The organism is Pseudoduganella sp. R-31, assembly GCF_049913235.1.
Taxonomy (GTDB): Bacteria; Pseudomonadota; Gammaproteobacteria; order Burkholderiales; family Burkholderiaceae_D; genus Rugamonas.
On record NZ_CP183986.1, the window covers coordinates 1,356,748 to 1,582,852 of the forward strand.

At 62.2% G+C, this 226,105-nt stretch carries 213 protein-coding genes, 3 pseudogenes and 1 riboswitch (1 of these 217 cut by a window edge); of the genes and pseudogenes, 144 read left to right on the plus strand and 72 right to left on the minus strand.

The features are described from left to right. A protein-coding gene (locus ACN9MY_RS06210; RefSeq protein ID WP_426336995.1) for a hypothetical protein crosses the window boundary here: on the plus strand, positions 1-670 show its 3' portion. The gene continues 803 nt to the left of window position 1, outside the view; only the last 670 of its 1,473 coding nucleotides appear in the window; its start codon lies off the left edge, out of view; its stop codon occupies positions 668-670. A 45-nt stretch (positions 671-715) separates the two neighbouring features. After that, entirely contained in the window at positions 716-2,227 is a 1,512-nt protein-coding gene (locus ACN9MY_RS06215; protein ID WP_426336996.1) for a HEPN domain-containing protein, read from the plus strand. Positions 2,228-2,353: 126 nt separating this feature from the next. Here the strand turns inward: ACN9MY_RS06215 and ACN9MY_RS06220 are convergent, their stop codons facing one another. The 10 genes and pseudogenes from ACN9MY_RS06220 to ACN9MY_RS06265 form a co-directional block, all read right to left on the minus strand. Beyond that, the gene (locus tag ACN9MY_RS06220) at positions 2,354-3,334 is read right to left on the minus strand and encodes a hypothetical protein (RefSeq protein ID WP_426336997.1); all 981 of its coding nucleotides are present in this window, start codon (positions 3,332-3,334) and stop codon (positions 2,354-2,356) included. 62 nt (positions 3,335-3,396) lie between these two features. Continuing rightward, the gene (locus tag ACN9MY_RS06225; protein WP_426336998.1) at positions 3,397-4,311 is read right to left on the minus strand and encodes a hypothetical protein; all 915 of its coding nucleotides are present in this window, start codon (positions 4,309-4,311) and stop codon (positions 3,397-3,399) included. Further along, the gene (locus ACN9MY_RS06230; protein WP_426336999.1) at positions 4,308-5,915 is read right to left on the minus strand and encodes a hypothetical protein; all 1,608 of its coding nucleotides are present in this window, start codon (positions 5,913-5,915) and stop codon (positions 4,308-4,310) included. Before ACN9MY_RS06230 ends, ACN9MY_RS06225 begins: the two co-directional genes overlap by 4 nt. A 203-nt stretch (positions 5,916-6,118) precedes the next feature. After that, positions 6,119-7,879, minus strand: a complete 1,761-nt coding sequence (locus ACN9MY_RS06235) for a UvrD-helicase domain-containing protein (protein ID WP_426337000.1) — start codon at positions 7,877-7,879, stop codon at positions 6,119-6,121. Between the two features lie 10 nt (positions 7,880-7,889). Next, positions 7,890-9,782 (minus strand): ATP-dependent nuclease, encoded by a 1,893-nt coding sequence (locus tag ACN9MY_RS06240; protein WP_426337001.1) that lies wholly within the window; start codon positions 9,780-9,782, stop codon positions 7,890-7,892. Beyond that, a complete protein-coding gene (locus ACN9MY_RS06245; protein ID WP_426337002.1) occupies positions 9,745-10,767 on the minus strand; it encodes a hypothetical protein in 1,023 nt (340 codons plus the stop codon). Before ACN9MY_RS06245 ends, ACN9MY_RS06240 begins: the two co-directional genes overlap by 38 nt. 32 nt (positions 10,768-10,799) lie before the next feature. Further along, positions 10,800-11,690, minus strand: a complete 891-nt coding sequence (locus tag ACN9MY_RS06250; RefSeq protein ID WP_426337003.1) for a hypothetical protein — start codon at positions 11,688-11,690, stop codon at positions 10,800-10,802. Continuing rightward, positions 11,690-12,193 carry a hypothetical protein gene (locus tag ACN9MY_RS06255; RefSeq protein ID WP_426337004.1) on the minus strand — a complete coding sequence of 168 codons (504 nt, stop codon included), beginning with the start codon at positions 12,191-12,193 and terminating at the stop codon, positions 11,690-11,692. The genes ACN9MY_RS06250 and ACN9MY_RS06255 overlap by 1 nt, the downstream gene beginning before the upstream one ends. A gap of 570 nt (positions 12,194-12,763) precedes the next feature. Further along, positions 12,764-13,825: pseudogene (locus ACN9MY_RS06260) on the minus strand (YifB family Mg chelatase-like AAA ATPase); the annotation flags it as partial. Positions 13,826-13,893: 68 nt separating this feature from the next. Beyond that, a complete protein-coding gene (locus tag ACN9MY_RS06265; RefSeq protein ID WP_057261060.1) occupies positions 13,894-14,136 on the minus strand; it encodes an accessory factor UbiK family protein in 243 nt (80 codons plus the stop codon). 190 nt (positions 14,137-14,326) lie between these two features. Between ACN9MY_RS06265 and ACN9MY_RS06270 the strand changes: the two genes are divergently transcribed. The 12 genes from ACN9MY_RS06270 to ACN9MY_RS06325 all read left to right on the plus strand — a co-directional run bounded on the left by ACN9MY_RS06270 (position 14,327) and on the right by ACN9MY_RS06325 (position 25,628). Further along, on the plus strand, positions 14,327-15,088 hold the full coding sequence (locus tag ACN9MY_RS06270; RefSeq protein WP_426168585.1) for a TorF family putative porin: 762 nt from the start codon (positions 14,327-14,329) through the stop codon (positions 15,086-15,088). Positions 15,089-15,099: 11 nt separating this feature from the next. After that, positions 15,100-15,438: a P-II family nitrogen regulator gene (locus ACN9MY_RS06275; RefSeq protein WP_028102386.1), complete on the plus strand. Its 339-nt coding sequence runs from the start codon at positions 15,100-15,102 to the stop codon at positions 15,436-15,438. Between the two features lie 11 nt (positions 15,439-15,449). After that, positions 15,450-17,003: an ammonium transporter gene (locus ACN9MY_RS06280; RefSeq protein ID WP_426168588.1), complete on the plus strand. Its 1,554-nt coding sequence runs from the start codon at positions 15,450-15,452 to the stop codon at positions 17,001-17,003. 168 nt (positions 17,004-17,171) lie between these two features. Beyond that, a complete protein-coding gene (gshA, locus tag ACN9MY_RS06285) occupies positions 17,172-18,470 on the plus strand; it encodes a glutamate--cysteine ligase (protein ID WP_426321162.1) in 1,299 nt (432 codons plus the stop codon). Between the two features lie 139 nt (positions 18,471-18,609). Then, positions 18,610-19,560 (plus strand): glutathione synthase, encoded by a 951-nt coding sequence (gshB, locus tag ACN9MY_RS06290; protein WP_426337005.1) that lies wholly within the window; start codon positions 18,610-18,612, stop codon positions 19,558-19,560. Between the two features lie 2 nt (positions 19,561-19,562). Then, a complete protein-coding gene (locus tag ACN9MY_RS06295) occupies positions 19,563-19,964 on the plus strand; it encodes a PTS sugar transporter subunit IIA (RefSeq protein ID WP_426168596.1) in 402 nt (133 codons plus the stop codon). Between the two features lie 11 nt (positions 19,965-19,975). Further along, positions 19,976-20,245 (plus strand): HPr family phosphocarrier protein, encoded by a 270-nt coding sequence (locus ACN9MY_RS06300; RefSeq protein WP_055928627.1) that lies wholly within the window; start codon positions 19,976-19,978, stop codon positions 20,243-20,245. An 18-nt stretch (positions 20,246-20,263) separates the two neighbouring features. Next, positions 20,264-22,012, plus strand: a complete 1,749-nt coding sequence (gene ptsP, locus ACN9MY_RS06305; RefSeq protein WP_426323695.1) for a phosphoenolpyruvate--protein phosphotransferase — start codon at positions 20,264-20,266, stop codon at positions 22,010-22,012. 27 nt (positions 22,013-22,039) lie between these two features. Further along, positions 22,040-23,197, plus strand: coding sequence for a homoserine O-succinyltransferase MetX (metX, locus tag ACN9MY_RS06310; protein WP_426321167.1), 1,158 nt, complete (start codon positions 22,040-22,042; stop codon positions 23,195-23,197). Then, positions 23,194-23,805, plus strand: a complete 612-nt coding sequence (metW, locus tag ACN9MY_RS06315) for a methionine biosynthesis protein MetW (RefSeq protein ID WP_426168599.1) — start codon at positions 23,194-23,196, stop codon at positions 23,803-23,805. Before metX ends, metW begins: the two co-directional genes overlap by 4 nt. Before the next feature lie 19 nt (positions 23,806-23,824). Next, positions 23,825-24,718, plus strand: a complete 894-nt coding sequence (locus ACN9MY_RS06320; protein ID WP_426168601.1) for a M48 family metallopeptidase — start codon at positions 23,825-23,827, stop codon at positions 24,716-24,718. A 1-nt stretch (position 24,719) separates the two neighbouring features. After that, positions 24,720-25,628, plus strand: coding sequence for a pseudouridine synthase (locus tag ACN9MY_RS06325; RefSeq protein WP_426337006.1), 909 nt, complete (start codon positions 24,720-24,722; stop codon positions 25,626-25,628). Here the strand turns inward: ACN9MY_RS06325 and ACN9MY_RS06330 are convergent. The 4 genes from ACN9MY_RS06330 to ACN9MY_RS06345 all read right to left on the minus strand — a co-directional run bounded on the left by ACN9MY_RS06330 (position 25,601) and on the right by ACN9MY_RS06345 (position 27,768). After that, positions 25,601-25,984 (minus strand): hypothetical protein, encoded by a 384-nt coding sequence (locus tag ACN9MY_RS06330; protein WP_426321173.1) that lies wholly within the window; start codon positions 25,982-25,984, stop codon positions 25,601-25,603. The genes ACN9MY_RS06325 and ACN9MY_RS06330 overlap by 28 nt on opposite strands. 11 nt (positions 25,985-25,995) lie before the next feature. Next, positions 25,996-26,586: a hypothetical protein gene (locus ACN9MY_RS06335; protein ID WP_426321175.1), complete on the minus strand. Its 591-nt coding sequence runs from the start codon at positions 26,584-26,586 to the stop codon at positions 25,996-25,998. Positions 26,587-26,593: 7 nt separating this feature from the next. After that, positions 26,594-27,295: a hypothetical protein gene (locus ACN9MY_RS06340; RefSeq protein ID WP_426321177.1), complete on the minus strand. Its 702-nt coding sequence runs from the start codon at positions 27,293-27,295 to the stop codon at positions 26,594-26,596. 71 nt (positions 27,296-27,366) lie between these two features. Next, positions 27,367-27,768, minus strand: a complete 402-nt coding sequence (locus tag ACN9MY_RS06345; RefSeq protein ID WP_426337007.1) for a hypothetical protein — start codon at positions 27,766-27,768, stop codon at positions 27,367-27,369. A gap of 203 nt (positions 27,769-27,971) precedes the next feature. Here ACN9MY_RS06345 and ACN9MY_RS06350 point away from each other — a divergent pair, with 203 nt between their 5' ends. The 5 genes from ACN9MY_RS06350 (at position 27,972) to ACN9MY_RS06370 (ending at position 35,658) form a co-directional block, all read left to right on the plus strand. Beyond that, the gene (locus tag ACN9MY_RS06350) at positions 27,972-28,118 is read left to right on the plus strand and encodes a hypothetical protein (RefSeq protein ID WP_426168613.1); all 147 of its coding nucleotides are present in this window, start codon (positions 27,972-27,974) and stop codon (positions 28,116-28,118) included. A gap of 71 nt (positions 28,119-28,189) precedes the next feature. Continuing rightward, complete coding sequence (locus tag ACN9MY_RS06355; RefSeq protein WP_426168616.1) at positions 28,190-28,336, plus strand: hypothetical protein; 147 nt, start codon at positions 28,190-28,192, stop codon at positions 28,334-28,336. 77 nt (positions 28,337-28,413) lie between these two features. Continuing rightward, positions 28,414-31,104 (plus strand): class III lanthionine synthetase LanKC, encoded by a 2,691-nt coding sequence (gene lanKC, locus ACN9MY_RS06360; RefSeq protein ID WP_426337008.1) that lies wholly within the window; start codon positions 28,414-28,416, stop codon positions 31,102-31,104. A gap of 51 nt (positions 31,105-31,155) precedes the next feature. Continuing rightward, positions 31,156-32,856, plus strand: coding sequence for an ABC transporter ATP-binding protein (locus ACN9MY_RS06365; protein WP_426337009.1), 1,701 nt, complete (start codon positions 31,156-31,158; stop codon positions 32,854-32,856). A gap of 15 nt (positions 32,857-32,871) precedes the next feature. After that, on the plus strand, positions 32,872-35,658 hold the full coding sequence (locus ACN9MY_RS06370; RefSeq protein ID WP_426337010.1) for a M16 family metallopeptidase: 2,787 nt from the start codon (positions 32,872-32,874) through the stop codon (positions 35,656-35,658). Here ACN9MY_RS06370 and ACN9MY_RS06375 read toward each other — a convergent pair. Further along, a complete protein-coding gene (locus ACN9MY_RS06375; protein ID WP_426168628.1) occupies positions 35,611-36,183 on the minus strand; it encodes an acyl-homoserine-lactone synthase in 573 nt (190 codons plus the stop codon). The genes ACN9MY_RS06370 and ACN9MY_RS06375 overlap by 48 nt on opposite strands. 187 nt (positions 36,184-36,370) lie before the next feature. Between ACN9MY_RS06375 and ACN9MY_RS06380 the strand changes: the two genes are divergently transcribed. Further along, positions 36,371-37,093 (plus strand): helix-turn-helix transcriptional regulator, encoded by a 723-nt coding sequence (locus ACN9MY_RS06380; protein WP_426168631.1) that lies wholly within the window; start codon positions 36,371-36,373, stop codon positions 37,091-37,093. A gap of 66 nt (positions 37,094-37,159) precedes the next feature. Here the strand turns inward: ACN9MY_RS06380 and ACN9MY_RS06385 are convergent. Continuing rightward, positions 37,160-37,570 (minus strand): annotated as a pseudogene (locus tag ACN9MY_RS06385) (hypothetical protein); the annotation flags it as partial. On the opposite strand from ACN9MY_RS06385, the gene ACN9MY_RS06390 reads away from it, so the two are divergent. Both ACN9MY_RS06390 and ACN9MY_RS06395 read left to right on the plus strand, forming a co-directional pair. After that, entirely contained in the window at positions 37,473-38,063 is a 591-nt protein-coding gene (locus ACN9MY_RS06390) for an acyl-homoserine-lactone synthase (RefSeq protein ID WP_426168634.1), read from the plus strand. The pseudogene ACN9MY_RS06385 and the gene ACN9MY_RS06390 sit on opposite strands and share 98 nt — an antisense overlap. A 69-nt stretch (positions 38,064-38,132) precedes the next feature. Then, positions 38,133-40,337: a TonB-dependent receptor plug domain-containing protein gene (locus tag ACN9MY_RS06395; protein ID WP_426337011.1), complete on the plus strand. Its 2,205-nt coding sequence runs from the start codon at positions 38,133-38,135 to the stop codon at positions 40,335-40,337. A gap of 11 nt (positions 40,338-40,348) precedes the next feature. Here the strand turns inward: ACN9MY_RS06395 and ACN9MY_RS06400 are convergent, their stop codons facing one another. Next, a complete protein-coding gene (locus ACN9MY_RS06400; protein ID WP_426337012.1) occupies positions 40,349-41,047 on the minus strand; it encodes a hypothetical protein in 699 nt (232 codons plus the stop codon). Continuing rightward, a complete protein-coding gene (locus tag ACN9MY_RS06405; protein ID WP_426168645.1) occupies positions 41,047-41,817 on the minus strand; it encodes an exodeoxyribonuclease III in 771 nt (256 codons plus the stop codon). The genes ACN9MY_RS06400 and ACN9MY_RS06405 overlap by 1 nt, the downstream gene beginning before the upstream one ends. Before the next feature lie 48 nt (positions 41,818-41,865). On the opposite strand from ACN9MY_RS06405, the gene pyrE reads away from it, so the two are divergent. From pyrE to ACN9MY_RS06420, 3 genes are all read left to right on the plus strand, one after another. Then, positions 41,866-42,522, plus strand: a complete 657-nt coding sequence (gene pyrE, locus ACN9MY_RS06410) for an orotate phosphoribosyltransferase (protein ID WP_426168647.1) — start codon at positions 41,866-41,868, stop codon at positions 42,520-42,522. Positions 42,523-42,595: 73 nt separating this feature from the next. Beyond that, positions 42,596-42,970, plus strand: a complete 375-nt coding sequence (locus ACN9MY_RS06415) for a hypothetical protein (protein ID WP_426321191.1) — start codon at positions 42,596-42,598, stop codon at positions 42,968-42,970. A 4-nt stretch (positions 42,971-42,974) separates the two neighbouring features. Next, positions 42,975-43,877: an alpha/beta fold hydrolase gene (locus ACN9MY_RS06420; RefSeq protein ID WP_426337013.1), complete on the plus strand. Its 903-nt coding sequence runs from the start codon at positions 42,975-42,977 to the stop codon at positions 43,875-43,877. Between the two features lie 126 nt (positions 43,878-44,003). Here ACN9MY_RS06420 and gatB read toward each other — a convergent pair whose 3' ends face one another. The 3 genes from gatB to gatC form a co-directional block, all read right to left on the minus strand. Then, positions 44,004-45,464 carry an Asp-tRNA(Asn)/Glu-tRNA(Gln) amidotransferase subunit GatB gene (gene gatB, locus ACN9MY_RS06425; RefSeq protein ID WP_426337014.1) on the minus strand — a complete coding sequence of 487 codons (1,461 nt, stop codon included), beginning with the start codon at positions 45,462-45,464 and terminating at the stop codon, positions 44,004-44,006. 10 nt (positions 45,465-45,474) lie between these two features. Continuing rightward, positions 45,475-46,950, minus strand: coding sequence for an Asp-tRNA(Asn)/Glu-tRNA(Gln) amidotransferase subunit GatA (gene gatA / locus ACN9MY_RS06430; protein WP_426337015.1), 1,476 nt, complete (start codon positions 46,948-46,950; stop codon positions 45,475-45,477). Positions 46,951-47,065: 115 nt separating this feature from the next. Then, positions 47,066-47,365 carry an Asp-tRNA(Asn)/Glu-tRNA(Gln) amidotransferase subunit GatC gene (gene gatC / locus ACN9MY_RS06435; protein WP_426168661.1) on the minus strand — a complete coding sequence of 100 codons (300 nt, stop codon included), beginning with the start codon at positions 47,363-47,365 and terminating at the stop codon, positions 47,066-47,068. Between the two features lie 240 nt (positions 47,366-47,605). Between gatC and ACN9MY_RS06440 the strand changes: the two genes are divergently transcribed. The 6 genes from ACN9MY_RS06440 to ACN9MY_RS06465 are packed head-to-tail and all read left to right on the plus strand — an operon-like array spanning position 47,606 to position 54,366. Then, a complete protein-coding gene (locus ACN9MY_RS06440; RefSeq protein ID WP_028102363.1) occupies positions 47,606-48,649 on the plus strand; it encodes a rod shape-determining protein in 1,044 nt (347 codons plus the stop codon). 46 nt (positions 48,650-48,695) lie between these two features. Then, on the plus strand, positions 48,696-49,640 hold the full coding sequence (gene mreC, locus ACN9MY_RS06445; protein WP_426337016.1) for a rod shape-determining protein MreC: 945 nt from the start codon (positions 48,696-48,698) through the stop codon (positions 49,638-49,640). Next, on the plus strand, positions 49,637-50,149 hold the full coding sequence (gene mreD / locus ACN9MY_RS06450) for a rod shape-determining protein MreD (RefSeq protein ID WP_130316749.1): 513 nt from the start codon (positions 49,637-49,639) through the stop codon (positions 50,147-50,149). The genes mreC and mreD overlap by 4 nt, the downstream gene beginning before the upstream one ends. Before the next feature lie 2 nt (positions 50,150-50,151). After that, the gene (mrdA, locus tag ACN9MY_RS06455; RefSeq protein ID WP_426337017.1) at positions 50,152-52,239 is read left to right on the plus strand and encodes a penicillin-binding protein 2; all 2,088 of its coding nucleotides are present in this window, start codon (positions 50,152-50,154) and stop codon (positions 52,237-52,239) included. A 10-nt stretch (positions 52,240-52,249) separates the two neighbouring features. Further along, entirely contained in the window at positions 52,250-53,365 is a 1,116-nt protein-coding gene (gene rodA / locus ACN9MY_RS06460; protein WP_426337018.1) for a rod shape-determining protein RodA, read from the plus strand. Continuing rightward, entirely contained in the window at positions 53,362-54,366 is a 1,005-nt protein-coding gene (locus ACN9MY_RS06465) for a septal ring lytic transglycosylase RlpA family protein (RefSeq protein WP_426337019.1), read from the plus strand. The genes rodA and ACN9MY_RS06465 overlap by 4 nt, the downstream gene beginning before the upstream one ends. On the opposite strand, the gene ACN9MY_RS06470 is transcribed toward ACN9MY_RS06465, so the two are convergent. The 7 genes from ACN9MY_RS06470 to argS are packed head-to-tail and all read right to left on the minus strand — an operon-like array spanning position 54,353 to position 60,529. After that, positions 54,353-55,045, minus strand: a complete 693-nt coding sequence (locus ACN9MY_RS06470; protein WP_426321201.1) for an SPOR domain-containing protein — start codon at positions 55,043-55,045, stop codon at positions 54,353-54,355. The genes ACN9MY_RS06465 and ACN9MY_RS06470 overlap by 14 nt on opposite strands. Before the next feature lie 16 nt (positions 55,046-55,061). After that, positions 55,062-55,835: a type III pantothenate kinase gene (locus ACN9MY_RS06475; RefSeq protein ID WP_426337020.1), complete on the minus strand. Its 774-nt coding sequence runs from the start codon at positions 55,833-55,835 to the stop codon at positions 55,062-55,064. Further along, complete coding sequence (locus tag ACN9MY_RS06480) at positions 55,832-56,644, minus strand: biotin--[acetyl-CoA-carboxylase] ligase (protein WP_426168679.1); 813 nt, start codon at positions 56,642-56,644, stop codon at positions 55,832-55,834. Before ACN9MY_RS06480 ends, ACN9MY_RS06475 begins: the two co-directional genes overlap by 4 nt. Continuing rightward, positions 56,641-57,414 carry an SDR family oxidoreductase gene (locus tag ACN9MY_RS06485; RefSeq protein WP_426168682.1) on the minus strand — a complete coding sequence of 258 codons (774 nt, stop codon included), beginning with the start codon at positions 57,412-57,414 and terminating at the stop codon, positions 56,641-56,643. The genes ACN9MY_RS06480 and ACN9MY_RS06485 overlap by 4 nt, the downstream gene beginning before the upstream one ends. A gap of 4 nt (positions 57,415-57,418) precedes the next feature. Next, positions 57,419-58,087: a thiol:disulfide interchange protein DsbA/DsbL gene (locus tag ACN9MY_RS06490; RefSeq protein WP_426168684.1), complete on the minus strand. Its 669-nt coding sequence runs from the start codon at positions 58,085-58,087 to the stop codon at positions 57,419-57,421. 14 nt (positions 58,088-58,101) lie between these two features. Then, the gene (locus tag ACN9MY_RS06495; RefSeq protein WP_426337021.1) at positions 58,102-58,812 is read right to left on the minus strand and encodes an SPOR domain-containing protein; all 711 of its coding nucleotides are present in this window, start codon (positions 58,810-58,812) and stop codon (positions 58,102-58,104) included. A gap of 7 nt (positions 58,813-58,819) precedes the next feature. Continuing rightward, positions 58,820-60,529, minus strand: coding sequence for an arginine--tRNA ligase (gene argS / locus ACN9MY_RS06500; protein WP_426168690.1), 1,710 nt, complete (start codon positions 60,527-60,529; stop codon positions 58,820-58,822). 133 nt (positions 60,530-60,662) lie between these two features. On the opposite strand from argS, the gene ACN9MY_RS06505 reads away from it, so the two are divergent. From ACN9MY_RS06505 to ACN9MY_RS06615, 23 genes are all read left to right on the plus strand, one after another. Then, the gene (locus tag ACN9MY_RS06505; RefSeq protein WP_426168693.1) at positions 60,663-60,890 is read left to right on the plus strand and encodes an addiction module protein; all 228 of its coding nucleotides are present in this window, start codon (positions 60,663-60,665) and stop codon (positions 60,888-60,890) included. Next, the gene (locus ACN9MY_RS06510; protein ID WP_426337022.1) at positions 60,891-61,181 is read left to right on the plus strand and encodes a type II toxin-antitoxin system RelE/ParE family toxin; all 291 of its coding nucleotides are present in this window, start codon (positions 60,891-60,893) and stop codon (positions 61,179-61,181) included. A gap of 723 nt (positions 61,182-61,904) precedes the next feature. Further along, the gene (rsmB, locus tag ACN9MY_RS06515; RefSeq protein WP_426337625.1) at positions 61,905-63,254 is read left to right on the plus strand and encodes a 16S rRNA (cytosine(967)-C(5))-methyltransferase RsmB; all 1,350 of its coding nucleotides are present in this window, start codon (positions 61,905-61,907) and stop codon (positions 63,252-63,254) included. 64 nt (positions 63,255-63,318) lie between these two features. Next, positions 63,319-63,852 carry a DUF4390 domain-containing protein gene (locus ACN9MY_RS06520; protein ID WP_229209952.1) on the plus strand — a complete coding sequence of 178 codons (534 nt, stop codon included), beginning with the start codon at positions 63,319-63,321 and terminating at the stop codon, positions 63,850-63,852. Beyond that, positions 63,853-66,138, plus strand: a complete 2,286-nt coding sequence (locus tag ACN9MY_RS06525; protein WP_426321206.1) for an ATP-binding protein — start codon at positions 63,853-63,855, stop codon at positions 66,136-66,138. A 100-nt stretch (positions 66,139-66,238) separates the two neighbouring features. Beyond that, positions 66,239-66,952, plus strand: coding sequence for a response regulator (locus ACN9MY_RS06530; RefSeq protein WP_426168703.1), 714 nt, complete (start codon positions 66,239-66,241; stop codon positions 66,950-66,952). Positions 66,953-67,188: 236 nt separating this feature from the next. Continuing rightward, complete coding sequence (locus ACN9MY_RS06535; RefSeq protein WP_307143689.1) at positions 67,189-67,317, plus strand: hypothetical protein; 129 nt, start codon at positions 67,189-67,191, stop codon at positions 67,315-67,317. A 54-nt stretch (positions 67,318-67,371) separates the two neighbouring features. Then, complete coding sequence (locus tag ACN9MY_RS06540) at positions 67,372-67,629, plus strand: BTH_I0359 family protein (RefSeq protein ID WP_055928525.1); 258 nt, start codon at positions 67,372-67,374, stop codon at positions 67,627-67,629. A gap of 194 nt (positions 67,630-67,823) precedes the next feature. Beyond that, a complete protein-coding gene (locus tag ACN9MY_RS06545; protein ID WP_426321210.1) occupies positions 67,824-68,240 on the plus strand; it encodes a hypothetical protein in 417 nt (138 codons plus the stop codon). Positions 68,241-68,348: 108 nt separating this feature from the next. Beyond that, entirely contained in the window at positions 68,349-68,741 is a 393-nt protein-coding gene (locus tag ACN9MY_RS06550; protein WP_426321212.1) for a VOC family protein, read from the plus strand. 23 nt (positions 68,742-68,764) lie between these two features. Then, a complete protein-coding gene (locus ACN9MY_RS06555) occupies positions 68,765-69,520 on the plus strand; it encodes an Imm10 family immunity protein (protein WP_426168711.1) in 756 nt (251 codons plus the stop codon). 19 nt (positions 69,521-69,539) lie between these two features. After that, positions 69,540-70,184 carry a glutathione S-transferase family protein gene (locus ACN9MY_RS06560; protein ID WP_426337023.1) on the plus strand — a complete coding sequence of 215 codons (645 nt, stop codon included), beginning with the start codon at positions 69,540-69,542 and terminating at the stop codon, positions 70,182-70,184. Between the two features lie 33 nt (positions 70,185-70,217). Then, positions 70,218-70,601 (plus strand): VOC family protein, encoded by a 384-nt coding sequence (locus ACN9MY_RS06565; RefSeq protein WP_426168717.1) that lies wholly within the window; start codon positions 70,218-70,220, stop codon positions 70,599-70,601. Further along, entirely contained in the window at positions 70,592-71,587 is a 996-nt protein-coding gene (locus tag ACN9MY_RS06570) for an NAD(P)H-dependent flavin oxidoreductase (RefSeq protein ID WP_426337024.1), read from the plus strand. The genes ACN9MY_RS06565 and ACN9MY_RS06570 overlap by 10 nt, the downstream gene beginning before the upstream one ends. Further along, positions 71,584-72,156 carry a hypothetical protein gene (locus ACN9MY_RS06575; RefSeq protein WP_426337025.1) on the plus strand — a complete coding sequence of 191 codons (573 nt, stop codon included), beginning with the start codon at positions 71,584-71,586 and terminating at the stop codon, positions 72,154-72,156. The genes ACN9MY_RS06570 and ACN9MY_RS06575 overlap by 4 nt, the downstream gene beginning before the upstream one ends. A gap of 97 nt (positions 72,157-72,253) precedes the next feature. Beyond that, complete coding sequence (locus tag ACN9MY_RS06580) at positions 72,254-73,039, plus strand: class II glutamine amidotransferase (protein WP_426337026.1); 786 nt, start codon at positions 72,254-72,256, stop codon at positions 73,037-73,039. Between the two features lie 54 nt (positions 73,040-73,093). Continuing rightward, the gene (locus ACN9MY_RS06585; protein WP_426168728.1) at positions 73,094-74,377 is read left to right on the plus strand and encodes an EAL and HDOD domain-containing protein; all 1,284 of its coding nucleotides are present in this window, start codon (positions 73,094-73,096) and stop codon (positions 74,375-74,377) included. A gap of 80 nt (positions 74,378-74,457) precedes the next feature. Beyond that, a complete protein-coding gene (locus ACN9MY_RS06590) occupies positions 74,458-75,378 on the plus strand; it encodes an ABC transporter ATP-binding protein (RefSeq protein ID WP_426168731.1) in 921 nt (306 codons plus the stop codon). Positions 75,379-75,387: 9 nt separating this feature from the next. Then, positions 75,388-76,668, plus strand: coding sequence for an ABC transporter permease (locus tag ACN9MY_RS06595; protein ID WP_426337027.1), 1,281 nt, complete (start codon positions 75,388-75,390; stop codon positions 76,666-76,668). A 112-nt stretch (positions 76,669-76,780) separates the two neighbouring features. Next, complete coding sequence (locus tag ACN9MY_RS06600) at positions 76,781-77,140, plus strand: hypothetical protein (protein WP_426168736.1); 360 nt, start codon at positions 76,781-76,783, stop codon at positions 77,138-77,140. 55 nt (positions 77,141-77,195) lie between these two features. Continuing rightward, positions 77,196-79,325: a hypothetical protein gene (locus ACN9MY_RS06605; RefSeq protein ID WP_426337028.1), complete on the plus strand. Its 2,130-nt coding sequence runs from the start codon at positions 77,196-77,198 to the stop codon at positions 79,323-79,325. 386 nt (positions 79,326-79,711) lie between these two features. Next, positions 79,712-80,017, plus strand: coding sequence for a hypothetical protein (locus tag ACN9MY_RS06610; RefSeq protein WP_426168742.1), 306 nt, complete (start codon positions 79,712-79,714; stop codon positions 80,015-80,017). 392 nt (positions 80,018-80,409) lie between these two features. Then, positions 80,410-80,904, plus strand: a complete 495-nt coding sequence (locus ACN9MY_RS06615; protein ID WP_426168744.1) for a hypothetical protein — start codon at positions 80,410-80,412, stop codon at positions 80,902-80,904. Positions 80,905-81,033: 129 nt separating this feature from the next. Here the strand turns inward: ACN9MY_RS06615 and metH are convergent, their stop codons facing one another. Further along, entirely contained in the window at positions 81,034-84,801 is a 3,768-nt protein-coding gene (gene metH, locus ACN9MY_RS06620; protein ID WP_426337029.1) for a methionine synthase, read from the minus strand. Between the two features lie 234 nt (positions 84,802-85,035). Between metH and ACN9MY_RS06625 the strand changes: the two genes are divergently transcribed. Next, positions 85,036-85,437, plus strand: coding sequence for a tautomerase family protein (locus ACN9MY_RS06625; RefSeq protein WP_426337030.1), 402 nt, complete (start codon positions 85,036-85,038; stop codon positions 85,435-85,437). Here ACN9MY_RS06625 and ACN9MY_RS06630 read toward each other — a convergent pair. From ACN9MY_RS06630 to def, 3 genes are read right to left on the minus strand one after another with little or no spacing between them, the layout of a single operon-like run. Further along, positions 85,419-86,315, minus strand: coding sequence for a LysR family transcriptional regulator (locus ACN9MY_RS06630; protein WP_426337031.1), 897 nt, complete (start codon positions 86,313-86,315; stop codon positions 85,419-85,421). The genes ACN9MY_RS06625 and ACN9MY_RS06630 overlap by 19 nt on opposite strands. Next, positions 86,316-87,272, minus strand: a complete 957-nt coding sequence (gene fmt / locus ACN9MY_RS06635; protein ID WP_426337032.1) for a methionyl-tRNA formyltransferase — start codon at positions 87,270-87,272, stop codon at positions 86,316-86,318. Between the two features lie 17 nt (positions 87,273-87,289). Further along, a complete protein-coding gene (gene def, locus ACN9MY_RS06640) occupies positions 87,290-87,829 on the minus strand; it encodes a peptide deformylase (RefSeq protein WP_426168754.1) in 540 nt (179 codons plus the stop codon). A 175-nt stretch (positions 87,830-88,004) separates the two neighbouring features. On the opposite strand from def, the gene ACN9MY_RS06645 reads away from it, so the two are divergent. The 7 genes from ACN9MY_RS06645 to ACN9MY_RS06675 all read left to right on the plus strand — a co-directional run bounded on the left by ACN9MY_RS06645 (position 88,005) and on the right by ACN9MY_RS06675 (position 98,283). Then, complete coding sequence (locus tag ACN9MY_RS06645; RefSeq protein ID WP_426168756.1) at positions 88,005-89,102, plus strand: LysM peptidoglycan-binding domain-containing protein; 1,098 nt, start codon at positions 88,005-88,007, stop codon at positions 89,100-89,102. Between the two features lie 5 nt (positions 89,103-89,107). Further along, on the plus strand, positions 89,108-90,343 hold the full coding sequence (gene dprA / locus ACN9MY_RS06650) for a DNA-processing protein DprA (protein WP_426337033.1): 1,236 nt from the start codon (positions 89,108-89,110) through the stop codon (positions 90,341-90,343). 49 nt (positions 90,344-90,392) lie between these two features. Further along, positions 90,393-90,857, plus strand: a complete 465-nt coding sequence (locus tag ACN9MY_RS06655) for a DUF494 family protein (RefSeq protein WP_426168762.1) — start codon at positions 90,393-90,395, stop codon at positions 90,855-90,857. A gap of 147 nt (positions 90,858-91,004) precedes the next feature. Beyond that, positions 91,005-93,686 carry a DNA topoisomerase III gene (locus ACN9MY_RS06660; protein WP_426321246.1) on the plus strand — a complete coding sequence of 894 codons (2,682 nt, stop codon included), beginning with the start codon at positions 91,005-91,007 and terminating at the stop codon, positions 93,684-93,686. A gap of 43 nt (positions 93,687-93,729) precedes the next feature. Next, positions 93,730-95,775: an alpha/beta hydrolase domain-containing protein gene (locus ACN9MY_RS06665; protein WP_426337034.1), complete on the plus strand. Its 2,046-nt coding sequence runs from the start codon at positions 93,730-93,732 to the stop codon at positions 95,773-95,775. Beyond that, on the plus strand, positions 95,772-97,157 hold the full coding sequence (locus tag ACN9MY_RS06670; protein WP_426337035.1) for a YfcC family protein: 1,386 nt from the start codon (positions 95,772-95,774) through the stop codon (positions 97,155-97,157). The genes ACN9MY_RS06665 and ACN9MY_RS06670 overlap by 4 nt, the downstream gene beginning before the upstream one ends. A 10-nt stretch (positions 97,158-97,167) precedes the next feature. Beyond that, positions 97,168-98,283 carry a succinylglutamate desuccinylase/aspartoacylase family protein gene (locus tag ACN9MY_RS06675; RefSeq protein WP_426337036.1) on the plus strand — a complete coding sequence of 372 codons (1,116 nt, stop codon included), beginning with the start codon at positions 97,168-97,170 and terminating at the stop codon, positions 98,281-98,283. Here ACN9MY_RS06675 and ACN9MY_RS06680 read toward each other — a convergent pair. The 5 genes from ACN9MY_RS06680 to ACN9MY_RS06700 all read right to left on the minus strand — a co-directional run bounded on the left by ACN9MY_RS06680 (position 98,280) and on the right by ACN9MY_RS06700 (position 104,492). Beyond that, positions 98,280-98,813, minus strand: a complete 534-nt coding sequence (locus ACN9MY_RS06680) for a hypothetical protein (protein ID WP_426168776.1) — start codon at positions 98,811-98,813, stop codon at positions 98,280-98,282. The two genes, ACN9MY_RS06675 and ACN9MY_RS06680, sit on opposite strands and share 4 nt — an antisense overlap. After that, on the minus strand, positions 98,810-99,502 hold the full coding sequence (locus ACN9MY_RS06685) for a hypothetical protein (RefSeq protein ID WP_426168778.1): 693 nt from the start codon (positions 99,500-99,502) through the stop codon (positions 98,810-98,812). Before ACN9MY_RS06685 ends, ACN9MY_RS06680 begins: the two co-directional genes overlap by 4 nt. A 9-nt stretch (positions 99,503-99,511) precedes the next feature. Beyond that, positions 99,512-99,931 carry a DUF3597 domain-containing protein gene (locus tag ACN9MY_RS06690; RefSeq protein ID WP_426168780.1) on the minus strand — a complete coding sequence of 140 codons (420 nt, stop codon included), beginning with the start codon at positions 99,929-99,931 and terminating at the stop codon, positions 99,512-99,514. Between the two features lie 80 nt (positions 99,932-100,011). Next, positions 100,012-103,587: a M1 family aminopeptidase gene (locus tag ACN9MY_RS06695; protein WP_426337037.1), complete on the minus strand. Its 3,576-nt coding sequence runs from the start codon at positions 103,585-103,587 to the stop codon at positions 100,012-100,014. Between the two features lie 11 nt (positions 103,588-103,598). Beyond that, positions 103,599-104,492 carry an ABC transporter ATP-binding protein gene (locus ACN9MY_RS06700; RefSeq protein ID WP_426168785.1) on the minus strand — a complete coding sequence of 298 codons (894 nt, stop codon included), beginning with the start codon at positions 104,490-104,492 and terminating at the stop codon, positions 103,599-103,601. A 225-nt stretch (positions 104,493-104,717) separates the two neighbouring features. Here ACN9MY_RS06700 and ACN9MY_RS06705 point away from each other — a divergent pair, with 225 nt between their 5' ends. The 3 genes from ACN9MY_RS06705 to coq7 are packed head-to-tail and all read left to right on the plus strand — an operon-like array spanning position 104,718 to position 106,213. Further along, a complete protein-coding gene (locus tag ACN9MY_RS06705; RefSeq protein ID WP_426321259.1) occupies positions 104,718-105,164 on the plus strand; it encodes a hypothetical protein in 447 nt (148 codons plus the stop codon). Then, positions 105,164-105,529, plus strand: coding sequence for a hypothetical protein (locus ACN9MY_RS06710; RefSeq protein ID WP_426337038.1), 366 nt, complete (start codon positions 105,164-105,166; stop codon positions 105,527-105,529). Before ACN9MY_RS06705 ends, ACN9MY_RS06710 begins: the two co-directional genes overlap by 1 nt. A gap of 45 nt (positions 105,530-105,574) precedes the next feature. Continuing rightward, positions 105,575-106,213 (plus strand): 2-polyprenyl-3-methyl-6-methoxy-1,4-benzoquinone monooxygenase, encoded by a 639-nt coding sequence (gene coq7 / locus ACN9MY_RS06715; RefSeq protein ID WP_426321263.1) that lies wholly within the window; start codon positions 105,575-105,577, stop codon positions 106,211-106,213. Between the two features lie 10 nt (positions 106,214-106,223). Here the strand turns inward: coq7 and ACN9MY_RS06720 are convergent, their stop codons facing one another. The 4 genes from ACN9MY_RS06720 to ACN9MY_RS06735 form a co-directional block, all read right to left on the minus strand. Next, positions 106,224-106,451: a hypothetical protein gene (locus ACN9MY_RS06720; RefSeq protein WP_426168797.1), complete on the minus strand. Its 228-nt coding sequence runs from the start codon at positions 106,449-106,451 to the stop codon at positions 106,224-106,226. An 88-nt stretch (positions 106,452-106,539) separates the two neighbouring features. Next, on the minus strand, positions 106,540-107,280 hold the full coding sequence (locus tag ACN9MY_RS06725) for a hypothetical protein (protein ID WP_426168800.1): 741 nt from the start codon (positions 107,278-107,280) through the stop codon (positions 106,540-106,542). Continuing rightward, positions 107,277-108,125 (minus strand): DUF2167 domain-containing protein, encoded by an 849-nt coding sequence (locus tag ACN9MY_RS06730; RefSeq protein WP_426168802.1) that lies wholly within the window; start codon positions 108,123-108,125, stop codon positions 107,277-107,279. Before ACN9MY_RS06730 ends, ACN9MY_RS06725 begins: the two co-directional genes overlap by 4 nt. Positions 108,126-108,201: 76 nt before the next feature. Beyond that, a complete protein-coding gene (locus tag ACN9MY_RS06735; RefSeq protein WP_426168805.1) occupies positions 108,202-108,609 on the minus strand; it encodes a helix-turn-helix domain-containing protein in 408 nt (135 codons plus the stop codon). 66 nt (positions 108,610-108,675) lie between these two features. Here ACN9MY_RS06735 and ACN9MY_RS06740 point away from each other — a divergent pair, with 66 nt between their 5' ends. Both ACN9MY_RS06740 and ACN9MY_RS06745 read left to right on the plus strand, forming a co-directional pair. Further along, entirely contained in the window at positions 108,676-109,149 is a 474-nt protein-coding gene (locus ACN9MY_RS06740; protein WP_426168808.1) for a DUF2938 domain-containing protein, read from the plus strand. Next, positions 109,146-109,706 (plus strand): flavodoxin family protein, encoded by a 561-nt coding sequence (locus ACN9MY_RS06745; protein WP_426168810.1) that lies wholly within the window; start codon positions 109,146-109,148, stop codon positions 109,704-109,706. Before ACN9MY_RS06740 ends, ACN9MY_RS06745 begins: the two co-directional genes overlap by 4 nt. Here the strand turns inward: ACN9MY_RS06745 and ACN9MY_RS06750 are convergent. From ACN9MY_RS06750 to ACN9MY_RS06765, 4 genes are read right to left on the minus strand one after another with little or no spacing between them, the layout of a single operon-like run. Next, entirely contained in the window at positions 109,693-110,115 is a 423-nt protein-coding gene (locus ACN9MY_RS06750; protein WP_426168813.1) for an OsmC family protein, read from the minus strand. The genes ACN9MY_RS06745 and ACN9MY_RS06750 overlap by 14 nt on opposite strands. Before the next feature lie 29 nt (positions 110,116-110,144). Then, a complete protein-coding gene (locus ACN9MY_RS06755; protein WP_426337039.1) occupies positions 110,145-111,329 on the minus strand; it encodes an ABC transporter permease in 1,185 nt (394 codons plus the stop codon). Beyond that, positions 111,326-112,060: an ATP-binding cassette domain-containing protein gene (locus ACN9MY_RS06760; RefSeq protein ID WP_426168818.1), complete on the minus strand. Its 735-nt coding sequence runs from the start codon at positions 112,058-112,060 to the stop codon at positions 111,326-111,328. Before ACN9MY_RS06760 ends, ACN9MY_RS06755 begins: the two co-directional genes overlap by 4 nt. Further along, positions 112,057-113,475 (minus strand): alpha/beta fold hydrolase, encoded by a 1,419-nt coding sequence (locus ACN9MY_RS06765; RefSeq protein ID WP_426168821.1) that lies wholly within the window; start codon positions 113,473-113,475, stop codon positions 112,057-112,059. Before ACN9MY_RS06765 ends, ACN9MY_RS06760 begins: the two co-directional genes overlap by 4 nt. A 223-nt stretch (positions 113,476-113,698) precedes the next feature. On the opposite strand from ACN9MY_RS06765, the gene rplM reads away from it, so the two are divergent. The 5 genes from rplM to erpA all read left to right on the plus strand — a co-directional run bounded on the left by rplM (position 113,699) and on the right by erpA (position 116,832). Beyond that, positions 113,699-114,127 (plus strand): 50S ribosomal protein L13, encoded by a 429-nt coding sequence (rplM, locus tag ACN9MY_RS06770; protein ID WP_028102306.1) that lies wholly within the window; start codon positions 113,699-113,701, stop codon positions 114,125-114,127. 9 nt (positions 114,128-114,136) lie between these two features. After that, complete coding sequence (gene rpsI, locus ACN9MY_RS06775) at positions 114,137-114,529, plus strand: 30S ribosomal protein S9 (RefSeq protein WP_028102305.1); 393 nt, start codon at positions 114,137-114,139, stop codon at positions 114,527-114,529. Positions 114,530-114,701: 172 nt separating this feature from the next. Then, on the plus strand, positions 114,702-115,739 hold the full coding sequence (gene argC / locus ACN9MY_RS06780) for an N-acetyl-gamma-glutamyl-phosphate reductase (protein WP_426168825.1): 1,038 nt from the start codon (positions 114,702-114,704) through the stop codon (positions 115,737-115,739). 12 nt (positions 115,740-115,751) lie between these two features. Further along, complete coding sequence (locus ACN9MY_RS06785; RefSeq protein WP_426337040.1) at positions 115,752-116,417, plus strand: DUF6776 family protein; 666 nt, start codon at positions 115,752-115,754, stop codon at positions 116,415-116,417. 58 nt (positions 116,418-116,475) lie between these two features. Then, complete coding sequence (gene erpA, locus ACN9MY_RS06790) at positions 116,476-116,832, plus strand: iron-sulfur cluster insertion protein ErpA (RefSeq protein WP_028102302.1); 357 nt, start codon at positions 116,476-116,478, stop codon at positions 116,830-116,832. Between the two features lie 134 nt (positions 116,833-116,966). On the opposite strand, the gene ACN9MY_RS06795 is transcribed toward erpA, so the two are convergent. Both ACN9MY_RS06795 and ACN9MY_RS06800 read right to left on the minus strand, forming a co-directional pair. Continuing rightward, positions 116,967-118,058: an anhydro-N-acetylmuramic acid kinase gene (locus ACN9MY_RS06795; RefSeq protein ID WP_426337041.1), complete on the minus strand. Its 1,092-nt coding sequence runs from the start codon at positions 118,056-118,058 to the stop codon at positions 116,967-116,969. A gap of 82 nt (positions 118,059-118,140) precedes the next feature. Continuing rightward, positions 118,141-119,523, minus strand: coding sequence for a peptidoglycan DD-metalloendopeptidase family protein (locus ACN9MY_RS06800; RefSeq protein ID WP_426321277.1), 1,383 nt, complete (start codon positions 119,521-119,523; stop codon positions 118,141-118,143). Between the two features lie 155 nt (positions 119,524-119,678). Here ACN9MY_RS06800 and tyrS point away from each other — a divergent pair, with 155 nt between their 5' ends. The 13 genes from tyrS to ACN9MY_RS06865 all read left to right on the plus strand — a co-directional run bounded on the left by tyrS (position 119,679) and on the right by ACN9MY_RS06865 (position 128,960). Continuing rightward, entirely contained in the window at positions 119,679-120,911 is a 1,233-nt protein-coding gene (gene tyrS / locus ACN9MY_RS06805; protein ID WP_426168836.1) for a tyrosine--tRNA ligase, read from the plus strand. Further along, on the plus strand, positions 120,908-121,354 hold the full coding sequence (dtd, locus tag ACN9MY_RS06810; protein WP_426168838.1) for a D-aminoacyl-tRNA deacylase: 447 nt from the start codon (positions 120,908-120,910) through the stop codon (positions 121,352-121,354). Before tyrS ends, dtd begins: the two co-directional genes overlap by 4 nt. Positions 121,355-121,519: 165 nt before the next feature. Next, positions 121,520-122,134, plus strand: coding sequence for a YbhB/YbcL family Raf kinase inhibitor-like protein (locus ACN9MY_RS06815; protein ID WP_426321280.1), 615 nt, complete (start codon positions 121,520-121,522; stop codon positions 122,132-122,134). Further along, positions 122,131-122,772, plus strand: a complete 642-nt coding sequence (locus ACN9MY_RS06820) for a histidine phosphatase family protein (protein ID WP_426321282.1) — start codon at positions 122,131-122,133, stop codon at positions 122,770-122,772. The genes ACN9MY_RS06815 and ACN9MY_RS06820 overlap by 4 nt, the downstream gene beginning before the upstream one ends. A gap of 74 nt (positions 122,773-122,846) precedes the next feature. After that, positions 122,847-123,863 (plus strand): tRNA dihydrouridine synthase DusB, encoded by a 1,017-nt coding sequence (gene dusB / locus ACN9MY_RS06825; protein WP_426337042.1) that lies wholly within the window; start codon positions 122,847-122,849, stop codon positions 123,861-123,863. A gap of 43 nt (positions 123,864-123,906) precedes the next feature. After that, entirely contained in the window at positions 123,907-124,140 is a 234-nt protein-coding gene (locus ACN9MY_RS06830; RefSeq protein WP_028102293.1) for a helix-turn-helix domain-containing protein, read from the plus strand. A 91-nt stretch (positions 124,141-124,231) separates the two neighbouring features. After that, on the plus strand, positions 124,232-125,806 hold the full coding sequence (purH, locus tag ACN9MY_RS06835; RefSeq protein WP_426337043.1) for a bifunctional phosphoribosylaminoimidazolecarboxamide formyltransferase/IMP cyclohydrolase: 1,575 nt from the start codon (positions 124,232-124,234) through the stop codon (positions 125,804-125,806). A gap of 134 nt (positions 125,807-125,940) precedes the next feature. After that, complete coding sequence (gene ruvC, locus ACN9MY_RS06840) at positions 125,941-126,477, plus strand: crossover junction endodeoxyribonuclease RuvC (protein ID WP_426168851.1); 537 nt, start codon at positions 125,941-125,943, stop codon at positions 126,475-126,477. 19 nt (positions 126,478-126,496) lie between these two features. After that, on the plus strand, positions 126,497-127,075 hold the full coding sequence (gene ruvA, locus ACN9MY_RS06845; protein WP_426168854.1) for a Holliday junction branch migration protein RuvA: 579 nt from the start codon (positions 126,497-126,499) through the stop codon (positions 127,073-127,075). A 23-nt stretch (positions 127,076-127,098) separates the two neighbouring features. Next, complete coding sequence (locus ACN9MY_RS06850) at positions 127,099-127,638, plus strand: GNAT family N-acetyltransferase (RefSeq protein WP_426337044.1); 540 nt, start codon at positions 127,099-127,101, stop codon at positions 127,636-127,638. Positions 127,639-127,673: 35 nt separating this feature from the next. Then, entirely contained in the window at positions 127,674-127,976 is a 303-nt protein-coding gene (locus tag ACN9MY_RS06855) for a hypothetical protein (protein ID WP_426337045.1), read from the plus strand. A 259-nt stretch (positions 127,977-128,235) separates the two neighbouring features. Further along, positions 128,236-128,541, plus strand: coding sequence for a hypothetical protein (locus ACN9MY_RS06860; RefSeq protein WP_426337046.1), 306 nt, complete (start codon positions 128,236-128,238; stop codon positions 128,539-128,541). Next, positions 128,535-128,960: a hypothetical protein gene (locus ACN9MY_RS06865; RefSeq protein ID WP_426337047.1), complete on the plus strand. Its 426-nt coding sequence runs from the start codon at positions 128,535-128,537 to the stop codon at positions 128,958-128,960. The genes ACN9MY_RS06860 and ACN9MY_RS06865 overlap by 7 nt, the downstream gene beginning before the upstream one ends. Before the next feature lie 144 nt (positions 128,961-129,104). Here the strand turns inward: ACN9MY_RS06865 and ACN9MY_RS06870 are convergent, their stop codons facing one another. Continuing rightward, positions 129,105-130,154, minus strand: coding sequence for an IS481 family transposase (locus ACN9MY_RS06870; protein ID WP_426317908.1), 1,050 nt, complete (start codon positions 130,152-130,154; stop codon positions 129,105-129,107). A 258-nt stretch (positions 130,155-130,412) separates the two neighbouring features. Here ACN9MY_RS06870 and ACN9MY_RS06875 point away from each other — a divergent pair, with 258 nt between their 5' ends. The 21 genes and pseudogenes from ACN9MY_RS06875 (at position 130,413) to ACN9MY_RS06975 (ending at position 149,904) form a co-directional block, all read left to right on the plus strand. Beyond that, positions 130,413-131,033, plus strand: a complete 621-nt coding sequence (locus tag ACN9MY_RS06875; protein ID WP_426337048.1) for a hypothetical protein — start codon at positions 130,413-130,415, stop codon at positions 131,031-131,033. 768 nt (positions 131,034-131,801) lie between these two features. Continuing rightward, entirely contained in the window at positions 131,802-132,341 is a 540-nt protein-coding gene (locus ACN9MY_RS06880) for a hypothetical protein (protein ID WP_426337049.1), read from the plus strand. Positions 132,342-133,038: 697 nt separating this feature from the next. Further along, the gene (locus ACN9MY_RS06885) at positions 133,039-133,410 is read left to right on the plus strand and encodes a hypothetical protein (RefSeq protein WP_426337050.1); all 372 of its coding nucleotides are present in this window, start codon (positions 133,039-133,041) and stop codon (positions 133,408-133,410) included. A gap of 174 nt (positions 133,411-133,584) precedes the next feature. Then, a complete protein-coding gene (locus ACN9MY_RS06890; protein ID WP_426337051.1) occupies positions 133,585-134,952 on the plus strand; it encodes a serine hydrolase in 1,368 nt (455 codons plus the stop codon). Between the two features lie 439 nt (positions 134,953-135,391). Further along, positions 135,392-135,988, plus strand: coding sequence for a hypothetical protein (locus ACN9MY_RS06895; protein WP_426337052.1), 597 nt, complete (start codon positions 135,392-135,394; stop codon positions 135,986-135,988). A 35-nt stretch (positions 135,989-136,023) separates the two neighbouring features. Next, on the plus strand, positions 136,024-136,437 hold the full coding sequence (locus ACN9MY_RS06900) for a PAN domain-containing protein (RefSeq protein ID WP_426337053.1): 414 nt from the start codon (positions 136,024-136,026) through the stop codon (positions 136,435-136,437). A gap of 11 nt (positions 136,438-136,448) precedes the next feature. Beyond that, entirely contained in the window at positions 136,449-136,835 is a 387-nt protein-coding gene (locus tag ACN9MY_RS06905; RefSeq protein WP_426337054.1) for an A1S_2505 family phage non-structural protein, read from the plus strand. A gap of 26 nt (positions 136,836-136,861) precedes the next feature. Further along, positions 136,862-137,023 (plus strand): annotated as a pseudogene (locus tag ACN9MY_RS06910) (NUDIX hydrolase); the annotation flags it as partial. A 65-nt stretch (positions 137,024-137,088) separates the two neighbouring features. After that, positions 137,089-137,919, plus strand: a complete 831-nt coding sequence (locus ACN9MY_RS06915) for a class I SAM-dependent methyltransferase (protein WP_426321309.1) — start codon at positions 137,089-137,091, stop codon at positions 137,917-137,919. Positions 137,920-137,935: 16 nt separating this feature from the next. After that, positions 137,936-138,379 carry a VOC family protein gene (locus tag ACN9MY_RS06920; RefSeq protein ID WP_426337626.1) on the plus strand — a complete coding sequence of 148 codons (444 nt, stop codon included), beginning with the start codon at positions 137,936-137,938 and terminating at the stop codon, positions 138,377-138,379. Between the two features lie 20 nt (positions 138,380-138,399). Beyond that, a complete protein-coding gene (locus ACN9MY_RS06925) occupies positions 138,400-139,194 on the plus strand; it encodes a hypothetical protein (RefSeq protein ID WP_426337055.1) in 795 nt (264 codons plus the stop codon). Between the two features lie 102 nt (positions 139,195-139,296). Beyond that, positions 139,297-140,598 carry an MFS transporter gene (locus tag ACN9MY_RS06930; protein ID WP_426321313.1) on the plus strand — a complete coding sequence of 434 codons (1,302 nt, stop codon included), beginning with the start codon at positions 139,297-139,299 and terminating at the stop codon, positions 140,596-140,598. After that, positions 140,591-140,866, plus strand: coding sequence for a hypothetical protein (locus tag ACN9MY_RS06935; protein WP_426168880.1), 276 nt, complete (start codon positions 140,591-140,593; stop codon positions 140,864-140,866). The genes ACN9MY_RS06930 and ACN9MY_RS06935 overlap by 8 nt, the downstream gene beginning before the upstream one ends. A 95-nt stretch (positions 140,867-140,961) precedes the next feature. Continuing rightward, the gene (locus ACN9MY_RS06940; protein ID WP_426321315.1) at positions 140,962-141,516 is read left to right on the plus strand and encodes a dihydrofolate reductase family protein; all 555 of its coding nucleotides are present in this window, start codon (positions 140,962-140,964) and stop codon (positions 141,514-141,516) included. A gap of 4 nt (positions 141,517-141,520) precedes the next feature. After that, complete coding sequence (locus ACN9MY_RS06945; RefSeq protein WP_426168886.1) at positions 141,521-142,003, plus strand: GNAT family N-acetyltransferase; 483 nt, start codon at positions 141,521-141,523, stop codon at positions 142,001-142,003. Further along, positions 141,987-142,562 (plus strand): phospholipid scramblase-related protein, encoded by a 576-nt coding sequence (locus tag ACN9MY_RS06950; RefSeq protein ID WP_426168888.1) that lies wholly within the window; start codon positions 141,987-141,989, stop codon positions 142,560-142,562. Before ACN9MY_RS06945 ends, ACN9MY_RS06950 begins: the two co-directional genes overlap by 17 nt. Positions 142,563-142,649: 87 nt before the next feature. Then, complete coding sequence (locus ACN9MY_RS06955) at positions 142,650-142,940, plus strand: hypothetical protein (protein WP_426168890.1); 291 nt, start codon at positions 142,650-142,652, stop codon at positions 142,938-142,940. Between the two features lie 57 nt (positions 142,941-142,997). Next, entirely contained in the window at positions 142,998-144,053 is a 1,056-nt protein-coding gene (ruvB, locus tag ACN9MY_RS06960; RefSeq protein ID WP_426168893.1) for a Holliday junction branch migration DNA helicase RuvB, read from the plus strand. Next, complete coding sequence (locus ACN9MY_RS06965) at positions 144,046-144,810, plus strand: glutaminyl-peptide cyclotransferase (RefSeq protein ID WP_426168896.1); 765 nt, start codon at positions 144,046-144,048, stop codon at positions 144,808-144,810. The genes ruvB and ACN9MY_RS06965 overlap by 8 nt, the downstream gene beginning before the upstream one ends. Before the next feature lie 76 nt (positions 144,811-144,886). Beyond that, entirely contained in the window at positions 144,887-148,387 is a 3,501-nt protein-coding gene (locus ACN9MY_RS06970; RefSeq protein WP_426321321.1) for a response regulator, read from the plus strand. A gap of 8 nt (positions 148,388-148,395) precedes the next feature. Then, entirely contained in the window at positions 148,396-149,904 is a 1,509-nt protein-coding gene (locus tag ACN9MY_RS06975; RefSeq protein ID WP_426321323.1) for an ATP-binding protein, read from the plus strand. Here ACN9MY_RS06975 and ACN9MY_RS06980 read toward each other — a convergent pair. Next, positions 149,901-150,590, minus strand: a complete 690-nt coding sequence (locus tag ACN9MY_RS06980) for an SDR family NAD(P)-dependent oxidoreductase (protein WP_426321325.1) — start codon at positions 150,588-150,590, stop codon at positions 149,901-149,903. The two genes, ACN9MY_RS06975 and ACN9MY_RS06980, sit on opposite strands and share 4 nt — an antisense overlap. Then, positions 150,583-151,440: a sterol desaturase family protein gene (locus ACN9MY_RS06985; protein WP_426321327.1), complete on the minus strand. Its 858-nt coding sequence runs from the start codon at positions 151,438-151,440 to the stop codon at positions 150,583-150,585. Before ACN9MY_RS06985 ends, ACN9MY_RS06980 begins: the two co-directional genes overlap by 8 nt. A gap of 84 nt (positions 151,441-151,524) precedes the next feature. Between ACN9MY_RS06985 and ACN9MY_RS06990 the strand changes: the two genes are divergently transcribed. Beyond that, entirely contained in the window at positions 151,525-152,202 is a 678-nt protein-coding gene (locus tag ACN9MY_RS06990; RefSeq protein ID WP_426321329.1) for a Crp/Fnr family transcriptional regulator, read from the plus strand. 29 nt (positions 152,203-152,231) lie between these two features. On the opposite strand, the gene ACN9MY_RS06995 is transcribed toward ACN9MY_RS06990, so the two are convergent. Beyond that, a complete protein-coding gene (locus ACN9MY_RS06995; protein WP_426168913.1) occupies positions 152,232-153,155 on the minus strand; it encodes a LysR family transcriptional regulator in 924 nt (307 codons plus the stop codon). A gap of 129 nt (positions 153,156-153,284) precedes the next feature. Between ACN9MY_RS06995 and ACN9MY_RS07000 the strand changes: the two genes are divergently transcribed. From ACN9MY_RS07000 to ACN9MY_RS07025, 6 genes are all read left to right on the plus strand, one after another. Beyond that, positions 153,285-154,730: a coniferyl aldehyde dehydrogenase gene (locus ACN9MY_RS07000; protein WP_426168915.1), complete on the plus strand. Its 1,446-nt coding sequence runs from the start codon at positions 153,285-153,287 to the stop codon at positions 154,728-154,730. A gap of 11 nt (positions 154,731-154,741) precedes the next feature. Next, positions 154,742-156,373 (plus strand): long-chain-fatty-acid--CoA ligase, encoded by a 1,632-nt coding sequence (locus ACN9MY_RS07005; RefSeq protein ID WP_426168917.1) that lies wholly within the window; start codon positions 154,742-154,744, stop codon positions 156,371-156,373. 31 nt (positions 156,374-156,404) lie between these two features. Beyond that, entirely contained in the window at positions 156,405-158,336 is a 1,932-nt protein-coding gene (locus tag ACN9MY_RS07010; RefSeq protein WP_426168920.1) for a DUF1302 domain-containing protein, read from the plus strand. 22 nt (positions 158,337-158,358) lie between these two features. Next, positions 158,359-159,702: a DUF1329 domain-containing protein gene (locus ACN9MY_RS07015; protein WP_426168923.1), complete on the plus strand. Its 1,344-nt coding sequence runs from the start codon at positions 158,359-158,361 to the stop codon at positions 159,700-159,702. Positions 159,703-159,785: 83 nt separating this feature from the next. After that, the gene (locus ACN9MY_RS07020) at positions 159,786-160,868 is read left to right on the plus strand and encodes a WD40/YVTN/BNR-like repeat-containing protein (RefSeq protein ID WP_426321332.1); all 1,083 of its coding nucleotides are present in this window, start codon (positions 159,786-159,788) and stop codon (positions 160,866-160,868) included. After that, a complete protein-coding gene (locus ACN9MY_RS07025; protein WP_426321334.1) occupies positions 160,865-163,225 on the plus strand; it encodes an efflux RND transporter permease subunit in 2,361 nt (786 codons plus the stop codon). The genes ACN9MY_RS07020 and ACN9MY_RS07025 overlap by 4 nt, the downstream gene beginning before the upstream one ends. A 171-nt stretch (positions 163,226-163,396) precedes the next feature. On the opposite strand, the gene ACN9MY_RS07030 is transcribed toward ACN9MY_RS07025, so the two are convergent. The 3 genes from ACN9MY_RS07030 to ACN9MY_RS07040 form a co-directional block, all read right to left on the minus strand. Next, complete coding sequence (locus ACN9MY_RS07030; protein WP_426168931.1) at positions 163,397-163,846, minus strand: DUF2147 domain-containing protein; 450 nt, start codon at positions 163,844-163,846, stop codon at positions 163,397-163,399. Positions 163,847-164,039: 193 nt separating this feature from the next. Next, positions 164,040-167,906 carry a carbohydrate binding domain-containing protein gene (locus ACN9MY_RS07035; protein WP_426321336.1) on the minus strand — a complete coding sequence of 1,289 codons (3,867 nt, stop codon included), beginning with the start codon at positions 167,904-167,906 and terminating at the stop codon, positions 164,040-164,042. A 310-nt stretch (positions 167,907-168,216) separates the two neighbouring features. Then, positions 168,217-171,012 carry a valine--tRNA ligase gene (locus ACN9MY_RS07040; protein WP_426321338.1) on the minus strand — a complete coding sequence of 932 codons (2,796 nt, stop codon included), beginning with the start codon at positions 171,010-171,012 and terminating at the stop codon, positions 168,217-168,219. Positions 171,013-171,067: 55 nt separating this feature from the next. On the opposite strand from ACN9MY_RS07040, the gene ACN9MY_RS07045 reads away from it, so the two are divergent. From ACN9MY_RS07045 to ACN9MY_RS07085, 9 genes are all read left to right on the plus strand, one after another. Next, on the plus strand, positions 171,068-171,679 hold the full coding sequence (locus ACN9MY_RS07045; RefSeq protein ID WP_426321340.1) for a TetR/AcrR family transcriptional regulator: 612 nt from the start codon (positions 171,068-171,070) through the stop codon (positions 171,677-171,679). 121 nt (positions 171,680-171,800) lie between these two features. Continuing rightward, positions 171,801-172,040 carry a hypothetical protein gene (locus ACN9MY_RS07050; RefSeq protein ID WP_426321342.1) on the plus strand — a complete coding sequence of 80 codons (240 nt, stop codon included), beginning with the start codon at positions 171,801-171,803 and terminating at the stop codon, positions 172,038-172,040. A gap of 303 nt (positions 172,041-172,343) precedes the next feature. Next, positions 172,344-172,772, plus strand: a complete 429-nt coding sequence (locus ACN9MY_RS07055; protein WP_426168942.1) for a DUF2170 family protein — start codon at positions 172,344-172,346, stop codon at positions 172,770-172,772. A gap of 10 nt (positions 172,773-172,782) precedes the next feature. Beyond that, complete coding sequence (locus ACN9MY_RS07060) at positions 172,783-173,493, plus strand: PspA/IM30 family protein (protein ID WP_426168944.1); 711 nt, start codon at positions 172,783-172,785, stop codon at positions 173,491-173,493. A gap of 6 nt (positions 173,494-173,499) precedes the next feature. Beyond that, positions 173,500-173,835: a hypothetical protein gene (locus ACN9MY_RS07065; protein ID WP_426168947.1), complete on the plus strand. Its 336-nt coding sequence runs from the start codon at positions 173,500-173,502 to the stop codon at positions 173,833-173,835. A 27-nt stretch (positions 173,836-173,862) separates the two neighbouring features. Beyond that, a complete protein-coding gene (locus tag ACN9MY_RS07070) occupies positions 173,863-174,483 on the plus strand; it encodes a ubiquinone biosynthesis protein (protein ID WP_426321344.1) in 621 nt (206 codons plus the stop codon). Between the two features lie 33 nt (positions 174,484-174,516). After that, positions 174,517-176,580: a flotillin family protein gene (locus ACN9MY_RS07075; RefSeq protein ID WP_426168953.1), complete on the plus strand. Its 2,064-nt coding sequence runs from the start codon at positions 174,517-174,519 to the stop codon at positions 176,578-176,580. Then, positions 176,577-177,107, plus strand: coding sequence for a zf-TFIIB domain-containing protein (locus ACN9MY_RS07080; RefSeq protein ID WP_426168956.1), 531 nt, complete (start codon positions 176,577-176,579; stop codon positions 177,105-177,107). Before ACN9MY_RS07075 ends, ACN9MY_RS07080 begins: the two co-directional genes overlap by 4 nt. A gap of 21 nt (positions 177,108-177,128) precedes the next feature. After that, positions 177,129-182,354, plus strand: a complete 5,226-nt coding sequence (locus ACN9MY_RS07085) for a DNA repair ATPase (RefSeq protein ID WP_426321347.1) — start codon at positions 177,129-177,131, stop codon at positions 182,352-182,354. A 9-nt stretch (positions 182,355-182,363) separates the two neighbouring features. Here the strand turns inward: ACN9MY_RS07085 and ACN9MY_RS07090 are convergent, their stop codons facing one another. From ACN9MY_RS07090 to ACN9MY_RS07135, 10 genes are all read right to left on the minus strand, one after another. Continuing rightward, positions 182,364-183,908 (minus strand): class I adenylate-forming enzyme family protein, encoded by a 1,545-nt coding sequence (locus ACN9MY_RS07090; protein ID WP_426321349.1) that lies wholly within the window; start codon positions 183,906-183,908, stop codon positions 182,364-182,366. Next, entirely contained in the window at positions 183,901-184,731 is an 831-nt protein-coding gene (locus ACN9MY_RS07095; RefSeq protein WP_426168964.1) for an SDR family oxidoreductase, read from the minus strand. Before ACN9MY_RS07095 ends, ACN9MY_RS07090 begins: the two co-directional genes overlap by 8 nt. 10 nt (positions 184,732-184,741) lie before the next feature. After that, positions 184,742-186,688 carry a biotin carboxylase N-terminal domain-containing protein gene (locus tag ACN9MY_RS07100; protein WP_426323697.1) on the minus strand — a complete coding sequence of 649 codons (1,947 nt, stop codon included), beginning with the start codon at positions 186,686-186,688 and terminating at the stop codon, positions 184,742-184,744. Positions 186,689-186,741: 53 nt separating this feature from the next. Then, on the minus strand, positions 186,742-187,899 hold the full coding sequence (locus ACN9MY_RS07105; protein ID WP_426321351.1) for an acyl-CoA dehydrogenase family protein: 1,158 nt from the start codon (positions 187,897-187,899) through the stop codon (positions 186,742-186,744). Between the two features lie 14 nt (positions 187,900-187,913). Further along, positions 187,914-189,551, minus strand: coding sequence for an acyl-CoA carboxylase subunit beta (locus ACN9MY_RS07110; RefSeq protein WP_426321353.1), 1,638 nt, complete (start codon positions 189,549-189,551; stop codon positions 187,914-187,916). Further along, a complete protein-coding gene (locus tag ACN9MY_RS07115) occupies positions 189,551-190,423 on the minus strand; it encodes an SDR family oxidoreductase (protein WP_426321355.1) in 873 nt (290 codons plus the stop codon). Before ACN9MY_RS07115 ends, ACN9MY_RS07110 begins: the two co-directional genes overlap by 1 nt. 11 nt (positions 190,424-190,434) lie before the next feature. Next, entirely contained in the window at positions 190,435-191,553 is a 1,119-nt protein-coding gene (locus ACN9MY_RS07120; protein WP_426321357.1) for an acyl-CoA dehydrogenase family protein, read from the minus strand. Then, a complete protein-coding gene (locus tag ACN9MY_RS07125; protein ID WP_426321359.1) occupies positions 191,550-193,355 on the minus strand; it encodes an acyclic terpene utilization AtuA family protein in 1,806 nt (601 codons plus the stop codon). The genes ACN9MY_RS07120 and ACN9MY_RS07125 overlap by 4 nt, the downstream gene beginning before the upstream one ends. A 164-nt stretch (positions 193,356-193,519) precedes the next feature. Next, positions 193,520-194,722 carry a DUF4382 domain-containing protein gene (locus ACN9MY_RS07130; protein ID WP_426321361.1) on the minus strand — a complete coding sequence of 401 codons (1,203 nt, stop codon included), beginning with the start codon at positions 194,720-194,722 and terminating at the stop codon, positions 193,520-193,522. Positions 194,723-194,890: 168 nt separating this feature from the next. Further along, positions 194,891-195,508: a hypothetical protein gene (locus ACN9MY_RS07135; protein WP_426321363.1), complete on the minus strand. Its 618-nt coding sequence runs from the start codon at positions 195,506-195,508 to the stop codon at positions 194,891-194,893. A gap of 57 nt (positions 195,509-195,565) precedes the next feature. Further along, positions 195,566-195,677, plus strand: a riboswitch (TPP riboswitch). Between the two features lie 77 nt (positions 195,678-195,754). Here ACN9MY_RS07135 and thiC point away from each other — a divergent pair. The 10 genes from thiC to ACN9MY_RS07185 all read left to right on the plus strand — a co-directional run bounded on the left by thiC (position 195,755) and on the right by ACN9MY_RS07185 (position 206,121). Continuing rightward, the gene (thiC, locus tag ACN9MY_RS07140) at positions 195,755-197,614 is read left to right on the plus strand and encodes a phosphomethylpyrimidine synthase ThiC (RefSeq protein ID WP_426321364.1); all 1,860 of its coding nucleotides are present in this window, start codon (positions 195,755-195,757) and stop codon (positions 197,612-197,614) included. After that, complete coding sequence (thiS, locus tag ACN9MY_RS07145; RefSeq protein ID WP_426321366.1) at positions 197,611-197,814, plus strand: sulfur carrier protein ThiS; 204 nt, start codon at positions 197,611-197,613, stop codon at positions 197,812-197,814. The genes thiC and thiS overlap by 4 nt, the downstream gene beginning before the upstream one ends. A gap of 16 nt (positions 197,815-197,830) precedes the next feature. Beyond that, positions 197,831-198,613 carry a thiazole synthase gene (locus ACN9MY_RS07150; protein ID WP_426321368.1) on the plus strand — a complete coding sequence of 261 codons (783 nt, stop codon included), beginning with the start codon at positions 197,831-197,833 and terminating at the stop codon, positions 198,611-198,613. Then, a complete protein-coding gene (gene thiD / locus ACN9MY_RS07155; RefSeq protein ID WP_426168992.1) occupies positions 198,610-199,608 on the plus strand; it encodes a bifunctional hydroxymethylpyrimidine kinase/phosphomethylpyrimidine kinase in 999 nt (332 codons plus the stop codon). The genes ACN9MY_RS07150 and thiD overlap by 4 nt, the downstream gene beginning before the upstream one ends. 9 nt (positions 199,609-199,617) lie before the next feature. Continuing rightward, the gene (gene thiE / locus ACN9MY_RS07160) at positions 199,618-200,235 is read left to right on the plus strand and encodes a thiamine phosphate synthase (RefSeq protein ID WP_426321370.1); all 618 of its coding nucleotides are present in this window, start codon (positions 199,618-199,620) and stop codon (positions 200,233-200,235) included. Between the two features lie 17 nt (positions 200,236-200,252). Continuing rightward, positions 200,253-200,882, plus strand: a complete 630-nt coding sequence (locus tag ACN9MY_RS07165) for an ANTAR domain-containing response regulator (protein WP_426321372.1) — start codon at positions 200,253-200,255, stop codon at positions 200,880-200,882. A 157-nt stretch (positions 200,883-201,039) separates the two neighbouring features. After that, positions 201,040-201,432 (plus strand): response regulator, encoded by a 393-nt coding sequence (locus ACN9MY_RS07170; protein ID WP_426168999.1) that lies wholly within the window; start codon positions 201,040-201,042, stop codon positions 201,430-201,432. A 37-nt stretch (positions 201,433-201,469) separates the two neighbouring features. Further along, positions 201,470-202,576, plus strand: coding sequence for an S-(hydroxymethyl)glutathione dehydrogenase/class III alcohol dehydrogenase (locus ACN9MY_RS07175; RefSeq protein WP_426321375.1), 1,107 nt, complete (start codon positions 201,470-201,472; stop codon positions 202,574-202,576). Positions 202,577-202,821: 245 nt separating this feature from the next. Further along, positions 202,822-204,861 carry a M56 family metallopeptidase gene (locus tag ACN9MY_RS07180; protein WP_426321377.1) on the plus strand — a complete coding sequence of 680 codons (2,040 nt, stop codon included), beginning with the start codon at positions 202,822-202,824 and terminating at the stop codon, positions 204,859-204,861. A 147-nt stretch (positions 204,862-205,008) separates the two neighbouring features. After that, positions 205,009-206,121, plus strand: coding sequence for an aldo/keto reductase (locus ACN9MY_RS07185; RefSeq protein ID WP_426321379.1), 1,113 nt, complete (start codon positions 205,009-205,011; stop codon positions 206,119-206,121). Between the two features lie 42 nt (positions 206,122-206,163). On the opposite strand, the gene ACN9MY_RS07190 is transcribed toward ACN9MY_RS07185, so the two are convergent. Further along, on the minus strand, positions 206,164-206,469 hold the full coding sequence (locus tag ACN9MY_RS07190) for a DUF7709 family protein (RefSeq protein ID WP_426321380.1): 306 nt from the start codon (positions 206,467-206,469) through the stop codon (positions 206,164-206,166). A 152-nt stretch (positions 206,470-206,621) separates the two neighbouring features. Here ACN9MY_RS07190 and ACN9MY_RS07195 point away from each other — a divergent pair, with 152 nt between their 5' ends. Further along, entirely contained in the window at positions 206,622-207,059 is a 438-nt protein-coding gene (locus ACN9MY_RS07195) for a hypothetical protein (protein WP_426321382.1), read from the plus strand. Here the strand turns inward: ACN9MY_RS07195 and ACN9MY_RS07200 are convergent. Further along, entirely contained in the window at positions 207,051-207,974 is a 924-nt protein-coding gene (locus ACN9MY_RS07200; RefSeq protein WP_426321384.1) for a DMT family transporter, read from the minus strand. The genes ACN9MY_RS07195 and ACN9MY_RS07200 overlap by 9 nt on opposite strands. 222 nt (positions 207,975-208,196) lie before the next feature. Then, positions 208,197-210,503 carry a UvrD-helicase domain-containing protein gene (locus ACN9MY_RS07205; RefSeq protein WP_426321386.1) on the minus strand — a complete coding sequence of 769 codons (2,307 nt, stop codon included), beginning with the start codon at positions 210,501-210,503 and terminating at the stop codon, positions 208,197-208,199. 152 nt (positions 210,504-210,655) lie between these two features. On the opposite strand from ACN9MY_RS07205, the gene ACN9MY_RS07210 reads away from it, so the two are divergent. After that, complete coding sequence (locus ACN9MY_RS07210; protein ID WP_426321388.1) at positions 210,656-211,069, plus strand: hypothetical protein; 414 nt, start codon at positions 210,656-210,658, stop codon at positions 211,067-211,069. A gap of 682 nt (positions 211,070-211,751) precedes the next feature. Further along, complete coding sequence (locus ACN9MY_RS07215) at positions 211,752-211,994, plus strand: acyl carrier protein (RefSeq protein ID WP_426337056.1); 243 nt, start codon at positions 211,752-211,754, stop codon at positions 211,992-211,994. Positions 211,995-212,320: 326 nt separating this feature from the next. Here the strand turns inward: ACN9MY_RS07215 and ACN9MY_RS07220 are convergent, their stop codons facing one another. Then, complete coding sequence (locus tag ACN9MY_RS07220) at positions 212,321-213,565, minus strand: IS256 family transposase (RefSeq protein ID WP_426337627.1); 1,245 nt, start codon at positions 213,563-213,565, stop codon at positions 212,321-212,323. Positions 213,566-213,670: 105 nt separating this feature from the next. Here ACN9MY_RS07220 and ACN9MY_RS07225 point away from each other — a divergent pair, with 105 nt between their 5' ends. Together ACN9MY_RS07225 and ACN9MY_RS07230 are read left to right on the plus strand one after the other, a co-directional pair. Then, positions 213,671-213,964: a DUF6985 domain-containing protein gene (locus ACN9MY_RS07225; protein ID WP_426337057.1), complete on the plus strand. Its 294-nt coding sequence runs from the start codon at positions 213,671-213,673 to the stop codon at positions 213,962-213,964. Between the two features lie 23 nt (positions 213,965-213,987). Continuing rightward, positions 213,988-214,455 (plus strand): DUF4275 family protein, encoded by a 468-nt coding sequence (locus tag ACN9MY_RS07230; RefSeq protein ID WP_426321394.1) that lies wholly within the window; start codon positions 213,988-213,990, stop codon positions 214,453-214,455. A 730-nt stretch (positions 214,456-215,185) separates the two neighbouring features. Here the strand turns inward: ACN9MY_RS07230 and ACN9MY_RS07235 are convergent. Genes ACN9MY_RS07235 through ACN9MY_RS07245 form a run of 3 tightly spaced genes read right to left on the minus strand, consistent with a single transcriptional unit; the run spans position 215,186 to position 217,381 of the window. Next, on the minus strand, positions 215,186-215,968 hold the full coding sequence (locus tag ACN9MY_RS07235; RefSeq protein WP_426321396.1) for a BPSS1780 family membrane protein: 783 nt from the start codon (positions 215,966-215,968) through the stop codon (positions 215,186-215,188). Further along, positions 215,969-216,925, minus strand: a complete 957-nt coding sequence (locus ACN9MY_RS07240) for a homoserine kinase (protein ID WP_426321398.1) — start codon at positions 216,923-216,925, stop codon at positions 215,969-215,971. A 36-nt stretch (positions 216,926-216,961) separates the two neighbouring features. Further along, on the minus strand, positions 216,962-217,381 hold the full coding sequence (locus ACN9MY_RS07245) for a hypothetical protein (RefSeq protein WP_426169063.1): 420 nt from the start codon (positions 217,379-217,381) through the stop codon (positions 216,962-216,964). 109 nt (positions 217,382-217,490) lie between these two features. Here ACN9MY_RS07245 and polA point away from each other — a divergent pair, with 109 nt between their 5' ends. The 7 genes from polA (at position 217,491) to ACN9MY_RS07280 (ending at position 225,774) form a co-directional block, all read left to right on the plus strand. Beyond that, a complete protein-coding gene (gene polA, locus ACN9MY_RS07250; protein ID WP_426169065.1) occupies positions 217,491-220,244 on the plus strand; it encodes a DNA polymerase I in 2,754 nt (917 codons plus the stop codon). Between the two features lie 142 nt (positions 220,245-220,386). Continuing rightward, the gene (locus tag ACN9MY_RS07255; RefSeq protein ID WP_426169068.1) at positions 220,387-221,262 is read left to right on the plus strand and encodes a dienelactone hydrolase family protein; all 876 of its coding nucleotides are present in this window, start codon (positions 220,387-220,389) and stop codon (positions 221,260-221,262) included. A gap of 130 nt (positions 221,263-221,392) precedes the next feature. Beyond that, a complete protein-coding gene (locus ACN9MY_RS07260; protein WP_426169071.1) occupies positions 221,393-222,106 on the plus strand; it encodes a ZIP family metal transporter in 714 nt (237 codons plus the stop codon). 53 nt (positions 222,107-222,159) lie between these two features. Next, on the plus strand, positions 222,160-222,762 hold the full coding sequence (gene tagH, locus ACN9MY_RS07265; RefSeq protein WP_426321401.1) for a type VI secretion system-associated FHA domain protein TagH: 603 nt from the start codon (positions 222,160-222,162) through the stop codon (positions 222,760-222,762). 11 nt (positions 222,763-222,773) lie between these two features. After that, positions 222,774-223,544 (plus strand): PP2C family protein-serine/threonine phosphatase, encoded by a 771-nt coding sequence (locus tag ACN9MY_RS07270; RefSeq protein ID WP_426169075.1) that lies wholly within the window; start codon positions 222,774-222,776, stop codon positions 223,542-223,544. Further along, positions 223,541-225,307, plus strand: coding sequence for a serine/threonine-protein kinase (locus ACN9MY_RS07275; RefSeq protein WP_426321403.1), 1,767 nt, complete (start codon positions 223,541-223,543; stop codon positions 225,305-225,307). The genes ACN9MY_RS07270 and ACN9MY_RS07275 overlap by 4 nt, the downstream gene beginning before the upstream one ends. Beyond that, entirely contained in the window at positions 225,304-225,774 is a 471-nt protein-coding gene (locus tag ACN9MY_RS07280) for a TssQ family T6SS-associated lipoprotein (RefSeq protein WP_426321405.1), read from the plus strand. Before ACN9MY_RS07275 ends, ACN9MY_RS07280 begins: the two co-directional genes overlap by 4 nt. A gap of 3 nt (positions 225,775-225,777) precedes the next feature. On the opposite strand, the gene ACN9MY_RS07285 is transcribed toward ACN9MY_RS07280, so the two are convergent. Next, on the minus strand, positions 225,778-225,963 hold the full coding sequence (locus ACN9MY_RS07285) for a hypothetical protein (RefSeq protein ID WP_426169083.1): 186 nt from the start codon (positions 225,961-225,963) through the stop codon (positions 225,778-225,780). Between the last annotated feature and the right edge of the window lie 142 nt (positions 225,964-226,105).

Here is a 226,105-nt window from a genome sequence, read left to right on the forward strand (position 1 = left end):
TTGTGAGAAGGATGCAAAAAGTACTCTGCTTATTCCAACTCTGAAGAGGCGCCGTAACGACCCGCCTCGACGGGCATTCGTGTTGCACGGTGCGCAGGTTGAGAGCGTGCGACGGTACCTCATTGCACTCCGATCTTGGAAAACGGCATGTAGGAGCCACGGCATTGAGAAAGGCAACGCAGGTGCTGTCTTCCTGGGGACAAAGCCGGGAGAGTTTGGGGGATCACTCACGCTCTCGGCACTGGAGAAGGATTTTCTGGAACTCAGAAACGAAGCTGGTTTGAGTGGGCAGCAAGTCTGCTTTTCTATGTTCCGGCATCGTTTCATTACGCTTGAGGTTCGTAAGCTGCTGAAGGAGTTCAAGCTCACAGGAAAGAAAATTGTCACGGACTCAGATTATCGAGCTTTGCTTGAGCGAGTTCGACAGAAGACTGGGCATGCGGACGTGCGATCGCTATGGCACTACATAGACTTGGCCAGGAACGACGACGGTCTTTGGGACAATGTTGAAGCCTCTGAGGCGAGAGCTGCTCGTCTCGATAGCTTTAATGAGGAACTTGCGGCTATTCGGCGAGATCTCTCCGCTGGACGTCTCGATGCGCAGGCGGCGACTGATAAGATATCCGAGATGGCGCGAAGAATGCAGTCCATTATTCGTCCCTCGAAATGAGGACGACTTAGCAGATCCAACCGACCTAATGGGAGAGTGAAGCTTATGACGGAATATGCATTGGGTGAGGCAGTGCAATTTGTGGGTGAATGGTCCCTGCCGGGCCTGGCCGAAACGCGGCAAATCTCCGGAACCCTTGCGTGGGAGGCCAACCGTGCGCTTCTGCGATTGAATGATTCATTTAGTCCTGTACAGGCCGGGGCCGTATATGGCGACGAGGTATGCCAATATGCTGTGGTTCATGGTATTTCAACGGCAAGTGAACACCTATCGATACTTAACGCTACTCGTGTCGGTTCAGGCTACAACTTAGGGCCAGCTGGCTTGCGTCAGACCGAGCGACTTGTCTCAAGTTGGATAGTCGTTGGTGAACATGTGACTACCGACACGCTGTACCGAGAGTTCAGTTTTAGGATCCCAGGTCTGCAATTGTGGAATGGTCGCTCAGGAGTTACTCGGTCGATCATCAATCGTACAGATTCATCTCCGATGAGTGTTGCTTATGAATTCGAGCATCTTCCTGAAGAATTGATCGAGGTTCCAGCAATTGAAGCAAAGGTATGCATTGGGTTGCGTCATCTTTATTCGGGCGATCTTCTCTCAGAGATTCGCGCAACTATCAATGGCCACCTGACGATTAGGCCCGATCAGCCTCAAACTCTTGAGTGGTTTTTCGACCAGCGGGGAAAGCTGCTGACATTGCTGTCCTTCATTGCAGGCTCGCCGATGGCTCATGATCATGCCGAGGGCGTGCTTTCGGAAGGTGACCGAAAGGTTCAGGTTTTGACCTCCTTGCGTGAGCCTGCATGCTGCGCTTTTCAAAACCCAAGTGAGTTTTTTATGGCCAGAAGAATGATGGGCGTCGACTTTGCGACTGTATGCCAGAATTGGTTTGAACGATACCAGGCAATCGAAACGCCCAGCCAACTGGCACTGAGCGTCTTGAATACTCGAAACCTGTGGTCGCACGTCGAGTTTCTCTCACTTATGCAAGCGCTTGAAGGGTTCCACCGCGCCATCCTGCCTGGCCTATACACTACCGTCGATGAATATGCAAAAGTCCACAATGAACTTTGCAAAGCCATCCCAGCTTCGGTCGGATCAGACCATCGCGAATCGCTGAAGTCGCGCATCAAATATGGCAACGAAATCTCGTTGCGCAAACGTCTGGACGCACTGGTGGCGAAGCTACCCGAAAATGTTCGGCGTATGGTTCTTGGAGGGAACGGTCAACTTCCGAGGAGATGGGTGGTTACGCGAAATTACTATACCCATTGGGATGACGCCTCTAAGAATGACATCTTAGATGGGGTCGAACTGCATCGCGCCAGTGTACGCATGCGGTTGCTGTTGCGGGTTCTGTACTTGGATTTTCTCGGAGTACAAGAGGATGCCATGTTGGCTGCGCTGACAGACGCGTCGAGCGAGGCTCAATATTTGATACAGTTGAATAGTGCGGAAATGCGAGCAAAGAACCCTGGTGCGCAGATCGGGGCGATCATGCACATCACCATGGGCGAAAGTGACCCGCAAAGCTCCACTTCGCTACCAACTTAGATTTAGTCAGAGCTTTGCAGGTCGCCGTGGGAATGAGTGCGTTGACCTGCTAACTTCTGTAGGCGCATGTATGAGAACGGCGGTATATGCGTCCACGCCGTCCGCCATCAATCTAATCCATTAGGATCAAATAACGAGCCCCTGATTTTGCATATAAGTGTCAAGTGACGCTAGCGAAGTGGGTCTTGGTAGCCCGCAGGCGTGAACCATACCTTTAAGTTGAGTATGCCTCTTAGCAGGGATCGACTTGAGTGTCACAGGAGTGGGGTGCTTGCTTGTCCAAATAGATGCGAACACTTGCTCGGCGTAGGATGAAACTGCAAATTCGGCATCAAGTGTATGGATAAGGCGGAATACGACATCGCTAAATCCAACTACACCTCGCAGGGACAACTCGATTGGACTTCCAACGACGGTTATCGGAGGCATGATTGGCTTCTCCTTTAGTCCCAATGTGACTGGCGTTTCTGTAGCGTAGCTAGAGTACGCATCCACCGTCTTTTGATTGGCGCGGCCGCCATGGTGTGTGAAGCAGTTCCGCGCCTCTTTGAACACCCTGTAGCAAACCAGCAATTTCTCAATATGAGAACTTGCATTCTTTCGAGATGCCATCAAGGGGGCTTGGAAGCTAGCTTGTAATGCAGCCGACTTCCCAGACGCATGCAGGCTCGCCAGACCTTTTTGCAGGCCTTTGGTGGCCGATCCTGAGGCGTCGATTTCCGATGGAAATTGAAGCTGTTTGTCGATAGAGCTCTTTGTAGTGCGCTTGCGGACAGTATCGGGAACTTTCAGCTCGTCCAATGCTGAAGCAATCCACCCTTCAAACAGGGCACAAGATTCCGATAGCAGGAGCTTTGCGAACCAGCCCTGCATGTCTGACCAGCTGGCTTGCTCTAGCTGCTTGAAGTTTACATTCTGGATTCCACTTCCAGAGGTAAACCTAGCCCCCATCTCATCAGGTGTCGCGGTGGGCATCTGCGCGCGATACCCTTTGACTTGCCACTGCATATTCCAGATAGCCGCTGATGTTGGCCAAACGAAGTCGAACAGCGATGTAAGTTCTTGGCTCGAGTCTTTGCTGGCTGTCAGAAAGAGTTTAGATGTCATTAGTTCGAGTGGCCTTTCCTCTGAGTGATGGTGGGTGATCGTGCGGTTGCTAATATGGGAGTTTAAATGGTTCGCTCTATTACGCGTCCTATCTCGGAAAGAGCAAGCGCGAGATTGCTCTTGGCGCGTTCGCGGTTTTCGTAGGCGATCGTCGCCGCATCTGCCACGAGTTCTACAGCTTTTGGAGATGCGTTTGAGATGCCATTCGCTAAACTGCGCAACGTGGCTGCTGCTTGTGATCGAATCTTCTGGTTCGATAGCGCCATAAATGCGCCGACAATGAGAGTGACCTTTATCCAATCCGGCAATCGGCGGTAAGCATGAGCAAGCGAGCGCGTTGCGTGACAAGCGACTTTGACGCCAGCGATGCTTGCGATCAGCATGTGTGTGCCAGCAACCTTAATAGACATTTCGATTGCAGTACTACGCGAGTAGTCTCGTAGGAGGAAGACGCAATCGATGGTTATTGGCGTACCTCCCATCAATGGGATGTGTGCGTCGTTACTGAGAACGCCGGTTGCTCCAATAGTCTTTTGAAGCGCCACAAACTCAGCGTCGTCAGGATCAATCCCATTTTTTAGATGTGCGGTCAAAGTCGGGTCTGGCATGGCCAGCGCGATGCGTTTTTTGAAGTGGTCCCAGTGCGCAAACATTTGGCTTTCGTCCGCGTTGCGGTCTGCGGCAACAATTGGAATTTTTCGTTGGACTTCATCAAATAATTGCGGTGGGCCGTACAACTTGATGGTTTCGGACTCCACGGTCTCCATCAGACCGCTGCGCGCGCCTGGATTCCTACGCTTTTGGGTGAGCCAAAGCAGTTCTTTGATGACTGCGTTCGTGTCGATGACAAGCGAGAACTGGGCGACTAGCCCCAAATCCAAATTGAGCTGCTTCAATTGCGTGATGGAAGATCGAAGGTGTTTAAGCGCATCGGAACGAACTCCCTCAATTGGATGCCTTTTCACATTTTCGATCAAAGTTTGACTCCATAGCCAGATGCCAATCGCAGCAGTACGTCTTCGTCGCCCAAAAAGAAGCGATCGGCTAGGTCCTTTGTTGTGAGGCGCGTCATTTGCTCATCGTCCGCGATGCCGAGCCATTTTCGCGCTTGCCAGGAGCCATGCCTAGCAACGCTTTCGATGGCGTCCTTGTACGTTGTCATCGCATGCGATCTCCAGTTGGGGAATTGATTAAGCATGCAGAGGCAATGATGTCCCAAATTGTCATAAGAAATGTTCACGAATTCGGAACCAGGCATATCTTCGATCGAATGCGCATTTCGAGCCAAGCGATAGTTCTCTCCATCGCCAAGCCAAAGCAGTTCGGACCTCCAAATATCCTTGAGGCGAAGAAGAGCCTTGTCGACATTGAAGTCATCGTCGGATGATGTGCAGCCACTTACGAATGCCTCAGTGAGGCGGATGGTATTTGCATCTAGTAGGGCACCTCGATGCCCTCGAGAAGTCGATGTATACTGCGAAAAAGAGAGTTCATCGAGGTGGTGTCGCACCAATGCATGCTGAAGACTCGTGATGGCTTCCGTGTCAGGTGAGATGAGGTTAAGTTGCTTTGCAAGCCTACGCGCGGAAGCCGCGTAGAGCTGAACAATACGCCTTGCATGGTCACTCGCGAAGGTGGTTAGGCAAAGCCGTATCAGTTGGTTAATCGCAGTGGACAGGATACCTTCGGTCGAATTCACATCGCGCAAATAGCCTGGTACCCAGTGCACAGCTACACCTTCTCGATCCAGCCAGAGTAAGAAGTGGAGAGCGGCACCCCAGTAAAGGTCATTCGTGTCGCGAGGGGAGTCGGGGAAGATCGCGTGCAAGACGTGGAAGGCGTTAGTCTTGCAGAATTCTGTAAGCCGGTGTGACATAGCGTTGAGTTCTCCCGCCGTTCGCTGGCGGAAGAAATGTACGCCTATGATCTCAGTGTAGTGGCAAGATTTGATGTGCTCGAGTCGATCACGGTCAAGAAGAGTAGGGCCAAGGTTCTGATAATTCTGAAGAACCGTTATTCTTTTCTGGCGCAGGCGAGTATCGACAAGTGCCCGAAACTCTTCCCGTCGCTCCATGTTGGGTTCCCTGTCAAAGACCTTGTCGATCATCCGAACGATACGTCTCTTTTCGAAGAACCACAGTTGCCAAGGCGACAGAACGGTGCGAAGTTTGTCGAAGTCTCGCACCAGGTGCTCAATCTCAATTTCAAGAATTGGTGACGTAAGGCTCTCCTCTCGATCGAAGACATGCAGAATCCTGCCGTCACAGAGGACCAGCAACGCAGCATTGATTTCAGGATGCGCTGCGTAAATCAGCGCTTGCTCCAGTTCGGCGGCCGTAAATCGCAGTGCCTTTCGGTTGACCTTCTTCGCTTCAATGACCCAAAAATTCTCGTGCATCAGCGTGAAGCTGTAGTCGACTCGCAGGTCCTTATTGAGAATCTTCAAGGGTTTTTCACGTTCGAGAGAAAAGTAGGTCTGCTTCTTGTATCCGAGCGCCCGGACAATCGGATCTATGACCTCACTCCGCACGTCTAGCTCCGAGAATTTCGATACATCCAGCTTCTCGATTTCAGCCAGCATCTGGATTGCGGAATCAGGGAGTGGCGACAAAGACTTGGAGTACAGGAGCTGATCTTCAACTCTCAGAGGATACGGAAGTGGAGCGTGCATGGAGCAGTTCTATTTTTGGTGACCAAGGTTGCCGGAGCGGTTGCGTTTGATGCGATGAAGCTGTCTAATTCTCAAACTTCGGATGCGGGCAATGGGAGCTATGCCCGTGTTAGCTAAGAAAGGTTATACGCACCAGTAATTTCACAGTATGGATACATCGGGTTAAGAATTAGTGCATGTGTCTTTGCTCGCGTGAATGCAACGCGAAGTATTTTTCTGCTTCGATGGTAAGGACGCTCATCACCGCGCCAGATAAACGAGGACAGCTGCCCCAATTTTTCGTCAAATCGACCTGATCTGAAAATGATGACGCCGTCAAATTGCTTGCCTTTGGATTTATGAATTGTCATGATTTGTAAGCCGTTCGGGTCGTCAAGACCTCCCATCAGTTGATCTTGTGCGAGAGCCACTTCAAAAGCGTTTGCTGCACCTCGGTAGCAGCCGTGCTGCTCCCATAACTGACTAAGGCCTGCTGCGATTCGCTTCCCACGGTTGAAGCTGACCAAGTAGTCCAGTTGGGATGCCACTTGCTGGAGTTGTGGGTCCAAGGAATGCCGAAGCATCGATTTGATGGCTAACCAATCCTTAGTAGGGCTTCCTGTAAATGGACCCATGCCCAGTTCGTCAATTAGTGAGGCGACATTCTTGACGAACGCCGCAGTAGGCAGCTTCCCGGCATTCACTTTGTCGATCCACTTCTGAATTCCTGCTACTTTCGCGGAACCTTTGGCGCGCTCAATGTTTGCAAACTTCTCCAGCATGGAAGCGATGTTGACCATCCTCTCTGCAGGACGCATGGGTTCGAGCAGGCTAGCTGCGATCCGCGCTGAGAGTAAGGCTATGTTTTCATCAAATAGAAGCTTGTGCCTCACTGGCTTACTGTCGGAATTGAGGGCTGCTGATATCTTGGCTGCTGCTGAACCCGAGTGAGTTAGTATCGCGATACTCTGCCCCCACTTCCCCGTTTCTTTGCGAATGCGCCGTTGCAGTGCCCCTAGGGCCATACGCACGACCCTTCTTGCATCAAATTTATCTGGCTTCGGATTGTAAGTAAGAGAAGACACGCCCTTGTATGGGCCCACTCGAACAGCGCCCTTTAGGACGTCTTCGGCAAATACCACGATTTCTGAATCTGGACTCCGGTGGTTTTGACCGGCCAAGTCTATTTGCAACGGATCGAGGGCAACCTTGATCGCATCAATTCTTTCCGGGCCAATGCCTGGCAAGTAGTCAAATATCTGTTGCTCCAGATCGGCGAGGCAAATGATGATGGTTTCTTTGGATAAGAGCTCAATGCATCGCCATGCGTCGCTATTGGTGTCCTGTGCTTCGTCGACAATAATCAAAGGGTAGCGTTGGGCGATCATCCTTAGGATATGGCCAGACCTTTCAAGTAGCTGGACCGCGCTCGGAAAGAATAAATCGAAGGCCATCTTTCCTTCTTCCGTGAACAGACGCTCTCGCTCATTCAGCCATGCCCGCCACTCCGGATTGCTTTCCTTGCGATTCTTTTTCTTGATCTTACCGAACAAGATTTCCTCGTCATGAGGAAGTAGGATCTTAAGCGGCTTCGGGGAGCCAAGAAGATAAGCATTTGACGCCAACGTCTCCCAAAAAAAGGAATGGAAGGTCTGCATGTTGAGCGCGCTTCGATGCTCGCGAGCTACATGAGCCTGGACGGCTTCCGCAACCCTGGCGACGGCCGCGCGAGAAAAGCTCAGGAACAGAACGGCTTGGCCTGGCAATAGACCCTCTTCGATTCGAAGAACGGCCTTTTTTAAAGCGATGGTAGTCTTACCGCTTCCAGGACCTCCAATCACAAGGGCATGTCCGTCGTGGTCTAGAAGCTTCTGACGTAGTTCACAGATTTCCATTCAGGTCGTCCTAGGCGGCTTCAGCTGGCGCCTCAGGTTGTTCCAAGTCGGCCGGTTGGGCTGGTGCTGGCAAGAAGTGTGCATGTACTTGGCATAGGAAATTTACAGCAGTTGCTGGCATTTCAGCCACAGTGCATCCTTCTAGAAGGCGGGCAGACCAACCTGCTCCTTTCTTTCCAGCCAAAGCACTTTTCGTCAGCTTTCGAACTGCCTCATCGTCGGGCTGAGCTGCAGGGATCACCATATTCCCATTTTCACCACTATCCCGAAGCTCTGATAGGAACGCCCAAAGTCGAAGCACCGGAACTTCTGCTGCGATCAGTCCTTCGAAACCTGCGTGCGGGTGCTCGCAATCGACTGTGAAGCAATCGGTCAGCTTCTTTTTGTCTTCAGCCGTGCGTTTCAAGAAGTCGTAGAACGAGAAAGTCTTGAGCCCGAGCTCTTTAAAGAAAGATCCGAATTTCAGCATATTGCTTTCGCCATCGGCGTCGAAAAAGGCCACACCCGATAGATCCAATGGTTGAAACATTCCTGCAAGGTCCTCGTGCAGCCGTCGTTCTATGACCGGCAAGGCGTAAAACTCGGTTACGCCTTCAACCACAATCACACCTTTGCCGAGCATGCATTCAGTTAGCCCTCGGCGTGCGAAACGTTTGTAGTCCTGGTCCTTGAGGCTGCTGGCATCGGAGACGCGTTTAGCCGAGATGGTGGCTTGCGCGTCGCGCGATAGTACAAGGGTCTGCGATGGTTCGAATCGCTCGATAACGTATGGCGAATGAGATGTAACAAAGGCCTGAGTTGTGTTATTGAGCAGGTAGTCTGCAATCCGTCGTTGAGTGTGCGGAGGAACTGCAATCTCTGGCTCTTCCATGGCGAAGATGACGGAAGAGGGCTTCAGGTCCGCGAGGAGCGAAAGCAAGGCGAGCACTAACGTATTTAACGTGCCAGTACCGGCCTGCTGAAACGGTACGTGCTCTTGACCCTTTGACATGGCAATGAAGAACGCCATGGTCTTACGCAGATGTTCACGGGTTAGCTGCGACACGTGTAAATGGGTTGCTCGTCCATCGGCATTTGTAGGGATGTATCGTCCGAGTCGTTCTTCAATTTCCTGAAGGACGCCATCAAGTTCTAACGCATCGTCACCAATGTCCAGGTCTTTCAAACGTCCAATTGCTTTTTCCCAAAGCCCTATCTTGATGCCTTTAGCGCGCAATATCAGGTCGAGCAGCGATCCTCGTTCGAGGCTCAGAGCCCGCGACCCTGTCCGCAAGGCACGCAGGTACAGGAATCCGAACAGCCGTTTGATGTCTTTTCTAACTGGAGACAGGCCTTCATCAATGCCAGGCGGATGGGAGAAGAATGTGCTGGCCTCGAATTCGTCTTCCTCGATACTGTATTGGGCGACGGTTTCCAATCGCAGACAGGTAACTTGTGGGGGATTTGCTTGATCAATCTCTCCTTCACCAATTACACGATGTTCTTTCGCATCCCAGTATTCGGTGTGCCCCCCACACCGATTCTCCACTTCGGGCGTTAGCCCAGTAAGCAAAACTTCAATTCGAATGGGGACCGGCGTCGGAAGTTCTCCTTCATTGGCCGGGGGATTCAAGTAGTTCGCATTATGGAAGTCAAACTCCTCAACCGGCGGAAACCGGCTTGCGCGATCAGGACCAAGTACGAGATCAAGAGCTTCGCAGATCGTGCTTTTTCCGACGTTATTTTGGCCTACCAGCAAGGTATGACCGTCGAAGTGCAATACTGCGTGCTTTATTCCACGGAAGTTAGAGATCGTAAGGCGTGTAATTTTCAAGAGAGTCCTTTTGAATTCGCATGCGGCCGGTTCGAGGTTCAGTTTGAACGTGTTAGGTTCGGTATCGAATTTTTCTATCGAGGAAACCATACATCTTTACGGCCCAGAGATATCCGGTTTTCTGCGCAGTTGCTTTGTCAATCGCTTCATCGATTGTGATGGACTCCTGTGTGCCAAGAATGGCGAGCATTTTCTCTCGAATTTGGGATTGCAGGCTTGAACTAGGCAACTCGTCGATGTGGTGATAAATCCGACCAATTTGAAGCGCAACGTCGAGTACTTGCGATTCTAACAACGATAGGAAACTAGTTGCATCGGAAATGCGCTTCGAAGCTCGCTTAGACTGGAGTTCTACTGTTTTCCAATCTGACTGTTTGAGACAGCCGTCACGCGTTGCTTCAATTGCTTCAACGATTTTATCTGCGACATCGGCGGGCAATAGCTGTGTTGTTCTATAGATTAGAATTCGTAGCTTTGCCATTAGCTCATCTGGGTCAGCCTGTGCAAGCCATCCAGCTTCGCCATACATGAGTTCTATATATTTCCAAATATCCGCTCCAAAGTAACCCAGCTCCAATGCGGCAAGCTGCCGCTCAGAATTGACGTGTGTTGTTGGTTCAATAATGATGTTGGGATAGTGCGCCTTGACAGAAGCAGGGTTGAGAGCAAGACCAGCAATGATTTCGTCCCAGAACATGACGCCAACTGCGAACTCCCCGAGCCGACTGCGGTCTTCTGATAGTGCCCTTATTTCTGCTTGAAGCACCGAATCATGTTCGTTTGACGTGGCTATTATTAGCGTTGAGAGCCTACCAGGGAATTTCTCTGCATTGAGGATTTCCGCTCTCACGGTTTTCATTGTTAACTTGGATTTGTACTTTTTGCATTGAATACCGACAGTTCTCCCGAGGTAATCAGGCCCGTGAATATCTACCCCTGCTTGGGACTGGCCAGAACGGCCATGCTTTTGCAGATCCGGGCTTTGCCACCGGTTAATTAGGGCGTCGCGCGTGATGTCTTCGAATTCCTGCCAGTTCTTTGGGCGAGGGAGCTCCATCGATTGAATTGTCGGCATGTGGTTTACTCAAGGTTAATAAGCTACCGACATCACTCGGCAGAGTTGGCGCTAAGAGCGCGCTTTGAATTGGTCACAAAGTTGGTCTTCGAGAGGGGCGATTTGTAGTAATCCTCTTCGAGGAATCGAAGCAGTGTTTTCAACGCTTTTTTGTCTTCGGGCAACTGAAGTCGTTCAGTTCCATCCACCTGTTCGTAATGTACCGGGATATTGAATTCGGCAGCTATCGCGCGTATGTCGTTTGGAGGCACACGCTCCAAAATGCCGCTAGTTTTGATCAACCAAAGCTTTTTGCGAATCCAGCTGTCGCTAGCTGCTACCAATGCATCTAAATCGGTAACTTGGATTTGTTCGATGGTTGCGAACTCACGGATGTCTGCGTCAGTAGCTTCTTGATAGTAGCTGGTCATGTCGAAGATTTGACGCACGTGATAGAAGCTGGGGAACTTGAGCACGTTCCCTTTCAGTCTGGCCATAATTTTATTGTCTAGAATAAGACCTGTGCCTTCAATTTTTTTGTAGACGTTTTGCGCATGGAAAATTGAAAAACCAGTACTTGAAATCAGCTTCCTGCGGTCGAACACTTGGAAGTAAACAGAAGTTTCACCGTCATCATCTGGTTTTCCGAAGAATAACGCTTTGATTTGATCGAAAGGGAGGCTGGCCGGATCGGCAACCGGAAAATTAATCGGGGCGGCAATGGCATCGCATAAGTTATCTATATCATCAAACTCGTCTATGATGAGCATTTCACCAGGATCAGGTTTGTATTTTCCATCAAACGCGAACTCTTCGCGCTCCCTGTCAAAATACTCAACCTGAGCTTCTAAAAATTCTGTCATTTCCGTCTGCACATCTTGATCAACCGCAAACCTAACGACGCGTTGAGCCGGATCTCTGGTATAAGCGAAAAGGGTGTACATTAAGCCTCCAAAACCAAATTAGGTGTCAACTGCTTTACAGATTTCACATCCGAAGCCGTCAATAGTCGACGCCGCGTGATTAAGGTGTAAACAACACCATTTGTCCCTTCCGCCTTATAAAACCGATACCTAAAGACGTGGAGCACGGGATGGGACGGGATTGCGTCGAGTGTGGCCAGGATTACAGCTGCAACTAACACGACGCCAACGAAAATATGAAGGTCTTTTACGTTTATGACCAAAGGCAGGAAGTAGCTAACTACAAATACCACTAGCATCCAATCCTGCGGTTCCACCTTTTTTGCCGAAAACGGCATGACCGCCACACGCTGAGCTGCGGCGATCATTACCAGAAGGGGAAACAAGCATGCAAAAGTGCTGGCAGCAATCCAACCAGCAATTGTCATGTTCGGCCCCAAGTTCCAGAGTTGAAGTAAGGCGCTAATCAACACAGCCGGAGCGATCGCCGAAACAAAGAACAAAGTGCGAAGTAGTCCGTTCATTTGTTTTCCTATTGACTGTCCACGATGGGAACGACACGTGCCGGCATATCGTCGGTCGATAATATCTCGTGCCTGATGGTAACAATCTATCGAATTGTAACTGTGGGCAATTATGCCCAGCGGTACTTGATTGCTTCACGCCGCCTTACCTGCTGGCAGCTTTATGGATATTATGCTGTATGCGTATACAGTATATCTGGGGGTGGATTGTGAACGTAACAATCGTCAAGATGAGACAACTGGGCGTTGAGATTCCAGGGATATGCTTGAAAGATACACAATTTCTTGGCGTGGGGACTTGGTCATTATGGATGTGACCGATCAGGGTCTGAGGCGGCCGGTGAAGGTGGCACGTCTATCTTCGAGTCAGCAGTCGATGGAGCTGGTGGAGCCGCACATTCTTTGGGTAAACGGAGATCGCTTCGTTTTGGCTGGGTTTGAGCGATGTCGTAACGAGCATGGCCAGCAAGTAGATTACGCACAGTCCTAGCTCTGCACTGTACTTGGCGTTGAGGTTGCTGATCACAAGGCGAGCCGTTATTGAACAAACATCGTTCTGACTCTGGAAAAACAGGGATTCATGGCGGCGATTAGCTGAAAGCGGGCGGGGAAGTCGGCGTGCCGCGTGGCGCGGGCGATCGTGACGCGGCCCGACTCGAGTGGTTCGCGCAGGACTTCCAGCACACGGCGATCGAATTCGGGAAGTTCGTCGAGAAAGAGAACGCCGCAGTGCGCGAGCGAGATTTCGCCCGGCCGGGGCACGCTGCCGCCTCCGACCAGGGCCGCGCCGGACGAGGTATGGTGCGGCGCGCGGAAGGGGCGCACTTTCCAGCCTTCGACGGTGAAGCCGCTGATCAGGGATTGCACGGCGGCGGCTTCCAGCGCTTCGTCGTCGGTCATCAAAGGCAGCAGGCCGGCGAAGCGGGTGGCCAGCATGGTCTTGCCGGCACCGGGCGGGCCGACCAGCAACACCGAGTGGCGCCCGGCAGCAGCCACTTCCATTGCGCGCTTGGCGAAGATCTGTCCCTTAACGTCGGCAAAATCCGGAATCGATGGCGGCAGCGGCAAGGGCTGCGCCACGTGGCGGGGGAGGGCAAAGCTGCCATCTGGATCGAGGCCGAAGTGAGCGCATACCTGCAGCAAGGTGGCGGCAGGGTAGATGCGCGCGCCTGCAACCAGCGCGGCTTCGTCGGCATTGGCGAGAGGAAGAATGAAGCCGCGGCCGGAGCCGCCGGCGGAGCGCTGCATGGCATATGTCATCGCCAGGGCGCCGCGAATCGGGCGCAGTTCTCCGGTCAGCGACAATTCGCCGGCAAATTCGAATTGTTCCAGCGAGGAAGAAGGAATCTGGCCGGAGGCGGCGAGGATGCCGATGGCGATCGGCAAATCAAAACGCCCCGATTCCTTAGGCAGGTCGGCCGGGGCCAGGTTGACGGTGATGCGATGCTGGGGCAGTTCGAAACCGGCGTTCGTGATGGCAGCGCGCACCCGGTCGCGCGATTCCTTTACTTCGGTGTCGGCCAGGCCGACGATCGCGAAGGCGGGCAAGCCGTTTGCCAGGTGGACTTCGACGCTGACTTCCGGCGCCTGCATGCCGGCCAAGGCGCGGCTCTTGATGACTGCGATGCTCATGGTGGCCTCCCGGTCTACGACATCGTAGGCCTCGGGCGCCACCGCCCGTTTGAGCTAGCGCAAGGGGATTACTTGTCGGCCAGCTTGGCTTCCAGTTCGGCCAGGCGCGATTCCATCAGGTCCAGCTTGGCGCGGGCCTTGGCCAGCATCTGGGCCTGGATGTCGAATTCCTCGCGGGTCACCAGGTCAAGCTTGGCGAAACCCTGGGTCATCATCGCCTTGACATTCTTTTCAATATCCTTGGCCGGCGAGTTTTCGATGACCTGGTTGACCTTCTGCTGCAGGTCATTGAAGAAGGCGTTCATGTCCATTTTTTTATTCCTGATGTGTGAGATTTCGCACCACAACGGTGCGGCTTTGGCTTTAAATGGTGCGGAAAGCTGTCTTAACTTCAACTCCTGCACGATTTCTAGCTGGCACGCAATCTGCTAATAAGCAAGAAAGCTATGTTTCAGACTGAATTTTAAACCGCAATAAAAGTTCACTCAAAAGGAAATCGCCATGATTCATAAGAGCAAGAAGCTGGGTCTCACCGCTGCAGTCGCACTCGCAATGGCAACGATGGGAACCGGCCTGGCCCAAGCGGCCGATGCCGCACCCGAGGCGAAGCCTGACAATGAGATCAGCTATAACGCGGCCGTCACCAGCGACTACCGCTACCGTGGTATCTCGCAAACCCGCCTGAAACCGGCGCTGCAAGGCGGCGCCGACTGGGTCAACAACCCGACCGGTTTCTATGCAGGCGCCTGGGCATCCACCATCAAGTGGGTCAAGGACGGCGGCGGTGATGCTTCGGTTGAAGTGGACCTGTACGGCGGCAAGCGCGGCGAAATCGCGCCTGGCGTCAGCTACGACGTGGGCTTCCTGGCTTACGTGTATCCATCCAACGACCTGCATCCGAGCGCCAATACCCGCGAGCTGTATGGCCAGGTCGGCTATGGCCCGGCCACCCTCAAGTACTCGCATTCGCTGAGCAACCTGTTCGGCTTCGCCGACAGCAAGCACAGCACCTACATCGACGCTTCCGTCAACCAGGAAGTGTATGAAGGCATCGTCCTGAACCTGCATGTTGGCCGCCAGAAGGTGAAGAACAGCAGCGCCTTCAGCTACACCGACTGGAAAGTCGGTGCCACCAAGGACTTCGGCGTGGCATCCGTTGCGCTGGCCTATATCAAGACCAACAGCGACGCTTATATCGCGCCGACCAATGGCAAAAACCTGGGCAAGGGCGGCGTGGTGCTGACCGTGTCCAAAACCTTCTAAGAGGCACTCGTATGAAAATGATTACCGCCATTATCAAGCCGTTCAAGCTCGACGAGGTGCGTGAAGCCCTGTCGGCGATCAACGTGCAAGGTATTACGGTGACCGAAGTCAAAGGCTTCGGCCGCCAGAAGGGCCACACCGAGCTGTATCGCGGCGCGGAATATGTGGTCGACTTCCTGCCAAAGACCAAGATCGAGGCTGCCGTTGACGACGCGATCGTCGACCAGGCCATCGAGGCAATCGAGAATGCCGCGCGCACCGGCAAGATCGGCGACGGCAAGATTTTCGTCTCGTCGCTGGAGCAAGTAATCCGTATCCGTACCGGCGAAACCGGCAACGAAGCACTGTAAGGGGAACCGTGATGCACAAGACCATTAAGAAATGGCTGGCGGGGGTGACTGTCCTGTTGGCTTTCAGCGCAGCTCTGCCTGTGCTGGCTCAAGATGCCAAGCCGGCCGAAGCGCCGGCTGCCGCTGCAACCGCTGCAGCACCTGCGGCCGCACCTGGCGTTGCGTCGGCTGATGCTGCCGCTGCCCAGGCAGCCGCTGCTGCGGCCCCAGCCGCCCCGGCTGCTGCGCCAGCCGCGCCGGTAGCGCAAAAGGGCGACACCGCCTGGATGTTCGTGGCGACGCTGCTGGTGATCATGATGACGATCCCCGGCCTGGCCCTGTTCTATGGCGGCCTGGTGCGCTCGAAGAACATGCTGTCGGTGCTGCTGCAGGTATTCTTTGTGTTCGCGCTGATCATCGTGCTGTGGTGCCTGTATGGCTACTCGATTGCTTTCACCGAAGGTAATGCCTTCTTCGGTGGCTTCAGCCGCTCGCTGCTGGCCGGCATTTACGACCCAGCCAAAGGTGCGTTCTCGGTGGCGGCGACCTTCAGCAAAGGCGTTGTGATCCCTGAGTTCATCTACGTCGCCTTCCAGGGCACGTTTGCCGCCATTACCTGCGGCCTGATCGTCGGCGCGTTTGCCGAGCGCGTGCGCTTCTCCGCCGTGCTGGCCTTCATGGTGCTGTGGTTCACTTTCAGCTACCTGCCGATCGCCCACATGGTCTGGTTCTGGACCGGTCCTGACGCGATCACCAACGCCGAGACCCTGGCGACCGAAACTGCGAAGGCTGGGTGGATCTTCCAGAAGGGCGCGCTGGACTTCGCCGGCGGCACTGTGGTGCACATCAACGCCGCTGTTGCAGGCCTGGTGGGCGCAATCATGATCGGCAAGCGCGTTGGCTACGGCCGCGACTCCATGGCTCCGCACTCGCTGACCATGACCATGATCGGCGCTTCGCTGCTGTGGGTGGGCTGGTTCGGCTTCAATGCCGGTTCGGCACTCGAAGCAGGCGACATCGCTGCCCTGGCGTTTATCAACACCCTGCTGGCAACCGCCTGCGCAACCGTATCGTGGGTGTTCGGCGAGTGGATCTTTAAGGGCAAGCCTTCCATGCTGGGCGGCGCGTCGGGCGCAGTGGCCGGCCTGGTGGCGATTACCCCGGCTTGCGGCTTCGTTGGTCCGATGGGTGCACTGGCGATCGGCCTGCTGGCTGGCATCATCTGCCTGTGGGGCGTGAATGGCCTGAAGCGCCTGATCGGTGCGGACGACTCGCTGGACGTGTTCGGCGTGCACGGCGTGGGCGGTATCCTGGGTGCGATCCTGACCGGCGTGTTCGCCGCACCATCTTTGGGCGGCCAGGGTGTATTTGACTACGTTGCCAACAAGGCAAGTGCTGATTACTCGATCAGCGGCCAGGTGATTACCCAGGCGACTGCCGTTGGCGTGACCATCATCTGGTCGGCTGTTGTGGCCTTTGTGGCTTACAAGCTGGTCGATATCGTGATCGGCCTGCGTGTGCCGGAAGAGGAGGAGCGCGAAGGCCTGGATATCACCAGCCACGGCGAATCGGCGTACCACGCTTGAAGTCCGGGTCAGGCACCCAACAAAACATGGCTGCGCCATGTCTTGTCAGGTGCCTGACCCATCGCACGCCCCCTTTCGGGGGCTTTTTTTTTGTTCCAAAGTATCTTTTAATTGGCGGTTTTGCCCCAAAATGGAGAGTCTGCAAATACCAACCCGCAAGGAAGTCACATGGTTCCCCATCTCGTCACGGCCCTGACCGGGCCGTTACTGGATCTTGAAGAAAAGATCATTGCCGCGACCCCAGCCATTGAACGGTGGTTCCGCCTCGAGTGGCAGGAGCATACCCCGCCGTTCTATGCCTCGGTCGACCTGCGCAATGCCGGCTACAAGCTGGCCCCGGTGGATACCAACCTGTTCCCAGGCGGCTTCCATTACCTGGCCAACGAAATGCTCCCCCTTTCGGTGCAGGCGGCCATGGCGGCGATCGACAAATACTGCCCGGATGCCCGCAACCTGTTGCTGATCCCGGAAATCAAGCCGCGCCACCCGACCTATTTCCAGGGCGTGGCGCGCCTGATGCAGATTTTCCGCCAGACCGGGCTGAATGTCCGTTTTGGCTCGCTGGACCCCTCCGTCACCCAGCCGACGCCGCTGGCGCTGCCTGACGGCAATATGCTGGTGGTGGAACCGCTGGTGCGCTCGCCGAACGGCCGCCGCCTGGGGCTGAAGGATTTCGATCCTTGCACCATCTTGCTGAACAACGACCTGTCGGCCGGTATTCCGGACATCCTGACCAACCTGCACGAGCAAAGCCTCTTGCCGCCTTTGCATGCCGGCTGGGCCGTGCGCCGCAAGTCCAATCACTTCAATGCCTACGATGAGGTGGCGAAGAAGTTCGGCAAGCTGATTGGCGTCGATCCGTGGATGGTCAACCCTTTCCACGCGAAGTGCGGGGCGGTGGACCTGGCGACCGGGGAGGGGCAGGAGTGCCTGGCGTCTTCGGTGGATGCGGTACTGGCCAAGATCCGTAAGAAGTACAAGGAATATGGCATTAAGGAAAGGCCGTTCGTCATCATCAAGCCGGATGCTGGTACTTATGGCAAGGGCATCATCACCATTCGTGACGCGGCTGAGCTCAAAGAGCTATCGGAAGAGCAGCGCGCGCGCATGACCGTGATCAAGGATGGCAAGGCGGTGACCGACCTGAATATCCAGGAGGGGGTGCCGACCTTCGAGAGCATCAAGGAGGCGTTTGCCGAGCCGGTTGTCTATATGATTGACCGCTATGTGGTGGGAGGCTTCTACCGCGTGCACGGCGAGAAGGGGCCGGACCAGAACCTGAATGCGCCGGGATCGCAGTTCGTGCCGCTGGCGTTCGCGCAGCAGCATGCGGTGCCGGACGTGAAGGCCAAGCCGGGGACTGCGGCGCCGAATCGCTTCTATGTGTATGGGGTAGTGGCGCGGCTGGCGCTGCTGGCGGCTTCTCTTGAGATGGAGCGTACGGATCCGGATCCGGAGGTTTACTAAAACCGGTAAACCGGTGTCAGACCCGCAGGGTCTGACACCTAAGACGCAGCCGCTGCTGGCAACGTGTCTGACCCTGTGGGTCAGACACGGTTTTGCCGGTTTTAAGCTAGAATCAGTTGTTACATTTTTGGACTAATCCATGAAAATCGCCTTCCTCGCCGACCCGCTGTCCAGCTTCAAGATCTACAAGGACTCCACCTTCGCCATGATGGCCGAGGCGGCGCGCCGGGGACATGAGGTGTATGCCTTCCAGCAGCGCCACATGGCGCTCAAGGAGGGCAAGGTTACGGCCCATGTCTCGCGCATCGAGCTGACCGGCGACCAGCACGACTGGTACAAGGCGGCGCCTTCGGAAGACACCAGCCTGGCCGCCTTCGACGCGGTGATCCAGCGCAAGGACCCGCCGTTCGACATGGAGTACGTCTACGGCACCTACCTGCTGCAGTTGGCGGAACAACAGGGCGCAAAGGTCTTCAACAAGCCGTCCGCCATCCGCGACCACAATGAGAAGCTGTCGATCGCGCAGTTCTCGCAGTTCACCGCGCCAACCCTGGTGACCAGCGACGAAACCCGACTGCGCGACTTCCAGGCCGAACACGGCGACGTGATCCTGAAACCGCTGGATGGCATGGGCGGCGCCGGCATCTTCCGCATCAAGGCTGACGGCCTGAACCTGGGCTCCATCATCGAGACCCTGACCCAGCATGGCGCGCGCACCATCATGGCGCAGCGCTACATCCCCGACATCGTCAAGGGCGACAAGCGCATCCTGCTGATCGACGGCAAACCGGTGCCTTACTGCCTGGCGCGCATCCCGCAGGCGGGCGAAGTGCGCGGCAACCTGGCTGCCGGCGGTACCGGCGTGGCCCAGCCGCTGTCGCAGCGCGACCGCGAAATCGCCGAGGCCCTGGGCCCGGAATTGGCTTCGCGCGGCCTCTTGCTGGTAGGATTAGACGTGATCGGCGATTACCTCACCGAGGTGAACGTCACCAGCCCGACCTGCTTCCAGGAGATCACCCAGCAGACCGGCTTCCAGGTAGCGTCCATGTTCATCGATGCGGTGGAAGCCCGGGCAGGCAAGCAAGGATAAACATGGTAGGGATTTTATTGATGACACACGCGCCGCTGGGCCAGGCTTTCCTGGCCGCCGCAGCGCATGTGTTCCGGGCCCCGGTTGAAAAACTGGAGGCGATCGACGTGGTGGCGGACCAGGACCTGAACGAAGTGCAGCAGCTGGCGCGCGAAGCCATCAAGCGTCTCGACACGGGCGCCGGTGTGCTAGTGATGACCGATATCAAGGGCGGCACGCCCGCCAATTGCTGTAACAAGCTGGCCGATGCGGGCCAGGTCGAGGTGGTTGCGGGCATCAGCCTTCCCATGCTGCTGCGCGCCATCACCTACCGTACCGATACGCTGGACGTAGTAGTGGAAATGGCCCTGGCCGGTGCGCAGAATGGCGCGGTCAAGGTCGATAACCGTATCCGAGTCAATTAAACAAACAAAACATGATTCAGCAAGAACTTGAAATTATCAACAAGCTCGGATTGCATGCACGTGCTTCTGCAAAATTCACCCAACTGGCAGCCAAATTCCAGAGCGATGTCTGGCTGTCGCGTAACGGCCGCCGCATCAACGCCAAGTCCATCATGGGCGTGATGATGCTGGCTGCCGGCAAGGGCGCCAAAGTCCTGCTGGAAGCAGACGGCGCCGATGAACAGGATTGCATCAACGCCCTGGCCGCACTGGTCAACGACAAGTTCGGCGAAGGCGAGTAAATGCGGGACGGCAGCCCGATGGCATCGTTCTCCCTTCACGGAATTCCGGTTTCGCGAGGCATCGCGATCGGCCGCGCGCACATCCTTGCGCCGGCGGCGCTCGATGTAAAGCACTATCTGATCTCCGAGGAGAACGTGGAAGCGGAAGTGAAGCGCCTGCAGCAGGCGCTGGCTGCCGTGCACCGCGAGCTGCAGACGTTGTGGAACGAGCTGCCGAAGGATGCCCCGACCGAGCTGGGTGCCTTCATCGACGTGCATGCGCTGATCCTGTCGGACCCGATGATCTCCGAGGCGCCGCTGGATATCATCCGCAGCCGCCACTACAACGCCGAATGGGCGCTGTTGACCCAGATCGACGAGCTGTCGGCCCAATTCGACGAAATCGAAGACCCTTACCTGCGGGAACGCAAGGCCGATATCCAGCAAGTGGCCGAGCGGGTGCTGAAAGTGTTGATGGGCAGCGAACCGCTGCTGCCAATGCAGGCCGAGCTCGAAGGCGATGAATTCCTGGCCAAGATGATCGTGGTGGCCCACGATATCTCGCCGGCCGACATGCTCAAGTTCCGCGACCGTTCCTTCATCGGCTTTGTGACCGATGTCGGCGGCCAGAATTCGCACACCGCCATCGTGGCCCGGTCGCTAGACATTCCGGCGGCGGTCGGCATGTCGCAGGCATCGACCCTGATCCAGCAGGACGACTGGGTGATCATCGACGGCGATGCCGGCGTGGTGATCGTCACCCCGAGCGCGCAAGTGCTGGAACAGTACCGCGAGCGCCAACTGGCCGCGATGCGCGCCCGCAAGAAGCTGGGCAAGCTGAAAAAGACCCCGGCCGTTACCAGGGACGGCACGCAGATCGCGCTGATGGCGAACATCGAGTTGCCGGAAGACTGCGAGCACGCGATGGAGTCGGGCGCCAACGGCGTTGGCCTGTTCCGTTCCGAATTCCTGTTCATGGGCCGCGATGGCGACATGCCATCCGAGAACGAACAATACGAGCAGTACACCAAGGCAGTGCTGGCCATGAAGGGGCGTCCGGTGACCATCCGCACGCTCGATATCGGCGCCGACAAGCCGCTGGACCAGATGGAGCACACCGCGCTCAATCCGGCATTGGGCTTGCGCGCCATCCGCTACTGCCTGGCCGAGCCGCAAATTTTCCTGACCCAGTTGCGCGCCATCCTGCGCGCCTCGGTGCATGGCAAGGTGCGCATCCTGATCCCGATGATGGCGCATGCCTTCGAGATCGACCAGTCGCTGGCCATGATCAAACGCGCCAAGGCGCAGCTGGACGAGGCGGGGGAGAAGTACGATCCTGAAGTGCGGGTCGGCGCCATGATCGAAATCCCGGCGGCCGCGCTGGCGCTGCCGATGTTCGTCAAGAAGATGGACTTCCTGTCCATCGGCACCAATGACCTGATCCAGTACACGCTGGCGATCGACCGCGTCGATTATGAAGTGGCGCACCTGTACGACCCGCTGCATCCAGCCATCCTGCAGCTGATTGCGATGACGATCGCTGCCGGCAGCAAGGCCGGCATCGAAGTGGCCGTATGCGGCGAGATGGCGGGCGACAGCAAGATGACCCGCCTGCTGCTGGGCATGGGCTTGCGCGAGTTCTCGATGCACCCGTCGCAGCTCCTGGCGGTCAAGCAGGAAATCCTGAACAGCGACCTGGAACAGATTGCGCCGCAAATGCGCAAGATCATGCGCAGCATGGACCCCGAAACGATTGCCGACGCAGTCAACGCCCTGCAAGCCCTGTAACACCAACTTTTTTACAACCGGATTCACATGCCTTCGATTGGAATCGTCTCGCCGCAGACCATGCACTTTGCGGAACCCCTTCAGCTACAGAGCGGAGCGTCCCTGCGCGACTACATGCTGATGTACGAGACCTATGGCACGCTGAATGCGGACAAGTCCAATGCGGTATTGGTGTGCCACGCGCTGAATGCTTCGCACCACGTGGCCGGCTACTACGCGGATAACCCGAAGAACGTCGGCTGGTGGGACAATATGGTCGGTCCGGGCAAGCCCCTCGATACCGACAAATTCTTCGTCATCGGCGTCAACAACCTCGGTTCCTGCTTCGGCTCGACCGGACCGATGCACGTCAATCCTGAAACCGGCAAGCCATACGGCGCCGCCTTCCCGGTGGTGACGGTGGAAGACTGGGTCGCCGCGCAGGCGCGCCTGGCCGACCAGCTGGGCATCCAGCAGTTCGCCGCCGTGATGGGCGGTTCCCTTGGCGGCATGCAGGCCCTGGCCTGGTCCATCATGTACCCTGAGCGCCTGCGCCACTGCCTGGTGATCGCTTCCACGCCAAAGCTGTCGGCGCAAAACATTGCCTTCAACGACGTAGCGCGCCAGGCCATCCTGTCCGATCCGGATTACCACGGCGGCGATTTCTACGAACACAGCGTAGTACCCAAGAACGGCTTGAAAGTGGCGCGCATGATCGGCCACATCACCTATCTGTCGGACGACGACATGGCCGAGAAATTCGGCCGCAAGCTGCGCGACATCGCGGCCAGCGGCGGCGACTACAAGTTCGGCTTCGGCATCGACTTCGAGATCGAATCCTACTTGCGCTACCAGGGCGACAAGTTCGCCGAGTACTTCGATGCCAATACCTACCTGCTGATCACCAAGGCGCTCGACTACTTCGACCCGGCGCGCAAGTTCGACGGCGACCTGACCAGGACATTGGCGGGCACCAGAGCCAAGTTTTTCCTCGCCTCCTTCACCACGGACTGGCGTTTCTCGCCGGAGCGCAGCCGCGAGATCGTGCAGGCCTTGCTCGCCAACCGCCGCGAGGTGACCTACGCCGAAATCGATGCGCCGCACGGCCACGACGCCTTCCTGCTCGAAGATTCGCGCTACATGAACATGGTGCGCGCCTACTACGAGCAAGTGTGGAAAGAAACGAACAAGGAACAAGCAGCATGACTTTCGATGACCTGAGCAGCGCCCGTCCAGACCTGGCCTTCATTGCGCACTGGGTGCGCGAAGGCGCCCACGTGCTCGACGTGGGCTGCGGCGACGGCGTGATGATGGATTACCTGCAGACCGACAAGCGCTGCACCGGCTACGGCCTGGAGCTGGCGGACGACCAGGTGCTGGCGTCGACCCAGCGCGGCGTGCGCGTGATCCAGCAGGACTTCGAAAACGGCCTGGGCATCTTCGGCGACAACTCCTTCGATACGGTGTTGTGCCTGTCCTCGCTGCAGATGATGAAGCACGTGGAAGACCTGCTGCGCGACATCGTGCGCGTGGGCCGCGAAGCCATCGTGTCCTTCCCTAATTTCGCCTACTGGCCGCACCGCGTGGCGCTGCTGAAAGGCCGCATGCCGGTCTCCAAGTCGCTGCCGTACCAGTGGCACGACACGCCGAACGTGCGCTGCGCTACCATCTACGACTTCCAGGAGCTGGCGGAAGAAGTGGGGCTGGAAGTGATCGAATGCGTGGCGCTGGCCGAGGGCAAAACCGTCTCGGTACTGCCTAACTTGCGCGGCGACCTCGCCGTGTTCCGTCTCCGGAAAAAGCAATCCAGTTAAGCTGTGTTATCTTAAAGCCATGAAGAAGTTCAAGTTCACTCTTATCGCGCTGGCGCTGGCCGCCAGCGCCGCCTCGTCCGCGCAGGCGCCTGCGCCGATGAACCCCAAAGCTGACGGCATTCCCGTCACCAAGCTTTCGCGCCTGCGCGTCTTCGCTGATGAGCAGGAAATGGACCAGCAGTCCAAGCTGCAGTACTCCCAACTGCTGAATGAAGCCAAGCAGAAGGAAGCGCTGGTACCGGAATCCGACCCGCAGGTGAAGCGACTGCGCGCTATTGCCGCGCGCATCGTGCCCAATGCACAGCGCTGGAATCCGTCCGCCGCCAACTGGCAATGGGAAGTCAACCTGCTCAACTCCGACCAGGTCAATGCTTTCTGCATGCCGGGCGGCCGCATCGCCTTCTTCACCGGCATCCTCACTAAACTGAACCTGACCGATGACGAAGTGGCGATGGTGATGGGCCATGAAATTGCCCACGCGCTGCGCGAGCACGCCCGCAAGCGTGCCGTGCAATCGACCGCCGTGTCGCTGGCCAGCAAGCTGGGTGGTGCGGTGCTGTCGTCCTACCTCGGCATCGACCCGCGCATCACCGACGCCGGCGCCAATGTGGCCGGCCAGCTGACCGTGATGAAGTTCTCGCGCGGGGATGAAACGGAGTCCGACCTGGTAGGCATCGACCTGGCCGCCCGCGCCGGTTTCGACCCGCGCGCAGGCATCGCGCTGTGGCAGAAAATGGGCGCCGTCAATGCGCAGCAGCCGATGGAATTCCTGTCTACCCACCCAAGCGGCAATTCGCGCATCCAGGACATGCAGAAGCAGATGCCCCTCGTGTTGCCGGTGTATGCCCGCGTGCGCGGCCTGGACGTGAACAAGCTGCCGCCTTACCAGACTTCCCCGCTGCCGAAGTCCTGAGATGTCCCGCCCGAAGCAAGCCTCGGGCGCGCCGCCATTGCCGATGCGCGATGGCGTCACGCCCAGCTACCTGTGGCTGCCGGAGGGGGACTGGCCGGACATGATCACCTTCATGTCCGCCAACTATCCCGCCGTGACCGATGCCCAGTGGCGTGAGCGCATGGCGCGCGGCGACGTGGTGGATGGCAAGGGCGTGCCTGTGCAGCCGTCATCGCGCTATGTGCGCGGAGCGCGTATCTGGTACTACCGCGAGCTGGATTACGAATTCCCGATTCCGTTTGAAGAGGAAGTGCTGCACCAGGACGAGCATATCGTGGTGGTCGACAAGCCGCACTTCCTGCCGACGATCCCGTCCGGCCGCTTCGTGAAAGAGACTTTGCTGGTGCGCGTGCGCCGCAAGCTGGGCATCGAAGACCTGGTGCCGATCCATCGGCTCGACCGCGAAACGGCGGGGCTGGTGATCTTCTCCTGCAATGCGCGCAGCCGCGGCGATTACCAGTCGCTGTTCCAGAAGCGGCTGGTGCAAAAGGAATATGAAGCGCTGGCAGGGCCGTTGGCGGGCCGCGAATTCCCTTTCGTTTACCGCAGCCGCATGGTGGACGGCGACAAGTTCTTCACCATGAAGGAAGAAGCGGGCGAGCCGAATTCGGAAACCATGATCGACGTAATCGAACAGCGCGGCGAGCATGTGCTGTACCGCCTCTGGCCGCACACCGGCCGCCAGCACCAATTGCGTGTGCACCTGTCTTCGCTGGGGATCCCGATCGTGAACGACGTCTTCTATCCCGTCGCACTGCCGTGCAAGCAGGACGACGTGTCTTCGCCACTGAAGCTGCTGGCCAAGGCGATCGGTTTCCCCGATCCCCTGACAGGCGAGTGGCGTTACTTCGAGAGCAAACGCACTCTTTGAGCAAGCTCCTTGCCTTCCTGCGACAGGAAGGGCGCCAGCTTCGCGTAGCTGATCTCAATGGTCTCGTTACAGTCGCGATGGAAATGCGGGTAATCGAGGTCGAAACTCAGGCCTGTTGCGCTTGGGCGCGATGGAATGATGGACGGCTCCAGCCTGTCGCAGACGCTGGCTTTCTTCATGATCAGCTTGCGCAGAGGTTCTTCAATCTCGCCGCTTTCGGCCAGCCAACTTGAAGGTTCGACCGTCTCGCCAGTGGCCAGGTCGAAGATCAGCGTGGAGTGGGACGAAGTGGTATGCGGGCCGCCGCAATAGACGTCGGGCGCATCGACGTTCACGAGCAGGTAGTTGGCCAGCACTTTGCCGGCAGTCAGGTTGTCCTGCCAGCCGCCGCCACCATTGCGTTCGCAGAAATTGGCCTGGGTGATGCGCTCTTCCTCCCAGCGTGCGACGTAGTCGTTAATCTTGCGCAGCGCTCACTGCTGCCGACCAGATTAAAGCTCTCGCCAAGCGGGGAGTGGGAGATGCGCAGCGCCAATTTGCCGATTTTCCCATTGCTGTAGCGCGGCTTGTTGGCAGCAGCGATCGGTGCGTAGAAATCCGGACTGCAATCGCCGCCTGCCAGTGCGGAAAGGCGCGACAACTGTATCGGCATGCCTTTGTCATTGCCTGCGCCTATCCATTCGCCGGTCAATTGCGTGGCCGTGACGCTGGTAATTTTCCATTTGCCAGTGGCCTTGCCCTGTACCTCTTCATTCCAGGAATCGGCCTCTCCTTCCGCCTTTTCAAGCGGAATGCCGTGCAGGTGCTTCAGGTAGAAGTAATGCGAATCAGAATCGGTAAAGCAGGCGTTGATTCCACTGTTGCCGATTTTCCCGGTCCAGGCGCCATGGATCGGCAGGGCATCGCCTGCGTGGGCCGCACTGGCCGCCAGCAGTGCGAGGGCTGCAAATTGTTTCATTCAGTCCTTAGCCGAACATGTAGCGAACCAGCAGGCCGATAGGGAACCACATGCCGAACTGGATTGCGAGGGCGATGAACAAGGCCTGGTTCGATGGGCGCAGGCCGCCTGCGGCACCTTCCGAAATCGTGCGCGTCATCGCTGCATGGGCGACTTCGCGCAGCGTCATGCCGGTGGTGGCCACTTCGGTAATGGTTTCGGCCAGGGGGATGCGCGAAGTCAGGCTGGCCAGCAGCCATGGCAGCGGTTTGGGCAGGCCGGATTGCAGGTTCAGGAAGCCGCGCCAGCCGCTCAGGAATTTTTCAGAGAGTGGGCGGCCCGGTTCGTAATTTACGCTGCGCAGGAAGCTCTCCAGGATTCCTGCACCCAAGCGGGCGATCAGGCCCGACTGGCTTTCCACGACGCGCGCCAGGATGCCCTGCAAGCCAAGCTTATACGCCATCATGCCGGTCATGCCGACCGCGATCATGAAGGGCGCTGCGACGAATGCAGCGTAGATCATTGCCGAGCCATGGCTGCTACCGAGTTCGCTGCGGAACAACAGCGTGACCCCCAGTGCGTTGACGATCACCGCAGCAAGCACGGCCAGCACGGTGCGCACGATGCCGGCACCGGCGCCACGGGTGACATCGCCCGCCAGCTGCTTGGCGAGGGCGATCTTGTCGATACTGCTGTTTTCTTCGTTTGACGGTGTCAGGACTTGATTCATGGCCAGCGCAATAGTTGTTTAAAGTTTGGCATTTTAAACAACTAGGGCGGGAATCGGCGCTTTTATTGGATTCAGTGCGCCGGTGCGGATTTTGGACTGTAGCTCGAGCCGGGAGGAGCCCAGAACAGCGGGCCTTTCGGGGAGATTTGCAGGTTGTCGCTCAGACCCTGCTTTTTCAGCTCCCGGCGCAAGCCTTCCACGCCGTCATCGCTCTCGATGATGAAGGCTTCGTCGATCACGTCGCCGTAGTGGCGGTTGGTGGTTTCGATCGCCAGTTCGACCAGGTCGCCGTCGGCTTCAATGCTCCACAGGTGCACGTCTTCGTCTTCGGCGAAAGTCTTGAAGCGCCAGGTGCCTTTGTCCGTCTGCACGAACTGGATCGTGTCGAATTGCTGGTCGGTGGCTTCGGTTTCTTCGTCGTTGATAAAGCTGCTCTTGATGGTCAGCAGGAACAGGACTAATACGCTTTTCATGGGGTCGCCGTTTTGTGCAGGTAATACGCCATTGTAAGGGAGAGGCTCGCGTACGCGCATTTACTAGCGCCTGCCGGACCTGTCAACCCCATATTCCTGCTAGTTATCGGCGAAGCGCCATCTCCATAAACTTCATTCCGTCGACACACACAACGTAGCGACAGCAGCAAACCAAACCACTATTAACTTTATGGAGAAATAAAATGACCCGTATCCTGAACCTGCAAGCCATGACCTCCTATCGCCCAATCGACGAAGACGGCGGCAGCACCTCCAGCGGCAACGGCTGCGCATGCTCGACCGCCAGCGCTGCCCTGTGCTTCATGGGCGACGAAGTGGTTGCCATCTAAGGCAAGCGTCGACCACCGGCAGGCAGTGGCGCGGACGTCGCGCCGCTGTCTGCGCCATACAGGAGAGAACCATGTCCCGCATCCTCAACCTCCAGGGCTTGTCGATCAAAACAGGTCTCGACGAAGACTCCAGCAGCACCAGCAGCAATCAGTGCTGCGCCTGCTCGACCCCGAGCGAATGCGCCTGCTTCATGGGCGAAGAATTCATCGCACTCTGAGCAATCCCGGCAAGGCGGCGCGAGGCCGCCGATAGCATTTTCCTCTTCCCAATCATCTTCAGCTTGGTAGGCACAACATGTCAGAATTCGTAATCAAGGACAAATTCATTTATTCGCTGGCGGACAAGAGATACTATGAAACGCTGACACGCTACCAGGCGCAGCACGACGACTTCTGCCTTGGCCTGAAGCGCCGCCTGCCGCAGGACTGGGTCATGCAGCGTCACGAGATGTGGATGCACTGCATGCCGCCGCAATACCAGTACCCCGACCAGGGCTGGAAAATCCACCTGTCGGCCACTCCCGCGCACGCACCGGCGATCCTGAATACTGCCGCCGCCATCCTGGTCCAGGCGAATGTGCCGTTCAAGTTCGTCGCCGACAAAATGCTGCTGAGCCTGTCGCTTGGCAAGCGCTGGTCGCGCGGCGCGGCAGGCAAGTTCATGGCCATCTATCCCAAGGACGCCGAGCAATGCGAGCGCCTGCTCGAAGCGCTGCACCAGGCTACCATCGGCTTCCACGGCCCCTACATCCTGTCCGATCGCCGCTACAAGGACAGCAAGGTGGTGTACTACCGCTACGGCGGCCTGCGCAGCACGCGCCGCATCGGCACCGACGGCAGCAAGACCCACGTCATCCTCGACCAGGACGGCAACTATGTGCGCGATGAGCGCACGCCATTCTTCAACCTGCCGGCAGGCGTGGTCGATCCGTTCCAGCAGGACCAGCACATGCAGGACGGCGGCGAAGAAGGTACGCTGAAGAAGGGCCGCTACAAGATCGACTCCGTGCTGGCCTACAGCAATTCCGGCGGCGTTTACCTGGCCACCGACCGCGTCGACGGGCAGCGCGTGGTGATCAAGGAAGCACGCCCCTTCACCAATGTCTCGACGCGCGGCCTGGACGCGGTGCAGTTGCTGAAAAAAGAGCACCGCATCCTGAGCTGCCTGAACGGGCTCGATATCGCGCCGCAGACGGTGGACTTCTTCTTCGACTGGGAGCACGCCTACCTGGTTGAAACCTATCTCGACGGCGCGCGCGACTTCCGCAGCTATATGGGCGCGGTGTCGCTCAGCCTGCGCACGCGGCCGGAGCCGGACGCCGGCCAGAAATTCTTCACGCGCTTTTGCGAAGTATTCCGCCAGCTGACGGCCATCGTGCAGGAACTGCATCGTCGCCACATCGTATTCGGCGACCTGTCGATGGCCAATGTGATGATCAGCGCACAGCCGGACAGCGACGCCATCAAGGTGCGCCTGATCGACTTCGAAGGGGCGCACGAAGCCCAGGTCGACCTGGCCGCCCACTTGTTCACGCCCGGCTTCTCGCCGGACGAATTCGGCTCGCGCGGCGTCACCTCGTCGGATGACGACCTGTACGCGCTGGGCGCACTGATGATGGCCGGCCTGTTCCCCATGAATATGCTGTTGACCCTGGACCGCAGCGCCCATAAGCGCTTCCTCGACGCCATGAGCGCCGACTTCGGCTTGCCCGCCCGCCTGCGCCAGGTGATCGAGGGCTTGATGTCGCCGCGCGACCAGCGGCCGGCGCTGGCGGAAGTGGCGCAGGCGCTGGTCGAGCCGTACAGCCTGCCGGCGCCGGTGATCCGCAGCGATGCCTTCAGCACGGAAGGCGCGCACGCCATGCTCGAGCAGATGATGCGCTATATCGATTCCACCGCCGACTTCGAGCGCTATGACCGCCTGTTCCCGGCCGATCCGGAAGTGTTTTCCTCCAACCCGCTCAGCCTGGCGCATGGCGCCTGCGGCATCGCCCTGGTGCAGCACCGCGTGCGCGGCAGGGTGGACAGCGCGGTCCTGGACTGGATCAAGCGCATCCCGCTCAAGCGCGACGCCTACTCGCCCGGCCTGTACAGCGGCCTGAGCGGCATTGCCTGGTTCTGGCTGGAACTGGGCGAGGAAGAGCGGGCGCGCGCCACCCTGGCGCTGGCTGAACAGCATCCTTACCTCAAGCAAAGTGCCGACGTCTACCATGGCGCCGCCGGCTGGGGCATGACGCAGCTGCATTTCTTCGAGCACTTCCGCGAGCCGCAGTACCTGGCGGCAGCGGTCAGCGCCGGCGAATACCTGTTGCAAAGCCGGGAGGCCATGGCGGAAGGACAGTGTGCCTGGCGCACCCCGCTTGGCCTGTCCGCCAGCTATGCGCACGGGGCGGCCGGCATCAGCGCCTTCCTGCTGTACCTGCACCTGGCCACCGGGCGCGCCGACTTCCTGCAGGCGGGCGAGGAAGGGCTAGCCTGGGTCATCGCCGGCGGCGTCGGCAATGAAGATGGCGGCCTGAGCTGGCTGGCGCGCGACACCACGCCCTCGCTGACGCCGTACTGGCGCTGGGGCAGTTCGGGCATTGCCCGCACCTTGCTGCGCTACTGGCACGTCACCGGCAAGGAAGAGTATGCCGCCATCATCGACCGCGCCATCATCGATGCCGACCGCAAGTATGCGATCTACCCGGGCTATTTCTTCGGCCTGGCCGGCATTGCCGAGCTGTTCCTCGACCTGACCCGCTTCGAACGCTGGCGCGAGCAGGCCGAGAGCAGCGTGGCGCGCCTGTTCTCGGGCGTCATGCTGTACGCCCTGGAAGAAGAGGCCGGCACGGCCTTCCCCGGCGAATCGCTGGGCCGCATCAGCTGCGATTTCGGCACCGGCAGCGCCGGCACCGCGCTGGTCCTGCACCGCCACCTGACGCGCTGCGGCCCATCGCTGACGGTGGACAGCCTGCTGCCCGGCTGGCCTGCAGAAGACCGTTAATCCCTCAACCGCAGGCCGCTGGTCGGCCTGCCAGTTTTTCGGAAGACAATCATGGATATCAAGACTGAGCAAGCGCCGGGCGTGATGGCGACCCTGAAACAGATGCTGCCCTTTGGCCGGCGCTTTGCCTGGCGCATTATGCTGAGCCTGCTACTCATCCTGCTGGCGGGCGCCATCCAGCTCACGCTGCCGCTTGGCATCCGGCACCTGTTCGACCAGCTGGTGACCACGCAAGACCGCTCTGGCCTGCACGTGCTGTCGATCTTGCTGGTCGGGGTGTTCGTGCTGCGTGCCGGCCTGGCGTTCTGGGGCCAGTACCTGTTGCAGCTGACGGGCGACAAGATCACCAACGACATCCGGGTTGCCCTGCTGCGGCATTACCAGCGGCTGCCGATCGCTTACCACCACCGCAACCGGATCGGCGAATTCATCTCGCGCCTGTACAGCGACGCCCCGGAAATCCGCAACGTGGTCACCAACCTGACCGTCAACGGCACCATCAACCTGGCCCAGCTGGTGGGCGCCAGCGTGGTGATGCTGTACATGAACTGGCGGCTCGGACTGGTGGTGCTGGCGCTGTGCCCGGCCACCACGGTGGTGGCCAACCTGTACGGCCCGTATTTCCGCCAGGTCTCGGCGCAGATCAAGGCATCGTTGTCGGGCGCAGTGGCGTATGCCCAGGAAACCGTGGCAGGCACGCATGTGGTGCGCATCTTCGGCGCCGACGGACGCGACGTGGCGCGCTTTGCCGACCAGATGGACGGCCACCTGGAGATGGCCGGCAAGGGGCGGCGCGCCGATGCCAGCTATATGGCGATCGTGACCCTGCTGACCGTGGTCTCGACCATCGTCCTGTTCTGGTATGGCGCCACCGAGGTGCTGGCCAGCCGCATGACGGTCGGTTCGCTGGTGGCCTTCTTCCTGTATTCCCAAGGCGTCAACCAGAGCATTACCGTGCTGGCGCAGCAGTATTCCACGATCAACCAGTCGCTGGGCGCCTCGGCCAGGGTGTTCGAACTGCTGGCCGAGCCGACCGAAACGGAAGACCCTTGGCAGGGCCAGCAGTTCACCGCGCGCCGCGCCACCATCGAGTTCAAGGACGTGAGTTTCCGCTACCACGATTCGGTGCCGGTGCTGGAGAAGGTGAGCTTCCGCGCCCTGCCGGGCCAGACGGTGGCGCTGCATGGCCGCAGCGGCATCGGCAAATCGTCGCTACTGGGCTTGCTGCCGCGCTTTTATGCGCCAACCTCCGGCACCATCTGCATCAACGGCATCGACATCACGCAATATTCGCTGGCGTCGCTGCGCTCGGCCATTTCGATGGTGTCGCAGGACGTGTTCCTGTTCTCCAGTTCGGTACGCGAAAACATCCGCTATGGCCGGCCGGATGCCACCGATGCCGAGGTGGAGCAGGCGGCGCGCGCCGCCAACGCACACGACTTCATCCGCGGCCTGAAGGATGGCTATGACACGGCAGTCGGCGAGCGCGGCGTGCAGCTCAGCGGCGGCCAGCGGCAGCGCATTGCCATCGCCCGTGCGCTGCTGCGCGATGCGCCGATCCTGATCCTGGACGAGGCCACCTCCGCTGTCGATGGCGAGACCGATGCCCTGATCCATGCGGCGCTGGAGCGCCTGACGGCCAACCGCACCACGCTGGTGGTGGCGCACCGCATGAGCACCGTCGAGCGCGCCGACGCCGTGGTGCACCTGGAAGCCGCGGCCGGCATGCAGTTCAGCCGTGAAGCCGCCTGACCCTGAAAGGACGCCATGAAGCTGATCGCCATCCTCACCCTTGCTGCCGGCCTGCAGGCGCCGGCCGGCGCCGCGCCGGGCGTGCAGCCGGGCGCCTCGATCGAGGGCATTACCGAATACCGCCTGGAGAATGGCTTGCGGGTGCTGCTGGCGCCGGATCCGTCGCGGCCGACCGTGACCACCAATATCGTCTACCAGGTAGGTTCGCGCCATGAAAACTACGGCGAAACCGGCATGGCCCATCTGCTGGAACACTTGCTGTTCCGGCCTTCGCAGAAGTTCAGCGGCAAGGACGGCGTGCCGACGCCGCTGCAACTGCTGAACGGCATGGGCGCCCGCTTCAATGGCAGCACCTGGTACGACCGCACCAGCTACCACGCCACATTTCCCGCCGGCGGCAGCAACCTGGCGCGCATGCTGGAACTGGAAGCGGACCGTATGAGCGGTGCCGCCATCGCCCGCGACGACCTGTGGAACCCGCACACCGGCAAGGGGGAAATGACGGTGGTGCGCAACGAATTCGAACTGGCCGAGAGCGACCCGTTGCGGGTTACCGGCGAACGGGTGCGGGCCGTGGCCTACGACTGGCATAACTATGGCAAGGCGGCAATCGGCGCCCGCTCCGATATCGAACAGGTCGACATCGAGCGCCTGCGCGCCTTCTACCAGCGCTACTACCAACCGGACAATGCGGTGCTGGTGGTGGCCGGGCAGTTCGAGGAAAAGGCCGCGTTGCAGCAGGTGCGGGCGGCGTTTGGCGCGATCCCGCGCCCGGCCCGCACCCTGCCTGCCACTTATACGGTGGAACCGGCCCAGGACGGCGAGCGCAGCGTGACAGTGCGGCGCAGCGGCGGCGTGCAGCTGGTCAGCGCCGGCTACCACATCGCGCCGGCCGGCCACAGCGACGGGGCTGCGCTGGAAGTCTTGCTGCGCATCCTGGCCGACGCGCCGGGAGGCCGCCTGCACCAGGCACTGGTGGCCGGAGGCCTGGCCACCAGGCTGCAGCTGGTGGACAGCGCGACGCGCGAGCCCGGCTTCCTGCAGCTCGGGGCGGTGGTGGCCAAGGATGCCGCCCTCGAGCCGGCCCAGGAGGCGCTGCTGCGTGTGCTGGAAGGCATGCGCGAGCGGCCCGTGACGGCAGCCGAGGTGGCGCGCGCGCGCCAGCAATTGCTGAAAGGTTTCGAGCAGACATCGGCCGACAGTGCGCGCCTGTCGCTGGCCTTGACCGATGCCTTGGCAGCCGGCGACTGGCGCCTGTTCTTCCTGCAGCGCGACCGCATCGCCAGGGTCGATGCCGCTGCGGTGCAGGCGGTGGCAGAGAAATACTTCAGGCCCAGCAACCGGACGCTGGGCCGCTTCATTCCCACCGAACAGCCGGAGCGGGTCCAAGTGCCTGCCAGTGCCGCGCTGGAAGCGGCGCTCGAGCACTACCACGGGCGCGCTGCCGTGCGCCAGGGGGAAGCGTTCGAGGCCAGCCCGGCTGCCATCGAAGCCCGGGTGGAGCGGCTGGCGCTGGCGAACGGCATGCAGGTGGCGCTGTTGGCCAAAGCCAGCAAGGGCGGCACGGTGCACCTCGCGCTGAAGCTGCGCCTGGGCAGCGAAGCCAGCCTGCATGGCAAGAGCGAGGTCGGACCGTTCGCGGCTGCCTTGCTGGCCATGGGCACCCAGTCGACTTCGCGCCAGCAGTTGCGCGACGCGCTGGATGCCTTGCAGGCGACCGTGAGCTTCCAGGGCGGCGCCGACAGCGCCAGCGTGTCCGTGCAGACCGTGCGCGAGCACCTGCCGGCCGTACTGGCGCTGGTGGCCGAGCAGTTGCAGCGCCCGGCCTACCCCGAGCAGGAATTCCTGCAGTACCAGCGCGAACGCGTGGCGCGTACCGAGCAGGCTGCAAGCGAACCGCAAGCCCTGGCGGCCAATGCCTTCCAGCGCCTGCTCAATCCCTTTCCGCCGGGCCACCCGCTGCACACGCCGGCCCTGCCGGACAGCGCGGCGGCGCAGAAGACCGTCACGCTGGAGCAGGTGCGCGCGTTCCACCGCCAGTTGTACGGCGCGCAGGATGCGACGCTGGCGGCGGTGGGCGATTTTGATGCGGCGCAGCTGAAGGAGCAGCTGGCGGCGCTGTTCGGCAACTGGCGCTCGGCCCAGCCTTATGCCAGGATGGCGCGCGCCTACCAGGCGGTGCCCGGTGCGCGGCGCCAGATCGACACGCCGGACAAGGCCAGCAGCGTAGTGATGGCGGCCTATCCCTTGGCCATGCGCGATGACGATGCGGCATTCCCGGCCATGCTGATAGCCAACTATATGCTGGGCGGCGGCGTCATGCGCAGCCGCCTGGCCGACCGCCTGCGCCACGCGGAGGGCCTGTCCTACACGGTCGGGTCGCAGCTGCTGGTGCCGGCGCGCGACGGCGCCGCGCTATGGCTGGCGACGGCCAGCAGTGCGCCGCAAAACAGCGGCAAGGTGGAAGTGGCCTTGCTGGAAGAACTGGGCCGCGCGGCGCGGCAGGGCTTCACGCAGGCCGAACTGGACGCCGCCAAGCTCGCCTGGGCCCAGGCCCGCCAGGTGGCGCGCAATGCGGATGCGGGCCTGGCCGGCATGCTGTCGGAATACCTGTCGCTGGGACGCACCATGGAATTCGACCGGGCGCTGGAAGCGCGCGTGGCCGGGCTGGCACTGGATGAAGTCAACCAGGCGGCGGCGCGGCTGCCGGCAGCGGACAGCCTGGCCGTGGTGAAGGCGGGCGACTTTCGTCCTTCAATGCTGGCGCAGCGCGCGCAGGGAAGCGGCAACGTCAACCCATAAGGCCACTGCCGTTTCGACCCCGACCTCGCGCGGCGGGGCGAAACGGCGCAGCACCAGGCCGGCCTGGCGCAGCATGCGCTCGACGGCCGTGGTGGTCACCGTCACATACTGTGCGATGCCCTGGCGCTCGCCAAAGGCGATGACCTCGCGGATCGACTGCAGCGTATGCGCGGAAAAGCCGAAGCCCGCCGCACCTTCTCCCTCCATCACGAAACGGCTGAGCTCCCAGACCTGCGGATCGTTCGGCGCCGCCTGGCCGCCCAGCAGCTCGGCAAACACATCCTTCAACATATACGGGCCATCGGTCGGCAGCAGGCGCCAGCAGCCGCACAGCAGGCCGCCTTCTTCGCGCAACAGCATGTAGTGGGGATCGATGGCGTCGAAGCCGTCGATCTCCATGCCCCCCAGCACGGAGACATCCCAGCCGCGGCGTTCGCGGAAGGCGCGGGCACGCATCTGGTGCATGGCGACCAGGGTCGATTTCGGAAAGGCACGGCGGGCGGCGATTTCGATTTGCAGCGGCATCTCTGGCTCCTTTGGTTGAAGTGACAGGACCATTTTTATGCGCGTCGCATACGGCGGGAACTAGCAGATCTGCTAGTTCCCTCGGTTCGTTGACAAAAAGCTACATTGGTGATTGAATGTTGGTATTGCTTAAATAATAATCTCTATTTTCAATTGGCAAGCTGGGTGCGGACGAAGGGGAGGCAAGGTGCTGGAACTGGACCAACTGCACACGTTGATGGAGGCGCAAAGCGATACGCAATGGGCGCAAGCCCTGGCTGAGCTTGCAGCCCAACTGGGTTTTGAATATTCCTTGTTCGGCGTGGTGCCCAACAAGGCGCAGCCGCTGGAATCGGCTTTTCTTGTGAGCAATTACCCAAGCGAATGGCGCGCCGCCTACGACAAGCTGCAGCTGCATGCGGTGGATCCGACGGTCAGCCATTGCCTTGGCAGCGGCTTGCCCATCATCTGGCAGCCGGCCAGTTTCCAGGGCGAGCGCCAGCAGCAGTTCTACGAGCAGGCGGCCAGTTATGGCTTGCGCTCAGGCGTGACCCTGCCGGTGCACGGACGCTCCGGCGAATTCGGCATGCTGAGTTTCGTCAGCGACCAGCAGCAGCGCACGGCCGGCGCCGGCCAGCTCGATACGCTGGCCAGCCTGTCCCTGATCCGCGACTACGCCCAGGAATCGGCGCGCAAGTTCACGTCGGCCAAGGGCGCGCCGGCGCCGGCGGTCAAGCTGACGGCGCGCGAGCTCGAATGCCTGAAGTGGGTGGCGGCCGGCAAGTCATCGTGGGAAGTGTCACGCATCCTGGGCCGCTCGGAAGCCACCGTCAACTTCCACCTTGCGAACATCATGCGCAAGTTCGATGTCAGCACGCGCCAGCAGGCCATTGTCAAATCCATCGCGGCCGGCCTGGTCACGCCCGAATAAGGCGGCGCGGCGGCGCGCGGCTGCCAGGTCGATTTCGCTGATGTGCATGTCCAGGTAGAGCGACAGCAGGATCGCCAGCGGGGCTGGCACCCAACTGCCTTGTTCGATGCGGCTGCCTTGCGACTGGGTGACGCCGAACTGGGCCCAGAACTCGCCTTGGGTTTCGCGCCGGGATAAACGCAGCCAGCGCAATTGCTCACTGACGGCGCGCCTTGCCAGCCGCGCGGGAATTCGGCTCATAGGGGTGATGTTCCTGAAGGGATCGGGGTTCAAGCTTAGCACCGGCGGCCGCGCCGTCGAGCTAGCAGATCTGCTAGTTCCCGCCGTATGCATGGTGCATAAAAATGAAGGCTCTTCGATCCCACCACAAGGAGCCATCATGCAGCTGAACATCGAAATCGCGGAACGCAACGCCTTCCTGCAGTCGGACCTGTTTGCCATGCACCGCCTGCGCGCCAAGGTATTCAGCGAGCGCATGGGCTGGAAGGTGCCGGTCCTGAGCGGCATGGAAATCGACGGCTACGATGCGATGGACCCTTACTACATGATGATGCGCGAGGAGGGCGGCATGCTGCGCGGCTGCTGGCGCCTGCTGCCGACCACAGGTCCGTATATGCTGAAGGACACCTTCCCGGAGTTCCTGCATGGCCAGCCGGCGCCGGAAGACCCGCAGGTCTGGGAGCTGAGCCGCTTCGCGGTCGAGGCCGACGGCGTATCGAGCTTCGGATTTTCCGCCATGACCATGCAGTCGATCGCCGAGATCATCCGCTACGGCCACCGGCACGGCGTGTCCCAGTATGTCACCGTGACGGCCACGGCGATCGAGCGCATGCTGCGCCGCGCCGGCCTGGTCACCCGCCGCCTTGGCGCTCCCCTCACCATGGGGCGCGAGAGCGCGGTCGCCATCTACGTCGACATCGAAGCGTCGATGGAATCGCTTGGCCTGGCGCGCACCACCTTGCTGAACTAGCAGATCTGCCAGTGGCGCCGGCAGCGGCGCCGCCCCTACACTGTGGCGACCATTTCCAAGTACCGCTCCATGACGAATTTCGACAAGAAGCCCATTGCCGCGGCAGTGGGCATGGCCATGCTGTGCCAGCTGGGCACAGCCGCTGCGCAGGAGGTGCCGCTCGGCGCCGATCCCAATTCGCGTTCGGCGTTTGACACCAAGATGTACCGGGTGGAAGTCAAGACCCGCCCGCAAAGCGACCTTGACCTGCGCCGCAACGCTACGGTGGCCAGGCAGACTTTTGGCCGCGAGGAGATCGACAAGTTCGGCGACAACAGCCTGAATGAGGTGGTGCGCCGCCTGCCCGGCGTGGATATCCAGAACGGCCAGCCGCGCCTGCGCGGCCTGGGCGCCGGCTATACCCAGATCCTGCTCAATGGCGAGCCGGCGCCCAACGGCTTCTCGCTGGAGCAGCTCAACCCGGCGCAGGTGGAGCGCATCGACATCCAGAAGGCCGCCACCGCCGACCAGAGTGCGCAGTCCATGGCCGGCAGCATCAATATCGTGCTGCGCAGCGTGCCGAAAAAAGTCCAGCAAAGCGTGCGCATCGGCATGGCCTACGGTGTCGAGCATCCCACGCCCAATGCCAGCGCCCTGTATAGCGCGCGGGCCGGCGACCTGTCCTATTCGCTGCCGCTGTCGGCCTACGAATACCATGGCCGGGCCGACATGCGGGCCAGCCGGCTGGTGCCGCAAGCCGGCGCCGACACCGGCTTCGCGCGCCAGCTGGCCGCCCAAGATATGTGGGGCCACAGCGTCAACACCTCGCCGCAGCTGAACTGGCGCATCGACGAAGAGCAGGGCCTGAACCTGCAAGCCTTGCTGCAGCGCTCCGACTGGCACAGCAAGGTGCAGTTCGATAACCTGGCGGCCAGTTCGCCGGCGCTGTTCGAGGACCCCAGCCGGAATTCGGGCAGTTCCCGCAACCATCGCCTCAGCGGCCAGTGGCAGCGGCGTTTTGCTGCCGACCGCAAGCTGGAGCTGAAATTTACCGGTGGCGAGGCTGCCAATGATTTCGACAACCAGACTTTCCGCGCGGGCCAGCCCTACCGCCGCAGCGTGGGCGACAGCCGCGACCGCAGTTTCACCCAGTCGGGCAAGGTCGGCCAGCTGGTGGGGGAGCAGCACCGGCTGTCGGCCGGCTGGGAACTGGAGACCAGGCGCCGCGACGATGAGCGCCGCATCACCGTGCTCGGGGCCGACCAGTTGCCGGGGATCGACGGCTTGCCGCTGTCAGCCCGCATCAGGCGGCAAGCCTGGTACCTGCAGGACGAGTGGGAACTGTCCGAACAGTGGCTGCTGTACGGCGGCATACGGCGCGAAGCGATCACCACGCGCAGCGACACGCTGGAGCGCCCGGTACGCAACCACAGCGCGGTGCTGTCGCCTTTATTGCATATCAATTTCAAGCCCGATGCCAAGGGACGCGACGTGCTGCGCGCCAGCCTGACGCGCAGCTACAAGGCGCCGGACCTGTATGCCATGCTGGCGCGGCCCACCCTGAGCAGCATCTACCCCTTGCCGAGCCAGGGCAACGATTCGGTGGCAGCCGACCGGGTCGGCAATCCCTTGCTGCGGCCAGAACTGGCAAGCGGCCTTGACCTGGCCTACGAACACTACTTCAACGGAGGAGGCTTGTTCAGCATTGGCGTGTTCCACCGCCGGGTGAAAGACCTGGTACGCAATGTCACCACGCTGGAAGATCCCGACTGGGCCAGCGTGCCGCGCTGGGTCAGCCGGCCCGTGAACCTGTCGCGCGCCAGCAGCAGCGGCGTCGAGCTGGAGCTGAAAGGCCCGGCGGCGCAATTGCTACCCGGATGGATCGATCCGAAGACGCGCCTCGAGCTCAGGGGGAGCGTGAACTTTTACAAGAGCAAGGTGGATGCTGTGCCTTTGCCCAACAGCCGCCTGGATGGCCAGCAGCCCTGGTCCGGCACTTTCGGCTTCGATTACCGGGCGCGCAGCCTGCCGCTGGCAGTGGGCGCCAACCTGTCTTATACGCCCGGCTATGTCACGCAGCAGACCATGTCGCAGGCGCTGGCGCTGACCCACAGCCGGGCCATCGACCTGTATGCGCAATGGACGCTGAACCCGCAAGCCAGCCTGCGCCTGGGAGCCACCAACGCTGCCTCGCAGTGGTCGGGGCGCACCACTACTTCCGAGGATGGGGCGATGCTGGAGGTGGCGAAGAAATCGCGTCCAAGCTACACCTTTGCGCTGGAAATCAAACTGTAGCCGGCCGCTGTTCAGCACCCGCAGGCGGGTTCGCGGCCGCTGGTGTGCGCGGCCTTGCGCAGCAAGCTGCCCTCTCCTGTGCCGGAGGAGAGGTAAAGACGTTCGTCGTAGCCGCAATTGTCGTCGGGGATGGCCAGCAGCAGGTCGCCCTTGCCGTCGCCATCCAGGTCGCCGGCCCAGTAGACGACGGGCGTGGTGTCGCCTTCGTAATGGCCAAGCGCGTCAACGGCGAACAGGAACTGTTTGGCGGAGTCGCCGGTAAGGTGGTAGCGCTTGCGTCCTTCGGCCGTTTTCACCCAGGACAGCACCAGCGGCTGCGCTCCTCCGGGCAAGCTCCATTTACCCAGCTTGCGCAACTTTTCGTACTGGGGGCTGCCGAAATACTGCTCGTCGTTCATCGCGTGCCAGGTGACGACCTTGCCGGGCTTGAGCGGCAGGTTGGCGAATACCGCGCGCGACTTGCCGTCGATGGCGACGCTGTCCAGGCTTTCATCTTCGTCCAGGATATTCTTGGCGCTGCCTGTGCCGACATCAACGCCGACGGGGCGCAGTTCGCATTCCAGCTTCCGGCAGAACAGTCCCAGCCAGGCCGCATTGCGCGGAATGGAATTCGGCACGAATGACCGGGTGCTGTCGATGATGACAGCCGTATCGGCCGCGCCGGCAGTGCCGGCGCAAGTGAGCAGCAAAGCGGCTAGCGAGCGTCGCATCAGGCGTGGTACTCGATGATCAGAGGTGCATGGTCGGAGAACTTTTCGTCCTTGTAGACCGACACGGTATGCGCCTTGGATGCGATGCCAGGGGTGGCGACGTGGTAGTCGATGCGCCAGCCCACGTTCTTGGCGTAGGCCTGGCCGCGGTTGGACCACCAGGTGTATTGCTCGGGGCGCTGGTCGAGGCCTCGGTGCACGTCGACGTAGCCGACTTCGTCGAACAGCCTGGTCATCCAGGCGCGTTCTTCGGGCAGGAAGCCGGAGTTCTTCAGGTTGCCCTTCCAGTTTTTCAGGTCGATCTCTTTGTGGGCGATGTTCCAGTCGCCGCAGATCACGAACTCGCGGCCTTCGGCGCGCAACTGCTGCAGGTGAGGCAGGAACAGGTCCATGAAGCGGAACTTGGCCAGCTGGCGCTCTTCCGACGAAGAGCCGGACGGGCAGTACACCGAAATAACGGTCAGGTTGCCAAAGTCGGCGCGCACGTAGCGGCCTTCGGCATCGAACTCGGGGCTGCCGAAGCCGATCATCACCCGGTCAGGCGCCACCTTGCTGTAGATGCCGGTGCCGGAATAGCCTTTCTTTTCCGCGTAGTGGAAGTGGCCGTGGTAGCCGTGCGGGTTGAGGAATTCCTCGGTCATGTCCGGCGCCTGCGCCTTCAATTCCTGCACGCAGATGATGTCGGCGTCGATCGTCCCCATCCAGTTGAAAAAGCCCTTCTTGGCGGCGGAGCGGATACCGTTCAGGTTTGCGGAAATGATTTTTGGCATAGGTGTTCCGGTTAAAATATCGGCACTTTGAACAGAGATGGGTGCACTATGAGCAATTTGAGGCAAGAGTTTATCGCGTTTTCCGTACAGGCGGGAGTGCTGAAATTCGGCGAGTTTACGACCAAAGCAGGGCGGCAATCGCCCTATTTCTTCAACGCCGGCCTGTTCCATGACGGCGCGACCTTGGCCCGCCTGGCCGACTTCTACGCCCAGACCCTGCTGGACTCCGGCGTTGAATTCGACATGCTGTTCGGCCCGGCCTACAAGGGCATCACCCTGGCCTCCGCGACCTCGATGGCGCTGGCAGGCAAAGGCCGCAACACCTCCTTCGCCTACAACCGCAAGGAAGCCAAGGACCACGGCGAAGGCGGCACCCTGGTGGGCGCCAAGCTGACTGGCAAGGTTGTCATCATTGACGATGTGATCTCGGCCGGCACTTCGGTGCGCGAATCCGTGGAGATGATCCGCAACGCCGGCGCCGAGCCTTGCGCCGTACTGATCGCGCTCGACCGCATGGAGCGCGGCGGCAAGGATGGCCAGATGTCCGAGCTGTCGGCGGTGCAGGAAGTGAGCAAGAACTACGGCATCCCGGTGATCTCGATCGGCAACCTGTCCGACCTGTTTGCCTACCTGTCGGCCGATCCGTCGCTTGCACAGTACAAGGACGCGGTAGCCGCATACCGTAGCAAGTACGGCGTGGAATAAGCCACGCTGGCGCCAGCCGGGCGTTGTGCTAGACTGTGATTGCTTCCTTACAACATTTAGATCGAGGAAAGTAATGAACATCGCAACGCTCAAGGTGTACGGCGACGAAAGCGCGGTCGCAGACGTGCGGGACGGGCTCCCCAGCGAGCCCGAAAGCGACTGGAAGAAGGGCGACACCAGCCCGACCGGCCGCACCCGCCTTGACCACGGCTTTTATGCCACGCTGGGCACCGACCCCGATCCGGACGGCCTGATGCGCAAGGTGCGCGCCTACCTGCACGAATGCCAGGCGCGCGGCATCACTTTCGATGTGGCGCCGATCCAGGCTGAATTGCGCGTTGCTTTCGCCCCCGCCGCGCCCAGCCAGGGCGCTTCCACCCTTGATTTCACGCTGGCCGACCTCTCGCTGTTGCTGGAGATGGGCATCGCGCTGAGCATTTCCTCGTGACCGCATGAACCGATTCGCCGAAGACCGCTTCGCCACATTCAAGGGGCGCAATGGCGCCGAACGCAAGATCCATATCTGGGAGCCCGAAAAGCCTGCGGCCGGCGTGCTGCTGGCCATCCACGGCGGACTTGCGCATGCGGGCGACTATGTGACGCCGGCGCTGTATTTCAAGCAGCACCGTTTTGCTACCGTGGCGTTCGACCTGTGCGGACATGAGAATGCGCGCCGGGTGGATATTCCGGACTTCGGGGTATTTATCGAGGAAGTGGAACTGTTCCTGCATTGGGTCAAGCAGCATTACCCGGGCGTGCCCGTGTTTATCATGGGGCATTCGATGGGAGCGCTGATTGCGACGCTCTTCGGGCTGGAGAGGCTTGAGCGTGATCCGCTGGTGAAGGGCTTTGTGCTGTCGTCGCCTTATTACGTGAATGCGATCAAGGTGCCGGCGGTGCTGGAGAAGCTGTCCGGCGTGCTGGCGGCGCTGGCGCCGACCATGAAGGTGCCGATGGCGTCGCTGACCGATGTGCTGACGCATGATCCGTCGATTACGGCGCGTCATCATCGCGACGAGGCGGACGATGTGCGGGCGCGCGAGTGCACGGTGCGGTTTGGCGTGGCGCTGCAGGGCGCGCAGAAAGGTCTGGCGGAGAAGATGCCGACCTGGCGCTGGCCTTTATACGCGGTCGTTGCTGGGGATGACAAACTGGCTGATCCGAAGGCTACCTTGGACCTGCTGGCGATGATTGATCCCAAGCTGCTGGAGTGCCATGTACAGCATGAGAACTATCACGAGAATTTCAATGAGGTGAATCGCGAGGAGATCTTTGCGGATATTCTTCGCTGGATGTGCGGGCACCTGCCAAAACCGGTAAACCAGGGTCAGACACAAGTGTCTGACCCTGTATGATCTCGCGGCCGCGGTGTTGGTTCTAGTCCTTTGACTTTTGTCGAAGATCAAAATCGCACAACCGCAACCCCTGGCTGTGCCGCAGACGGGGCCTGACCCTGCGGGTCAGACCCAGGATTACAGGGTTTAAGAAGCCAACTTCTTCTTCAGCAGCTCGGTCAGCTGGGCCGGATTGGCCTTGCCTTTCGAGGCTTTCATCGCCTGGCCGATCAGCGCGTTGATGGCCGCTTCCTTGCCCGCGCGGTACTGCTCAACGGACTTCTCGTTGTTGGCAATAACCTCGTTGACGATAGCTTCCAGCGCGCCGGTGTCGGAAATCTGCTTCAGGCCTTTCTGCTCGATGATCGCATCGACCAGGTTCGGGTCTTCCGACTTGGCTTCCCACATTGCGCCGAATACTTCCTTCGCGATCTTGTTGGAGATCGTGCCGTCGGCGATGCGCTTCAGCATGCCGGCCAGCTGCGCAGGCAGTACCGGCGCTTCAGTGATCTCCACACCTTCGCGGTTCAGGGTCGACGACACATCGCCCATCAGCCAGTTGGCGGCAGCCTTGGCGTTCTCCTTGCCTGCTGCAGCAACCACGGCCTCGAAATAGGTGGCCATGCCCTTGGAGGCGGTCAGTACCAGCGAATCGTATTCCGGCAGCTTGTACTCTTCCACGAAACGCGCGCGCATCACGGCCGGCAGTTCCGGCATGGATGCCTTTACACGCTCGATCCAGTCGGCGCCGATGGTCAGCGGCGGCAGGTCCGGATCAGGGAAGTAGCGGTAGTCCTGCGCGTCTTCCTTGGTGCGCATTTCGCGGGTGACCTTCTTGTCCGGATCGTACAGGCGGGTCGCCTGCACCACCTTGCCGCCGTCTTCGATCAGTTCGATCTGGCGCGCGACTTCCACGTGCACGGCTTCTTCGATGAAGCGGAAAGAGTTCAGGTTCTTGATTTCGCAGCGGGTGCCGAATTCCTTCTGGCCTTTCGGGCGCACGGACACGTTGATGTCGCAGCGGAACGAGCCTTCCTGCATATTGCCGTCGCAGATGCCCAACCACATCACGAGGCCGTGCAGGGCCTTGCAGTAAGCCACTGCTTCGGCTCCGGAGCGGATCTCCGGTTCGGAAACAATCTCCAGCAGCGGGGTGCCGGCGCGATTGAGGTCGATGCCCGACATGCCGTGGTAGTCCTCGTGCAGCGACTTGCCTGCGTCCTCTTCAAGGTGAGCGCGGGTCAAGTTCACGGTGCGCGTGACGAACTGGCCGTCCTTCTCGAAGCCGAAGGTCAGCTGGCCGCCCTGGACGACTGGATCTTCGAACTGCGAGATCTGGTAGCCCTTCGGCAGGTCAGGGTAGAAATAGTTCTTGCGGGCGAAGATCGACTGCGGGGCTACTTTGGCGCCGACGGCGAGGCCGAAGCGGATCGCACGGTCGACGGCTTGCTTGTTCATCACTGGCAGCACGCCTGGCAGCGCCAGGTCGACCGGGCTGGCCTGGGTGTTTGGTTCGGCGCCGAACTTGGTCGGCGAGCCGCTGAAAATTTTGGAGTCGGTAGTGAGCTGTACGTGGTTCTCAATACCGATGACGACTTCCCATTCCATATTCTTTTCCTTAAATCGAAGAAGGCGCGCGTTTATGCCAGTCAGTAGCTTGCTGGAACTGGTGGGCCACATTCAGCAGCTTCGCTTCAGCGAAGTAGTTGCCGATGATCTGCAGGCCGACCGGGCGGTTGGCGTTTATCTCACCTTCGCCGAAACCGCAAGGGATGGACATGCCAGGCAAGCCTGCCAGGCTGGTGGACAGGGTGAAGATGTCGGCCAGGTAGTTCGCTACCGGATCGTCTGCCTTCGAGCCCAGGTCCCAGGCCACGGTCGGTGCCACTGGACCCATGATCACATCGCACTGGCTGCCCAGCACATTGGCGAAGTCCTGCGTGATCTTGCGGCGGATCTTCTGCGCTTTCAGGTAGTAGGCGTCGTAGTAGCCGTGGCACAGGATGTAGGTGCCAACCATGATACGGCGCTGCACTTCAGGGCCGAAGCCTTGGGCGCGGCTCTTCTTGTACATGTCCTGCAAATCCTTGTAGCCCTCGGCGCGGTGGCCGTAGCGCACGCCGTCAAAGCGCGACAGGTTGGACGAGGCTTCCGCCGGGGCGATCATGTAGTAGGCAGGGATCGACAGCGCGGTGTTCGGCAGCGAAATGTCGACCAGCGTGGCGCCCAGTTCCACGAACTTGGCCAGCGCGGCGCGCACAGCCTTTTCGACGTCGGCAGCCAGGCCTTCGCCGAAGTATTCCTTCGGCACGCCGATGCGCAGGCCGGCCAGCGGCTTGTCCAGGTCGCGGGTGAAGTCTTCGGCAGCGTTGCCTTGTTCAGCGGACAGGCTGGTCGAATCGCGCTCGTCGAAGCCGGTCATGGCCGACAGCAGCAGCGCGCAGTCTTCCGCAGTTTGCGCCATCGGGCCTGCCTGGTCGAGCGAGGAGGCGAAGGCGATCATGCCGAAGCGCGAGGCGCGGCCATAGGTTGGCTTGATGCCGGTGATGCCGCAGAAGGCTGCAGGCTGGCGGATCGAGCCGCCGGTGTCGGTGCCCGTCACGCCAGGAGCCAGCCGGGCTGCCACGGCTGCGGCAGAGCCGCCCGAGGAGCCGCCTGGAACGGCAGACTTGTCCCACGGGTTTTTCACTGCGCCGAAGGCCGAGTTCTCGTTCGAGGAGCCCATGGCGAATTCGTCGCAATTCAGCTTGCCGAGGGTGACCATGCCGGCGTCCTGGAATTTCTGCACCACGGTGGCGTCGAACGGGCTGACGTAGTTGGCCAGCATCTTCGAGCCGGCGGTCGAGCGCCAGCCTTTGGTGACGAAAATGTCCTTGTGTGCGATCGGCACGCCTGTCAGCGGGGTGGCGGTGCCAGCTGCGATGCGCTTGTCGGCTTCTTCGGCCTGGGCCAGCGTCAGTGCGCGGTCCACGTGCAGGAATGCGTTCAGGTCGCTTTTTTCAATTCGGTCCAGGAAGTGGGTCGCCAGCTGGACAGCGCTGACTTCCTTTTTTTGCAGGAGCTCGGACAGCTCTTTGATTGTTTTGGTGTGCATTCGTTTTCCTCTTTAAACCAGTAAACCGGTGTCAGACCCGCAGGGTCAGACACCAATACGCGGCAGTTGCGGGCCGGGTGTCTGACCCTGCGGGTCTGACACCGCCTTACCGGTTTTACTCGATCACCTTCGGCACCAGGTACAGGCCATCTTCAGTCTTCGGCGCCACTTGCTGGTATTCCTCGCGGCGATTCGGTTCGGTTGCCACGTCTTCGCGCAGGCGCAGGGCAACCTGCATGGCATTGGCCAGCGGGTGGGACAGCGGGGCGACGCCCTCGGTGTCCACGGCCTGCATCTGCTCGGCCAGCGCGAAAATGCCGTTCAGCTTGTCCAGCATATTGGCGGAATGTTCAGCGTCCATCTCCAACTGGGCCAGTTTGGCGATGCGTTCAACGTCGTTCAGTGTCAGGGACATGGAATTGTCAAAATGTAATTTATTGGATTGATTGCCTATCACCAGTTAAATCGCGGCGAACGCCGCATAAATCAACGGTTGCGTGCTCGCACAATAGAGTGGATTTAGGGCAAATAACCTGTAGATTATAAGGTACAATCGCGGGTTAATGCGCTGCTGGTGCTGAACACCCGCCTGGCCGCATCTGACCGGATACCTCATATATAACGAATTTTGCGCACAGCGCCCTACAGGACACTCATGTTTGGTTTTTTACGTCGCTATATCTCGTCTGACCTGGCTATCGACCTGGGTACGGCGAACACCCTGATTTACGTCCGCGGCTCCGGTATCGTGCTGGACGAGCCTTCCGTCGTGGCGATCCGCCAGGAAGGTGGTCCAAACGGTAAGAAAACGATCCAGGCCGTTGGTAAAGAAGCAAAACAGATGCTGGGCAAGGTACCCGGCAACATCGAGGCGATCCGCCCGATGAAAGACGGCGTGATCGCCGACTTCACCGTCACCGAGCAGATGCTGAAGCAGTTCATCCGCATGGTGCACGACTCCAAATTCTTCCGCCCATCGCCGCGTATCATCATTTGCGTGCCTTGCGGCTCGACCCAGGTGGAGCGCCGCGCGATCCGTGAATCGGCCCTCGGCGCGGGCGCATCGCAGGTGTACCTGATCGAAGAGCCAATGGCAGCGGCGATCGGCGCCGGCCTGCCAGTGTCCGACGCGACCGGCTCGATGGTGGTCGACATCGGCGGTGGCACCACCGAAGTGGGCATCATCTCGCTGGGCGGCATGGTGTACAAGGGCTCCGTGCGCGTGGGCGGCGACAAGTTCGACGAAGCGATCGTCAACTACATCCGCCGCAACTACGGCATGCTGATCGGCGAACAGACCGCCGAAGCGATCAAGAAGGCCATCGGTTCCGCTTTCCCAGGCTCCGAAGTCAAGGAAATGGAAGTCAAGGGCCGCAACCTGTCGGAAGGCATCCCGCGCTCCTTCACCATCTCGTCCAACGAGATCCTGGAAGCGCTGACCGACCCGCTGAACAACATCGTCTCCGCCGTCAAGAACGCGCTGGAGCAGACCCCGCCGGAACTGGGTGCAGACATCGCCGAAAAGGGCATGATGCTGACCGGCGGCGGCGCCCTGCTGCGCGACCTGGACCGCCTGCTGATGGAAGAAACCGGCCTGCCGGTGCTGGTGGCAGAAGACCCTCTGACCTGCGTGGTGCGCGGCTCCGGCCTGGCGCTGGAGCGCATGGACCAGCTGGGGTCCATCTTCTCCTACGAGTAAGGTTGAGTAAAAGGGCAGCGGAAGCTGCCCTTATCAATTGGAAGACATGGAATACAGTCCACCGCCACTGTTCAAGCAAGGCGCGTCCGCCCGTTTCAAGATGATGGTGTTCGCGTGCATTTCGATTGCGCTGCTGCTGGCCGATTCACGCGTGAATGCGCTGACGGCAGTCCGGCAGGGCGTCGGCTTTGTCCTCTATCCCTTGCAGAAGATTGCGTTGCTGCCGCGCGACGCCATCAGCGGCATGGGCGACTACTTCTCCACGCTGTCGAAGCTGGAGAAGCAGGTCAGCGTGCTGCAGCAGCAACAGATCGCAGCTTCGCAGGCCTTGCAGCAGGCGCAGCTCTACCAGGCTGAGAACAACCAGCTGCGCAAGCTGCTCGATGCGCAGCAGCGCGTGCCTGGCAAGTCGCAGCTGGCTGAAATCCTTTACGAAGCGCGCGATGTTTTCACGCGCAAGGTGATCCTCAACCGCGGCATCCAGCATGGCGTGTCTGCCGGCTTGCCGGTGATCGATAACCAGGGCGTAGTGGGGCAGGTGACGCGCGTGTTCCCGTTCACTTCCGAAGTGACCCTGCTGACCGACAAGGAGCAGGCGATTCCGGTGCAGATCCTGCGCAACGGCCTGCGTTCGGTGGCGGTTGGCCGCGGCCAGTCGGGCAACCTCGATTTGCGCTTCATGGCGCCGACAGCGGACGTGGTGGTCGGCGATATCCTGATTACGTCCGGCATCGACGGCGTCTATCCGGCCGGCCTGGCCGTGGCGCGCGTGGTGCAGGTGGAGAGCAATGCCAGCGGCGCCTTCGGCCGCGTGGTGTGCGCGCCACTGGCCGGTACCGAGCGCAATACCGCGCTGCTGATCCTGATGTCGCTGCCGGAAATGCCGCCGCGCCCTCCGGAAGAAGAGCCGGCCGCCAAGCCGCCGAAGAAGAAAGACAAGGAAAAGGTCAAGGCGGAAGCTGCAGAAGCGCCGAAGGAGGCAACCCGATGAACCGTCCACAATACATCCTGCTGCCGGTCAGCCCGCTGTTCATTTTCTTCAGCCTGTTCTGCGCGGTGCTGCTCAACATGCTGCCGTGGGGCCGCTTCTTCGCGGCGCCGGACTTCGTGGCGCTGACGCTGGTGTTCTGGGGCGTGCACCAGCCGCGCAAGGTCGGCATCGGCACCGCGTTCTTCCTCGGCCTTCTGATGGACGTGCACGACGCTTCGCTGCTGGGCGAGAACGCCCTGGCCTATACGCTGCTGTCCTATTTCGCCATCATGCTGCATCGCCGGATCCTGTGGTTCCGCGTGACGACGCAGATCCTGCACGTGCTGCCGCTGCTGCTGCTGGCGCAAACCGTGCAGATGGTGGTGCGCTTCATCGTGGCCGGCAAATTCCCTGGCTGGTTCTTCTTCATTGAAAGCGTGGTGGCAGCGCTGTTGTGGCCATTGGCGACCATGCTGTTGCTGGCGCCGCAGCGCCGCGCCGTGGACAAAGACCACACCCGCCCGATCTGAGCATGACCGAGTTCAAGAATACAGAGCAAGACCTGCACCGCTTCCGGGTGCGACTGTCCGTGCTGGGCGGGCTGGTGTTCTTTTGCTTTTCGCTGCTGCTAGCGCGCTTCATCTGGCTGCAGATCATCAAGCATAATGACTACATTGCCAAGGCCGAGGATAACCGCATCGCGGTGGTGCCGATCGTACCGAGCCGCGGCCTGATCCTCGATCGCAACGGCGTGGTGCTGGCGCGGAACTACTCTGCGATCACGCTGGAGATTACGCCCTCCAAGCTGGCCGCGCCGATGGAGGACGTGATCGACGAACTGGCCAAGCTGGTGGAGATCACCACCAAGGACCGCCGCCGCTTCAAGAAGCTGATGGAAGAATCGAAAAGCTTCACCAGCGTACCTCTGCGCAGCCGCCTGAGCGACGAGGAAGTGGCGCGCTTCGCCGCCAACCGCTTCCGCTTCCCGGGCGTCGATATCCAGGCTCGCCTGTTCCGCCAGTACCCGCTGGGCGAGGTGGCCTCGCATGTGGTCGGCTATATCGGCCGCATCAACCAGGCTGAATCAAAGGCGCTGGAAGGAACCGAGTACGAAGCCAATTACAACGGCACCGAACATATCGGCAAGGAAGGCCTGGAAAAGAGCTACGAACGGCAACTGCATGGCGTGACCGGCTACGAGGAAGTGGAGCGTACCGCCGGCGGCCGCGCCATCCGCACGCTGTCGCGCACGCCTGCGACGCCGGGCTCCAACCTGATCCTGTCGATCGATATCGAACTGCAGAAGATCGCGGAAGAAGCTTTCGGCGAATACCGCGGCGCGCTGGTGGCGATCGAGCCGAGCACCGGCGACGTGCTGGCTTACGTCTCGCGCCCCGGCTACGACCCCAACCTGTTCGTGGACGGTATCGATGCGCAAAGCTGGAACGAACTGAATACCTCGCTCGACAAGCCGCTGATGAACCGGCCGCTGTCCGGCACTTATGCGCCGGGCTCCACCTTCAAGCCCTTCATGGCGCTGGCGGCGCTGGAAACCGGCAAACGCACCACCAGTCAGGCGATTGCGGACCCGGGCTTCTTCTACCTTGGCACCCACAAGTTCCGTGACGACGTGGTGGGCGGGCACGGCATGGTCGACATGCGCAAGTCCATCGTCGTGTCCTGCAATACTTACTACTACATGCTGGGCCGCGACATGGGCATCGATTTGATCCATGATTTCATGGCGCCGTTCGGCTTCGGCCAGCTTACTGGAATTGATCTGGAAAACGAGAAGAAAGGCGTGCTGCCGTCTCAGGAATGGAAGCGCCAGCGCTTCAAGAAGAACCCGGCGGCAGGCAAATGGGTGGGCGGCGACACGATTTCGGTCTCCAACGGCTCCGGCTACAACAACTACACGCCGCTGCAGGTGGCGCACGCGGTGGCCAACCTGGCCAATAACGGCGTGGTCATGAAGCCGCACCTGGTCAAGATCCTTGAAGACGGCGGTACCCGCAAGCGCACCCTGACCGTGCCCAAGGAAAGCTACCGCATCCCGCTCAAGCAGGCCAACATCGACTTCATCAAGGATGCGATGGTGGGGGTGACCACCGAGCCTGGTGCGACCGGCTACCGCGCCTTCCTGAATGCCGGCTATAGCGTGGGCGGCAAGACCGGCACCGCGCAGGTGGTGGCGATCAAGGCCAATGAAAAGTACAACGCCGCGCGACTGGATGAACGCTTGCGCGACAATGCCTGGTTTACCGCCTTCGCACCGGCAGACAAGCCGAAGATCGTGCTGGCGCTGATCGTGGAGAACGCAGGCTTCGGCGGCGCCGTGGCCGCGCCGATTGCGCGTAAAGTGCTGGACTATTGGCTGCTGGGCAAGCGCCCGACGGAAAAGGAAACGACGCCGGTGCCGAAGGAAGATGCGGTCACCGTGCCGGTGGAAGACCTGCCTGAGGCGGACGTCGATGCCGCTGCCGAGCGACGCGCGCAGCAGCAAGGCCAGGCAGGTGGACAGCCGGCAGCGGCAGCGCCGCAGACGCCTGCACCGGTGCCGCAGGCGCCAGCGCCGGCGGACCAGAAGCCGCCGGCCGGCCCGTCGCGCAAGAGAGAATAAAGGAGGCAGCATGCCAATCAATGAAAGGCGTTCACTGTGGCGGCGCATGCGTCCGTACGTGACGGTATTCGATGGCCCGCTGATGCTGGTCATCGTCCTGCTGCTGGCGACCAGCCTGGTCGCACTGTATTCGGCCAGCATCGGCATTCCCGGCAAGATCGAAGACCAGTTGCGCAACATCGCCATGTCTTTCCTGGTGATGTGGTTCGTGGCGAATATTTCGCCGCAAAACATGATGCGCATTGCGCTGCCGGCCTATGTGGTGACGATTTCGCTGTTGCTTGCGGTGGCCCTGTTTGGCACCATCAAGCTGGGCGCGCGGCGCTGGCTCAACCTGGGTTTCGTGCAGATCCAGCCTTCCGAATTCGCCAAGATCGCAGTGCCGCTGATGCTGGCCTGGTACTTCCAGCAGCGCCACGGGCATATGCGCTGGCATGCATATGCGCTGGGCGCGGTACTGCTGCTGGTGCCGGTGTTCCTGATCGCGCGCCAGCCCGACCTGGGCACGGCGCTGCTGGTGGTGGCGGCCGGCGCCTGCGTGATTTTCCTGGCCGGCCTGGCGTGGAAAGCCATTCTCGCGCTGGTGGTGATGGGCGCTGCCTGCCTGCCGGTGGCCTGGTCGATGATGCACGATTACCAGCGCGAGCGGATCATGACGCTGATCGACCCGACGTCCGACCCTCTGGGCAAGGGCTTCCACATCCTGCAGTCGACCATCGCCATCGGCTCCGGCGGCGTGACAGGCAAAGGCTGGACGCAGGGCACCCAGGCCCACCTGGAGTTCATTCCCGAGCGTACCACCGACTTCATCTTCGCCGTGTTTTCCGAGGAGTTTGGCCTGATCGGCAACCTGGTGCTGATGTTCCTCTACTTGCTGCTGATCGGCCGCGGGCTGATGATCGCCTCGGGCGCTCCGAACCTGTTTACCCGCTTGCTGGCGGGCGCGATCACGATGATTTTCTTTACCTATGCCTTCGTCAACATGGGCATGGTGAGCGGCATCCTTCCGGTAGTGGGCGTGCCACTGCCGTTCATAAGCTACGGCGGCACTGCGCTGCTGACACTCGGATTGGCATCGGGCATCCTGATGTCGATCCAGCGACATAGAAAGCTGGTGCAAACTTGAAGAAGCACGCAATCCGACTCCTGCCGCTTGCGGCAGCCGCACTGCTGGCCGCTTGCGGTACCACGCAGACCGACTCCACTTCGCGCAAGCCGCCGTCGCCCGTGACGGCCAGGCCGCAACCGGGCATTCCGGTGCTGCCGGCGGCTGGCTCGGGGCGCGGCGCCTACTACCAGGACGACGGCCCGGGCGACAACCCGCCATCGGGCTTGCTTGAGACGCCTGATGCTGAGGTGCGCAACGATCCTCTCGCGCCTTACTCCAATCGTCCTTACGTCGTCTTTGGCAAGACCTACAAGCCTATCCCGCTTGGCTCGGACTTCAAGCAGCGCGGACTGGGCACCTGGTATGGCAAGAAATTTCATGGCCAGCGCACCTCGTCCGGCGAGATCTACGATATGTACAAGATGACGGCGGCGCATCCGACGCTGCCGATTCCTTCTTATGCACGCGTGACCAATGTCTCCAACGGCAATTCTGTGGTGGTGCGCATCAATGACCGCGGGCCATTCCACTCCACCCGAATCATCGACGTTTCCTATACGGCGGCGCTGAAGCTTGGCCTGCTGGTCAACGGCATGAGCCAGCTTGAAGTGGTGCACCTGCCGCCGGCCGAGATCGAGCGCATGATCGCGGCGCGCAAGGCTGGCGGCAGCGCAGCGGCCACCGCTTCGGTGACGACGCCCCAGGCGCCGCAAAGCATGCCGAAGGCGGCGCCCATGCTGGCGTCCTCCAATGGCGACGAAGCCAGGCCGGTGTTGCTGGGCGGTGCAGGCGAGCAGGGCTTCTACCTGCAGCTGGGTTCTTATGCACGCGAGGACGGCGCCGACGGCCTGCGCAAGCGGCTGGAAGCAAGCGACGCCAGCCTGAAGCTCGACGTCGAGCAGGCTGGAAAATTCTACCGGTTGTTCGCCGGCCCTTACGCGAGCCGCGAAGATGCGCAGGCAGCCGGCAAGGCGCTGCCTTCAAGCCTGAAGCTCAGGCCTATCGTTATCGAGCGCTAGAGCAGGAACGGGTTTCCTGCTCGGGAAACTTGGCGGTGATCTTGGCGATGCGCGTCCTGGCGTCTTCGCTGAGGTCGCGGAACTGGAAGTACACCTGCTTGCTGCTGGTGTAGCGCGGCGCCACGCGGGCCGTTTGCACGCCTTGCTTGACCAGCGCGGCCAGTTGCGCCTGCGCGGCTGCCTCGGTGCGGAATACGCCCAACGAGATACCCCATCTCAGCGGCGAGCTATCGTTCAGGATGAAGAAATTGGTGACGCCGAGTTCACGCAACTCGTCCGCCTTCTTTTCGGCGGCAGCGCGGCTGGCTTGCGGCGGGATGTGCACGATGTAGCTCGACACTTCCTGTTCGGCCACGTTGCGGCGCTGCTGGCGGTCGCCCAGTTCCAGCGGCGCCAGGCGGTTTTCAAACTTGCGCGCCTCGTCCAGCGCGAAGTTGCCCACTTCCACGCAGGCGACGGTGGCCGGCTCGTCGCGCGGTACCGGCGGTGGCGGGGCGAGTGCTGCTACCGCGCTTTCGGCCTTGCTGGCGCTGATCAACTGAAGCTTGTCGGCATTCTGCTGCTTTTGCAGGCGTCCAGGTTCATGCTCGTTGCCGCTGAATTGGCCGAGGTAGCCCTCGCCGTACGCATACAGCGCGGCATTGGCGACCAGCAGCAGGGCAAATATCAGTTTCAGCACGGGCGCTCCATACGGGTCAGGCGCTGCGCAAGGCAGCGTGCAGTCCAATCATCACAATGTTCTCGACGTGGCGGTGCGGCACGGGGACCGCTGGCGCGACGTAAGGCGCGGCGCCGCCGGAAATAATACATTCTACGGCCTGGTGCAGCTCGAACGCGCGTTCAATCGCACCGGCTTGCGCGGCCAGGCAGCCGGACAGGATGGCGTCGTCGGTGTTGTCGGCGAAGCCTTCCGGCAGCTTGCCGGGCTTGATCTGCGGTAGCTGGGCAGTGTTCCTGGCCAGCGAGGTGGCCATCAGGCCCAGGCCCGGCAGGATCATGCCGCCCAGGAAAGTGCCGTCTGCGGTGATCGCGTCGATCGTGGTGGCCGTACCGCAATTGGCAACCACGATGGCCTTGCCCGGGCACAGGGCGCGGGCGCCGATGGCCGCGGCGAAACGGTCGCAGCCAAGCTGCGCGGGATTACGGTAGGCATTGCGGACGCCGGCACGCTCCGGGATGGAGGCGAACCATTCGACGGCTTGCGGATCGACCTGCAGCTGCGGCGCGGACAGCCAGCCGGCGAGCAGGTCGCGCACGGGCTGGCCGGCCACGTTGGCGACCAGCACGCGGCTGATGCCGGGCGCAGCGGGCGCACCGGCCAAGGCACCGGCCAGTGCCGCCGGGAACTCGGCGGCGTCAGCATGCATGTGCGCACCTTGCACCAGCCAGTCGCCGAGGGCGGCGCCGGGGGCAATGAGCGCCCATTTGATGCGGGTGTTGCCGGCATCGATCAGCAGTTGGTAGCTCATGGCGCAAGCCTCAGCGAAACATCGCCCGACAGCACGGCCACGCGGCCAGCCGGCGTGTCGAGCAGCAAGCGGCCCTGGTCATCCACGCCGGCGGCCAGGCCTTCCTGCTGGACTTCGCCCTGGTCGAGCAGCCGTACCGGCTGCCCGCGCCAGGCCTGCAGCGCGTTCCAGCGTTCGGTGAAGGCGGCAAAGCCGGTAGCGTCGAATTCCGCCAGCACCGCACACAGGCGGCTGAGCAATTGCGCCAGCAAGGCATTGCGGTCCATCTGCGCCAGCCAGGGGGCCGAGGATACTTCGCGGCCGATGGCCGCCTCCATCTCGTCCGGCATCAGCAGGTTCATGCCGCAACCGATGACGGCCCAGATGGTGCCATCCGGCGCAGCCTGGGTTTCGACCAGGATGCCGGCCAGCTTGGCGCCATCCTTCAGCATATCGTTCGGCCATTTGAGCTGGACGGGCACGCCCAGTCCATTCACGGTCTCGGCCAGCGCCACGCCGACAGCCAGCGGCAAGCCCACCATGCGGTGCAGCGGCGCGCGGAACGGCCAGGCGACGGAGAACGTCAGCGATGCGCCCGGCGCGGAGAGCCAGCTGCGGCCGGCGCGTCCGCGGCCTGCGGTCTGGCGCTCGGCCACGCGCAGCACGGGCCCGCTCAATGCGGCCGCCCCCGTCTGCACCGCGCAAGGCACGCGCGCCAGCAAGTCGGCGTTGGTCGAGCCGGTTTCGTCCACCACTTCAATGGCGACGTGGGATGCGCTGTCGGCGACCAGCGCACGGATTGCCGCAGCAGCGAGCGGTGTTGCATTCATGTTGTGCCCTTGCGCGCCTTGTGCGGCGCCTTGGCGAAAGCCCGGTCGAACAGCCAGTTCGGCAGCGCGCGCAACAAGCGCGCAATCATGCCTGCGCCGAAGGGAATGACCCGGTAGCTGTCGCCTCGCTCGATGCTGCGCGCTGCGGCGGCCGCGAAATCGGCAGGCTGCATCAGGAACGGCATCGGATATTTGTTCTGTTGCGTCATCGGCGTATCGATATATCCCGGCGCAATGGTGACCACCTTGATCCCGCTGCCGCGCAATTCGACCCGCAGCGCTTCGCAATACACCCGTACCGCGGCCTTGGACGCGCTGTAGGCGCCCCCGCCCGGCAGGCCGCGCACACCGGCAACGCTGCCAATGCCAACCAGGCGCGCCGGAGAGCCCTGCGCGCGCATCGGCGCGATGAAAGGCGAAAACGTCGCCACCGTGGCCGTGACGTTGGTGGCGATGATCGATTCGAAGACCGGCAAGTCTTCCGCCAGTTCAGTGATGGTGCCGTGCGAGATGCCTGCGCTGGCGATGACGATGTCGCAGCCGCCGGCATGGGCCAGGAAAGCTTCTGCAGCGCTGCGCAGCGCCGCATGGTCGGTGACGTCGGCCGCGTAGCAGCGGTGGCGCTCCGGATTGGGAAGGGTAGCGGCAAGCGCCTGCAGCGCCTCCGCGCGGCGTCCCAGCAGGCCGAGAACGCAACCTTGGGCGGCGTACTGCGCCGCCAGTGCCGCGCCGATGCCGCTGGAGGCGCCGGTGATGAAAACGCGCTTCAAGGTCTTACTTCTTCTCCGCCTTTGCCTTGGCCACCAGGAAATCCAGTACCGTCAGCGCATTGGCGTGCTGCTGGGCCTCGCTTGGCACCGGCTTGATGCTCTTGTTGGCTTCGGCAGGGGAGGTCATGTACTTGCCATCGACGATCAGCATCGGCCAGTAGTCGACCCGGTAATCGCCCATCATGCGTTCCGTGCGGCGCACCTTGGCCGCTACGCCAAAGCCGTTATAGGCTTCGGTAAATTTGGTCTTGTCGATGCCGTTGCTGGCGGCCCAGTCGATCACCGCGGCGTCGTTGCGCAGGGAATTGCCCTGTTCATGCATGGCGTTGAACACTTTCGCATGGTTCTGCTCCACCAGGCCGAGGGCTTCCAGCGCGAAGAACAGCTTCTGCTGCGGCAGCACGGACGGGCCGCGGCTCACATGGATGCGCTTGAACACCACGTTGTCGCCTTGTCGCTTGACCCAGGCGGCCATGGCCGGATCGAGTACATAGCAGTGCGGGCAGTAGTAAGCGAAGAACTCGATGACTTCAACCTTTTTGCCGGTGTCTACCGGCTGCGGCTCTGGCAGCACCACGTAATCGGTGCCGGCCACTGGCGCCGCCGGAGAGGCAATGGCGCCGAACGCGACGCCGCACAAGAGCGCGGCCAGGATCTGCTTAAACAGTTTCATCGCTCGCACTTCCCTTATTTTTGATTACGGACGACGGCAACATCGATGCCGTTTTCAGATAGCTTGGCGCGCACCTTGTTCATGGCCTCCACCTGGGTGAAAGGACCCATGCGCACGCGGTGCAACACGCCGGCGTCGGTGGCGCGGTCGGACACCGTCGCTTCGAAGCCCAGCAGGGCCAGCTTTGCGCGGGTGTTTTCGGCGTCGCCGACTTCGCGGAAGGCGCCGGCCTGCAGGTAGTACACGAACTTGTCTTCGCCTGGCAGGGCAGGCGCCGGGGCGGCTGACTGCGCCGGTGGCGCCGCGCTGTTGACCGGCGGCGGGGCCGCGGGCGAAGTGGTGGCAGGCGCCGGTGCCGGTGCCGCTGGCGCTGCCGCCGGGGCCTTGGCCGGAGCATGGCCCTGCGCCTGGATGTTGTCCACTACCTTCTGCAGTTCATCGGCTGGAGCTGGCTTCGCGTTATCGCGCTCGAATTCGCTGTTTGCCTTCTTCACCGCATCCTTGTTGCCGTACATCGGCTTGTTCGGATCGGCGATCTGGCCGGATGCTTCATCGGTCGGCTTGCCGTTTTTCGGCGCCTTGTCGGTGAACGGCGTCTGGCCCTTGGTGATGCTCAGGGCGACGACGACGGCGATGACCAGGCCGATGACCAGGCCGATGATGAAGCCAACCAAGGTATTACCTTGTTGCAGACGCGGAGAAAAGCGCGAGGAGCGAAAAGCCATGTGGACCTTACATTTGGTTAGGAGCAGAAACACCGATCAGTGCCAGGCCGTTGCGCAGCACCTGGCGGGTAGCGACCATCAGGGCCACGCGGGCCAGCTTGGTCGCTTCGTCTTCCACTAGCACCTTTTCGGCGAAGTAGAAGGAGTGCAGGGCGGCGGCCAGGTCGCGCAGGTAGAAGGCTACCTGGTGCGGGCCCAGTTCCGCCTGGGCGCGGGCCAGCACTTCCGGATACTGCGCCAGGGCGGCCAGCAGGGTCGCTTCGGTCGGCGCGGTCAGCGGCGACAGGTCGACGTTGGCGACCGAGGCTTCGTCGCCGCCCCAGTTTTCCAGCATGCGGCAGATACGCGCATGGGCGTACTGCACGTAGTAGACCGGGTTTTCGTCGGAAGTTTTCAGGGCAACGTCGACGTCGAACACGAATTCGGTGTCGGCTTTGCGCGAGATCAGGAAGAAGCGCACGGCATCGCGGCCCTTGGTGATGTCGCCGCCGCCGGACCATTCGATCAGGTCGCGCACGGTGACGTAGGAGCCGGCACGCTTGGAGATCTTCACCTCGGCGCCGTCCTTCATCACGGTGACCATCTTGTGCAGCACGTAGTCGGGGAAGCCTTGCGGAATGCCCAGTCCGACCGCCTGCAGGCCTGCGCGCACGCGGGCGATGGTGCCGTGGTGGTCGGAGCCCTGCACGTTGATGGCCTGGGTGAAGCCGCGCTGGAACTTGACGATGTGGTAGGCGACGTCCGGCACGAAATAGGTGTAGCCGCCGTCGGTCTTGCGCATGACGCGGTCCTTGTCGTCGCCGTAGTCGGTGGTGCGCAGCCACAGCGCGCCGCCGTCTTCGTAGGTGTGGCCGTTGGCGACCAGGGCTTCCACGGCCTTTTCCACCTTGCCGTCGGAGTACAGCGAGGATTCCAGGTAGTAGTTGTCGAACTTCACGCCGAAGGCCTGCAGGTCGATGTCCTGCTCGTTGCGCAGGTAGGTCACGGCGAAGGCGCGGATGTTCTCGATGTCTTCCACGTCGCCGGAGCCGGTGACGGGCTGGCCGTCGGAGGCGGAAACGGTCTTTTTGGCCAGGAAATCGGCGGCGATATCGGCAATATAGTCGCCGTTGTAGGCCGATTCAGGCCATTCCGCGTCGCCCGGCTTGAAGCCCTTGGCGCGGCACTGGACCGAGGTAGCCAGGGTCTGGATCTGGACGCCGGCGTCGTTGTAATAGAACTCGCGGGTGACCTTGGCGCCTTGCGCTTCGAACAGCGAGGACAGGGCGTCGCCCAGGGCGGCCTGGCGGCCGTGGCCTACGTGCAGCGGGCCGGTCGGGTTGGCGGAGACGAATTCGATGATGACGTTCTTGCCGGCCAGCGATTCGCTCTGGCCGAAGGTCGCGCCCTGTTGCAGCACGGTCTTGACCACGGACTGCTTGGCGGCGTCGGTGACGCGCAGGTTGATGAAGCCCGGGCCGGCGATGTCGGCCGATGCGACCAGGTGCTTGCCGGCCGGGTCTTCCTGCAGGGCGGCGACGATCTTCTGCGCCAGCTCGCGCGGGTTCATCTTGAGCTGCTTGGCCAGCTGCATGGCGATATTGCAGGCGACGTCGCCGTGCGATGGGTCGCGCGGGCGCTCCAGCACCACGTTGGCTTTAACGTCGGAACCTTCCAGGATAGGCTTGAGGGCGGCCTGGAACAGGGAAATGATCTCTTGCTTTTGTTGGGCGAGCATGTGAATAGCCGGGAACGTCTGAAAGAGGGACATTATACTGAAAAGCGTATCATTCCCTCTATTGCTTGACTTGACGCAGTGGATGGCTTGATTGTCCTGTTACGCTGTGGTTTTTATTGGCTGGAGACTTCAAATGCTTTCGCTGTCAGAATTGCAAGAATTGGCCTGTGCCCTTCCCGTCGAAGACAGGGCCCGGCTGGTGCGCGCAGTTTTGGATTCGCTGCCCGATGAGGGCTGGGGTTCTTTGCATCCGGACTGGATGGCGGAAATTGACAACCGTCTGGCAGCATTTGAACGAGGCGAGTTGGACGCTATTCCGGCCGAAGAGGTATTCAAGCAAGCATATAAAAAGGCGAGCTAATTGGCGGCTCGCTTCCTTGCGCCAGCGAGGAAGGAACTCCTCGACCATATTGATTTTTACGACGCGCGTCGACCCGGCTTAGGGAAGTTGTTTGTTCGGGCCGTGGAGCGCGCGGTTCGGCTGGCAGAAGCATTTCCTGACGCCGGGCGCCCCATTGCGGAATCTGTCCGGAGGATAGTGGTCCGCAATTTTCCGTTTGAATTGCTCTATAAGACAGAGTCACATGGCATTCTGATCATCGCAATTGCACATCAATCCCGGCAACCGGGATATTGGCGTGATCGGATATGACGGCGGTTTCATGGCTTAGGTCGGTCTTGTCCCGGGTTACAATCTTGGTTTTCACAGATTTACCGCGATGAATACGGCCGCCCGGCCGTGCCGCCGGCTGGCGGGCGCGATGACAGGATTGCAATGACTAAGAAAGAGCGCCCAACTTTATCCCTCAAACCCAAGGCTAAACCGGCTGCACCGGCGGCCAAGGCGCCTCGTGCGCAGGGGGATGGCGGACAGCGCTCCGCTGGTTCGGACCGCCCGCGTACCGCCGGCCCGCGTCCGGCTGGCCAGCCGCGCGGCGAATCAGCACCACGGGCCAATACGCCGCGCCCGAGCGGCGAGGGGGCCCAGCGCGGCTTCGGAGCACGCCCTGACCGCGAATATCGTGGCGAAGGCCGCAGCGAAGGCCGTGCCGACCGCGAGCAGCGCAGTTTCGCGCCGCGTTCGGACCGGGAAAACCGCGGCGAGGGCCGCGACGACCGTGGCCAGCGCAGCTTTGGCCCGCGCGCAGGCGGCGAAAACAGCCGCAATGAAGGCCGTGGCGACGGAGTCCAGCGTGGTTTCGGCAGGCGCGAAGGCGCCGATTTCCGCAACGATTCGCGTTCGGATCGCCCACAGCGTGATTTTGGCCGTTCGGCCGGCGGCGAAGGTGCAGGTTCCGGCTCGCCTTGGGCAGCCCGCAAGCCTGCGGCTCGTGGAGAAGACGCACCGGCGCCACGTGCGCCAGCCAAGCCGGCCATCCGCGAAAGCCACCATCGCGACCTGAAACCTCGCGTACAGACCGACTTCCAGTCCGAACTGAAACAGGACTCGCTGGCCTTTGCGATCCTGGGCGCAGCGACTGCGGCAGTGCAGGTCCAGCAGGGCACGGCATTGCCGCAGGCCCTGGCAGCCGTATTCGCAAACAACGATGCCATTCCGCAAGCCCGCGGCGCAATCCAGGACATCGCCTACCGCGCCATGCGCCAACTGGCCCTGAGCGAAATCCTGATCGGCCTGATGGCGCCGAAAGCCCCGGACCCGCTGGTCCAGTCCCTGCTTTCCATCGCACTGCCGCTGATGCACCCGGCCGACGGCAGCGCGGCCCCGTACGAAGCCTTCACGGTCGTCGACCAGGCCGTAACGGCCGCCGGCTCCCACCCGGACACCGCGCGCGCGAAAAACATGGTCAATGCCCTGCTGCGCCGCTTCCTGCGTGAAAAAGAGGAACTGCTGGACGAAGCCCTGCAGCAGCCGGAGGCACAATATAACTACCCGCAATGGTGGATTGACTCCGTCATCACCGCCTACCCGAAGAACTGGGAGCAGGTGCTGGCCGCCGGCAACAAGGCGCCGCCGCTGACGCTGCGCGTGAATACCCGCCGCACTTCGCTCAAGGACTACCTGGAGCGCCTGGCCGGGCAAGGCATCGAAGCGACCCAGGTCGGCGAATTCGCGGTGCGCCTGGCCAAGCCGGTGCCGGTGCACCAGATTCCGGGCTTCGACCAGGGCGACGTATCGGTGCAGGACGCCGGCGCCCAGCTGGCCGCGCCATTGCTGGACGTGCAGGCCGGCATGCGCGTGCTGGACGCCTGCGCCGCCCCGGGCGGCAAGACTTGCCACATCCTCGAACTGGCCGATGTCAATTTGACAGCATTGGACGCCGATCCAAAGCGCCTGCAGCGCGTCCAGGAGAACCTCGACCGCCTGCAATTGCAGGCAACGCTGCAGCCGGCAGAAGCCCAGGCCGACGCCTGGTGGGACGGCCAGCCATTCGACCGCATCCTGGCCGACGTGCCTTGCACCGCCTCCGGCATCGTGCGCCGCCACCCGGATATCCGCTGGCTGCGCCGCAAGAGCGACACCCGTCAACTTGCAACACTTTCGTCGCAAATTCTCGACAACCTTTGGAAAATGCTCGCCCCCAATGGTAAATTGCTGTTCGTGACATGTTCGTTGTGGCCGCAGGAGTCCGAGGCGCAGGCGGCCGCTTTCGCGGTGCGCAACCGCGCCACCCGCCTCGATGCGCCGGGCCAGTTGCTGCCTCTGGGCGGCGCCGGGCAGGATCACGATGGTTTGTTCTACGCATTGTTCCAGAAAGATGCGTAACCCTTTGACGAGCACCAGGCAAGTGATCCAAAGATTTCTTCGACTCCTTTGCTGGCAGTTGCTGTTGACGCTTGCGTGTGCGTTGCCGCACGCTGCCCACGCCTCCGACGAGACGGTGGAGATTACGCGCGCCTATATCGAGGCGGCCGAAGAGGGGTATCGCCTGTCCTCGGCCTATTCCTTCGAGCTGAGCCACGGCATGGAAGAAACCGTGCAGTCGGGCGTCCCGCTGCACTTCACCACGGAAATCAGCTTTACCCGCCCGCGCTGGTACTGGTTCGATGAAAAAGCCGTCACCGCCAAGCGCACCCACAAGCTGTGGTACGACGTCCTGATACGCCAGTACTACGTCAAGATTGTCGGTTCCGTTGCCCAGCCTTTCCAGACGCTGGACGAAGCCCTGTTTTTCATCCGCCGGCCTACCCGCTGGGTAGTCGCGCCGCGCGGCGCCCTGAAGGTGGGCGAAACGTATAACGTGACCCTGCGCATGGGCATGGACAAGGATTTCCTGCCCAAACCGATCCAGGTCAACGCCTTCAATAACAGCGAGTGGCGACTCTCGTCCAGCAAAAAAACCTTCCAGTACAGGGCTGAGTAAGTGACGTCTGCCCTCCGGTACTTGTTTGTCGTCGCTGGCGCGACATGCAGCATATTGCTGTTCCTGCTCGCCTCCGCCTCCGATAATTCCGCCTTCTTCGACCGCTATTACGGCTGGCTGCTGGGCCTGAACGCCTCCGTCGCGGTGGCGCTGGTGCTGCTGGTCGGGTTCTCCCTGTTCCGCCTTTATTCGCGCTACAAGAGCGGCAAGTTCGGTTCGCGCCTGATGACCAGGCTGGTGGTGCTGTTTGCCGCCATCGGCGTCTTGCCCGGCCTGGTGATCTTCCTGGTGTCGGTGCAGTTCGTGTCGCATTCCATCGATTCCTGGTTCAACGTGCGCGTGGAAGAGGCGCTGGACGCCGGCCTGGACCTGGGCCGCTCTGCGCTGGATGAATCGCTGGCCGAACTGGAAGCGCAGGCGCGCGGCACCGTGCGCCAGCTGGCCGAAGACCCGTTCTACGCCGCCCCGGCCACGCTGGCGCGCTTCGTGCGCCGCCATCCAGGCACCCAGAGCGCCATCATCGTCGACGCCGACGGCGGCCTGATCGTGTCGGCCATGGGCGAGCGCCGCATCAACCTGTCGGCCGACCTGCCTTCGGCCGCAATGCTGAACAAGGCCAAGGACGAACCTTCCTATGCCGCCTACGAGGGCGGGGGCGAGCTGCGCGACGACCGCATCGGCGCGCCGCAGCCGGCGCCGCTCGACGCCAACAGCGTGCTGCGCCTGCGCGTGCTGATGGCGATTCCCGATCCGGTGCAACCGTCCGGCGCCCACCTGGCGCCGCGCTACCTGCAGATCATCCAGGCCGTGCCGCAAAAGCTGGCCAGCAACGGCGAAATGCTGCGTACCGCCTTCTCCGAATACAAGGAGCGCTTCGTGGCCCGCGTCGGCCTGCGCAAGATGTATATCGAAACGCTGACGCTGACGCTGCTGCTGGCAGTGTTTGGCGCCATCGCCGCCGCCTTCCTGATCGCAAACGACCTGGCGCAGCCGCTGCTGCTGCTGGCCGAAGGCACCCGCGCCGTGGCCGAAGGCGACCTGTCGCCGCGCCCCATCGTCGCCAGCTCGGACGAACTGGGCACGCTGACCCAATCGTTCAACACCATGACGCGCCAGCTGTCCGAAGCGCGCAGCGCTGTGGAACGCAACCGCATTGCGCTGCAAAACGCCAAGGCCCACCTGGAATCGGTGCTGGCCAATATGTCGGCAGGGGTGATGGTGCTGGATTCCGAATTCCGCCTGGTCACCTGCAACGACTCGGTCGAGCGCATCCTGCAGCACGCCGGCGTGACCCTGATCGGGCAGCCGCTGGCCGAGGTGGATGGCATGCAGGAGTTCGCCGCCGCCATCATCAACGCCTTCTCGGCGCAGTCGGCGCAGACCGCGGCCGGCCGCAACCTGCAGCGCCTGCACTGGCAGCGCCAGATCGAGATTCCGCGCCCGCCCGGCAGCGCCGAAGAAAATGAACTGATCCTGCTGACGCGCGGCTCGCGCCTGCCGCTGGAAACGGGCATCGGCTACATCGTCGTGTTCGACGATATCACCGACGTGATCTCGGCCCAGCGCTCGATCGCCTGGGGCGAGGTGGCGCGCCGCCTGGCCCATGAAATCAAGAACCCGCTGACGCCTATCCAGCTGTCGGCCGAACGCCTGCAAATGAAGCTTGAATCCAAGCTGGCGGGCCCCGATGTGGAATTGCTCAACAAAGCCTCCACCACCATCGTCAACCAGGTCGCCGCCATGAAACGCATGGTCGACGACTTCCGCGATTACGCCCGCACCCCGCCCGCCGTGCTGCAGCCGCTCGACCTGAACACCCTGGTCGAGGACATCCTGCACCTGTACGTGAGCGGGGAGGGCGACGACATCATCCACGCCAACCTGGCGCCGGCCCTGCCCATGATCCTGGGCGACGACACACAATTGCGCCAGGTGATCCACAACCTGCTGCAAAATGCGCAGGACGCGCTGCAGGAGCATCCTCCTGCCGACGCCAGGCCGCGCATCGACGTGGTCACGGAGGGCATCATCTACCAGAGTGCGGACGGCGGCACGCGTATTGCAGTGCGCCTCTCAATCTCCGACAATGGCCCCGGTTTCGCGCCGAAAATCCTGGCCAATGCGTTCGAACCGTACGTGACGTCGAAGGCAAAGGGCACGGGCCTGGGCCTGGCGATGGTGAAAAAGATTATCGAGGAACACGGGGGGCGGATCGATATCCAGAACCGTGACGATAGTAGTGGTGCGTCGGTGCTGATTTTGCTGTTAAAGTTGGCGTCGGTGTAGTTGGCATAATATTGTTGTACCAATAAAATCATTGTCGCGCCGACAGGTATAGAATGCCTGCGTAGAGAGCGATAAAAATGAGGGAAGGGGCAAGGGATACATGGCAAACATTCTCGTAGTTGATGATGAAATGGGCATTCGGGAGCTGCTCTCGGAAATCCTGGGCGACGAAGGTCATGCGGTCACGCTGGCGGAGAACGCCCAGCAGGCGCGCCAGGCGCGCGCCGCCGGGGCGCCCGACCTGGTCTTGCTCGACATCTGGATGCCGGACACGGACGGCGTTACGCTGCTCAAGGAATGGCAGCGCGATGGCTTGCTGACCATGCCGGTCATCATGATGTCGGGTCACGCGACCATTGATACCGCGGTGGAGGCAACCCGCATCGGCGCCATGAATTTCCTGGAAAAGCCGATTGCGATGCAGAAGCTGCTGAAGGCCGTGCAGGCCGGCCTGAGCCGCGCACAGGAAGCGGTGCGCGCACCGGTCATGACGACCCGCCCGGTGATGCCGGCGCCGGTCGAGGAAAGCAGTTTCGGCCAGGCGCAGGTGGCGCAGCAACCGGTGACCCACAACCTGGGCATGGCACGCGCCGTCAACGGCGACAACCCGATCTTCAACCTGTCGTTCGACCTGCCGCTGCGCGAAGCGCGCGACGCGTTCGAGCGCATGTACTTCGAACACCACCTGGGCCGCGAAGGCGGCAGCATGACCCGCGTGGCCGAGAAGACGGGACTGGAGCGCACCCACCTGTACCGCAAGCTCAAGCAACTGGGCGTGGAGCCCGGCAAGCTGTCGAAGAAAAACCAGGCTTGATTCCGACTACGCTGGTAACAGGCCCGACGGCCGCAGCACGTGAAAACGCGATTGCGGCCGTTTTGTCGCCTGGCCACGCCACGGCCATCATCCTTGAAGGTTTGGCCGACGCACATTCTCCATTGGTGTATGATGAAAGTGACCCGACGGCATGGCAGCCGCAGGTACACCGCATCGCCCCCGGCTGCCGATGCTGCGCCGGTAATCTTGTCTTACGTGTTACATTGAATCGTCTCTTGCGCCGTCCCCCGGCGCAGCTCTTTATCAGCCTGGCGGATGCCACTCACGTGGATAGCCTGCGCGCCATGCTTGCCACGGCCCCTTACGACGCCCTGCTGCGCCTGGAGCCGGTACTGAACGCTTGAAAATGGCTATGACAGCCCCATCTCGGTTTGGAAACGAAACGTGAAGGAAGCCATATGAACCTCATTTACAACAGCGAGCAATACAGTGTTGTCGAATTTGGCGCAGACCGCAGCCTGGAAGCCTTGCGCTTCGGCGGCTACGAGATCGTCGACAAAGGCGGCAAGCGCGAAATCTTCATTGCCGGGGTCATGGCGCAGAACTTCCGCCGCGACGTTAACGAATTGATTGCCAGCGAGCCCACCATCGAGGAGATCGATGATTTCCTGGGCAACTATGAAGCACTGATGAGTCAACCGGTGCTGCTGCACTAAGTTCTTTTGCATCCTCCGTGGAGCGCTCCCTTGCTCCACCATGGGCAGCCATGCCAGCGCTGCCCGTTTCCTCTGCTGAATCGATTCAAAAGCCCCGTGATAGAATTTGGAAAAATGTCAATTCGACATTTTCTTCACACTTGGGCCAGTAATTGCGTTCTACAACTCCAACGATCGTTCTCAAGCTTCGCTGCTTGATTCTCGTAGGTGCGTTGATATTCAGCGGCTGCGCGCAAGAGAAATCCGCACTGGCCACAGCGTCGATCCGCATCGCCCTCACCGATGCAGCGCCAGGAATGCCTGCGACTGTACTCCCTGAACTCCAGCGGCTAGGGTTCACGGAGCAGCTTAATCCAGCGCATACTCCGCACTTCAGGATTTTCTCGACCAGGATTCCCGAAGAATACATGGTCGGCATCCCGTTGGATTCGGACCAGGAGACTTATCAAATAAATATTTTCTTCAGCGGCCCCAAACCGTTTGGCGAGGCCGGCGTTGTGCTCTACCGAAATCTGGTGGCAGGCCTGAAAGATAGTCTCGGGGCGGCGCGCGTTACCGCCAGCTCGACCAGCGATACAGGGCAGGTTCTGCTCGAGAGCTCACCCCGTTAAGTGCTGCGGCACGAAGCGTACTTCCGCGCCTGATCCCCGCGGCGGGAATGATGTGGGAGTATGATTCCCGCTGACACTCCCCTGAACATACTGCCAGAACGCATAACCATGAGCGCCCTCGGATTCAGTCACTACAACCTGCGTGCACCGCGAGCATTGCTTGATGAACTGCGCGACTTCTACTGCGACGTAGTCGGCTTGACCGTTGGCCAGCGACCTCCATTGCGCAGCTTTGGCTATTGGCTTTACGCTGGCGGACATGCCGTTTTGCACCTGTCGGAAGCCGGGCCGGAGGAAGTCAGGCCGACGCAGCCGTCGGGCACATTTGACCACGCAGCCTTTCGTTGTCGTGATCGCCCGGCGTATGAGAGGGCGTTGGCCTTGCGAGACATCCGGTACCGCGTGGCCCTTGTTCCGGCAACGCAGCAGGTCCAGATTTTCCTCACCGATCCAGCTGGAAATGGGGTAGAGCTGAATTTCGATTCTTCCGACGAGGCCTGAAAAGCAGTGCGCTACGGAGACAAATGATGGCGGCCGAAGAAAACGCAATCCGCGCGGTGCACGCGAAGTGGGTCGAGGCAGCCAATGCGGCGGACCTTTCCAGCCTGCTTGCCATCATGACCGAGGACGTCGTCTTCCTCAATCCGGGCGAGGCGCCTATTGGCAGGGAAGGTTTTTCAGCCAAGTTCACTGCGGCCCATCAAGAGTTTCGCATCGCCTGCGGCAGCGAACTGAAAGAGCTGGTCGTAGCGGACGATTTTGCCTACACGCGCAGCGCAGACCACTTGAGCGTGACGCCGCGCGCCGGTGGCAATGCAACCCTGCTTGCCGGACAGCGAATGACAATTTACCGCAAGCTCCCCGACGGCCAGTGGCATCTTTCACGCGACGCGCATACCTTGTCGCCGGTGCAGAGCTTCAATTTCTTTGCCTCGGAAGTTTCAGCCGCGCCAGTCGATGGAATCTGGACAGTCGCATTTGGCGGCCCTGCGCACGGGGACTATTTCCTGGTCCAGCGCGATGTCGAGAACGTGCTGGGTGAGCGCGGACTCAACGTGCACTATATTGAACTGGGGGGCCAGTCGAAGGGATGTTACGGTGGTGTTGAAAAGGTGCAGGTGCTGCCGGATGCAGTGAAATTCCAGTTCACTTCCGACGCTGCGGTGCGCATCGGATTGTCCGGGATTGTCGTTTCCTTTAGCCTGTCCAAGGCGGAGCTCGCGTTAGTGTCGTCTGCCTTGGCGCACATAGTGGAGCATGGGCGAGTCGAAGTACTGTAGGCACCACCATCAGACTGCCATGACCAATAACCAGCAATTCGTCTTGTATGGAGCTGCGGCTTCCGGTTCAGTCGCCGTTGAAGCCGCCCTGGAGCTGCTTGACATTCCATTCCTGGTAATAGAAGGGGAAACCTGGTCTTCGGCAGCAGCGCGGAAGCGTGTTGGAGGGCAAAACGCGCTGCGGCAAGTTCCGACTCTGGTGTTGCCGAGTGGCGAGACGCTTACAGAGAGCGCGGCCATCCTGCTTTGGCTGGCTGACGCTCACCCGGGCGCGAGGTTGGCGCCGGGCCCACATGATCCGTTGCGTGCGCAATTCCTGCGCTGGATGTTTTTCGTCTCGTCAGCAAACTACTCACTGCACTGGATCAAGCCGGATGTGAGCAGGATTGGCGCACCGCAAAGCGCCAGGGATGATGTAGTAGACTCAATCCATGAGCGCATAGCTTTCTGCTGGCGTACCATGGACGCGCAACTACGCCCTTCCAAGTACTTGCTGGGCGATACCTTGAGCGTACTCGATCTCTTCGTGGCTGTGATTTCGCGCTTCGGTCCATGGCGTGAGCGTTTCTATCAAGAGGCGCCAAACATGACTCCAGTGGTCAAGCGCGTCGACGAGGATTCTCGTTTGAAGGCGCTTTGGGAGCGGCGTTTTCCGTCAGACTAGGCAAATACGCGTTAGAAACTCGCGGGAGGATCTATGAAACGCACCTGGACAATCATCGGCGTCGCCGATGTCGCTCATAGCTTCAACTGGTACCAGACTTTGTTTGGCCAGCCAAAGACCGCACCGGCCCACGAATTCTTTGGGCAGGTACGCGACCCCGATGGCACGGTTCTGCTCTGCTTGCACCAGTGGGGATCGCATGACCACCCCACTCTGGCAAGCCCGGGCGATTCGCAGCCCGGCAATGGGCTGTTGCTATTCTTCCGCGTAGACGATTTCGACGAGGCGCTGGCAAGGGCGCGCGGCCTGGTGGCGAACCTCGAAGAAGATGTCAGCGTCAACCCAAGCACCGGCACGAGGGAATTCGCGCTGCGCGATCCGGATGGCTACTACGTCATGGTGAGCGCATGGGACTGAAGACCAGGCTTACGGAAAGGCTCGGGATCGAGCATCCGATCCTGCTTGCGCCGATGGGCGTCATGGCCGGCGGCAGGCTGGCGGCGGCGGTAACCAATGCCGGCGGCCTGGGCATCATCGGCGCTGGCTATGGCGATGCCGAGTGGATCGAGCGGCAATTCGCGGCAGCGGGCGGTGCGCGCGTCGGCTGTGGGTTCATTACGTGGTCGATGGCGCGGGATTCGACGTTGCTCGAGCAGGTCCTGGCCAAACGGCCGGCCGTGCTGATGCTGTCGTTCGGCGAGCTGGAGCCGCACGCCTCGATCATTAAAGCGCGCGGCATCCCGCTGATCTGCCAAGTGCAAGGCATGAAGTACCTGCGCGAGGCCGTCGACGCCGGCGCCGACATCATCGTGGCCGAGGGCTGCGAGGCGGGCGGCCATAGCGGCCATCGAGGCTTGTTCACGCTGGTGCCTGAAGCGGCCGATTACCTGGCAAAGCATGCGCCAGAAACGGTGCTGGTAGCGGCCGGCGGAGTCGGTGACGGGCGAGGGCTCGCGGCAGCGCTGATGCTCGGCGCGGACGGTGTCCTGGTTGGCACCCGTTTCATCGCGGCGGCCGAATCGGAGGCGCCGGAAGGCTTCCGGCAAGCGATCATTCGTGCCGATGGCGACGCTACGATCAAGTCCAACTCGGTCGACGTGGTGCGCAAGCGTTACTGGCCTAACTCGGAATTCGTGGTCCGAGTGCTGAAGAATGATTTTGTCTCGGCATGGCATGGGCGCGAGCGCGAACTGGAGAAATCAATCGATGTCGAGTTCGAGCGGTTCTGGGATGCGTTCAGGAAGGGCGACGCCGACAATTCCGGCGTACTGATGGGGGAGGTTTCCGGCATCATCCTGGATGCGCCACCGGCCGCAGAGATCATTCAGAAGATGGTTATACAAGCGACCACCTTACTGTGCAAACATGCTGATTTGACGCCGACCCAGGCCCCGCCATTATGATGACCGATTTCAAATTGATCGCAGGCCGCCTCGTCACCGAAATTAGAAAAGACATCTATTTTTTCGGAACCTGCGGAGTAGTGGTCGGACTACTAATGCTCTGGCAGTTCAAGCTCAAAACACTTGGCGTTGCCACAGGAAAGGCGTGGCCAACAGAGCTTTTTTCCGATTTCGTGTCGTTCAATGCGTTCACGCTGGTATTCGTTGGCTTGATAGCGATTGCGGCAGCGTCAACGTTGTTTCGGAGCTTTGGCTTTCCATTGCCTCGGCTTGAGGCCTTGGTAGCTCATCTTGAAGAACGGCTATCGCAGATCGCAAGTTCGATCATTTCATTTACCCTGGGATTGTCAGCATTGGCGCTCTTGCATGCCGTGCTCACGCTGGAACAGGGCGGCCTGGCACTGGCGCTTCTTGTCATGATTTTCGATTGCGTCATATTTTTTGGCTTCGTTACGGCTGGCGCCATTGCGCGTCGTGTCGCGCCATTCGATCAGAGGGGACCGTCGTTATTGGCCTTAGGTGGTTCAGTGATTTTCGTTGGTATTTGCCTAGTCAATGGCATCAACTAATTCCTTCGCGGTAAAGGCAGTTGATTTAGGCCCGCACGGGCTCTGGATGCATAGTGAAGGCCATTGCTTCGGCCTCGCAACCTGTTAAAGTTGTGGGATGTGCCAATTACTTGCAATGAACTGCAATGTCCCGACCGACATTGTGTTCAGTTTCACCGGCTTCGCCCTGCGCGGCGGGCAGACCGATACCCACCATGACGGCTGGGGCATCGCCTTTTTCGAAGGCGCCGGCGTGCGCCATTTTGTCGACCACCAGGCCGCGATCCATTCGCCGATTGCGGAACTGATCAAAAACTATCCGATCAAGTCCAAGAACGTGATCGCGCATATCCGCAAGGCCACGCAGGGCGAGGTCATGCTGGAGAACTGCCACCCCTTCGTGCGCGAGCTGTGGGGCCGCTACTGGGTGTTTGCCCATAACGGCGACCTGAAGGAATTCGCGCCGGTGCTGCATGGGCCTTTCCGTCCGGTCGGCACTACCGACAGCGAACAGGCCTTCTGCCTGATCCTGCAGGAATTGAGCGAGCGCTTCGGCGATACCTGTCCGCCGCTGCCGATGCTGCGCGCGCAGATCGAGAAGACCGTGCGCAGCATCGCCGCACACGGCACTTTCAACATGATGCTCTCCGACGGCCGCGCCCTGTTTGCGCATTGTTCGACCCATCTGCACTACATCGTGCGCCAATATCCCTTCGATACGGCCAAGCTGTCGGACGAGGACGTGAGCGTCGACTTTTCGCAAGTCACCACGCCGGACGACCGCGTGGCAGTGATCGTCACCCAGCCACTAACTACTAATGAGCAATGGACTGCCTTCGTGCCGGGCGAGATGAAGTGCTTTGTGGATGGCCTGCCGCAGAAACGGGACTTCGAGAAAATTTAACAGACACCGGCAGGATTTGATGCCAAAATGGCAGGACACGTCAGGAATTTCCCTATGATCGACCTTTCCAGCAACGATGCGGCCTCCCAGAGCCTGAAAGTTCGCGAATTTTATCTGGGCCGCCAGCCGATCCTGGACCGCAACCAGGCCTTGTTCGGTTACGAGTTGCTTTTTCGCAACGCCCCGGTTGGGCCGGCCAATATTAATACTTCCGCGCTGTCTGCTACCGCTGCGGTAGTGGCGCACGCCGCGCAACTGGGCATGGAGCGCACCATCGGCGATGCGATCGGCTTCGTCAACGTCGATGCCGATGCGATCCTGAGCGATATCTTTGGCTTCCTGCCGCGCGAAAAACTGGTGCTGGAAGTTAGCGCTGCCAACACCCTGGCGCCAGCTGTGCTGTCGCGCATGTCGGAGCTGGTGAGCCACGGCTTCCGCTTCTCGCTGGACGATATCAATCCCGATTCGCCGCAGTTGCCTGCGCTGTTGCCGATGGTGGAATACGTCAAGCTGTCGATGCGCGACATGCCGCTTGATGGCCTGGTCCAGCTGGCCCCGCGCATCAAGCAGGACGGCAAAAAGCTGGTGGCCAGCAAGGTCGAGAATCGCGACGAATTCAAGAATTGCCTGGACCTGGGCTGCGATTACTTCCAGGGCTATTACTTTGCCAAGCCGGTCATCATGAGCGGCAAGAAGCTGTCGCCGTCGCAAATGGCGGTGATGGAGCTGATGACCCTCGTGACCTCGGATGCGGACAACGCCGAGATCGAGCGCGCCATCAAAAAGGACGTTTCGCTGGCCCTCAACCTGCTGCGCCTGGTGAATACGCCGGCCGTAGGCGCGCGCCAGCGCATCGATTCCCTGAGCCAAGCGGTGCATGTCCTGGGCCGTCGCCAGCTTCAGCGCTGGCTGCAGATCATGCTGTACGCGGAGCCTGGCAAGCGCGGACATTCCATGACGCCCTTGCTGATGCTGGCCACCACGCGCGGCCGCCTGCTGGAACTGTTGGCGACCAAGCTGCGCCCGGCCCACCGGCACGTGGCCGATATCGCTTTCACGGTTGGCATCATGTCGCTGATGGATACGCTGTTTGGCATTCCGATGCAGGAAATCCTGGCGCAGATCCCGATGGGGGATGAGGTCGGGGAAGCGCTCGTGTTCCGCGGCGGCTTCTTCGGCGACCTGCTCAAGCTGGCCGAATGCATCGAGCGCCTGGAAGACATGGACACGCGCATCCTTCCGGCGCTGGCCGACCTCGCGATTTCGACCGAGGAACTGGTGGAGCTGGAAATGTCGGCATTTGAATGGAGTGACAACGTGGTGCGATACGCCCTGTAGAGGCATATGCACCGATGGCGGCGCCGCAGTAGCGGCGCCGTTTTTTTTCCGGAGGACGAAGAGTGTTAAGTGTCAGTGGGTTGAGCAAATCTTATGGCGAGCGGCGCGCGGTCGACGGCGTTTCGTTCCAGGTGCAGCGGGGCCAGACCGTGGGCCTGCTGGGGCCGAACGGCGCCGGCAAGTCGACGACAGTCAGCATGATCTGCGGCTTGATCAAGGCCGACGCGGGCAGCGTCACGCTGGATGGCGAGCCGGTGGTGCATGGCGCCAGCTCGGCCAAGATGAAGCTGGGGCTGGTGCCGCAAGACCTGGCCTTATACGAAGAGCTCCCCGCAATCGAAAACCTCAAGCTGTTCGGCGCCCTGTATGGCATGAAGGGCGCAGCGCTGGTCAAGCGCGCGCAAGAAGTGCTGGCGCTTGTGGGCCTGTCGGACCGTGCGAAGGAAAAGCCTTCGACATTCTCGGGCGGTATGAAGCGCCGCCTGAATATCGGCGCGGCGCTGCTGCATGATCCGCAATTGCTGATTCTCGACGAGCCGACTGTGGGCGTTGACCCGCAAAGCCGCAATGCCATTTTTGAGACGCTGGAAGCGTTGAAGTCACAAGGGCGCTCGCTGATTTACACCAGCCATTACATGGAAGAAGTGGAGCGGCTGGCTGACCATATCGTGATCATCGACCACGGCAAAGTGCTGGCAGATGCGCCGCCGGCGGAACTGTACCGCCGCCTGCCGACGCAAGCAGCCCTGCAGGTGGAACTGGCGGGCAGCGACATCCTGCCGGCGGAGTTGCTGGTCGCGTCGCTGGCCGGCCTGCCGGGCGTCGCTGGCGTGCGCCGCGATGGCGTCTCGCTGGACATCAGCCTGCACGGCGCCGCCCATGCGGCACCGGTGCTGCGCTGGCTGGATGAGCAGGGGCACACGCTGGCTCATTTCTCCACCGCCCGTACCAAGCTGGAAGACATCTTCCTTTCCCTGACCGGCCGCAGCTTGCGCGACTAAGGAATTCCGATGACAGCAATTATTGCAATGATCCGCAAGGACCTGATCCTCTACATCAACGACAAGCGCGCGTTGATGCTCAACTTGCTGATGCCGATCGTGCTGGCGGCCTTCTTTGGCTCGCTGTTCGGCGGCGGCGATAGCGGCAACAACAGCAAGATCGAAATCGGCCTGGTGCAGCAGGACAGCAGCGTGATCGGCCGGAAAGTCGGCGACTCGCTGAAGGCCGATGCCAACTTGACCGTCAAGGAAATGAGCCTGCAGGAAGCGCAGGAAAAAGTCCGTTCAGGCAAGCTGATGGTGGCCGTCGTGATCCCGGCCGGTTTCGGCGATGCTGCCGGCCAGTCGCTGTTCCAGTCAGGCAGCAAGCCTGAATTGCCGGTGTATTACGATCCTTCGCAATCGACCGTGCTGGCGATGGTGAAAGGCTTGCTGACGCAGCACGTTATGCAGGGCGTGACTGGTGAAGTGATGGGCGGCAGCGCGACGGGCGCCAAGTTCACCGACGACAGCCTGAAGAAACTGGAGAATTCTCCTGCGAGCGATGAAAAGGAAGCGCTGGTCGGCCTGTTGGGCAGTCTGAAGAAATTCCAGGAGCAGGAAGCGGCCAAACCGGCCAGGGAGTCGAGAGGCGGCGGTGGCTTGAGCGTGCCGTTTACCACGAAGGATGAAGCCCTCAGCTCAGGCCCGAAGTACAACGGTTACGCGCACTCGTTTGCCGGAATGGGCGTGCAGTTCATCCTGTTCATGGGGATCGACCTCGGGATCGGCATCCTGCTGGCGCGCCGCATGGGGATCTGGAACCGTTTGCTGGCGGCGCCGGTGACCATGTCGCAAGTGCTGCTTGCGCGCGCGTTGTCGGGCGCGATGATTGCCGCCGGCCTGATGACAGCGATCTACTTCTGCGCGATGTTGATCTTTAAAGTGCAGGTAACCAATGTGCCGGGGTTTGCACTGGTGGTGGTGGCCTTCTCGCTGATGACTGCTTCGTTCGGCTTGTTGATTGCAGCGTTCGGCAAGACGCCCGAGGCGGCGCGCGGGCTGGCGGTTTTTGCCACCCTGATCCTGGTGATGCTGGGCGGGGCTTGGGTGCCGACGTTCGTGTTCCCTGCGTGGATGCAGCAGCTGACCATTATTGTGCCGACGCGCTGGGCGGTTGACGGCCTGGATGCCATGACCTGGCGTGGGCTGGGGATGGATGTGGCGCTGCAGACGGCTGGCGTGCAGCTTGCGTTCGCGGTGGTATTCGGGACGCTGGCAATCTGGCGCTTCCGAGCGCAGGCACGCTAATTCGACTAAACCGGTGCCTGCTTTATCGACGCAGGCACATCGCCGCCGTTTGATGCGCGGCGGATCAGGCATGAGCCGTGGATGAATCGGAAAGGCTTGTTGAGGTGAACGGGTGAAGGCGAAAAATGTGATCTTGGCTGCAGGGATGCTAATAGCACAAAGCTCCTTCGCGCTTGGCCAATGCCCTGGTGACGTAAAGGAGTGCGGGCCAAACCCGTTTTACATTCTGGCTGTCGGCTTTACCCAGGTTTGCTCAGAAGCGTATCCTGAACGTTCGCTAGACTACAAAGCCGCGCTTGCGAGAATGGTCTCGGAGAATACCGAGGCATATGCAAAGATCGATGCTGATGCTGAGTTTCAAGGCAAACTACGCGAGTTCAAGCGTGAAGCGCGACGGTTACCCGCCCTGGAATTGGACAAGGAATGTAGAGGACTGCTTTCGGGTGGGGCGACCTCCAGTAACGGCCAATAACGGAAGTTGCGAATCGATTAGGACTTCACATGCAATTTATATTGAGGAAGATGGAATGACATTTGACGAGCCCGCGCCGCGACTCGGATCGCTGGATACTGAACCAGTTTCAGGAGCGACTCCGTCGCCTTCTTATTCCCTTGAACGTTCAGACATCTCGACTGAGATCGTTCTCGATATACTCGGCCGGTATCAGGTGACGCTCGATACTCAAAGTTTTCCAGCGGCTCTGTATGCCGAGTCGCTGATCTACATGCTCTACTGGTTCCATCGCTTGCGTGATCCGATTCGCAAGCATGGCATCGAAGTCAACATTGCCAGCTATCTGAACATCGAACCTCGATCCGAGGTGATCGCTGCACTGCTTTCCCATCAAGAGCTCAAGAGGCGAGCGAAGGACCGAATTGAACAGGGCACCCTCGTTCGCAGGACCGTCGACGTACTAGTGATGCGCGAAAGGCCGAGCGGGAAGGAATTTCTAGTCCTGGACCGGGCCTTTTTCCCCACCGGCATGGCACTGCCAGGCGGTTTGCTCCAGGACGAAGACGAGCTGAACGACTTTGGAATCCCGGGCGACATTTTTGCTGCGCTAAGGATTACCGCATCCAAGGTGCTGCGAGCTGCCGCCATCCATTATGGAATCTCGGAACGCAACGGACGAAAATACTATTTTTCCGCGACCGAGACTGGCGAAGAAGCCCGAGTCTATATGGACAGGACCATATCGCACGGGTTTCGCGATCACCTCAGAGACATTACCGCGCCGTCGGACCCGCGCCATATCGTCGACACCATCGGCCTCCTCGTCGAGATCACGGATACGGAAAAGGTTCAGGGCCGTTGGATCACTGAGAGCCTGGTTACCACACCCAACACGAGAAATGGCGCATTCGCTTTCAGACATCACAAGCAGATTGTTGCCGCGCTCCTCGCAAAGAACTTCACGAAGACCAAAGGCGTTTCTCATCACGAATGGATCCGGAAAGCGGTAACTAGTCCGCTGGACGTTTACCGGAATATCAGGGCGCGGTTCAGCCAGAATAATGACAGGCCGGACACGCCGGTCATAGAATTATTGCCGGTCGTCGACTACGTCCGCAGCCAGATGACTTCCCCATCGGTCGATGAGAGTTGCAGCGGCAATGCGGCACTGGAAATCATGCGAGACCAATTGCTGCACAAGCTTCATCATGTCACGATCGAGAACGGACCGATGTGTCCGTATGCGCCGACCTTGCGCGTCTTGTTCGAAGCAGTAGCCTTCTTCGACGTGGTATGGCGTACCAGAAAAAACTTGAGCACCCACTTTCAGAAGAATTACTGGTACCGCTACGAACACCTGATGAGCCGAATCCCGGAAGCAATCATCATTCCGACTTTTGATAACATCTCTGCGACGGACCTCATGAAGGTCCGGGGCGCCCCTATCTATTTCATTGGGGTGTCGACCGAGCCTGTGTATGTGGATGAGTTCTGGCAATCTCCGCTTGAGTTTCTCATCCATGACCTGAACCACGCATGGAAGATGCTCGATATGGATGACAGATTCTTGCGAGCACATCCGGACATGAGCAGGGACGCATTCATGGAGGCGTCCAATCGCTTCATTCGCGCCTATTTGCCGACGATCGCCGTTCAGAAATCCGATACGGAGTTGCAGAAAGAGATCAAGAAGCTCAAGAAGATTCTGCTGTTCGAAGTCGGCCACGAAGATGGGCGACCGCTACTGCCAGGCATCATCGCCGAGACGCTTCTGGAAGCCGAGGGATACGAATTTCCGGACAATGTCGTTCGCTACGCTGACCGCGAAAGCCAGGCATATCTGGAAAGACGCATCATAGGTGGAATTACTGCCCTATCCTATGTTCGGCACAAGTTGCAGCACGGTTTCTTCGACCAGACCGACTCGCAGAATATTCAGATCGTCAGCCCAAAATTTCGGACGGTAGAATGGATCGTAACTGCGGCAGTTGAATTGCTGGAGGAAATGCATGCAGTGATCCCCCGAGAAATTCAGGCTGAGGGCTTAACGGAGTACCTGATGCGGCAAGCCTGCTCACGGGGCCCAACAATTCTCCATGCGCCCGAAAACCTGGATCCGGTGATTGAGAACTACGGCGATGGAACAATGTTCGACAGCAGCAGAAAAGTCGCCATCGATGAGGGCGAGCGGGCGGATATTTAATCGCCCTGCGTCAGGTAGACATTACTGAGCCGGTAAGTATCGTCCGCTGAGGGGCTGTACTTGGTTTACAGCCCACGCTTGGTTTGGCTTCCTGACTTCTGGCTGCTAAATGACACTTCTACTATAAGCCTTTGGTGGGCTTCAGGTACCTTTCGAGGTAGCGACCGTTCGCTTGGGGGCGGATGCGTCACTCAGACGAACGAGTACAATCGGCCAACAGCGAAAGTTCATCCTAATTTCGATAAAGATTTTTAATGCGATTTCGAGTAACTTCAATTACCTTCGAGGATGAGGCTAGGATTATTCTGGCGCCATTGTGCAGAATCGAGGATTGGCTAAATGCGGCGATGGCCGATGGAGACTTCGGGCCTGGCTTGGATAGTCTCATGATCGTGCTGATCTCTTACTATGTCGATGAACAAGGGCAGATAAATCAAGTTCCCAAGCCGTCGAGGTTGAGTAGGTATAAAGACCCAATAACTGGGAATGAACAACGCTGTTTGGCTCTGCATGTTTCTGTCGAAGACAAAGCGTTGCTTGCTGTAGGGCAGGAAAAGATGGTTGGCTATCTCAGTCAGTTGATTGCAGAGAAGTTGCCAGAGCGCCCATTACGGCTCCCAAAAGGGCTGGACTATGGCCGCTTAAAAACCGCCATACAGAAATGCGTCAGCTCTTTTGCTGAAGTAAGTTAGTCGGGCCGAGACCGGCCAGAAGCGGACCTCGGTCGAATATTTGAAAGAAGCTTAGTGGCCTATCATGTGTTGATTTTCACAGCGTCGACGACAGTTGAACCTACGGTCGACCTCTACTTAGGGTCTGCACAAACCGTCGATCTCTATTGGGAGTCGGCTGGCCGCGAAATCGGTCTGCGCAGTTGCATTGCGTGGCTTCCGGCCTCCCAAGATAACTGTTCATTCAGCAAACTCGTCGGCGCGAGAAAAGATGGTCGCAGGAATTCGAACCATCGAACGAATTGTCGCCGAGCGTCAGAGGTAATCTAACGCTACCGGCCAATAGTCGATGTCCAACAATTTGCGTAGTTAGTCGGTTTTGTTATACCTGCATCAGCACTAGGAGACAAACAGTGAAGCGCTTTATCGATGCAACGAAGTCGGCAGTGGCCGATCAAAACTGGTACGCGGCGCTGTCTCTTGCGCTTACAATGCCGGACATATGTGGCAGGCTCGAGAATCCGAAGGCGGGATCTCAAGCACGGTTTACAGCGTGGTTCGACAAATTCCTTCTTAAGCGCTACCAGATGAAAGTTGGACCAATGCGTGAGCTTCACACCTTTCTCTGTGGAGCGGATTGTTACGCACTACGCTGCGCGTTTCTTCATCAGGGCGAGTTCGGAATCGATGATCAGCGTGCGCAACAAGCGTTAGAAAGTTTTCATTTCATTGCGCCTCGAACCGGTATGCTCGTTCACAACAACAAATTCAACAATATCCTGCAGTTGCAGGTGGACGTGTTCTGCGTTGATATATGTAACGGGGTGGAAGAATGGCAAGCGTCCGTCGCCGCCGACGCCGACATCCAAGCGCGGTTAGCTAAGCTTGCAACCATCGGCCAGTTGTGAAGGATGGCCTTTAACCGATTCTTTGAGAGTACAGTCGCCGGCAAGCCGATGGCCGCCGCCAACGTTAAACATTCGAAGGGCAGCGAAGGGGCGAGAAGGGCCTCTCGGTGAGAGGCTCTACTGTTGCGGTTACAGGTTTGGTGCCAGCCAGTGCTCAAGCTGGTCCTTGGAAACACCGCGGCGAGCGGCCATGTCCAGCACCTGGTCTTCGTTGATCTTCCCGACGGTGAAGTACTTCGACTGTGGGTGCGCGAAGTAGAAGCCTGATACGGCGGCGCCAGGGAACATCGCGAACGATTCCGTCAGTTCCATTCCGATCTCGTTCGCGTTCAGCACGCGGAACACATCGGCCTTCACAGTGTGCTCAGGGCAGGCCGGATAGCCCGGCGCTGGGCGGATACCGCGATATTCTTCGTTGATCAGCTCTTCGTTGCTCAGCGTTTCATCGGCGGCATAGCCCCACAGGTCTTTACGCACGCGCTCGTGCAGGTACTCGGCAAAGGCTTCTGCCAGGCGGTCAGCCAGGGCCTTCAGCATGATCGACGAATAGTCGTCGTGCGCATCTTCAAATCGTTTCTCGTACTTCTCGATACCCAGGCCCGCGGTTACAGCGAACATGCCGATGTAATCCTGCTTGCCAGAGTCCTTCGGTGCGATGAAATCCGACAGGCACTGGTTCGGGCGCTGCACGCCATCGATCACAGGCTTCAGGCCTTGCTGGCGCAGGCCGTAGTAAGTGAACGCCACTTCCGAGCGCGACTCGTCGGTATAGATTTCGATGTCGTCTTCATTGACGGTGTTTGCCGGCAGGAGCGCGATCACGCCGTTGGCGGTCAGCCAGCGGCCTTCGATGATTTTCTTCAGTAGCGCCTTGCCTTCTTCAAACACCTTCGATGCGGCCTCGCCGACCACTTCATCGGTCAGGATGGCAGGGAAGGGGCCGGCCAAGTCCCAGGTCTGGAAGAATGGACCCCAGTCGATGTATTCGGCGATCGCCGCCAGGTCCACGTTCTTGAATACGCGGCGGCCGACGAACTTCGGGCGCACCGGCGCAAATTCGAGCTTGGCCTTGTTGGCGCGTGCGGCTTCCAGCGAAACGGTAGGCAGCGCCTTCTTGTTGGCGTGCTGTTCGCGGATGCGGGCGTAGTCGTGGTCCAGTTCTTCCACGAATTTGCCGCGCTGTTCGTCGGTCAGCAGCGATTGCGCCACCGAGACGGAACGCGAAGCATCCGGCACGTACACGACCGGGCCTTCGTAGTTGTGGGCGATCTTCACCGCAGTGTGGGCGCGGCTGGTGGTGGCGCCGCCGATCAGCAGCGGGATCTTCATCATGCGGAAGTGCTCGTCGCGCTGCATCTCTTTCGCGACGTGGGCCATTTCTTCCAGTGACGGCGTGATCAGGCCGGACAGGCCAATGATGTCGGCGTTTTCCAGCTTGGCGCGCGCCAGGATCTCGGAAGCGGGCACCATCACGCCCATGTTCACCACTTCAAAGTTATTGCACTGCAGGACAACGGACACGATGTTCTTGCCGATGTCGTGCACGTCGCCTTTCACGGTTGCGATGACGATCTTGCCCTTCGGCTTGGCGACGATGCCGGTACGCGCTTCCTCCGCCTTCTTCTCTTCTTCGATGTAAGGAATCAGGTGGGCCACGGCCTGCTTCATCACGCGCGCCGACTTCACCACCTGCGGAAGGAACATCTTGCCCTGGCCGAACAGGTCACCGACGATATTCATGCCATCCATCAGCGGGCCTTCGATCACATTGATCGGACGGCCACCGGAAGCGAATACCTGCTGGCGCATTTCTTCCGTGTCTTCGGTGATGAACTGGGTGATGCCGTGCACCAGCGCGTGCGCCAGGCGCTTCTCGACCGGCGCGTTGCGCCATTCGAGGTTGGCAGCTTCCTGCTTGGCGCCGCCTTTCAGCGTCGCTGCGAATTCGATCATGCGCTCGGTGGCGTCTTCGCGGCGGTTCAGCACCACGTCTTCCACACGTTCGCGCAGTTCTGCCGGCAAGTCGTCGTAGACGCCCACCATGCCGGCGTTGACGATACCCATGGTCATGCCCGCCTTGATGGCGTGGTACAGGAACACGGTGTGGATCGCTTCACGGGCCGGGTCGTTGCCGCGGAAGGAGAACGATACATTCGACACGCCGCCGGAGATCTTCGCGTGCGGCAGGTTGTTCTTGATCCAGCGCGTGGCCTCGATGAAGTCGACGGCGTAGTTGTTGTGTTCTTCGATACCGGTTGCGATGGCGAAGATGTTCGGGTCAAAGATGATGTCTTCCGGCGGGAAGCCGACTTTTTCGGTCAGCACCTTGTAGGCGCGTTCGCAAATTTCGATCTTGCGCGCGAAGGTGTCGGCCTGGCCGGTTTCGTCGAAGGCCATCACGATCACGGCGGCGCCGTAGCGGCGGCACAGCTTCGCCTGGCGGATGAACTCCTCTTCGCCTTCCTTCATGGAGATCGAGTTCACCACGGCCTTGCCTTGCACGCACTTCAGGCCCGCTTCGATGACCGACCACTTGGAGGAGTCGATCATGATCGGTACGCGAGAGATATCCGGTTCGGAGGCGATCAGGTTCAGGAAGCGGGTCATGGCGGCCTGGGAATCCAGCATCGCCTCGTCCATGTTGATGTCGATGACCTGGGCGCCGTTTTCCACTTGCTGGCGGGCCACCGACAATGCCTCGTCGTACTGCTCGTTCAGGATCATGCGCGCGAAGGCTTTGGAGCCGGTCACGTTGGTGCGCTCGCCGACGTTGACGAACAGCGAGTCGTCGTCGATGGTGAACGGCTCCAGGCCGGACAGGCGCTGTGCCACCGGCACGTGCGGCAGTGCGCGCGGGGTGGCGGTTGACAGCAGCTTGGCGACGGCTGCAATGTGGTCAGGCGTGGTGCCGCAGCAGCCGCCGGCCACGTTGATGAAGCCCGCGTCGGCGAACTCGCGCAGCAGGCGCGAAGTATCTTCCGGCAGTTCGTCGAAGCCTGTATCGCTCATCGGGTTGGGCAGGCCGGCATTCGGATAGATGCAGACGAAGGTATCGGCGATCTGCGACAGCTCTTCGGCGTAGGGACGCATCAGGGTTGCGCCCAGCGCGCAGTTCAGGCCAATGGTCAGCGGCCTGGCGTGGCGCACCGAGTTCCAGAAGGCCGGCACGGTCTGGCCGGACAGGATGCGGCCGGAGGCGTCGGTCACGGTGCCGGAGATCATCAGCGGCAAGCGCTCGATCTCAGGTCGCTCGTCGAAGTACTGGTCGATCGCGAACAGCGCTGCCTTGCAGTTGAGGGTGTCGAAGATGGTCTCGACCAGCAGCACGTCGACGCCGCCGTCCACCAGGCCGCGCACCTGCTCGTAGTAGGCTGCGACCAGTTGGTCGAAGGTGACGTTACGCGCGGCCGGGTCGTTCACGTCCGGCGAAATCGAAGCGGTCTTCGGGGTCGGGCCGAGGGCGCCGCAGACGTAGCGCGGCTTGTCGGTGGTGGAGTACTTGGCGGTGGCCGCCTTGGCCAGCCGGGCTGCTTCCACGTTCATCTCATAGGCCAGGTGGGCCATGAAATAGTCGTCCTGCGCGATCGAGGTGGCGCCGAAGGTATTGGTCTCGATCAGGTCCGCACCGGCTGCCAGGTAGCGCTCATGGATCTCCTGGATGACGTGCGGCTGGGTCAGCGTCAGCAGCTCGTTATTACCCTTGACGAACAGCTCGCGGTGGCCGCTCCCTTCGGGCGCGGCGAAGTCGGCGAAGCGTTCGCCGCGATATGCTTTTTCGTCCAGCTTGTACTGCTGGATGATGGTGCCCATCGCGCCATCCAGGAACATGATGCGCTTCGCGAGGATCTCGCGCAGCTGGGCTTCGGTCTTGGAGGTTGGACGGGTCGTGTTAGTCATTTTGATATCGCGGATTGGGCAACGTGGACCTGAAATTATACGGCAAAGCAGCATTTTCCCTCGGCCACCGCCCCCTGCCGCCGAGACAAATTCGGTATTTGCTTATTCGGAAAAGGCATCAACTTTCACATTTGTGCTGAATCAGCACAAATCATGTGTTGCCAGAGTGCTACCAAAGCGTCAGCGGCCCGCCTAAGATGGCTTCATCAACCAACCACTTTGAAGGAGCTCAAAATGCCTATCCTGAATATCACCGTCAGCGGCACCCCGGAACAAGTGCCTGCCAAAAAAGTCACCAATATCCTGATGAAGCACACCGGCGAAATCCTGCACAAGGCGCCGGCCCTCACTGCGATCGCCGTGCATTACACGCCCCGCGAGCAGTGGTTTGTCGGCGGCGAGTCTCTGGCGGAGCTGGGAAAGGCCAGCTTCTTCTTCGACATCAAGGTGACCGACGAGACCAATACCGCCAACGAGAAGTCGGCCTACATCGCGGCGGTCTACAAGGACTTGCAGGAGCTGCTCGGCGAACTGCATGAAGTCAGCTACATCCACATCGACGACGCGCGCCCGGCAGCCTGGGGCTGGGGCGGCCTCACGCAGCAGTTCCGCGCGGTTCAGAAGATGTTGATGTAAATGCTGGCGGCGTAATCGACGAAGGCGCGCACTTTAGGCGACAGGTGGCGGTTCTGCGGGTAGAGGGCGTACAGCTCGCGCGGCTTGGGTGTATAGCCGGGCAGGACTTCCACCAGTGCGCCGTTCTCAAGCTCTTCGCGAACGATGAAGGCGGCGGCGTTGGCAATGCCAAGACCGGCCGCTGCTGCCGCTTTCAGGGCGACGTTGGTGTTGGCCTGCAGCGATCCGCGCACAGCGACAGCATGCTCCGCGCCATCCGGGCCGACCAGCGTCCATTCACTGGCGCGCGTCGCCGCCGTGTAGACGAGGCAGTTGTGTTGCGCGAGATCGTCCGGGACGGCAGGCGCGCCGTGCGCGCCCAGGTAGCCTGGGCTGGCGACAAGCATGACCTTGCTGGTGGCGAGGCGGCGTGCGACCAGCGTCGAATCGGGCAAGTCGCGCGCCAGCCGCAATGCGACGTCGAAACCATCCTCGATCAAATCGACCATGCGGTCATTGCATACCAGGTCGACCTGCACGCCGGGATGCTTCGCCATGAAGCCGGGCAGCCATTGCGCCACCTCGATGGTGCCGAAAGCCATCGGCGCATTGATGCGCAGGACGCCGGTGGGTTCGGCCTGGTGGCGGCCGACGTTGCGGTCGGCGTCATCCAGCAGGTCCAGCACTTCGCGCGTGGATTCGTAGTAATCGCGGCCGGCATCGGTCAGGGCGAAGCGGCGCGTGGTGCGGTTCAGGAGCTGGGCGCCGAGGTGTTCCTCGAGCTGGCGCACCTGGCGCGAAACGATGGTGTGGGAAATGCCGAGGGCGTCGGCGGCAGCCGTGAAGCTGCCCAGTTCAACAACGCGGCGGAGCGCACGCAGCGCCGCGAGTTGGTCCATTTACTGGAAGCGCTGCCCGTCGAGCGGGAAGCCTTTGATGAATTCGGCGGCCGGCAGGCGCTTGCCGCCCGGTTTTTGCAGCTGCGTCAGGCGCAGCGCGCCTTCGCCGCAGGCGACGATGATGCCGTGCTGCGCGTCGGCGGCAATCACCTGGCCGGGCGCGGCGCTGCTGCCTTCGTCCAGCACTTCAGCGCCCCACAGCTTGATCACCGTGCCATTCACTTCGCCGTGGGCGCCGGGGAATGGATTGAAAGCGCGGATCTTGCGGCTGATTTCGCGCGCAGGCTGGGTAAAGTCCAGCGCTGCCTCTTCCTTCAGGATCTTGTTGGCATAGGTGACGCCTTGCTCGGGCTGCGGCACGGCTTCCACCACGCCTTTTTCCATCTTGTGCAGCACCTTGACCATCATCTGGGCGCCCATGGCGGCCAGTTTGTCGTGCAGGCTGGCGGTGGTGTCCTGCGGCGTGATCGGGGTGCGCTCGATCAGCAGCATCGGGCCGGTGTCCAGGCCTTCTTCCATTTCCATGATGGTGACGCCGGTTTCCGCATCGCCGGACTCGATCGCGCGGTGGATCGGCGCGGCGCCGCGCCAGCGCGGCAGCAGGGAGCCGTGGATGTTCAGGCAAGGCTTGATGTCGAGGGTGGAGCGCGGCAGGATCAGGCCGTAGGCGGCGACCACCATCACGTCGTAGTCGGTGGCCAGCAGGCGCTCATGGGCGGCCTTGGCTTCCGCCGCGCGCTGAGGATCCTTGGCGTCCATGCGCAAGGAGAGCGGCTGCAGTACTTCGATGCCGTGCTTGACGGCGTATTGCTTGACCGCCGAAGGCTGCAGCTGCATGCCGCGGCCGGCCGGGCGGTCGGGCTGGGTCAGTACCAGGGGAATCTCGAAACCTGCTTCGTGCAGGGCCTGGAGGGCAACGGCCGCAAATTCAGGCGTGCCCGCGAAGATCACTTTCATGCTTCCCCCCGCAGGTATCAGTAACGGCGACCCGAAGCGCGCAACGCTTCTTCGCGCTGCATGCCACGTTCTTCTTTTTGCAGTTTGGTCTTGATACGATTGCGTTTCAAGGGGGACAGGTATTCAACGAATACCTTGCCTTTCAGGTGGTCCATCTCGTGCTGGATGCAGACAGCCAGCAGGCCGTCGGCGTCGATCTCGAACGGCTCGCCCTTGACGTTGTAGGCGCGCACCTTGACTGCCGACGGGCGCTCGACGCCGTCATAGATGCCTGGCACGGACAGGCAGCCTTCGTCGTACACTTGTTTTTCCTCGCTCGACCACAGGATTTCCGGGTTGATGAAGGCGGTCAGGCCGGTTTTGTCTTCGGTAACGTCAATGATGACAACTTGCTCATGCACGTCCACCTGGGTAGCGGCCAGGCCGATGCCCGGTGCGTCGTACATGGTTTCCGCCATGTCTTCCACCAGTTTTGCCAGGCGCTCGTCGAACACGGCAACGGGTTTTGCAACTTTGTGCAGGCGAGGGTCCGGATAGCGGAGAATATTCAGTTTCACGAGAGAATCTTATTTAAACAACAATGATTGTGCGGTAAACGGCGCATATTATGCGTGCACGATTGCTTCTGTGACACGAATTCCTTGCTTGATCAGGGTAATATGGGCAGAATTTGATTTCAGTGAGGCAAGCCTTTGTGGCCTTCCGTCATTGCCGCACCTAACGGATATATCAATGAAAAATTTTAGCACAAGCAGCAGCCGCCTGTTGGCCGCAGCCCTGTTTTGCGGTGTGACGGCCGTTTCGGCCCACGCCAAGACCATCGTCTGTGAATTCAAGCCGAACGCACCGGATAGCCATACCGTCGTCAAGGGAGATACCCTATGGGATATCTCCGGAACCTTCCTCGACAAGCCTTGGTGCTGGCCGCAGGTTTGGGGCATGAACAAAGAAGAAATCGCCAATCCGCACTGGATTTATCCAGGGCAGATCGTCTGGTTCGACCGAGAGGCCGGCCGCCTGCGCCTTGGCAACAAGGTTGGCGGCGATGGCACCACGGGCGATATGCGCCTCGGCCCGCAACTGCGGACCGAAGGCCTGGGCAAGGACGCCGTCCAGTCGATCCCGTCCGGCGCGATCGAGCCCTTCCTCAGCCAACCGCTGATCATCGAAGAAGATGAACTCAAGAATGCCCCGCGCATCATTGCGACGCGCGGCGCCCGCGTCTTCATCGGCAAGGACGACAAAGCCTATGTCCGCGGCGACCTGAAGGGCAACACCTCGTTCCAGGTGTTCCGTCCGGGTAAGCCGCTGAAAGACCCGGTCACCAAGAAGACCATCGCCCTGGAAGCGTTCTACCTCGGCACCCTGAAGCTGGAAGCCCCGGCTGAAGCAGGCAGCGACGTGCATACCTTCATCGTCGCCAGCGCCAAGGAGGAAATGGGCAAGGGCGACTTGCTGATGGCAATGCCGCCGATGCCGATGCAGAACTACGTTCCGCATCCGCCGGAAGTCGAAGTCAATGCCAATGTGCTGGCCGTGTATGGCGGCGTCACGCACGCCGGCCAGAACCAGGTTGTCAGCATTAATCGCGGAAAGCTTGACGGACTCGATATCGGATCTGTGCTGCAGCTTTACCATAAGGGTGAAGTGGTGGCCGATCCGGGCGCGTCGAAAGGCCCGCTGAATCTGCGCAAACCGACGGTCAAGCTGCCGGATGAACGCGTGGGCAGCTTGTTTATCTTCCGTGTGTTCAAGCACATTTCGTATGGCTTGATCATGCAGGTGACTGAACCTGTCGTAGTGGGGGATATCGCCAAGACAGCGGAGTAAATTCCATGGCCGTGCAAGTCACGGATGCCCCCAACCCCGCCCGCCAGGACTTCGAGCGCCTGGCGATGTGGCTGCGCCTGGCGAATACGCCGGGCGTCGGCCGCCACGGAGCCTTCAAGCTGCTCCAGCATTACCACTCTCCCCAGGCAGTTTTCACCGCCGCCAATGCCCGTCTCGCTGCGCCTCCCGCACAGGATGACGCTGCGCCGCTGCCATTGCACATGCTGAAGCAAGCCGATGCCGACATCGTGCGGCCGGGGCGCGAGCGCGCCGCTGCCGGTGCTGCCGAAGACGAGATCTCGCTGGCAGCCGCCCGCTGCCTTGCCGGTCCCATGCCGGAGCGGATACACGCGCTGGCGCATGCCTCGCTGGAATGGGCCGCGCAGGCCGGCAATCACCTGGTCTTGCTGGGCGACCCGGAATACCCGCCGACCTTGCAGCACATCGCCGATCCGCCGCTGCTGCTGTATGCCAAGGGCGACCTGGCCCTGCTCCAGCGCGAGGCTGTGGCGGTAGTGGGTGCTCGCAACGCCACCATGCAAGGCAAGTCGAACGCGCGCCAGTTTGCGCGGGCCCTGAGCCAGGCGGACATGCCCGTGATCTCCGGCCTGGCGCTCGGCATCGACGCCGCCGCGCATGAAGGCGGCCTGGAAGGACCGGGCAGTACCGTGGCCGTGATCGGCACCGGCATCGACCGCATCTACCCGCGCCGCAATGCCGACCTGGCGCGCCGGATTGCCGAGGAGGGTTGCCTGGTCAGCGAATTCGCGCTCGGCACGCAGGCGCGGGCCGAGCACTTCCCGATCCGCAACCGCATCATTGCCGGCATGACCCGCGCCACGCTGGTGATCGAAGCGGCCGCACGCTCTGGTTCCCTGATCACCGCGCACGCGGCCGTGAATGCCGGGCGTGAAGTCTTCGTGCTGCCAGGTTCCGTGCTCTCGCCGCAGTCGGTCGGCTGCCATGCCTTAATTAGAGAGGGCGCGCGCCTGGTCGCCACGCCGGAGCAACTGCTGGAAGACCTGGGCTTGCAGGCGCCGGGCGAGCCGGTGCCGCAGATGGACCAGGCCGCAGGCTGGCTGCTGGCAGCCCTCGGCCATGATCCGATTGGCGCCGATGAGCTTGCAACAAGGTTGCAACTTCCGCCAAGTGACATGCAGGCAAGCTTGCTTGCACTGGAGCTTGCAGGTGTGGTGGAAAGGCTGCCGGGCGGCGCTTTCCAGCGCCTGAAAGGCTTCTGAACTGCCGTTATGCTTGTGCCCGGCTCACAGATGCTGCTAAAGTAGCGCCATGTTTGACATCCTGGTTTACCTGTACGAGACCTATTACCGCCCTGATGCCTGCCCTGAACCCGCAGCATTGGCAAAGAAACTCTCCGCAGTCGGTTTCGACGACGTAGAGATTTCCGAGGCGCTGGTCTGGCTGAATGACCTCGCCGCCATGGCTGGCGTCGAGCAGTCGCTGACGGCCGCTTCTTCTGGCACGCGCTTCTACGTGCGCCAGGAGCTGGACGTACTGGGCACCCCCGCCGTCGGCTTTATCCAGTTCCTGGAGAGCGCCGGCCTGCTGTCCCCGCTGCAACGTGAAATCGTCATCGAGCGCGCCCTGGCGCTGGACGAGGCACCGGTGTCGCTGGGCAAGCTGAAGATTATCGTGCTGATGCTGCTGTGGAGCCAGGGCAAGGAGCCGGACGCCCTGATGTTCGACGACCTGTTTGGCGCCGAAGAAGACCAGGCGCCACGCCTGTTGCACTAAGCGCACTCTTGCCGGCGTTGCCCAACGCCGGCCGTTTCCGTAATAATATTTGCAGCATTGTGGCTTTCATACGAAGCCGCAAGCCAGCGCTTACTTGCGAATGTTGTATTATGCGCGCTGCCGCATACACCGACGAGAACTATAAATATGAGTAAAGCCCTCATCATCGCTGAGAAACCTTCTGTCGCGAACGACATCGCGAAAGCCCTTGGCGGCTTCAGCAAGCACGATGAGTATTTCGAATCCGACGACTACGTGCTGTCTTCCGCAGTGGGTCACCTGCTGGAAATCGCCGTGCCTGAAGAGCACGACGTCAAGCGCGGCAAATGGACCTTCACCCATTTGCCGATGATCCCGCCATACTTCGCGCTGAACCCGATCGCCAAGACTGAATCGCGGCTCAAGGTGCTGAACAAGCTGATCAAGCGCAAGGACGTCACTACCCTGATCAACGCATGCGACGCGGGCCGCGAAGGTGAACTGATCTTCCGCCTGATCGCGCAGAATGCGAAAGCCAAGCAGCCGGTCAAGCGCCTGTGGCTGCAGTCGATGACGCCGACCGCGATCCGCGACGGCTTCACCCACCTGCGCAGCGACGACGAGATGCTGCCGCTGGCCGACGCCGCGCGCTGCCGCTCGGAAGCGGACTGGCTGATCGGCATCAACGGCACCCGCGCCATGACCGCCTTCAACTCGAAAGAGGGCGGCTTCTACCTGACCACCGTGGGCCGCGTGCAGACGCCGACCCTGTCGATCGTGGTCGAGCGCGAAGAGAAGATCAAGAATTTCGTCTCCCGCGACTACTGGGAAGTGCGCGCAGAGTTCGTGTGCGCCGCCGGCATTTATGAAGGCCGCTGGCTGGACACCAGCTTCAAGAAGGACGAGAACGATCCGGAAAAGAAGGCCGAGCGCCTGTGGAGCAAGGCGGCCGCCGATTCGATCGCGCTGGCTTGCAAGGGCAAGCAGGGCAACGTCAGCGAGGAGTCCAAGCCGACCACCTCGATGTCGCCGGGCCTGTTCGACCTGACCTCGCTGCAGCGCGAAGCCAACTCGCGCTTCGGCTTCTCGGCCAAGAATACCCTGGGCCTGGCGCAGGCGCTGTACGAGAAGCACAAGGTGCTCACCTACCCGCGTACCGATTCGCGCCACCTGCCGGAAGATTACCTGCCGACCGTCAAGGACACGCTGGAAGTCCTGAAGGACAACCACAACTACAACCAGTTCGCCAAGCAGATCCTGGACAAGGGCTGGGTCAAGCCGAACAAGCGCATCTTCGACAACACCAAGATCAGCGACCACTTCGCGATCATCCCGACCGGCATCCAGCCGAAGGGCCTGTCGGAGCCGGAGCAGAAGCTGTACGACCTGGTGACCCGCCGCTTCATGGCGGTGTTCTTCCCGGCCGCGGAATTCCTGGTCACCACCCGCTTCACCGAAGTGGCCGGCCACCAGTTCAAGACCGAAGGCAAGGTGATGACCAACCCGGGCTGGCTGGCGATCTACGGCAAGGACGCAGCCGGCGACGACGACAAGGAAGGCAGCAGCGGCAACCTGGTGCCGGTGGCCAAGGGCGAGAAAGTCCTGACCGAGAAAGTCACGCCAAACGGCCTGGTGACCAAGCCACCCGCACGCTATACCGAGGCGACGCTGTTGTCGGCAATGGAAGGGGCGGGCAAGCTGGTCGACTCCGACGAGCTGCGCGATGCCATGGCCGGCAAAGGCCTGGGCACGCCGGCGACCCGCGCGGCCATCATCGAAGGCCTGCTGGGCGAGAAATACCTGCTGCGCGAAGGCCGCGAACTGATGCCGACCGCCAAGGCGTTCCAGCTGATGACGCTGCTGCGCGGCCTGGGCGTGAGCGAACTGACCGCGCCGGAACTGACCGGCGAGTGGGAATACAAGCTGTCGCAGATGGAGAAGGGCAAGATCTCGCGTGAAGAATTCATGCGCGAAATCGCCCAGATGACCCAGATCATCGTCAAGCGCGCCAAGGAGTACACCGACGACACGATCCCGGGCGACTATGCGACGCTGAAGACGCCGTGCCCGAACTGCAGTGGCGTGGTCAAGGAGAACTACCGCCGCTTCGCCTGCACCAAGTGCGAATTCTCGATGACCAAGGTGCCCGGCGGCCGCCAGTTCGAGATCGAGGAAGTGGAACAGCTGCTGCGCGACCGCACCATCGGCCCGCTGCAAGGCTTCCGCTCCAAGATGGGCCGTCCGTTTGCGGCGATCCTGCGCATCGTACGCGATGAAGAGATCAAGAACTTCAAGCTGGAGTTCGACTTCGGCCAGAACGACGAGGAAGGCGAGGACGGCGAAGGCGTCGATTTCACCGGCCAGACCCCGCTCGGCCCTTGCCCGAAATGCGCCGGCGGCGTGTACGAAATGGGCCTGGCCTATACCTGCGAAAACCAGGTAGCCAAGCCGAAGACTTGCGACTTCCGTTCCAGCCGCATCATCCTGCAACAGGAGATCCTCCCGGAGCAGATGGCCAAGCTGCTCAACGAAGGCAAGACCGACCTGCTGCCGGGCTTTATCTCGCAGCGCACCCGCCGGCCGTTCAAGGCCTTCCTGGTGCGCGGCAAGGACGGCAAGATCAGCTTCGAGTTCGAAGAGCGCAAGGCCAAGCCGGGTGCTGCGGCCAAGAAGTCGGCAGCGAAGGCTGACGGCGCGGAGGGTGCGGCCGAGGCGGAATCCGCAGCCAATCCGGCCGCCAAGCCAGCCGCCAAGAAAGCGGCCGCGAAAAAGGCCCCAGCGAAAAAAGCTGCAGCCAAAAAGCCGGCAGCGAAAAAGGCAGCCGCCAAGAAAACCGCAGCAGCGGAATAAACCAACGGGACCCGCGCGGTCCCGTTTTACTTTGTTCGACACCATGAAGAAATCCCGCTGGGCGGCGATTGCTGCCACCATGCTTGTAGCCGGCGCGTCGCAGGCCGCCGTCGAGCGCATCGAGATCACCGAACGCGTGCCGTTCGCGCCGGGCGTCAAGTTCGGCGAACACGGCGAGTATGAAAAGCTGCGCGGCATCGCTTACTTCTCGCTGAATCCCAAGGCCACGGCCAACCTGCCCATCGTCGACCTGAAACGCGCCCCGCGCGACAAGCGCGGCATGGTGCGTTTCTCCAGCGAGTTCGTCCTGCTGCGCCCCGTGAGCGGCAAGACCGGCACGCTGGTGTATGACGTCAACAACCGCGGCAATATCGTCGTGCTGGGCCAGCTCAATGGCAAGGCGCCGAAGAACAACGATCCAACGACGGCGGAAGATGCCGGCGACGGCTTCATGATGCGGCACGGCTTCAGCATGCTTTTCTCTGCCTGGACCTGGGACGTGGCGCCGTCGCCCGCCGGGGTGAAGCCCTTGATCTTCAAGGCGCCCGTGGTAAAAGGCCCGCGCGGCATGACGGCCAATGAATTCATCGCCGATGCCCCGGCCGAGGTGGCAAGCTACGCGGGCCTGCGCGGCATCGGCTACGAGCCTGCCACGCCGAACGATCCGGAAGCCGTGCTGACCGAGCGTACGCGCCAGGGCGACATCCGCCGCCCGATCGACCGCAACCGGTGGGAATTCGTGGAGCCGGAGCAGCCGGGCGGCCCGGGCCGCATCAAGTTGCAAGGCGGCTTCCAGCCCGGCACCATCTACGAAGTGCGCTACGAGGCAAAAGATCCGAAAGTGACCGGTGCCGGGCTGGCCGGCATCCGCGACCTGCTGGCCTACTTCCGCGACAACCAGGTGGAAGGCGGCTCCTTGCCCAAGACCGTGCTGATGTTCGGCTACAGCCAGTCGGCGCGCCTGATCGGGCGCATGCTGCACGACGGGCTGAACCTCGATGAGCAGGGCCGCATGGTGTTCGATGGCGCCTTGCTGGAAGTGCCGGGCGCCGGCGGATCGGGCGGTTTCAACAGCCGCTTCGTGCAGGTGACGCGCCACCCGTCGATGCTGGAAGAGCATGACTACCCGACCGACTCCTTCCCGTTCACCAGCACGCCGACGCGCGATCCGGTGACCGGCCGCGTGGCCTCTACGCTCGATCACGCGAAAGACAAGCACGGCCGCGTGCCGAAGCTCCTGATTGCCAACACCTCGGCGGAATTCTGGAACCGCGGCGCTTCGCTGCTGACCACCGCTCCGGATGGCGTGGGCGATGCCGCACCGGCCGCCAATGTGCGCGTGTACGGCCTGATGGGCGCCCAGCACTATGTCGGCCGCTCGCGCACCCGCGCACCGTTCACCGCCTGCGTCTCGACCACCAACTACTACCTGTCCTTGCGCGCCCTGATGCTGGCGCTGGACGGCTGGGCCAGCAAAGGCACGGCGCCGCCAGCGAGCGCCTATCCGCGCCTGGAAGACGGCACGCTGGTCTCCGTAGAGGCCTACCGCAAGGCTTTTCCCGCCGTCCCAGGCCTGATACCGCCGGAGCAGAGCCTGCGCGAGCCGCGCCTGGACCACGGCGCGCGCTTCCTGTCGCAGGGCATTGCCGACCTGGTGCCGCCGGCGCAGAAGATGGCCTTTGAAACCCGCGTCCCGGCGCCGGACGCCGACGGCAACGACCGCGGCGGCGTGCGCCTGGTGGAGCTGCAGGCGCCGCTCGGCACCCACACCGGTTGGAACCTGCGCGCGCCCGAGATAGGCTTTGCCTGGGCCACCTCGCGCTACGACGGCAGCTTCGTCCCGTTCGCCCGCACCGAAGCCGAACGCAAGGCCGCCAGCGATCCGCGTCCAAGCCTGCAGGCACGCTACCCCAATCGCGACGCCTTCATCGCCGCCACCCGCGCCGCCGCCGCACGCCAGGTCGCCGCGCGCCTGCTGCTGCAGGAAGACGTGGAACGCACGGTCGCCGAGCGCGCCGGCCTGTACGACCGCATCCTGGCGCGCGACCCGGCCGACCCAAGCTGCAATTACCTGTATCCCAATCAATGAAGAAGCTCAAGCTCCCAAATACTTTCGTCCTGCTGTTCATGATCCTGGCGCTGATCGCGCTGGCGACCTGGCTGGTCCCGGGAGGGAAGTACGAAACGCACCTGGTCAACGGCAAGCAGCTGGTCGACCCGGACACTTTCCATTACATCGAAAGCAAGCCGCAGGGCCTGGCCGCCCTGCTCATGGCGCCAATCAAGGGCTTCGCGGAGGCGGGGCTGATCATCGGCTTTGTCATGCTGACTGGCGGCGCCTTCAACGTGCTGCACAAGACGCAGGCGATCGATGCCATGATCAAGTCCATCGCCAAGGCGCATTCGCGTTCGAGCCTGGTGCGCGCGGCCCTGATCCCGGTGTTCGTGACGCTGTTTTCGATCGGCGGCGCCACATTCGGCATGAACGAGGAAGCGATTCCCTTCATCCTGATCTTCGTCCCGCTGGCGCTGGCGCTCGGCTATGACACCATCACCGGCGTATCGATTCCCTTCCTCGGTTCGCAGGTCGGCTTCTGCGCGGCTTTCCTGAACCCGTTCAATGTCGGCATCGCGCAGGGCATTGCCGGCGTACCGCTGTTCTCCGGCATCGGCTATCGCGTGATCGTGTGGTTCATTGCCACGGCCGTCACGATTGTCTTCCTGATGTGGTACGCAGCGCGCATCAAGCGCCATCCCGAAAAGAGCCCGACCTACCTGCTCGACATCGAAAAGCGCGCCGAAGGCGTGGTCGACTTCGGCGGCTTCGAAGGCATGACGGCGCGTCATCGCCTGGTGTTGTGGATCTTTGCCGCCTCGCTGGGCGGCATGGTGTTCGGCGTGGCCAAATTCGGCTGGTTCATCGAGGAGATCGGTGCGCTGTTCCTGGCCATGACCATCGTGGTGGCCCTGATCGGCCGCCTCGATTCCGATGAGGCGGTGGCAGCCTTCGTGCAGGGCGCGAAAGACCTGGTCGGCACCGGCCTGGTCATCGCACTGGCCCGCGGCACCATGGTGCTGGCACGCGATGCACACATCATCGACACCATGCTGCACGGCCTGATGCCGTTGGTCGCATCGTCCTCGCCAGTGTTCTCGGCGCAGAAGATGTTCCTGATCCAGTCGGTCATCAACTTCTTCATCCATTCCGGCAGCGGCCAGGCTGCGCTGACCATGCCGATCATGGCGCCGCTGGCCGACCTGGTCGGCGTGTCGCGCCAGACCGCCATCCTTGCCTTCCAGTTCGGCGAGTTCACCACGCCGATGATCCCGACCTCGGGCATCACGGTCGGCGTGCTGGCGCTGGCGCGCATTCCGTGGCTGACCTGGGCGCGCTGGATGGTGCCGCTGCAGCTGATTTACCTCGTCCTGGCGCTGGCCTTGCTGGTGCCGCCTTGCCTCATGAACTGGTAGGATGGCAGACATGGAAACCATCAAGCATCCGCTCTCCGCGCCCTATGGCACGGTGTATTACGAACTGACCAGCTACCACTTCGGCAAGGCGGGCGGCCCCAAGGCCTATATCCAGGCAGCGCTGCACGCTGACGAAGTGCCGGCCATGCTGGTGGCGCACGAGCTGCGCCAGCGCCTGCAAGCGCTCGAGGAGGCCGGCAAGGTCAAGGGCGAGGTGATCCTGGTGCCTGCGGCCAATCCGATCGGGCTGGCGCAAGTCATCAACGAGCGCCCGTTCGGGCGCTTTGACCTCAGCAACGGCATCAATTTCAACCGCGGCTATCCGCATTATTTCGAGCAGCTGAAGGCCAGGCTGAAGGGCCAGCTGGGCAGTGATGCCGACGCCAACGTGCGCACCATCCGCCGCCACCTGCGCGAACTGGCCGGGCAGTGGCAGCCTACATCGGATGCCACCACGCTCAAGAAAGCGCTGTTTGAAATGGCCATCGACGCCGATATCGTGCTCGACCTGCATTGCGAGAACGAGGGCGAGCTGCACCTGTACGTGGGCACCTCACTGTGCGAGGCGGCCCAGCCGCTGGCCAACCTGATGGGAGCCTGCGCCGTGCTGCACACCACCGGCGCCGGCGGCGAGCCGTTCGACGAAGCTTGCAGCCGCCTGTGGTGGGACCTGGCCGCGCATTTCGGCCCGGACTACCCGATTCCATCGGCCTGCATGGCGGCGACGGTCGAACTGCGCGGGGAAGTGGAAGTCAGCTACGAGCTCGCTGCACGGGACGCGGATGCCATCATCGGCTATCTGCACGTGCGCGGGCTGGTCGACGCGGGTGACGTCAAGGTGCCGCAGCAGGGCTGTGCGCCGACGCCGCTGGAAGGCACGCAGCGCCTCGATGCGCCGCATGCCGGCATGCTGGTCTACCTGAAGGAAGTCGGCGCCGCCGTGCGCGCCGGCGACGTGATCGCCGACCTGATCGACCCGGTCAGCGGCGATACCACCCAATTAAAATCGGAGGTCGACGGCGTGCTGTTCACGCGCCTGTCGCACCGCTACATCATCCGCGGCATGAACGTGGCCAAGATCGCAGGCGACAAGCCGTTCCGCAGCGGCAGCCTGCTGAGCCTCTAAGGCGTTTCGACAATCACGTTTTCGCGTGCGGCCGTGGTGGAGGCGATGATGCGCCACGGTCCGCCGGCCGTCTGGCGCCAGATGGTGATTTCAGCCGCCTTGTGCGGCTTGCCCGTTGCACGGGCGAGGAATTCGCCGCAGGCGATCTGGTACTGGATGCGGCCATCGTCCAGGACCATCCGGCTGGACGATACCGGCCCGCCGGCTTCGCGCCACCAGTCTTCCTTGTAGCTATCGTCCACGCCTGCTTCGTGCAGCGCATCTTCACGATCGAAGCGCATGAAACCGGCGTCCAGCTCGGGGCTCACAAAGGGGTAGGCGATCTCGGGGCGCCACTCGCAGCGTTCGCCCTCAACCACCGTGGTGCCGGCGAAACCGGTCATCGCCTTGCGGTCGGCCGGAATGCGCAAGTCGATATGGAAGTCGGCGGCCTGGAACCACCAGACCGGCGTCACCAGGTCGCTGCTGCCGTCGGCGCGCCAGATGCCCTTGCGGCGCCACAGCCCTTCGTATGCCTGCGGTACGCTCATTTCAAGTCTTCGGTTTCGAAATAGATGGTAGCGCCGACGGCTGCTGTATTCGCCTTCAGCGCCATGGCCAGGGCGTCGTTGCCGGCGGCCTTCATGCCCCATTTGCGCACCTGGACCGCAGCGGTCGGCGCACCCGGCTCGGCGTGGTAGGAAACGATATGGTCGAAGTCGGGACGGCCGTCGATTTCCTTGACGAGGAAGCGCTGTGCGCCGCTGCCGACTTGCATGTAGCGCGACATGCCGGCGTTGCGCGGCTTGCCGTCCAGCTGGCGGAACAACAGCACCTTGTCGATCACTACCGTGGCGCCTTTGTACTGGGCGCTGCCGCCGCGCTCGAAGTGGCCCTGCACCAGGTCGGCCTTGAATTCCTTGCGCGGCGCCTTGGCTTCCGGCGCCAGGGTGCTCAGCTCGAACTTCTCCGGGTCGATGGTCCACAGCGCATCCTTGCCGTCCAGGCGCTTGCGCAGTGCAGCATCGGTGGCCTGGTCGGCAATGTGGACTCGCAGGATCACCTGGTAGTCGTGTGGCGCATGAAACATCGGCAGGTGGGAGGCGTATAGCCCCTCCTGCCCGCCGAACAGAGCCATGCCGTGGGTGCCGTAGGTCTGGTCCGCCGCCTGCGAGGGCAGCAGCGGCAGGGTGCAAGTTGCCAGTATGGCGCCGGCAAGCGCGCGTCGGATGAAATTCATCCGGCCATTCTACCCCTTCAGGTCGGCGGGCACCTTGCCGCCATTTTCCTCCAGCTTGTGCATCACTTGCTTGTGCAGCCAGATATTCATGGCTGCCGAATCGCCGGAGTCGCCGGTGTAGTGCAGCTCCTGCGCCAGCTCCTTGCGGGCCTGCAGGCTGGAGTCGATGTCGAGCAGCTTGAGCAGGTCGACAATCGACGTGCGCCAGTTCAGCGGCTGGCCTGCCTGGGCGGCCTTGGCGTTGAGGATGGCTTCGACGTCGACCGGTTCCGCAGCGGCCGGCGCTGGGGCAGGCTGGGTCGGGATGGGGGCGGGCGTTGCCGCGGGCCCGCTCGGCGCAGTAGAGGGCGCACCAGAGGCCGGTGATGGGGCGGCCTCTTGATGCGACGACGGGAAAATCTTGTGGAAAATCTTGCTTAGGATGCCCATGTTTGCCTCGCTTTCATTTGCGGAAAAGCTTAACAAGCATGGGCTGGACGCAAAGTGCGCTGTCTAACCGTTGGAGCACCTTAGCGCGAGGTGATGTCCACGTTGCCCAGGTTATCGTCCGGCTTGCGGTCGATCAGTTTATTGTCCGGATCGATGCCTGCCTTGGCCGGGCGGCCGTTGACGACCAGCTTGAAGGTCGATTCGTTGCGGTCGACCAGCTTGCGTTCACGCAGCAGGACATTGTCGTCCTTGTCGTCGACGCCGATCTCGATCAGGTCGTGCAACGGGACTTCCTTTTCCGCACCCAGTTCGTCGGAACGCAGCTTGGCGGCATGCACCACCAGCGTGACATCGTATTTGCCGTCCGCGCGCTTCTGGGCGGTGGCGCTGACCAGGCGGTTGTCGAACAGCACGATGGCATTGAACAGGTCATCCACCAGGTAGGCCTGCTCCGGCGGCACGATGCGGCGCAAGCCGTCCACCAGCACCGTCACGCTTGGATACGGATCGCCGTGGTAGGAATACTTGCGCAGTAGTTCCGCCAGCAATTCGTTGACCTTGGCCTCGCCCACGATATCGGCCAGCAGGTACATGGCCAGGCTGCCCTTGTGGTAGTGGATGTAGTCCTGGTCTTCGTTATCGGCCAGCGGCAGTTCCTTCTTGTTCTCGGTGGCGCGGCCGAACAGGTATTTGTTCAGGTCATAGCGCAGGAAGCGGCGCATGCGCTGCGGGCCGAAGCTCTTCTTCATCACCATCAGCGCCGAGTATTCGGCCAGGGTTTCGCTCAGCACCGTGGCGCCGCGCGTGTTGCCCCCGATGAGCTGGTGCGCCCACCACTGGTGCGCTACTTCGTGCGCCGTGACGTAGGTCGGGTAGTCGATGTCTTTCGGGTTCTTGTCGTCCACGCGGGCGATAAAGCCCACCGCTTCCGAATACGGGATGGTGTTGGGGAACGATTGCGCATAGCGCTCATAGCGCGGGAATTCCACGATGCGCACGATCTTGTGCTGGTAGGGGCTGAAGTTGCGTGTGTAATAGTCGAGCGAATCCTTGACGCCCTTGACCATGCGCTCCAGGTTGTACTCGTGGCCCGGCTGGTAGTAGATCTCGATGCCGACATCCTGCCACCAGTCGTGCTTGACCGCGTAGCGGGCAGACTGGAAGGCGTAGAAGTTGAGGATCGGCTGTTCCATCTTGTAATGGAAGTAGCGGCGGCCGTTCTTGCGCCACTCCTTGACCAGCGCACCGGGCGCCACGGCAGTCTGGTCGCCGGCAGTGCCCAGGGTCGCTTCAAAGCCGACCCAGTCGGCATCGGCGCCGATGTAGTTGCTGGCCAGGCCTTTCGGATCGTCGCGCGGGAGCTTGCGTTCCTGCGCCGGCAAGCCGTGTTTCTTGCGGTCGCGCGGATCGGTCAGTTCGGCGTGGCGCTGGTAGCCGATGTGCGGCAGCACGGTGTTGTTGAAGAAGGTACCGTTGTTCATCACCGGCGTGGTCTTGCCGAGGTTGAAGAAGCCTTTCGGTTCGTAGCTCAGTACAAAATCCAGCGTGATCTTTTCGCCCGGTTGCAGCGGCCGCTCCAGGCGATAGCTGTAAAAGCCAAGCTCCGTGTCGTTCAGGACGCGGAACGCCTTGCGGCCGAATTGCAAGGGCTGCAGGTCCGCGTCGGTGTCCTGCTGCACGTAGATGGTGCTGATCGGCTGCAGGGTCTTGTTCTCGAGCTGGTACCAGCCTTTCACTTTCAGGGTGCGCTGCTCAGGGTACATGTCCAGGCCAAGGCGCACGTCGGTGATGCGCGGCTGGGCCACGTCCAGCACCTGCTTGTACTTGCGTTCATAATCGGCGCGCAATGCGTCGCGCCCGAAGTGGGTCTTGAAATTGTTGACGCACAGGTTGTAGGACAGCACGCCGCCGGCACCGACGAACACGGCCAGGCCGACGCCGAAGGCGCCCAGCACCGGCAGCGTCAATCCGTGGCGCGCCAGGCTGACGCGCTGGCGCCATTCCTCGTTGGTGCCGCGCGGCCAGAACACCACGGTCAGCACCATCAGCATCACGGCGGCGCCGGCCCAATACAAGTCGAACCAGCGCTCGCGCACCATGAAGTGGCCGAAGCCATTCATGTCGGAGTAGGGCAGTTCCGGCGTCACGCCGTACATGAGCAAAGGATGGTCGAGACCGAGGGTGGCGAAGGTGATCGTCGCCACGTAGTAGACGATCATCACGAAGTAGGCCACGTATTTGTGGTTCACCAGCACCTGGGTGGCGATCGCCAGCACGGCAATCAGGGCGCAGGCCGGCAGTTGCACGGTGAACAGCCATTCGAAATACAGGCCGGGCTGCAGGTTGAAGTAGCCGCGGAAAAGCTGAATCGACATGCCGACCAGCATGACGATGAACAGCAACAGCGCCTGCACGCCGATCAGGCCAAACAGCTTGGACAGGATGGGCAGCCAGCTCGGCACTGGCATCGCGTCCAGCATTTGCGACATGCGGTGTTCGCGCTCGCGCCACACCAATTCGCCGGCATAGAAGGTGGTCACCACCAGCATGAATAGCGAGAAGGTGTTCGTCACCATTTCCAGCACCAGGTAGGTGACAGGATAGGTGCCGGTGCCGTACATCGAGCCCATGTCCAGCGAACCGGCATACATGGTCAGCACGCCGGCCAATACGATGACGAAGAAGTAGATGTTCTTGGTGGTCTCGCGCAGGTTCAGGTAGCTGAAGCGCATCAGCAGCAGGCCAAGGCTGCGCGCCTTGAAGTCCGGTTTCTCGTTGGTCGAGGCGGCAACCTGGGTCAGGTTGGCCGGCAGGTCGCTGTCGGTGCGCGCCGCTGCGCCGCTATCGACCGTGCTGACGAAGTGGAAGCGCCAGTAGCCAAGCAGCAGCGCCACCAGCGCGAAGGAAGACCAGATCACGCGGTTCAGCAGGAATACGCCTTCCGGCAGCACCAGGCGCACGTTGCGTTCGGCGATCGGCCAGTATTCGGTGAGGCGGATCACGGCAGTGGTGCCGAATGGATCGATCAGCGCGGCCAGCGTCTTGTAGTCAAGGTCGCGCGCCAGGCCCGGCGCCACGATATAGCCGACCAGCATGACCACGCTCGACACGTACACCGGCAGCATGCGCCGCGTCAGCGCCGCCAGCACGAAGAAGATGGCGCCGAAGATGAACAGGTTGGGCAGCAGCGACAGCGCGTAAGGCAGCAGGTAGTGCAGCAGGTTGAAGGGGCCGAGGCGCTCCGGATCGATGCCCGGCACCTGCGTGCCAAGCCACACGCCAAGCGGAATCGAGGCGAACACCACGCACAGCACCAGCCAGGCGCCGAGGAAGCGGCCCAGCATGTACTGGAATTTGCGGATCGGGGCGGAAAAGAAGAAGTGGTGGGTCTCGTACTCGAAGTCCTGCTGCACCGAGCGCCCCATCATGGCGGCGACGATGATCACGCCCATGCAGCCGAGGAAGGACGAAGTCAGCATGATCGAGCGCGGCGCATTGATGAACACGCGGCCGCCAAAACTGACGATGGCTTCCTTGAACACGCCGCCGGCGGCGGCCATCCACAGGATGGCCAGCAGCAGGAACATGCCGAAGTAGACCCAGGTCGAGAACAGCTTCAGGCGCTGCTTCGCTTCAAAGAGGGCAATGGCGAACATGGCGGCCCCGGTCAGTCGCAGGCTTTGCTGACGTCGTGGCGGCCGAGGATGGTCGCGAAATACAGGTCTTCCAGGTCGCCCAGCGCTTCCTCGAAGCCGTCGCCCGGATCGTCGTCGTTGTAGACGTGGATCAGGGTGCGGCCGGACATCAGGCGGGTCGAGATCACGGCATGGCGCTGCTGGAAATAGGACAGCTCCTTCTTGTCGATGAAGCGCGCCCAGATCTTGCAGCTCACGTCATCGATCAGTTGCTGGGTGGCGCCTGCCACCATCAGCTTGCCTTTGTTGATGATGGCCATATTGGCGCACAGGTCGGCCACGTCGGACACGATGTGGGTCGACAGGATCACGGTGCGGTCTTCGCCGATATCGGACAAGAGGTTGTGGAAGCGCACGCGCTCCTGCGGGTCCAGGCCGGCGGTCGGTTCGTCGACGATGATCAGTTTCGGGTCGCCCAGCAGGGCCTGCGCGATGCCGAAGCGCTGGCGCATGCCGCCGGAGAAGCCGCCCAGGCGCTGGTTGCGCACTTCGAACAGGTTGGTCTGCTGCAGCAGGCCGTCGACCACTTCCCGGCGGCGGGAACGATTGGACAAGCCTTTCAGGATCGCGAAATGGTCGAGCATTTCATAGGCGGTGACTTTCGGGTAGACGCCAAAATCCTGCGGCAGGTAGCCGAGCAGGCGGCGGATTTCGTCCTTTTCATCCAGCACATCCAGGTCGCCGAAGAACACCGATCCGGAATCGCATTCCTGCAGGGTCGCCAAGGTACGCATCAGGGTCGACTTGCCGGCGCCGTTCGGGCCCAGCAGGCCGAACATGCCGGACGGGATGGTCAGCGACACGTTGTCGAGCGCGACGACCCCATTGGCATAGGTCTTCGATAAATTCTTGATGCGCAATTGCATGGCGGCTCCGCTAACCCCTTTTCACATGATGGCATTGTATTGAATGCGCGACATATCGGTTGCCCGCATGCGATAGCCCGCACATTCAGCGCCCCAGGATGCACTTTCCGGGGAGCGAAAAGTGCGCTTCCGGCCTTGGTTTAGCACTAAAGTTTCAAGGGTAACAAGTCTGATACCCCCGCGCAAGGAACAAATCTGGACAAAAGTGCTATATAGTTCCTTGACATGCAAGTACACCATCCAAAACTCGACGCTGCTATACAGGAGAAGATCCTGACGGTGACCCGTTGCGGGCTGACGGCCAGCGAGTCCACCGGCTTTTTCCGCACCGCGATCGGGCTGTATTACCTGGCCAGCTTGATGACCAAGGAGCAGCTGGATTTCAAGGCGCTGGACAAGGCCTTCAACCGTTTCGTCTACCGCTCGATAGGCGGCGGGCATAGCATGACCAGCATCCTGCAGTTCCTGAGCGGCGGGAAGGTGGTGGAGGTGTTGGACTCGCCGCGCTTCATGCGGGCCATGGCGGACTACCTGCCGGAAGTGCCGGTCGATTCGATTCCCTTCCTGCTGGGCCTGAACCTGGGCGTGGCAAAAGACATCTCAAAGATCGATGCCCGCGGGCCGGTCGCCGATTGGCTGGAGAAGCAGCGCATCCAGCGGGAGGGCAACTGATGCGTATCCTGATTACTGGTGCCACGACGTGGCATGACGAAAGTGCGATCCGGCGCGAACTGACCGCACTCGGCAATGTAGGCTCGGTAGTTACCGGGGATACACCCGGCATTGACGCCTTGGCGATTTCAGTGGCTCATGAACTGGGCATCGAGATCGATTCCATGAAGAAGAGCCGGGCTGTCTACAAGGCTTTTCCTGGCGAAGGCTGGAAGGGCCTGAACGTTCGCATGATGGCGACGGGTGTCGACCTGGTGCTGGCATTCCATGCCGACTTTGATACCCCGGGCTGTGCTCGCGGCACCAGGCATGCGGTCGAGTTGGCGCAGCAGGCCGGAATCGAAGTACGCGTGTGCCGGGCTTGAGGACACCCTATAATGAGGCTTTCCGAACAAGCTGGATAAATCGTCATGAACCGCTACCATAGTCCCCTCGACCGTTTCATCACTGGCGCCGACAAGGCTTTGCGCGTGCTGGCTGGCGTGCATTCGGCATCGCGTCCGAATCCGGCGGTGCATGCGGCAGATGCGGAGATGACGGAGCAGGAGCATCGCCATAGCGCGGGCCTGATGCGGGTGAACCATGTGGGCGAGGTGATGGCGCAGGCGCTATACAACTCGCAGGCGCGCTTTGCCAAGAGCGATGAGGCGCGTGCGGCCTTCGACAAGGCCAGCCGGGAAGAGGAAGATCACCTGGCATGGTGCGCGCAGCGTTTGTCGGAGCTGGGCTCGCAACCGAGCTTCCTGAACCCCTTGTTCTATGCCGGCGCTTATGCGCTGGGCACGGCTGCTGCGCTGGCGGGCGATAAGCAAAGCCTGGGTTTCGTGGTGGAGACCGAGCGCCAGGTTGAAGCGCATTTGGCAAGCCACCTGGACCGCTTGCCGCCGCAGGATGCCAAGTCCCGCGCCATCGTGGAGCAAATGCGCGTCGATGAAATCGCGCACGGCAAGGCAGCGGAAGACATGGGCGCCGAGAAAACGCCGCTGCCTATCCAGCTTGCGATGAAAGCCATGTCGAAGGTCATGACTTCGACCACCTATTACATCTGATGGGGCATGTTCAGAAAAATCCGGCAGCTTTCAATGCCCACCCGATAATTGCCAGCAAGTTCGTGACTGTCAGGCCTGCGACCCAATAGATCAGTTTTTCGAAGTCTAGACGTAACTGAAGTTGTTCGGCGTGTATTTCGTTGAAACGTTCGTCGACTTTGCCTCGCAAAAGCGTGAGCTCTTCCTTCAAAGTATCCACAGTCACCTCTAGCTTAACGATACGTGGCTCGTAGTCCATATTGCCTCCCTTGACAGATTTAGACTCTGCCGCAGTTTGTGGCGGGAGGCTTTGAGCTTGGACAGGAAGGAGCGCGGAAAGTTCCGCGTCAGGTAATTGACGTGAATTCGCGGTTGAGCGCCGCGTGGTATTCGCTCAGTGCCTTGGCACGCGGCGTGCCTTCGTTTTCCCAGGCGATGGCGTTGTCGATGCGTTTGATCACGGTCGGCAGGGTGGCGGTCCAGTCATCCTTGCGCAGCAGGCGGCGGCTGGCGGAGTCCAGTTCTTCGGAAGGCGCGTTGCGCCAGCTGATGTGGCGCACCAGGTTCAGGGCGAACGGGGGACACGTCAGCGATTCGAAGGCCAGCGCGCCGACCTGCCGGCCAGTCAACTGCAAGGCGCCGCGCTTGAACCAGACGTAGGCCAGTGCGAGCAGCGCGGCTGCATAGAATAGCAGGATGCCGGCGGCGATTGCCACGTTGCCGTAGCGGGAGAACAGGCCGGCTGGGACAAGGCCGAACAGGGACAGCGCCATCAGCCAGATAAACGGCGCCAGCACCTTGTAGGGGCCGAACGAAGGCGGCGTCCAGCGCTGCGAGGCCGGGGCCGCAGCGACCACCTGCTGTTTCCAGCGCAGCGGGAACAGAGGGCGGTGCGGCAGCAGGGGATTCGGCACAAACGGCTCCTTGCCGCGCAAGGTGTAATGCTCGGCACCGAAATGCAGCGACCAGCGGCCACCCAGGGTGGCCGCCAGCACGCCTTCATTCGAATGCAGCAGCCGCGCCGAGTCGTACAGGTAGAGGCCAGCCATGGCCGCTACCAGCAGGATTTCGGCGTGGAAGGCAATCAATTGCTGGTTTCTTTCTTCTTGAACAGCGACTTCAGGCCAGCGACGGCTGCCACGCCAGCGACTGCAACCAGTTTCCACATCTTGGCCAGGAACAGGGCCGCGGCAGCCCAGAAGCCTTTCTTGGTCGCGATGACAGCGGCGCCGCCGGTCACCAGGGCGGCCAGGCCGAATTCGGCAACGTGGTCGCCCGGCTTGAACTCGGAGTACTTTTCACCGTCGTTGTAATCGAAGCCGGTCAGCACTTTGCGGAAGCTCGCCACGTCGGCGTCCAGCGTTTCAGGCGAGGACACCAGGGTCGCGCTCATCACGCCGCTGCGGCCCAGCAGGCGGATGGTGTAGTTCAGCGAAACGCCGTGATCCGAGCGCAGCTTCAGGCCCCATTCCAGTTGCTTGGTCTTTTCGTCGTAGTGCGGCGGAACGTACCAGCCTTCGGTGTACAGGGCTCCCAGGCCGAGACGCTTGCGTTCTTCGTTGGCTGGCTCGTCGCTTTCCTTCAGGGTTTTCAGCAGCGCGTCGGCATCGATCTTGTCGCCTTCCTTGACGTAGCCGCTCTGGTCGAAGGTGAAGGTGGCCCACCAGCCGCCCTCGGTGTCCAGGATGGTGTAGTTGCCGTCTTCCGGCAGGTTGCCGGTCAGCTCCAGGAAGCGACGCGAGTTCTTGTCGTCCAGGAATTGCACTTTATCGCTTGGCGTTTTCAGGGTGGCCTTGCCGGCGATGGCTTCGGCGCGCGGGCCGGTGTGCCAATCCAGCTTGTCGAATTCCGCCTTGCGCTGCTCTGCAGTCATGTCGGCCATGGCAAATACCGGCACCAGTGCAAGCGCAATCACCCAGTTACGAATCTTCATTGTTATTCCCCGTTGAGTTATTTTGGATAAACCCAAGAGGATAGCAGCAGGGACGCCGTCCAAAATGCGTACTTTCTCACATCCGCAGGCTGCGTTCAATGGCGCCGGAAGCCGCGGCCTTCAGCAGGCGCTGGAATTTTGGGCACTCGGCATGGCTCGGCGCAGGGCAGGCCGCCGCGTGGCGCAACCCTTCGCTCATCGCCTTGAGGCGCTTGGCCAGGGCCTCGATCTCTTCCGCCTTGGACAGAAGGAAGGCGCGGTCGATGGACGTGCCGCCGTCTGGCGTGAACATCGAGCCGATTTCGTCCAGCGACAGGCCGGCTGACTGGCCCAGCGAAATGATGGCCAGCGTGTCGAGCACGCCCGGCGCATAGGTGCGCCGCAAGCCGTTGCGGCCCACCGGCTTGATCAGGCCTTTTTTCTCGTAATAGCGCAGCGTGGAGGCGGCCATGCCCGAGCGCTGCGCGACTTCGGCGATATCCATCAAAAATCCCTTGACTTGAAGTTGACTTCAACTTCTACAGTGTGCACATCAACCACGGAGATTGCAATGGAAATCATCATCATCGGCATTGGCGCCACCATCGTGTTCGACTTGTGGCTGGTCCTGCTCAAGCGCATGGGCGTGAAGACTATGAACATGGCCTTCATCGGCCGTTGGGCCGGGCACCTGGCGCAGGGCCGCTTCGCACATGACTCGATTGCGGCTTCGCCGGCGGTCGGCGGCGAGCACGCGCTGGGATGGCTGGTGCATTACGCAACGGGCGTGGCGTTTGCCGGCGCGCTGGTAGCGGTGGCGGGCCAGGGCTGGCTGCATGCGCCGAGCATCGGCCCGGCGCTGGCAGTCGGCATCGCCACCGTCGGAGCGCCGCTGTTCGTGATGCAGCCTTCGATGGGACTGGGCATCGCGTCCAGCAAAACGCCGGCGCCGCTGAAGAACTGCCTGCGCAGCGTCGCCAATCACACCGTCTTCGGACTTGGTCTTTATCTTTCCGCCTTACTCATAAAAGGAATCGCGCAATGAAGAAACTCGCAGTGATCTACCACAGCGCCCACGGCCACACGGAGCATATCGCCTCGCATATCGCGCAAGGCGCAGCCGTCGTGCCAGGAATGGTGGTGCATGTGCTAAAGGCATCGGAGCTGGCAGCGGCGCCGGATGCGCTCCTGCAGTACGATGGCATGCTGCTTGGCTCGCCGACCTATCTTGGCGGCGTGTCGGGCGTGTTCAAGACCTTCATGGATGCCACCGGCAAGATGTGGCGCTCGCAGCAGCTGAAAGGCAAGCTGGCGGGTGGCTTCACGGTATCGTCGCTGCCAGCGGGGGACAAGCAATCGACGCTGGTGTCGATGTTCACCTTCTGCATGCAGCACGGGATGATCTGGGCCGGCAATCCCATCCTGCCGGAGCAGCATTCAGGCGTGCCTTACGACGAAGCTGCCAATCGCCTGGGGTCTTGGTCCGGCCTGATGGCGCAGGCCGGGCACGGCACGGCGGCGCATGAATTCCCTGCGGGGGACATCAAGACCGCCCGCATGTTCGGGCAGGGTTTTGCCGAGACCTTGATCAGGCTTCGATGATTTCGAAGCTGTGGGTGATCTGCGCCGTCTTGGCCAGCATGATGCTGGCGGAGCAGTACTTGTCGTGGGACAGGGTGATGGCGCGGTCGACCACTTCCGGCTTCAGGTCCTTGCCGGTGACGACGAAGTGGAAGTTGATCCTGGTGAAAACCTTGGGCTCGGTCTCGGCGCGTTCGGCTTGCAGCACCACTTCGCAACCGCGTACGTCGGCACGGCCCTTCTTCAGGATCAGCACCACGTCGTAGGCGGTGCAGCCGCCGGTACCCAGCAACACCATCTCCATCGGGCGCGGCGCCAGGTTATGGCCGCCGCCTTCCGGGGCGCCGTCCATGGCGACCATGTGGCCAGAACCGGTCTGGGCGCGGAAACTCATGCCCGACGGGCCATTCCAGCTAACTTTAACTTCCATCTGAACTCTCCGTTAAATGCGTCCGGGCATTATACGGTCATCATGTATTTCTCGCTCTTCATGCGCCGCTCGGTATACCAGACGCACAGCATGGCCAGCAGCAGGCTGCTGAAGAAGGTCTGCAGGAAGGGCAGCATGCCAATGCTGCCGCCCTTGGCCAGCTCGCGCAGCAGGGTCTGGTTGGACAGCACGGGCACCATGTACATCCACCAGCTATTGGTCAGGTTCATCATCGGCACCAGGATCACCGGAACCAGCGGCACGATCATGGTGAAGCTGACCAGGGTCTGGGCTTCCTTGAAGGAGCGGGCGTTGATGGCCAGGGCGATTTCCAGCGCCGCGGCGAATAGCGACAGGGTGGCGGAGGCCAGGCACACCATGGCCAGGTCGCGCCAGCCCAGGCGCCAGGACAGGCCGATTTCCTCCAGCGGCAGCCATTTCAAAATGCCGTGCGCGATCGCCAGCTCCAGCGTGATGCCGACAATCGACAGCAGCGAAGCCGCCAGCCATTTGCCGACGATCAGGTCGGCCGGCCGCAGGGGCTGCGCCATCAGCACCTCCAGCGAGCGCCGTTCGCGCTCGCCGGCCGTGCTGTCGACCGCGGTGCTCATGCAGAACATGAAGGCCGGGATGAAGAAGATGCCCAGCATGGTGCTGATGGTGTTGGCCGAACGCGAAGCACTGGTGCCGGCATCGTAGCGCTGCACCAGCACCGGGTTCAGGTTGACCGGCGACACGCCGTGCGCCAGCAATCGCGCGCTGGCGATATTGCGGCTGTAATCGCGCAGCACGTATTCCACCTCATCGATCTTGCGCGAACTGTCGGAGGCGGAGTCGAACCACAGCTCGACCCGCGCCGGGCGCATGGCGTGGTAGTTCTCGGCGAATTCCGGCGTCAGGCGCAGCACGGCCGTCACGGTCTGCTTGCGCAGCAGGGCGTTGATGTCCTCTTCGCCCATGGCTTCAAGCTCGGTGATGTTCACGTTGCGCTGGCGTAGCTGGTTCATCAGCGTTGGCGCCTGCTCGCTGCCGATCACCGCCAGTTCCACGCCTTCGCGCTCCGGCTTGGTGGCGCGGTCGATTTGCCGCTGCAGCATGAAGCCGACCAGGATCGGATACATCAGCACGAACAGCAGCAGCAGGCTGAGGGCGCGGCGGTCGCGCAGGGTCTCCACCAGTTCCTTGCGCAGCACGATGGGGAATTTCATCCTCATAGCTCGATCCCTTCCTCGGTGCCGACCAGGCGCACGAAAGCATCTTCCAGGCTCGGCAAGCCGGCCTGTTCGCACAACTGCTGCGGCGTGCCTTGGGTGACCGTGGTGCCGTTGGCGATCACGATCACGTCGTCGCAGGAGTGGATCACTTCCTGCATCACGTGGGTTGCCATGATCACGCAGCAGCCGTCCGCCTTCAGCGCGGCCAGCGCGCGGCGCAGGGCGCGCGTGCTCATCACGTCCAGGCCCCGGCTTGGCTCGTCGAGCAGCAGGTGGCGCGGCCGGTGCAGCAGGGTGCGCGCCAGGGCGACCTTGATACGCTGGCCTTGCGAGAAGCCTTTTGCGCGGCGGTCGATGATGTCTTCCAGCGACAGCAGCTCGGTGACTTCCTTGGTGCGCTGTTCGATCGCGGCATCGGCCATGTCGTTCAACTCGCCGAAGTAGCGCAGGTATTCGCGCGTGGTCAGGCGTTCATACAGGCCGAACTGGTCGGTCAGCACGCCGACGTTGCGCCGTACCGCCATCGGATCGATGGCGGGATCGACGCCGTCGATGGAGATGGTGCCGTGGTCGCGCTGCAGCAGGCCGACCAGGGTGCGCAGCAAGGTGGTCTTGCCGGCGCCGTTCGGTCCGAGCAGGGCGGTGATGATGCCGTCGCGCGCGGTGAAGCTGGCGCCCGCCAGCGCCTGCACCTTGCCGAAGCGCTTGCAGAGGTTATGGACTTCGATCATGGCTGTGGCCCTGCACTATTGAGCTGGAAAGTCGGCGCCGGGATTTCGTTCAGGCATTCCGCCTTCACCGGGACGCCGGGCTGGTCGAGGAAGCCGCGCAGCAGGCGCGGCATGCATCCGAGCGGCGATACGATATGCCCGCCATTCTTCACGATCAGGTGCTGGGCATTCTTCATGTACTTGCGCGCCGCTTCGGCGCGGCGCGGCGGCGTGACCGGGTCGAGTGCGCCGGACATCAGCAGCACCGGCGCTTCGATCACAGTCGGCTCCTTGTAAGGCACGGCCGGCACGGCGATGGTTTCGCACATTGTCCCGATGCGCATGATCTGCGGCGCGCCGAGGAAGGAGCCTTTTGTATCCTCTTCCAGCAATTGCGGCGTCAGGCGCGGGAAGTCCTCGGCGCAGACCACGGCCAGGTGCAGCGGCATGGCCGGCCCGCCCTCGGAGGAGAAATCGCGCGACACATTGCTGCGCGCGATGAAGGGCTGCCAGCGGTCCTGGTAGGCGCTGTGGATGAGGAAGGGCAGGCGCCGGCTGTCCGCCTGCGAATACAGGATGTTATGCACGGTGCCGATAAAGCGCATGCTGGTCATTTCGACCTTGGTGGTTTCCGCCGTACGCGGATCGGGCAGCGTGAGCGATTGCGGCGCCTTGGCCAGGCGCGCCGCCAGCGCCTCGAACTCGGAGCGCAGGCTGGGGAAGGCGGTGGCGCAGACCGTATCGTCGGCGCACTGCTTGAACAGGGCGTCGAGCGCCGCCTGCGCATCGTGCGCGCCGGCCGGCACCACCTGGTCGGGCGCCGCCACGCCATCCAGCACCAGGGCGCGCACGCTGCCGGGGTACAGGCGGGCATAGGCCTGGGCCAGGCGGCTGCCGTAGGAGCCGCCCCAGACATTGATGCGCCCATAACCGAGTGCGCCGCGCACCGCTTCGATGTCGCGCGCCGCCTGTTCGGTCGTATAAAGATTGAAGCGCTTGTTCAAGCCCTTGATGCAGGCACGGGTCTCGGCCAGCAATTCGTCTTCCGTGGCCGTTTCGGCATTCTTGCCCGGTTTGCAATCGAGCTTCCCGGATAATCCGGTGCCGCGCTGGTCGATCAGCACGATGTCGCGCGTGGCGCGCACCTTGCGGAAAGTGGTGTTCAGCAAGGGCACCAGGTCGGAACCCGCTTCGCCCGGGCCGCCGGCCAGCAGGAACAGCGGATCGCGCCGGGCCGACTCGCGCAGGGCGGGGGCGACGGCAACGTGCAGGCTGAGGGTGGCGCCGGGCGCATGGTGGTCGAGCGGCACCGCCAGGCGAATGCAGCGCAGGGCTTCTTCGGCGCCAGGCAGGTGGCAGCTTTTGCCTGGCTCGGCCTGCGCCATTGCCGGACCAAGGCCAAGGGCTAACAACGTGGCCAGCATGAGCGATCGCATGGCCGTCTCCTCTTGTGATTCTGGGGTTCCATAGTAGCTCGGCAATATCTGCTTAGCAACGGCAACTCGGTACAGGGCGGGGTTGACCCGGCGGGGCTGGCCGGGCTATAATCGCCAGCTTTCCTTTTCGCTCGGGAAAATTCAACAAGAAGGATGCGTCCGCTGAAGCACAGGGGCGGAACCACCGATAGAGCGTTTTTTATCTTTCACAGAAAGTTCAAACATGAAAACTTTTTCCGCTAAGGGCCATGAAGTCCAGCGCGATTGGTTCGTGATTGACGCGACGGACAAAGTCCTCGGCCGTGTTGCCAGCGAAGTGGCACGCCGACTGCGCGGCAAGCATAAGCCAGAATTCACCCCTCACGTTGACACCGGCGACTTCATCGTTGTCGTGAACGCAGGCAAACTGCGCGTGACCGGTACCAAAGCAACCGAGAAGACCTACTACCGTCACTCCGGTTACCCAGGCGGCATCTACGAGACCAACTTCCTGAAGATGCAACAGCGCTTCCCAGGCCGCGCCCTGGAAAAGGCAGTGAAAGGCATGCTGCCGAAGGGTCCTCTGGGCTACGCCATGATCAAGAAGCTGAAAGTGTACGCTGAGGGTTCCCACCCGCACGCTGCCCAGCAACCTAAAGCACTCGAATTCTAAGGAACTGACATGATCGGTAACTACAACTACGGCACCGGCCGTCGCAAGAGTGCAGTTGCTCGCGTGTTCATCAAAGCTGGCACCGGCCAGATCATCGTGAACGGCAAGCCAGCAGCTGAGTACTTCTCCCGTGAAACCGGCCTGATGGTGATCCGTCAGCCGCTGGAACTGACCGGCAACGTTGAACGTTTCGACATCAAAGTCAACGTGCACGGCGGCGGCGAGTCCGGCCAGGCAGGTGCAGTGCGTCACGGCATCACCCGCGCACTGATTGACTACGATGCAGGCCTGAAGGGCGACCTGGCACGTGCCGGCTTCGTCACTCGCGATGCTCGTGAAGTTGAACGTAAAAAAGTTGGTCTGCGCAAAGCACGTCGCGCAAAGCAATTCTCGAAGCGTTAATCTTTATCGCTTTCGTACAAAAAGCCGCTGGTCTCCAGCGGCTTTTTTTATTTTTAGAACCGAAAGCCTGCGGCCGCCGCGTATCAGGTGTCTGACCCTGCGGGTCAGACACCGTTTTACCGGTTTTGATAAAATGGCCCCCTCACATAAACAACCCACGCAAGGAAAGAAAATGATCAAAGTAGGCATCGTCGGCGGCACTGGTTACACGGGCGTGGAACTGCTGCGACTGTTAGCCGCACACCCTGAAGTCGAACTGACCGCGATCACTTCGCGCAAGGAAGACGGCTTGCCGGTGGCTGAGATGTATCCTTCCCTGCGCGGCCGCGTGAATATCGCCTTCTCCTCGCCGGACAAGGTTGACCTGACCCAGTGCGACGTCGTGTTCTTCGCAACTCCGCACGGCGTGGCCATGGCGCAGGCGCCGGAACTGCTGGCCAAAGGCGTGAAGGTGATCGACCTGGCGGCAGACTTCCGCATCAAGGACCGAGCCGTATTCGAAAAGACGTACAAGATCGACCACACCGCGCCTGAACTGCTGGAGCAAGCCGTGTACGGCCTGCCTGAGCTGAACCGCGAAGACATCAAGAAGGCGAACCTGATCGCCAACCCGGGCTGCTACCCGACCACCATGCAGCTCGGCTTCGTGCCGCTGCTGAAGGCCGGCCTGATCGATGCCGGCCACCTGATCGCCGACTGCAAGTCCGGCGTGTCCGGCGCCGGCCGCAAGGCGGAAATCGGCACCCTGTTCTCCGAATCGTCGGACAACTTCAAGGCCTACGGCGTGAGCGGCCACCGCCACACCCCGGAAACAGCGGCCCAGCTGCAGCGCTTCACCAGCGAGAAGGTCAACCTGATCTTCACCCCGCACCTGACCCCGATGATCCGCGGCATGCACTCGACCCTGTATGCGCGCCTGACCAAGGAAGTGTCGAACGAAGAGCTGCAAAAGCTGTTCGAAGACGCCTACGCCGACCAGCCGTTCGTCGACGTGATGCCATGGGGCTCGCACCCGGAAACCCGCAGCACCCGCGGCGCCAATATGCTGCGCCTGGCGCTGCATCGCCCGAACAATGGCGACACCCTGATCGTGCTGGTGGTGCAGGACAACCTGGTCAAGGGCGCATCCGGCCAGGCCGTGCAGTGCATGAACCTGATGTTCGGCCTGGACGAAGGCCTGGGCCTGCAAACCATCGCCCTGATGCCTTAAGTGGAAGGCCGCATGGAACAGGCGCGCGTGCCAATGCTGGCACGCGTGTTTGGCCTGGCTGCGGTCCTGGTCGCCGGCGGCGCGCTGGCGATGTGGGGCGTCGACCTGGGCAAGCGCGTGGTTGGCGTATCGAAAGGCGAATCCGGCCCTACCGTTGCAAAGCAACTCGCCGCGGCTGAGCTGGAACTGGCCCGCGTATCGGCTGAGCGCGATGAATTGGCTGCAAAGCTGAAGGCTGTTCCCGTGGCAGCGCCCGCACCGGCCGCTTCCGATGCCGAATTGGCAAAATTGGATGCCGACCTGGCCCTGCTGGAAGAAGCGCTGCCGCCAGCGAAAGCCGGTTCCGGCCTGCTCATCCGCGGCATGCAAGCTCGCATGGCGGCGCCAAAGCTCTTGCATTACACGGTTCTGCTCCAATATGGTGCGAAGAAGAAGGGCCCATCCGCCTTCTCCGGCCGGCTCAAGCTGTCGGTTGCCGTCATCCAGGATGGCAAGAAAGCGGTGCTTGAATACCCGAAGGATGGCGCCGAGCGCTACGACCTGAAAGTGGACCGCTACCAGCGCGTTGACGGCACGCTGGAACTGCCGGAAGGCCTGAAAGTGGTGGCAGTCAAGGTCAGCCTGTCGGAAAAGGGCAAAATCGTTGCCGATGAAACAACGACTGTGCGCAGCCTCTAAAGCGGCCAAGTCCGGCATGGACTATAATGGGACAACTGATTTTAAGTAGGAGTAACACATGACTGCAGTAGCCGAAGACGTGATCCCGGCACCGATCGTTTTCACCGACGCCGCGGCCGAGAAAGTAGCGCAACTGATTGAAGAAGAAGGCAATCCGGACCTGAAGCTGCGCGTATTCGTGCAGGGTGGCGGTTGCTCCGGCTTCCAATACGGTTTCACCTTTGACGAAATCGTCAATGAAGACGACACCACCATGGTGAAGAACGGCGTCCAGCTGTTGATCGACTCGATGAGCTACCAATACCTGGTAGGCGCCGAGATCGACTACAAGGACGACCTGGAAGGCGCGCAATTCGTGATCAAGAACCCATCCGCGACCTCGACTTGCGGCTGCGGTTCCTCCTTCTCCGTCTAAGCAAAGCCATTACGGCTCAGCCCGTGTCACACCGTGGGGTCACACCCCAAGAGTGACACGCTCTCTGCCATTGCACGGACGAGCCCGTGTCACTCTTCGGGGTGTGACCCCATGGTGTGACACGGGCTCGGCCGTTAACGGGGGTAGAGGACGCCGAGGATGCGCTCGCCGCGCGCGCCGGTGACGGAGGGCAGGTTGCCGGGCAGGCGTTCGCCGAAACGGTAGGCCAGCCACGCGAACACCATCGCTTCTACTCGGTTGGGCGGTACGCCCAGCGCGTCGGTGGACTGAACGTTGGTCGACTCCCCCAGTTCCGTTTGCAACTCGCGCATGAGCGTGGCGTTGTAGGCGCCGCCGCCGCAGACGTAGAGTGCATCCGCGCCGTGAGGGGCGACTTCGCGTGCCAGGCTGACTGCGGTCAGGCGCAACAGGGTGAACATCACGTCTTCCGGCCTGGCTTCGGCGAAAGCCGCCAGGCGGGTGTCCAGCCAGTCGGCATGGAACAGGTCGCGGCCGGTGCTCTTCGGCGCGGGCTGGGTGAAGTAGGGCTCGGCCAGCAACGCAACCAGCAGGCCGGGTATTTCCTTGCCGGTGGCAGCCCAGGCGCCGTTGTCGTCGAATTCCACGCCTTTGTGGCGCGCGATCCAGGCATTCATCAGCACGTTGCCGGGACCAGTGTCATAGCCGCCAACCGTACCATCTTTATGCAGCAGGGAGATGTTGGCGATGCCGCCGATATTGGCCAGCACGCGCATCTTTCCTTCCTTGCCGAACAGGGCCTTGTGGCCGGCAGGTACCAGCGGCGCACCCTGGCCCCCGGCAGCCACGTCGCGCGAGCGGAAGTCGGCTATCACGTCGATGTCGCTCAGCTCGGCCAGCAGGGCGGCGTTAATGATCTGGCGCGTGAAGCCCAGCTCGGGGCGGTGGCGGATGGTCTGCCCATGCGCACCCACGGCGCGCACGTCAGCCGATCTCATTTCAGCCTTGGCCAGCAGCTCGGCCACGCAATCCGCATAGAGTTCGGCCAGCTTGTTCGCGGCCAGCGCTTCGCGCTCGATCTCGTTAGGAGAGGCGGCTTGCAGCGCCATCAGCTCGTCGCGCAGCGACTGCGGGAACTCCACGTACGCCGCCGACATGGTGCGCGCAGCACCGGCCCAAAAGTCCACCAGGACGCCATCTACACCGTCCAGGCTGGTACCCGACATCATTCCGATATATAAGCTCATGGTCCTATTGTAGTTCGGGGGCAGTTGAGTCAAATAAAAAAAAGGCGCACCTTTGTGCGCCTTTTATTCCTTTGCCGCCGGACTACTTGGCGGCGAGGGTGTTGGTCTTGTCGTTCGAACGGAGCAGGGCGAAGCGGTGGATCATGTCGCCGGCCACCGATTTGAAGCGCGCCAGTTCGGCAGTCGTCAGCGGGGCTTGGGCCGTAATGTTCAGCTTGTTCGGGTCCTTGGCTTCGCCTGCGACGCGGAATTCGTAGTGCAGGTGGGCGCCGGTCGACCAGCCGGTGGTCCCGACGTAGCCGATGATGTCGCCTTGGTTGACCTTGGCACCCTTTTTCATGCCGGGGCCGAAGCGGCTCATGTGCGCGTAGGCGGTGGAGTAGTTGGCCCAGTGCTTGATCACGACCACGTTGCCGTAGCCGCCTTGCACGCCGGCGAAATCGATCACGCCGTCGCCGGCTGCGCGAATCGGGGTGCCGGTCGCCGCGGCGAAGTCGGTGCCTTTGTGCTGCTTCCAGTTGCCGGAGATCGGATGCGAGCGCATGCCGAAGCCGGACGAAATACGCGAGAATTCCAGCGGCGACTTCAGGAAGGCCTTCTTCAGCGATTTGCCGTCGAAGCTGTAGTAACCGCCGCCCGACTTGGTCAGCGGATCTTCAAACCACACGCTTTGGTAGGTGGTGCCCTTGTTGGTGAATTCGCCTGCCAGGATGCGGCCGGCGCGCACGAACTCGCCGTCCTGCCAGAAGGTTTCATACACCACGTTGAAACGGTCACCGCGCTTCAGGTCGGAACGGAAGTCGATGTTGGTGGAGAACATTTCAATGATCTGCGCGACGACGGTGTCGGGCAGGCTGCTGCCGTCGGAACTCGAGTCGGTCGCGGCATACAGGGAAGTGGTGATTTCGCGCGCGCGCATTTCAACGCGGCGTTCCAGTTTCGCGGCGGTCTCTTCAGCCGTGAATTCTGCGTCGCCCGAACGGGTGACCATAATATTCTTGACGGGATTGTCTTTGCCGTCCACAACGGTGGCCTTCAGCCACAGCAGGTTGCCGTTTTCGTCGGTCTGCGCCTGCACGCGCTTGCCGCTGCGCAGCTGCATGATGGCGCGCGCGGTCTTGTCTTTCTTGATGAAGGTTTCTGCAGCGTCGTCTTCCACGCCCAGGCGATTGAGCAGCGTCGCGAGCGTGTCGCCGGCGCGGATCTTTTCTTCGTGGACGTAAGTCTGGTTAGCTTCTTGCTTCTGCAGGGCGGTAATCTGCGAGCTCAGGTCCGGCAGCTGGATTTCCTGGGCAACGGTCTTCACGGGCAGGTCGCTTGGATCGGGGGCGAGCGGAGCCACGCCAGCAGCACCAAAAGCGCATACGGCAAGGAAGATCGCCGATGCGCTGATGATCCGCGCCTTACGCGTCGAACCTAGCAGATTGTGCAAGCCGGAGCTTGTGAACTTGTTTATAGGGTTCATGCAATCAGTTAAAATTTGCCGCTTGAACTTTCAGGATTCTTGGTATTTTGTTCTAAGTTGTTGATTTAATTCGTTTTCATCGGGCAAGATTGATGGGATCGGGCATTATAACAAAGTCCTGAGCCGTGCCAACAATTTGAGAGAATTTCGCAAAAATGGATACAGACAACAAAATCCTGCCGCTGACCGATAGCGTCCAGGAAGCCCTCGCCATCACCAAGCGTGGTGTGGACGAGCTCATCATCGAAAGCGAATTTGCTCAAAAGCTGGCGCGCTCGGAAAAGACTGGCGTGCCGCTGCGCATCAAGCTGGGCCTGGACCCGACCGCGCCTGACTTGCACCTGGGCCACACCGTGGTGCTGAACAAGATGCGCCAGCTGCAGAACCTGGGCCACCAGGTGATCTTCCTGATCGGCGACTTCACTTCGATGATTGGCGACCCTTCCGGCCGCAACGTCACCCGTCCGCCGCTGACCCGCGAGCAGATCGAGCTGAACGCACAGACTTATTTCAAACAGGCATCGCTGGTGCTGGATGCGGCCAAGACCGAAATCCGCTACAACTCGGAGTGGTGCGATCCGCTGGGCGCGCGCGGCATGATCCAGTTGTCCTCGCGCTACACCGTGGCGCGCATGATGGAACGCGACGACTTTTCCAAGCGCTTCAAGAACGGCACCCCGATTTCGGTGCACGAGTTCCTGTACCCGCTGATGCAGGGTTACGACTCGGTGGCGCTGAAGGCAGACCTGGAGCTGGGCGGCACCGACCAGAAGTTCAACCTGCTGGTTGGCCGCGAGTTGCAAAAGGATTACGGCCAGGAACAGCAGTGCATCCTGACCATGCCGCTGCTGGAAGGCCTGGACGGCGTCGAGAAGATGTCCAAGTCCAAGAACAACTATATTGGTATTACCGAGCCGGCCAACACCATGTTCGCCAAGGTGATGTCGATTTCGGACGTGATGATGTGGCGTTACTACGACCTGCTGTCGTGGAAGTCGATCGAGGAAATCGCGGGCCTGAAGAAGGCGATTGAAGGCGGGGCGAATCCGCGCGATGCCAAAGTGGCGCTGGCGCAGGAGATCGTGGAGCGCTTCCACTCGCGCCAGGCGGCGGAGGATGCGCTGGCGGACTTCGTCAATCGCTCCAAGGGTGGCATTCCGGATGATGTGCCCGAAGTTGCCGTGGCCGGCGCGCCGGTTGGCATTGGCCAATTGCTGAAGCAGACCGGCTTGTGCGCTTCGACCGGCGAGGGCCTGCGCATGATCGATCAGGGCGGCGTGCGTATCGACGGTACGGTGATCAGCGATAAGGCGCTGAAAATTGAGGCAGGCACCTTCGTGCTGCAGGTCGGCAAGCGCAAATTTGCTAAAGTGACCTTGTCGGCATGATCGGGCTGCTGCAGCGGGTTTCGTCCGCCAAGGTTGTTGTCGATGGCGAGACGACCGGCGCCATCGATGGCGGGCTGATGGTGCTGGTGTGTGCGGAGAAGGGCGATACGGAGAGGGAGGCGGACCAGTTGCTGGCCAAGCTTTTGTCGTATCGTGTATTTTCCGACGATGCCGGCAAAATGAACAAGTCGGTGACCGATGTCGCGGGCGGCTTGCTGCTGGTGCCGCAGTTTACGCTGGCGGCGGATACCAACTCCGGCACCCGGCCTTCGTTCAGCCCGGCGGCTGCGCCGGCGGATGGGAAGCGGCTGTTTGAGTATTTTGTGGAGCAGGCGCGTTCCAGGCACGCGGTCGTTGGCACGGGCGTGTTTGGGGCGGATATGAAGGTGTCGTTGACAAATGATGGGCCGGTGACGTTCTGGTTGCAGGTGAGTCCAAAATAAAAACCGGTAAACCTGGGTCTGACCCGCAGGGTCAGACCCAGTCTGAGCCGCTGCCAGGGGTGTTGGTTCTGGGCCTTTGAGGCCGCAGGCAGACGAGCTGACCGGGTCTGACCCTGCGGGTCAGACCCGGGTTTACCGGTTCAAAAAGCAAGCTGGGAGATAAAGATGAAAATCTGGAGCGATTCCTTCAAGGATGGCGCCGCCATCCCCGGCGATTTTGCTTTCGCGGTGCGCGACAAGGCGACGAAAGTGCGCCTGTCATCCAACAAGAACCCCCACCTGGCCTGGTCCGACGTCCCCCCAGGCACCGAATCCCTGGTCCTGCTCTGCATCGACGGCGACGCCCCCACCGACGGCACCTACGTCAACCAGGAAGGCCACACGCTGCCCGCTTCGATGCCGCGCGCCGACTTTTACCACTGGTCCCTGGTCGACATTCCGCCGAAACGCAGCAGCATCTCCGCCGGCGAATTCTCGAAAGCAGTCACCCCCAAGGGCAAGCCGGCCGGCCTGCCAGCGCCCCTGCGCCACGGCATCAACGACTACACCGGCTGGTTCGCCAGCGACAAGGACATGGCCGGCGACTATTACGGCTACGACGGCCCATGCCCGCCATGGAACGACGAGCGCACCCACCATTACATTTTCCGCCTCTACGCGCTGGACACCCCGCGCCTGGAGCTGGAAGGCCGCTTCACCTGCCAGGACGTGCTGGACGCCATCCACGGCCATATCCTCGACGAGGCGCAGGTAATCGGCAGCTACTCGCTATTTGAATGACAAGAATCCTGCTGATCCGCCACGGCGAAACCGCGTGGAACGCCGTGCGCCGCCTGCAAGGCCACATCGACATCCTCCTTAGTCCTACCGGCGAACGCCAGGCTGATGCCCTGGCGCGTGCGCTGGCGGCCGAGCCGCTGGAGGCCATCATTTCCAGTGACCTGGGGCGCGCCCTGCAAACCGCGCAAGCGGTGGCGGCGCACCATCCCCACCTGCCCCTGCACACCGACCCCGGCCTGCGCGAGCGCGGCTACGGCGCATTCGAAGGCCTCTTATATACAGAGATCGCCGAACGCTACCCCGTGGAGTTCGCGGAATGGCAGGCGAGGGACGTGGATGCCGTGATGCCGGCCGGGGACCGCGTGGCGGAAAGCTTCCGCCAGTTCTTCCAGCGTTGCCAGGACGGCATCGCGCGCTGGGCCGAACGCTATCCACAACAATCCATCCTGATCGTCGCCCACGGCGGCGTGCTGGAATGCGCCTACCGCGCTGCCCGCGGCCTGTCGATCGACGGCCCGCGCGATTTCCAGGTCAAAAACGCCAGCATCAATCGATTTACCTTTGATAAAGGGGTGTTGTCGCTTGAGCAATGGGGCGAGGTTGCGCACCTGTCCGCCAGCCTGGACGACATTGTTTAAAAAAGTGATTAGTTTTTGGGCAGCGCATCGGTTAAAATAGCCCCCTTTCCCGCACTGTCTTACGGATTTGTTAAGTGAATATCGGACCTCACGAGCTCCGCAATAACGTCTTTGTCGCGCCCATGGCTGGCGTGACGGACCGCCCGTTCCGCCAATTGTGCAAGGAACTGGGCGCGGGCTACGCCGTGTCCGAGATGGCCGCTTCCAACCCGCGCCTGTGGGCCAGCGAGAAGTCCTCGCGCCGTACCGACCACACCGGCGAGATGGAGCCGAAAGCCGTGCAGATTGCCGGCGCGGTGCCGGAAGAACTGGCCGACTGCGCCAAGTTCAACGTCGACCGCGGCGCCCAGATCATCGACATCAATATGGGCTGCCCGGTGAAAAAGGTGTGCAACAACTGGTGCGGTTCCGCCCTGTTGCAGCACGAAGACCTGGTCCAGCGCATCCTGGAAGCGGTGGTGCCGGCGGTGAACGTGCCGGTTACCCTGAAATTCCGCACCGGCTGGAACCGCGAGAACAAGAACGCCCTGCGCATCGCCCGCATCGCCGAGCAAGCCGGCATCCAGATGCTGACGCTGCACGGCCGCACCCGCGCCGACGGCTACACCGGCGACGCCGAGTACGACACCATTGCCGCCGTCAAGGCTGCAGTCAGCATCCCGGTGGTCGCCAACGGCGACATCACCACCCCTGAAAAAGCGCGTTATGTGCTCGACAAGACCGGCGCCGACGCCGTGATGATCGGCCGCGCGGCCCAGGGGCGCCCATGGATCTTCCGCGAAATCGACCATTTCCTGCGTACCGGCGAACACCTGCCGGCGCCGCTGGTGGCCGAAGTGCGCAAGCTGATGGACGAACACCTGCAGGCCCATTACGCCTTCTACGGCGAATTCCTGGGCGTGCGCACCGCGCGCAAGCATATTGGCTGGTACGTGCGCGACCTCCCGGGCGGGGAGGAGTTCCGTCAGGAGATGAACCGCCTCGAGTCGACCGCAGAACAACTGCGTGCAGTCGACAGTTTCTTCGAATCCCAATGGAAGTACGGCGAGCGGTTACAATACCGCCTCGCCGAAGAACCGCTGGCTGCGTGAACCGCGCCTGCATTGGCAAATATTTAGCAAGATCGATAAGAAAATGAGCAAAGAAAGCATTCAGGAAGTAGTCCAGAAAAGCCTGGAAGACTACTTCAATGACCTGGGCGAGCAGCAGGCATCGAACGTGTACGACATGGTAGTGATGACCGTTGAGCGTCCGATCCTCGAAGTGGTGATGGGCCGCGCCGACGGCAACCAGTCGCACGCAGCCCAGATGCTGGGTATTAACCGCAATACTTTGCGCAAGAAATTACAGGAACACGGCCTGCTGTAAGGCTGATTCCGCGTCCCGGTCCCTTTTGGCCGCGACGGGCCGTGGGGCCGGATGGTTTGTACCGATTTCCGTAACCTTCCCCCCCACAGCTATGATCAAACAAGCTCTCATCTCCGTATCCGACAAGACCGGCGTGCTGGATTTCGCCAAGGCCCTGTCGGCCATGGGCGTCAACATCCTGTCCACCGGCGGTACCGCGAAACTGCTGGCCGATAACGGCGTGCCGGTCACCGAAGTGGCCGACTACACCGGTTTCCCGGAAATGCTGGATGGCCGCGTGAAGACGCTGCACCCGAAAGTCCACGGCGGCATCCTCGCCCGCCGTGACTTCCCTGAGCACGTCGCCAAGCTGGAAGAGCACAGCATCCCGACCATCGACATGGTGGTGGTGAACCTGTACCCGTTCCAGGCGACCGTGGCCAAGGCCGAGTGCTCGCTGGAAGACGCGATCGAGAACATCGACATCGGCGGCCCGGCCATGCTGCGCTCCGCCGCCAAGAACCACAAGGACGTGGTGGTGATCTGCGATCCGGCGGACTATGGCGTGGTGCTGGCGGAGATGAAGGGTACCGACAACGCACCGGGCTACGTGTCGTACGAAACCCGCTTCAACCTGGCCAGGAAAGTCTACGCGCACACCGCGCAGTACGACGGCGCCATCACCAACTACTTCTCCAGCCTGGGCCCGGACCGCAAGCACGAAACCCGTTCCGCCTACCCGGCAACCCTGAACGTGGCCTTCGAAAAAGTGCAGGACATGCGTTACGGCGAAAACCCGCACCAGTCGGCAGCCTTCTACCGCGACCTGGCTCCGGTGGCCGGCGCGCTGGCCAACTACCGCCAGCTGCAGGGCAAGGAACTGTCCTTCAACAATATCGCCGACGCTGACGCAGCGTGGGAGTGCGTGAAATCCATGGGCTCCACCGCCTGCGTGATCATCAAGCACGCCAACCCGTGCGGCGTGGCCCTGGGCGCGAATGCGCTGGACGCCTACCAGCGCGCGCTGAAGACCGACCCGACCTCCGCTTTCGGCGGCATCATCGCCTTCAACGTGGAAGTGGACGGCGCAGCGGCAACCGAACTGGCCAAGCTGTTCGTGGAAGTGCTGATCGCTCCTTCCTTCACCGCGGAAGCGCGCCAGATCATGTCGGCCAAGCAGAACGTGCGCCTGCTGGAAATCCCGCTGGGCGAAGGCGTGAACGCCATGGACTTCAAGCGCGTGGGCGGCGGCCTGCTGGTGCAGTCGGCTGACTCCAAGAACGTGCTGCCTTCCGAGGTGCGTGTCGTGAGCAAGCTGCAGCCTACCCAGCAGCAGCTGGCGGACCTGATGTTCGCATGGCGCGTGGCCAAGTACGTGAAGTCGAACGCCATCGTCTTCTGCGGCAATAACATGACCCTGGGCGTGGGCGCGGGCCAGATGTCCCGTATCGATTCCGCGCGCATCGCATCGATCAAGGCGCAGAATGCCGGCCTGTCGCTGCAGGGTTCCGCCGTGGCTTCCGATGCATTCTTCCCGTTCCGCGACGGCCTGGATGTGGTGGTTGATGCGGGCGCGACCTGCGTGATCCATCCAGGCGGCTCGATGCGCGACCAGGAAGTGATCGACGCCGCCGACGAGCGCGGCGTGGTGATGCTGTACACCGGCACTCGCCACTTCCGTCACTGATCTGCGGTAAAACCGGTAGGGCGGGGTCAGACCCGCAGGGTCTGAGCCCATCTGCTCGGCGGCCGCTGTGTAATTAGGTGCCGGACCCTGCGGGTCTGGCACCGGTTTACCGGTTTCTGCCGTAAAATCCGGGAATGATAATTCTCGGCATCGACCCCGGCTTGCGCACCACTGGCTTTGGCGTCATCCAAAAAGTGGGCAACAAGCTGCGCTACATCGCCTCCGGCACCATCAAGAGCGGCGAGGGCGACCTGCCGCAGCGGCTAAAGGTCATCCTCGACGGCGTCGCCGAAATCGCGGCCACCTACAAGCCCGATTGCGCCGCGATCGAAAAAGTCTTCGTCAACGTCAACCCGCAATCCACCTTGCTGCTCGGCCAAGCCCGCGGCGCCGCGATTTGCGCCTTGGTGACGCACGAACTCAAAGTCGCCGAATACTCGCCGACCCAGCTGAAGCAAGCCGTCGTCGGCACCGGCCGCGCCACCAAGGCGCAAGTGCAGGACATGGTCGCGCGCCTGCTGGCGCTGCCCGGCCTGCCCGGCACCGACGCCGCCGACGCCCTCGGCATCGCCATCTGCCACGCCAACAGCCAGGCCACGCTGGCCGTCGTCACCAACGCCCATCCCGCCCTGTCTGGACTGCGCATGAAGCGCGGCCGCCTGGTGGGCTAACCGCATTCAAAGGAACACCATGATCGGACGTCTCACCGGCATCCTGCTCGAAAAGAATCCCCCGCAACTGCTAGTAGACGTGCAAGGCGTCGGCTATGAAGTCGACGTGCCGATGTCTACCTTCTACAACCTGCCCGGCGTGGGCGAGAAAGTCAGCCTGTTCACCCACCTGACGATCCGCGAAGACGCGCACCTGCTGTTCGGCTTCGGCAATGCCGAAGAACGCGCAGTATTCCGGCAGTTGATCAAGATCAGCGGCATCGGCGCACGCACTGCGCTGTCGATCCTGTCCGGCCTGTCGATCGCCGACCTGGCGCAGGCCGTCACGCTGCAAGAAGCCGGCCGCCTGGTGAAGATACCCGGCATCGGCAAGAAAACCGCCGAACGCCTGTTGCTGGAACTGAAGGGCAAGCTGGGCGCCGACATCGGCGCTGCCGGCGCGCACCCGGTCCACGATTCGCAAGCGGACATCCTGAATGCGCTGCTGGCGCTGGGCTACTCCGACAAGGAAGCGTTGCAGGCGCTGAAGACCGTACCTGCCGGCTCCTCGGTTTCCGACGGCATCAAGCAAGCGCTGAAAGCTTTGTCGAAAGGCTGAGAGCTGTCGAGGAATGAGGTCTCATGAAAATTGAGAGAATCCACGAGCGTCTGGCAAGCGCACTCGATCGCGAAGAGAACACGTTCATTTCCAGCGAGGTATTCGACATTAGCCTCGTCGATGGCGATATCCGGCTTAGCACCCGGACCGTAGAACCGTTCACCAAACGCTACGACGCGGATGATGAATGTGATGATGACGTTGAAGCCTACGGAGCATTTGTCGATGGTGGGCTGGCCGGCAAGATCGAGTTGGCAACAAGCTGGAATGACCTTGGGTCGATCGAGCACATCGTCGTCTCCCGCACGTTTCGCCAACGCGGTATTGCGACTGCGCTGATTCAGTTCGCCAAATCGTGGCCCCAGGACAGGCTGCTCAAGGGCCTGCGACTGGAAACCCAGACCAACAACGTGCCCGCCTGCAGACTCTATTTGCGGAATGGCTTCGAGGTGGGCGGCTTTGACCGATTCGTTTATCGCACCCAAGAGCAAGTCGCCAACGAGACCGCACTCTATTTGTACTGGTTTCCCGAGCAGCGGCCGCCGGAGTTGCAAAAAAGATAGTATGCTTCGGGTTTTCGAAATCAACTGAACGCCGCATGAAATCGACTGTCCGCAAGTCCTTCCTCGCCTTGCTGTTGTGCGCACCAATGCTCGCAAGTGCAGGCTCCAAGACATTTTCGGTTGCCTTTTTCGATTACTCGAACGGGATCGGCAAGACATCGTTCAAGGCATTGCGCGCGAGCGGGTACGAACACCAATGCTGGCAAGAGAGCTTTGTAGAAATCGAAGGCATTGACACCGCTTACATAGAGAAACCACCGGCGAACCTTCAAAGGGACTTGCTGTTGCGCGCGGTACGCGGCGACGCAGCTGCTGCCGAACAATTCGCCTGCAGCTAAACAACGCAAGGCTCAGCGGCGCCTATGCGTTTGTTCCTGATCCATCAGGAAGCTTTGCCGCCATCTACGGCCTGGGCTATCAATCGATCGCTGTTACGTCGTCGGCCTCTGTTCGTCTTCCGGAAGATGGCAAGCCGATCGCGAACACCACGTTTTCCAAACGCCTGTGTGAAGCCAGCAAGGCGATGGACTGAACCCAGTTGTTTGATCGAAGCGGGGCGTGATAATCGGATGCTTTTAACTTTTCGTTGGGAGTGAAATGCTGCGTCTTTCTTTTTTCGTTTTTTTGACCCTTATCGCATCTGGCGTGCATGCCGAAGAAGATCCGTTTGCTGACCTGAAAAAGGGACAGCCTAAAGCTGTCGGAGCACTCGCCGAACGAATCGCCATGTGCACTCATTTCGCCGGCGAAGAACCTTACGACGCTGAGCGCCGGAAAGAGATTGCTGAGGCCATGAATACGTACCGCTGTGGAAAGATCGAGAGGGACGAGGCGGTCCTGCGCAAGCGCTATAAGGACAATCCTGGAGTTTTGGGGGCGCTTCAAAGAGCCCATGAATGGTAAGAGCTACAGCACAATTGGTCAGTATCGAAGAAGACGAGGGAGGTGCTGCCTTGATCTCTTACGATGGTGTTGAGGTTTCGGCGATGGATTGCCTCGGATATGGGAACTCGGCTCAGTCCTATCCAACGGTCGGCCAGATTTTTGAGCCTCGCTTCACTTGTCTGTTTGACGATGATGACCCGGTTGATTGGAACTCGCTGTTTGGTGGGAATCCCTTCGAAGAGCAGCGACTGGACTCAACAGGTACCTGGTCCTACCGCGCCTACGGAAAATTAGTCGCGGCTGATGGCACAGATCAAAATCTTCTGGCCGATTGCGGTGGACCGTTGGTTCCACTTCCTATCGATGTCTATGGAGACGAAGAAATTGGTTCATACGTAGCTTTCAACATCATGCGGCTGTCCGTATGGTTAGCTTAATTGAGTATTTCTATGGATGCGCTGACGCCTGTATCAATGGAAGAAATACAAAATCTTATTGGCGCTGGTGTTCCTGAAATCATGAAGTGTAGTGGTCGCGATCTGATCGGACAGTGACCCGGTTTGGACATCGGCGCTGTCAGATCAAATTCCGTCGTTCAGTGCGATGATTTTATCGCGCCACGCCTCCTTTCCGTCAATTAGAGTTTGCATCGGCGTCCGGCCACAGCACATCTTCCCTTGATGCGTGCGCTCGTTGTTGTAGTAGCGAAGCCATTCGTCGACGTCCGCCTGCAGTTCATCGATGCTCCGATAGATCCTGCGTCGAAACGCCACCTGGTAAAACTCCTGCAGGATGGTCTTGTGGAAGCGCTCACAGATACCGTTGGTCTGAGGGTGTCGGACTTTGGTCTTGGTGTGTTCGATTTCGTTCAGCGCCAGATACAGCTGGTAATCGTGCTTCTCCGGCTTCCCGCAGTATTCGGTACCTCGGTCGGTGAGGATCCGGATAACGCCCATCCCTTGTTCCTCCATAAACGGCAAGACCCTGTCGTTAAGAAGATCTGCCGCAGTAATCGGGGTCTTCGTGCTGTACAACTTGGCGGCAGCCCACTTGGAGTAAGTGTCCACGAAGGTCTGCTGATAAATCCGTCCGACGCCTTTGATCGTGCCGACGTAAAACGTGTCCTGACTTCCGAGATAGCCAGGATGTGCAGTCTCAATCTCGCCAAAGGCAACGTCATCTTCTTGCTTGCGCTCGAGTGCTACCACCTGCGCCTCTGTCAGTACATCCCCGGTTTCCGCAACGTGCCGCTCAAGCGCAGAAAGGCGCTTCCTAAAGGACTCCAGGTCATGCCGCAGCCAAATTGACCTGACGCCCGATGCCGAGACGAAGATGCCGCGCTTGCGTAGCTCATTGGACGTCCGAACTTGACCGAATGCCGGCTGTTCCAACGAAAAGCCTACTACGGCCGTCTCGATGGCTTCATCGACGCGATTCTTGACGTTGGGCTTCTTGCGATTGGCGTCGATGAGCGCGTCCACGCCGCCAGTCTCCATGGCAGACTGATAGCGATAGAAAGTGTCACGGGAAAAGCCCATCACCTTGCAGGCGCGGGACACGTTGCCAAGTTCGGCGGCCAGATTCAGCAGGCCGACCTTGTGTTTAATGACGTTCTGAGGAACACTACGCATGGGGTTACTCCTTTGCGCTAACGCGCAGGTTTAATAAAGATTCGCACCTCTATCAAACCGGGTAACCCCACCCTTGGCAAGGCCTTACTGTACGATCAGATCTGAACTACTACACATGAAGCTTCCGGATTGATGCTATGCCTCCGTTTTCGAAATCAGCGTCCAACAGTGCGCTCAACCTCGCGCCCTTTGGTCGATGGGCGCTGCGCGATAAAACCGCGCAGCGCCGACTAGCTTGAGGCGTTGGCGCAATCGTTAATGGCTCATTTCCTGCAATTCCTGCTTAGGATCTTTCTCACCATCATAGTCATGCTGGTCCTACCCCTATCTCATGATCTGTGGGGAGAGCCTTACCCTGGTGATGGACAGAAGGGCTTCGGAGTCTTGATGATGCTAGCCATTTTGGGGATGGCGGTCGCGATCGTCTATTTTCTAGTTGGCTCCCTGGGACAATTCTTATTTAGGCGTCGTTCGTTTCGAATCGCTGTGAAATTGGACCTTATCCTTTTTGCTCTAATCGCACTGATCCTGGCGATAGCGGGTGTAACGGCCAAATATGATGACGCGAGCGACGTCAATCCATCTAGCCGCGAGGTTTTTTCTTTTTTCGACACCCAAAGGAGCCTGCGAAGTTCGCTAACAACATGCTCAACCTCGCTCGCTTCGTTCTTCTCCGAGGCACGTGGCCGGTCGGCCCGTGGGGCTGGCGGCGATTTGGCCGCTGGCGGCGCAGCCTTCTTTGGCAAGCGCAAGCCGCTGCGGTATGCTGCTGTTCGCGTGGACGCTGGCGCGGGCACGCAAACGGTGGGTCTTCGTGGCAAGTTCACGCGGGTTGCCCAACATCTTAATCAACCGGACGCGCTGACGCGCGCCGCTTAACGCAACATTGGGCCGCTTAAAACCGTGACTGCCGTCTTTATTCAGATTGAACGATTCGTCGACGACCACCAGCCGGGCTTCGTTGAATGTCGCTTGGTGGATGCATTCGGACAATCGCATCTATTCGTCGAAAAGGTTCCTATTGTTACGGTCTCAGATCTGCGGTCCGATAGCTCGTATCCGCAGGCGGGAGAAATTGCGTGCGAAATTATGTCGGAATCAGTTGACGCCGCGGGTCGAAAACTGGTGGAGGTGAACACGGATCAGCCTTGGTCAGTTGAATCCACAGAAGGCGTCTCGAGTTTCGTCGTCCTCACTTCACAGGTGGTAAAGCAATGACGCAATTGCCCAACCTTGCGGTCAACTGGACTGCCTACACGCTGCGCGTTCCAGCAGCCAGTTACCTTGAACGTTAGAATTTTCAGCATGCTACGTGTGCCAATCTCCCGAGTTCTCGTTTGGTGGACTCTTTTGACCACTGCTGGGTGGTTGACTTGCTTCGCTTTGAGCTTTCGACTTCCGACTGATGAAATTGACGCTTCGACTAGTCTTGGTTTCCGGCTGCTTGCCCCGTTGTGCTCGGTAGGTTTCGTTTCGCTTTTTCTGTTGTTCTTGTTCCTTTTCTTTGGTTCCTTACTCAAGAAGAACGAGCGATCCAAAGGGGCTTAAAAGCTTTATATGCTGACATTGATGACGCAATTGTCTAACCCTCAGTTCCAGCGGTCGCCTAACGGCGCCGCTGAACAATCACGTTGGGCCTAAGAACAAATGAACCTTCCCGATCAGCTCGAGAAACTGCATCAAGCGGCCAACGATGCCGCAGCCAAATTCGACTCTTCACCAGATGCGGTCTTCGATCCTTGTGGTCTTATTTTGGAAATTCCTCCGGTCGAAGGGCACTACTGGTGTACGCCCTCAAATGTGGTCACCTTCGCAAGGACCGGTGGTGACGGCGTTCACTACAGCTATCTCAAAGACTTCGATTCGTCGAACGGTACGCTGCCAATCGTGATGACCCTGCCATGCGCAGACGAAAACAATGTGGTCATAGCGGAATCCTTCGAAGAATTTTTTGATTTGGGCTACTACGTTGGTTGGTTCTCGCTGGAGCAATTGGTGTATCAAGAGGAACGAGCTATCGCTTACTTCGAAAAACCCGATGAGGAACAGTGGGACTACGCCGAAAGCCGACTAGCATTCATGCGGGAGGCTATGCGAATTCGCCCTGTCCCGCCAAGAATGGAACGACTCGCGAAGCTTAATGAACGGTACTTTGGTCTGCTTAAGATCCCGGAGCTGCCAGAATGAACCCAACCTAACATGCCAGCGGACGCCTGACGGCGCCGCTGAATTATGCACTTTAAACCTACACTCATGCCCTTTAATCCTCCACCTATCTTTTGCAGTGAATCTTGTGAAAAGGCAGAACTGGTTCGCTCCTTTGGTGAGTGCCCTGACTGCAAGCAGACCTGGAATGGTAATCCCGCAGACGGTACGGAGCACTACCGTAACAATGCCTGGAGCATCTGCAACTGGTGTTCAAATGATCAGCATCGTTGCGCGCATTGTGGCAAGGTTGTACCAAACGTCTAACCTTCTGCTCCAGCGGACGCGCTACAGCGGGCGACGCCCGCTACCGCACAACTGATCAATCACGTTGGACCCAGGTATGAAAATCCGAGGCTCGGTTAAGAAGAACAATTGGGGTCAATCGCGGTAGGCCTTCTATCGTCAGGAAGCCAACAATATCGCGTACTCACTTAAGGGGAAGCTTGCAGTGCGTGGCGCCGATGTGTTTTTGGAGCGAGGCGGAAGTGAAGTGCACTTGGTTACCGAACGACAGACAATTGCACTCTGGTTCGATGTATGGATTGCGCTCAAAGAAAAATTCCCGGGCTTTTAGTCCAATATATCGATCAACTGCATCGCCACGATATGCTTCCCAATGAGACGATACGCTGATAGCTACATTAACCAACTGATGGCTCGATCTGACTACGAGGCCATGATCGATCTGCAGGGGATCTTGATGAGTGGCGCTGGCATGGCCACGAACATGCCCAGCTACGGGCTGCCTTCCATCGTATTTGTTTTCGTTGAGACGATCCATTGGTATGCCCAGTCGGTTCGATCCGGTGCCAGGACATACTTCGAGTCAACCCCGAATGATCGTCAAGCCGAGATGTATCAAGCACTTGAATCGTTCGCGCCGAGCGGATTTGCGGAGCGGTATAGGTACGGATCTGAAAACTGGAATGATCCCGAAAAGATGAAAGAGCTTGATCGTTGGATTGATGAATCGGACGTGGCTTGTGTTTCGTGGCTTGCCGGGCTTCAGCGTAGGAATCGCTCGGTGTTTTGGCCGCGTTATGCTTAACAGTACATTCCAGCAGACGCCTGATGACGCGGCTGGATTCACACGTTATGCCCAATGCGCAAACCGTCAGAACGAGCGACCCTGGTAATTGTGGCGGGAAAGCGTGGTGGAATTTGGTGAGCTTTTCTGGTTCTTGCTAAGTTAAGATATGCCGACTTTTTCAGGAGCCTATTGATGTCCTTACGCCCAATCGTTGCCGCAGCGCTGCTGCTGCAGGTCTGCTTCGCACACGCTAACAATACCTCCCTGGAGGGCCTGCTGGATGCCCAATTGGCGCCCATGTTCAAGTCCGGCGCCCCCGGCGCCGCTGTCATTGTGATGCGAGATGGCGAGACGGTCTTTCGCAAAGCATATGGTTTGGCCGACCTCGACAAAAAGGTTCCGCTGCAAGCGGACATGCAGTTGCGACTGGGCTCGATCACCAAGCAGTTCACGGCAGTGGCAATCCTGATGTTGGCGGAGCAAGGAAAACTTTCGCTGCAGGACGACATTACGCGGTTCGTGCCGGACTATCCGACCAAGGGCAAGTCCATCACCATACACCAGCTGCTGCAGCACAAGTCCGGCATCCACAATTACACGGACATGCGTTCGTTCTGGTCGGTGGCGCGCAAGGACATGAGCGTCGCGCAAATGATCGACTTCTTCAAGGATGAACCGCTGGACTACGCACCTGGCGAACGCTGGGCCTACAGCAACTCTGGCTACTTCCTGCTTGGCGCAGTTATCGAGAGAGCTTCCGGCATGCGCTACGCCGATTTTATTGCCCGGAATATCTTTGAGCCATTAGGTATGGTGGATACGGCCTACGAAGGCGCGGAGCGCAGCGCGAAGCGCCGCATTACAGGCTATCGCGGCGGCTTTTTCTCAGCCTATAGTCCGGCCGATCAAATCAGCATGTCGCTGCCCTATGCGGCTGGTGCGTTGGTTTCCACCGTTGACGATCTGGCGCGTTGGGATGCTGCCATCAGCGCTGGCAAGCTGCTGACGGCGGAAAGCTGGAAGCTGGCTTTCACGCCATGCACTCTGCCCGGTGCGGCGGCATGCAATTATGGTTTCGGTTGGACCATTGGCAAACTGCGCGGGCACCAGGAAATAGCGCACGGCGGCGACATCCCTGGTTTCAATGGCTACGTCATTCGACTGCCGGACGATAAAGTCTTTGTGGCTGTTTTGAGCAATGGCGAACGCAATTTGCTCAATTCGGAAGTGGTGGCGAAGCATGCTGCTGCCATTGCCATTGGCGATCCATTCCCTGAGCGGAAAGTCATCGCTCTGGCGCCGGAGGCGCTGGACGCTTTCGTCGGCACGTATAAGCTGCCCGACAACAGCACGCGTACGGTGCGCCGCAAAGGGGCAATTCTGACATGGCAGCGCGAAGGCCGCCCGGCGACGGACCTGAAGCCGTATGCATCGACCAGCTTCTTCATGGAGGGAACGATGAATAGCGTTGAGTTCCGGCGCGACGCCGGCGGCAAAGTTACCAGCCTGTTGATGCAGCAGACCATTGGCGACCAGGTTGCCGAGCGCATTGCGGATTAAGCGAATCGCGAATACGTTTTACCCAGATGCGGGAACCTCTATCGATCAATGAGGTACTTGACCGGCTTGACGAACTTGCTGGCTCCGACATCTGCGTTCGAGGGCTGCTGACCTTCGAGTTCGAAGATATTTCGATCACACATTCACCGCGCGCCGAGAGGCGTGGAGGCGACGGACTTCAATTTTGAAGTGCTCCCGTAAATGCATGACAAGCTATTCAGCCGGGACGCGCTGATGCGCTTCGGTGTATCCTTGTGGACGTCCTAACCCACTCACTCTGCTGACTGTGCTTCCATCAATCGTGTGGCGATACGCGGCTTGCCGCGCGCAATCCACGATATCCGCTGGAGGCGGGCCGTCTCAAGTCAAGCCACTGTGGCTGGGCGTCAAGAGGAACCGGCGACATGTCACGCAACCTGTCCAAACAGCGAGGTCAACAATGAGCGAGCAGAAGACTGATCCTTCATGGTGGCAAACACTGCCGGGGGTACTCACGGGAATAGCTGCAGTCATCACCGCTGTGGGCGGTGCGATTGCTGTACTTCATCAGAACGGGCTCTTCGGCAAAGGAACCTCCAGTGCTGCGTCATCGGCTGATCATCGTGAGCAGAGCCCTTCCGCAAAGATCGGCCCCAGCGCGCCAGAAGCTCCCAAAGCGAACTCGCAGCCCGCTGAATTGGGGGAGGCCCGTGCCGGGCACTACGCTTTCAAACTGCTGGATACCAAGGTGGAACCGTACGCAATGGACAAGGACGGCACCCCCAAAAAACTCGCCCTTCGACTGTCCATTCGAGTAACCGATGTTATGGGTATGAGTGACTATGTCGATAGAAGGACAATCCAGCTTTCGGTTGATGGCGCGCAGTTAGTACCGGAGAACTCGATCAATTTTGCGGTGTATGATCGTCAGTCTGTCGATACAGAGGCCCTCTTCATCATGCCGACCAATGCCTCGGCTATCGCGTTGTTGCTCGGTCGGCCAGAAGACACGGTTACGCGACTTCCTTTGCATCTGAACCTGAACACGAATCGTTGAATGCTGGCCTCCCGCTTTACGTTGAATGAAAATCTTTGGAGGAGCAACGGTGCCATTGCGTAGGGCCTCAGTATGTCGAGGAAAACACCGACAGGCTTGGAATGGACTACCGAAGCTTCGATGTGCCGAACCCGGTTCCAGGAACCTTCGGAGGCACGTGGGACGTCTGCCAGCGCAAATGTGAGGGGGATAAAACGTGCCATGCATGGACCTATGCCAAGCCGGGCATTCAGGGGCGGTCTTGGTCCCCCCCAGATACGTTAGAGAGGAGCCGATGCGAGATCCGGCAAGAATTGACACGGTCCCATGCGAAGGCTTCAAACGTTATCGTGAAATGCTCATTGAGCAGAAATGAGATAATGCGCAGTCCTGAAACCATAATCATCCGGACGAGGAAGTTCCCGGCTTGCGCGTTAAGCGTTCCGGCCGACGATCATCCTGCACGTTAGCGAGCTGAGAATTGAACACTGTAGATATTTTTGTCTTTGGATCAAATGAGCAGGGTATCCATGGAAAAGGGGCCGCGCTCTACGCTGTAAAGGCGTGGGGGGCGATTAAGGGTATTGGCTTCGGCCTGCAGGGCAGGTCTTACGCGATCCCTACGAAAAGCACTCCACGTCACACGCTCCCACTCGAGAAAGTCAGTTCTTACGTGAAGGAGTTCATCGCACATGCGGAGGCGCATCCCCACAATCGATTTCTTTTATCAAAGATTGGTTGCGGGCTTGCTGGATTCAACGAGGCACAGATTTCCCCGCTGTTTAGAGAGTCTCCGGCAAATGTTTTCCTGATTAACGAAGCAGGAGAACCAGTGTTTCCAGCTAGTGAATGGGTGGAGCGGCTATGAGCAGTTTTCGCTAACCAGCTCCAATCATGACAACGCTCGGTGCATTCGCTGTCATCTTCGACTCCGCGAATCGAATTCTGCTCTGCCATCGAACAGACCGTGATTTGTGGAACCTTCCGGGCGGGCGCGTGTTTCCTGGCGAAGCGCCGTGGGAGGCTGTGGTTCGCGAGGTACGCGAGGAAGTGGGGTTGGAAGTACGTGTGGAAAAGCAAGGACAGCGCCAACGGCGCTCTTTGCCAGAGGGGGAAATGTCATGCTCGATCGAGTCAACGACGCAATCCGGACGCACTACGCCCGTTCCGATCTTGGGAACGCCATCCTTGCAGCGCTGGAAAAGGCCGGCAACGACCTGGATCACCTCACGCCCGAAGAGCTGGCGCCGGTGGACGAATTTCATATCCGCGGCAGGACAGCGACGCTTGAACTTGCGAGGGCGGCCTCGTTGGATGCGTCGAAGCGGGTGTTGGATGTCGGCAGCGGTATCGGCGGCACCTCTCGATGCCTGGCTAAGGAATTTGGCTGCCGCGTCACTGGCATCGACCTGACCGAGGAATACTGCAATGCTGCGGCGCTGCTCTGCGCCAAGGTCGGTCTTGCGGATCTTGTCGACTTCCGCCAGGGTGACGCAACCAGGCTGCCGTTCGATGACGCGTCGTTCGACGTCGTGTGGACCGAACACGTGGCGATGAATATTCCGGACAAAGCCCTGCTGTACCGGGAAATGCACCGGGTTCTCAAGCCGGGTGGCACCCTCGCGATCTACGACATTCTCGCCGGCCCGTCCGGTCCTGTTCTCTTTCCGGTTCCGTGGGCGCGCACACCCGATACCAGCTTCCTGGTGCAACCTGGTGAACTGCGCCGGCTGTTGGAGGCAGCGGGCTTCAAGGTGACCCATTGGTCGGACACGACCGATGCGGCGCGCACCTGGTTCGTGGCGCTTGCCGAGAAAATACGTCATGAAGGGCTGCCGGCAGTTGGTTTCCACATCCTCCTCGGACCTGATTTTCCGGCCATGGCCCAGAATCAGCGACGAAATCTCGAGGAAGGGCGGATTGTTCTCGCTCAAATCATCGCAAGCAAATGAAAACCATGGAGGCATCGTGACCGTCAAGCGCATGGACAATGTTGGCATTGTGGTGGAGGACCTGGACGCCGCCATTGCATTTTTCGCCGAGCTTGGCCTCGAACTTGACGGGCGTGCGCCAGTGCAGGGCGATTGGGCCGATGGCGTCACAGGTCTGCACGGCATGCGTGTCGAGATTGCGATGTTGCGTACGCCGGATGGCCATAGCCGGCTCGAGTTGTCCCGCTTCCTGGCGCCGGCGGTGGTCGCCGATCACCGTGCCGCGCCGGTGAATGCCCTTGGCTACCTGCGCGTGATGTTTGCTGTGGATGACATTGACGATACGCTGGAGCGGCTTGGCAGGCTGGGGGCGACGGTCGTTGGAGAAGTGGTCCAATACGAAAACGTGTACCGGCTCTGTTACATTCGCGGACCGGAAGGAATCCTCATTGGACTGGCCCAGGAGCTTGGGCAGGGGTGAGGCCGGGGCGGGCGGACTGCGTGCTAGAATTTGCCAAAAAATTAACCAGCGCCCACATGTCCCGCCGAAGCAAGTTCCTGCCCTTATTGATCCTTCCCTGCCTCGTGCTGATTTCTGCCTGCGGCCAGAAGGCTGGTGGCGTATCCGATGAAGATATCAGGGTTTCCAACCTCGAACCACTGCCAAGCATTGCAAGGTCCATGGTCGGGAAGGAGCGCCAGATCAAGCCGAGCGAGCCGGATTACGTTCCCGAGCCGATAGCGCAGTCGCTCAAGGCTCAAGTTGCGAAATGGCCGAAGGGGGAGAAGAATGCTGAAGCTCTTGGCTATTGTTCCGGCGCGCTGGTTTCCGAGCGCCTTGGCGCGAAGTCGGCCTGCGCAGGTGCTGATTTGATCTCCCCGGAGAGTTCGTGCATCGAAAAGCATGGCTATGGCAGGAAATCCATAGGCCAGACGCTTACCGCCGACCGCCAGGACCTCAATGGCGACGGCATCAAGGATTACATCATCTCCGACCGTTACTACTGCCAAAGCCTGTCCGCAAACGCGGCCAATGTGCACTTCGTGATGCTGTCGAATTCAAAGAAGGACTTCACGCTGGCTTATGCGGACTGGGCGTCGCTAGGCCTTGTCGTGGTGGATGACAAGGTCAAGGGCAGGCTGGTCTTGCTCGAGCAGGCCGTCAGGTCATACGGAACTTTCTCGACCATTTATGAGTTGATTGATTCGAAGTATGTTGCGAAAGCCTGCGTCCTGCGCGACGATGATGGCTACAGTGCCTGCGAAATTGTTGCGCCTCAAAGCAGGTTTAATTGAATTCGCCATGACTTGTCCAGCGCGATCAATTGGCTTGTTGCGCGCGCGGTGCTCTATACTCGCCACGATTTTATAATTCGCGCCGCGTATGGAACACCTGAAATGACCAACATCACTGCTACCCAAGTCCCTCCACGAATCCGTCGAAGGCAAAGCCTGGCGCTGGTGCTGCTGGTGGCGAGCGGGGTCATCAATTACCTGGACCGCGCCACCCTGGCGGTGGCCAACGAGTATATCCGCGCGGACCTCGGCCTGTCGCTGGGCGAAATGGGTTTGCTGCTGTCGGCATTCTCGTGGAGCTACGCCTTGTGCCAGCTTCCGGTCGGCGCACTGGTCGACAAGATCGGTCCGCGCTGGCTGCTTGGGCTCGGGCTGGTGCTGTGGTCGGTGGCCCAGGCAGCCGGCGGGCTGGCCTCGACTTTTGGCTACTTCGTGCTTGCGCGCATTGCGCTCGGGGTCGGGGAGGCGCCGCAATTTCCTTCTGCTGCACGCGTGGTAAGCAATTGGTTCCCGCTGCGCTCGCGTGGGACGCCGACGGGTATCTACAATTCCGCCTCGCCGTTGGGCGTTGCCCTGGCGCCGCTGTTGCTGCCGCCACTGATCGCGGCGACCAGCTGGCATTGGGCGTTTTACGCCACCGGCGCGCTTGGCCTGCTGGCTGCAATCGTCTGGGTGAGCGTCTATCGCGACCCTGTGCGCGAGGAATTGAGCGCGGAGGAGCGCGCCTACCTGGAGGATGGTGAAGCCAGCGAAGCCGCACCCAAAACCAGCTTTGCCGGCTGGCTGGCGCTGTTCCGCCATCGCGTGACGTGGGGCATGATGTTCGGCTTTTTCGGCTCGGTATACCTGAACTGGGTGTACTTGACCTGGCTGCCCGGCTACCTGCGCACCGAGCGCCATATGGACCTGGCGCATGCGGGCTTCGCATCGGCAATACCTTTCCTGTGCGGTTTTGCCGGCGCGCTGATCGCTGGTTGGTCTTCCGACCGCATCGTGCGTTTTGCGAGCACCCCGATTTCGGGGCGCCGCAATGCGGTGGTGCTGGCGACGCTGGGCATGGTGATATTCACGATTCCTGCAGCGCTGGTGGAGAGCAATGTCCTGGCGGTGGCGTGCATTTCCATTGTGATCTTCCTTGCCAACGCCTCTTCGGCCTGCGCCTGGTCGCTCGCCACGGTGGCGGCGCCTCGCAGCCGCATCGCTTCGCTCGGCGCGATCCAGAATTTCGGCGGCTTCCTCGGCGGTGCGCTGGCGCCGGTGCTTACCGGGTATATCGCGCAGCAATGGTCCTTTGTACCGGCGCTGCTGGCCGGTGCCGCAATTGCCTTCCTTGGCGCCATGTCGTACCTGTTCCTGGTCGTGCGCCCCATTCCGGAAAACGACGGAGACAGTATTCATGCGTAAGGCTGCTTTCGCTCTGGGTGGGGCGCTGATTGGAATGGTCGCGGTGTCGTGCTGGATTGGCGGCGTCATCGGCTGGCAGCAAAGCGGGCAATGGCCGGCGTGGCTGGCGGTGCCGCTCGGCGTGGGCATGGGACCGGTCTATCTCGCGGCCGACCTGATGACCCTCGCAGATGGCAGGGCGCAGGACATGATCGCTCTGCCGCAATCGCTCCTTGGCGGCCTGGCCGGTGCAATCCTGGGCTTGGCGGCGGCCCGCATTCGCCGCTGAGAGGGCGGCGAGCAATTTTTTGAGAGAATTCGATGCGCTGCGGGCGCGTACAATCTTGCACCCATTCCCGCAAACGCGGCAGCGCTGCACTCAAAATGAAGACTCAATTTTTTACCGCGACAAGCCTTGATGGCTTTATCGCTACCGAAGACGATTCGCTGGACTGGCTGTTCCCGCTTGGCGATATCAATGACAGCAGCTATCCCGAGTTCATCGCCCGGGTTGGCGCCATCGCGATGGGCTCGTCCACCTACGAGTGGATGGTGCGCAATGCCGCAACGGTGGCGGCGGAAACGGGATCGCCTTGGCCCTATACGCAGCCGACCTGGATCTTTTCGTCGCGCACCTTGCCGTCGATTCCCGGCGCCGACCTGCGCTTCGTGAAGGGCGACGTCCGTCCGGTGCACGCCGTCATGCGCGAGGCAGCGGGCGACAAGAATATCTGGATCGTGGGCGGCGGCGACCTGGCGGGGCAATTCCATGACGCCGCACTGCTGGACGAATTGATCGTCCAGGTGGGTTCGGTCACGCTGGGGCACGGCAAGCCGCTGTTCCCGCGGCGCCTGACCAACCCGCCGCTGTTGCTGCAGTCGGCGCGGCAGATCGGCACCGGCATGGCCGAACTGCGCTACCTGGTCCCGGGACGCTGATCGCATGATTATCCGGCCTTATCAAGCTGCAGACTGGCAAGGCATCTGCGCGGTGCACGATGCCGCGCGCAAGTTCGAACTCGATTCCAGCGGCCTGGCAGATGCCTTCCTGACGCTGGAGCAAACCGGCGAGGCAGAGGGGCTGTTCGAGGCGACGCTGCTGGTGGCGGAAATCGCCGGTGAAGTTGCAGGCTTTGCCGGCTTCACGGAAGATGAAGTCACCTGGCTGTACGTCGATCCTGCCCGCTACCGGCAGGGAATCGGCCGTGCGCTGCTCGACGCAGTACTGCGCGAGTCGGGCAGGGCCTTGTCGCTGGATGTACTGGTTGGTAACACGGCCGCCCTGGCCTTGTATCAAAGCGCTGGCTTCAAGATCGTTGACACGATCAGCGGCAAGCTGGCGGGCAACGAGCAGTTCGCCGCGACTGCACATGTACTTCATAACTCAAACTCACTACTGGGGAAATCAATTGCTGGACAGGACTAACTACTTCGTCAAGGAGCACGTCGGCGTGCTCAAGCTTTCGGACGCTTACGACATCATCGACCCCGATACCCAGCAGAACCTGGGCGTGGCACAGGAAAAACTGAGCTTCCTGGTCCATGCGCTGCGCCTGGTGATCGACAAGCGCATCCTGCCGACCAAGGTGGAAATTTCCGAGCAGGCCAACGGCCCTGCGCTGCTCACCATCAAGCGCGGCGTAACCTTCCTGCGTTCCCGCATCGAGATCCTGGACCGTTCGGGCCAGGCGATCGGGTACTTCAAGTCCAAGCTGTTCAGCCTGGGCGGCGGCTTCTTCGTCTACGACATGCGCGACCAGCTGATCGCCGAAGTGAAGGGCGACTGGAAGGGCTGGAACTTCAAGTTCCTCGACGCCAAGGGCAACGAGAAAGGCACCGTCAGCAAGAAGTGGGCTGGCATCGGCAAGGAATTGTTCACCAGCGCCGACAACTACATGATCTCGATCGCGGAGGACTTCAAGGCCAATTCCGGCCTGCTGCTGGCCGCCGGCCTGGCGATCGACATCGTCTACAAGGAGCGTTAAGCGCTAGCCCGGCCGCTGGATCACCTCTGCGGCAGTCCTTCACGACCGGCCGTGCTAGACTTTGGCGAATATTCGAGGAGATTTCTCATGACTATTCGTCAACTTTTGGCGGTGCCGCTGGGCGGCTTGCTGTTGGCAGCGGCGCCTGCGGCCTGGAGCCAGCAGGCCGCGCCGGGGCAGGACAAGCCGGAAGCCCGGCAGCCGGCCAGGGCAACAGTAAAAGGCGAACCTTCCACCGCTGCGCGCAAGGCCACCGGGTTGCAGGAGCCGAAGAAGGATGGCCAGCCTGACCGCCGTGAGAAGGCGATGCAGGTGTCAGGCAGCCTGCAGAAAAAAACCAACGAAACGGCAAGCGCGGCCGCTTCCAACATGAAGTGAGCCCCGGGCTGTCCGGCCTTGATAGAATCATGCCTTGAACCTGTTTTTCGAGCTGGCATGAGCATTCAAACCGACAATTTCACCGAGCAGCGCATCATCGATGCGGCGCCATCTTCGCCCAACGAGGAGGCCATCGAGCGCGCCTTGCGTCCCAAGCATCTCGATGAATATGTCGGGCAGTCCAAGATCCGCGACCAGCTCGAAATCTTCATCTCGGCCGCCCGCAAGCGCAGCGAGGCGCTTGACCATACCTTGCTGTTCGGCCCCCCGGGCCTGGGCAAGACCACGCTGGCCAATATCATTGCGCGCGAAATGGGCGTTAACCTGCGCCAGACATCCGGCCCGGTGCTGGAGCGCCCGGGCGACCTGGCGGCGATCCTGACCAACCTGGAGGCGAATGACGTCCTGTTCATCGACGAGATCCATCGCCTGTCGCCGGTGGTCGAAGAAATCCTGTACCCGGCGCTGGAGGACTACCAGATCGACATCATGATCGGCGAAGGCCCGGCGGCGCGCAGCGTCAAGCTGGACCTGCAGCCTTTCACCCTGGTCGGCGCCACCACCCGCGCCGGCATGCTGACCAACCCGCTGCGCGACCGCTTCGGCATCGTGGCGCGGCTGGAGTTCTACACTACCGAGGAATTGGCAAGGATCGTCGCCCGCAGCGCGGCGCTGCTGAAGGCGAATATCGACGAAGGCGGCGCGCTGGAAATCGCGCGGCGCGCGCGCGGCACGCCGCGCATCGCCAACCGCCTGCTGCGCCGCGTGCGCGACTACGCGGAGGTGAAGGGCAACGGCGACATCACGCGCGAGCTGGCCGATGCGGCGCTGCGCATGCTCGACGTCGACCATGTGGGCTTTGACGTGATGGACCGCAAGCTGCTGGAAGCGGTGCTGTACAAATTCGGCGGTGGCCCGGTCGGCATCGGCAACCTGGCGGCTGCCATCGGCGAGGCCGCGGATACTATCGAGGACGTTTTGGAACCATACCTGATCCAGCAAGGCTTCCTGCAACGCACGCCGCGCGGGCGCGTCGCCACGGCGCAGGCCTACCAGCATTTCGGCGTGACCCCGCCGCGCAGCAACGCCACCGGAGACCTGTGGGATGCGTAAGCTCGCAGCGCTGGGCGCGGCGGCGTTGGCCGCGCAGATCGCATCGGCTGCCATGCCCGTGCAGGGCTACACGATCAAGGCAAGCTACCCGCACGATCCGCAAGCCTTCACCCAGGGCCTGTTCTTCAAGGACGGCTTCCTGTGGGAGAGTACCGGCCAGTATGGCGCGTCCTCCGTGCGCAAGGTGGAACTGGCCACCGGCAAGGTGCTGCAAAAGCGCGACCTGCCGGAGAAGGTGTTCGGCGAAGGCATTGCGCCGCATGGCGACAGCATTGTCGGCATCACCTGGATGAACCAGGCCGGCTACGTGATGGACCAGGGCAGCCTGTCCATCAAGGGCACCTTCAATTACCTGGGCGAAGGCTGGGGCATCACCAGCGACGGCGAGCGCCTCTACATGAGCGACGGCACGCCGGAAATCCGCGTGCTGGACCCGAAAACCTTCGGCGAGCAGCGCCGGATCAAGGTCACGGCCGACGGCCAGCCGCTGGCGCAGATCAATGAGCTGGAGTGGGTCGATGGGCAGATCTATGCCAATGTCTGGCAGACCGACCGCATCGCCCGCATCGACCCGTTCAGCGGCCATGTGCTGGGCTGGATCGACCTGTCCGGGCTGGCCGCTACCGCCAGGGCGGGCAGCGATGCCGACAATGTCCTGAACGGCATCGCCTACGACGCCAAGTCGCACCGCCTGTTCGTGACCGGCAAGCGCTGGCCGAAGCTGTTCGAAATCGTGCTGCGGCCACTAAAAAAATAGTAACTGTCGGTAGGCTTGCCTCATGGGATATTCCGCGCAAGAATAGGGTGAAAACTCAGCCTTGCGGAGGCTTGCCGTGCTCGCACGTTCCAGCAGCTTGTTCTGGAAGCTGTTCCTGCCAATCGCCTTGCTGCTGGCCGGGTGTGGTCTGGTCATTTCGGCATTATTGCCAATCCTGATCAGCGAGAACGCCGAGCGCGACGCTGTCGATTCGGCGCAGGCCACGGTGCGGCAATTCCTCATGCTGCGCAAGTACTACACTGAAAACGTGGCGGCGCGGGTGCTGGCGCAGACCGACATGCAGGTCGACCCGGACTATCGCAGCAAGGAAAACGCGATTCCGCTGCCGGCCACGATGATCCACGACCTGAGCGACCTGATGCAGGGCGGCGGCACGGTGGTCAAGCTTTACAGCCCCTTTCCTTTCCCGCAGCGGCGCGAGCGCGCCAGCGACCAGTTTGCGCGGGACGCCTGGACCTACCTGCAGAAGACTCCCGACGGCGTCTTCTCCCGCACTGAAACCCTGCACGGCCGCACGACGGTGCGCGTGGCGCTGGCCGACCGCATGAGCGCCGATGCCTGCGTTTCCTGCCATAACAGCCATCCGCAAAGTCCCAAGACCGACTGGAAGCTGGGCGATGTGCGTGGCGTGCTGGAGGTGGATTCCACGCGCGAGGCGGCCAGCGCCACCCGCGTCGTGAGCTGGGTGCTGATCGCATTCGGCTCCGTGCTGGTGCTGATGGCGGCGGCGCTGCGCGTGTTTTACCAGCGTAACGTGGCGCAGCCGCTGCACCGGGCGCTGGACTCGGCGCGCGCGCTGGCCGATTCGCGCGCCGGCCATGTGGCAGCTGTGCAGGCTGTCGCAAGCGGCAATCTCGATCACGGCTTGACGCCGGCGCCGCTGCCGCAGCTGGACCTGGCCGGCGTGGCGCACGATGAGGCGGGCGACCTGCTGCTGTCGGTAGCGGCGCTGGCCGAATCGCAGCGCAGCTTCGACGAGGCCTTCGCCAAAATGACCGAAGCGCTGCGCGCCAGCAAGCTGGCCGACCGTGCGCGCGACTGGCTCAAGTCGAGCCAGAATGAACTCAATATCGTGATGCGCGGCGAGCAGGAACTGGCGGTGCTCGGGCAGCGCCTCCTGGACTTCCTGGCGGAGCGCCTGGGGGCGCGGGTCGGGGCGCTGTACGTCGATGAAGCAGCGGGGGCGGGCATGTGCCTGCTGGCCGGCTATGGGCTGGCGCAGGAGCGCCATCCTGCACGCATTGCGCCGGGCGAGGGACTGGCGGGGCAGGCGATCCGCGACGGCAAGCGGATACTGGTCGACGCGGCGCCGCCCGGCTACCTGGAGATCGGCTCGGCCCTTGGCAGTGCGGAGCCGTCCTGCGTGCTGGTGCAGCCGCTGCAGCATGGGCGCAATATGGTGGGGGTGATCGAGCTGGGCGCCTTCAGGCACTTCAGCGATAACGAGCTGGCTTTTGTCGACCTGTGCGCGGAGGCGATCGCGATCGGGCTGGAGGTCAACATCACGCGCCATCGCACGCGCTCCTTGCTGGCGGAGACGGCGCAGCAGGCGGAGGAGTTGCGGGTGCAGCAGGAGGAGCTCCAGCAAAGCAATGCGGAGCTGGAGGAGCGCGCCGACCTGCTGGAGCGGCAGCGCGAGGAAATCCAGCGCGTCAGCGCTTACAAGAGCGAGTTCATGGCCAATATGTCGCACGAGTTGCGCACGCCCTTGAATTCCATGCTGATCCTGTCGGCGCTGCTGAAGGAAAACAAGGCGAACAACCTGAACGAACGGCAGCTTGAATATGCGGGAACCATCCACAATTCCGGGCGCGACCTGCTAAACCTGATCAACGATATCCTGGACCTGGCCAAGATGGAATCGGGCAAGGTGGAGCTGAACGTCGAGCCGGTGGAGCTGGCCGGCCTGTGCGACGACCTGCTGGCGCAGTTCCAGCCGCAGGCGGAGCAGAAGGGCCTGGTGCTGCGGATCGAGCGCCTGCCCGGCACGCCGGCAGCGGCAATGATGGATGGACAGCGCGTGCAGCAGGTACTGCGCAACCTGCTGGCCAATGCGCTCAAGTTCACGCACCAGGGCAGCGTGGCGTTGCGGATTTCCGTCGTGGGAGACCAGTTGTCGTTTGCGGTCAGCGACACGGGCATCGGCGTGCCGGCGGATAAGCAGGTGACGATCTTCGAAGCGTTCCGGCAGGCGGACGGCAGCATCAGCCGGCATTATGGCGGCACGGGGCTGGGCCTGTCGATTTCGCTGCAGCTCGCGCGCATCATGGGCGGGGCGCTGCACCTGCACAGCGTGGAGGGAGAAGGAAGCACGTTCACTTTCATGCTGCCGCTGCTGCCTGGGTCCGCCCCGGCAAGCGCCGGACCGGCAGCCGCTGCGCCGCCCGCCACGGCGCCGGGCGATGGCGTGCGCCGCATCCTGATCGTGGAAGACGATCCATTCTTCGCCAGCCTGCTGGCAGATTTCGTGCGCGCACGCGGCTACACGCCGCTGGTCGCGCCGGACGGGGAGCAGGGCCTGCAACTGGCACGGCACGAAGCGCCGCATGCCGTGCTGCTGGACGTGATGATGGCGCGCATGGATGGCTGGGAAGTGATGCGCGAGCTGCGCGCCGATCCCCGTACCAGCCACCTGCCGGTGCATTTCATCTCATGCCTTGACGAAATCCAGCGTGCGCGCGACCTGGGGGCGCTGGGCCTGCTGACCAAGCCGGCCAGTCCCGAACAGCTGTCGCAAGTATTCGAGACCATCGAGCAGGCCTGGGCCGGTGCGCTGAAGCGCGTGCTGGTGGTGGAAGACGACGAAAGCCAGTCAAGCAGCCTCGCCGCCCTGCTGGCGGGGCGCGACGTGGAAGTCGTGCGCTGCCTGTCCGGGCATGAAGCCATCGAGCTGCTGGCGCGAGGCCACTTCGACTGCATGGTACTGGACCTTGGCCTGCAAGACATGTCCGGCTACCAGGTGCTGGAGGCGATGCAGGCCACGCCCGGCATGCGCCACCTGCCGGTGGTGATTCACTCCGGCCAGGACCTGACGCGCGAACAGCTGCGCATGCTGAACCGCTACGCGCGCAGCGTGATCATCAAGGGCACGCACAGTCCCGAACGGCTGCTCAGCGAAGTGCAGTTGTTCCTGCACAGCGTGGAGCAGGGCGGCCATGCCACGCGGCAGGAGGCCCTGGCCCTGGCCGGCAGCAGGGTGCTGGTGGTGGACGACGACATGCGCAACCTGTTCTCCCTGGCCAGTCTGCTCGGCGACCGCGGGGTGGAAGTGCTGGAAGCGGAAAATGGCCAGGAAGCGCTCGACAGGCTGGCGTCGGAAGGAAGGGTGGACGCTGTGCTGATGGATATAATGATGCCGCAGATGGATGGTTACGAAGCGATGCGCCGCATCCGCGCCGATGCCCGCTTCAGGGATTTGCCTATCATCGCGATGACCGCCAAGGCGATGCCGGGCGATCACCAGCATTGCCTGGAGGCGGGAGCCAGCGATTACCTCGCCAAGCCGATCGATACCGCGCAGCTTTTGTCGCTGCTGCGGGTCTGGATTAGACGCTAGGGGAGCGCATGGAACTGAACATCCCGGTGCTGCTGGTCGACGACCGACAGGAGAACCTGACAGCGCTGGAAGCATTGCTGGAAGAGATGCCGCTGTCCCTGCACCTGGTGAAAGCCATGTCCGGCAACGAAGCCCTGCGCCAATCCCTCCGGCACGATTTTGCCGTGGTGCTGCTGGACGTGCAGATGCCGGAGATGGATGGCCTGGAAACGGCCGAACTGCTGCGCGCCAACCCCCGCACGCGCCACCTGCCCATCATCTTCGTTACCGCCGGCCTGCACGACCGCGTGCGCCAGTTCAAGGGCTATGAAATGGGCGCGGTGGATTTCCTCAACAAGCCGATCGAACCGGCCGTGCTGCGCAACAAGGTGGCCGTGCTGTGCGAGCTGTATGCGAAGGTGCAGGAGCGCACGCAAGCCCTGCACGAATCGGAGCGGCGCCTGCGCATGGTGATCGACAGCGCCTGCGAAGCCTTCATCGGCACCGACAACCAGGGCATGGTGACCGACTGGAACCATGCGGCGGAGGACCTGTTCGGGTGGCGCCGCCATGAAATGCTGGGCCAGCCCGCCGGCAAGGTGCTGTTGCCGGCGCAGGGTTGCAGCCAGCGCGCACGCCACCGCACCGGGCGCGAGTTCGACGTCGAGGTGTCGCAATGGCAGGTGCCGCAATCGCAGCCGCCCGCCTTTGCGGCGCTGGTGCGCGACATCACGCAGCGCAAGGAGGCGGAGGAAGCGCGCAGCTGCGAGCTGCGCCTGGCCCTGCAGCAGATCGTCGAGCAGGAAAAGATGGTGGCGCTGGGCAGCATCGTGGCCGGCGTGGCGCATGAATTGAACACGCCGGTCGGCAACCTGGTGCTGCTGGCATCGACCCTGCGCGACCGCGTGGATGAACTGGCCGGCAATGCCCTGGCGGGCAAGCTGACGCGTTCCTGCCTGGTGCAGTCGGCCGGCGATTGCCGCGAGGCGAGCGAGGTGCTGATCCGCAGCGCCGACCGCGCGCGCGAATTGATCGAGAGTTTCAAGAACGTGGCGGTGGACCAGACCAGCCAGCGCCGCCGCCGGTTCGACCTGCATACCTGCCTGCACGATATCCTGGTCACGCTGGGACGCATGATGCGGCAGGCGAATGTCACGGTGGAGCTGCAAGTGCCGCCCGGGGTGCTGATGGATTCCTATCCGGGACACCTGGAGCAGATCCTGAACAACCTGATCGTCAACTCCATCCTGCACGGGTTCGAGGGGCGCGGCTGCGGCAAGGTGTCGATCGCCGCCAGCGTGGCGGGCGACCATGTGCGGCTGGTCTACAGCGACGACGGCGTCGGCATCGCGCCTGAGCTGCAACAGAAAATCTTCGAGCCCTTCTTCTCCACCAAGGTCGGCGCCGGCGGTTCCGGCCTCGGCATGTACATCGTGAACAACCTGGTTTGCGGTGCGTTGCAAGGCAGCGTAAGCCTGACCAGTGCGCCGGGCCAGGGCGTGCGCTTCGAATTCCGGCTGCCGCTGACGGCCGGCTAGTCCAGCCCCCGCGCGGTGACCGGCAGCAGGGCGCCAGTCACGGCGGCCGAAGCGTCGGACAGCAGGAACAGCACCACCTCGGCCAGCGTTGCCGGAGCGACCCAGCGGCTGGTGTCGGCGTCCGGCATGGCCGCGCGGTTGGCCGGCGTGTCGATGATGCCGGGCAGGATGGCGTTGACCGTGACGCCGCGTGCGAGCAGTTCTTCGGCCATGGCTTCGGTCAGGCGGGCCACGCCGGATTTGGCGGCGGCGTAGGCGCCCATGCCGGCCTGGGCGCGGCTGGCGGCCATGGCGCCGATATTGACGATGCGGCCGCGTCCCTGGCGCAGGAGGTGCGGCAGCGCTGCCTGCGATGCCAGCAGAGTGGTGCGCACATTCATGGCGTACATGCGGTCCCAGGTTGCGATGTCGCCGTGCTCCACGGATTCCCAGGCAAAGCCGCCCGCCACGTTGACGATGCCATCGAGGCCGCCGAAGCGCTCGGCGACGCCGTCGATGCAGCGTTGTGCAGCATGCGGGTCGCACAGATCCACGCCGCCGCAGGCCAGTGCGCCTTGCAGCTGGCTGGCGTTCGCCGGGGCGTGGTCGACCAGGGCGACGCGAGCGCCGCCGGCCAGCAAGGCGCCGCCAACGGCGCGGCCAAGGACGCCGAAGCCGCCTGTCACCACTATCCCGGCCTTATTCATCGCTATAGCTCTTTCCGCCGAATTTCAGGGCGCTGTATTCGCGCTTCGACTGCAGCAGCGGGTAGAACATCTGCCTGTCCCAGCGCTCGGCGCCGAAAAGCTGGTCGTCGCGCAGCCCGTACTGGGCCGGGTAGCGGCGCGTGATGTGGGCGGTGCCGAACAGTACGTCCCAGAAGAACAGCAGGTTGCCGAAATTGCCCTTGTAATGGCCGATGCCGTCGGCGTTGGTGATGGCGTGGTGAGCGCGGTGGGTGGCCGGGGTGGAGATGGTGCGCTCCACGACCCACATCAAGGGCCGCAGCGCGCAAACCTTGTACAGCGGTTCATCCCAGGCCCAGGCGCAGTGGGCGCCGAGGATGACCGCCTGCTTGACCACGACGTAGGCGAAATACATCCAGCCGCAGCCCAGGTAGACCATGGCGCCGGCAAACCAGATGCCCGGCATCATCAGATAGTAGAAGAAGTTGTTGCGGTAGGTGATGCGGATGCTCATGTAAGAGGCCGAGTGGTGGGCGCGGTGCAGGGGCCACAGCAACGGCGAGTGCGAGATGCGGTGCCACCAGTACTGCGTCATGTCGTCGCCCACCAGCAGCAGGCCGGCCCAGGCCCACCAGGGCAGGCCGGCCCAGGCATCGCGCATGCCGGGCGCCAGCCACTGGCCCAGCGCGCTGGTGGCGAAGAGGATCAACGGCTGGGTAATCAGCAACAGGCTGACTGTCATGCCCACTTCGAGCGCTGTATCATTGGCGCTGGCGTGCACCGTGTCGCGGTAGCGGCGGCTGGCGAATTCCGCCAGGGCGAGGCCCGTGATCACCAGTGCGAGCAGCGTGTACATCATGGTGTTGTCCATATGGCTGGTCTCCTTTGGCAACCATGATGCAGGGCTGCGCCGGCGAAGATTGTTCAATTCCGGGCAATTCAGGATTTTTTTTGCATGCAGATATTCTTCAACAACCCCTGGTTCGCGCGATTGCCGGCGGCGCAGGCCAGCGCCTTGCTGGCGGTGACGCGCAGCGTGCGCCTGGAGCAAGGCGAGGTGCTCTACCTGCAGGGTGAGCGGACGTCCGGGGCGCAGGATGGGCTGTGGGGCGTGGTGCGCGGCGCGGTCCGGCTGTCGGTCATGCATGCGGACGGCAACGAGGCGATCGTGACCCTGGCTGAAGCGGGCAACTGGTTCGGCGAAACGGCCCTGCTGGCGGACTTGCCGCGCAGCGCCACGGCAACAGCGCAGGAGGACACGGAACTGCTGGCGGTCAGCGCGGAACGTTTTACGGCCCTGATGCAGGACGTGGTGTTTGCCAACGCCATGGCACGGCTGGAGGCGGAGCGGCTGCACGCCGCTTTCGGCCTGATCGCCGACATGGCGATGCACAGCACCCGCACCCGCCTGGCGCGGCGCCTGCTGATGATGGCGCATGGCGAGCTGACCCAGGCTGCCAGCGCGCGCACCACCATCGCCGCTTCACAGGACCAGATCGCGATGATGCTCGGCGTCGGGCGCACCACCCTGAACAAGGAATTGCAGGCGCTGGCCGGCTGCGGCGCGATCGGGCTGCGCTACGGCCAGATCGAGCTGCGCGACCTGGAAGCGCTGCGCGCGGCTGCGGCCTGAGGCTGCGCCAGCGGAGCCGCGCCGGCGGATCACTGGCGCGGCATTTCCGTGCCGGCCAGTTGCGCCAGGATTTCCCGCGCCGCCTGCAGCACGCGCTGGGCGCCGGGCGAGAGGGTGCGCCCGCGCAGGCGGATGGTGGCAATGTCGGCCCATAGCGGCGGCAGCGGCACCTGTACCTGTTCCAGCCGGCCTTCCGCGGCCGCCTCGGCCAGCGCCGCATGGCTGGAGATCAGCAGCAGATCGCTTTCGGCCACCACGTCGACCAGGGTATGCACGCTGTCGCAACTGAGCATGATGGGCAGGTCGCGCCCCGGCGGCAGGCGGAACAGCTTGTTCATCTGCGTCATCAGCACTTCGGGAATGGTGGGCGCCGCCATGCCATAGGGCAGCAGCTCGGGCGGGGTGACGTCGTCGCGCCCCAGCAGCGGGTGGCCGGGGCGGCAGTAGATGCCGCCGTACTGGCGGCATTCGTGGGTAATGATCAGGTCTTCGGCCGGCTCGATCAGGCGCACGTCGGACATGAAGAATTCCATTTCCTCGCCGCGCAGGTGGTCCAGCAGGTAGGTCGAGGTGTTGATGGTGACCGACAGGCTGATGCCCGGCTGGTCGGCGCGCACCTGGCGCAGCATGCGCGGCAGCAGGGCGCCCGAGTGCAGGGGGCCGATGCCGAAGGCCACATGGCCGCTGTCGCCATTTCGCAACAACGATAAATCGTGTTCCATGTTGCGTACATCAAACAACAAGCGGCGCGCGTGGTTGAAGAAGGCGGCGCCGGCCACCGTCACCGCCACGTTGCGGTTGCCGCGGTCGAACAGCAGGAATCCCAGTTCGTCCTCCAGGGTCTGCACGGCGCGCGACAGGGCGGGCTGGCTGATGCTGATCTTCTCGGCGGCCCGCACGAAATTGCCTTCGTCGGCCACCGCCAGGGCGTAGCGCAAGCGCTTGAAATCCATGGAAAACTCCTAGTATGCGGAATATGCATTGTGCGGATAAATACAATGCATTGGACGAATAGTAGTGTCAAACACATACTCGTTTCAAGACAGCGTTAAATAAAACGCGGCGCAACTGGAGACACTGTGATGAAAGTTCAGGAATTCGACCCTGCCGTCGTAGGACGCGGCTCGCCATCGCTGCTGGACAGGCTGGAAGTGCAGCGCGCGGCCTTCAATGCCGACATGGTGCCGCCGGCCGCCATCCGGCGCGAGCGGCTTGACCGCCTGCAGGCGCTGGTGGCCGACAACGAAGCGGCCATCCTGGAAGCGATCGATGCCGACTTTGGCGGGCGCGCGCGGCAGGAAATGGTGCTGACGGAGCTGTTCGTCGTGCTGTCGGCCATCCGCCAGCAGCGCCGCAAGCTGGGGCGCTGGATGCGGCCGCGCCGCGTGGCGACGCCGCTGCACATGCTGCCCGGCTCGAGCCGGATCATGCCGCAGCCGCTGGGTGTGATCGGCAATATCGTGCCGTGGAACTACCCCTGCCAACTGGCGCTGGTGCCGGCGGCTGCCGCCCTGGCGGCGGGCAATCGCGTGATGATCAAACCCAGCGAGCTGACGCCGGCCTTTTCGCGCCTGCTGGCGCAACTGGCGGCGCGTTATTTCACCCCGGCCGAGCTGGCCGTGGTCGAAGGCGGCGTTGAGGTCAGCCGCGATTTTGCGGCGCTGCCGTTCGACCATCTCATTTTTACCGGCTCCACCGCGGTAGGACGCCAGGTCGCTGTCGCCGCGGCGCACAACCTGACACCGGTGACGCTGGAACTGGGCGGCAAGTCGCCCGCCATCATCGACGAAAGCTGCGACCTGGCGCAGGCTGCGCCGCGCCTGGCTTTCGGCAAATTGTTCAACGCCGGCCAGACTTGCGTGGCGCCCGACTACGCGCTGGTGCCGCGCGCGCGCGTGGACGAATTCGTGCGCGAACTGAGCGCGGCGGCGGCGGCGATGTACCCGCAGTTTGCCGGCAACGAGCAGTACACCAGCATCATCAGCGAGCGTCATTTCCAGCGGCTGGAGAAGCTGGTGCGCGAGGCGGAAGAGCAGGGCGCGCGCGTGCTGCGGCTGGGCGGTACCGAAGCGGGGCAAGCGGGCGAGCGGCGCATGGCGCCAGTGCTGCTGCTGGACGTCACGTCCGAGATGGCGGTCATGCGCGAAGAGATCTTCGGCCCGCTGCTGCCGGTGCTGCCCTACGACACGCTGCAGCAAGCCATCGCCTTCATCAACCAGCGCGAGCGCCCGCTGGCGCTGTACTGGTTCGGCAAGGAGCGCCGCAACTGCACCAAGGTGCTGCGCTCGACCATCTCGGGCGGGGTCACCGTCAACGACGCGCTGTGGCATGCGGCGCAGGAAAACCTGCCGTTCGGCGGCGTCGGCGCCAGCGGCACGGGCGCCTATCACGGCGAGCATGGCTTCCTCGCGTTCTCCAAGCAGAAGCCGATCTACCGGCAGGCGCGCCTGAACGGCTTCGGCCTGTTCCGCCCTCCGTATGGCCGCGTCTTCGACACGCTGGCCGGTTTCCTGAAACGCCATATGTAATGGATTAGCGTATGCAAGCCTTGATGCAGGATCAGCCGCTGCTGATTTCCTCGATGATCGAGCACGCGCGCCGCGTGCACCCGCGCGCCGAGATTGTCTCGCGCACTTGTGAAGGCACGCTGCACCGCAGCAGTTACGGCGAAGTGGAACGGCGCGCGCGGCGCATTGCCAATGCGCTGCTGGCGCTGGGCGTGGGCATGGGCGACCGGGTCGGCACGCTGGCCTGGAACACGCATCGCCACATGGAGCTGTACTTTGGCGTGTCGGGCATGGGTGCGGTGCTGAACACCATCAACCCGCGCCTGTTCCCGGAACAGGTGGAGTACATTCTCAATCACGCGCAGGACCAGGTGCTGTTCTTCGACACTACCTTCGCGCCCTTGGTGGCCGCGCTGGCGCCGAAGCTGGCAGGTGTGAAGGCATTCGTCTGCATGACCGACCGCGCGCATATGCCCGCCGGCCTGCCGGCGGGAACGCTGTGCTACGAGGAGCTGGTGGAAGGCGCCAGCGATGATTACGCCTGGCCGCAGTTCGACGAACGCACGGCGTCGGCGCTGTGCTACACCTCCGGCACCACCGGCAACCCGAAAGGGGTGCTGTACTCGCACCGCTCGGCCTACCTGCACTCGATGGGCCTGTGCGCTGCGGGCAGTGCAGCCATTTCGCACCGCGACAGCTGCCTGGTGGTGGTGCCGCTGTTCCATGTGAACGCCTGGGGCATGCCGTACGCCGGCGCCATGAGCGGCGCCAAGCTGGTGCTGCCCGGGCCAGCGCTGGACGGCAAGAGCATCTACGACTTGCTGCGCGACGAGCGCGTGACGATGGCGCTGGGCGTGCCGACCGTCTGGCTAGGCTTGCTCAACCATATCGACAGCGAAGCGCGGCCGGCGCTGCAGGAGCTATGCCTGGAGCGCATGCTGTGCGGCGGCTCGGCGATCCCGCCGGTGATGTTCACGCGCTGCCGCAACACGCTGGGGGCGACCCTGATGCAGGCCTGGGGCATGACGGAGATGTCGCCGCTGGGCACCGTGTGCTCGCTGTTGCAATCGCACGACAAGGCCAGCGAGGAAGAAAAGCTGCGCGTGCAGGCGCGCCAGGGCCGGCCGGTGTGCGGCGTGGAGCTGGCGCTGAAGGACGAAGCGGGCCGGCGCCTGCCGCACGACGGCGTGGCGACGGGGCGCCTGATGGTGCGCGGGCCGTGGATCCTGTCGGCCTATTACGGCAGCGATGCCTCGGTGCTGGACGAGGAAGGCTACTTCGATACCGGCGACATCGCCAACATCGACCGCGATGGCTATCTTCAGATAACCGACCGCGCCAAGGACGTGATCAAGTCCGGCGGCGAATGGATTTCATCGATCGATGTCGAGAACGCAGTGATGGGCCATCCCGATGTGATGGCTGCCGCGGTGATCGGCATCCCGCATGAAAAATGGCAGGAACGCCCGTTGCTGGTGGTCGTTCCCCGCCATGGCAGTTCCCCCACACGCGATGAAGTGTTAGGCTACCTTGCCAGCCGCGTAGCCAAGTGGTGGCTTCCCGACGACGTGGTTTTTGTCAGCGAGCTTCCGTATTCCGCCAACGGCAAAGTGCAGAAGATGAAGTTGCGTGAGGAGTTCAAGCAGTTAAATAAGCCTGTATAAGAAGCTGTAAAAACCATTAGGAGACACTAGGATGACGAGGAAGTACAACCGTATCATGGCGCTCGCCGTGGCGGCGGCGCTGGCAACCCCACTGGCGCACGCAGATACCTTCACCACCGACAATGGACTGGAAGGACGCTGGTCCCTGAACATGTCGGTCGGCACCAGCATCCGGATGAAGGATGCAGACAAGAACCTGATCTCTGTACCCAATGGCGGCACGGCGGGCGCCGGCGCCGACGACGGCAACCTGAACTTCAAGAAGCACGATGCCTATTCCACCGTCGGCAAGCTGACAGGCGAACTGGAACTGAAAGGCGATACCTACGGCATGTTCGTGCGCAGCTTCGCGTGGTACGACCGCGTCCTGAAAGGCAAGGAGATGCCGCACGGGCATTTCAACAACGGCTACAAGCAGAACGGAGAACTGAGCGACACCGGCTTCGACCAGCTGTCCACCTTCGACGGCGTGGCGCTGGCCGACGCCTATGTGTTCGCCAACTGGGACCTGGGCGGCAAGGCGCTGAGCGCCAAGCTGGGCAACCAGGTGATCAACTGGGGCGAATCGCTGTTCGTGCCGGGCATTAACGCCATGGGCGCCTTCGATACCAGCGCCGCGCGCCGCCCGGGCGCGCAGGTCAAGGAAGTCCTGCGTCCGCAGCCGGCCCTGATGGCTAACCTGGGCCTGGGCAACGGCGTGTCGGTGGAGGCCTTCTACAACCTGGGCTGGCGCCAGAACGTGGTCGACGGCTGCGGCACCTACTGGTCGGCGGCCGATTCGCTCAACTGCAACAACGGCACCGTGCTGTTTGGCGACGGCACCAAGCTGAACGACCAGGGCCAGTACAACGGCGCGCCGTTCCTGGCCGCGCTGCCTGCTGCGCTGGACCCGGTGCTGGCCTCGCTCGGCCTGTCGCGCAGCATGCCGCTCAACTTCCGCATGACCACCGCGGAAAAGATCAAGCCGAAGAAGTCCGGCCAGTTCGGCGTGTCGAGCCACTACTTTGCCGACGCCATTGCCACCGACTTCGGCGTCTATTTCGCGCGCTACCACAGCCACTCGCCGATCGTCTCGGTGGTCAAGCAGCCGTCGGCGCTGCCGTCGGTATGGTCGGGCCGCCTGGCGCAACTGGTCAAGGCCGTGCCGTCGCTGGCGCCGGCACTGGGCACGCTGGGCGTGCTGCCGGCCGGGAATATCGTGTGGGACTACAGCGGCGAGAACGTGAAGACCCTGGGCCTGTCGGCAGCCACCGAAGTGGGCGGCTTCTCGCTGTTTGGCGAAGTGTCGCGCACCAAGGACATCCCGGTGCAGATCAACGCGATCGACCTGCTGGTCGGCACTGCGCTGGGCATCGGCCCGCAGGCCAAGCTGGCGGTCATTGCGCGCAACCCGGCGGTGCCGACCGGCACCGTGATCCACGGCTATGACCGCAAGGACAAGACGCAGGCGCAGGTGTCGTTCATCCGCCAGATCCCGCAAGTGCTGGGCGCCGATTCGCTGACCCTGCTGGGCGAAGTGGCGGGCCAGAAGTGGAGCGGCATCGGCGACCCGAACACCAGCACCCGCTACGTGCGCGGCTTCATGTACAACTTCGGCCCGACCGCGGCGCTGGGCGGCACTTGCGGGCCGGCCGGCATCCAGCCCAATGCCTCCTACTGCGAGAACGAAGGCTATGCCACCAGCAGCGCCTGGGGATATCGCCTGTCGGCCGAAATGCTGTTTCCGAACGTGGTGGCCGGCGTCAACTTCAAGCCGCGCCTGTACTTCGCGCATGACGTGAAGGGTTATGCGGCCGACAACCTGTTCGTCGAAGACCGCCAGACCCGCAGCGTGGGCCTGCGCGCGGACTACAACAACCGCTACTACGCCGACATCAGCTATACCAGCTATAACAAGAGCGCCAAGTACGACCAGTTCCACGACCGCGACAACATGCAGTTCGTGATCGGCGCCAACTTCTAATAAAGACACAGGAGACATGTAGATGAAGATGATGAAGCAAAGCTTGCTGGCCGCAGCGCTGGCGTGCATCGCGGGCAGCGCCCTGGCCGGCCTGCCGCAGGCGGAAGCAGACCGCCTGGGCAAGGACCTGACGCCGGTCGGCGCGGAGAAGGAAGGCAACAAGGCCGGCACCATCCCGGCCTGGACCGGCGGCATCACCAAGGCGCCGGCCGGCTTCGACAGCAAGAACGGCTACGCCGACCCGCTGCCGAACGAAGCGCCCCAGTACACCATCACGGCCGCCAACATGGACAAGTACAAGGACATGCTGGCGCCGGGGCAGATGGAGATGCTGAAGCGCTACCCGAGCTACAAGATGAATGTCTACAAGAGCTACCGCACGGCAGGCTACCCGCAGGCGGTGTACGACAACATCAAGGCCGAAGCGACGAAGGCCGAGCTGACCGGCGGCGGCAACGGCGTGACCGGCACCGCCAAGACCACGGTGCCGTTCCCGATCCCGAAAACCGGCGTCGAGGTGATCTGGAACCACCTGATGCGCTACCGCGGCGGCACCATCGAGCGCTACACCGCCGAATTCCCGGTGCAGACCAACGGCGCCTTCACGCCGGTGACCCGCACCGAGAAGGTGGCCTTCGCCCAGGGCATGCCCAACCCCGAGCCTAACCGCCTGGTGTACTACATGGCGACCCTGACCGGCCCGTCCTCGGTGGCCGGCGACGCGCTGCTGGTGGTGGACCCGATGGACCAGGTGAAGGAATCGCGCCTGGCCTGGACCTACAATCCTGGCCAGCGCCGCGTGCTGCGCGCGCCGAACGTGGCCTACGACTCGCCGGGGCAGGGCGCGGACGGCTTGCGCACCACCGACGACTACGACGGCTTCAACGGCGCGCCCGACCGCTACGACTGGAAGCTGGTGGGCAAGAAGGAGATGCTGGTCTCCTACAACAACTACAAGATCACCAACAAGGCGATCAAGTATGCCGACATCGTCCGCCCCGGCCATATCAACCAGGACTTCGTGCGCTACGAGCCGCACCGCGTGTGGGTAGTGGAAGCGACCCTGAAGAAGGACAAGCGCCACATCTACGCCAAGCGCGTGTTCTACGTGGACGAGGATAGCTGGGAAGTGCTGCACACCGATTCCTACGACGGCCGCGGCGAACTGTGGCGCGTGCACGAAATCGGCGGCATCCAGTACTACGATGCGCTGACCCACTACTTCGCCTACGAAGTGTTCTACGACCTGCAGGCACGCCGCTACCTGCTCTCCGGCATCTCCAACCAGGAGAAGCCGATCAAATTTGGCGTCAAGCTCGATCCGTCGAACTTCACGCCAGATACGCTGCGCCGCTCTTCCAACTAAGGACGGCGTAGCGGGTTTGGGGGTGTCTCTTCGGGCGCTTGCGTTCACAGGGAGCGCTGCGCCCATTTTTTCGCAGGTAGAGCATGAATATAGTATTGAAACAGGCCGCTGCTGCGCTGCTGGGCGCATTGGCGGTGGCGCCGGCCGTGGCGCGCGATCCGCTGCAGACGCCGGCGCGCATGTCGGCGCGGGCGCCGAAAGCCATGCTGACGGCCATGGCGCTGGCCGGCCAGCGCACGGTGGCGGTGGGCGAGCGCGGCATCATCCTGGTGCGCGATGGCGGCGCCAATGCGCCATGGCAGCAGGCGAAAGTACCGGTGTCGGTCACCTTGACCAGCGTGGCGTTTGCCGATGCTTCCAACGGCTGGGCCGTCGGGCAGGATGGGGTGATCCTTTCCACCAATGACGGCGGGGCGCAATGGAGCACCCGCTTTGACGGCAACCAGGCCAATGCACTGATGCTGGCCGATGCCAAGGCGGCAGTCGAGAAGGCGCAGGCGGCCGGGGCGGGAGCGGGCAAGGCGGCGCTCGCCGATGCCGAGAACGCGCTGGGCGATATCGAAGCGGCGGCCAAGTTCGGCCCGTCGCGCCCTTTGCTGGGCGTATGGTTCCGCGATGCCAGGACCGGCTACGCGGTGGGCGCATACGGCCAGGCTTTCCGTACCACGGACGGCGGGGCACACTGGAATTCCATGGGCGCGGGCCTGCCCAATCCTGAAGGCTTGCATTACAACGCGATTGCGGGCGGGCCTGGCAATGTGTTGGCCATCGCGGGCGAGGGCGGCTACGTGTACCGCTCGGCCGACGGCGGCGCAAGCTGGCAGCGTATCGAGACCGGCTACGGCGGCCAGCTGTACGGCGTGATCTTCACCGGCCGCAGCGTGCTCGCTTACGGCTTTGGCGGCCATGTGTTCCGCAGCGAAGATGGCGGCGCCACCTGGCGCGAAACGCCGGCCGTGACGAAGAAGAGCCTGGTGGGCGGCGCCCTGCAGGGCAACAGCATCGTGCTCGCGGCACAAGATGGCGCGCTGCTGCGCAGCGACGACGATGGCGTGAGCTTCCGCGTTATGCGCCAGGGCGATGCGGTGCCGACGGCCGGCATGCTGGCTGTGAATGGCACGGTGCTGCTGTCCGGCGTGGGTGGTGTGCGGGAGGCGGCGAAATGAAGCGCGAAGACGAAAAATCCTGCAAGGTGGCCGAGGAAGGACACCAGCGCTTCACCTCCGTCGAGCACTGGCTGGAGCCGCGCCTGTTCAAGCACCGCCTTGTGATCATGGTGGCTTTCCTGCTGGCGTCGGTGCTGTTTGCCTGGCAGGCGGCGCTGCTGAAACCGGACGCCAGCTTCCAGAAGATGGTGCCGGCCACCCACCCCTTCATCGCCAACTACCTGAAGTACGAGAACGAGTTGCGCCCGCTGGGCAACAACATCCGCATCGCGGTGGAGGCGACCAAGGGCGACATCTACAGCAAGGAGTATCTCGATACGCTGAAGGCGGTGACCGACGAAGTGTTCTACATCCCCGGCGTGGACCGCGGCAACCTGAAGTCCCTGTGGACGCCGAACGTGCAGTGGATGGAAGTCACCGAGACGGGCTTGAACAGCGGCCAGATCATCCCGCAGGGCTTCGACGGTTCGCCGGCCATGCTGGACGAGGTGCGGGCAAACGTGGCGCGTTCGGGGCGCATCGGCAGCCTGGTGGCGGCGGACCAGAAATCCACCATCGTGCAGGTGCCGCTGCTGGAGATCGATCCGGACAAGGGCACCAAGCTCGATTACGGCCTGTTCTCCGAGCGCCTGGAAAAGCTGGTGCGCGACAAGTACGAAGCACAGGGCGTGAAGATCCACATCGTCGGCTTTGCCAAGGTGGTGGGCGACCTGATTCACGGCGCCAAGGCGATCGGCCTGTTCTTCGCGATCACCTTTGCCATGACGGTGGCGCTGCTGCTGTGGTATTCGCACTGCTGGAAGTCGACCCTGGTGACGGTGTTCTGCTGCTCGCTGGCGGTAATCTGGCAGCTTGGCATCGTGCGGCTACTGGGCTTCGGGCTCGATCCGTATTCGATCCTGGTGCCGTTCCTGACCTTTGCCATCGGCGTCTCGCACGCGGTGCAGAACATCAACACCATGGCCAGCGAGCGCCTGTCCGGCAAGTCGGCCACCGAGGCTGCCAAGCAGACTTTCCGCCAGCTGTTCATTCCCGGCACCATTGCGCTGCTGTGCGATGCGGTGGGCTTTTCGACCCTGCTGGTGATCGAGATCGGCGTGATCCGCGAGCTGGCGATTTCGGCCTCGGTGGGCGTGGCGGTGATCGTGCTGACCAAGATGTTCCTGCTGCCGGTGCTGATGTCCTACGTGGGCGTGACCGATGCCTGCCTGCGCAACCAGGCCCGGAAGGCCAAGCGCAAGCACCGCTTCATGCGCATGCTGTCGCGCATTGCGGAGCCCAAGTACGCCAAGCTGGCGGTGCTGGGCGCAGTGGCGGTGTTTGCCACAGCGTTTGCGCTGAACCGCGACCTGAAGATCGGCGACCTCGATCCGGGCGCGCCGGAGCTGCGCGCCGACTCGCGCTACAACCGCGACAACGCCTACATCACCGGCCATTACTCGACCAGCTCGGACGTGTTCGTGGTGATGGTAAAGACGCCGGCCGGCGAGTGCGGTGCCTACCCGACTGCCGAAGTGGTGGACCGCTTCCAGTGGGAGATGGAGAACGTGCCGGGCGTGGAGTCGACCACTTCGCTGTTCACGGTGCAGAAGCGGATCATCTCCAACGTCAATGGCGGCAGCCTGAAATGGCAGGCGCTGTCGCGCAATCGCTTCGTGTCCAATTCGGCGCAGCGCATGATTCCGTCCGAGTTGTACAGCAACGACTGCTCGATGCTGCCGGTGCTGGTGTTCCTGGCCGACCACAAGGCCGACACGCTGACGCGGGTGGTGCAGGCGGCGCAGGCGTTCGCCAAAGAGAACAACACGCCGCAGGCGGAATTCATCCTGGCGGCCGGCAATTCGGGCATCGAGGCGGCCACCAATATCGTGATCAAGCAGGCCGAGATCACCATGCTGGTGCTGGTGTACGCCATCGTGGCGCTGCTGGTGTGGTGGGAGTTCCGCTCGCTGCGCGTAACCATCTGCATAATGGTGCCGCTGTATATCACGTCCGCGCTGTGCGAGGCCATCATGGCGCGCCTGGGGCTGGGGGTGAAGGTGGCGACCTTGCCGGTGATTGCGCTGGGGATCGGGATTGGCGTCGATTACGGCATCTACATCTACAACCGGCTGCAGTGCTTCCTTGACCGCGGCATGGAGCTGAAGGAGGCTTACTTCGAGACGCTGAAGACGACCGGCGTGGCGGTGGCGCTGACTGGCGTGACGCTGGCGCTGGGCGTGCTGACCTGGGCCTGGTCCGACATCAAGTTCCAGGCCGATATGGGCCTGCTGCTGATGTTCATGTTCCTGTGGAATATGGTGGGGGCGATTGTGATGATTCCGGCGCTGGCGTCGTTGCTGTTGCCTAAGCGCTAAACCCGGTAAGTCGGGGTCTGACCCGCAGGGTCAGACCCCCTACGGTCTTTGGGCGGATGGTTTTGGTTGTGCGTCCTTGATCTTCGTCGAAAGTCAACAGCGCACAACCGAAACCGACGGCAGTGGAGCAGACAGGGTCTGACCCTATGGGTCTGACCCTGGTTTACCGGTTTACTCCTGGCGCTCCCAAGTCTGCGACCGGCCCAGCATCGGAATACCGATATACCCGCGCACTTTCAGCTTCTTGCCGCCATCGGCAACTTCCAGCTTGCTCTTATAAACCTTGCCGTTGTTCGGGTCGAGAATCTCGCCGCCGTTGTATTCGCTGCCGTCCTTCTTCAGGCCGGACACGATCACCATGCCGACAATCGGCTTGTCCTTGCGCGCATCGGTGCACTTGTCGCACACCGGATTCTGTTCTTCCGCCGGGCCGCGGTACAGTTTTTCGATCTTGCCCTGCAGGGCGCCGTTTTCCTCGGTGATGCGGATCAGGGCCTTCGGCTTGCCGCTGACGTCATCGATGTTCTTCCACAGGCCGACAGGAGAGGGATCTTGGGCAAATGCCGGAGCGGCAGCCAGCAAGGCTGCCGCAGCCAGCGCCACTGTGCGGGTTAGGCGCATGGGGGTGTCTCTTATTTAGATTTGGGGAAAATCAGTGTAGCAAAGGACCCGGCAGGGCACCGTACGGTCATGCTATTTTTTTTGGAGGGAAGACTCTAGAAAATTGAAAGTCGGGGTCAGGTCTGGCAATCCGCCACATTTTTCGCATCGCGGAAAATGTGGCGGATTGCCAGACCTGACCCCGACTTTTAAATCAGGACTTGAAGTTGCCGTCGTTGCGCGGAAGGGGGCTGCTGCACGAGGCCGGGGTGCTGAACTCGCGGTTGCCGGAGGCGGTGGCCTGGCTGCCTTCCCAGGTCGCCGTGCTGCCGTTCCATTTGACGTATTTGTACTGGATGGCGCTGGCCGCTGGCAGCGTGACGGTGCCGCTCCACGGTACGTTGGCGCCGCTGCCCTGGATCGCCAGCGCAAAGCCGCTGGCCGGTGCCCAGTTGCCAAGGCGTGTGTCGTTGCCGACCACGTACAGGTTCTGCCCCATGACGGTATTGGCGTTGGCGATGGTGAAGGTGACCTGGCAGGACGATGCCGCCGTGGTGGTCACTGCCAGCGCGGCGCTGGCTGCCGAAACGTTGCCGGCGGCGTCGATCGCCTTGACGGTGTAGCTGTAGCTGGTGGCGGGGGCCGCTGTGCTGTCGACGTAGCCGGTGCCGGTGGCGGTGCCGAGCAGGCTGCCGTTGCGGTAGACGTAGTAGCCGGACACGCCGGCGTTGTCGGTGGCGGCGCTCCAGGCCAGGCTGACGCTGGTGGCGCCCACCGCGCTGGCGGCCAGGCCGTCCGGGGCGCTGGGCGGCGTGCTGTCGACATTGCACGGGTTGCTGCTGCTGGTGACGGCGCCGCCGGCCACGCTGGACAGGCCGGTGCCCAGTGCGTAGTTCTTGCCGCCGTTGTTGTCCCAGCTGCCGCTGCCGTTGTTGAACACGGCCTGCCAGCTGCTGGCTGAACCGAGGCTGGCGGTGTAGGACAGCCAGCCGCTGCAGGCCGCGGCCATCGGCACGCCAGGCACCGCGGTCCAGGCACCACCGGTCGGGCTGTAGTGGATGTTGGCGCTGTTCCAGCCGCTGGGCAGGCGGTAGTAGACGGTGGCGATATTGCCGGCGGCCGTGGTGAGCGTGCGGGCGGCGGAAGCCGGGCCGGTATTGCCGGCGGCATCCTGCGCCTTGATGGTGTAGCTGTAGCTGGTCGACGGTGCCAGCCCGCTGTCGGTGTAGCTGGTGGCGGCGGTGGCGCCGACCTGGCTGCCGTTGCGCAGCACCAGGTATTGCGCGACGCCGTAGTTGTCGCCGGCGGCGGCCCAGGACAGGGTGGCGGCTACCTGCGTGATGGCCGATGCCGTCGGCTGGCCCGGGGCGGTCGGTGCCTGCGTGTCGGCGGCCAGCGTGGTGACGGCCAGCGCCGGGCTGGCGGCGGACTGGTTGCCGGCGGCGTCGATGGCGCTTACCGTGTAGCTGTAGGCCGTGGCGGGCGCCAGGCCGCTGTCGCTGAAGGCGGTGCCGGTGGGCGAGCCGGCCAGCACGCCGTTGCGGAATACCTTGTAGCCGGTGACGCTGATATTGTCGCTGGCCGCGCTCCAGGCCAGGCTTACCGAGCGGTCGGTCAACTGGCTGCCGGCCGGCTGGCCGGGTGCGCTGGGCGGCGTGCTGTCGATCGTCAGGAAGGGATAGACGCCGTTGACGGTGCCGTTGATGTCTTCCGTGTAGCCGGAGCCGGTGGCCACGGCGCGGTAGCGGCCGGCGCCGACGAACACTTGCTGGATCTCCGAGCGCGTGACGTTGCCCAGCGTGTCGGTCATCTCGACGTAGTAGTCCAGCAGCTGGGTGCGGTAGCCCGGGATATAGGCGTAATACAGGTCGCCGCTGTCCTGCGCCGGCAGGGCGGCGATGGTGTCGCGCGTGGTGGGAATCCAGGCCACGCCGTTCATGTCCGGCTGCAGCTCGCGCACCTGCATCGTCACGTCCTGCCAGGCGCCCACATTGGCCGGGTTGATCGAGAGGCCGGGCTGGCCGGCCAGGGCGGCCGGATCGTACACCTTGTACGTGTCGTCGGCCGCGTCGATATTGTTGCTGGCGTGGACCCGCACCTTGACCTTGGCGCTGGCGATGCCCGACACGTCGTGGCCGTAGGTGTAGACGGCGAAGTCATTGCTGTAATGCTGCACGGTCCAGCCTTCGGCCTTGGAGGCGTTGACCGAACCGGGGTTGTAGGGATAGCGCTGCGGCCACCACACGGAAGGGCCGGTGCGGTCTTGCGCCAGGTGCGCCTGCACATACGGGCGCGAGAAGGCCAATGAGTTGTTGAAGGCCAGGGTCGGCTTGACCGAGTCGTCCTTGTTCTCGTCGTAGTAGCCGAAGCCGGAGTCCATGGCAGGCAGCAGGAAGTACCAGGCCAGTTCGGCCGGGTTGGCGCCGCTGGCGTAGTCGTTGGCGGCATCGCCCTTGACCGGGTAGGACAGCATCCACGGGTTGAGCTGGTTGCCGGCGTGCGTGACCTGCTTGTCCAGCGCGGTGCTGGGCGACCAGTGGTTGGGGTGGCCGTCCAGCCAGATCTGCTCGGCGGTCTTGGCGTAGTTGAGGGCGGCTTGCAGCAGGGCGAAATTGCGCTCCAGGTAGTGCCAGCCGTATTCGAAGGACACGGTGGCGCCTTCCTGCTGCCCTTTCAGGTTGGTCTTGGGCGCCAGGTTGTTGCCGGTGACTCGGTTGAAGTCGGCGAACTGGCCTTTCCAGATCAGGAAGGGCAGGTGCCAGTGGTACCAGGTGGGGTCGGACGAAGAGTCGCGCGTGTCGATCCAGGAGCCGTCCTGCACGTGCTGCACGTCGCTGTCGGGAATCGGCTTGGCGCGCAGGTATTCGTCGATGCCGAGGCAGTAGCCGTTGCCGCTGCAGGTGGTCGAGTGGCCGGCTTGCCAGGTGCTGAGCGCGCCGGCGCGGCCGCCGGAATTGTCGCCGTCGTGCGCCACCACGAAGAACTGGCGCGCTTCCAGGCTGGTGTAGGGGGCCAGCTCGTCGACCGTGACCGCGCCTTCCCAGCCTTCCAGCCAGGAGCCGTTCTGGCTGACAGGGATGCCGGCCAGGCGCGTGACGGCGCCAGTGGCGGGGTCGACGTGGCGCACCCAGTGCGGGGTGGAGGCGAACGGGAATTTGTTGACCACCACTTGCTGCTCGTGGGCCATATTGGCGGCCACCCAGCTGCCGCTAGCGGAGGTGTTGCGCAAGTCGGCGCGGTTGGGCGGGGACGTCAGCGTGTCGCCGCTGGCGTCAACGCTGGCGTAGGGGTAGTCCTTCAGCGTGCGCGAAAAATGGTTGTTGCCGATGACCGACCACTGCACGCCCAACTTGGCCAGGCTCGGGATCAGGCGCTCCGAAAATCCCAGTTCGGTAGGGAAGAAGCCCTTGGAGGCGACGAAGCCGTTGCCGAGGAAGTAGGGCTGGGCTAGCGTGGCGTTCTGGTAGACCAGGTCTTTCAGGAAGTAGTCGGGGCCTACCAGTGGGCCCATGCTGTGGTGGCCGGTGAAGTGCACGGTGTCGAGCGTGCGGTAGTTGTTGGCGGTCTTCAGCGAGTTCCAGGTATTGAGCCAGGATGCGCCCCAGTTGCTGTTGCTGTAGCCGGGAACGTTCTGCGCGCTGGCGAGGCTTTGCACGTTGTTGATGACGGCGCCGGACATGGTGACGTGGACCTGGCCCTTGCCGCCGGACCAGCTTTGCATCTCGTTGGCCACCTGCATCGGCCAGTACTGGTAGGCGCCGGTCTTGGCGTCCGGCGTGTAGTAGGCCACCAGGTCGTCGTGCGGCATGATGGCGCCACCCAGCGAGGCAGGCAGGTAGTAGCTGTAGCCTGCTGGCGGATTGTTTTTCAGCTTGATCACGTCAGCGTCATAGGTGTAGCGCACTGGCGCGCCGACGGGCGTGGCGTTGTACTTGGCCAGGGGATCGACGGCGTAGAAGGGCCAGAAGTTCGGCATGTGGTTGTGGTACACGTGGGCGGCCGGGATGGTGCCGGCGCCGGCGTGGCTGGCGGCGAACAAGGCCGCGAGGACGGCGGCCAGGGGTTTCAAACGCGATTGCATGCACATCTCCTTTCACAGGTTGGAACTGCGGAACGGGTGCGCAAGGGCGCCTCGCCAGTGGGGCGATAGCGGCTATCGGGTGGAGCGTCTCAGTGCGTGGTGCCCTTTGCGGGACTGCTTGGGTGTGGATGTACTATTACTACCACTGAGGCGTGATGTGCAGAGGTAGAGAGGGGTAAACTACGGATTGTTTGACTACATGTCAACACGAATGATGTAGTTTACCTACAGTTCGGGGTAAAAAATGCCCGGCTGGGGCCGGGCATTGCTTTCATCTTGGGTGGCGGATTGCCAGACCTGACCCCGACTTTTAAGCTGGGAGCTTGGCCAGTTGTTCCTGCATCTTGGCCAGGGTGGCGCCGAAGGTGGCGACGCGTTCTTTTTCCTGCGCCACTACGGCGGCTGGGGCGCGGGCGACGAAGCTTTCCGAGGACAGCTTGCCGTTGGCCTTGGCGATTTCGCCTTCCAGGCGGGCGATCTCTTTCGACAGGCGTTCGCGTTCCGCTTTCACGTCGATTTCGACTTTCAGCATCAGCTTGGTGGTGCCGACCACGGAGACGGCGGCCGGCGATTCCGGCAGTACGTCGACGATCTGCACTTCCGACAGCTTGCCCAGCATCTGGATGTACGGGGCGAAAGCGGCCATCTTTGCCTTGTCGTCGCCGGTCGCTTCCACGATCAGCGGCACGCGCACCGATGGCGCCAGCTTCATTTCGCCGCGCAGGTTGCGGGTGGCGTCGGTCAGTCCTTTCAGTTCGCCCATCCAGGCTTCGGCTTCGGCGCTGATCGCCGCTTCGTTCGGCAGCGGGTAAGCCTGGGTCATGATCGATTGGCCATCGCCGCCCTTGCCGGCCAGCGGGGCCACGGTCTGCCACAGCTGCTCGGTGACGAACGGGATGATCGGGTGCGCCATGCGCAGGATGACTTCCAGTACGCGCAGCAGGGTGTGGCGGGTGGCTTGCTGCTGGCCCGGCGTGCCTTGCTGGACCTGCACCTTCGCCAGTTCCAGGTACCAGTCGCAGTACTCGTACCACACGAACTGGTAGATGGTGGAGGCGATGTTGTCGAAGCGGTAGTCGGCAAAGCCCTTATGCACTTCCTGTTCGGCGCGGTTCAGGGCGGAGATGATCCACTTGTCGGCGGCCGACAGGTCGGCTTCGTTGGCGGAGCAGTCGTGGCCTTCGGTGTTCATCAGCACGAAGCGGGTGGCGTTCCACAGCTTGTTGCCGAAGTTGCGGTAGCCTTCGCAGCGGCCCAGGTCGAAGTTGATGTTGCGGCCCAGCGAGGCGTAGGAGGCCATGGTGAAGCGCACGGCGTCGGTGCCGTAGGCTGGAATGCCTTCCGGGAATTCCTTGCGGGTGGCCTTTTCGATCTTGGCCGCGTCTTTCGGGTTCATCAGGCCGGTGGTGCGCTTGGCCACCAGTTCTTCCAGGCCGATGCCGTCGATCAGGTCGATCGGGTCCAGGGTGTTGCCCTTGGACTTGGACATCTTCTGGCCTTGCGAGTCGCGTACCAGGCCGTGCACGTACACGGTTTCGAACGGCACCTTGTTGGTGAAGTGGCTGGTCATGATGACCATGCGTGCGACCCAGAAGAAGATGATGTCGAAGCCGGTGACCAGGACCGACGAAGGCAGGAAGGCTTGCAGTTCAGGCGTTTCGTTCGGCCAGCCGAGGGTGGAGAACGGCACCAGGGCGGAGGAGAACCAGGTGTCCAGCACGTCGTTGTCGCGGGTCAGGGCGCCGCTCACGCCATTGGCGGCGGCTTGTGCCTTCGCGTCTTCTTCGCTGCGGGCGACGTAGACGTTGCCTTGCTCGTCGTACCAGGCCGGGATCTGGTGGCCCCACCACAGCTGGCGGGAAATACACCAGTCCTGGATGTTGTTCAGCCACTGGTTGTAGGTGGTGCTCCAGTTTTCAGGGACGAACTTGATCTCGCCGCTGGATACTTTTTCCAGCGCCACTTCGGTGATCGATTTGCCCGGGTTGAAGGTGCCTTCAGGTGCCGGCTTGCTCATGGCGACGAACCATTGGTCGGTCAGCATCGGCTCGATCACGACGCCGGTGCGGTCGCCGCGCGGCACCATCAGCTTGTGCGGTTTCACTTCGACCAGGAAGCCTTGTGCGTCCAGGTCGGCGACGATCTGCTTGCGGGCGGCGAAACGGTCCATGCCCTGGTAGGCGGCCGGGGCGTTTTCGTTGATCTTGGCGTCGAGGGTCAGGATCGACGGCATGTCCAGGTTGTGGCGCTGGCCAACGGCGTAGTCGTTGAAGTCGTGCGCAGGGGTGATCTTCACGCAGCCGGTGCCGAATTCCTTGTCGACGTATTCGTCGGCGATCACCGGGATTTCGCGGCCGACCAGCGGCAGCTTGAGCATCTTGCCGACCAGTGCGGTGTAGCGCTCGTCGGTCGGGTCGACTGCCACGGCGACGTCGCCCAGCATGGTTTCAGGACGGGTGGTGGCAACCACCAGGTGGCCGCTGCCGTCGGCCAGCGGGTACTTGATGTGCCACATCGAGCCGTCTTCTTCTTCCGACACCACTTCCAGGTCGGAGACGGCGGTGCCCAGCACCGGGTCCCAGTTGACCAGGCGCTTGCCGCGGTAGATCAGGCCTTGTTCGAACAGGCGCACGAAGACTTCGCTCACGACTTTGGAGCGCTCGGCGTCCATGGTGAAGTATTCGCGCTGCCAGTCAGGGGAGGTACCCATGCGGCGCATCTGGCCGGTGATGGTGGAGCCGGATTTTTCCTTCCACTCCCAGACTTTCTCGACGAATTTTTCGCGCCCCAGGTCATGGCGCGACACCTTCTGCGCGTCCAGCTGGCGCTCCACCACGATCTGGGTGGCGATGCCGGCGTGGTCGGTGCCCGGGATCCAGGCGGTGTTGTGGCCCAGCATGCGGTGGTAGCGGGTCAGGCCATCCATGATGGTCTGGTTGAAGGCGTGCCCCATGTGCAGCGTGCCAGTGACGTTCGGCGGCGGCAATTGGATGCTGAAGGACGGCTTGCTCAGGTCGAGGGAGGCTGCGTAGTAACCGCGCTTTTCCCACTCGCTGCGCCAGAACTGTTCAATGTCGGCAGGCTCGAAAGACTTGGCTAATTCCATGATTTGGGCTGTAAATTTGGCGAAAACTTTCATTATAAGGTAGATTGCTGGGGACATGGACGCCAGCAATTCCCCTCCGCCCCGCAAGCGCGGCCGCCCCGCGCAGGCCGCTTCCGACAGCCTGAAAACGCTGCTTATTGCCGTCTCGGCAAGACTTTTCCGCGAAAAAGGATTCGATAACACCACCGTGCGCGATATTGCGGCCGCGGCGGGCGTGCAGGCGGGGTCGTGGTTTTATCACTTCAAGTCCAAGCAGGACATCCTGCAGGCGGTGATCGAGGAGGGTATGCAGCAGGCCCTGGCCCGCATTGAGGAAGTGGCTTCGCTTGGCTTGCCGCCGCGCGAGGCGTTCCGGCGCCTGGTGCATACCCATCTCGAGACCTTGCTGTCGCCGGGACAGGATTTCGTCTACGTCATGCTCTACGAGTGGCGCGCGCTTTCCACTGAGGGCCAATTGCGCATCGTCGCGGCCAAGGATCGCTATGAGGCGCTGTGGGATGCTGTGCTGCGTGAGCTGCAGGCTTCCGGCGAATGGCCGGCGCCTGGCAAACTCGATCGGCTGTGGTTGTTCGGGGCTTTGAACTGGTCGGCGCAGTGGTACCGGCGCGACGCCGGCGTCAGCATCGATGAACTGGCCGAGTCCGCTATTCGCTTCCTGCTTCGGTAGCTCCTCGCGGGTCCCTCCGTGGAAGTGCTGAAATGGTGTTGCAAGGTGCTGAAAAGTGCTGAAATTTGAACTTCCCTCGAATTTCTCCCTCTAAGGGATTTTCACCTTGGGAGATTTCAGCATGAGCCAACACGTAAGTGTGACAGTCACACTGCCTACCCTGCGCGCCTTGCTCGACTATCAGGCAGAAAAGGCCTGCGATCAGGATTTCTCGGGGCTGGTCGACCGTGCGATGCATGTCGCCAAACCAGTTTGCCAGGGCGAGCCTTGGTACCGTGCGCAATGCATGGGAGGCCATCTTGGTCCAGCTCCCGGGCGAACTCAACTGGACGCCCGCAACCAAATTGCGCTTTTCCGCTGAGGCCGAAGCTCGCCGGAAAGCATACCGCGAGGCTGCACGAGCGAGAGAGGAAGCGATGTGCACATCTCGCGTTGAGAAGTGCTGAAATCGTGTTGCGAAGTGCTGAAAACTGCTGAAAATTTGATGCACCCGAAAATTCCCCCTCTGGAGTGATTTCAGTCCGCGTGATTTCAGCACCTCCCACAGACAGTGTCCGAGCGAAGACCCGCCGCCCAAAGCGTTGCGGCAGTCCTTGACATTTTATGTCATGCTTTTATACTAATGACATGATATGTCTAACCACCCGCAACAAGGAGTGACTTTATGGACGAAGTGATGGGCCGGATGCTGGCGATCGAGAGCGCGTTGTCCGCCCAGGTGGGTTCGCTGTCGGTGAGCGCCAACCTGCTGGCCCCCAACGAGCCGGATGGCGTGCCGGTCATGCGGATGTGCATCGAGGGCCAGGAGGAGATTCCTGTATTCGTCACTGCTTCGCCGCACCAGGTGCTTTGCATCTGCTACCTGTGGACCGAGCGCGAAGTGCGCCCCGAGCGCCGCGCCGAGATGCTGGAAGCGATGATGGACCTGAACATCGCCATCCCGCTGTCGAATTTCGGCCGCATCGGCGAGCACTACGTCATCTTCGGCGCGCTGGCGGCCGACGCCTCGCCGGAGAGCATCGCCACCGACGTGGCGATGGCTGCCGACAACGCGCTGGAAGCCCTGGAAGTGTTCAACGAATTTCTAATGTGAGGAGCCCATCATGGCTGTTTTTTCCAAAGTGCTGACCATGTTGCGAGGTAACCTGCGTGAGCTCGGCCAGAGCATCGTCGACAACAACGCCTCGACCATCTACGAACAGGAAATCGTCGAAGCCACTGCCCACGTGGCCTCCGCAAAGAACGACCTGACGGCCGTGATGGCCAAGGAAATGCAGGCCGACCGCGAAATCGAACGCCTGCGCGCCGAACTGAAAAAATACGAGGACCTGGCGCTGCAGGCGCTGCAAAAGGACGAGACCAGCCTGGCCGAGGAAGTCGCCGCGCGCGTGGCCGACCTGGAAGTGGCGCTGGCCGAACAGGAAGAGGCGCGCGCCCAATATGCCGGCCATATCGCGCGCCTGAAGGACATGATCCGCAACGCCGAGGCTACGCTGCGCGAGCACGAGCGCCAGCTGGCCATGGCCAAGACCACCGAGAGCGTCTACAAGGCCACCGCCACCATTTCCCAGAACATGGGTTCGAGCGGCTCCAAGCTGATGACCGCCAAGGAATCGCTGGAGCGCATCCGCCAGCGCCACCAGGACATGGCCGACCGCATGCAGGCGGCCGAAGTGCTGGAAGGAGAGTTCGGCAGCAAGGCGCTGGAGAACAAGCTGGCGCAGGCGGGCATCGGCGAGCGCGCCAACCGCAAGGCCGAAGTGATGGCTCGCCTGCAGGCGCGCGTCCGGCCGGCCCCGCCGGACCAGGGCTGACGCGCCATGGTCCGCAGTTCTTCCCGCTGGTCAGGATCGGATGCGGCCTTGCGCGCGGTCCAGGTGGCCTTCGACGTGGAGACGCAGGTGATCGATGCGGTGCGCCTCGCCGCGTTCAAGAGCCAGCTCTCCACCTCGGACCAGATCCGCAAGATCCTCGGCCTGCCGTATTCCAGCAAGCCGGTTCGCCCGCGCCTGACGGTCAGCCTGTCGGACGCCGATTACGCGCTGCTGGCCGAACGCCTGGGCGTCGACGCAGCCGACCGGCGCCGCATCAAGGAAATGTTGCATGAGCAGTTGATAACATTTGCATTAAAGCAATCGAAGCACGAGAATAGTTAGTAATTTGACCACCAAGAAGGGCACTGAATGAGCACCTGGCAAATCCTGGCCAGCTTTCCAACCGCCATCCCCAGCGTCCTGCTGATCATCCTGCTGGTGTACTGGACCTTGTCGTTGGTCGGTGTGTTGGACCTGGGCGAGAACATCGAAGGCGACGCCGACCACGCCGACCTGGAAACGCTGGCCTCTTGGCTGGTGGCGCTGGGGCTGGGCGGTGTGCCGTTCTCGATCGTCGCTACGCTGCTGGTTTTCTTCACCTGGCTGCCGACGGCCCTGCTGCACGAATACGTTCTGGCGTGGCTGCCGGCCGGGGTGCTGCAATGGGTCGGCGGCGCCGCCACCCTGCTGGCGGCGGCGGGGTTCAGCGTGTGGTTGTCGGCGCGCGTGATCAAGCCTTTGCGTCCGCTGTTCGTCAAGCACCACGCGCCGGAAAACCGCAGCCTGGTCGGCCGCACCTGCCGCATCGTCACGCTGTCGGTGGACGAAAAATTCGGCCGCGCCGAAGTGGAGAGCAGCGGGGCCAGCCTGAATATCCGCGTCTGGGCCAGTTCGCCCAACTCACTGGGCAAGGATGCTCTCGCAGTGATCGTCGCCTACGACGAGGCATTGCAGCAGTACGAAGTACAGGCCGCCAGCGCGGCAAATTAAATAACAACACCAACACAAACCTGAAGGAAATCCATGGACATCATGTTGATTGCAGCCGCCATCGGCGTCGTCGTTTTGCTCGGCGCCCTGGCAATGTTCGCGCGCTTCTACCATAAAGTCGAACAGGGTCACGCAATGATCATCAACACCCTGCGCGCCGAGCCGGACGTCAGCTTCACCGGCGGCATGGTCTACCCCATCATCCACAAGAAGGAACTGATGGAGATCTCGCTCAAGACCATCGAGATCGAACGCCTTGGCAAGGACGGCCTGATTTGCCGCGACAACATCCGCGCCGACATCAAGGTCACCTTCTTCCTGCGCGTGAACAAGACCAAGGAAGACGTGCTGAAGGTCGCCCAGGCGGTCGGCTGCGCCCGCGCTTCCAGCCAGGAGACGCTGGAAAACCTGTTCTCGGCCAAGTTCGCCGAGGCCCTGAAGACCGTCGGCAAGTCGATGGACTTCGTCGACCTGTACCAGGCGCGCGACCGCTTCCGCGACGACATCATCCGCCAGATCGGCAGCGACCTGTCCGGCTACATCCTGGAAGACGCGGCCATCGACTATCTCGAACAGACCTCGATCGAGAAGCTGGACAGCCATAACATCCTGGACGCCCAGGGCATCAAGAAGATCACCGAACTGACCGCGATCGAAAGCATCCGCACCAACGAATTGAAGCGCGACGAGGAAATGCGCATCAAGAAAAAGGACGTGGAAACCCGCGAAGCCATCCTGGAACTGGAACGCCAGCAAGCCGACGCCGAGGCCCGCCAGAACCGCGAAGTGACCAGCGTGCGCGCCCGCGAACAGGCGGAAGCCGAAAAGGTGCAGTCCGAAGAACGCGCCAAGTCAGAACTGGCCCGCCTGCAGGCCGAACAGGTCGTGCTGGTGCAGCAGGAAAACACCACCCGCGAGAAGGAAGTGGCGGAGAACAACCGCAAGCGCGCCGTCGCCATCGAGGAGGAGCGCGTCACCCGCGCCCGCCTGCTGGAAGTGGTCGCGCGCGAAAAAGAAGTCGAACTGCAGCGCATCGATAAAGAGAAGGCGCTGGAAGTGCAGAAGAAGGCCATCGCCGACGTGATCCGCGAGCGCATCGTGGTCGAACGCACCGTGGCCGAGCAGGAAGAAGCCATCAAGGACGTGCGCACCATCGCCGAGGCCGACCGCGGCAAGAAGTCGGTAGTGATCGCCGCCGAAGCCAGCGCGGAAGAGAAGCTGCTGCTGGCCGTGAAGGCCGCCGAAGCGGAAGAGCGCGCGGCCAAGCACCGCGCCGCGCAGGAACTGACCCTGGCGGAAGCGGCTCTGAAAGTGGCCGAGAAGGAAGCTGAGGCCAAGAAGCGCCAGGCGGAAGGCACGGAAGCCGAAATCGCCGCCCCTGGCCTGGCGGAAGCGAAGGTCATGCTGGCGTCGTCCGAAGCGATCGTCAAGCAGGGCGCGGCCCAGGCCGAAGCAACCCGCCTGCGCATGGAAGCCGAAGCCAAGGGCAAGGAACAAATGGGCCTGGCCGAAGCTGCCGTGAAGACGGCCGATGCGGCTGCCACCGCCACCCTGGGCACGGCGGAAGCCAAAGTGATCGAGGCGCGCTTCGAAGCCGAGTCGCGCGGCCTGGCGCAGAAGTTCGAGTCCATGTCCGCGATGAGCGCCGAGACCCGCGCCCACGAAGAGTTCCGCATGCAGCTGGAGCTGGCCAACGAGCAGGCCCTGAAAGGCATCGATGCGCAGACCATGATCGCCCGCGAACAGGCAGAAGTGCTGGGCAAGGCCCTGGGCAACGCCAAGATCGACATCGTCGGCGGCGACGGCAACTACTTCGACAGCTTCGTGCGTGCCCTGTCGGTTGGACGCGGCATCGATGCGGCCATCGAAAAGAGCAAGACCTTGCAGATCGGCCTTAAAGACCACCTGAGCGGGGAACGCGACATGCTGAACGACTTGCGCGGCCTGGTCGGCGCGCTGGGCGGCTCCTCGGGCGAGCTGCAGAACCTGACCGTGGCTTCGCTGCTGGCCAAGGTGTCGCGCGAAGGCACCCAGCAACAGCAGCACGCCCTGAACAATCTGATCGCTGCGGTACCTGAGCTGAAAGGCAAGCCATGATCTGCCCGGCCTGCGCACATACCCATTTCCAGCCGACCCGCATCGAAGGCGGCCTGCCCGCCGAGCGCTGCGACGCCTGCGGCGGCGTGCTGGTGGAACTCGAACGCTATCGCGCCTGGCGCAAGGCCATGCCCGAGATGGCATTGGCCGCGGCCGCGTGGGAGCCCAGCGTCACCGATGGCGCGGTCCGGCTCTGCCCCAAGACCGGCCGCCTCATGACGCGCCTGAAGGTGGACAGCCAGCATCCGCTGCGCCTGGACTACAGCGCGGCAGCCCAGGCAATCTGGCTCGACGCCGGCGAGTGGGACACCCTGGTGTCGCTCGGCGTCCATGGCCAGCTCGATGAAATCGCCTCCGACCGCTGGCAGGCCAGCGTGCAGAAGGCCGCATCGCGCGAGCGCATCGAGCAGGCCATGCAGGCGCGCTTCGGCGACGACCTGGCCGAGCTGGCCCGCATCCGCGCCTGGCTGGACGGCCAGCCGAACCGCCGCGAGATGCTGGCCTTCCTGGGCGCACCGAAAGACTAAAAGCGACTGAAGCACGAGATCATGAGCCAAGAACAAGCAGCACCTGCGGGTGCCGAGGCGTCCCTGCGCCATTCCAGCAGCTTCGACCTGCTGCGCAAGCGGCTGGCCGGCCAGGGCAAGTCCCTGCTGGAGAAAGCCACCGCGCTGAACGAAGCCAGGCTGGCCGAATTCGGCCGCGAAGAGATGGCGCTGCGGGCCCGCACTCGCGCCCGCACCGACAACAACTGCACCGCACGCGACCTGGTACTGGTCGGCGACGTGCTGCTGTTTGGCTATAACGTCTTCATCGGCCTGCGCCAGGAAACCCGGGTGGCGGACGTCTTCGCGCTGTACCGCCTGCGCCAGGACGGCGCCGAAGTGGAGCTCGACCCGCTGGCGCTGGACGGCAGCTTCCTGGCCGACCCGCGCTTCGTGGCCGAATTCAAGGAACTGTATAACTACTACCGCAACGCCCAGCTGGTGCAGTTGCGCCTCAACCAGGGCAAGCTGCTGGCCGCCTTCAAGATCGGCGAGCGCCAGAGCGACCTGCGCGTGTTCCGCTGGCAGCTGGACGAGCAGGGCGCGGCCACCTACATCGACTACCGCGGCGAACGCGATATCGCCTTGCCGCCGCCGCATGATTTCGAGTGGACCGCCACCACGCGCGACCAGCACGTGGTGGGCCAGCACCCGCACGTCAACGTGCTCGACACCCTGTTCGTGGAAACGGTGGGCGGCGACCTGACGGTCAAGATCGAGAACAACACGGAAACGGGACTGGGCATCCACAGCGAGCCGGTCGACGATCCCAACCAGTCGCTCAGCGACGCCGAAATCGCCTATGCCGCGCTCGGCGACTTGATCCTGCTGCGCATCCGGCCCTACCGCGAAACGCAGGTGCGCTACCTGGTGTATTCGCGCCTGAGCCAGCAGGTGCAGCGGGTCGACAGCATCGGCGCCTCCTGCGTGCAGCTGCCGGAAGACCACGGCATCGTGTTCCCCGGCGGCGTGATCCTGCAGGGCGGCGAGTCGCGCCTGTTCTCCGGCCTGCCGGACGGCCTGCAATTCGAGCGCCGCGTGCTGGCGCCGAACGGCGAAGATGTGCTGTACGTCTTCTACGAAGTGGTCAGCGGCACCTATGTCCTGCTGACCTACAACCTGATCAACAAGACCCTGTCGCAGCCGCTGGTAGCGCACGGCTACGCGCGCTATGCCGATGGCAGCATGCTGCTGTTTACCGCCGAGAGCGAGGAGCCGACCCGCAACCACCCGATGCAGTGGTGGCAGACGCCGTTCCTGAGCGAGGAATTTGCCGCCCGCGCCGCCCCGCGCCAGGGGTTCTTCGGCAAGATCGGCAACCGCGAGCTGGTGCGCGGGCTGTCCGAGCTGTATTCGATCGGGCGCATGGTGCGCGAGCAGGGCGAGGCCGGCGGCGATGCGCTCCCAGGCCGCGCCGTTTATGAAAGCCTGCTGCGCCAGTGCCGCCGGGTGGCCGACGCCTTCCACTGGCTCGGCGCGCCCGAAGCCAAGGGCGTCGGCGCCGACCTGGGCGGCCTGTCCGAGGTGGCCAATGCCACCATGGACGAATTCGACAAGGTCGCGGCAATCCAGCGCGAGGCCGCGCGCGTGCTGCAGCAGGCAGCGCAGGAACAGCGCCAACTGCTGGCGGAAACGGCAAGCCGGCTGTGGCAGTCGCCCACCGAATTCATCGAAGCCCTGGAACAGATCCGCCTTGCGCGCGGCCGCCTGGCGACGCTGAAGGAGCAGCGCTACATGGACGTGGCGCACCTGGCCGAATTGGACAGCGAGCTTGGCGCGGAAGAGGCCCGCGTGGGCGAGCGCACCGTGCAGTTCTTGTCGCAGGCCAATGCCTTCGCCAAGCTGGAAGCGGAACTGGCGAAACAGCGCGAACAGCTGCCGCAACTGGGCACCACGGCCGAACTGGCGCCGCTGAACGAAGCCCTGGACCGCACCGCCCGCAGCCTGGACGGCTTGAACGAGTTGCTTGGCACCCTGGCGGTCGGCGACGCCACCTTGCGCACCCAGATCCTGACGGCCATCTCGCGCCTGTACGCAGGCGTCAACCAGCTGCGCGCCGAAGTGCGACAGCGCCGCAAGCAGCTGTCGCAGGCAGAGTCGGCGTCCGAATTCGCCGCCCAGTTCCAGTTATTCAGCCAATCGGTGGAAAGCAGCCTGGAACAGGCCGACACGCCGGAGCGCTGCGACGAATTGCTCACCCGCCTGCTGGCCCAGCTGGAAACCCTGGAAGGGCAGTTCGCCGAACAGGAAGATTACCTGGCCGAGATTGCGCACAAGCGCGAAGCCGTGTACGAAGCGATGGAAGGGCGCAAGCAGTCGCTGCTCGATGCGCGTGCACGCCGCGTGCAGGCCATCGGCGATGCCGCCCGCCGCATCCTGGCCGGCGTGCCCAAGCGCCTGGCCCAGTTCAGCGAGCCGGCCCAGATGGAAGCGTATTTCGCTTCCGATGCCCTGCTGGGCAAGCTGAAGGCCAGTATCGAAGAATTGCGCAAGCTGGGCAACGCGGTCGCGGCCGACGACTTGAGCGGGCAGCTGAAAAGCCTGCGCGAACAGGGCCAGCGTGCGTTGCGCGACCAGAATGAACTGGTGACCGGCAATGTCATCAAGCTGGGACGCCACGACTTCACCGTCAACCGGCAAGCGCTGGAGCTGGCCATCGTGCCCCACCAGGGCGGGCTGGCTTTCCACCTGGCCGGTACTGACTACTACGCGCCGCTGCAGGACGAGCGCCTGGACGCCCTGCGCCCATGGTGGTCGCAGGAGACCCTGGCCGAGACGGCGCAGGTGTACCGCGCCGAATACCTGGCCTACCAGTTCGTGCTCGCCGTGCGCGCCGGCACGGCCGGCATCGACTGGCAGCAATTGCAGGAAGCGCTGGCGCAGCCGGACAACGCGGTGCTGGACGAACACGTGCGCCGCTTCGCCGCGCCGCGTTATCACGAGGGCTACCAGAAAGGCCTGCACGACCACGACGCCGCCGCCATCCTGCGCCAGCTGGTCCCGCTGTGGGAAGGCGCCGGGCTGCTGCGATTCAGCCCGCTGGGTCGCGCCGTCGCGCTGCTGTACTGGACCGACGTGAATGCCTCGCCAGCCTCACAGTCGCTGCGCCACCAGGCGGAACAGGCCGAGTTGATGCGCCGCCATTTCAATAGCGAACGCCTGTGGGACAAGTTGGCGGTGCAAGTCGAGCAGTCGCTGGAGCGTTTCCTCGAGGCCGAACAGCTCGACATCGACGCCTGGCTCGATCACGGCAGCGAAACCCGGGCCCTGCTGCTGCAGCAGGCCGCGCGCTACCTGCTGTCCGAGCTTGGCACGCCCGCTGGCGCCGACCAGGCCTGGCTGCTTAGCCGGACCGGCAGCGAACTGGCCAGCGGCCTGTCCCAGCACCTTGCTCGCCACAATATCGCCGCGCCCTGGCAGGCGCCTGCCTTGTCGTGGCGCGAACGCTGGACGCTGGCCACCGAATGGCTGCACGGTTACGCGAGCCAGCATGGCCACGAATTGTCGCTGCTGCCCGAGGCGGCCGCCAGCCTGCTGTGCAACCTGCCGCGCCGCGTGGTGCAGGCCAGCGTCGACGCCCATGTCGCCGGACTGCTTGGCGAGCATGCCCGCATCGACAACCGGACGCTCAAGCTGCAGCTGAACGACTTCCTGCGCCGCCTCGAACATCACGAGGCCGTGGTGGTGCCTGCCTTCCGCTCGCTGCAGCAATTGCGGCAGCAACTGGCACAAGAGGAAAACGCCCGCCTGCGCCTGGACCAGTTCCGGGCCAAGCCGCTGTCCAGCTTCTTCCGCAACCGCCTGATCGACGAAGCCTACCTGCCGCTGGTCGGCGACAACCTGGCAAAGCAGATCGGCGCCGCCGGCGACCAGCGCCGCACCGACTCGATGGGCATGCTGTTGCTGATTTCCCCGCCCGGCTACGGCAAGACCACGCTGATGGAATACCTGGGCGAGCGCCTTGGCATGATCTTCGTGCGCATCAATTGCCCGGTTCTCGGCCATAACGTCACCTCGCTCGACCCGGCCCTGGCCAGCAACAGTGCCGCCCGCATGGAACTGGAAAAGCTCAATCTCGGCCTGGCGATGGGCAACAACGTGATGCTGTACCTGGACGACATCCAGCACACCAACCCCGAGTTCCTGCAGAAGTTCATCGCCTTGGCCGACGGCACGCGCCGCATCGAGGGCGTGTGGCGCGGCGAGAGCCGCAGCTACGACCTGCGCGGCAAGCGCTTCGCCGTCGTCATGGCGGGCAATCCGTACACCGAGTCCGGCGACGTGTTCAAGATTCCGGACATGCTGGCCAACCGCGCCGACATCTACAACCTGGGCGACGTGTTGAGCGGGCGCGAAGAATTGTTTGCCCTCTCGTACATCGAGAACGCACTGGTGGCGCATCCGGAATTGCAGCCGCTCGCTTCGCGCGACCCGCAGGACCTGTACCTGCTGGTGCGCATGTCGCAGGGCGAGCCGGTGGCGGCATCGGAACTCAAGCATGCCTACACCTCGCAGGAGATCGACCAGATCTGCGCGGTCCTGCAACGCCTGTCCAAGGTGCGCAATGCGCTGATGAAGGTGAACCTGGCCTACATCGCGTCGGCCGCGCAGGACGACGCCTACCGCAGCGAGCCGCCGTTCAAGCTGCAGGGCAGCTACCGCAACATGGCCAAGCTGGCGCCCAAGGTGTCGGCCCTGATGCACGACGCCGAACTGGATGCGCTGCTGCGCGACCACTACCGCGGCGAGGCGCAGACCCTGACCACCGGCGCCGAAGAGAACCTGCTGCGACTGGCGCACTTGCTGGGCCAGCCGACCGGCGCGGAACAGGCCCGCTGGAACGAATTGGTGGAGGAATTCGTCCGCCTGCGCAAGAACGGCGGGCAGGCGGATGGCGAAACGCGGGTGGCAGATTACCTGGCCGAAATCGGCGCCGGCATCGCCGCCCTCGGAGGCCGCATGGCGCCGCAGGTCCAGGTGCACGTGCCGGAACAGGAGCGGCTGCACGAACTGCTGCAGCGCCTGGCCGACAGCTATGAAAAGGTCCTGCTGCCCATGATGAGCGCAATGAACTACAAGATGCGGCTCGACCACGGCATCTGGGACGAGGTGCGGGCCACCAGTTCCATCGTGAAGGACTTGGAGCACCGCCTGCGCTACCGGGGCAAGAAGGGCCCGCCGCCACCCAAGCAGCAGCGCGAGCCGGCTATTGAGCCGCCGGCCGACTGAGGCCTTGCATCACCCGGCGTACAGCGCCTGATGGCTGGCGCGCAGCACGTGCTTCTGGATCTTGCCGGTGGAGGTCATCGGCAAGTTGTCCACGATGGCGATGTGCTTGGGAATTTCGAAGCCGGCCAGCGTGCCGCGGCAATGCTCGCGCAGGCTGTCGGCGTCCGCCGCCTGGCCGGGCTTGAGGCAGACGAAGGCAGTCACGGCTTCGATCCATTCCTGGTGCGGCAGGCCGACCACCGCTGCCACGGCCACGGCGGGGTGGCCGAGCAGCGCCTCTTCCACGCGGATGGCAGGCACATTCTCGCCGCCGGTCTTGATCATGTCCTTCAGCCGGCCCTTGAAGTGCAAGTAGCCGTCCTCGTCCCACATGCCCAGGTCGCCGGTATGGTGCCAGCCGAAGCGGCGCGTGGCCGCCGTGGCTTCGGGATCCTTGAAGTAACCCAGCATGGCATTGGGGCCGCGGTGCACGATTTCGCCGATCTCTCCCTTGCCGAGCAGGCGTCCGTCGGTATCCATGATGGCCGTGTCGTTGACGGGCGTCGCTTGCCCCCAGCAATTGCCGGTGCGGTGCTGCTGGTCGGGCGGGAAGTAGACTGTCATCGGGAACATCTCGGTCAGGCCGCTGCCCAGCGCGAAATGCGGGCAGAATTCCTGCATCAGGCGCCGCAGCAGCTCCGGCGCCATCGGCGCCATGGCGTAGATGGCCAGGCGCAGCGCGGACAAGTCGTGCCCGGCGCGCGAAGGGTGCATCAGCATGGCACCGTACATGGCCGGCAGGGCTGCCACCAGCGTGACACGGTCGCGCGCCAGCGTGGCCAGCACGGCGGCCGGATCGAAGCCGCGCGAGATCGAGATGGCGGCGCCGCATGCCAGCCCCGCTGCGGCCATGCTGAACTGGGCGCAATGGAACAGTGGCAGGATCGCCGACAGTACGTCCTGCTGCACGATCGATACAGTCACCGCGTTCGACATCACGGCCGCCAGCACCGAACGGTGCGAGTGCATGGCGCCCTTGGGGTTGCCGGTGGTGCCGCTGGTGTACATGATCAGCGCCAGGGCATTCTCGTCGAGCGCCAGTTCGGCGGCGGTGCCCGGTTGGCCTGCGATCGCCTGCGCCAGCGTGCCGTCGCCGCTGTCGGCCCCCGTCGCGCAGCGCAGAAGCGGCAGGCCAAGCGCGGGAAGAGCGGCGTTCCAGGCGGGGTGCGCCGCCAGTTGGGCATCTGCCACCATCAGGCGCGCTTCGGCGTGCTGCGCAATATAGGCCACTTCCGTCGGCGACAGCATGGCGTTGATCGGCACCCACACCATGCCTGCCTTCAAGATGCCGAATGCGGCCACCACGAATTCCATCGAATTGGGACTCAGCATGGTCACCTTGTCGCCCGGCTGCAAGCCGCTGGAAAGCAGGTAGTGTGCGAAGCGGTTGCTGTCCTCGTCCAGCTGGGCATAACTCATTCGCCTGCCGCCTTCCAGCAGTGCCGTCGCCGCGCCGTTGCGGCGCGCGCTGCGGGAAACCAGGCTGCCAAGGGTGTCCTGCATGGGTTCATTCATTGCCAGCCTCCACGAATAAATCGATCATTGGCTCAACGCCCGGCGTCACCAGGTATTGGGAGAAGTCGGTGATGCCGCCGGCGCGCAGCACTTCCTCGTCGATGAAGAAATTGCCGTTGGTCGAGCGGCTGTCGCGCGTCAGGATCTGGTGCGCCGCATCGGCCATGATCTCCGGCTTGCGGCCGTATTGGCCGCCGCCGGGCAGGGCCACGTTGAGGGCGGCCGTGGCGATAATGGTGCGCGGCCATAGCGCATTCACGCCGATTCCATCCTCGGCCAGCTGGGCCGCCAGGCCATGCACGATCATGCTCATCGCGTATTTCGACGTGGTGTAGGCGGCGTGACGCGCGAACCATTTCGGATTCATGTCGATCGGCGGCGACAGCGTCAGGATGTGCGGGTTGCTCGATTGCTGCAGGTGCTCGATGCAGTGCTTGGCGCAGACAAAGGTACCGCGCACGTTGATGTCCATCATCAGGTCGTAGCGCTTCATCGAGGTGTTCTGCGCGTTGGTAAGGCTGATGGCGCTGGCGTTGTTGACCAGGATGTCAATGCCGCCGAATTCGGCGACGCCTTTTTCGATAGCCGCAACGACCTGCTCCTCTTCCCGGATATCGACCGCCAGCGGCAGCGCCTTGCCGCCTGCCGCGCGGATCTCCTCCGCGGCGGAGTAAATGGTCCCTGGCAGGCGCGGATCGGGTTCGGTCGTCTTCGCCGCGATGATCACGTTCGCGCCATCGCGCGCCGCGCGCAAGGCGATGGCCTTGCCGATGCCGCGGCTCGCGCCGGTGATGAACAGGGTCTTGCCTTGCAGTGTATTCATGGCTTCTCCGTCAATGTGTGATTTCCAGCAGCAGCTGCCCGGTCGCCACCTGCATGCCGAGCGCGGCGCCGAGCGTGGCAACCGTCCCGTCACGGCTTGCCAGCAGGCTGTGCTCCATCTTCATCGCCTCCAGGGCCAGCAGCGGCTGGCCGGCGCTGACTTTTTCGCCTTGCGCGACATGCAGCGCGACCACGCGGCCGTTCATGGGCGCTTCGATGCGGCCATCGGCCGCGCCATTGCCGGCCATGCGCGGCGGCGCGTCGCACAGGTCGTGCAGCGCATGCTCGGTGTCGTCCAGCAGGAAGTACAGCCTGGCGCCGTCGGCGGCGAAATGCAGCGTGGCGGGCTGGCCATCGAGCGACAGCTGCAGCGTGCCAGGCGGCGCTTCGGTGATTTCGGCGCGCACCGGCGTGGCGCTGTCGCCGCTGGCAACGCGCCAGGCGTCGGGACCGTCGGCGCTGGCCCGGCCCTGCTGCTCGGCGTCGTCCAGCGTAAAGCGCAAAGGCTGGGCATAGGCTTGGCTGGAGCACCAGCCGTGCAGTTCATCGGGGTAGCGGCGCGCGTGCCGTTGCGAGCGATGCCACACCAGGAGGGCGCCTGCCGCCGGCAGGACGCGCGCCAGATCGGCCGCCGCCCCACGCTGGCCGGCCGGCAGGTGCAGCGCGATAAAGCCGGTGCTGGCCTGGCCTGCTGCGAAGGCGGGATGCGCCAGGCATCGCGCGAGGAAAGCACGGTTGCTCGGGATGCCGAGCAGCACGCATTCGTCCAGCGCGCGGCGCAGGCGACGCAGGGCGTCCGCGCGGTCGCTGCCGTGGGCGACCAGCTTGGCAAGCATTGAGTCATAGTACGGCGGTACCCGCGCGCCGTCGGCCAACGCGTGGTCGCAGCGGACGCCTGCCGGCGCGCTCCAGCGCAGCACCTCCCCGCTTTGCGGCAGGAAGTCCTGGGCCGGGTCTTCCGCGCACAACCGCACTTCGATGGCATGGCCGCCAACCGCTCGCCGCGCATCGAGTTCGGCCTGCGTCAAAGGCAGCGGCGCACCCGCCGCCGCCAGCAGCTGCCACTCCACCAGGTCGATGCCGGTGATCGCTTCCGTCACCGCATGCTCGACCTGCAGGCGGGTGTTCATCTCCATGAAATAGAACTCGCCGTCGCGGTCGAGCAGGAATTCCAGGGTGCCTGCTCCGACGTAGCCGATGGCGCGCGCCGCAGCCACGGCCACCGCACCCATGCGCTCGCGCAGCTCCGGCGATACTGCCGGCGAGGGCGATTCCTCGATCAGCTTCTGGTGCCGCCGCTGGACAGAACAATCGCGCTCCCCCATATGCACCACGTTGCCATGGCTGTCGGCAAACACCTGGATCTCGACATGGCGGGGCTCGAGGATGGCGCGCTCGAGGATCACTTCCGCGCTGCCGAAGGCGTGCAGCGCCTCCGAGCGCGCCGATGCCAGCGCGGCGCCGAATGCGCCCACCTCGTCCACCCGCCGCATTCCGCGCCCGCCGCCGCCGGCGGCAGCCTTGATCATCACCGGGTAGCCGATGCGGCGCGCTTCGGCGGCCATGCGCTGCTCCGTCTGGTCCTCGCCCTGGTAGCCCGGCACGCAGGGCACGCCAGCCTCCAGCATCAGCCGCTTGGCGCCGGCCTTGTTGCCCATCGCCCCGATCGCTGCGGACGGCGGGCCGATGAAGGCCAGCCCGGCATCGGCGCAGGCCTGCGCGAATTCGGCACTCTCGGCCAGGAAGCCGTAGCCGGGGTGTATGGCGCCGGCGCCGCTGGCCTTGGCCGCCGCCAGCAGCGCCGGGATGTTCAGGTAAGAATCGGCCGGTGCGGCGCCGCCGATGCGCAGCGCCGCGTGCGGGCCGTCGGCCGCGTCGATCGCGCAGTGCGGCGCGCCGGCATCGGCGTCGGAATACACCGCCACGCAGCGGTAGCCCATGCGCCGCGCCGTGCGCATCACGCGCAGCGCGATTTCGCCGCGGTTGGCGACCAGGATGGTGTCGAAGGCGTTCACGCTTTGCGGCCCGGCAGGATGTCCATGTATTTGCAGATGATGCCCAGCATGACTTCGTCGGCGCCGCCGCCGATGGACGTCAGGCGCCCGTCGCGGTAAAACTGCGACACCGGGTTCTCCAGCGTAAAGCCCATGCCGCCCCAGAACTGCATGCAGCCGTCGGTGATCTGGCGCGCCAGGCGGCCCGCCTTCAGCTTGGCCATCGAGGCCAGCTCGGTGACGTCGGCGCCGCCGATATACATGCCGCAGGCGCGGTAGGTCAGGGCGCGCAGCGATTCGAGCTCGGTCTGCATTTCGGCCAGCTTGAAGTGCACCCACTGGTTGTCCAGCACGCTGGCGCCGAAGATCTTGCGCTCGCGCGTGTAGTCGATGGTGGCGTCGATGCAGTTCTGCATCTGCTGCACGATATTGGCCGCGCACCACAATCTCTCTTCCTGGAACTGCAGCATCTGGTAGGTGAAGCCTTTGTCTTCCTCGCCCACCAGGAAGCGCTGCGGCACCCGCACCTCGTCGAAGTGGATCAGGCCCGTGTCGGAGGAGTTCATGCCGATCTTGCGGATCTTCTTGCCCACGCTGATGCCCGGCGTATCCATCGGCACGATGATCAGCGACTTGTTGCGGTGCGCCGGGCCGTCGCCGGTGATCGCGAGAAGGCACATCCAGTCCGCCTGCAGGCTGTTGGTGATCCACATCTTGCTGCCGTTGATGATGTAGTCGCTGCCGTCCTTGCGCGCCGTGGTGCGGATGGCCGCCACGTCGGAGCCGGCGCCCGGCTCCGATACGCCGACGCAGGCCACTGCCTCGCCGCTGATTGCCGGCGCCAGGAACTCGCGCCGCAGTGCGTCCGAGCCGAAGCGCGCTAGCGCCGGGGTCGCCATATCGGTCTGCACCCCGATCGCCATCGGCACGCCGCCGCAGCGGATATGGCCAAGCGCTTCGGCCATCGCCATCGAATATGAATAATCGAGGCCCAGGCCGCCGAATTCGACTGGCTTGGACACGCCCAGCATGCCCAGCGCGCCCAGCTTGCGGAACACTTCCTTGGCGGGGAAGATCTCCGCCGCCTCCCATTCGTCGACGAACGGGTTGATGTCGGTCTCGATGAAGCGTTTCAGGTTGCGCTGCAGTTCCAAGTGTTCGTGGCTGTATTCCATGGGGTCTCCAGTATTTATGGTCGGGCGACGCCGAATTGCACCGGCCGCAGCTCGCGCCGGCGCGCCTCGTCGCACACTGCCAGCACGCAGGCCAGCACCTTGCGCGTGTCGCGCGGATCGATGACGCCGTCGTCCAGCAGGCGTCCGGATGTAGTGAAAGCATCGGTCTGGCGCTCGAAGGTGTCGATCACCTTTCCCCGCATGGCGGCAATCGCCGCATGGTCGACTTCCTGGCCCTTGCGCCGCATGCTGCCCTCCATCACGATGGCCATCGTGGTCGCGGCCTGCTCGGCGCCCATCACGGCGGTGCGCGCATTGGGCCAGCTGAAGCAGAAGTCCGGCATGAAGCCGCGCCCGGACATACCGTAGTTACCGGCGCCGAAAGAAGCGCCGCAATGCACGGTGATGCGTGGCACGTTGGCGTTGGCCAGCGCCTGGATCATCTTCGAGCCGTGCTTGATCATGCCGGCCTGTTCGTACGCCTTGCCGACCATGAAGCCGGTGGTGTTCTGCAGGAACACCACCGGCGTGCCGGACTGGCAGCATAGCTGGATGAAGTGCGCCGCCTTGGTGGCGCCGGCCGGGTCCAGCGGGCCGTTGTTGGTGATGATGCCGACTGCCATGCCGCAGATGGCCGCGTGGCCGGTCACGGTGGCCGCGCCGTAGCCGGGCTTGAATTCCAGGAAAGCCGAACCGTCAACGATGCGCGCGATGACTTCTCGCATATCGAGGGGCTTGCGCTGGTCACTGGGAGCGATGCCGAGCAGTTCAGCGGCGTCATAGAGTGGCGCTTGGTAGCCGCCGCCCGCCACGGCCGGCGCCGCAGCCCGGGGCGCGCCGCCATTCCAGCCCAGGCTGGCTACCAGTTCACGTGTGATGCGCAGCGCGTCGGCATCGTCCTCAGCCAGGTATTCGGCCAGCCCTGACACTGCGGCGTGCATCTGCGCGCCGCCCAGTTCTTCCTCGCTGGCGATTTCGCCGGTGGCTGCCTTCAGCAGCGGCGGCCCGGCCAGGAAAGCCTTGGCGCGCTCGCGCACCATCACCACGTAGTCGGAGAGGCCGGGCATGTAGGCGCCGCCCGCCGTGCTCGAGCCGTGCACCACGCTGATCACAGGCAGCCCCGCCGCAGACAGGCGCGCCAGCCAGTAAAAACCGCTGCCCCCATGGATGAAGGTTTCGACCTTGTAGTCCAGCAGGTTGGCGCCCGCGCATTCGACCAGGTGGATGAAGGGCAGCTTCTGCGCCAGCGCCACTTGCTGCAGGCGCTGGAACTTCTCTATCCCCATCGGCTGCACCGCACCGGCATCGATGCCCGAATCGTCGGCCACCACCATGCAGCGCACGCCGCCGACGAAGCCGATGCCGCCCACCATTCCGCCGCCGGGCACCGAGCGCTCTGGATCCGGATGGTCAAGGCAAAAGCCGGCCAGCGTCGCCATTTCGAGGAATGGGGCACCGGCATCGAGCAGGGCACCCAGGCGTTCGCGCGGCAGCAGCTGGCCGCGCTTGGCGAACAGAGGCGCCGAGGCGGCCGACTTGTCGCGCGTGCGCGCCTCCAGTTCGCGCAGGCGCCCCAACTGCACTTGCAGCGCAGCGCTGTTGGCCTGGAAGGCTTCGCCCTGCGGCACGACGCGGCTCTCCAGCGCGGGCATTATTCGCCCTCCAGCACGCGCGGCGCGGCAGCCAGGTGGAAGCCGTTGAAGGCCGCTGTCGCCCCAGCCTGGCGCGGCCGAGGCATCGGCATGCCTGGCCGCACGTTGGGCCGGCCGCCGTCGACGCGCAAGGTGGCGCCGGTGATGAAGGCTGCCGCATCGGATAGCAGGAAGGCAATCGCCGCCGCCACTTCCGACTCGGTACCGAAACGGTGCAGTGGCACGGTGCGCGGAAAGGCGCGGATGGTGTCACGCATCTCCGGTGGATACTGGTCCATGCCTGAAGAAGCGATATAGCCCGGCGCCACGGCATTCACCCGCACCCCGTATTGCGCCCATTCGAAAGCCGCGGTCTCGGTCAGGCTCACCATGCCGGCGCGCGCCGCGCCCGAATGGCCCATATCGGGCATGCCGCCGAACATGTCGGCCACGATATTGACGATGGCGCCGCCATGTTCGGCCATGCTCTGGTTCAGGCATTCGCGCGCCAGCAGGAAGCCGCCGGTCAGGTTGGTCTGCACCACTGCCTCCCAGCCCTTTTGCGAAATTTCGCGCAGCGGCGCAGGGAACTGGCCGCCTGCATTGTTGACCAGGCCATGAACCAGGCCATGCTCGGCCACCACCGTAGCCACCAGTTCGCGCACCGCTTCTTCGCTGCGGATATTGCAGCTGTAGCCGTAGGCCGCGCCGCCTGCGCGGGCGATTTCGGCACGAACGGCATCGAGCTTGGCCGATTCCCGCCCCACCAGCAGCACGCGCGCCCCCAGCGCCGCCAGCTCATGCGACGCACAGCGCCCGATGCCGCTGCCGCCGCCCGTCACGACAATGGTGCGGCCCTCGAACAGGCCGGGTTTGAAGATCGATTGATACATTCAGCTTCCTTTCAGGACCAGCCGAGCTGGCGCGCAGCCAGGTCGTTGAGGATTTCTTCGGCGCCGCCGCCGATCATATACACCTTGGCGTCGCGGTAGACGCGTTCCGACACCGTGCCGCGCATGAAGCCCATGCCGCCCAGGATCTGCACCGCCTCGCCGGAGCAGGCCTGCATGGTTTGCGCCGCGAAGTTCTTCAGCATGCATACCTGCGCCACCGGCTGCTCGCCCCCATCCATGCGCGCCACGATGCTGTCGATGAAGGCGCGCGTGGCTTCGATGCGCGTCGCCATCGCCACCAGCTTGTGGCGCACGGCCTGGTGCTGCACCAGCGTCTTGCCGAAAGTTTTGCGCTGCTGCGCCCACTCCACCGCCTCGTCAAGGCAGGCTTGCGCCAGGAAGCAGGCGTGCATGGCCAGCATCAGGCGCTCGTCGTTGAAATTGCGCATCAGCAGCGCGAAGCCGGCGTTTTCCGCACCCAGCAAGTTGGCGGCCGGCACCCGGCACTGGTCGAAATGCAGTTCTGCGGTATCGGAGCACCACCAGCCCATTTTCTTCAGCGGGGTGCGCGCCAGGCCGGGCGTGTCGCCGGGCACCAGCAGGGCGCTGATGCCAGAGGCGCCAGCACCGCCGGTGCGCACAGCCGCCGTAATCCAGTCCGCGCGCATGCCCGAGGTAATGAAGGTCTTGCTGCCATTGACGATGTAATGGTCGCCATCGCGCACGGCCGTAGTCGCCAGACTGGCCACGTCGGAGCCGCCGCCCGGTTCCGTCACCGCCAGGGCGCTGATCTTCTCGCCGGCGAATATGCCGGGCAGCACACGCGCCCGCAGTGCCGCCGAACCGCCATGCACGATGGGCGGCGCGCCGATGCGGTGGCTGAACAGGGAAGCCAGCAAGCCGCCGCAGCCGGTGCGGCACAGTTCCTCGTTCAGCACCTGCAGCTGGCGATAGCTGGCTGGAATGCCGCCCTCCGGTTCCGGAAAGCCCAGGGCCAGCAGCCCAAGCTCGCCAGCCTGTTTGTACAGTGCGCGAGGGAAGGTGCCTGCCTCCTCCCAGTCGTTGACGTGTGGCCGCAGCTCCTGCTCGACGAAACGTCGCACCGTGGCGCGCAGTGCCTCTTCCATCATGTCCTCCGGCTGGTAAAGTTGGGCGGCACAGCAACCGGCATCGCCAGCAGCCACTGCGCCATGCCTTTGCCGAGCGGGTCATGGCGCAGCGACGCCATCCCGCCGCCGCCCAGAGCCTGTTCGCACACGAAGTTAAGAGCACGAATTCCAGGCAGCTCATAGCGCGTCACCGCACCGCGCACCTTGTCGGCCAGGTACGCCGCCACCGCATCCGGCGTGAGCTGCTCACGGAGCAAAGGCAGGTCGTCCGGATGGCGCGCGATCACGCCGATATTCGAGGTATCCCCCTTATCCCCGCTACGCGCCCAAGCCAGCTCGATCAGCGGCACCACGCGCCACCCCTCTCCAGTTGGGCTCGTGTCACACTTGGGGTGTGACCCCAGGGTGTGACACGAGCTCTGCCGTGCAGGGCCGCTATGCTCGAGGCCGTGTCCCTCTTGGGGACTCGGCGTCCCCGTGATGATCCCAAGGTGTGACACGGGCTGGGCCGTGGTGCCGTCGGGCAGGTGGACGATGGGCTGGAGGCGGGTTTTGGCGAGCAGGAAGGAGAACTGTTTGATGGCGGGGGATACGGCAGGTCGGCCGCCGAAGCCGGTAGTGCCGGGGGCCCAGGAGGTGCCGGCCGGGGCGATCTCGCGCGCGAAGATTTCAAGCGCGGCGCGCTGCGGGTGCGCTACCGCCAACCACATTACTGCCTGGCCGAAGCCTTCCTTCGCGCCCAATACATCGATATGGGTTGCCGAATAGTCGCCCAGGCCGGCGCGCGCGAACATCGCCCGCGTGCGCGCCAGGATCGCTTCGGCGCTGCGGCGCGCCTTGCGCCCCGCTTCGTGGCCGACCACAGTCAGTTGCGCAGCACTGCGGAAGCCGTCGGCATAGGTGGCGCTGACTTTGTAAGTCGGCGTTGGCGCCTGGCCGCGCGCACCTTGCACCAGCACGCGCTGCGGGCCTTCGGCTTGCAGGGTGACGGCGGTGAAGTCGCATACAACGTCGGGCAGCAGGTAGCGCGAGGGATCGCCAATCTCGTACAGCAACTGCTCGGCCGCTACGGCCGGGGTCACCAGGCCGCCGGTGCCTTCCGGCTTGCCCAGCACGAAGCTGCCGTCGGCGCGGCATTCCACTACCGGATAGCCGCTGTTGGCCCAATCGGGCACCTGCTCCCAGTCGGTGAACAGGCCGCCGCTGCCCTGGCAGCCGCATTCGATCAGGTGCCCGGCCAGGCTGCCGGCGGCTAACCGGTCGTAGTCGTCGGGCGCCCAGCCGAATTCGTGCATCAGGGCGCCCAGTGTCACCGCGCTGTCGACGCAGCGGCCTGTGATCACCACGTCGGCGCGTGCATCCAGCGCGGCCTTGATCGGCAGCGCGCCGAGGTAGGCGTTTGCGCTCAGCACCGTGGCCGGCAGCTCGATGCCTTCCGCATGCAGGGCGGGCAGCAGGGCAGATACATCGTCGCCTTCGACCACGGCGATGCGCGGCTCCAGCCCCTGTTCCGCCGCCAGCGCGCGCAGTGCTGCCGCGCAGCCTTGAGGGTTGATGCCGCCGGCGTTGGCGACGATGCGTACGCCGCGCGCCAGGGCGTCGCCCAGCACGTCGCGCATGACGTCGATGAAGTCGGTGGCGTAACCGAGTCCGGGCTGCTTGCGGCGCGCTGCCGCCAGCAGCGACATGGTCAGCTCGGCCAGGTAATCGAAAACCAGGTAATCGAGGTCGCCGCCATCGAGCAGCTGGCGCGGGCCGAGGGCGCTGTCGCCCCAGAAGCCTGCTGCACCGCCGATCCGGACATGGTTCCTGCCTGCGCGCACTGCGGCTCCTTTTATTAAATCAATCGATTGAATAATTCAGGATACCGCGGAAAAGCGTGCCTGTGCAAGCGTGCTGCGTTGCTGCGGCACGACGCATGAAAAAGCCCCGGCTGCCGCCAGTGGCGGGGCCGGGGCTGCAGCGTCAGCGAAGCCGACGCAGGTGCTTAAGGCACCAGGTTGAAGTTCACGTTGACCGCGTTGGCGACGTTGATGTCGACCGAGGCGTTGGACAGCGTGGTGTAGCCGGTGGCGGAGGCATCGACCTTGTACATGCCGGTTGCCGGGATCGTGCCTGCGCTGGAGAAGGCCAGCGGCAGGGTGGCGCTATAGGCGGCGTACTGCGGCGCGGCCAGCGGCAGCTTGGTGATGCTGTAGGCGCCGGTGGTCAGGTCCGCGTTGGCGTAGCGCAGGGTGACGGTCGGGCCGCCGGTAATGGCTTGCTTGGCCGAGACCAGGGCCGATTCGGTGGCGCTGGCCGGGGTCAGCGTCGCGGTGCCGCTGATCGAGCCCATCAGGCTGGTGTTGGCCAGGGTGAAGGGCGCGCCGGTGGTGCTGATCGGAACCATGCCGGTGGTGGAGGTCACCGGCACGCCGCCCACCACGTAGGCCGCGTGGGTGTTGGAGGTGATCACCACGTCGTAGTTACCGAGAGGCAGGCGTGGCAGCACGAATTCACCGGTGGCGCTTGGCACCGTCGCCGCCACCACGGCGCCGTTTTGCTGGGCGCTGACGGTGACGCCGTCGGACAGCGTCGACGTGGCAACGAAGCCGCTGATGCCGTTCAGGGCAGTCGGGATCACTTTAACCACCGGTTTCAGCGCGTACTTGCCATTGCCCTTGGTGACGATGGATTTGCAGGCGTCAAAGTCCATCACCAGGTCGTAACGCTGGCCCGCTTCCACGGTGAAGTCGGCATTCATCTTGATGCCGGACTGGACCGCGCTCGGGGTGTCGAGCGAGATCTCGGTGGTGGTGCCGCTCAGGACCACGGAGTTGGCAGTCGCGTTGCCGGTGTTCGGGTCCAGTACCAGGCGCACCTGGTTGTAGCGGCCTGCTGCCAGCGAGGTCTGGCCCAGTGCATCCAGGGTGCCGTTGGTCAGGTTCAGCAGATTGATTTTCTTGCCGGGCGACAGGGTGATGTCGGTCCAGCCGCTGTCGGTGTCGCTGGCGGTCGCGCTTGTGTTGACGCGAACTTTGTTGACCGTCACGTTGACGGCATCGAAGCCGCAGGCCGGTGCGTCGGTAATCGACACGCCCAGGGTGCCCATGGTCTGGACCGGCGGGGCGTCGCCGCCGCCACCGCCGCCGCAGGCCGCGAGCAAGAGGGATGTCAGTGCGAGTGGAAGCAGGGAGACTTTGGAGTTCATGGTGTTGCCTCTCGAAGTAGTTATTGGTGCTCTTCCATTATCGGAACCGAGAGGAAAAACGCTATGTGCGATTACGCACATAGTAACGAATTGTTACACTTGCAGATGGCAAGTAACTGAGCGGTTCCGCCTTGTGTTGGCGCATGGCAACACAGCCATCCCGCACTCCTATGGGCAGTTGACATTCCACGCGGTGAGCTCCGCGCGCGACGGCCGCACCGTCACGTCTACCTTGCTGCCGATATCGCTTTCGTAAGCAAGCAGGAACATGCCATCGGGACTGCGGCCCAGTGCGCGCAACTGGAAATTGCGCGAGCGCGTTGGTGCGCAACTGGTGTTGCCGGCCATGAGCAGGCGAGCGCGCTGCAGCAGTTCGCCCTGGGCCTGGATCAGGCGCAGCATGTCGATCTCGGCCAGCGGCGCGCGCAGTTCGACCATCGTGGCCGGCGGCGTGCCGCAGCTGGTGGTGTGGTGAATCCAGACATGCTGGCTGCTGTCGGCGCTCCAGCTGTCGTCGGCCTGCTGTGCGTAGCGGGTGCGCGTGACGCGGCACAGCGGCAGCACCAGGCGCACCGGCGGCGCGTCGCTGCTAGCGCTGGCAATCCATTTTCTTCCATCGTGTCCGCGCTCAATGCGCAGCGGCGGAACGGGCGCGCCCGGCGCGGTGCGCTGCATGAACTGTTCGAACGAGCGCTGCTCGGCCAGCGTTGGGGCGCGCGCATCGGCGCCTGGCGCCGCCATGGCGGCCTGCGCAGCCATCGCTGCCAGGAATACTACATATCGCATCCGGTCTCCTTTTAATGCGCACCGATTATAGATATAATCCGCTCGCTGCCGAAAGGTGGCACACGCTAGGGGTCCTGTGCGCGCGGTTCGATACCGGGTGCGCGGGTGAGAAATACCCTCCGAACCTGATCTGGATAATGCCAGCGAAGGGAAGCTTCAGGATACGCAGCGGTTGCGCCTACACGGCGCAACCGCAAGCGCAACCTAACCTCCTTTGCTGGCTCCTGCGCCAACAAAGGAGCCAAAATGAACGCCAATCCAACCTTCCTCGCCGCCCAGGCCGAGGTCGACTCCGCAGCCGTTACCCCGCTGCCGAATTCCCGCAAGATCTATGTTACCGGTAGCCGCCCGGACCTGCGCGTGCCGATGCGCGAAATCAGCCTGTCCGGCGACAACGCACCGGTCACCGTGTACGATTGCTCCGGCCCGTACAGCGATCCGGACGCCGCCATCGACATTCGCAAGGGTTTGGGCACGCCGCGCGCCGCCTGGATCGCCGAGCGCGACGACACCGAATTGCTGGCCGGCCCGACTTCCGATTACGGCCGCCTGCGCCTGGCCGACGAAAAGCTCGACGCGCTGCGCTTCGAGCTGCACCGCCAGCCGCGCCGCGCCCAGGCCGGCCGCAACGTAACGCAGATGCACTACGCGCGCCAGGGCATCGTCACGCCGGAAATGGAATACGTGGCGATCCGCGAAAACCTGCGCCGCAAGGAATACCTGGCCGGCCTGCGTGCCCAGGGCGAGAAGGGCCAGCGCATGGCCGACCTGCTGGGCCGCCAGCACCGTGGCGAATCGTTCGGCGCCGCCATCCCTGAGGAGATCACGCCGGAATTCGTGCGCCAGGAAGTTGCCCGCGGCCGCGCCATCATCCCGGCCAACATCAACCACCCGGAACTGGAGCCGATGATCATCGGCCGCAATTTCCTGGTCAAGATCAACGCCAATATCGGCAACTCCGCCGTGACCTCCTCCATCGGCGAGGAAGTGGAGAAGATGACCTGGGCCATCCGCTGGGGCGGCGACACCGTGATGGACCTGTCCACCGGCAAGCATATCCACGAAACGCGCGAATGGATCGTGCGCAATTCGCCGGTGCCGATCGGCACCGTGCCGATCTACCAGGCGCTGGAAAAGGTGAACGGCAAGGCCGAAGACCTGACCTGGGAAATCTTCCGCGACACCCTGATCGAACAGGCGGAGCAGGGCGTCGACTACTTCACCATCCACGCCGGCGTGCTGCTGCGCTACGTGCCGCTGACGGCCAACCGCATGACCGGCATCGTGTCGCGCGGCGGTTCGATCATGGCCAAGTGGTGCCTGGCGCACCATCAGGAAAACTTCCTGTACACGCACTTCGAAGAGATCTGCGAAATCATGAAGGCCTACGACGTGAGCTTCTCGCTGGGCGACGGCCTGCGTCCCGGCTCGGTGTGGGATGCCAACGATGCGGCGCAACTGGGCGAGCTGAAAACCCTGGGCGAACTGACGCAAATCGCCTGGAAGCACGACGTGCAGGTGATGATCGAAGGCCCTGGCCACGTGCCGATGCAGCTCATCAAGGAGAACATGGACCTGCAACTGGAGCAGTGCAGCGAGGCGCCGTTCTACACCCTGGGCCCGTTGACCACCGATATCGCGCCGGGCTACGACCACATCACCTCCGGCATCGGCGCGGCGCAGATCGGCTGGTACGGCACCGCCATGCTGTGCTACGTGACGCCGAAGGAGCACCTTGGCCTGCCGAACAAGGCCGACGTCAAGGAAGGCATCATCACCTACAAGATCGCGGCTCACGCGGCGGACCTGGCGAAGGGCCATCCGGGCGCGCAGATCCGCGACAACGCGCTGTCGCTGGCGCGCTTTGAATTCCGCTGGGAAGACCAGTTCAACCTGGGCCTGGACCCGGACCGCGCGCGCGAATTCCACGACGAGACCCTGCCGAAGGATTCGGCCAAGGTGGCGCACTTCTGCTCCATGTGCGGCCCGCATTTCTGCTCGATGAAGATCACGCAGGAAGTGCGCGAGTTCGCTGCCAAGGGCATGCAGGAAAAATCGATCGAGTTCGTCAAGGGCGGCGCGAACATCTACCGCGAGCAAGCATGATCGAGATTGAACTGAATGGCGCCGCGCATGCGGTGCCGCCGCAGCAGACGCTGGACCAGCTGATCAATTCGCTCGAGCTGACCGGCCAGGCGCTGGCGCTGGCGGTCAACCGCCAGGTGGTGCCGCGCCAGCGCTGGCCGCAGGTCGCGCTCAACCACAACGATAAAGTAGACATCGTCCGCGCCATCGGCGGGGGCTAAAAAGGGGAGACTGCAAATGCAAGACAAACCATTGGTTATCGCAGGCAAGGAATACAACTCGCGCCTGCTGGTCGGCAGCGGCAAGTACAAGGACCTGCCGCAGACCCGCGAAGCCACGCTGGCTGCGGGCGCGGAAATCATCACGGTGGCGATCCGCCGCGTCAACATCGGCCAGGACCCGCACGCGCCCAGCCTGCTGGACTATGTGCCGCCGCACGAATTCACCATCCTGCCGAATACGGCCGGCTGCTACACGGCGAAAGACGCCGTGTACACGCTGCAGATGGCGCGCGAGCTGCTGAACGGCCACAAGCTGGTCAAGCTGGAAGTGCTGGGCGACGAGAAGACCCTGTTCCCGAACATGCCGGAAACCCTGGTCGCGGCGCGCGAACTGGTGAAGGACGGCTTCGACGTCATGGTCTACTGCAGCGACGACCCGATCCAGGCGCGCATGCTGGAAGACATCGGCTGCTGCGCGGTGATGCCGCTGGCGTCGCTGATCGGCTCCGGCATGGGCATCCTGAATCCGTGGAACCTGTCGCTGATCATCGAACAGTCGAAGGTGCCGGTGCTGGTCGATGCCGGCGTCGGCACCGCCTCCGATGCAGCGATTGCCATGGAGCTCGGTTGCGACGGCGTGCTGATGAACACCGCCATCGCCGCTGCCGGCGACCCGGTACGCATGGCGCGCGCCATGAAGCTGGGCGTGCAGGCCGGCCGTGAAGCCTTCCTGGCAGGCCGCATGCCGCGCCGTTTCGCCGCCTCGCCTTCGTCGCCGACGGCGGGGAGGCTCGCATGAGCGACCGGCCCTGCGTGCTGGTGTTTTCCGGCGCCGATCCTTCGGGCGGCGCCGGCATGGCGGCCGATATCCAGGCCATCACCGCGATGGGGGCGCATGCGCTGCCGGTGCTGACTGCCATCACGGTGCAGGACAATAACCGCGTGCATGCGGTGATGCCGGTGGCTGCGGATGTTGTGCTGCAGCAGGCGCGCGCGCTGCTGGCGCAGGTGCCGGTGGCGGCGGTGAAGATCGGCATTCCGGGCAGCGCGGAAAACGCGCAGGCCATCGCCATGCTGATCGGCGAGCTGCGCGCCACGCATCGCGCGGCAGCCGGCGCGGCGCCGGGCTGGGCGCAGCGGCTGTACAGCGATCCGCCGGTGGTGCTCGATCCCGTGCTGCGCAGCGGTCACGGAGATGCGCTGGGCCGCGACGATGCGGTGCAGGCGCTGGCGCCCTTGCTGCCGCTGGCAACGCTGATCACGCCGAATGGACCGGAGGCGGCAGCCCTGGCTGGCAACGCGGCGCGCTATCGCGCTCCCGTTCGCGTGGGCGCCGCGGCGGAGTCCATGATGGCCTCCATGGCCGCCGCGCCGGTTGCTGGCAGCGCGGAACCGTACGATGAACCCGGCCCGGAGCGTGGCGAAGTGCCCGCCCGCGCGGCGCCTGGCGTGCCGCGGGCATGGCATGGCACTGCCCATGGCAATGCACTGGCCCATGCCCGCGCGCTGCGCGCCCTGGGCTGCACCCACGTGCTGGTGACCGGCGGCCACGACGAAGACAGCGACGTGGTGGTCAACCGCTGGCTCGGGCCGGACCGCCAGCAGAACTGGAGCTGGCCGCGCCTGCCCGGCGGCTTCCACGGCAGCGGATGCACGCTGGCCGCCGCCACGGCAGCCCTGCTGGCGCTGGGCAATACCATGGCACAAGCATTAACCAAGGCGCAAGGCTACACCCAGCGCGCACTGGCCGCCTCATATGCGATCGCACCCGGCCAGCGCATTCCGCAGCGATAAGGAGAAATAATGCAAGGACTTTACCTGGTGACCCCGAATTGGGACGACACCGACAAGCTGCTCGAGGTCACCGAGCAGGCCCTGCGCGCCGGCGTCGCGCTGCTGCAGTACCGCCACAAGGACGCCAGTGCCGCCCTGCGGCGCGAGCAGGGCGGGGCGCTGCGCGAACTGTGCCACAAGTACAGCGTGCCTTTCCTGGTCAACGACCACGTGGCGCTGTGCCGCGAACTGGGCGCCGACGGCGTGCACCTCGGCGGCACTGATGCACCGCTGGCCGAGGTGCGCGCTTCGCTCGGCCCCAACAAGCTGATTGGCGCTTCCTGCTACGGCGAGCTGGCGCGCGCCCAGGCGGCACAGGCGGCCGGCGCCAGCTATGTGGCGTTCGGCGGCTTTTATCCATCGAAGGTGAAGCAGTACGCCGTCACCACCCAGCCTTCCATCCTGCGCCATGCGCGCGAGGTGATCAGCGTGCCGCTGTGCGTCATCGGCGGCATGACGCCGCAGAATGCCGCGCCGCTGGTGGCCGAGGGGGCGCAGCTGGTAGCGGTTATCACCAGCGTCTACCTGGCCGAAGATGTAGCGGCGGCAGTGCGGCAGTTTCAGTCTATAATTTGTCCATTAGCATAACCATAAGGTTGACGCCGATGAACGCCCAGACTCCGCAAAAGCGCCTGATCCTGATCGTCGATGATGACAAGATCCTGACCGAGTTCCTGGGCGAATTGCTAGCCCGCGCCGGCTACGACACCATGCTGGCGCATTCATCGGACCAGGCCTTGTCCCTGATCGCCGAGCGCGAACCCGACCTGGCCCTGCTCGACATCCACATGCCGGGCATGTCGGGCCTGGAGCTGGCCAAGCAGCTGAACCGCAACACCACGGTGCCTTTCATGTTCCTGTCCGGCCGCGGCGACGCCGACGCCGGCAAGCAGGCAGCCGCCTACGGCGCCGTGGGTTTCGTGGTGAAACCTGTCGACGAGCACCACCTGATGCCGGCCTTCGAGGCCGGCCTGGCGCGCGCCGACGAAATCCGCCAGTTGCGGCGCACCGAGATCAACCTCAACGCGGCGCTGGCGGCCGGCCGCGAGACCAGCCTGGCCGTCGGCCTGTTGATGTGCAAGTACCAGACCGACCGCAACACCGCCTTCGAAGTACTGCGCGACCACGCCCGCTCCAGCCGGCGCAAGATCAATGAAGTGGCCGACCAGCTGCTGGCCGCCGAGGAAATGTTGAATGGCTTGCATGCAGCGTTTAACGCACGCCTGAAAAAATAAGACTTTCCGCAGGCCATCTTCTTGCATTAGACTATTGCGGTGGGCCCCGACTCGCCCGCCGCAACACCCTTCAGCGGCCGCCACTCCTTCGCGGCCCGGCAATATCCTTCGGCCCAGCTCCGCCGACCATTCCCCCTGCAGTGCGGAGAACCGCTTCATGAACATGTCCTTTGATTTGCATCCGGCGCCACGGGTGCTGCACGTCGATCACGATGAAGATAGCGCCGTGGTCCTGGCGACCTTGCTGGCGCCCGAAATCCACGTGGTGCATGCCGCCAGCTTCGACCAGGCGCAAAGCCAGTTGCAGCAAGGCGAATTCGCGTTGCTGGTGATCGATCCCGACCTGCCCGACGGCGATGGCCACGCCCTGATCCGCTCCATGCGCCAGGCCGAGCAAGACATTCCGGTGCTGCTGTATTCGGCCAGCCAGCCGATGCTGCACCACCAGGCCCACGCCTTCCTGCCCAAGCCCTGGACTTCGCCGCGCCAGTTGTGGCGCACCGTGTCGCACATGCTGGGGCTGGAGTCCATGCTGGCGGTGAGGAGTTAGGCTATGCTGTCGTCTTTATCACATTCGGAGTACCGGGATGAAGACGAGAGCAGCAGTTGCATGGAAGGCGGGCGCGCCCCTGACCATTGAAGAAGTGGACCTGGACGGGCCACGCGCGGGCGAAGTACTGGTGGAGATCAAGACCACCGGCATTTGCCACACCGACCACTACACGCTGTCCGGCGCCGATCCGGAAGGGCTGTTCCCGGCCATCCTCGGCCATGAAGGCGCAGGCGTGGTGGTCGACGTCGGGCCGGGCGTCACATCGCTCAGGAAGGACGACCACGTCATCCCGCTGTACACGCCGGAATGCCGCCAGTGCAAATTCTGCCTGTCGCGCAAGACCAACCTGTGCCAGGCGATCCGCGCCACCCAGGGCAAGGGCCTGATGCCGGACGGCTCCAGCCGCTTCTCGCTGGACGGCAAGCCGCTGTTCCACTACATGGGCACGTCCACCTTCTCCAACTACATCGTGGTGCCGGAGATTGCGCTGGCCAAGATCCGCCCCGACGCGCCGTTCGACAAGGTGTGCTACATCGGCTGCGGCGTGACCACCGGCGTCGGCGCCGTGCTGTTCACCGCCAAGGTTGAAGCGGGCGCCAACGTCGTGGTGTTCGGCCTGGGCGGCATCGGCCTGAACGTGATCCAGGCGGCGAAGATGGTCGGCGCCGACAAGATCATCGGCATCGACATCAACCCGGCGCGCGAAGCGATGGCGCGCCAGTTCGGCATGACCCACTTCATCAACCCGCGCGACGTGGAGAACGTGGTGGACGCCATTGTGCAGCTGACCGATGGCGGCGCCGACTACAGCTTCGAATGCGTCGGCAATACGCAGCTGATGCGCCAGGCGCTCGAGTGCTGCCACAAAGGCTGGGGCAAGTCGATCGTGATCGGCGTGGCGGCGGCGGGGCAGGAGATCTCCACCCGTCCGTTCCAGCTGGTCACCGGCCGCCATTGGCTGGGCTCTGCTTTCGGCGGAGCGCGCGGCCGCACCGACGTGCCGAAGATCGTCGACTGGTATATGGAAGGCAAGCTCAAGATCGATGAGCTGATCACCCACACCCTGCCGCTCGATCGCATCAACGAAGGCTTTGATCTGATGGAACGCGGCGAATCGATCCGCTCCGTGGTCGTCTACTAAACCTCTACAGTCCGTGGCTTCGGCCGGTTGGGTCAGACCCTCGGGTCTGACCCAGGTTTACCGGTTTTAAGCATCCTGGAACAACAAATCTGCATTCTGTCGCACTTCGCATGCCGCCGTGGCGGCGCGCGGCTACATTGGCTCCAGAGCACTTGCATCCCGATCTAGACAAAAAGTTCTAGACATAAAGTTCTAGATCATTTAATCTAGTTTGCAAGGACACCATCAAACCGGAGCCGCCTGCCATGAGCAACCTGCTGAACGCCGTCATCCCCGCCCTGGGCTGGTCCCTGCTGCACTTCCTGTGGCAAGGCTTGCTGATCGGCTGCGTCGCGGCGCTGCTCCTGCACGCGCTGCGCAACGCCAAGCCGCAGGCCCGTTACCTGGTGGCTTGCATCGCCTTGTTCCTGTGCGCCGCGCTCCCGCTGGCCAACTTCGCCTGGCGCCTGGCCGACGCCGCCGACACCGGCTACGTGCTGCCGGCCCCGCTGGAAGCCGGCGCCATCGCCGCCATTCCCGGCGTCGCCGACGGCCAGGGCGCCGAAACAGCCTTGGTCGACGTCGACGCCATGGCCTCCTGGGAATACCTGCTGCGCCGCCAGATGCCCTGGCTGGTGCTGCTGTGGGCCGCCGGCGCCGCGCTGATGACGCTGCGCCTGTCGCTTGGCCTGCAGTGGGTGCGCACCCGCACCCTGCCCAACCATTACCACGCCGACGCCACCTGGCAGGCGCGCGCCACCGCACTGGCGCAGCGCATGGGCATTCGCCGCCCGGTGCGCCTTGGCGTATCCGACGATGCGCTGGAAGGCCCGATCACAGCCGGCATCCTGCGCCCGATCGTGCTGCTGCCGGCCTCGCTGGTCAGCGGCCTGCCGCCCGATTTGCTGGAAGCCTTGCTGGCTCACGAGCTGGCGCATGTGCGCCGCCACGACTACCTGGTCAACCTGGTCCAGAGCGGCATCGAGATTTTCCTGTTCTACCACCCCAGCGTATGGATGCTGTCGCAATGCATCCGCCGCGAACGTGAACAGATAGCAGACGACTTGGCAGCAAGCACGCTCGGCGAACCGCGGCGCCTGGCACTTGCACTTTCCGAGCTGGATAAATTCCAGTTCACCACCAATCACTTTGCCGTTCCCGCGGCAAACGGAGGAGACCTCATGTCCCGAATCAAACGCCTGATCCGTCCCGATGCACAGCCACTGAGCTGGAAGATGGCGACCCCGCTGTTAGGAATTTTTGCTGCCTGCGCCGCCTTGTATGCCCACGCCATGCCGCAAGCAGTATCGCTCCCCGCCGCCAGCGCTGTTGCGGCACCAGCGCCCGCCGTGGCAATGCACGTCACCGATGCCGACGACCAGCACGACGTCGAGCCCGCGCCGCCAGCTCCGCCAGCACCTCCTGCTGTCGCTGCGCCGCCAGCTCCGCCAGCGCCGATGGCTGCAGTCCTGGTTCCGCCCAAGCCGCCGAAACCGCCAAAGCTGCCGAAAGAGCTGCGGGATATCGAGAGCCACAACTACTTCTCCATCGATGACGGCAGTCGCAGCGCCTACGCCTATGTGCGTGACAACAACCAGAAGCTATCGGTGACCAACTTCCACGGCGCCCCCAGCGACCTGGCTGCGCTGCGCAAGCTGCACCAGGAAACCAAGGGCGAATTCATCTACGTGCGCAAGGATGGCAAGTCCTATGTCATCCAGGACCCGGCCCTGCTGGGCAAGGTGCGTGAGTTGTGGAAGCCAGCCGAAGCACACGGCAAGCTCATGGAAGAGCAGGGCAAGTTGATGGACGTCCAGGGCAAGCAGGTAGAAGCCATGAGCGACAAGATCGCAAAAGAAGCCGAAGCCGCCATGGGCAGCAAAGAGCAGCAAGCGATCGAGCGCGAGCTGGAGCGCCAGATGGAGCTGCCCGCGCGCCAGCAGGAACGCATCGCCCGCGCCATGGAAAAAGCCAGCCGCAAAATGGAAATGGCCGACGACAAGACCCGCGCCCAGCTCGAACGCGACCTGGAAGGCTTGCGCAAGCAGATGGAGCCGCTGTCGGAAGAGATGGCGCGCCGCGGCAGTGAGATCGGCGCCCGCCATGCCGCGCTGGCAGCACGCCAGGCGCCAATGGCCGCCATGCACGCCCGCATCGCCGAAGCGTCCCGGCCCCTGGCCGAAATGGGCCGCAAAATGGGCGAGCTGGGACGCGAACAGGGCCGCCTGTCGCGTGAAGCCGATAAAGCCTCGCGCGCCCTGATCGACGAAGCCATCAGCAACGGCAGCGCCAAGCCCCTTATGTAATAAAAGTCGGGGTCAGGTCTGGCAATCCGCCATCTTTTTCGCATGGCGAAAAAGATGGCGGATTGCCAGACCTGACCCCGACTTTCATTTCCATGGTATTGTTGATTTTGCATTTCCTCATTGTCAACAAATCACCATGGAGAAAGCATGTCCCTCAAACAGTATTACACCCTCGGTAATTCCGGCTTGCGCGTGTCGCGCCTGGCGCTTGGCACCATGACCTTCGGCACCGATTGGGGCTGGGGCGCCGACAAGGCCAGCGCGCGCGAGCAGTTCATGACGTACACCGAGGCCGGCGGCAACCTGGTCGATACGGCCGACCTGTACACCAATGGCGAATCGGAACGCTGGGTTGGTGAATTCGTGCGCGATAGCGGCCTGCGCGACAAGATCGTGCTGGCCACCAAGGCGTCCTACAGCAGCGACCCAGCCAACCCGAACGCGGGCGGCAATGGCCGCAAACATTTGATGCGCGCGCTGGAAGGTTCGCTGCAGCGCCTGGACACCGATTACGTCGACCTGTACCTGGTGCACGCCTGGGACATGGTGACGCAGCCGGAAGAGGTGCTGCGCACGCTGGACGATGCGGTACGCGCTGGCAAGGTGCGCCACATCGGCCTGTCGAACGTGCCGGCCTGGTATGCCAGCCGCATGCAAACGATCGCCGAACTGCGCGGCTACGAAGCATTGTCCGCGCTGCAGATGGAATACTCGCTGGTGGAGCGCGCCATTGAAGACGAATACATCCCGCTGGGCACGCGGCATGGCATGGGCGTGATGGTCTGGAGCCCGCTGGCCAGCGGCCTGTTGTCCGGCAAGTACAAGCCCAGCACCGGCGGTCAGTTCGGCGAAGGGCGCCTGCAAACCATGAGCGGCTCGAACAACCCGGCCTTCGCCAAATTCAACGAGCGCAATTTCGCGATCGTGGCGGAGTTGGAAAAGGTGGCGAACGAGGTGGGCCGCAGCATGGCGCAGGTGGCGGTGAACTGGGTGGCCAACCGTCCGGGCGTCGCAACCGTGATGGTGGGTGCGACCAGGCTGGCGCAGTTGCAGGACAATCTCGGAGCGCTGGACTTCGACTTGCCGGCGCAATTGCGCGAACGCCTGGATGCGGTCAGCGCCAAGGCGGCAGGCTATCCCTACACCTTCTTCACCCCGGGCATGCAGACCATGCTGTCGGGCGCGGCGCCGCTGGGCGACAAGCCGGGCGGATACCGGGCGCCGGTGCGCATCAGCGGCCCCGCGGCAGGCGTGCAGTAAAAATATCTGGACGTCCGTCACTGGCAACGGTGCGGACAGCGCTCAGGCAAAGTACTGCGCCGCCAGGGTGCCGACCAGACGGCGCCCCTGGTTGTCCCCTGCGATCCATTCTTCCGGGGGGAACAGGTCGAACAGCCCGACCTTGGCGACGGTCGGGATGGCCGCCGCGAGTTCTTTCTCAATCTCGCCACGCTCTCCGGCGTTGTACAACTCGATGTTGCGCAGCATCGTTGCGACGGTGCCGGTTTGTACCTTGCTGCCGTCTTTTAACTGCACCAGCGGCAGGGACTCGCCGTCGGCGAGGATCTTCTGGTTGATAGCAGCAAGCTCGTTTTGCGTGTTCATCATTGCTCCTTTGGTTTGCATGAAGCGCATATTCGCATCTTCAGGAGCGCCTTCAAGGCCCGGGCCCCCAACTTGGCGGTTTCCCGACAAGATGTGGCGAAAATCCTGCATTCAGTACAATGCAGGCACGATGAACCGCGAGCAAATGCTAGAGAATGAGCAAACTTAAAGACGATATCCTGTCGGGAGATGCGACCAGGGTCTGGTCGAGTGCATGCGCGATTATCAAGCTGCGCGACAGCGCAGAACTGGATGCACTCGCTTCGATTCTCGACGAGATTGCGGCCAGCACGAAGAAGCTCTCGCTTGGGGGCGTGGTGTTCCCCAACGATAAACACCTGCAGTTTGCCCTTCGAAAGCTGCGTTTTCACCGTGACGGAGAAGGGTGCCTGTGCCGCCTTTATCCCGAATACCTGATGTTCGACCCGAATCAGGAGCAAGCCGCTGGGAATGTGCGCATCGAAAGAATCACCTACCTCGAAGGCAACTGGGTCGACTTTTACCGGTGTTCATGCTCTGTTTGTGGAACCGCCTTCAAGGTCGAGGAGCGCGAATACCACTATACCTGGTGGGGCTGGCGTATCTCACAGTAACTTGATGACTGCCACACCGGCCAGCAGCAGCACGACGCCCGTCAAGCGCAGCGCGGAAACATCACGCTGCGGCAGCCGGAACCAGCCAAGACGGTCGACGAAAACTGACGCCACTTGCTGTCCTGCCACCGTCAAGCCGACTGCCGCCGAAGCGCCGATGACCGGGATTGCGGTGAAAACGGTGGTCACGTAGATCGCGCCGGCGAAGCCGCCCAGCCAACCCCACCAGGGCATGGCAGGCAGTCCTTGCAGCGTGGGCGCCGGTGCGCGCAGTACCGTGGCCGAGAACAGCAGCGTCACCGTCATCGCCAGGGTGGCGACGAGAAAGCTCACGGCGCCGACCACGAACGGTGCACCAAGGTCATGCCGCAGCAAACCGTTCACCACGCCCTGCACCGGAAGGACCGCCCCGGCCAGCAGCGCCAGGACAATCCAGCCAGCCTTGCCCGCGACAGGCTGCGACTGCTGGCCCGACTGGCCCTTCACGATGATGGCGGCACCTGCCAGGATGGCCAGCATGCCGATGGCAAGCGGCGCATCGATTGTGCGCGGCGTGCCGCCCGCCAGTCCGGTGACATCGAGCGCAAATGACGCCAGCATCTGGCCCGCAATGAACAGGCCAACCGATACGATCGCGCCTAGGCGAGGAAACAGCAGGATGGTGGAGACGACATAGAAGGCGCTCGCCACGCCGCCGACCGCATGCCACCAAGGCACGCTGGGGAGGGCAGCGACGGCGGTCAATGTTCCAGTGAGCAAGGCAAGCACCAGCAGCGCAAGCGTGCCGACCGAGAGTTGCAGCGTAGTTGCCGCAAAAGGACTGCCGGTTGCTTTGGACAGTTGCGCATTGGCGCCCGCCTGCACGGCGAGCAGGCCGCCGGCTAGGAGCGAAGCAGGGATCAATAGGGTTTCCATGGGTAGCCTCCGTGGGAATGTCAGTAACGATGGCGTCCACTGTAGGCTATGCCTCATTGCATGAAAATTCCAAATAATCGCGTTTATCCTATGCAAAAATGCATAACGATGGCGACCTGTGTTTCGAGAACAGCTATGGGCACCCGGGGATTAGATTTCGCTCAAAGAGTTAGCGCGGTGAAGTAGTGGGCGGAAACGCGAGCACTTCCGCCCGAGCCGGCATCAGAGCCGTTCCAGCTTGGCGACCGAGAGGTCGAGCACCTTCATGCCGAACGAGCCGAAGTTGATTTGCGCGCGGCAGTTGGCGCCGCTGCCTTCGAGGTTAACGATCACCCCTTCGCCGAACTTGGCGTGAGCGACCGACTCGCCGATGCGCCAGCCGCCGGATGCACCGGAGCGCTCGTTCATGCGTGCAGCCAGGCGGTTGTCCGCGCTTGGCACGGAAGGCATTTCATCCCACGCGGACTTGCGCGAGCCGGTAGAGAACCAGTTGTTCTGCACGCGCGCCGTCAACCACTTCAACGATTCCTCCGGCAGTTCGTCGAAGAAGCGAGACTTCATGTTGTAGCGCGTCTGGCCGTGCAGCATGCGGGTCTGGCAGAACGACATGTACAGCCGCTTGCGCGCGCGCGTGATCGCGACGTACATCAGGCGACGCTCCTCTTCCACGCCGCCTTCTTCCTTCGAGCTGCTCTCGTGCGGGAACAGGCCTTCTTCCAGGCCGGTGATGAAGACGTTGTCGAATTCCAAGCCCTTGGCCGAGTGCACCGTCATCAATTGCAGCGCATCCTGGCCTTCCTGCGCCTGGTTGTCGCCGGCTTCCAGCGAAGCGTGCGACAGGAAAGCTGACAGCGGCGACATCACGGTTGCCAGCGGAGCGTCTGCATCAATGATCTCGACACCATCGGCCACCACCACTTGCGCGCCTGCTGCTGCAGAGGCCTGCGGACCGAGGTGCGCAGGCGCGCCCTGGCCGAAGCCTTCCTCCGAAACGAACTGCGTTGCCGCGCTGACCATCTGCTCCAGGTTCTCGACGCGGTCGGCGCCTTCCTTCTCGTTCTGGTAATGCTGCAGCAGGCCGGAAGAATCCAGCGTGATCTTCACCAGTTCCGGCAGCGCCAGTTGCTGCGTCTCGAAACGCACGCCCTCAATCAGCTTGGTGAAGGCGGCCAGCGAGCTGCCAGCTTTGCCGACCATGTATGGCACGGCTGCATACAGCGAACAGTTGTAAGTAGCCGCTGCATTCTGCAGTTGCTCGATCGAGCGCGCACCGATGCCGCGCGCCGGGAAGTTCACCACGCGCAGGAAAGCCGAATCGTTGTGCGGATTGTCCATTAACTGCAAGTAGGCGATGGCATGCTTGACCTCAGCGCGCTGGAAGTAGCGCAGGCCGCCGTACACGTGGTAAGGCATGCCGGCCGAGAACAGCGCATGTTCGATCACGCGCGATTGCGCATTCGAGCGGTACAGGATCGCGATTTCGCGGCGCAGGGCGCCTTCGGCAATCAGCGACTTGGCTTCCTCGATGATCCATTGCGCTTCCTGCAGGTCCGAGCTCGCCTCGTACACGCGAACTTGCTCGCCGTGGCCGGCGTCAGTGCGCAAGTTCTTGCCCAGGCGGCGGCTGTTGTTCGAGATCAGCAGGTTGGCGGAATCCAGGATGTGGCCGTGCGAGCGGTAGTTCTGTTCCAGCTTGATCAGGTTCTTGACCTGGAACTCGCTTTCGAAGGCCTGCATATTGCCCACGTTGGCGCCACGGAAGGCGTAGATGCTCTGGTCATCGTCGCCCACCGCGAACAGCGCGCCGCCGAACGGCGAGGCATGGCCGGCCATCAGCTTCAGCCAGGCGTACTGCAGGTTGTTCGTATCCTGGAACTCGTCGACCAGGATGTGGCGGAAGCGCTGCTGGTAATGCTGGCGCAGCGGCTCGTTGCGCGACAACAGTTCGTAGGTGCGCAGCAGCAGTTCGGCGAAATCCACCACGCCTTCGCGCTGGCACTGGTCGTCGTAGAGCTGGTAAAGCTCGACCAGCTTGCGCTCCAGCGCGTCGTAGGCCTCCACCTGCGAGGCGCGCAATCCCTGGTCTTTGTTGTTGTTGATGAAGTACATCACCTGCTTCGGCGGGAACTTCTCGTCGTCGATATTGTTCGCTTTCAGCAGGCGCTTGATCATCGACAGCTGGTCTTGCGAATCGAGGATCTGGAAGGTCTGCGGCAGCGCGGCATCCTTGTAGTGGGTGCGCAGCAAGCGGTTGCACAGGCCGTGGAAGGTGCCGATCCACATGCCGCGTGTATTGATCGGCAACATGGCGCTCAAACGGGTGAGCATTTCCTTGGCCGCTTTATTGGTAAAGGTCACCGCCAGCACGCCGGCCGGAGAGACCTGGCCAGTCTGGATCAGCCACGCGATACGGGTGGTCAGCACGCGCGTTTTGCCCGATCCGGCGCCGGCCAGGATCAGGGCGTTTTGCGGTGGCAGGGTGACTGCTGCGAGTTGTTCGGGATTGAGGTTGTGGAGGAGATTTTGCATGCCGCCATTATACCGGCGGTGCGCTTGGAAGGCCGTCTGGCCGCCGCCATAGCTAGTTGGTTATGGCTAGGAGATTGATTGCCAGAGTGTTAGGCGTCATAATGATGTTTGTTAAAACGTCAATATGACATCGAATCACGTTGGGAGGAGCGTTGAAAGCGAAATCGGCATATCTCGGCGCACTTTCGGCGCTGTTGGCGACTTGCGTGTTTGGCCGTATGTCGTTCCTCGCAAGCACCGGCGCCTTTGAAAATCCGGATCCGACGCAATTTCAGCAATTCGCTACGCTCTGGCGGTCTCTTTATTGGATCGTTCCGGCCATGGTACTTGGCATACTCATTCGGTATCGCTTGGTTCTTGTTGCTGCCGCAGTCCACTTAGCTGGCGGGCTTGTGCTCTTAGCTTTCGAGTATTCGCACTTTGTGCCAAAAGGACAGCTTTTTCCGCTACCGCGTGACCTCTTAGGCATGGGAGCGGAGCTCATTCTAGGTATTCCTGTTGCCATCCTTCTTGCGTGGCTAGTGCGAAAAACATCGGTCAAATTTTCTGGTCTGCGTTCGGCATGAGCTATTATCCCAACCATTTGTTCCAGCGGACGCCTAGCGGCGCCGCTGAACAGCGACGTTATGCCCAATGAGACTTGTAATCGACACTAGGTTCACCTTTATAGCTGGCGTACTTACCCTCCTGCTTTTCATGTTGGCGGGATCGCTGTCGGCTACTCCGGTTGGCTTAGTAGGTACTTGTCTTATCGGCGCAGCGCTGGGTGCGTTTCGGAGTCCTTCATTTGCGGCATATGCGGGCGGAATTATTTCTGCACTTGCTATCTGCAGCGCAGTTGGTTTGCTTTTCGGCGAGTCACTCTCGGCCGCGATCGTCATGGTTCCGTTCATACTCATGCTGGTGTTGCTTTATGCAGGCGCTGCCTTTTTTGTCGGTAGATTTGGCGTGATACTTTGGCATCGCATAACCAGTCATTCAACTCGGACGCGCTAAAGCGCGCCTGGACTTACGAGTTCGACACAATTTGGGGGGGAGTGATGCCTATTTTCTTGGTCCTGCCAATCCCACTTCGTGCACCGACTGGCAAGGAAAAAATCGAGTTCTTGCTGCAAGACGATCGTGTTATTCGTGCCACCGTGACGCAAGCTACTTACCAGTATGGCGGTGTTTTCCTCTTTTCCCCAGAGGGCCCATTTGTCAGGTCATTCCGTTGAATGGTGCTTTTCACTTTCTGTGGTGGCTGGCGTGCGAGACGTGCTCGAAACGCAGCTTTCTGCAGACTTGTCTCGGCTTGTAGATACCGATGATTTTTCTAAGAACCTGAGTTTCTTTTGGTCCTTTGACTCGATGGCGGACGTGGAAGTGGTGTGTGCGTTGGAAGAACGGTTTCACATTGAGATCTCGGACGACGAAGCCTTGAACACCCACACGGTTGAAGACATCGTAAGTCTTGTACATAAAAAAACTGGAGTACAGGGGCAACCGTGAGCCATGGTACATTCCGATCTCAAACTTTCTAACCAGCGCACGCTAGAGCCTCAGTTATGTCTTCCGAAAGATTATCGTTTTCCTGTGTCAACGACACATTGATGGTTGCACGCGTCAGCGGTCAACGTTGGGGAGAGATTAATTTTCAGGCTGCCGACCGTCAGTTGGATATCTACTTGATTTACGCTCCTTACGGGCGCGAACCTGTTCCTTTATCGGAGCGGGAAATGGAAATCGTGGAGTGGGTGCTTGAGAACTCCGAAGAAATTGGCCACTCGATTGTTGATGGACCTGTCAGGAATTTTGTGTGCCGGGGTCGCTGTTAGTTAATTGAGCGCGTTGGTAAAACGTTCCCCAAACAGGATGGCAAACTGATTGGCGGCCATCTTCCAGGTCCGCTGCGGCATCTTCCAATCTTTTTCGATATTGCGCAAGGCCAGGTAGAGCAATTTCGTCGCTGCCTCGTCGCTCGGGAAGTGTCCGCGATTCTTGACGATCTTCCGCAAGCGCATATGCAGGCTCTCAATGGCGTTCGTTGTGTAAATGATCGAGCGTACTTCCGGTGGGTAGGCAAAGAACGGAATTACCTGCTCCCACTGCCGGCGCCACATGGCTACCACTGTCGGGAAGCGTTGGCCCCAAGGGCCTGCCGCAAAGGCATCCAGCGCCGCTGCCGCCGCATCGGCGTTAGAAGCCTGGTAGATTGGCTTGAGCGCTGCCGCAAGCTCCTTACGATCCTTCCAGGAGGCCAGCGTCATCGAGTTGCGAATCAGGTGCACGATGCAGGTTTGGATATGCGCCTGTGGGAACACCGCTTCAATCGCCTCAGGGAAGCCGCGAAGGCCATCAACGACGGCGATCAGAATGTCTTCCAAGCCGCGGTTGCGCAGCTCGTTAAAGACCTTCAGCCAGAACTTGGCGCCCTCTGTTTGCTCGATCCACAGCCCCAGCACTTCTTTGCGGCCGTCGGCACGAATGCCCAGCGCCAGGTACACGGCCTTGTTTTTGACGGTGCCTTCGTCGCGGATCTTCAGGCGCAATGCATCGAAGTACACGATTGGGTACATCGCTTCCAGTGGACGCTGCTGCCACTGCGTCACTTCGTCCATGACCTCGTCGGTGATCGTTGAGATCAGGTCTGGCGACACTTCGGTGCCGTACAGCTCCAGTAAATGTGCCTGGATTTCGCGCACTGTCATGCCTCGGGCATACATGCCGATCACATGGTCGTCAAAACCCGGCATGCGGCGTTGATGCTTGGCTACCAGCTTAGGCTCAAAGCTGGAAAGTCGGTCACGCGGGATCTCCAGTTCGAGCTCGCCGCCCGGTGCCAGCACGGTCTTGCGGCTTTTTCCGTTTCGGTGGTTCTTGGCGTCGCCTTCGGTGGCGAGATGGTGGGTCAATTCAGCCGTCAACATGCGCTCGGCCAGCATTTTCTTCAGCTGGCCGGCAAGGCCCGATTCACCCAGAATGGACTCGGCGTCCTTGTTCTCGACCTGGGCCAGCAACTGGTCGATCAGTTCAACGGGGAATGGGTACTGCTTCTTGGTCTTTGGCTTTTTAGTGGTCATTACGTCGGTCATGGACAATCCCTTTCGGTATTATTTCATGACCCCGGTTTCACACTAAAATTCTGACAGGCTCTTGTTGATGCGGTTCATAGCAACTGCGCAGAGTTGCTGGCCACCAGTTCATCTACGCGAAAACACGACAACCCATTGCCCAACATTCAGTCAAGGGAAGAGGTGCTACGTCATATTAGTCTCAATGCGATATATATCCATCACTTGCCAGATGTGCCAGGTACGATCATTGGTGCGGAACTGGGCTGCACGTGGGACCGCTGGGGCGTTGGTGTGTTGTTGTCGGGAAGTACTGTGCTCCGCGTTGGTTCTCTCGAAACGGCGTTCTCTGAGTCGCTGGCGCGGCAATATGCCAGCGAGCCATCTGGGACGAAGGCTTCGGATTGACCTGCGGCTGACTAGGGAAGCGTATGCGGATTAAGGAAATGGTTCATCCGGGCAGCGTAGTGCGCCAGTTCTCCGAGGCGGAGGCGAGCCAGCTTGCGGACGACTGGCTCGCGGTATTCGGCAATAACCGGCAGGGCGCCAACACGAAGGCATACCTCTGGCATGTTTTCAGCGGTGCGCGCTATCCGAGTATTGCCGGCGCCGAAGCAATTCAGCAATACGAGCAACAGGCGGGCATGGAGTTCGTCGTCCTGGCGAATGATCGCAAACTGGCCTTTGTCACCGATTTGCTCCCCACGTCATCTTCGCTCGCCGACTACTATGTGTTCCCGCCAAACTTCGCGTGGACCATGGCATTTACGCACGAAGACGGCTGGCTGGGCCCGTACTTTGCGCGCCATCCTGACTTTGTGAAACTGGATGCTGAAAATCAGTTCAAGCTGGAGAAGCGGCGCCAGGCCGAGGCCGCGCGTCGGAAAGGATGGGCCTAAGGGATTTATGATCGGGTGGAATGAGCGCATTCAAGGCTTGCCAGCAGCGGCGGCACGGGCGGGTCGGACCCTTGGGTCTGACCCTGGGTTACCGGGTTTGCACTTTTGGGATGAGACAATTGCGGTCGCGGCGATCATGCGGCCTGTGCGCCAGCCTGACTTTTGCACTCTTTCGATTTTCAAACCAGAACCGGTAAATCAGGGTCAGACCCAAGGGTCAGACCCGATACGCGACGGTCGCTGACTTCGGTATTCCCGATGAAATTGCAGATCTCCACCTTGCTGTTCTTAGCTCTCATGACGAATACTTTTGCCGCTGAAGTTGGGCGGCCTGGCGAGCTTCTCGGATGTTGGGGCGGTAGTGAGGGTGAGACTCGTTTCAGCGATGGCGTGGTGCAGCGAACTACTACGGAGTGCACGCGCTTCTACTCGGATTCGGAAATTTTCGTGACCTGCGCTGGGCCAAATCCAGGCCAAACCTCATGGCTCACACTCGAGTACCAGGTGGAATCTCCCTCAACGTACACGCAGCAGGCTCGAAGAGGCAGTCATTTGGCGCAGTCGGTTGGGTATTTGCGCCCGAACGAGTTCTCGATTGATGGAGACCTTCTCAGCGTTACCAGCTATCCGGACGCCACTGGCCGGAGCGGGCGATCAATCACGCAGATGACTGCCCGGTTCAAACGTATATCTGGCGTGAACGCTCCACGTGAATGTGTGCTGGAGAGGTTTATTGACCTGGCGCCGCTCCCGGCAGCTCCGGCTCGCCAAAAATAGCCTTGTAGGCGGCGTATACCGAGCATTGGATGACCATGACAAGTACCATCAGCGACGATTGCAGCACTGCCATGCCCAGCAGGGTCTTGCCGAGCAGGAGCAGCACCACATTAGTCAGCAGCATCACAATCGCCACCCAGCATACGAAATACAGCAGGAAGGCACGCAGCGCTCGCCAGACGGCAAAGAAGCTGTAGAACAGCGCTTTGCCGACCCGCATTTGCTGCCAGAAGATTAGCGGCGCGGCGAACAGCATCGCCATGCTGAGCGGCAGCGACAGCAGGAAGATCACAAACATGGCCCAGCCGAAGTTGCCGTTGGCAGCCGCGGCCGCTGCTGCTGCATCCGGCTTTGCCTGCTGCTCCGCCAGCTGGCGCATCGTGTCCATGCCGACCACGGACGCAAACAGCATGGCCAGCAGGGCCAGCACCAGGACGAACAGCGCCCCCAGTCCGGCCAGGCGCGGGAAAATCGGTTTCTGGAAGACCGGGCGCAGCATTTCCGGCGTCAGGCTTTGCTTGCGATCGGCGGCGGCGCAGGCCTGCACGAAGACTGCGGTGAATACCGGCGCCAGGATCATTGGCAGCCATTGCCCCAGCAGGGGAATAATTCCCAGCACCACACCCGCCACCAGGTAGGCCAGCATCAATAGCATCAGCCCGCCGGGCTGTTTGCGGAAGATGGCGAAGCCTTCGCGAATCCAGGCGACGCCTGCGCTGGCGGGGATGTTACTCATTTAATACAACTCCGGGGCCGGAACGGCAATGCGTGTGCGCAGGATGCGCTCAAAGTGGGTCGGGTCGTGCGGCGTCAGCATTTCGGCGGCGCGCGGCAAATAAAAATCGTACAGGCGCGACAGCCAGAAGCGCAAGGCGCCGGCGCGCAGCAGGGCCGGCCACAGCGAATGCTCGGTGGCGGTGAAAGGCCGCACCGCGTGGTAGGCGTCCAGCATGGCGCGCACGCGTGCTTCGTCGAGGGCGCCGGTCGCCAGGTCGATGCACCAGTCGTTGACGGTCACTGCGACGTCGAACAGCCAGCTATCGCAGCCGGCAAAGTAGAAGTCGAAGAAACCGGTCAGGCGCTCGCCGTCGAACATCACGTTGTCGCGGAACAGGTCGGCGTGCACCGGGCCGCGCTGCAGGGCGTGGTAGTCGTCGGAGGCGTGCAGCGCTTCCTGGAACTTCATTTCATCGTGCAGCAGGTGGGCTTGTTCCAGCGCCAGGTGCGGCAGCACGGCGGCGGTGGCTTCGCGCCACCATGGCAAGCCGCGCAGGTTGGGCTGCTGCAGGGCGAAGTCCTGGGCGGCCAGGTGCATGCGCGCCAGCATGGCGCCGACCGCAGCGCAGTGCACCGGTTGCGGCGCCATTTGCGGCTTGCCTTCCAGCTTGGAGACGATGGCGGCCGGCTTGCCGTGCAGCGGCACGCAAAGTTCGCCCTGGTCGTTGGGGACGGGCGCCGGCACCAGCACGCCGTGGTCGGCCAGGTGGCGCATCAGCTGCAGGTAGAACGGCAGCTGCTCGAACGTCAGGTTTTCAAAAATCGTGAGCACGAACTCGCCGCGCTCGGTAGTCAGGAAAAAATTGCTGTTCTCGATGCCGGACGCGATGCCTTTCAGCGCGAGGGCTTTGCCAAGGGGGAATTGCTTGATCCAATGGCCGACATCTTCCAGTGAGACCGGGGTAAAAACTGCCATGAGAAACCAGGTTAAGTGTTCGTACGGGGCGCGCGCTTACTTGGTCGGCGCGGCCGGCTGGGCTGGCGGTGGAGGTGGCGGCGGGCCGTCTTCCTTTTCCGCTTCCTCGGCAGAGCGTTTCTTCTTCTTGCTGAGGAGGTCGAACTCCAGCACAGTCCACTGCGGGCCACGGTTGGCCGAGCCGGCTGCATCGCCGGGCAGTGCGCTGCCAGCCGGGGTATTCGGCTTGACGGTATACGTGCTTCCGCCGCTCTTGACCTTGGCTTCGGTCACGCGGCCACCTTCGCGCTTTTCCACAATCTTGGTTTCCCGGCCCGGCTTGGCCGTGACGGTGACCGGATTGTCCACTTCCTCGATGCGTTCCAGTTGCTGCGGCTGGGGCGGGGCAGACTGCGCCAGGGCGCCGGAGGCCAGCAGGACTAGGGGGAGGGCAAGCCAGGAAGTGTGGGCGCGCATGATGGGATTTCGTTCAATTTATTGGTTTGACCATTGTATCAAATGCCCTCCTGTCCCGTTGTAAAACTCTGCGATAATGGAATATTGAGATTTACACCACTCCCCTGCTATGCAAAAGACCCTGTTGCTGGTCGATGGTTCCAGCTACCTGTACCGTGCCTTCCATGCCTTGCCTGACCTGCGCAGTGCCGAAGGCTATCCAACCGGCGCCATGCATGGCATGGTCAATATGCTGCGCCGCCTGCGCGCCGATTTCCCGGCTGCCTACATTGCCTGCGTCTTCGATGCCAAGGGCAAGACTTTCCGGGACGATATGTATCCCGACTATAAGGCGACCCGGGCGCCGATGCCGGACGACCTGCGCCTGCAGATCGAGCCTATCCACGAAGCGGTGCGCGCCATGGGCTGGCCGATCCTGATGGTGGAGGGGGTGGAAGCGGACGACGTGATCGGCACCCTGTCGGTGCAGGCTGAGCAGGCCGGCCTGGACGTGGTGATTTCCACCGGCGACAAGGACCTGGCCCAGCTGGTGACGCCGAAAGTCATGCTGATCAACACCATGACCAATGAAAAGCTGGACGAGGCGGGTGTGCTGGCCAAGTTCGGCGTGCCGCCGAACCGCATCATCGATTACCTGACCCTGATCGGCGATACCGTCGACAACGTGCCGGGCGTGGCCAAGTGCGGCCCGAAAACCGCGCTGAAGTGGCTGCAGGAGTACGACAGCCTGGCCGGCATCATGGAAAACGCCGACAAGATCGGCGGCGTGGTGGGCGGCAACCTGCGCGCGGCGCTGGAATGGCTGCCGAAGGGGCGCGAGCTGATTACCGTGAAGACCGATTGCGACCTGTCGGCGCACATGATGTCGATTTCCGAGTCGCTGGGCGCCAAGGATGAAGACCGCGAACAGCTGGTCGCCTTCTTCACCAAGTACGGCTTCAAGACCCTGCTGCGCGAGCTGTCCGGCCTGACCCCGGCCGCGCCGGCACCGGGCAGTGCTGCCGCTGCCGTGCCGGCACCGGGCGCCACGGCCGACCTGTTTGCCGCGCCGCCGGCGACCATCAGCTACGAAACCGTGCTGACCGAAGAGCAGTTGGAAGCATGGCTGGCGCGCATCGATGCCGCCGCGCTGACCGCGCTCGATACCGAAACCACTTCGCTGGAACCGATGTTGGCCGAAATGGTCGGCATTTCGCTGTCCACCGAGCCTGGCATTGCCTGCTACATTCCGCTGGCGCACCGTTACCCTGACGCGCCGCAGCAGCTGCAGCGCGACTGGGTGCTGTCGAAGCTGAAGCCCTGGCTGGAAGACGGCAGCAAGCCGAAACTGGGCCAGAACCTGAAGTACGACGCGCACGTCTTCGCCAACCACGGCGTGACCCTGCGCGGCATCGTGCACGACACGCTGCTGCAATCGTACGTGTTCGAGTCGCACCGCACCCACGACATGGACAGCCTGGCGCTGCGCCACCTGAACCACAAGGCCATCGCTTACGAAGAAGTGTGCGGCAAGGGCGCCAGCCAGATCGGCTTCGACCAGGTTGAAATCGGCCGCGCCACCGAGTACGCGGCGGAAGATGCCGACATCACGCTGCGCCTGCACCTGGCCATGCACGGCCAGGTCTCCGGCGACGAAGGCCTGACCCGCATCTACAACACCATCGAGCTGCCGACCGCCGTGGTGCTGCAGAAGATCGAGCGCAACGGCGTGTTGATTGATGCCGCCCTGCTGGCGACCCAGTCCAACGAACTGGGGGCGCGCATCCTGGAACTGGAGCAGAAAGCCTACGAGCTGGCAGGGCAGCCGTTCAACCTCGGCTCGCCCAAGCAGATCGGCGAGATCTTCTTCACCAAGCTGGAACTGCCGGTGGTGAAAAAGACCCCGAGCGGCGCGCCATCGACCGATGAGGAAGTGCTGCAAAAGCTGGCGGAAGATTATCCGCTGCCGAAAGTGCTGCTGGAATACCGCGGCATGGCCAAGCTCAAGTCGACCTATACCGACAAGCTGCCAAAGATGATCAACAGGCTGACCGGCCGCGTGCATACCAACTATGCCCAAGCGGTGGCGATCACAGGCCGCCTGGCGTCCAACGATCCCAACCTGCAGAACATTCCGGTGCGTACCGCCGAAGGCCGCCGCATCCGCGAAGCATTCATCGCGCCGCCTGGCGCGCACATCGTGTCGGCCGACTACTCGCAGATCGAGCTGCGCATCATGGCCCATATTTCAGGCGATGAAGCGATGCTGCGCGCCTTCCACGAAGGCGAAGACATCCACCGCGCCACCGCCGCCGAGATCTTCGGCGTGGCGCCAGCCGATGTGCAGCCGGAGCAGCGCCGTTATGCCAAGGTGATCAATTTCGGCCTGATCTACGGCATGAGCGCCTTCGGCCTGGCGGCAAACCTTGGCATCGACCGCACCGCCGCGCAGAACTACATTGACCGCTATTTCGCCCGCTTTGCCGGCGTCAAGCGCTACATGGACGAAACCCGCGCCGAAGCCAAGGCGCAAGGTTATGTGCAGACCGTGTTCGGCCGCCGCTTGTGGCTGCCGGAGATCAACTCGCCAAATGGCCCGCGCCGCCAGGGCGCCGAACGCGCGGCGATCAATGCGCCGATGCAGGGCACGGCGGCGGACCTGATCAAGCTGGCCATGATCGCGGTGCAGGACTGGATCGAGCGCGAAGGACTGGCGACCAAGATGATCATGCAGGTGCATGACGAGCTGGTGCTGGAAGTGCCGGACGCCGAACTGGCCTTGGTCAAGGACATGCTGCCGAAGCTGATGGCCGGCGTGGCCGAACTCAAGGTGCCGCTGGTGGCCGAAGTGGGCGTTGGCTGCAACTGGGAAGAAGCCCACTAAGCCGACTGGTAGCCCTCGAGCCGTTGTTTTGCCTGTGCCATTTCCTGTGGGGCTGACAGAATTTGGCAATCGGGTTGACAATTTTTGTCATATCAGGCTGCTGCAATTGTCATTCAATTAATATTCCCAACAATTAAACCGCATGCAGGATTTGCAAAACGACGCCAAAGCGCTGATTGGCCCAGCAGAAGGCATGGATCGCCGCGATTTCATCAAGGCTGCCTTGGGCACCGGTTTCGCCACCGCTGTGATGCCGGTGCAGGCGCAAACCGTGATCAGCACGGATACCACGGGCCTGACTGCCGGCACCATCCAGATCCAGGTCGGCGGGCAAACCGTCCCGGTCTACCGCGCCCAGCCGGAAGGCAAGACCAGGCTGCCCGTGATTCTTGTTGTTTCTGAAATTTTCGGCGTCCACCAGCACATTGCCGACGTGACGCGCCGCTTGGCCAAGGCGGGATACCTGGCGCTGGCGCCGGACCTGTTCGTGCGCCAGGGTGACGCAAGCCGCGAGCAATCCATCGCTGACCTGATGGCTAACATCGTCCGCAAGACCCCCGATGCTGACGTGATGGGCGATCTGGATGCCGTTGTGGAGTGGGCGCACACTAACGGCGGCGATGCCAGCCGGCTGGGTATCACCGGCTTTTGCTACGGCGGCCGCATCACCTGGCTGTACAGCCACCACAACCCGCAAGTCAAAGCCGGCGTCGCCTGGTATGGCCGCCTGGTGGGGGAACGCACTGCCGCCTGGCCCGCGCTGCCGGTCGACATTGCGCCAACCCTGAAAGTGCCGGTACTGGGGCTGTACGGCGGCAAGGACCAGGGCATCACGCTTGCTTCGGTGGAGCAGATGCGCGCCGCCCTGGCGCAAGGAAGCGGCAAATCCACCATCCACGTCTATCCCGATGCCCCGCACGGCTTCAACGCAGACTACCGTCCGGAATATCGCCCGGACGCGGCGCAGGATGGCTGGCAGCGCACGCTAGCGTGGTTCCAGGCCCACGGCGTGGCCTAAGTTAGCGAAAAATGCTGCAGGGCGGTAAAATGCCCGGTTTGCACGCGAAGGAAGCACCATCGACCCCGTCCTGACCTCCATCCTGCTGGCCACCACGATTGCCGGCGTTGCCAGTATCACGGCAGCGGCGGTGTTTTCGTTCGCCCTGCTGTCGAAGGTGGTCGAAAAGATGGTCAGCCTGTCGGTCGGCATCATGCTGTCGACCTCGCTGCTGCACGCGCTGCCGGAAGCGTTTGAATCGGGCACCGACCCGCGCCACCTGTTCGGTGCGCTGCTGGCCGGCCTGCTGGCCTTCTTCCTGCTTGAAAAGCTGGCAATCTTGCGCCATTCGCACCATCACGAGCATGACGGCCACCACCACCATCACGGCCACGACAAGGCGGAAGCCGGCCGTGCAGGCTGGATGATCCTGCTGGGCGACGGCATGCACAATTTCACCGATGGCATCCTGATCGCGGCGGCCTTCCTGGCCAACCCGCAGCTTGGCATCGTCACTGGGGTAGCCATCATCGCCCATGAAATCCCGCAGGAAATCGGCGATTTCATCGTGCTGCTCAATGCCGGCTTTTCACGCACCCGGGCCTATGTCTACAACCTGCTGTGCAGCCTGTTGTCCGTCGCCGGCGGGGTGCTTGGCTACTACACGCTGGACAAAGCTACCAACCTGATCCCCTTCGTGCTGGTGTTTGCCTCATCGGGTTTCATCTATATCGCGGTCAGCGACTTGATGCCGCAAATGCAACGCCGCGCCACCATGCGCGAAACCATCCCCCAAGTTGTCTTAATTGCACTTGGTGTTGTAATTGTGCTTTTCCTGACCGCCGGTGCGCACAATACGCACTGATTAGTTACGTGCGGGCATCATTTTTGCTACGCTACGGGGGATAGGAGATCCACATGCAAGAAACTTCGACCGAACACCACACTGCCGATGCCCTGATGGCTGCGTTCCAACGCGGCGCCGGGGTGCAACCGAACTGGCAACTCACGCCAGAATTCATGGAAATGCTGGGAAAACTGGTCGGTACCTCGATCAGCGGTGCGCATAGCCTGCTGCTGAATCGCGCTGAGCTCAAGCGCAATATCCACGCCGACGCAACGGTCGTCGTCGTACGCAACAACAATCCCCTGAAGTTCCTGCCTGACAGCCAGGCTGCCAAGACCCAGATGCTGCGCAAGAAAATGCCTGGCTTCATGGGCCCGGTGGAAGCGCTGGAAGATGCCTTTGCCGACCTCTCCGCCCACCAGGCCTGCGTCAAAGCCGGCATGGAGGGCGCCGTGGCGGAAGCGTTGACGCGCCTTTCGCCGAAAGCGGTCGAGGAGCAGCAGAAGCGCAGCGTGCTGGGCACGGTGCTGCCGCTGGCGCGCAAGGCCGCCCTGTGGGATAGCTACCGCGCCAGGCATGCAGACCTGGCCAAGGCCTGCGAGTCCAACTTCAACGGCACGCTGGGCGATGCTTTCCTGAGCGCCTATGAGCGCCGCCAGGACGAGATGGAATAAGGGAGTCAGCCATGGCCGATATGCCCCAGCGCATTGCGCTCAGCGTCGCGGAGGTTTCCTCCGTCGGCGGACGTGCATCCAACCAGGATGCCATTGGCCGTGCCGAGCGCGGTGAACTGGTGTGCTTCGTGGTCTCCGACGGCGCGGGCGGCCATGAGGGAGGCGAAATCGCCTCCCAGATCGTGGTGCAGGCGGTTTTGTCCAACTTTGGCGCGCGGCCCGACTTCAGCGCCGACGCCACGCCGGCCATGGTGGCCGAAGCGGCTATTGCGGTGGCCCGCAGCAAGAGGGAGCGCCCGGCGCTGCAGGGCATGAGCGCCACGGTGGCGCTGGCGCTGGTCGATCGTGCCGGCGCCCAGGCGACGTGGGCGCATATGGGCGACACCCGCATCTACCTGTTCCGCCGCGGGCGCCTGCTGCATGCCACGCGCGACCACAGCATGGTGCAGCAGATGATCGACGCCGGCCTGGCCGCCGGCGCCGACCCGCGCAGCCATCCCAAGCGCAATGTGCTGTATGCTGCCATTGGCACTGAGAACGAAGTGCAGCCGTCCGTGATGCCGCCGATGGCGCTGCGCGCGGGCGACGCGATCCTGATCTGCACCGACGGCCTGTGGGAATGGGTCGCCGAGCCGCAGATGGAGTTGTTGCTGGCGAAAGCGGGCAGCGCGCAGGAATGGCTGTCCGCCATCTGCACCCTGGCCGACGAGCGCGCGGGCCTGGTGCACAAGGCCCGCGATAATTTCAGCGCGCAGGCAATTTTTATCGGTGAAGCTCCATGAACAAAGCAGTCGAACTGCCTAACAGCCTGCCAATCGGCACCCGCGTCGCGGAATTCGAGATCCGCGAAGTGATCGGTGAAGGCGGTTTCGGCATCGTCTACCTCGCCTTCGACCACTCGCTGCAACGCACGGTGGCCATCAAGGAATACATGCCGTCGGCGTTGGCCGCGCGCGCCAACGATCACACGGTGACGGTGCGCTCCAAGCGCCATGCGGAAGCATTCGAGGCCGGCTTGCGCAGCTTCATCAACGAAGCGCGCTTGCTGGCGCAATTCGACCACCCGGCGCTGGTCAAGGTGTACCGCTTCTGGGAATCGAATGGCACGGCCTACATGGCCATGCGCTATTACGAAGGGAGCACTTTCAAGGCGGTGATTCGCGACAATCCGGAGCTGGTGAACGAAGCCTGGCTCAAGCGACTGCTGCAGCCGGTGCTGGGCGCGCTGGAAGCGCTGTATGCGGCCAAGATCCTGCACCGCGACGTTTCGCCGGAAAACATCATGATCCAGCCGGATGGCCAGCCGGTGCTGCTCGACTTCGGCGCGGCGCGCCAGATCGTGCAGGACATGGCACAGTCGCTGACCGTGATCCTGAAGCCGGGCTTTGCGCCGGTCGAACAGTATGCCGATGACGAATCGATGCGCCAGGGCCCGTGGACCGATATCTATTCTCTGTCGGCCGTAATGTACGCCGCCATCACCGGCAAGGCGCCGCCGGCAGCGGTGGCGCGCATGCTGAATGACCCGATCGAGCCGCTGGCGATCAGCGGGCGCGAAGGCTACAGCAACCAGTTCCTGGAAGCGATCGACCGCGGCATGGCCGTGCGTCCGGAGATCCGGCCGCAATCGATCGCCGAATTTTCCTCGCTGCTTGGTTTTGACGCTGCTGCGCCGGGCGCGGCGCCCGCCGCCGAGGGCAGCAATGCAGCAGCCGACGCCGCTGCCGACGGCGCAAATGCCAGCGCCGCCGGCGACGCCAGCGCAGCGCCAGAGAGTGCGCCGCGCCGCCATCGTTCGCGCTCGGCCCGCAATGCCGAGAAAGGCGGGCCGGCAGCAAGCGAAGCCAGCGCCAGTTCAAGCCCGAGCGCCAGTTCGCCGTTCGACTCCGGCTCGCGCTCGAGCCGCAACAAGACCAGCAGCAAATCGGGCAGCAAGTCGGGCCGGCAGGCAATGCCGGTCGCACGCAGCTCGCGCCCGTCAAACAATATGATCGCTGGCGGCCTTGTCGTGCTGGCTTTGCTCGTTGGCGGCATTTCGTGGCTGGCCGACGGCAGCCCGGTCAAGCCGGCCGCGCCGGAAGTAGCCAGCGCGCAGGTGCCGGCCGCTGGCAGTGCCGGCAGCGAAGCGCCGGCCAGCGCAGCATCGGCCGGCACAGAATCGGCCAGCGCGATTGCCGCAGCCAGCACGCCGCCTGCCGAGCCACAGCTTGCAGTTGCCGGCAGCAGCACTAATGCAGCGTCGACCTCCGGCGCCGCGCCGGTCGCGGCACAGGCGGCATCGGCCGGCGCAGCGCCAGGCGCCGCAGCCGCGAGCGCAGAAGCTGCCGCGCCGACTACCGGCACGCTCAGCATCGCTGTGCAGCCCTGGGCTACAATCTACGTCGACGGCGTCCAGAAAGGCATCACACCGCCTTTGAAGAAACTGACGCTGCCGCTGGGCGAGCACGAAGTGCGCCTCGAGAACCCCAACTTCCAAGCCTATGTCCAGAAAGTTAATGTGGACGCCAGGAAGCCGGTCACCATCAAGCATGACTTTGCACAATGAAGAATAAGATTTTCCTGATCGCGGCCGCGCTGGTGCTGGCCGGCTGCGAATCCTTCGGGCCACTGCACGACAAGCCGGCGCACCCACCTGCAACGGCCAAGGAAGCGGCGCCGGCGCCGGTCAAGAAGGCCAGCCCGCCCCCTCCGCCAGCGGAGCCTGAAGTGCCCGATGCGCGCAAGGCGCTCAACGCGGGCATCGAGATGTACAAGGCCGGCAATTTCAACGGCGCGATCAAGCAGCTCACCGGACCGGAACTGGCCAATGCGGAAAAGCCGCTGCAGGTGGAAGCGCTCAAGTACACCGCCTTCAGCTACTGCGTCACCAACCGCGCCACGCTGTGCCGCCAGCAGTTCGCCAAAGCCTTCAAGCTGGACAGGTCCTTCGACCTGAGCCCGGGCGAAAAAGGCCATCCTCTGTGGACGCCTTCTTTCGAACGCGCCCGTAAGGAAGCCGCAAAAAAAAAGTAGTTGCTAATGAACGACGCGCAATGACGGGGTGTGACGCAGCAAGTTCATGATCTCTTCATCCCGGAAGCCATTCTGCTTCAGGAAGATCCAGGCATGAATGCTGCCCGCCTCCACGTTGATGCGCATGGCAATCTGGACGATGTCCTGGGTCTCGAATTGCGCGGCCGCCAATTCTGTTCTGATTTTCATATTTTTGCTCTCGCAACAAGTTCGTTATCCCCGACGAACTCCCAAGAACATAGTCACACGTTCCCATGCAAATTTCCAACGAAAAGCGAGCTGTTGCGGCAAGCACGCCACGTTGTAATACAGTTGTCACAATCTTTCCATA

What these genes read in the sequence shown, in the direction of transcription:
- ACN9MY_RS06215 (WP_426336996.1), top strand. Translation starts at nt 716, where the DNA reads ATGACGGAATATGCATTGGGTGAGGCAGTGCAATTTGTGGGTGAATGG.
- ACN9MY_RS06220 (WP_426336997.1), bottom strand. Translation starts at nt 3,334, where the DNA reads ATGACATCTAAACTCTTTCTGACAGCCAGCAAAGACTCGAGCCAAGAA.
- ACN9MY_RS06230 (WP_426336999.1), bottom strand. Translation starts at nt 5,915, where the DNA reads ATGCTGGCTGAAATCGAGAAGCTGGATGTATCGAAATTCTCGGAGCTA.
- ACN9MY_RS06235 (WP_426337000.1), bottom strand. Translation starts at nt 7,879, where the DNA reads ATGGAAATCTGTGAACTACGTCAGAAGCTTCTAGACCACGACGGACAT.
- ACN9MY_RS06240 (WP_426337001.1), bottom strand. Translation starts at nt 9,782, where the DNA reads ATGGTTTCCTCGATAGAAAAATTCGATACCGAACCTAACACGTTCAAA.
- ACN9MY_RS06245 (WP_426337002.1), bottom strand. Translation starts at nt 10,767, where the DNA reads ATGCCGACAATTCAATCGATGGAGCTCCCTCGCCCAAAGAACTGGCAG.
- ACN9MY_RS06250 (WP_426337003.1), bottom strand. Translation starts at nt 11,690, where the DNA reads ATGTACACCCTTTTCGCTTATACCAGAGATCCGGCTCAACGCGTCGTT.
- ACN9MY_RS06255 (WP_426337004.1), bottom strand. Translation starts at nt 12,193, where the DNA reads ATGAACGGACTACTTCGCACTTTGTTCTTTGTTTCGGCGATCGCTCCG.
- ACN9MY_RS06265 (WP_057261060.1), bottom strand. Translation starts at nt 14,136, where the DNA reads ATGGACATGAACGCCTTCTTCAATGACCTGCAGCAGAAGGTCAACCAG.
- ACN9MY_RS06270 (WP_426168585.1), top strand. Translation starts at nt 14,327, where the DNA reads ATGATTCATAAGAGCAAGAAGCTGGGTCTCACCGCTGCAGTCGCACTC.
- ACN9MY_RS06275 (WP_028102386.1), top strand. Translation starts at nt 15,100, where the DNA reads ATGAAAATGATTACCGCCATTATCAAGCCGTTCAAGCTCGACGAGGTG.
- ACN9MY_RS06280 (WP_426168588.1), top strand. Translation starts at nt 15,450, where the DNA reads ATGCACAAGACCATTAAGAAATGGCTGGCGGGGGTGACTGTCCTGTTG.
- gshA (WP_426321162.1), top strand. Translation starts at nt 17,172, where the DNA reads ATGGTTCCCCATCTCGTCACGGCCCTGACCGGGCCGTTACTGGATCTT.
- gshB (WP_426337005.1), top strand. Translation starts at nt 18,610, where the DNA reads ATGAAAATCGCCTTCCTCGCCGACCCGCTGTCCAGCTTCAAGATCTAC.
- ACN9MY_RS06295 (WP_426168596.1), top strand. Translation starts at nt 19,563, where the DNA reads ATGGTAGGGATTTTATTGATGACACACGCGCCGCTGGGCCAGGCTTTC.
- ACN9MY_RS06300 (WP_055928627.1), top strand. Translation starts at nt 19,976, where the DNA reads ATGATTCAGCAAGAACTTGAAATTATCAACAAGCTCGGATTGCATGCA.
- ptsP (WP_426323695.1), top strand. Translation starts at nt 20,264, where the DNA reads ATGGCATCGTTCTCCCTTCACGGAATTCCGGTTTCGCGAGGCATCGCG.
- metX (WP_426321167.1), top strand. Translation starts at nt 22,040, where the DNA reads ATGCCTTCGATTGGAATCGTCTCGCCGCAGACCATGCACTTTGCGGAA.
- metW (WP_426168599.1), top strand. Translation starts at nt 23,194, where the DNA reads ATGACTTTCGATGACCTGAGCAGCGCCCGTCCAGACCTGGCCTTCATT.
- ACN9MY_RS06320 (WP_426168601.1), top strand. Translation starts at nt 23,825, where the DNA reads ATGAAGAAGTTCAAGTTCACTCTTATCGCGCTGGCGCTGGCCGCCAGC.
- ACN9MY_RS06325 (WP_426337006.1), top strand. Translation starts at nt 24,720, where the DNA reads ATGTCCCGCCCGAAGCAAGCCTCGGGCGCGCCGCCATTGCCGATGCGC.
- ACN9MY_RS06335 (WP_426321175.1), bottom strand. Translation starts at nt 26,586, where the DNA reads ATGAAACAATTTGCAGCCCTCGCACTGCTGGCGGCCAGTGCGGCCCAC.
- ACN9MY_RS06340 (WP_426321177.1), bottom strand. Translation starts at nt 27,295, where the DNA reads ATGAATCAAGTCCTGACACCGTCAAACGAAGAAAACAGCAGTATCGAC.
- ACN9MY_RS06345 (WP_426337007.1), bottom strand. Translation starts at nt 27,768, where the DNA reads ATGAAAAGCGTATTAGTCCTGTTCCTGCTGACCATCAAGAGCAGCTTT.
- ACN9MY_RS06350 (WP_426168613.1), top strand. Translation starts at nt 27,972, where the DNA reads ATGACCCGTATCCTGAACCTGCAAGCCATGACCTCCTATCGCCCAATC.
- ACN9MY_RS06355 (WP_426168616.1), top strand. Translation starts at nt 28,190, where the DNA reads ATGTCCCGCATCCTCAACCTCCAGGGCTTGTCGATCAAAACAGGTCTC.
- lanKC (WP_426337008.1), top strand. Translation starts at nt 28,414, where the DNA reads ATGTCAGAATTCGTAATCAAGGACAAATTCATTTATTCGCTGGCGGAC.
- ACN9MY_RS06365 (WP_426337009.1), top strand. Translation starts at nt 31,156, where the DNA reads ATGGATATCAAGACTGAGCAAGCGCCGGGCGTGATGGCGACCCTGAAA.
- ACN9MY_RS06370 (WP_426337010.1), top strand. Translation starts at nt 32,872, where the DNA reads ATGAAGCTGATCGCCATCCTCACCCTTGCTGCCGGCCTGCAGGCGCCG.
- ACN9MY_RS06375 (WP_426168628.1), bottom strand. Translation starts at nt 36,183, where the DNA reads ATGCCGCTGCAAATCGAAATCGCCGCCCGCCGTGCCTTTCCGAAATCG.
- ACN9MY_RS06390 (WP_426168634.1), top strand. Translation starts at nt 37,473, where the DNA reads ATGCAGCTGAACATCGAAATCGCGGAACGCAACGCCTTCCTGCAGTCG.
- ACN9MY_RS06395 (WP_426337011.1), top strand. Translation starts at nt 38,133, where the DNA reads ATGACGAATTTCGACAAGAAGCCCATTGCCGCGGCAGTGGGCATGGCC.
- ACN9MY_RS06400 (WP_426337012.1), bottom strand. Translation starts at nt 41,047, where the DNA reads ATGCGACGCTCGCTAGCCGCTTTGCTGCTCACTTGCGCCGGCACTGCC.
- ACN9MY_RS06405 (WP_426168645.1), bottom strand. Translation starts at nt 41,817, where the DNA reads ATGCCAAAAATCATTTCCGCAAACCTGAACGGTATCCGCTCCGCCGCC.
- pyrE (WP_426168647.1), top strand. Translation starts at nt 41,866, where the DNA reads ATGAGCAATTTGAGGCAAGAGTTTATCGCGTTTTCCGTACAGGCGGGA.
- ACN9MY_RS06415 (WP_426321191.1), top strand. Translation starts at nt 42,596, where the DNA reads ATGAACATCGCAACGCTCAAGGTGTACGGCGACGAAAGCGCGGTCGCA.
- ACN9MY_RS06420 (WP_426337013.1), top strand. Translation starts at nt 42,975, where the DNA reads ATGAACCGATTCGCCGAAGACCGCTTCGCCACATTCAAGGGGCGCAAT.
- gatB (WP_426337014.1), bottom strand. Translation starts at nt 45,464, where the DNA reads ATGGAATGGGAAGTCGTCATCGGTATTGAGAACCACGTACAGCTCACT.
- gatA (WP_426337015.1), bottom strand. Translation starts at nt 46,950, where the DNA reads ATGCACACCAAAACAATCAAAGAGCTGTCCGAGCTCCTGCAAAAAAAG.
- gatC (WP_426168661.1), bottom strand. Translation starts at nt 47,365, where the DNA reads ATGTCCCTGACACTGAACGACGTTGAACGCATCGCCAAACTGGCCCAG.
- ACN9MY_RS06440 (WP_028102363.1), top strand. Translation starts at nt 47,606, where the DNA reads ATGTTTGGTTTTTTACGTCGCTATATCTCGTCTGACCTGGCTATCGAC.
- mreC (WP_426337016.1), top strand. Translation starts at nt 48,696, where the DNA reads ATGGAATACAGTCCACCGCCACTGTTCAAGCAAGGCGCGTCCGCCCGT.
- mreD (WP_130316749.1), top strand. Translation starts at nt 49,637, where the DNA reads ATGAACCGTCCACAATACATCCTGCTGCCGGTCAGCCCGCTGTTCATT.
- mrdA (WP_426337017.1), top strand. Translation starts at nt 50,152, where the DNA reads ATGACCGAGTTCAAGAATACAGAGCAAGACCTGCACCGCTTCCGGGTG.
- rodA (WP_426337018.1), top strand. Translation starts at nt 52,250, where the DNA reads ATGCCAATCAATGAAAGGCGTTCACTGTGGCGGCGCATGCGTCCGTAC.
- ACN9MY_RS06475 (WP_426337020.1), bottom strand. Translation starts at nt 55,835, where the DNA reads ATGAGCTACCAACTGCTGATCGATGCCGGCAACACCCGCATCAAATGG.
- ACN9MY_RS06480 (WP_426168679.1), bottom strand. Translation starts at nt 56,644, where the DNA reads ATGAATGCAACACCGCTCGCTGCTGCGGCAATCCGTGCGCTGGTCGCC.
- ACN9MY_RS06490 (WP_426168684.1), bottom strand. Translation starts at nt 58,087, where the DNA reads ATGAAACTGTTTAAGCAGATCCTGGCCGCGCTCTTGTGCGGCGTCGCG.
- ACN9MY_RS06495 (WP_426337021.1), bottom strand. Translation starts at nt 58,812, where the DNA reads ATGGCTTTTCGCTCCTCGCGCTTTTCTCCGCGTCTGCAACAAGGTAAT.
- argS (WP_426168690.1), bottom strand. Translation starts at nt 60,529, where the DNA reads ATGCTCGCCCAACAAAAGCAAGAGATCATTTCCCTGTTCCAGGCCGCC.
- ACN9MY_RS06505 (WP_426168693.1), top strand. Translation starts at nt 60,663, where the DNA reads ATGCTTTCGCTGTCAGAATTGCAAGAATTGGCCTGTGCCCTTCCCGTC.
- ACN9MY_RS06530 (WP_426168703.1), top strand. Translation starts at nt 66,239, where the DNA reads ATGGCAAACATTCTCGTAGTTGATGATGAAATGGGCATTCGGGAGCTG.
- ACN9MY_RS06540 (WP_055928525.1), top strand. Translation starts at nt 67,372, where the DNA reads ATGAACCTCATTTACAACAGCGAGCAATACAGTGTTGTCGAATTTGGC.
- ACN9MY_RS06550 (WP_426321212.1), top strand. Translation starts at nt 68,349, where the DNA reads ATGAGCGCCCTCGGATTCAGTCACTACAACCTGCGTGCACCGCGAGCA.
- ACN9MY_RS06555 (WP_426168711.1), top strand. Translation starts at nt 68,765, where the DNA reads ATGATGGCGGCCGAAGAAAACGCAATCCGCGCGGTGCACGCGAAGTGG.
- ACN9MY_RS06560 (WP_426337023.1), top strand. Translation starts at nt 69,540, where the DNA reads ATGACCAATAACCAGCAATTCGTCTTGTATGGAGCTGCGGCTTCCGGT.
- ACN9MY_RS06565 (WP_426168717.1), top strand. Translation starts at nt 70,218, where the DNA reads ATGAAACGCACCTGGACAATCATCGGCGTCGCCGATGTCGCTCATAGC.
- ACN9MY_RS06570 (WP_426337024.1), top strand. Translation starts at nt 70,592, where the DNA reads ATGGGACTGAAGACCAGGCTTACGGAAAGGCTCGGGATCGAGCATCCG.
- ACN9MY_RS06575 (WP_426337025.1), top strand. Translation starts at nt 71,584, where the DNA reads ATGATGACCGATTTCAAATTGATCGCAGGCCGCCTCGTCACCGAAATT.
- ACN9MY_RS06580 (WP_426337026.1), top strand. Translation starts at nt 72,254, where the DNA reads ATGTGCCAATTACTTGCAATGAACTGCAATGTCCCGACCGACATTGTG.
- ACN9MY_RS06585 (WP_426168728.1), top strand. Translation starts at nt 73,094, where the DNA reads ATGATCGACCTTTCCAGCAACGATGCGGCCTCCCAGAGCCTGAAAGTT.
- ACN9MY_RS06595 (WP_426337027.1), top strand. Translation starts at nt 75,388, where the DNA reads ATGACAGCAATTATTGCAATGATCCGCAAGGACCTGATCCTCTACATC.
- ACN9MY_RS06605 (WP_426337028.1), top strand. Translation starts at nt 77,196, where the DNA reads ATGACATTTGACGAGCCCGCGCCGCGACTCGGATCGCTGGATACTGAA.
- ACN9MY_RS06610 (WP_426168742.1), top strand. Translation starts at nt 79,712, where the DNA reads ATGATCGTGCTGATCTCTTACTATGTCGATGAACAAGGGCAGATAAAT.
- metH (WP_426337029.1), bottom strand. Translation starts at nt 84,801, where the DNA reads ATGACTAACACGACCCGTCCAACCTCCAAGACCGAAGCCCAGCTGCGC.
- ACN9MY_RS06625 (WP_426337030.1), top strand. Translation starts at nt 85,036, where the DNA reads ATGCCTATCCTGAATATCACCGTCAGCGGCACCCCGGAACAAGTGCCT.
- ACN9MY_RS06630 (WP_426337031.1), bottom strand. Translation starts at nt 86,315, where the DNA reads ATGGACCAACTCGCGGCGCTGCGTGCGCTCCGCCGCGTTGTTGAACTG.
- fmt (WP_426337032.1), bottom strand. Translation starts at nt 87,272, where the DNA reads ATGAAAGTGATCTTCGCGGGCACGCCTGAATTTGCGGCCGTTGCCCTC.
- ACN9MY_RS06645 (WP_426168756.1), top strand. Translation starts at nt 88,005, where the DNA reads ATGAAAAATTTTAGCACAAGCAGCAGCCGCCTGTTGGCCGCAGCCCTG.
- dprA (WP_426337033.1), top strand. Translation starts at nt 89,108, where the DNA reads ATGGCCGTGCAAGTCACGGATGCCCCCAACCCCGCCCGCCAGGACTTC.
- ACN9MY_RS06655 (WP_426168762.1), top strand. Translation starts at nt 90,393, where the DNA reads ATGTTTGACATCCTGGTTTACCTGTACGAGACCTATTACCGCCCTGAT.
- ACN9MY_RS06660 (WP_426321246.1), top strand. Translation starts at nt 91,005, where the DNA reads ATGAGTAAAGCCCTCATCATCGCTGAGAAACCTTCTGTCGCGAACGAC.
- ACN9MY_RS06665 (WP_426337034.1), top strand. Translation starts at nt 93,730, where the DNA reads ATGAAGAAATCCCGCTGGGCGGCGATTGCTGCCACCATGCTTGTAGCC.
- ACN9MY_RS06670 (WP_426337035.1), top strand. Translation starts at nt 95,772, where the DNA reads ATGAAGAAGCTCAAGCTCCCAAATACTTTCGTCCTGCTGTTCATGATC.
- ACN9MY_RS06675 (WP_426337036.1), top strand. Translation starts at nt 97,168, where the DNA reads ATGGAAACCATCAAGCATCCGCTCTCCGCGCCCTATGGCACGGTGTAT.
- ACN9MY_RS06680 (WP_426168776.1), bottom strand. Translation starts at nt 98,813, where the DNA reads ATGAGCGTACCGCAGGCATACGAAGGGCTGTGGCGCCGCAAGGGCATC.
- ACN9MY_RS06685 (WP_426168778.1), bottom strand. Translation starts at nt 99,502, where the DNA reads ATGAATTTCATCCGACGCGCGCTTGCCGGCGCCATACTGGCAACTTGC.
- ACN9MY_RS06690 (WP_426168780.1), bottom strand. Translation starts at nt 99,931, where the DNA reads ATGGGCATCCTAAGCAAGATTTTCCACAAGATTTTCCCGTCGTCGCAT.
- ACN9MY_RS06695 (WP_426337037.1), bottom strand. Translation starts at nt 103,587, where the DNA reads ATGTTCGCCATTGCCCTCTTTGAAGCGAAGCAGCGCCTGAAGCTGTTC.
- ACN9MY_RS06700 (WP_426168785.1), bottom strand. Translation starts at nt 104,492, where the DNA reads ATGCAATTGCGCATCAAGAATTTATCGAAGACCTATGCCAATGGGGTC.
- ACN9MY_RS06705 (WP_426321259.1), top strand. Translation starts at nt 104,718, where the DNA reads ATGCAAGTACACCATCCAAAACTCGACGCTGCTATACAGGAGAAGATC.
- ACN9MY_RS06710 (WP_426337038.1), top strand. Translation starts at nt 105,164, where the DNA reads ATGCGTATCCTGATTACTGGTGCCACGACGTGGCATGACGAAAGTGCG.
- coq7 (WP_426321263.1), top strand. Translation starts at nt 105,575, where the DNA reads ATGAACCGCTACCATAGTCCCCTCGACCGTTTCATCACTGGCGCCGAC.
- ACN9MY_RS06720 (WP_426168797.1), bottom strand. Translation starts at nt 106,451, where the DNA reads ATGGACTACGAGCCACGTATCGTTAAGCTAGAGGTGACTGTGGATACT.
- ACN9MY_RS06730 (WP_426168802.1), bottom strand. Translation starts at nt 108,125, where the DNA reads ATGAAGATTCGTAACTGGGTGATTGCGCTTGCACTGGTGCCGGTATTT.
- ACN9MY_RS06735 (WP_426168805.1), bottom strand. Translation starts at nt 108,609, where the DNA reads ATGGATATCGCCGAAGTCGCGCAGCGCTCGGGCATGGCCGCCTCCACG.
- ACN9MY_RS06740 (WP_426168808.1), top strand. Translation starts at nt 108,676, where the DNA reads ATGGAAATCATCATCATCGGCATTGGCGCCACCATCGTGTTCGACTTG.
- ACN9MY_RS06745 (WP_426168810.1), top strand. Translation starts at nt 109,146, where the DNA reads ATGAAGAAACTCGCAGTGATCTACCACAGCGCCCACGGCCACACGGAG.
- ACN9MY_RS06750 (WP_426168813.1), bottom strand. Translation starts at nt 110,115, where the DNA reads ATGGAAGTTAAAGTTAGCTGGAATGGCCCGTCGGGCATGAGTTTCCGC.
- ACN9MY_RS06755 (WP_426337039.1), bottom strand. Translation starts at nt 111,329, where the DNA reads ATGAGGATGAAATTCCCCATCGTGCTGCGCAAGGAACTGGTGGAGACC.
- ACN9MY_RS06760 (WP_426168818.1), bottom strand. Translation starts at nt 112,060, where the DNA reads ATGATCGAAGTCCATAACCTCTGCAAGCGCTTCGGCAAGGTGCAGGCG.
- ACN9MY_RS06765 (WP_426168821.1), bottom strand. Translation starts at nt 113,475, where the DNA reads ATGCGATCGCTCATGCTGGCCACGTTGTTAGCCCTTGGCCTTGGTCCG.
- rplM (WP_028102306.1), top strand. Translation starts at nt 113,699, where the DNA reads ATGAAAACTTTTTCCGCTAAGGGCCATGAAGTCCAGCGCGATTGGTTC.
- rpsI (WP_028102305.1), top strand. Translation starts at nt 114,137, where the DNA reads ATGATCGGTAACTACAACTACGGCACCGGCCGTCGCAAGAGTGCAGTT.
- argC (WP_426168825.1), top strand. Translation starts at nt 114,702, where the DNA reads ATGATCAAAGTAGGCATCGTCGGCGGCACTGGTTACACGGGCGTGGAA.
- ACN9MY_RS06785 (WP_426337040.1), top strand. Translation starts at nt 115,752, where the DNA reads ATGGAACAGGCGCGCGTGCCAATGCTGGCACGCGTGTTTGGCCTGGCT.
- erpA (WP_028102302.1), top strand. Translation starts at nt 116,476, where the DNA reads ATGACTGCAGTAGCCGAAGACGTGATCCCGGCACCGATCGTTTTCACC.
- ACN9MY_RS06795 (WP_426337041.1), bottom strand. Translation starts at nt 118,058, where the DNA reads ATGAGCTTATATATCGGAATGATGTCGGGTACCAGCCTGGACGGTGTA.
- ACN9MY_RS06800 (WP_426321277.1), bottom strand. Translation starts at nt 119,523, where the DNA reads ATGAACCCTATAAACAAGTTCACAAGCTCCGGCTTGCACAATCTGCTA.
- tyrS (WP_426168836.1), top strand. Translation starts at nt 119,679, where the DNA reads ATGGATACAGACAACAAAATCCTGCCGCTGACCGATAGCGTCCAGGAA.
- dtd (WP_426168838.1), top strand. Translation starts at nt 120,908, where the DNA reads ATGATCGGGCTGCTGCAGCGGGTTTCGTCCGCCAAGGTTGTTGTCGAT.
- ACN9MY_RS06815 (WP_426321280.1), top strand. Translation starts at nt 121,520, where the DNA reads ATGAAAATCTGGAGCGATTCCTTCAAGGATGGCGCCGCCATCCCCGGC.
- ACN9MY_RS06820 (WP_426321282.1), top strand. Translation starts at nt 122,131, where the DNA reads ATGACAAGAATCCTGCTGATCCGCCACGGCGAAACCGCGTGGAACGCC.
- ACN9MY_RS06830 (WP_028102293.1), top strand. Translation starts at nt 123,907, where the DNA reads ATGAGCAAAGAAAGCATTCAGGAAGTAGTCCAGAAAAGCCTGGAAGAC.
- purH (WP_426337043.1), top strand. Translation starts at nt 124,232, where the DNA reads ATGATCAAACAAGCTCTCATCTCCGTATCCGACAAGACCGGCGTGCTG.
- ruvC (WP_426168851.1), top strand. Translation starts at nt 125,941, where the DNA reads ATGATAATTCTCGGCATCGACCCCGGCTTGCGCACCACTGGCTTTGGC.
- ruvA (WP_426168854.1), top strand. Translation starts at nt 126,497, where the DNA reads ATGATCGGACGTCTCACCGGCATCCTGCTCGAAAAGAATCCCCCGCAA.
- ACN9MY_RS06850 (WP_426337044.1), top strand. Translation starts at nt 127,099, where the DNA reads ATGAAAATTGAGAGAATCCACGAGCGTCTGGCAAGCGCACTCGATCGC.
- ACN9MY_RS06855 (WP_426337045.1), top strand. Translation starts at nt 127,674, where the DNA reads ATGAAATCGACTGTCCGCAAGTCCTTCCTCGCCTTGCTGTTGTGCGCA.
- ACN9MY_RS06860 (WP_426337046.1), top strand. Translation starts at nt 128,236, where the DNA reads ATGCTGCGTCTTTCTTTTTTCGTTTTTTTGACCCTTATCGCATCTGGC.
- ACN9MY_RS06865 (WP_426337047.1), top strand. Translation starts at nt 128,535, where the DNA reads ATGGTAAGAGCTACAGCACAATTGGTCAGTATCGAAGAAGACGAGGGA.
- ACN9MY_RS06870 (WP_426317908.1), bottom strand. Translation starts at nt 130,154, where the DNA reads ATGCGTAGTGTTCCTCAGAACGTCATTAAACACAAGGTCGGCCTGCTG.
- ACN9MY_RS06875 (WP_426337048.1), top strand. Translation starts at nt 130,413, where the DNA reads ATGGCTCATTTCCTGCAATTCCTGCTTAGGATCTTTCTCACCATCATA.
- ACN9MY_RS06880 (WP_426337049.1), top strand. Translation starts at nt 131,802, where the DNA reads ATGAACCTTCCCGATCAGCTCGAGAAACTGCATCAAGCGGCCAACGAT.
- ACN9MY_RS06885 (WP_426337050.1), top strand. Translation starts at nt 133,039, where the DNA reads ATGATCGATCTGCAGGGGATCTTGATGAGTGGCGCTGGCATGGCCACG.
- ACN9MY_RS06890 (WP_426337051.1), top strand. Translation starts at nt 133,585, where the DNA reads ATGTCCTTACGCCCAATCGTTGCCGCAGCGCTGCTGCTGCAGGTCTGC.
- ACN9MY_RS06895 (WP_426337052.1), top strand. Translation starts at nt 135,392, where the DNA reads ATGAGCGAGCAGAAGACTGATCCTTCATGGTGGCAAACACTGCCGGGG.
- ACN9MY_RS06915 (WP_426321309.1), top strand. Translation starts at nt 137,089, where the DNA reads ATGCTCGATCGAGTCAACGACGCAATCCGGACGCACTACGCCCGTTCC.
- ACN9MY_RS06930 (WP_426321313.1), top strand. Translation starts at nt 139,297, where the DNA reads ATGACCAACATCACTGCTACCCAAGTCCCTCCACGAATCCGTCGAAGG.
- ACN9MY_RS06935 (WP_426168880.1), top strand. Translation starts at nt 140,591, where the DNA reads ATGCGTAAGGCTGCTTTCGCTCTGGGTGGGGCGCTGATTGGAATGGTC.
- ACN9MY_RS06940 (WP_426321315.1), top strand. Translation starts at nt 140,962, where the DNA reads ATGAAGACTCAATTTTTTACCGCGACAAGCCTTGATGGCTTTATCGCT.
- ACN9MY_RS06945 (WP_426168886.1), top strand. Translation starts at nt 141,521, where the DNA reads ATGATTATCCGGCCTTATCAAGCTGCAGACTGGCAAGGCATCTGCGCG.
- ACN9MY_RS06955 (WP_426168890.1), top strand. Translation starts at nt 142,650, where the DNA reads ATGACTATTCGTCAACTTTTGGCGGTGCCGCTGGGCGGCTTGCTGTTG.
- ruvB (WP_426168893.1), top strand. Translation starts at nt 142,998, where the DNA reads ATGAGCATTCAAACCGACAATTTCACCGAGCAGCGCATCATCGATGCG.
- ACN9MY_RS06965 (WP_426168896.1), top strand. Translation starts at nt 144,046, where the DNA reads ATGCGTAAGCTCGCAGCGCTGGGCGCGGCGGCGTTGGCCGCGCAGATC.
- ACN9MY_RS06975 (WP_426321323.1), top strand. Translation starts at nt 148,396, where the DNA reads ATGGAACTGAACATCCCGGTGCTGCTGGTCGACGACCGACAGGAGAAC.
- ACN9MY_RS06980 (WP_426321325.1), bottom strand. Translation starts at nt 150,590, where the DNA reads ATGAATAAGGCCGGGATAGTGGTGACAGGCGGCTTCGGCGTCCTTGGC.
- ACN9MY_RS06985 (WP_426321327.1), bottom strand. Translation starts at nt 151,440, where the DNA reads ATGGACAACACCATGATGTACACGCTGCTCGCACTGGTGATCACGGGC.
- ACN9MY_RS06990 (WP_426321329.1), top strand. Translation starts at nt 151,525, where the DNA reads ATGCAGATATTCTTCAACAACCCCTGGTTCGCGCGATTGCCGGCGGCG.
- ACN9MY_RS06995 (WP_426168913.1), bottom strand. Translation starts at nt 153,155, where the DNA reads ATGGATTTCAAGCGCTTGCGCTACGCCCTGGCGGTGGCCGACGAAGGC.
- ACN9MY_RS07000 (WP_426168915.1), top strand. Translation starts at nt 153,285, where the DNA reads ATGAAAGTTCAGGAATTCGACCCTGCCGTCGTAGGACGCGGCTCGCCA.
- ACN9MY_RS07005 (WP_426168917.1), top strand. Translation starts at nt 154,742, where the DNA reads ATGCAAGCCTTGATGCAGGATCAGCCGCTGCTGATTTCCTCGATGATC.
- ACN9MY_RS07010 (WP_426168920.1), top strand. Translation starts at nt 156,405, where the DNA reads ATGACGAGGAAGTACAACCGTATCATGGCGCTCGCCGTGGCGGCGGCG.
- ACN9MY_RS07015 (WP_426168923.1), top strand. Translation starts at nt 158,359, where the DNA reads ATGAAGATGATGAAGCAAAGCTTGCTGGCCGCAGCGCTGGCGTGCATC.
- ACN9MY_RS07020 (WP_426321332.1), top strand. Translation starts at nt 159,786, where the DNA reads ATGAATATAGTATTGAAACAGGCCGCTGCTGCGCTGCTGGGCGCATTG.
- ACN9MY_RS07025 (WP_426321334.1), top strand. Translation starts at nt 160,865, where the DNA reads ATGAAGCGCGAAGACGAAAAATCCTGCAAGGTGGCCGAGGAAGGACAC.
- ACN9MY_RS07030 (WP_426168931.1), bottom strand. Translation starts at nt 163,846, where the DNA reads ATGCGCCTAACCCGCACAGTGGCGCTGGCTGCGGCAGCCTTGCTGGCT.
- ACN9MY_RS07035 (WP_426321336.1), bottom strand. Translation starts at nt 167,906, where the DNA reads ATGCAATCGCGTTTGAAACCCCTGGCCGCCGTCCTCGCGGCCTTGTTC.
- ACN9MY_RS07040 (WP_426321338.1), bottom strand. Translation starts at nt 171,012, where the DNA reads ATGGAATTAGCCAAGTCTTTCGAGCCTGCCGACATTGAACAGTTCTGG.
- ACN9MY_RS07045 (WP_426321340.1), top strand. Translation starts at nt 171,068, where the DNA reads ATGGACGCCAGCAATTCCCCTCCGCCCCGCAAGCGCGGCCGCCCCGCG.
- ACN9MY_RS07050 (WP_426321342.1), top strand. Translation starts at nt 171,801, where the DNA reads ATGAGCCAACACGTAAGTGTGACAGTCACACTGCCTACCCTGCGCGCC.
- ACN9MY_RS07055 (WP_426168942.1), top strand. Translation starts at nt 172,344, where the DNA reads ATGGACGAAGTGATGGGCCGGATGCTGGCGATCGAGAGCGCGTTGTCC.
- ACN9MY_RS07060 (WP_426168944.1), top strand. Translation starts at nt 172,783, where the DNA reads ATGGCTGTTTTTTCCAAAGTGCTGACCATGTTGCGAGGTAACCTGCGT.
- ACN9MY_RS07065 (WP_426168947.1), top strand. Translation starts at nt 173,500, where the DNA reads ATGGTCCGCAGTTCTTCCCGCTGGTCAGGATCGGATGCGGCCTTGCGC.
- ACN9MY_RS07070 (WP_426321344.1), top strand. Translation starts at nt 173,863, where the DNA reads ATGAGCACCTGGCAAATCCTGGCCAGCTTTCCAACCGCCATCCCCAGC.
- ACN9MY_RS07075 (WP_426168953.1), top strand. Translation starts at nt 174,517, where the DNA reads ATGGACATCATGTTGATTGCAGCCGCCATCGGCGTCGTCGTTTTGCTC.
- ACN9MY_RS07080 (WP_426168956.1), top strand. Translation starts at nt 176,577, where the DNA reads ATGATCTGCCCGGCCTGCGCACATACCCATTTCCAGCCGACCCGCATC.
- ACN9MY_RS07085 (WP_426321347.1), top strand. Translation starts at nt 177,129, where the DNA reads ATGAGCCAAGAACAAGCAGCACCTGCGGGTGCCGAGGCGTCCCTGCGC.
- ACN9MY_RS07090 (WP_426321349.1), bottom strand. Translation starts at nt 183,908, where the DNA reads ATGAATGAACCCATGCAGGACACCCTTGGCAGCCTGGTTTCCCGCAGC.
- ACN9MY_RS07095 (WP_426168964.1), bottom strand. Translation starts at nt 184,731, where the DNA reads ATGAATACACTGCAAGGCAAGACCCTGTTCATCACCGGCGCGAGCCGC.
- ACN9MY_RS07100 (WP_426323697.1), bottom strand. Translation starts at nt 186,688, where the DNA reads ATGCGCACGGCGCGGCGCATGGGCTACCGCTGCGTGGCGGTGTATTCC.
- ACN9MY_RS07105 (WP_426321351.1), bottom strand. Translation starts at nt 187,899, where the DNA reads ATGGAATACAGCCACGAACACTTGGAACTGCAGCGCAACCTGAAACGC.
- ACN9MY_RS07110 (WP_426321353.1), bottom strand. Translation starts at nt 189,551, where the DNA reads ATGCCCGCGCTGGAGAGCCGCGTCGTGCCGCAGGGCGAAGCCTTCCAG.
- ACN9MY_RS07115 (WP_426321355.1), bottom strand. Translation starts at nt 190,423, where the DNA reads ATGTATCAATCGATCTTCAAACCCGGCCTGTTCGAGGGCCGCACCATT.
- ACN9MY_RS07120 (WP_426321357.1), bottom strand. Translation starts at nt 191,553, where the DNA reads ATGATGGAAGAGGCACTGCGCGCCACGGTGCGACGTTTCGTCGAGCAG.
- ACN9MY_RS07130 (WP_426321361.1), bottom strand. Translation starts at nt 194,722, where the DNA reads ATGAACTCCAAAGTCTCCCTGCTTCCACTCGCACTGACATCCCTCTTG.
- ACN9MY_RS07135 (WP_426321363.1), bottom strand. Translation starts at nt 195,508, where the DNA reads ATGCGATATGTAGTATTCCTGGCAGCGATGGCTGCGCAGGCCGCCATG.
- thiC (WP_426321364.1), top strand. Translation starts at nt 195,755, where the DNA reads ATGAACGCCAATCCAACCTTCCTCGCCGCCCAGGCCGAGGTCGACTCC.
- thiS (WP_426321366.1), top strand. Translation starts at nt 197,611, where the DNA reads ATGATCGAGATTGAACTGAATGGCGCCGCGCATGCGGTGCCGCCGCAG.
- ACN9MY_RS07150 (WP_426321368.1), top strand. Translation starts at nt 197,831, where the DNA reads ATGCAAGACAAACCATTGGTTATCGCAGGCAAGGAATACAACTCGCGC.
- thiD (WP_426168992.1), top strand. Translation starts at nt 198,610, where the DNA reads ATGAGCGACCGGCCCTGCGTGCTGGTGTTTTCCGGCGCCGATCCTTCG.
- thiE (WP_426321370.1), top strand. Translation starts at nt 199,618, where the DNA reads ATGCAAGGACTTTACCTGGTGACCCCGAATTGGGACGACACCGACAAG.
- ACN9MY_RS07165 (WP_426321372.1), top strand. Translation starts at nt 200,253, where the DNA reads ATGAACGCCCAGACTCCGCAAAAGCGCCTGATCCTGATCGTCGATGAT.
- ACN9MY_RS07170 (WP_426168999.1), top strand. Translation starts at nt 201,040, where the DNA reads ATGAACATGTCCTTTGATTTGCATCCGGCGCCACGGGTGCTGCACGTC.
- ACN9MY_RS07175 (WP_426321375.1), top strand. Translation starts at nt 201,470, where the DNA reads ATGAAGACGAGAGCAGCAGTTGCATGGAAGGCGGGCGCGCCCCTGACC.
- ACN9MY_RS07180 (WP_426321377.1), top strand. Translation starts at nt 202,822, where the DNA reads ATGAGCAACCTGCTGAACGCCGTCATCCCCGCCCTGGGCTGGTCCCTG.
- ACN9MY_RS07185 (WP_426321379.1), top strand. Translation starts at nt 205,009, where the DNA reads ATGTCCCTCAAACAGTATTACACCCTCGGTAATTCCGGCTTGCGCGTG.
- ACN9MY_RS07190 (WP_426321380.1), bottom strand. Translation starts at nt 206,469, where the DNA reads ATGATGAACACGCAAAACGAGCTTGCTGCTATCAACCAGAAGATCCTC.
- ACN9MY_RS07195 (WP_426321382.1), top strand. Translation starts at nt 206,622, where the DNA reads ATGAGCAAACTTAAAGACGATATCCTGTCGGGAGATGCGACCAGGGTC.
- ACN9MY_RS07200 (WP_426321384.1), bottom strand. Translation starts at nt 207,974, where the DNA reads ATGGAAACCCTATTGATCCCTGCTTCGCTCCTAGCCGGCGGCCTGCTC.
- ACN9MY_RS07205 (WP_426321386.1), bottom strand. Translation starts at nt 210,503, where the DNA reads ATGCAAAATCTCCTCCACAACCTCAATCCCGAACAACTCGCAGCAGTC.
- ACN9MY_RS07220 (WP_426337627.1), bottom strand. Translation starts at nt 213,565, where the DNA reads ATGACCACTAAAAAGCCAAAGACCAAGAAGCAGTACCCATTCCCCGTT.
- ACN9MY_RS07230 (WP_426321394.1), top strand. Translation starts at nt 213,988, where the DNA reads ATGCGGATTAAGGAAATGGTTCATCCGGGCAGCGTAGTGCGCCAGTTC.
- ACN9MY_RS07235 (WP_426321396.1), bottom strand. Translation starts at nt 215,968, where the DNA reads ATGAGTAACATCCCCGCCAGCGCAGGCGTCGCCTGGATTCGCGAAGGC.
- ACN9MY_RS07240 (WP_426321398.1), bottom strand. Translation starts at nt 216,925, where the DNA reads ATGGCAGTTTTTACCCCGGTCTCACTGGAAGATGTCGGCCATTGGATC.
- ACN9MY_RS07245 (WP_426169063.1), bottom strand. Translation starts at nt 217,381, where the DNA reads ATGCGCGCCCACACTTCCTGGCTTGCCCTCCCCCTAGTCCTGCTGGCC.
- polA (WP_426169065.1), top strand. Translation starts at nt 217,491, where the DNA reads ATGCAAAAGACCCTGTTGCTGGTCGATGGTTCCAGCTACCTGTACCGT.
- ACN9MY_RS07255 (WP_426169068.1), top strand. Translation starts at nt 220,387, where the DNA reads ATGCAGGATTTGCAAAACGACGCCAAAGCGCTGATTGGCCCAGCAGAA.
- tagH (WP_426321401.1), top strand. Translation starts at nt 222,160, where the DNA reads ATGCAAGAAACTTCGACCGAACACCACACTGCCGATGCCCTGATGGCT.
- ACN9MY_RS07270 (WP_426169075.1), top strand. Translation starts at nt 222,774, where the DNA reads ATGGCCGATATGCCCCAGCGCATTGCGCTCAGCGTCGCGGAGGTTTCC.
- ACN9MY_RS07275 (WP_426321403.1), top strand. Translation starts at nt 223,541, where the DNA reads ATGAACAAAGCAGTCGAACTGCCTAACAGCCTGCCAATCGGCACCCGC.
- ACN9MY_RS07280 (WP_426321405.1), top strand. Translation starts at nt 225,304, where the DNA reads ATGAAGAATAAGATTTTCCTGATCGCGGCCGCGCTGGTGCTGGCCGGC.
- ACN9MY_RS07285 (WP_426169083.1), bottom strand. Translation starts at nt 225,963, where the DNA reads ATGAAAATCAGAACAGAATTGGCGGCCGCGCAATTCGAGACCCAGGAC.